Genomic DNA, 229,617 nt, shown 5'->3' on the forward strand with positions numbered 1-229,617 from the left:
GTAGACGACCTTTTGTAATGCCGTTGTACTTGAGTTGCACCGAGGTGCATTGAACTGCCAGCCGGACGAGCGCTGGCCATACCAGGTACAAGGAGAGTTGGAAGATGCATATTCAAACAGAAGGGAAACGTACACTAAAAAAAGACCAATTGGAGCCGCCCCTCTTTTCTGAAGCAGTCGGGACTGTTATTTCCCGGGCAAAAATCAAGAATGGCGCTACGTTCGTGGTTCCTCCTATTTCTCAGGCAAAAGTCGGGGACATTCTCGACATCTATTCCGATACAGAAACAGGGCTCTGGACGTCTCGTCTGCACCTCGGTGAGTTGCATCTGGGCAAGCCCTTGGAATTCAGAGTCCTGGCGTTTCACTTTGATGAAACTGATTGGGCAGATGCGTATTACGTGTTGACCCAAGGAGGCGCACCGTTTGTCTCTGAACGAGCAAGTATGAAGTGACGGATTGATTTGGAGTAGTCGGGTCGGTACCTCACTGTGAATTGTGAACGCACCGGCCTGGCAGTTTGTACTGGGGCTGGTTTTGTGCCAGGCGTACACTTTCAGTCCCTACTGACCTCAGCTTCCTGGCCCTGATCCACGTCGGATGACACATCCTTACCCTTGGTCTTCAACTCACTGACTATCACCGCCGCAACAATCAATCCCGCACCCACCAGTGCAATCACCGGCAAACGCTCCCCGGCAATCCGTCCGACAATCCCGGCCCACACCGGTTCACCGGCATAGATCAGCGTCGCCCGAGTCGGCGAAACACTCTTCTGTGCCCAGTTCATCGCTACCTGAATCGCCGCACTTGCTGCGCCCAGACCCAAAGCGGTCACCAGCAACAACCAGGAAAATTCCGGAATCACTTCACCGGTCGGGACCACCAGCAAGAACGACAACACCGCCGTCACCGCCAGTTGCACCACCGTCACCCGCCGCACATCAACCTGCCCGGCGAAAGTGCTGATCAAAATGATTTCAGCAGCAATCGCAACGGCGCTGATCAATGTCGCGATTTCTCCGGGACTGAAATTCAACGCCGCCCCCGAGGGGCCGGACAACAACATCAGTCCGGCAAACGCCATCATGATCCCGATACTTGGCATTAACCCCGGACGCCGTCCCAGTACCAGCCATTGCAGCAGCGGCACAAACGGCACGTACAGCGCGGTAATGAACGCCGACTGACTGCTCGGAATGCTTTGCAACCCGACCGTCTGCAAGCCATAACCAAGCATGATCGCTACACCGATGAACGACCCTGCCTTGACTTCGAACAAGGTCAACTCGCGCAGGTGCCGCCAGGAAAACATCGCCACGATCGCCGCCGCTGCGGCGAAGCGCAAGCCGACGAAAAACATCGGGCCACTGACCGTCATGGCATGTTGCACAATCAGAAACGTGCCGCCCCAGATCATGGTAATCAGCACCAGCACGCACTCGGCTTTGCTGAAGCGGGAGAAGCGGATTCGGGACGCAGAATTGTTTGGCGACATCATGACCTTGCGCACATTAAAAGGGAGGCCGCACAATGCCGCCAACGTTGCGCAGTATACTGCCCAACCCCACCGAGTGAGCAATATAGTGCACAAAGATTTGACTCAGCGAGCCTCCGTTCTGCAACACGTCAGCCAGAACGTTCGACGCTTGCGCCATGCTGCGGATATGAGCCAGACCGCACTGGCGGAAAAATCCGGGGTGAGCCGACGGATGCTGGTAGCAATCGAGGCAGGCGAAAAGAATGTCAGCCTGACCACGCTTGATCGCGTCGCCGAAGCGCTTGACGTTGCGTTCAGTGATCTGATCCAAGCGCACGATGCGCGCGATCCGAGCCGGATCAATGAGGTTGCCTGGGCGGGCACGATTGCGGGCAGCAGGGCCGTGCTACTGTCCAAAGCCACCGCGACCCGCGAAGTCGAGCAATGGGAATGGTGTCTGCAACCGGGCGAAGTTTATCCGTCGCAACCGGACGCCGATGGCTGGAGCGAGCAGATCTACGTATTTGAAGGATGCCTGACACTGATGCTCGGCGATCAGGTGCAGCACATCAATAAAGGAGAGTTTTTCATGTTCGCCAGCAATCAGCCGCATGCCTACCGCAACGATGGCGATGTGGCTACGCGGTTCGTGCGTAATGTGGTGATCTGAATGGAGCAGCCTGCGGACATCCTGATCATCGGCGGCGGCCTCAGTGGCACCATGCTGGCGGTGCAATTGTTACGCCTGCCTGGACAACGAAGAATTGCGATTATCGAGCCGCGTGCTGAACTGGGACGTGGCGAGGCTTACAGCGCCGTCGAGTTGGGACATACGCTGAACGGCAACGCGGCGCGGATGAGCGTCGACCCGGATAATCCTGATGATCTGACGCAGTGGTTGACCGCGCATATTGCCGGCGGCGGCTGGCCGGAATCTGCCGAGCAGGACGTGCCGGTCAGTGAGCTGTTTCCGCCGCGTGGCCTGTTCGGGGTCTATGTGCAACAGCGTCTGGCCGAAGCCAGGGCAGTGGGTACGCTGCAAGGTTCGACCGTTGAACATTTCTGTGCTGAGGTCGTCGACCTGCAAGTTGATGCTGGTTCAGTGCAGCTCACCTTGAGCGATGGCCAGACTCTGCGTGGATCGCAGGCGGTGCTGGCCACCGGCATGTTTCCCGCCGCTCGCACGCCGCAGACGCATTCCAGTGGTCTTAATGCCGCCGCGCTCGATCCGTGGGATGTGGCGGCCATGCGCGAACTCGACCCGCAGTCCACCGTGCTGATCATCGGCTCCGGTCTGACCATGGTTGATGCCGTGGTGTCGCTCGAGCAGGCCGGGCATCGCGGGCCGATCGAGGTGTTCTCCCGGCATGGCCTGCTGCCGCACGTGCGCCGTCAACCGCCGGCCTGGGTGGATTTTCTGGCGCAGGATCACAGCATTCGTACGCCCCGCCAGTTGCTGCGCGAGTTGCGTCGACATTGTCGCGACGCAGTCGCCCAAGGCATCGACTGGCAGGCGCCGCTGGATACGGTTCGCGTGCATATCGCGCGGTTGTGGAGTCAGGCGACTGACGTGCAGCGTCGACAATTCGTACGGCATGTACGGCCATGGTGGGAGAGTCATCACCATCGTTCGCCGCCACTGAGTGCCGAGTTGATCGAACGGCTGCACCAGGAAGGGCGCTTGCGCATTCACGCCGCGTCGTTCAAGGGCATTGAGCCCGGCGCGGGCGATGCTGTGACCATTCGCATCCGTCCGCGGGGTGAGACTGAAACATCTACAGTGAGCGGTGCGGCGCTGATCAACTCCAGCGGTATTGAATACGACTGGCGGCGTGTTGCTCGGCCGTTGCCGCAGCAATTGCTGGCGCGGGGACTGGTGCAACCGGGGCCGCTGGCGCTGGGGATCACCGCAAAGGACGGCGCAGTGGTGGATGCCGAGGGGCAGGTGAGCGCTCGGTTGTTCGCCATGGGCCCGCCGTTGCGCGGGATGTGGTGGGAAAGTACGGCGGTGACGGACGTCGCTGCGCAGGCTAAAGCGTTGGCTCGGCGGTTGGTAGATAGCCCGAAAGATTGATGTGTTCTTTCGGGCTTCTTCGCGAGCAGGCTCGCTCCCACAACTAGATTGAGGTTGTGGATGCAATTTGCGGCACACCACAAATACTGTGGGAGCGAGCTTGCTCGCGAAACGCGTCATCTGATTCAACCTCTCTGTTGAATGAAAGACCGCTATCGCTGGCAAGCCAGCTCCCACATTGGGCTCTTGTGACGGCTTGAGATTATGCGACGACGCGATAGCACGGCACATACGCCGCGCCACCCGGCAACTTCATCCGGTGCTGGGCGACGAAGGCTTTGAGCAGCGCATCAAGCGGCTGCATGATCGCCGCATCACCACGGATCTGGTACGGCCCGTGCTCTTCGATCAGGCGAATGCCTTTGTCCTTGACGTTACCGGCGACGATCCCGGAAAACGCCCGACGCAGATTGGCCGCCAGTTCATGCGGTGGCTGGTCGCGATGCAGTTTCAGGTTGGCCATGTTTTCGTGGGTTGGATCGAACGGGCGCTGGAAGCCTTCATCGATCTTCAACAGCCAGTTGAAATGGAACGCGTCGTTACGCTCGCGGCGGAACTGCTTCACCGCTTTCAGGCCTTGAGTCATCTGCCGCGCCACTTCGGCCGGGTCGTCGATGATGATCTCGTAATGCTGCTTCGCCGCTTCGCCGAGGGTCGCGACGACAAACGCATCCAGCTGTTCCAGATACGGCGCGGCATGCTTCGGCCCGGTGAGGATGACCGGGAAGGGCAGGCCTGCGTTGTCCGGGTGCATGAGGATGCCGAGCAGGTACAGGAACTCTTCGGCCGTACCGGCGCCGCCCGGGAAAATGATGATGCCGTGGCCGACACGGACGAAGGCTTCCAGACGCTTTTCGATGTCCGGCAGGATCACCAGCTCATTGACGATCGGGTTCGGCGCTTCGGCGGCGATGATGCCTGGCTCGGTCAGGCCGAGGTAGCGACCGCCGTGAATGCGTTGTTTGGCATGGGCAATGGTCGCGCCTTTCATCGGGCCTTTCATCACGCCAGGGCCGCAACCGGTGCAGATGTCGAGGCTGCGCAGGCCCAGTTCGTGGCCGACTTTCTTGGTGTATTTGTATTCTTCGGTATTGATCGAGTGGCCGCCCCAGCACACCACGATTTTCGGCTCGACGCCCGGGCGCAGGGTGCGCGCGTTGCGCAGCAGGTGGAATACGTAGTCGCTGATGCCTTGGGAATTGCTCAGGTCGATGCGCTGACTGTCGAGTTCGTTCTCGGTGTAGACGATGTCGCGCAGGGCGCTGAAGAGCATTTCGCGGGTGCTGGCGATCATCTCGCCGTCGACGAACGCGTCGGCCGGAGCGTTCAGCAGCTCCAGGCGTACACCGCGATCCTGTTGGTGAATGCGGATTTCGAAGTCCTTGTAGGCTTCGAGGATGGTCTTGGCATTGTCGACATGCGCGCCGGTGTTGAGGATGGCCAGGGCGCACTGGCGGAAGAGGGTATAGGTGCTGCCGGATCCGGCTTCGCTCAGTTGCTGGACTTCACGTTGAGAAAGGGTTTCCAGACTGCCTTTCGGGCTGACCGAGGCATTGATTACGTGTCGTTGGGTCATGCAGTGATCCTTAAAACGATGTCATCCACAACGCAGCGGATGGCATCCGAATAGTGTGTATCCATTAATGAAGATGGCACGATCTGCGTTATACCGCCATGTCCCGTTGGACTTTGAAAAGATGAAAAGGAGCCCCAGCATAGCTAAAACCCGGTGCGATGCGATAATGCGCTGGCGAGTTTTCTCCGTTGCGCGTTTTGCCACTCAAGGAAGTCATTTTCGATGTTCGAGATTCAGCCGATGGACCCCGCTACCTTTCGTCAGCAGACCCGCCGCAGCACGATCATCATCGCCGTGCTGTTTCTGCTGCTGGCCATGCTGTTTTCGTCGGTAGCGGTGGCAGTGTTCGGTGAACCCGACGGGGATAACCTGCGTTTCAATGTCGGCGGCGTATTCGTGGCGTTTCTGCTGACGGCGGCGCTGTTGCGCGGACGTTTCTGGCATCAGACCTGGATGGCCCCGGCGGTGTACAGCTGGCGCCTCAAGCGCAATCTGATGAGCATCACCAATGTCATGCATCAGGTGACAGAGGCGGTGCAGAACAACGATCCGACGGCGATGAAGGTGTTGCGTTTCTATCACCTCGGATTGCTGCAGATGCATGAGCTGGACGGCAACTCCAGCGATCATGGACAACTGCGTGATGAAGTCGAACAGCACAAGGCGCGGATGCAGGCGCAGGGACTTGATTCTGACCAGCCACGCTTCGATCCGCAGTGGCTGGAAACGTTGAAACCGGCCTCGCGTTAAAACGGAATGCGCCGGGCCCGGCGCAGTTTCCACGAGCGCAGCAGTCGTGCGTACACCAACAGGTTGACCGCCAGCACCACGCTGCCGAGGGCCAGTTGAATCTGCGGCGTCAGACCGGCCGGGTAGATGATCGGCCAGATGTAATGCTCAATGAAGCCGCCGGCGTATTCGGTCTGCCCGGCCGCGTGGCGCATGAGGTTTTCCCAATAGGTCAACGGACAAGTCAGGTGCAATACCTCGACCGCCACGCCCCATGCGGCCGCCGGCAAGTGCAACCACATCAATCGTGGCCAGCGCAGCACCAGCAGCCCGCCGAACAGCACGAACAAGATGAAACACAAGTGAAACAGCACCAGCCCGTCGGCGGCGATTCGGTACAGCATGGCGTCTTCCTGACGTAAGGGGAGATGGCGCTATGGTACGCCGCGCGGGACAAAATGCGTTGGTGAATCTGGGCGCGCAAAAGTGTTCTACCCTTTAACGATCATCAACTGTTCTGAAGTGAGGTGCACATGGCAACTGAGCAAACGCGTGCGGAAGATGATGAGCCAACGGAAGAAGAAATCGAGCGGCAAAAGAGGCAGGAAAAAACCTGGAAGCACGATGACAGCCGCGAGCTGTCGGACCGCGATCAGGAGCGTCCGCTGAAACCTTGAACAACCCATACGAAGAGCCCCGCAGCAGCGGGGCTCTTCGCGTTTCAGAGGTCTGCCAGCTGCGTGAAGTCCGGGTAGGTCGCGCGATACCCCAACGTTCGATCGATCCACGCATTGAGCTCATTGACCATCACCGGCGGATGACCGGGGTAACCTTCGAGGGTGCTGCGCAGGGTGCGTTCGATATCGGGCACGCTGTGCAGGTTTCGGGTCTTGATGTAATGGCCGATAAAACAGTCGAGTTCCAGGCGTTCTGTCTTGGACAGATGGACACACTTCAGGCCGCTGACCTGTTTGATTGCAAAATCGTCGCTCACTTATTTCTCTGCAAGGCTTGAAAGTTGTTGATGGATTCCTGATTTCTTTGACTCTTTGGTCAACTGGTATACCAATCGGAAAGGCGGCGCGCATGCTATCCGCAGCGCGGGAAAATGTATGTATGACTGTCGAAATGTCTGACAGGCGGTTGATTCGCTCAAACGGCTGTTTTACGGGGGATGTATCGCGGTTGAAACACTTTTTGTAACGCAGGGGACTCAGTGGCGGCGTTGCTTGATTAACGCAAGAATGGCCGGATTATTTAGTCGACTCGTTCTATCAATTGCGCACCTTGATTACGCGTATTACCGACCGCTTTGCCGACTTTGTACCATTCGAAGGCATCACTGGGCTCGCCTTCAAACAGCAGCATCTGCTCGGCGCGTTCCAGCGGCGTAGCCGGATCAAGCCATGCCCGAGCCCGCGTCGAATCGAAGACCACCGGGCGGCGATCGTGAATATCGAGGAGGCCGCCCAGGCTGTCAGCGGTGATGATGACGAACCCGTCGTCCTCCCTCGGCGCAACCCCCGGTGCCGGAAACTGGCCGATACCGGCGCAGAAGACCGGAGCCTGATCCGCCCGACGAATCAACCAGGGCTGTCGGGATTTTTCCCCGGTATCTACCCACTCAAACCAGTTGTCGACCGGCACGATCAGCCGCTGCCGCCAGATCGCCCGGAAGAACGCGCCGTGGGCGACTTTCTCTACCCGAGCGTTGATAGGTGGGGCGCGATCCTTGGCCCAATGCGGGCGCCAGCCCCAGCGCAGATTGTCGGCATGAATGGCCTGTTCGTGCTGATGCAGAACCGCCAGCGCAGTGGTGGGCGCTGCGTTGTAGCGATCCAGTGGCGCATCGCCGACGTGATTGATCAACGCATCCGGGATGCTCAAGACCGCAACGAAATCGTGAATCCCACGGTACTGCGTGAGTCTTCCGCACATGGCTGAAATCTCCTTGAGGAAATTTGAGTCTAGTCGGACCTGCAATGTGCCGGCCGATGACGCACTGAAAGCAGCACCGGAACCAAACCCTGTGTACCTTATCCAACCTGCGCTCGCGGATAGCCGCGCAGGGATGGACAAAGGCGATGGAGGTTTGCCATTCGACAACACGACGGCCGCGGCCTCAGGGCAAGACATGACATCCGGATGCAAACTTCTTTGTGCTGCGCTCATCGCGCTCGGTCTGGCCGGCTGCATCGCCGCGCCGATTGAAATGACCACGCAAACCGAAACGCGCCTGATGGCCCAGGCCCCCGTACGTTTTTTGCTGACGTTCGATGATGGCCCAAGTGCTTCAGGGTTGTGGAATCCAACGGCGACGGTGCTCGACAGCCTCAAAAGCAATCCGCTGCAGGCAAATATCAAAGCCGTGTTTTTCGTGCAGACCCGAGCACCCCGAGCAGGCAACAGCGAGATCGGTCGCAGCCTGATGCGGCGTGAACACGGCGAGGGACATATTCTCGCTTTCCACACCGCGACTCATTGGCACACCAACCATCGCTCGCTCGAACCGCAAGAACTGGAGCAGTCGCTGACCGATGGCAGTGCTGACATCGCCGCTATCACCGGGGCGCAGCCCAAGCTGTTGCGCCCACCGTTCTGGAACTACGACAAGCGCACATTTGCGGCCTATCAAAAACACGGCTTGCATGTCTTGCTCACGGACCTGAGTGCCAACGACGGCAAGATCTGGGGCTTCAACGCCAGCCCTCGGCGTCGGGCGAACATGCTGCGGCAGTTATCGGAAGTGCGCGAGCGCATCGCCGAGGGTCAATTGCCGACGGTGGATGGGGTAATTCCGGTCGTGGTGACGTTCCATGACCTCAATCGCTACACCGCGCGCCACACTCGCGAATATCTGCAGATTCTGCTCGATAGCGCGGCGGCGACCGGGGTCAGACTGGCGGACAAGCCGTTCTACGACAATCAGGCCGCACTGGAAAAAGCTGCGTTGGCGCGTACGGTTCAGCAAAGCGCTGAGCCGGTGAATCTGCCCGGAATGTGGAACTGGATCTGGGATCACGACGCGCATTGAATGGCATGAGTGAGTTGTGATCGGCTTGGCATTCTCGAGCGGGCAGTAAACACACCGTGGGTCTATGCTCGATGGATCGATTCTCCGCCTGCGAGGCGCCCGTCCATGCTTGCCATTGCCGATATTTGCCGGATCGTCGAGTCAGGCTTCCCCACGTTCAAGTGTGATTGCACACCAACCGGACAAGGTCTGTTGCGGATCAAGGTGTATGAGCCGGGCAGTGGGCGTGTCGAGTTGTTGCTTGACGGCGTTTCTCCCGAGCATCTGGTGACGATTCGCGATATTTCCAATTTCATCGGTGAGTTGCGAACGGAAATCAGCGCCGGTCGCAGGGCGTTCGCCGGCTGATTGTCATAAACGCCGTTGAAAGGCCTGCACGATGCGCCTTGTCGCTTCATTGGTTTCAAGATTGTGCACGGCATCGAGCGGGTACCAGATGCAATCGACGATTTCGTTCTGCGGGCGCACATCGTCGAGGTTGACCACCGAAGCCTCGTACACATGATGGCGCGTACTGCCCGCCTGAAAATCCATCAGGTACAGGACGTCCTCAGCATTGAGCCCGGTTTCCTCCTGCAACTCGCGCACGGCTGCCGCCGCACGGGTTTCCCCGGGTTCGACCTTGCCGCCGGGCAATGACCAGTGATGGCGGGGTTTGCGTACCAGGAGGATATGGCGATCCTGTTCGCAAATGACGGTGGCGCGTACTTTCATGATTGCCCTGTTGATGCGTGTCATAAATCTGTAATCAATTTGCAATATTCGAGCCGCGAGCGAGTTTAAAGGTTCCCTCTTGATTCGGAGCCATTTGCGTAGCAAAAAGTGCCAGTGAATTGACATGAGCCAGGGCGAATCCGGTTTACACCGAAGCGGGGAGCGGGTGTAAGGTAAGTCCGTACATCGAAAACACCGTTGACGAAATGGAGGTGCTCATGAGCATTCCAATGCTGAACAAGCTGCACATGAACGGTTATGACGTGCTCAGCGTGAACAACGGCCCATGGCGGGTTTGCACTCAGGGCGACCGGTTGGCGTCATTCACCAGCAGGGAGGAAGCGATGGCCTATGCGGCGGCGCTTCCTGGTTACAAGCAACGCGCCAAGCGGGTGCAAAGCCAGAACGTGAGTTGACGCGTTATAACGAAAGAGCCCCGGTTTCGACCGGGGCTTCTGTTTGGATCAGAACTCAGTGCACCTTGATTCGGCTGATGGTCCGGGCTTTTACCTCCTTGGCATAGATCTGCAATCTCTCTTCGTCGTTTTGCAGGATTTCGCAAGACCGCAATACAGTCTGGGCGTCTGCCTCGTTACCTGATTTGCGCAATTGTTCGGCAATGCGCTTGAGATCGACCGCCGACCACCTCAGGTCAGAGGCCACGCTTTGCAAATCCCGTTGAAGTTCGTGTTCGTATTCATTGAGCCGCATGATCACCTCCAGAACATTCTCGGTAGAAAAGAGTAGTCGCATTTTTCCACATGGGGCCAGGCCATCTGACGCCCGGCTGAACCGATGTAAAAAATTGTCCAAACCCAGGTAACGACGGGGGTGCCACGATGGATGTGCACGCAGTTAAACGGTACATTCACGTTTTTTCGGAACAGGTAAACAGCATGCGCGTATGGATCGGCACTTTGGCACTGGCCCTGTTGACGGGTTGCTCGTTACCAGCATCGCTGGTGCCAGGCGAGCCCAACCTCAGCAAGACCAGTGACAAGCCTCCCAAGGAATATGCCGCGTGTTTGTTACCGTTGTGGCAGAAGGACGTGGCCAAGACTTCGCAGACGTCGATTTCCAACGGCTACCGGATTACCGCGCCGAGCATTATCACGGCGGATGAGATTCTCGATATCGTCAAATACAAGGACGGCAGCAAAGTGTCTCTCTACCAGGGGCCGCCGTGGGCCAAGTCCGGATCGCTGCGCCAATCGGTGCGTGACTGCCTGTAACCAGGCTTACAAATCGCAAAAAGGCAGACTCCGAGTAACGGTGTCTGCCTTTTTTATTGCATGGAGCTCCCGTTAAACGCTTGCAATGGGCTGTGACAGTTGCCCGCGAGGCGCTGCCGGATCCTCGACTAGGCTTTGAATGTCGGCCCGTGACGGGATCGGCATGACTGAAAGGAGTCTCGGATCATGGATGATCTGGTCAAGGAAATCATTCCGCTGTTGCAGTATCTAATCCCAGGTTTTCTATCGACCTGGATCTTCTATTCACTTACGGCATTCAAGCGACCGGATACGTTCGGCCAGATCGTGCAGGCGCTGATATTCACATTTGTGATTCAGGGCGCGGTGTTGGCGGTGGGCAACCTCTGTTTGTGGATTGGCTCGAAGGGTTTTTCTCTAGGACACTGGGACGGCCGGGCGCAGACGCTTTGGGCATTTATGTTTTCGCTGATGCTGGGATTGTTTGCCTGTTATCTGGCGACAAGTGACAAGTTGCACCGCTGGTTGCGCAGGCGAAATGTAACGAAACAATCTTCTTTCCCCAGTGAATGGTTCTGCGCTTTCGCCCAACATGAGCGCTTTATAACCCTGCATTTAAACGATGAAAGGCGCGTATTTGGCTGGCCGGTCGAGTGGCCACGGGAATCATCCAATGGTCAGTTCGTGATGAAATATCCGCGTTGGCTCACGGATGATGGCCAACCTGCATCTATTGGCGCGGAGTTTTTGTTGATAGATTCCGCCAAAGTCAAATGGGTCGAGTTCAGCCCAGTATCAGAGGGATCAACATGCCAACTGCCAGAGCACCACAACCCATGCCAAAGCATTTAGAGCGACTCTTTGTCGGGCCGGACGGAAAAATGCTGGACGTGCCCTTGATCAAAGGCCCCAGTGCGCCGCCGCCTCTGAAACCACGGTCTAGACGATAAACTTCTTCAGCCCCAACCCTGCACCACCGCCCGGCGAATCGCCTCCAGCAACATCGCGAACGCCGGGTTGTCATTGTTCTCCCGCCAGATCAGATGCAGTTCGCTTTGCACCCCTTCGCCCAGATCAATCTCGCGAAACACCACATTCCTGAACACCACGCTGGTCGCGCAACGCGGTACCAGCGCCAGACCCATGCCAGCGTTGACCAGCGCCAGAATCGTCAGCGACGAGCCCAGCCACTGCACGTAATCCGGCGCCACCCGCGCTGAGCGCAGCGTGCCGGTCAACAGTTCGTTGAACGGCGGATAGGCTTCATGGGAGTACATCAGGAACGGTTGTTTATCCAGATCAGCCACTGATACCTCAGCTGCATTGGCCAACCGATGCCCGCTCGGCACCGCCAGCACAAACGGTTCGCGCACCAGGCATTCGGTGGCATAGCCCGGTTCCTGCAATGGCGCCCGGGCGATGCCCAGGTCGATACGGCGAGCGCGCAAGGCCTCGTGCTGCTGATAGGTATTCATCTCTGCCAGATCGATTTTCACCTGAGGCTGTTTGAGTCGCGCTTCGGCGATCACCTTGGGCAGAAATTCATATACCGCGCTGCCGACGAACGCGATGTTCACGGAGCCAATGTCGCCCTCGGCAAACCGGCGTGCGGTGATCGCTGCTTGCTGGGCGCGCTCCAGCAGATTCTGCGCTTCAACGAAAAACGCCCGGCCCGCCGCCGTCAGCGCAACGCTTCGGGTGCTGCGGGTAAACAATTCGACGCCAAGGTGATGCTCCAGCAGCTGAATCTGCCGACTCAGCGGCGGCTGGGTCATGTTCAGGCGCTCGGCGGCGCGGCGAAAGTTGAGTTCGGTGGCGACCGTGGTGAAACAGCGCAGTTGGGTGAGCTCGAACATTGATCTAATCCGGGTATCAATCGAATGCCTGTTTAGATTAGACGGGATCAATGCGCGACGTCCATGATCGGCTCATTGCTTCAAGTCATCCCTAAAAAAACAAGATCGGGAGTCGCCCCTTGAAAATCCTTCAGAGTCCGCCGGACATCTCGGTGCTCGCCCGCGCCGCCGCCAAGGTCAAACGCCACGTGCTGCCGCTGTTCGTGGTGATGTTCATCGTTAATTACATCGATCGGGTCAATATCGGTTTTGTGCGCAGCCATCTGGAAACCGATCTGGGCATTGGCGCAGCGGCTTATGGACTTGGCGCCGGATTGTTTTTCATCGGTTACGCACTGTTCGAAGTGCCGTCGAACATGCTGTTGCAGCGCTACGGCGCGCGGGTCTGGCTGACGCGGATCATGTTCACCTGGGGCGCCGCAGCGATGGCCATGGCCTTCGTTCAAGGTGAAACCAGCTTCTATGTACTGCGCTTTATTCTTGGGGCGGCCGAGGCCGGGTTCTTCCCGGGGATCATTTACTACTTCACCCAGTGGCTGCCGGCGTCCGAGCGCGGCAAAACCATGGCGGTGTTTCTCAGCGGCTCAGCGATTGCCTCGGTGATTTCCGGCCCGGTGTCCGGTGCGCTGTTGCATATCAGCGGACTGGGCATGCACGGCTGGCAGTGGATGTTTCTGATCGAAGGCGCAGCGTCGGTGGTGCTGTGTGCTTTCGTCTGGTTCTGGCTGCAATCGCACCCGCGCCAAGCCAAGTGGCTGAGCGAGGAAGAGCGGGACGCACTGGTCGCGGCGATTGCCGAGGAGCAGCGCACTCGCGAAGCGGTACAAGTCGCCAAGCCGTCGATGTTCAAGCTGTTGGCTGACCGGCAGATCGCGCTGTTCTGCTTCATCTACTTTTCCATTGCCCTGACCATCTACGGCGCAACGTTCTGGCTGCCGAGCATGATCAAGAAGATGGGCAACCTAGGTGATTTCCAGGTCGGGCTGCTCAACTCCATTCCGTGGATCATTTCGATCGTCGCCATGTATGGCTTCGCAGCGATGGCCGGCAAATGGAAATTCCAGCAAGCCTGGGTCGCGCTGACCCTGGTGATCGCCGCCATCGGTATGTTCATGTCAACCATCGGCGGCCCGGTGTTTGCCTTCGTCGCCATCTGCTTTGCCGCCATCGGCTTCAAAGCGGCATCGGCGCTGTTCTGGCCGATTCCGCAAAGCTATCTGGACGCGCGCATCGCTGCGGCGGTGATCGCGCTGATCAACTCCATCGGCAACCTTGGCGGCTTCGTCGCGCCGACCGCGTTCGGCATTCTCGAACAAACCACCGGTTCCATCGAGGGCGGCCTGTATGGCCTGGCGGCGACATCGCTGGTCGCCGCCGTGGTGATCTTCTTCGCCCGCACGGCGCCTGGCGCCAACGGTAAAACCCCGGCAAAGCCAAGTGACGAAGCCGCCGTTGTGGCGCCGGCTCGTCCGGCTGCGAGCCACTGAATCGATTGTTGATCTGTCAGGAGCGTTATCTTGAAAATCACCCGTGTCAGCGTCACCCCGATTGCCTTTCGTGATCCGCCACTGCTCAACGCCAGTGGTATCCACGAACCCTTTGCCCTGCGCTCGATCATCGAGATTGAAAGTGATAACGGCTACATCGGTCTCGGCGAAAGCTACGGCGATGCCCCGGCGCTGGCGATCCAGCAACAATTGCAGAGCCAGTTGATCGGCCTCGATCCGTTCAACCTCAATCAATTGCGCGCGATCGTGCAGGCCACCGTGGCGGCGAATAAACCCGCCAGCGTCGCTGGCGCCGAACTGGCCCCCGGTTCCCACGCCAGCAAAGCGGTGAGCAATGCCTACTCGGCATTCGAAGTAGCGTTTCTTGATTTGCAGGCGCACTACCTGAACGTGCCGCTGGTGGACCTGCTCGGCGGGGCGATCCGCGATGAAGTGCCGTTCAGCGCTTACCTGTTTTTCAAGTACGCCGAGCATATCGACTCGCCCTACAAGCCGGACAACTGGGGCGAGGCGCTGAGCGAGCAGCAGATCGTCGCGCAGGCAGGACGAATGATCGAAGCGTACGGATTCAAGAGCATCAAGCTCAAGGCCGGCACCTTGCCGCCGGAGCATGAAGTGGCTTGCATCAAGGCACTGAAAAAAGCCTTTCCGGGATTGCCGCTGCGCATCGACCCGAACGGCAACTGGTCGCTGGAGACGGCGATTCGCATGGCCGAACTGCTCGGCGATGACCTGCAGTATTACGAAGACCCAACGCCGGGCCTTGATGGCATGGCTGAACTGCACAAACGCACCGGTCTGCCCTTGGCGACCAATATGGTCGTCACTGATTTCGACGAGTTCCGCCGCAGCGTTGCGTTGAACAGCGTGCAGATCGTCCTCGCCGACCACCATTACTGGGGTGGCCTGCGGGATACGCAGACGCTGGCGAAAATGTGCGACGTGTTCGGCCTCGGCGTGTCGATGCATTCCAACTCGCACCTGGGCATCAGCCTGATGGCCATGGCGCACGTTGCGGCGGCAGTGCCGAATCTGGATTACGCCTGCGACACCCACTACCCGTGGCAGGAGCCGGACGAGGAAGTGATCAAGGGCGGCAAGCTGCCGATTGTCGATGGCTGCGTGAAGATCACCCGTGCGCCGGGGTTGGGTTTGGAACTGGATCACGAGCAACTGGCCAAGCTGCATGAACAGTACCTGACGTGCGGGATTCGCCAGAGGGATGATGTGCGGCAGATGCAGCGGTACAAGGCGGATTGGCGGGCGGTCAAGCCGAGGTTTTAAGGTCGTTGCGACTGGCCTCTTCGCGAGCAGGCTCGCTCCCACACTTGGCATACATTTCCCTGTGGGAGCGAGCCTGCTCGCGAATGGCCGCGACGCGATCCTTCAGAGGGTATCAATCAGCCAATCCCTGAACGCCTTCAACGAAGGCAAATTCTCATTGCGCGGCGGATACACCAGGTAATAGCTGCGTCGGCTGGTAATCGGCTCGCCCAGTTGCAGCAAATCGCCCTTGAGCAATTCCTCCTCGACCAGAATACGCGGCACCAGGCCGACGCCGATATTGGCGCGTACTGCCTGAATCAAGTGCGAGGTCATTTCGAAGCTCGGCCCGATCCGCATGCTGCGATGCGGCAGCTGGTGATGGCTGAACCATTCCGCCCATGCCTGGGCATTGCTGCTGACGTTGAGCAGCAACTGCCCGGCCATGTGCCGCTCGGCCTCGTCGCGTTCATTCGCCGACAGCTGCGCGCTGGCAATCGCCACCAATTCTTCGGTGTGCAGGGGCAGGGCGGTCAGGCCTGACCACTCACCGCCGCCGACGCAGATGGCGGCGTCGATTTCGCTGGTGTCGAAATCGATGGTTTCGATCCGCGAATGCAGGTGCACGGTCATGCCCGGGTGCGCCGTGTAGAAATCCTTCAACCGTGGCAGCAGCCATTTCGAACCGAAGGTTGGCAGCGTCGCCAGGCGCAGGCTATGGATGCCCGAACCAAACGCCATCGCCTGCAAGGTTGCGCTGCGAATCTGTCCGAGGGCTTCGCTGAGCTCGCGCTGATACATGCGCCCGACATCCGTCAGCACCACCTGCCGGCCTTCGCGGCTGAACAAGCGCATGCCCAGCATCTTCTCGAGAATCTGTACCTGGCGACTGACCGCGCTCTGTGTCAGTGACAGCTCATGGGCGGCGCGGGTGTAGCTTTCGTGGCGAGCGGCGGCCTCGAAAGCCAGCAGCAGCGACATGGACGGTGTGAGGGTGCGCGGATTCATTCGTAAAACTCATCGATAGCGGGTCGAAATTACGCTTGTTCCATGGCTGGCAAGCAATGAACATGGGCGCAATCAGATGGCGGATCCTGAAGCAATCATTCATTGCGCACAACTGTTCACCGCCACACAGCCCGATTTGACCGAGATGACCCGACCGATGATTGCCCAGCTGTCGCCTGCCAAAGCCCTGACCGGCGATTACCAACAATTCCTCGTCGCCCTGAAGGACAGCGGCTTTCGCGGTGAAATCAGCGCTGATTACGCCAGCCGCGTGGTGCTCGCGACCGACAACTCGATCTATCAGCGCTTGCCGCAAGCGGCGGTGTTTCCGCTGGACGCCGAAGACGTTGCACGTGTGGCGCGGCTGATTGCCGAACCGGCGTACGAGAAAGTGGTGATCTCCCCGCGTGGCGGTGGCACCGGCACCAACGGTCAATCGCTGACGGACGGCATCGTCGTCGACCTGTCGCGGCACATGAATCGCATTCTGGAAATCAATGTTGAACAACGCTGGGTGCGGGTGCAGGCCGGGGTGGTCAAGGACCAGCTCAACGCCGCGCTGAAATCCGCCGGGCTGTTTTTTGCTCCGGAACTGTCGACCTCGAACCGCGCCACGGTCGGCGGCATGATCAACACCGACGCCAGCGGCCAGGGCAGTTGCACCTACGGCAAAACCCGCGACCATGTGCTGGAACTGGAGATGATCCTGCGCGGCGGCGAGCGTCTGCACGGCCTGCCGCTGGCCGAGGATGAGCTTGCAGCGCAGTGCGCCCGCGATGATCGCGTCGGCGAAGTCTATCGTTGTGCGCGGCAGATCATTGATGAACAGGGCGAGCTGATCAAGGCACGCTTTCCGGATCTCAACCGCTGCCTGACCGGTTATGACCTGGCGCATCTGCGCGAGGCCGATCAGCGCTTCAACCTCAACAGCGTGCTGTGTGGCGCTGAGGGCTCGCTGGGCTTCGTCGTCGAAGCGCGGTTGAACGTGCTGCCGATTCCCAAGCACACCATGCTGGTCAACATCCGCTACGCCGGGTTCATGGATGCCTTGCGCGATGCGCGGGCGTTGATGGCGCTCAAGCCGTTGTCGATCGAAACCGTCGATTCCAAGGTGTTGCTGCTGGCGATGCAGGACATCGTCTGGCACGGCGTTGCCGAATATTTTCCCGAAAACCCTGAGCGACCGACTCTGGGCATCAATCTGGTCGAGTTCTGCGGTGACGATCCCGAAGACCTGCAGCGCCGCGTCGAAGCGTTCCTCGAACATCTGCAAAACGACCGCACGGTGGAGCGCCTGGGGCATACGCTGGCGATCGGTCAGGCAGCGGTGAACAAGGTCTATGGCATGCGCAAACGGGCGGTGGGCCTGCTCGGCAACGTCGCCGGTGAAGCCCGCCCGCAGCCTTTCGTTGAAGACACCGCCGTGCCGCCGCAGCATTTGGCCGAATACATCGCCGAACTGCGCGACCTGCTCGACAGCCACGGTTTGCAGTACGGCATGTTCGGCCATGTCGACGCCGGCGTACTGCACGTGCGGCCGATCCTCGACATGAAAGACCCGCAGCAAGCGGCCCTGGTACGCCCGGTGTCCGATGGCGTAGCGGCGCTGACCCAGCGCTACGGCGGTCTGCTCTGGGGCGAGCATGGCAAGGGCCTGCGTTCGGAGTACGCGCCGGCATTCTTCGGCGAGTTGTACCCGGCGCTGCAAGCCTTGAAAGCCGCGTTCGACCCATTCAACCAGTTCAACCCGGGCAAAATCGCTACGCCGGCCAACAGCGGCGCAGCACTGCTGAAGATCGACGAAGTGACCCTGCGCGGCGAGCTGGATCGGCAGATCGACGAAAAAGTCTGGCAAAGCTACGGCGCCGCCATGCACTGCAATGGCAACGGCGCCTGCTACAACTTCGATCCTGATGACGCCATGTGCCCGTCGTGGAAAGCCACCCGCGAACGCGCGCAATCGCCCAAGGGCCGCGCTTCGCTGATTCGGGAATGGCTGCGGTTGCAGGGCGAGGCGGGCGTCGATGTGCTCTCGGACGCAATCCGTAAACCGGCGTTTTTCAGCACGCTGTGGCGGCGCTGGCGCAACGGTCGCGATCCATCGGCGGATTTTTCCCATGAGGTGTACGACGCCATGGCCGGTTGTCTGGCCTGCAAATCCTGCGCGGGGCAGTGCCCGGTGAAGGTCAACGTGCCGGAATTCCGCTCGCGTTTTCTCGAGCTGTATCACAGTCGTTATCTGCGTCCGGCGCGGGACTATCTGATTGCCTCGCTGGAATACACCATTCCCTACATGGCGCGGATTCCGGCGCTGTACAACGGTTTGATGGGCGCGGGCTGGGTGCGCAGTGCGCTGTCGCGGATCGGTGGCATGGTCGATGTGCCGTTGCTCAGCCGTTTCGATTTCCAAGCGGCGATGCGCCGTTGGCAGGTGCAGCCAGCAACGGTTGCAACGCTGTCGTCACTGACCTCAGAGCAACGCGAACGCAGCGTGGTCATCGTGCAGGACGCCTTCACCCGCTACTTCGAAGCGCCGCTGCTGGCTGATCTGGTCGAGCTGATTTCGCGTCTGGGTTATCAGGTCTATCTCGCGCCGTTCAGCGCCAACGGCAAACCGCTGCATGTGCAGGGCTTTCTCTCGGCGTTCAATCGCGCGGCGTTGCGCAACGCTGGGCAATTGCAGGCGCTGGCGCAGACCGGCGTGCCGTTGCTGGGGCTGGATCCGGCGATGACTCTGGTCTATCGCCAGGAATACCTGAAAGTACCGGGCCTGAATGAATGTCCTGAAGTGGCCCTGGTGCAGGAGTGGTTACTCAAGGTCATGCCGGAGCGGACGCCTGAGGCTCAGCCCAAAGCATTCCGTCTGCTCGCCCATTGCACGGAGAAAACCAACGCGCCGGCCGCGACCCGCCAGTGGGAAGAGGTCTTCGAACGTGCCGGTCTGAAGCTGGCCACGCAGGCTACCGGTTGCTGCGGCATGTCCGGCACCTACGGCCACGAAGCACGCAATCGCCAGACCTCGGCAATCATTTACGAGCAATCGTGGGCGCGTCAGGTGCAGGCTCCGGCGGAGCAGGGCGAGGCGTTGGCGACCGGCTACTCCTGCCGCAGCCAGGTCAAGCGCCAGTCGGATCAGGCGCTGCGCCATCCGTTGCAGGTGCTGCTCCAGACGCTGCGTCGCTGACCGTGTCGCTGGTGTCCCTGTCCCAGATCAGGCGTGGGTCGAAACTCATCGCCGCGAGCATGGTGAACACCACGACCAGGCCGAAGAACAGGATGCCCGGTCGTGGCTCGATATCGCCCAGCGCCTGGAACTTCACCAGCGCCGCGACCAGCGCGACCACCAGCACATCGAGCATCGACCAGTAGCCGATCAGTTCGACGAAGCGGTACAGCTTCGAACGCTCCCTGCGCGCCCAATCGCTGTTGCGCTGCACGGTGACCAGCAGCAAAGTCAGGGCGACGAACTTGACCCCCGGCACCGCGATGCTGGCGATGAAAATGATCAGGGCGATGTCCCACGCTCCGGCCTCCCAGAACTCCAGCACGCCACTCATGATCGTGCTGTCGGCGCCGTTGCCGAGCATCACCGTATTCATCACCGGCAGCAGATTGGCGGGAACATAAAACGCCAGCGCGGCGAGCATGTACGCCCAGGTGCGCGTCAGCGAATTGGTCTTGCGCCGATGCAACGGCGCATCACAGCGCGGGCATTCGTGGGGCTCGTCGGTCATGTCACAGGCCAAACCACAGCTGTGGCACAGGCACAGGTTGAGTTCGCTGGCGGTCGGTGGACGCTTCATAAAATGTCCCAGAGTTCACGGATGTCACGGCCGGCAATGCGGATCATCATCAGGCTCAGCACCGCCAGGGCGAACAGGCCGATCCCCGGCAGCACATCGAGCAAGCCGGCGAGTTTGAACACCGCGACCATCGCCCCCAGCAGACACACCTCGAGCATGCTCCACGGGCGCAGGGTTTCCAGCCAGCGCATGCACAGATTGAACCCCGGTGCGCGACGCAGGCCGAGGGCAAAACTCAACACCCAGACCAGCAACACCAACTGAAATGCCGGGGCGATGATGATTGCGATCGCCGCGACCATGGCGATAAAGGTGATCGGCCCCTGGCTCAGCGCGAGCACCGAATCCCATAGGGTTGCGCTGTTTTTCATGCCTTTGAGGCTGATGCTCATCACCGGATAGAAATTGGCGAACAGCCACAGCATCGCGGCCGTGAACGTCAGGGCCAGACGCTGCTCGATGGTCAGGCCATTGAAGCGCTGCAGCACGCCACCGCAGCGCACGCACAGGGTTTTCTGGTGTTTGGCGAGCACGACTTTCTCGTACACGCAATCACAGTGCTCGCAGATGATCAGGTGTTCGGTGTTGACCATGGACAGCGCTCAAGGACAGGGCAGACCTGTTCACTATAGAAGGCTGGCGCTGAGGGGCAACCTCGATGGTGGATGTTTGGGTTTTGTTTTTTTGATGTTATAAGGTAACGCAAAATTCGAGGGCGGCGTTGTGGCTGTCCGGTGTTATTCCTCTCGATTGCGAAAGCCCCATGACTCCTGTGCTTCCCCGTTCTGCCCCATTGACGACTGGCCGGCTGCTATCCATTGATGCGCTCAGAGGCCTGGTGATCCTGTTCATGCTGCTCGATCACGTACGTGAAACCTTCCTGTTGCACCGACAGGTCTCCGATCCGATGGACATCGCCAGCACCGAGCCGGCGCTGTTTTTCAGCCGCACATTGGCGCATTTATGTGCGCCGGTATTTGTCTTGCTGACCGGCCTGTCGGCATGGCTGTACGGCGAAAAATACGCCGGCAAAGCCGATGTCAGCGCGTTTCTGTTCAAGCGCGGATTGTTCCTGGTGGCGCTGGAGTTCACCTTGGTCAACTTCGCCTGGACGTTCCAGTTACCGCCCAGCGTGATCTACCTGCAAGTGATCTGGGCGATCGGCCTGAGCATGATCGCTCTGGCATTACTGGTCTGGTTGCCACGTGCGCTGCTGCTGACGCTGAGCGTGGCGATCATCGCCGGGCACAACCTGCTCGACGCGGTGCATTTCCCGGTCGAGTCGGCGCTGCATGTGCCTTGGGCGATTCTGCATGATCGAGGCTGGATCGAGATCAGCGAAACCCTGCGCCTGCGCACCTCGTACCCGCTGCTGCCGTGGATTGGTGTAATCGGTCTGGGCTATGCGCTGGGGCCGTGGTTTGCTCGGGGCATGGACGCGGCGGTGCGTCAGCGTCGTTTGCTGATTGCCGGGGTCGCTGGTTTGCTGGGATTTGTGGTGCTGCGCTTGATTAACGGCTACGGCGAAAAACCGTGGGCGATCAGCGATTCGCTGGTACAGACGCTGATGAGTTTTTTCAACATCACCAAATACCCGCCGTCGCTGCTGTTTCTCGCGCTGACTGTGAGTACGGGTCTGTTGCTGTTGCTCGCCTTTGAGCGCGTGCAGAGTCGCCGCTGGATTGGCTGGCTGACGGTGTTCGGCTCGGCACCGATGTTTTTCTATCTGCTGCACTTGTATGTGTTGAAGGTGTTGTACCTGATCGGTGTAGCGCTGTTGGGGCTGAATCAGGGCAACTATTTCGGCTTTTCGACGGTGACGGCGGTGTGGTTGGCAGCGGTGGTTCTTGCCGTGGTGCTGTTCCCGGCGGTGCGCTGGTTTTCTGCATTGAAAGCGCGGCGGCGAGACATCAACTGGCTGAAGTATCTGTAAATCGAAGCAGAGCTTGTGGGAGTCGTGCCCCAAACCATTTGCGCAGCCGTGCCCCTGTGGGAGCGAGCCTGCTCGCGAAGAGGTGTGTCAGTCGATGCATCGGTGACTGACAGGACGCTTTCGCGAGCAGCCTCGCTCCCAGGGGTTTTTAGGCACCCGGCTTATTTACGATCCAGCCACACAGTCTGCGCGTTGCAGAATTCCCGTACGCCAAAGTGCGACAGCTCACGACCGAAGCCGCTTTTTTTCACGCCGCCGAAGGTCACACGTGGATCGCTCGCCGAGTAGCCGTTGATGAACACGCCACCGGTTTCCAGTTCGCTGGTCAGTTGCTCGGCCAGCGCGACGTTGGCGGTGTAGATCGTGGCAGTCAGGCCGAAATCGCTGTCGTTGGCCAAGGCCACCGCGTGTGCGCAATCGCGGGCGGTGATAATCGAAGCGACCGGGCCGAACAGTTCTTGCTTGAACGAGGTCATGCGGTCGGTTACATCGGCCAGTACCGTCGGCTCATAGTAGTTGCCCGAACCCTCAACCTTGCTGCCGCCGAGCAGCAGCGTCGCGCCTTCCTCCAGCGTGTCACGCACTTGCTGATCAAGTTCATCACGCAGATCGAAGCGCGCCATCGGCCCGACGTAAGTGTCAGCGTTGAGCGGGTCGCCCATCTTCAACTGGCGTGTCGCTTCAACGAACTTGCGGGTGAATTCCTCGACCACACCTTGTTCGATGATCAGACGTTTGGCAGCCGCGCAGACCTGGCCGGAATTCTGATAGCGACCGACCACCGCCGCGTGCACCGCCTCATCCAGATCAGCATCATTGAGCACGATGAACGGATCGGAGCCGCCCAGTTCCAGCACGCATTTCTTCAATGCCGCACCGGCCTGAGCACCGATGGCCATGCCGGCGCGGACGCTGCCGGTCAGGGTCACGGCGGCGATGCGCGAATCGGCGATGGCGCTGGAAACGCCTTCCGGGGTGACGTTGATCACCTCAAACACGCCATCGGGAAAACCGGCGCGGACGAACGCATCGCGCAGCAGATAAGCGCTGCCCATCACGTTCGGCGCATGCTTAAGCACGTAAGTGTTGCCAGCGATCAGCGTCGGCACCGCGCCGCGCAGCACTTGCCAGATCGGGAAGTTCCACGGCATCACCGCCAGAATCGGCCCCAACGGACGATACTCGATACGCGCCTTGCCGCCTTCAACCTGGGTGGCTTCGGCGTCGAGCATGGCCGGGCCGTGTTCGGCGTACCACTCGCAGAGCTTGGCGCATTTCTCGATTTCGCCACGGGCCTGGGCGATCGGCTTGCCCATTTCCCGGGTGATCATGGTTGCCATGGCTTCTGAGGTTTCACGCAGCGCGCCGGCGAGTGCGGTCAAAAGACGCGAACGGTCCTGCAGCGGCTTGCGCTTCCACTTGCCGAAAGCGAAGGCAGCGCGAGTCAGTGCCGCATCAAGGGCAGCGGCGGATTCAAACGCGTATTGCCCGATCTGCTCGCCGGTGGCGGGGTTGATCGAGATGGCGTGGGTCTGGCTGGAAATCTGGCTCATTGACGTTGTCCTGTAGGTTCGTCGGATGGGCTTAGAGTAGGGTGGCGTTAGTTTTCTGGAAACTGAATAATAGAGAGCGTTTCTTTCACGATTGGAGAATGACTGTGGATCTGGTGCAACTGGAAATCTTCAAGGCCGTGGCCGAGCACGGCAGCATCAGCGCTGCCGCCACGCAGATTCATCGCGTGCCGTCGAACCTGACTACGCGGATCAAACAATTGGAGCAGGACCTCGGCGTCGATCTATTTATCCGTGAGAAAAGCCGTCTGCGCCTGTCACCGGCCGGGTGGAGTTTTCTCGAGTACACGCGGCGCATTCTCGATCTGGTGCAGGAAGCCCGCGCCACGGTGGCAGGCGAAGAACCCCAGGGCGCGTTCCCCTTGGGCTCGCTGGAAAGTACCGCAGCGGTGCGTATTCCCGAACTCCTGGCGGCGTACAACCAGCAGCACCCGAAGGTCGACCTCGACCTCTCGACCGGGCCATCGGGGACAATGATCGACGGCGTGCTGTCCGGGCGTCTGGCTGCCGCATTCGTCGACGGCCCGGTGCTGCATCCGGCCCTGGAAGGTGTGCCGGCGTTCGAGGAGGAAATGGTCATCATCGCGCCGCTCAATCATTCACCGGTCGAACGTGCGGCTGACGTGAATGGAGAGAATATCTACGCCTTCCGCTCCAACTGTTCCTACCGTCACCATTTTGAAAAATGGTTCAGCACCGACGCTGCCGTACCCGGCAAGATCTTCGAAATGGAGTCCTACCACGGCATGCTCGCCTGCGTCAGCGCCGGTGCCGGCCTGGCACTGATGCCGCGAAAAATGCTGCAGAGCATGCCCGGCAGCGCGACGGTCAGCGTCTGGCCGCTGACGGCGGACTTCCGCTATCTGACCACTTGGCTGGTGTGGCGCCGGGGCACGGTGTCGCGCAGTCTGAGCATGTTCGTGCGTTTGCTTGAAGAGCGTGGCGTGGTGCGTGAGCAAGCTTGATCGAACGCATCTTTACGGCGTGCCATTGCGCCCGTACAAACGATAACCGTCGCGCTGATTCAAGCGATCGTAATAGGCGCGCACCGCAGCCAGATTCCCGTGATCGAGCGGCGTTTCGAACCAGCGATTGACCGACAGCCCGATCGGAATGTCCGCCAGGGAAAACTGCTCGCCACTGACGTAAGCGCCAGTCTTCTCCAGTTGGCGGTCGAGGATTTGCATGTTGCGCATCCAGTCCCGGCAGCCGGCGGCCAGGGCATCGCCGTCCTGATAATCCGGCGACTTGCGCACCAGCGCCATCAGCGGGTACGACCACGAGCGATTCAGCTCCGAGGCCTGCCAATCGATCCACTGATCGACCCGCGCGCGGGCGATGGGCTCAACCGGATATAAATGCGCACCGCCGTAACGCGTCGCCAGATAACGAATGATGGTGTTGGATTCCCAGAGAGTGAAATCGCCGTCCTGGATCACCGGCACCATGGCGCAGGGATTGAGCGCGAGAAACTCCGGCGTGTTCGGCGACTGGAAGCCCGAACCCCAGTCTTCGCGCTCGAACGGGATGCCCAGTTCGGCACAGGTCCACAGCACTTTGCGCACGTTGATCGATGAGGCTTTGCCGAGTATTCGCAGCATGGGATTTCCTTTTCCGGGTAGTGGACGCAGAAAAAATACCATAGCGCAAAACACAAGGCTCGCATCGCGCGGGCCTTGGTTCATCAGCATCTGACTACGGCGTGTGCCGGGCGGGATTACCGATTGAGGAACGCCAGCAGATCCTCATTCAACGCCTGCGCGTGGGTCACGGCGAACCCGTGCGGCGCGCCGGCGTAAACCTTCAACTCGGCGCCTTTGATTTGCGCGGCCGCCTGCTTGCCGGTGGTTTCGAAGGGCACGATCTGGTCGCCGTCGCCATGGATCACCAGGGTCGGCACGTCGATCTTGGCCATGTCCGGGCGGAAGTCGGTTTCCGAGAACGCGGTCACGCAGTCGACGGTGCCCTTGAGCGATGCCATCAACGCGATGTTCAGGGTTTGCGTGAGCACGCCGTCAGAGACTTTCTGGCCCTGATTGGTGCCGTAGAACGGGGCGTTGAAGTCGGCGATGAACTGCGCGCGATCTTTCAGCAGGCCAGCCTTGATGCCGTCGAACACCGATTTGTCGACGCCGTCGGCAAAATCGGCTTTCTTGCCGAACAGCGGCGTGACCGCACCGAGCAATACCAGACCGGCAACACGCTCGCTGCCGTGGCGGGCGATGTAGCGGCTGACGTCGCCGCCACCCATCGAGAAGCCGACCAGGGTCACGTCACGCAGGTCCAGATGATTGATCAGGCCGGCGATGTCATCGGCGAAAGTGTCGTAGTCGTAGCCGGTCCATGGTTGATCGGAGCGACCGAAACCACGGCGGTCGAAGGCGATGGTGCGGTAGCCGCGACTGCTCAGGTATTCCATCTGGTATTCCCACATGTCGGCATCCAGCGGCCAGCCGTGGCTGAACAGCACGGGCTTGCCGCTGCCCCAGTCCTTGTAATAGATCTCGGTGCCGTCTTGGGTCTTGAAGGTGCTCATGCAAACTCCTTGTGATCGTGTGTGGCAAGAATAGATGCCGAATGGGCAACGGCCACTATCCGCGCAAAATGCGAAAGGCACTTGTACGCAAGTGCTGGTTTGGTGGGAGGAAAGAGTCGTACGTTGCGCGATGAGTATTTCACTTCGACATTACAGAATTGAAAAAGGGCGAACTCCGGTCGGAGTCGCCCTTTTTTCAATGCTGAGAGATGGACAGGCTCCTAGCGAAACGCCGGCACCACATGCTTGATAAACAACTCCAGCGATTTCTTCTTCTCTTCATGCGGCAGGCTGTTATCACACCAGAAGCTGAACTCATCCACCCCCAGTTCCTGGTAGTACTTGATCCGCGGAATGATTTCTTCCGGCGTACCAATCATCGCGGTCTTGTGCAGACTCTCCAGTTCAAACTCCGGACGTCCGGCAAACTTCTCTTCCGGACTCGGCGCAAGGAAGCCGTTGACTGGTGTTTGCTTGTTGCCAAACCACGCATCGAACGTGCGGTAGAAACGTGAGATGGCTTTGGCGCCGACTTTCCAGCCGTCCGGGTTATCAGCGGTGTGCACGTGGGTGTGGCGCAGCACCATCAATTGCGGGCGCGGTACGTCTGGGTTGTTGTCCAGTGCGGTTTGGAATTTGTTCTTCAGGTCGAGGACTTCTTCGTCGCCTTTCATCAATGGCGTGACCATGACGTTGCAGCCGTTGGCGACGGCGAAGTTATGCGAGTCGGGGTCGCGGGCGGCGATCCACATGGGTGGGTTGGGCTTCTGGATCGGCTTCGGCACGCTGGTCGAGGTGGGGAATTTCCAGATGTCGCCTTCGTGGGCGTAGTCGCCTTGCCACAGGGCGCGGACCACCGGGACCATTTCGCGCAGGGCCTGGCCGCCGCTGGAGGCGGGCATGCCGCCGGCCATGCGGTCGAATTCGACTTGATAGGCGCCGCGCGCCAGACCGACTTCCATGCGGCCGTTGCTGATCACGTCGAGCAGGGCGCATTCGCCGGCGACGCGCAGCGGGTGCCAGAACGGCGCGATGATGGTGCCGGCGCCGAGGTGGATGGTGGTGGTTTTCGCTGCGAGGTAGGCCAGCAGCGGCATCGGGCTTGGGGAGATGGTGTATTCCATGGCGTGGTGTTCGCCAATCCACACGGTGCTGAAACCGCCGGCCTCGGCCATCAGGGTCAGTTCGGTCAGGTCTTCGAACAGTTGGCGGTGGCTGACGCTTTCGTCCCAGCGTTCCATGTGTACGAACAGGGAAAATTTCATGACGCTACCTCGAGTCTTTTGTAATTGGCCGGTCGTGTGCGGGCCTGTCGAACTGACGTGAACGCGTTGCGCTCGCGAGTCTTCTCACCGTTCAAGCACGCCTTCGAGGACGGCTGTTCGGTTGATTGAATATTGGTATACCATAATACGGAATATCCGCAAAATATTTCTGACCGACACTTCGAACAAGGAAGGCGCAAGCAATGAACATAAAACAAAAACTGACTCTGGCATTTGCGGTAATCGCCAGCCTGCCGGTGTTACTGGTGGCAGCGCTGATCATCCTCAATGTTCGCGAGGGCGCGCGCGACACCTTTACCGATAGCACCGGGCGCGAAGTGCGTCAGGTGGAAAACGCGATGCAGCTGTTCTTCGAGGGCATCAGCCAGAACGTTGCCTATCTGGCTGAGCATCCGCAACTGCAAAGCATCGACACCAGCCTCAAACGCTACCTGAGCAGCGACGCCGCGCAAGTGCCGATGGGGCCGCAGGATCAACAGTTGTTCAAGCTGTTCGACGGTCTGGCCAAGGCGCACCCGGCCTATACCTATCTGTCCGTCGGCACCGAGCAGGGCGGTTACCTGTTCTGGCCGGGCGATGCGAAGTTGGCGAACTACGATCCGCGCACCCGCCCCTGGTACACAACCGCGATGGCCAATCCCGGCAAAACCCTACGCACCGAGGCCTATTATTGGGCGGCGGATGACGTGGTGCTGGTGAGCACCGTACGCAGTTTCAACAACCAGTTGGGCAGCAATGCTGGCGTGGTCAACATCGATGTGTCGCTCAAGCAATTGACCGATCTGGTCAAGCAGATCCGCCTCGGCGAGAGCGGTTATCTGATGTTGATGGAAGCCAACAACACCGTGCTGGTCGACCCGAGCGATCCGGCGCACAACTTCAAGAAACTCAGCGATCTCGGCGACGGTTATCAGCAACTGGCCGAGGCGGGCAAAGGCCTGGTAGAGGTGCAATTGGCCGGCGAGGATTACATGGCGCTGGTCTGGCCGTCGCAGGCGTTGGGCTGGCGGTTTGTCGGCTTGGTGAAGGCGAGCGAAGTGATGGCGGCGGCGACGCGTTTGACGTGGCTGATCGGCGCTATCGCTGTGGTTTGCGCGCTGTTGTTTGCAATGGCCGGCGCGTGGTTTGCCGGACTGATGGTCAAGCCGATTCGTGGCGTCGCCAGTGGACTCGAAGGTATTGCCCAGGGCGAGGGCGATCTGACTGCGCGACTGGAAGTACGCGGGCAGGATGAAACCGCGCAACTGGCGGGCTGGTTCAACCAGTTTCTCGAAGCGATACGCACGTTGATTCAACGCATCGGCCAGGCAGCGGGGCAGATTCACAGCAGCTCCGGCAGCGCCACCGAGGTCTCGGCGGAAATGGCCGACGTCGCTTCGCGTCAGCGTGAGGCGGTGGACATGGTTTCTACGGCGTTTCACGAAATGGTCGCCACTTCCAACGAGGTTGCGCGCTCGTGCAGTCAGGCGGCCGACTCGGCAGACAACGGTCAGCGTCAGGCACACACCGGGCAGCAGCAGATCGACGCGGCGGTAAGTAACGTCGGGCGCTTGAGTCAGGAGATCGGCCACAGCGCCGAGTCGATGCAGCAACTGGAGCAGGACAGCAACGACATCCAGTCGATTCTCGGCACGATTCGCTCAATTGCCGAGCAGACCAATCTGCTCGCGCTCAACGCCGCCATCGAAGCCGCGCGCGCCGGTGAACAGGGCAGGGGCTTTGCCGTGGTCGCCGATGAAGTCCGGGCGCTGGCCAAACGCACCTCGGATTCCACCGGTGAGATTGACGCACTGCTCGGCAATCTGGCGCGGCGCACCCACCAGATGGGCAAGCAGATGCACGCCAGCCTTGAGGTATCGCAGGAAACCGTGGTGTCGATCAACGAGGCGCGGGCGAGTTTTGAAATGATCCGTGAATCGGTCGACGTGATCCGCGACATGAACACGCAGATCGCCACAGCGGCGGAAGAACAGCATCAAGTGGCGGAGGACATCAATCGGCACATCAGCCAGATTCATGGCGATGCGCAGTTGGTGGCGAGCCTGGCGGATTCGACTCGGCAGGATGCGCAGAATCTGACGGCGTTGTCGCAGACGTTGAATCAGTTGGTGAGCCGGTTTAGGACCTGACACGGTCGCCCAGGCAACACCAAAACCTGTGGGAGCGAGCAGGCTCGCTCCCAAATGGGATATCCGAGATCTGGTGAAATCACGCCACAACCGGTAACGCACCCATCTTGCCGTGGCAATACACCAGCGGTCCGGCGACTTGCTCGGGGACGATCAGGTTCTTCACCGCGCCGACCATGATCGCGTGGTCGCCACCTTCGTATTCACGCCACAACTCGCACTCGATCACCGCCGTGGCATTGGCGAGGATTGGGTTGCCCAGTTCGCTCAATGTCCACTCGATGCCCTGCGCCTTGTCCTTGCCTTTGCGGGCGAAGGCATAGGCTTCGCTTTGCTGCACGCTGGACAACAGATGAATCGCAAAGCGTTTGTTCTTGATCAGCACTGGGTAAGAGTCGGAGCTGTAATTGGGGCAGAACAGCACCAGCGCCGGATCCATCGACAGCGAGCTGAACGCGCTGGCGGTCAGGCCGACGATCTGACCGTCGTCGTCCAGCGTGGTGATGACGGTGACGCCGGACGGGAACGAGCCCATGACTTGTTTGTAAATGGCAGCATCGATCATTGGGTGGTCCTCGGGTGGTGTGACGCGGTTTTTATGATTTGTAGGTCTGATGGTATACCGTAATACATATCTTGCAAGAGCTTTTCTGGTGAACCGATAAACGTGCCACTTTCGTCGGAAAGGCAATGTTTACGGGGCGTTCAGCTAGCCGTGCAGGGGTGTGATCAGCGAGGATAGCGGATCAGACAGCGACAGAATCAGCGGATCAGGCTTGTGCAAAGTTTGGAATACCATAATATGGTCTGCATCTGAGGGGCGACCCAAGAGTCCTCCCGGTTTGGCTTCATACAAAGATAAAAACAGACAAACTCGAGTTCATGCATATGTCCCAGATGTCCCGGCAAGATCCGTTGATCGAGAATCATACGGTCGATTACGTCCCACTCGCGGAACGCCACGGGAAGGCCCGCGATCTGTTCACTCTTTGGTTCAGCACCAACATTGCGCCACTGCCCATTGTCACCGGCGCCATGGTGGTTCAGGTGTTCCACCTCAATCTGTTCTGGGGGCTGCTGGCGATTGCGCTGGGGCACATGATCGGCGGCGTGGTGATCGCGCTGGCCTCGGCGCAGGGTCCGCGCATGGGCATTCCGCAAATGGTCCAGAGTCGCGGTCAGTTCGGTCGTTATGGAGCTCTGCTGATCGTGTTCTTCGCGGCGCTCATCTACATCGGTTTCTTCATTTCCAACATCGTGCTGGCCGGTAAATCCATCGTCGGCATTGTGCCGTCTGTGCCAGCGCCGCTGAGCATTCTGATCGGCGCGCTGGCTGCTACGGCGATCGGTGTGATCGGCTACAACTTCATCCACACCCTCAACCGCATCGGCACCTGGGTGATGGGCGGCGCATTGCTCACAGGCTTCATCTACATCTTCGCCCATGACTTGCCAGCGGACTTCCTGACGCGCGGCAGTTTCAATCTCTCCGGCTGGCTGGCGACGGTGTCGCTGGGGATCATCTGGCAGATCAGCTTCTCGCCGTACGTCTCCGACTATTCGCGTTATCTGCCAGCAGACATCGGTATCGCCAAACCCTTCTGGGCGACGTATTTGGGCGCGACGCTGGGCACGATTCTCTCGTTCAGTTTTGGCGCGGTGGCGGTACTGGCGACGCCGGAAGGCACTGAAGCGATGGCTGCGGTCAAGCAGTCCACCGGTTGGCTGGGGCCGATTCTGATGGTGCTGTTTCTGCTCAACATCATCAGCCACAACGCGCTCAATCTGTATGGCGCGGTGTTGTCGATCATCACCTCGATCCAGACTTTCGCCAGCCAATGGACGCCGAGCATCAAAGTGCGCGTGGTGCTGTCGAGCGTGATCCTGGCCGGATGCTGCGTGGTCGCCCTCGGTGCTTCGGCGGATTTCATTTCCGAATTCATCGGCCTGATTCTGGCGCTGTTGCTGGTGCTGGTGCCGTGGGCGTCGATCAACCTGATCGACTTCTACCTGATCAAGCGCGGCAACTACGACATCGCCTCGATCTTCCGCGCCGACGGTGGCATCTACGGGCGCTTCAACCTGCACGCGATCATTGCCTACTTCATCGGCATCATCGTGCAGCTGCCGTTTGCCAACACCTCGCTGTACGTCGGGCCATACGCCAATCTGGTGGAAGGTGCCGACCTGTCGTGGCTGGTTGGCCTGGTGGTAACGGTGCCGCTGTATTACTGCCTCGCGACTCGCGGGCAGGCGCAGCAGAGCAGGGCGGCGAGACTCGTCTATACCGACTGATCCCAACGGCAACACAGCAATGCCCGGCCCAGCGCCGGGCATTTTTGTTTGCGCATTTCAGCGGTCAAGCAAATTGGCCATATCGATCCCCTTTTGGCCTGCCGCCTACTGTCATCGCGCTACGCTGTCAGCAAGAATCGAAACCATAACAAAAGGCTCGACCTTTTTTGCCCTTGGCTATCGTTACAGCCACTGCCGTGTACAGAACATAAAAACCATCGATCTCACGTCGCATTCGGGGAAACAACCATGGTCACGATCAAACGCATTCTGGGCGCCACCGTGTGTGGCCTGACGCTGCTGGCCAGCGCCGTCCAGGCCGAGCAGCGCGAACTGCGGGTGTACAACTGGGCGGATTACATTCTGCCGTCAGTGCCCAAGGACTTCGCCGAGCAAAGCAAGATCAAAGTGACCTGGGACACCTTCGACACCAACGAATCCCTGGAAGCGAAACTGCTCACCGGCAACTCCGGTTACGACCTGGTGGTGCCGTCCAATCAGTTCATCGAAACCCAGATCAAGGCCGGCGTGTTCCAGAAACTCGACAAGTCAAAATTGCCGAACTGGCAGCACCAGGATCCGGCCCTGCTCAAATTGCTCGACGCCAACGACCCCGGCAACCAGTACGGCGTGCCGTACATGTACGGCACCGTGCTGATCGGCTTCAACCCGGCCAAGGTCAAGGCCGCCCTGGGCGAAAATGCGCCGGTGGACAGTTGGGATCTGGTGTTCAAGCCCGAGAACATGGAAAAGCTCAAGGCCTGCGGCGTGGCGATGCTCGATTCGCCGTCGGAAATCCTGCCGCTTGCCCTGCATTACCTCGGCCTCGACCCGAACAGCCAGAACCCGGCGGACTATGAAAAGGCCAAGGCCTTGATGATGAAGATTCGCCCGTACGTGACCTATTTCAACTCGGCCAAATACATGACCGACATCGCCAACGGCGACATCTGCGTGGCGATCGGTTATTCCGGCAGCTTCTACCAGTTCGGCAATCGCGCCAAAGAGGCGGGCAACGGTGTGGTGGTCGACTGGCGTTTGCCGAAGGAGGGCGCGCCGATCTGGTTCGACACCTTCGCCATTCCGAAGAGCGCGAAGAACGTCGCCGAGGCCCACGAATTCCTCAACCACTTGCTCGACCCGAAAGTGATCGCACCGATCAGTGATTTCCTCGGGTATCCAAATGCCAACAAGGACTCGATGCCGCTGGTCAACAAGGACATCACCGACAACCCCAACCTGACCCCGACCAGCGAAGCGCTGAAAACCCTGTACGTGGTGCAGCCGTTGCCGCAGAAAATGGAACGGGTGCGGACGCGGGTGTGGACCAGTATCAAATCCGATAAATAAGAGCACCGCACTTCAAATGTGGGAGCGAGCCCGCTCGCGAAAGCGGGGTGTCATTCAACTCCTATGTTGAATGATCCGGCGTATTCGCGAGCAGGCTCGCTCCCACAGGTGGGGGTGGGTTGTGTCATTCGGTGCGGCGTTCTGCCTCGCGGCTAGTCACCAGGCTCAACAGCACCGACCCGAGAATCACCGTCCCGACGATTGCCAGCGACCATTCCACCGGCATGTGGAACCACGGCATCAGCACCATCTTGCCGCCGATGAACACCAGTACGATCGCCAGCCCGTATTTGAGCAGGTGAAAGCGGTCAGCCATGTCCGCCAGCAGGAAGTACAGCGCGCGCAGGCCCATGATTGCGAAGATGTTCGAGGTGAAGACAATGAACGGGTCGGTGGTCACGGCGAAGATCGCCGGAATGCTGTCGACGGCGAACATCAGGTCGCTGGCCTCGATCAGCACCAGCACCAGAAACATCGGTGTCGCCCAGCGCACGCTGTTCTGCAGGATGAAAAACTTCTCGCCATGAAAGCCACTGGTGATGCGCATATGCCCGCGCACCCAGCGCAATAACGGATTCTTTTCCAGATCCGGTTGATGATCAGCGAACACCAGCATCTTGATCCCGGTGATGATCAGGAACACACCGAAGGCATACAGCAGCCATTCGAACTGCGACACCAGCCACACCCCGGCAAAAATCATGATCGCTCGCATCACAATCGCGCCGAGCACGCCGTACAGCAGCACTCGTCGTTGCAATTCCGGTGGCACGGCGAAGTAGCTGAAGATCATCACGAAGACGAACATGTTGTCGATCGACAGCGACTGCTCGATCAGATAGCCGGTGAGGAATTCCAGGGTTTTCTGCCGGGCGATTTCACCGCCGAATTCACCGTGCAGATACCACCAGAGCAACCCGGCGAAGCTCAGCGCCAACAGGCACCAGGCAATCACCCAGGCCGACGCTTCCCGCACCGACACCCGGTGCGCCTTGCGCCCGCCGAAGACAAACAGGTCCAGGGCCAGCATGGCCAGAACGAAGATGATGAAGGCACCCCACATCCAGGGTTCGCCGATATTGATGTTCGTGGCAGGCATGGCACGCTCCCTGTCTTTTTATTTGCAGCAAGCGCATCCCCTGTGGGAGCGAGCCTGCTCGCGAATGCGATGGAACAGTGAAGTTGAGGTTGCTGACCCACCGCGTTCGCGAGCAGGCTCGCTCCCACAGGGATCATCTTCTCTTCTCGATCAAAGTCAGATGGGGCCATGCTAGCGACGGATCTGGAGCAAAGAAAAATCGTTTATTTCTGACTGACAGTTCGGCAAAAACGAAGTGTCAGCGGAAAAACTCTCCCGGCGTTTCGCCGAACTGCTGACGAAACGCGGCAATGAACGCCGAGGTCGAGTCGTATCCGCAGGCCAGCGCAACATCCGTCACACGCTCACCTTTCTCAAGCGGCGTCAGTGCCCCGAGCAGGCGCAGGCGTTGACGCCAGGCGCGGAAGGTCAGGCCGGTGTCGCGCAAAAACAGGCGGGTCAGAGTCTTTTCGGTGACACCGAATTTTTCGCTCCAGTGGCTCAGGGTGGTCTGCTGTTCCGGGTGTTGCTCCAGGCTCTGGTAGATCTGCTTCAGGCGCGGGTCTTGCGGCAGCGGCAGCATCAAGTCGATGGTCGGCGCGTCGGCCAATTGATCAAGGATCACCTGGGCCAAGCGTCCGTCAGGGCCGCTTTCGTCGTATTCCACTGGCACCTGACTGAAGGCGCGAATCAACTCCCTGAGCAAATCGCTGACGCCGAGCACATGGCAATGTTCAGCCGCCCAACCGGTGACGCTGCTATCGATGTACAGGCTGCGCATTTCCGTATGCGGTGCGCTGAACACCCGGTGCGGCACGCCCGCCGGAATCCACACCGCACGCTCCGGCGGCGCGACGAATCGGCCGGCGCTGGTCTGCACTTCGAGCACACCCTGAATCGCGTAGGACAACTGCACCCACGGATGACTGTGGCGGCGGGTGAGGGCGCGATTGGGCAGCGATTCGGTGCGTCCGTACACGGGGCGCGGCAGGCTGGGCAACCCGGGAACACTGCGGCGCACGCTTTTGCTATGTCCTTTAGGCGGCATCTTGCGGCTCTTCGGCGTTAGTCGGTAATTGCCAGTCACGTTAGAGTCGTCGGTACGCACTGGCAACCCCCGGATGAATCTCATGACGCGCCCACGTTTTCTGCCCGATAACTTCACGCTGACCTTGATCGGCGTCGTCCTGCTGGCCAGCTTCCTGCCGGCCAGCGGCCAGGTCGCGGTCGGCTTCGGCTGGCTGACCAACATCGCCATCGCCCTGCTGTTTTTCCTGCACGGCGCCAAGCTGTCGCGCGAATCGATCATCGCCGGCGCCGGCCACTGGCGTCTGCATCTGCTGGTGTTCGGCCTGACCTTCGTACTGTTCCCGATCCTCGGCCTGGCGCTGAAACCGCTGTTGTCACCACTGATCGGTGATCAGCTGTACATGGGCATGCTCTACCTCTGCGCGTTGCCCGCCACCGTGCAGTCGGCGATCGCGTTCACTTCGCTGGCGCGAGGCAATATTCCGGCGGCGATCTGCAGTGCGGCGGCGTCCAGTCTGTTCGGGATTTTTCTGACGCCGCTGCTGGTAACGCTGCTGCTCAACGTTCACGGTGACGGCGGTTCGACCCTCGATGCGATAGTGAAGATCAGCGTGCAATTGTTGCTGCCGTTCATTGCCGGGCAGATCGCCCGCCGCTGGATCGGCGCGTGGGTAGGGCGCAACAAGAACTGGCTGAAATTCGTTGATCAGGGTTCGATTCTGCTGGTGGTGTACGGCGCATTCAGCGAGGCGGTCAACGAAGGCATCTGGCAGCAGATTCCGTTGTTCGAATTGCTCGGCCTGGTGGTGGTCTGCTGCATTCTGCTGGCGCTGGTTTTACTGGCCTCGACCTTTTTCGGCAAAGCCTTCGGCTTCAATCAGGAAGACCGCATCACCATTCTGTTCTGCGGTTCGAAAAAGAGCCTGGCGACCGGCGTGCCGATGGCGCAGGTACTGTTTGCCGGCAGCACCATCGGCGTGCTGATTCTGCCGCTGATGTTGTTCCATCAGATCCAACTGATGGTCTGCGCGGTATTGGCCCAGCGCTATGCGAAACGACCGGAGTCGGTGCCGGATTTGATGGCGCAGGTCGACCCGTAAAACCGCTTCACAGACCCGAATACTTGACCGCCGCTGCCGCCCGCGTCGGCACGTCCAGCGTGCGCAACAACGAAGACACATGGATCCTCACCGTGAACGGCGAAATATCCAGTTCACGGGCGATTTCCTTGTTGGTCTTGCCTTGCGCGATCAAACGCAGCACGTCCTGCTGACGCGGCGTCAGCGTCGTCGCGGTTTCCAGCGGCAACAAGCCGGACGGCGCCGACTTCACCAGTACTTCACCTTCACGGATCGCCAGAATCGCCTGGCCGATTTCATCCGGCGCAATGTTCTTGCCGATAAAACCGTCAATGCCCGCCGCCATGACTTCACTGATCAGCGCCTGATCGTCAACCATCGACACCACGATCAGCGTGGTGCGCGGCAATCGTTGGCGCAAGTCGGCGAGTTGAGTGATGCAGGTCAGTCCGGGAAAGCGCAGATCGAGTATCAGCGTGTCCGGCTCGTTGTCCTGTGACAGCAGCTCGAGCACAGCGTCGAAGTCGCCGGCCTCGCAGATATTCGCTTCGGGCAGCAAGCGCTGCACGGTGCGCAGCATTGCCTCGCGAAAGAGCGGGTGATCGTCGGCTATGATGATCCGGCACGTCATGATGCGACCCTCCCTGGGTCAGGCGTGATTCAAGGCCTGCACCTTAGCACTGGACGCGAAGGTTGCCTGTAGGCTGCTTCCGAAACTGCAATCGCTGCACAAGGACGTTTCCCATGAAGTTCGAGAAAAACACCGAACTCGACCAAGCCAATCTGCGCATCATCATCGCCGCCATCGCGGTGGTTTACATGGTCGTACTGGTCTTTTTGCCGGGCCATCGCTTCGAGACCTACCTGCCGGTCATCACCTACATCAGCCTGTTCCTGCTGGCGTCGATCGTATTTCGCCAGGCCATTGCGCGTTGGCCGGGGCATTATCCAGCCCGGCGGATTTTTGCCATGGCCCACGATTACACCGGCACCTGTTTCGGGCTGGTGATCGGCGGCGAAGCGGCGTTGCCACTGTACGCGGTGATGGTCTGGGTCAATCTCGGCAATGGTATGCGCTACGGCTCGCGCTACTTGGCGATTGCCACCGGGCTGGCGCTGGTGGCGCTGCTGGTGGTCTATCGTCTGACCCCGTATTGGCAGGCGCAGCCGTTCATGGTGTTGATGCTGCTGATCACCAGCACGGTCATTCCGTTCTATGCACACTTGCTGTTGGAGCGCACACGCAAGGCGTCGGAAGAAGCGGTGGCGGCGAATCTGGAGAAATCGCGGTTTCTGGCGCAGGCCAGTCACGACTTGCGTCAGCCAATTCACTCCATCGGACTGTTTACCGCGTGCCTGCGGGAGTCGCGCTTGGGTGATGAGGAGCGGCGGTTGGTCGACAACATCGACCGCTCACTGCTCAACGTCTCGCAGTTGTTCCGCTCGATCCTCGACCTGTACACCCTCGATAACGGCCGGGTCGAAGCAAAAATGCAGACGCTGAACCTCGGAGAATGGCTCGCGGAACTGGTCCGCCAACACCAGGAGGCAGCCCGTTGGGCGGGTGTCGAGCTGCGGCTGCGACCGCGCAACCACTGGGTCAGAACCGACCCGGCGCTGCTGGCGACGATGGTGCAGAACGTGCTCTCCAATTGCTTCAAATACGGCGCGCAGCGGCCAGTGCTGATTGGCGTGCGTAAACGCGGGGCAGGGCTGGCAATCGTCATTTATGACTGCGGCAACGGCATTGCCGAAGAGCACCTGGCCAAGGTCTTCGAGGAGTTTTACCGGGTGCGGCAGGTGCGCGACAAAGACGTCGAGGGTGTGGGTCTGGGGCTGTCGATCATCAAGCGGCTCGGGGAATTGATCGGGATGGAAGTCACGCTGCGTTCGCGGTCAGGGCGCGGCACGGCGGTGACCCTTGGCGGTTTGCCGATCGTAGCGGCACCGCAGTCACTGGTTGTCCGCGGTGAAGCGCGGCAAGTGGGTTTGTTGACCGGGCTGAAGGTGTGTCTGGTCGAGGATGATCGCAACGTACTGCTGGCAACCTCAGCGTTGCTTGAACGCTGGGGCTGCGTGGTGCAGGCCGAGTCGTCGGCTGAAGATCTGGTCACCGACTGCGACATCATCGTCGCCGACTATGACCTCGGCACCCACGCCACTGGCATCGAATGCATCGACGCAGTGCGCAGGCAGCGCGGCTGGGCGGTGCCGGCGATGATCATCACCGGGCACGACGTCGAGAAGATTCAGGCTGCCTTGCACGATCGACAGATTGCGATTCTGTCGAAGCCTGTGCGGCCGGCCGAGTTGCGCGCCACGTTGCGCGGGCTGCGCGACCGGCAGGTTTAGCGCCGTAATAATCGCGCTGTTATCGCTTGCAGAGGTAGTCCTGAGTAATGGTGGTTTGCAGGCAATTGAACTTGCCCATGGTGCGGCAGATGTTTTTTTCCGAGCCGGTGATCTCGGCAGTTTTATAGCCCCACGTTTTGCAGCGTTGCGCTGCGATAGTCAGTCCCTGCTCGGCGTTAGTCTGGCCGCTTTCGAATTGGCCCAGTTCGTAGGACACCTGGACGATGCCATCGGTTTTGCTGCCGCCGGTGGCTTCCCATTGTTTCGGCGTGGCGCAGCCAGTGAGAAAAAGCGCGCTGAGGGTGAGTGTTGCGATCAGGGATTTCATGGTGTTTCTTCCTTGGTGTCGTTCTGAATTGCAGGCACAACGATCCCGCGCGCTGCGAAAGGGCAACGTCGGGAGCGTTCTGGAGTGCAAGGAATATAGCGCCGAGGGGGAGCAGGGTCGATTAGCACAAATGTGCTATTGCAACGTCGGGCGACTCGAATGAGCCGCCCGTCACTGTGAGGACTTTTACGTATTTGCGGCGCTAGATTTTTGCCAGTGCCTGAGCCAGATCGGCGCGCAGGTCTTCAATGTCTTCGACCCCCACCGACAACCGCACCAGCCCATCGCCAATCCCCAGCTTCGCGCGGGTTTCCGGCGGAATGGTCGCGTGGGTCATGATCGCCGGGTGCTCGATCAGGCTCTCCACACCGCCCAGACTTTCCGCCAACGCAAAGATCTGCACGTTCTCGAGAAAGCGCCGTGCGCCGGCCAGATCGCTGTTCAGATCAACAGAAATCATCCCGCCAAAACCACGCATCTGCCGCTTGGCCAGTTCGTGCTGCGGGTGCGAGGTCAGGCCCGGATAGTGGACGCGCTTGACCTGCGGCTGCTGTTCCAGCCACTGCGCCAGATCCAGGGCGTTGCTGCAGTGACGTTCCATGCGCAGCGCCAAAGTCTTCACCCCGCGCAAGGTCAGGAACGCATCGAACGGCCCGGAAATCGCGCCGACGGCGTTCTGCAGAAAACCGAGTTTTTCCGCCAGTTCGGCGTTCTGCCCGACCACGGCAATGCCACCGATCACGTCGGAGTGGCCGTTGAGGTATTTGGTGGTCGAGTGCAGGACGATGTCGAAACCCAACTCCAGTGGGCGCTGGATGTACGGGCTGGCGAAGGTGTTGTCGGCCACGCAGATGATCCCGCGTGCGCGGCAGATGCGCGCGATGGCGGCCAGATCCGACAGGCTCAGCAGCGGATTGGTCGGAGTTTCGACCATGACCATGCGCGTGTCGTCCTGCAGCGAGGCTTCGAACGCCGACAGATCGGTCAGGTCGACGAAGCTGAAACGGTGCCCGGCACTGCGCTGACGGACCTTGTCGAACAGGCGGAACGTGCCGCCGTACAAGTCATTGCCGGAGACGATGTGTGAGCCGGCGTCGAGCAGTTCCAATACCGTGGAAATCGCCGCGAGCCCTGAGGCGAAGGCGAACGCGCGGGTGCCGCCTTCGAGGTCCGCAACGCAGCGCTCCAGGGCGAAACGCGTCGGGTTGTGCGAGCGGCCGTAGTCAAAACCCTTGTGCACGCCGGGGCTGTCTTGCAGGTAGGTGGAGTTGGCATAGATCGGCGGCATCAGCGCGCCGGTGGTCGGGTCCGGCTCTTGCCCGGCGTGGATCACCCGGGTGGCGAAGCCTTGGGATTTATCGTCGTGCTGATTCATGCAAGGGATCTCCGTAATTGGTTGAGCATGTCGGTGCGGGTAATCAGGCCATGGAAGCCGGAACCGTCAGCGATGATCGCGACGAGGCCACGGCTGAGCACCGCTTCCAGCTCGGCCAGGCTCGCAGCCGGGGCGAGGGTTTGCAGTTTGTCGGTCATCACACTCGACACCGACTGGCTGAAACGTGCGGCGTCTTCGTGGACGCCGAGGAGGATGTCGGACTCGTCGATCACTCCCACTAGTTGTTTGCCTTCGACCAGCACCGGCAGTTGCGAAACGTCCGCCAGACGCATGCGCTGGAAGGCCGTGAGCAGGGTGTCGTCCGGGCCGACGCTGATCACCCGGCCGTCCTCGAAACGCCGTGCGATCAAATCGCGCAGATCGCCGTAGCCCTTGCGCTGCAACAGGCCCTGATCGGTCATCCACTGGTCGTTGTAGACCTTCGACAGGTAGCGCGTGCCGGTGTCGCAGACAAAGCTGACCACGCGTTTCGGCTCGGTCTGCTCGCGGCAATAACGCAGCGCGGCAGCGAACAGGGTGCCGGTCGATGAGCCACCGAGAATGCCCTCGGCCTTGAGCAGTTGGCGCGCATGATCGAAGCTTTCCGCGTCGCTGATCGAGTAGGCGTGGCGCACGCTGGACAGGTCGGTGATTGAAGGAATGAAGTCTTCGCCGATACCCTCGACCGCCCACGAACCGGGCGTCGGCAAGGTGCCGTCGCGGCTGTATTGCGCCATCACCGAGCCGACCGGATCGGCGAGGACCATTTCCAGATTCGGTTGCACGCGTTTGAAGAAACGACTCAGCCCGGTCAGCGTGCCGGCCGATCCGACGCCGACGACGATGGCGTCCAGATCATGTTCGGTCTGCGCCCAGATTTCCGGTGCGGTGCTGCATTCATGGGCCAGCGGGTTGGCGGGATTGTTGAATTGGTCGGCGAAAAACGCGCCGGGAATGTCCTTGGCCAAACGCGCGGCGACGTCCTGGTAATACTCGGGATGGCCCTTGCCGACATCGGAGCGGGTGATGTGCACTTCGGCGCCCATGGCCTTCAAGTGCAGGACTTTCTCGGTGGACATTTTGTCCGGCACCACCAGCACCACACGATAGCCTTTGGCGCGGCCGACCAGCGCCAGACCCAGACCGGTATTGCCGGCAGTGGCCTCGACAATCGTGCCGCCCGGTTGCAGGCGACCGTCACGCTCAGCGGCGTCGATCATCGCCAGACCGATACGGTCCTTGATCGAGCCGCCGGGGTTCTGTGATTCGAGTTTGAGAAACAGCGTGCACGGTCCGGTATCGAAGCGGGTGACCTGAACCAGCGGAGTATTGCCTATCAGCCCAAGCACGGCAGGGCGTGATTCCTTCGACATTTCTTCACCTCTTTATGGTGTTGATCGCGTTCCAATCGCGGGAAAAGACTCGCGTGCAACTTAGGCGCAGACATCCTCTCTCGCAACCTTTAATCCTTGGAAAATCCAGCCATTTGGATCTAACGATAGAACGAAAACTGGCATGTTACCCTGAGGTGTCTGATCGTTCCCACGCTCCGCGTGGGACTGCAGCCGGGGACGCTCTGCGTCCCTACGGTCTGAAGATCGCAGCCTTCGGACGCTCCTGCAGGGGGCTTCTGTGCATGAGTAGAACTTGTGATGATCTGGAATTTATTGAGTTTGTTTCATCAAGCACGGTTCCCGACAATACCGCCATCGAATAAGCATCTGGAGTTGTTTGTCATGGCACTGGCCCATTCCCTTGGATTTCCGCGCATCGGTCGCGACCGCGAACTGAAGAAAGCGCAAGAGGCGTTCTGGAAAGGAGAACTGAACGAGGCGGGCCTGCGTGACGTCGGGCGTGAGCTGCGCAAGGTCCATTGGGACTTGCAGAAAAACGCCGGCATCGACTTGCTGCCGGTCGGCGATTTCGCCTGGTACGACCAGGTGCTGAGCCACTCGCTGATGTTCGGCGTGATCCCCGAGCGTTTCCGTCCGCACGACGGCAAAGCCACGCTGCAGACCCTGTTCAGCATGGCCCGAGGCGTCAGCAATACTTGCTGCGGCGAAGGCCACGCTCAGGAAATGACCAAGTGGTTCGACACCAACTATCACTACCTCGTACCGGAATTCAGTGTCGACCAGCACTTCCACCTGGGTTGGGAGCAGCTGTTTGAAGAAACCGAAGAGGCCCGCGCGCTGGGGCACAACGTCAAACCGGTGATCCTCGGCCCGCTGACCTATCTGTGGCTGGGTAAAACCAAAGGCGCCGACTTCGACAAGCTCGATTTGCTTGACCGCCTGCTGCCGCTGTACGGCCAGATCTTCGCGCGGCTGGCGGCGTTGGGTGTGGAGTGGGTGCAGATCGACGAGCCGATTCTGGTGCTCGATTTGCCGCAGGACTGGAAGAATGCCTTCGAGCGCGCCTACAACCAGATCCAGCGCGATCCGCTGAAAAAACTGCTCGCCACGTACTTCGGTGGTCTGGAAGAAAACCTCGGTCTTGCGGCGAACCTGCCGGTCGACGGCCTGCACATCGATCTGGTGCGCGCGCCGGATCAGTACCCGACCATTCTGGATCGTCTGCCGGCCTATAAAGTGCTGTCGCTGGGTGTGGTCAATGGCCGCAACGTCTGGCGCTGCGATCTGCAAAACGCGCTGGCGACACTGCGTCATGCCCATGAACGTCTGGGTGATCGCTTATGGGTGGCACCGTCCTGCTCGTTGCTGCACAGCCCGGTTGATCTGGGCCGGGAAGACCAACTCGATGCCGAACTGAAAAGCTGGCTGGCGTTCGCCGTGCAGAAGTGCGAAGAGGTCGCCGTGCTCGCCCAAGCGGTCAGCGAGCCGGAAGCGCCGAAGGTACTGCGTGCCCTCGCGCAAAGCCGTTCGGTGCAGACCAGCCGCGCTGCCTCGCCGCGTATTCACAAACCGGCGGTGCAAGCGCGGGTCGCGGCGATCACTGCCAGGGATGCGCAACGCCAATCGCCGTTTGCTCAGCGCATCGCCAAACAGCGCGGCAAGCTCGACCTGCCGTTATTCCCGACCACCACCATTGGCTCGTTTCCGCAGACGGCGGCGATTCGTCTGGCGCGTCAGGCCTATAAGCAAGGCAAGCTCAGCGCGGCCGATTACACCGATGCGATGCACACGGAGATCCGCCACGCGGTGGAAATTCAAGAACGCCTCGGCCTGGATGTGCTGGTGCACGGTGAGGCAGAGCGCAACGACATGGTCGAATACTTCGCCGAACAGCTCGACGGCTATGCCTTCACCCGCTTTGGCTGGGTGCAGAGCTATGGTTCGCGCTGCGTCAAACCGGCGGTGATCTTCGGTGACCTGCGCCGCCCGCAAGCGATGACGGTCGAGTGGATTCGTTACGCCCAGGGCCTCACCGACAAGGTCATGAAAGGCATGCTGACCGGCCCGGTGACCATGCTGATGTGGTCGTTCCCGCGCGAAGATGTCAGCCGCGAAGTGCAGGCACGACAACTGGCGCTGGCCATTCGTGACGAGGTGAATGATCTGGAAGCGGCAGGAATCAAAATCGTGCAGATCGACGAAGCGGCGTTCCGTGAAGGCTTGCCGTTACGCCGGGCGCAGTGGCCGGCGTATCTGGAATGGGCAAGCGCAGCGTTCCGCCTGTGCGCCTCCGGCGTGCGCGACGAAACGCAAATCCACACGCACATGTGCTACAGCGAATTCAACGATGTGATCGAGTCGATCGCGGCGATGGACGCCGATGTCATCACCATTGAAACCTCGCGTTCGGACATGGAACTGCTCGAAGCGTTTGAAGCGTTCGCCTACCCGAACGACATCGGCCCCGGCGTGTACGATATTCACTCGCCACGGATTCCCGATGTGTCGGAAATGGTTGGCTTGCTGCGCAAGGCGGCGCAGCGTATTCCGGTTGAGCGTCTGTGGGTCAATCCGGATTGCGGTTTGAAAACCCGAGGCTGGCCTGAGACCGAAGCGGCGCTGGTGCACATGGTCAGCGCCGCACGGCAACTGCGCAAAGAGTGGGCCTGACCCTTTACCGCCCTGGAATACATAACCCTGTGGGAGCGAGCCTGCTCGCGAAAGCGGTGTGTCAGTCGACCTCAATGTTGGATGACCTGACGCTTTCGCGAGCAAGCTCGCTCCCACAGAATTCGCGTTCCCCCTGTCATTCACGGCAACACACAAATCCTTTGTGGGAGCGAGCCTGCTCGCGAAAGCGGTGTGTCAGCTACACATGCATCAGGCAAGGAAACGCAATATCGGTGCACCATCGAACGGGTCCGTCAGATAGTGCGCCCTGACGCCGAAAGTCGTCTGTAACCGCTCCGGCGTCAGCACGTGCAGCGGCTCGCCCAATGCCACCAGACGCCCGCGCTCCAACACCGCCAGGCGATCGCACTTGAGCGCCTGATTGAGATCGTGCAGGGCGATCAACGTCGTCACCGGCAGTGCGCGCACCACTTGCAGAATGCTCAACTGATGCTGGATATCGAGGTGGTTGGCCGGCTCGTCGAGCAGCAGGATCTGCGGGCGCTGGGCCAGTGCGCGGGCGATGTGCACGCGCTGGCGTTCGCCACCGGAGAGGCTGCGCCAGAGGCGGTTGCGCAGGTGCACGGCGTCGACGTCGACCAGCGCTTGCTCGACGATGGCGTCATCGGCCGGCGACCACGGTTGCAGCGCCGACAACCACGGCGTGCGCCCCAGCGCCACCGCGTCGAACACGCGAATGCCATCGTCGGTATCGGCCTGTTGCTCAACCACCGCGAGCGTCTGCGCGATGCTGCGCCGCGACATTTTGCCCAGCGCCTGACCGCCGAGCTGCACATGGCCCGCGCTCGGTTCGCGCAGGCCGGCGAGCAGTTTCAGCAGCGTGGATTTCCCCGAACCGTTCGGCCCGACAATGCCCAGGGTCTCGCCGCGCTGAACATCGAGACTGACACCATTGAGCAACTCGGCACCGCGCACTTTGAAGCCCACACCCGCACAACTTAAAACCGTGTTCATCGCGCCGATCTCCGGCCCACCAGAATCAGCGCGAACACCGGTGCGCCGACCAGCGCAGTGATCACGCCGACCGGGATCACCTGACCCTTGATCAGGGTGCGCGACAGCACATCGGCGGCAATCAGAAACACCGCACCGCCCAGCGCACTGGCGGGCAACAGACGCGCATGCCCCGTGCCGAGCAACAACCGCGCGGCATGGGGAATCACCAGACCGACAAAGCCGATCGAGCCGACAATCGACACCATCACCGCCGTCACCAGCGCGGCGCAGCCGATCAGCAGGATCTGCACTCGGCGCACGGCAATGCCGAGGGAGGCTGCCGAGTCCGCGCCAAAGGTGAACGCATCCAGCGCCCGGCGGTGCCACAGACAAACGACCAGCCCGAGCAAGGCCACTGGGACCGCCAGCCACACCGACGGCCAGCGCACGCCGCCGAGATTGCCGAGCAGCCAGAACATGATCCCGCGCGCTTGTTCGGAGCTGGCCGAGCGGGTGATCAGAAACGCGGTGAGGGCGTTGAACAATTGCGAACCGGCGATCCCGGCCAGAATGATCTGCCCGGTGCCGCTGGCCGAGCCGCTGACCCGCGCCAACAGGATCACCAGTACGAACGCGGTCACCGCGCCGGCAAAGGCACCGACCGACAATGAAATCGCCCCGGCGCCGACGCCAAGCAGGGCGACCATCACCGCGCCGGTCGAGGCACCCGCGGAAATCCCCAGCAGATACGGATCGGCCAGCGGATTGCGCAGCAGCGATTGCAGAATCACCCCGCACGTCGCCAGGCCGGCGCCGCAAGCCGCCGCGACCAGCGCGCGGGTCAGGCGATAGTTCCAGACGATACCTTCGTCGATCGGGTCGAGCACATAACCGGCGCTCCACAGCTTGTTGGCCAGCACCTGCAATACCACGCTCGGCTCGATCGAAGTCTCGCCAATAGCCACGCCGCCAATCAGCGCGACCGACAACGTCAACAGCACCAGCAGCAAACGGATCAGGCGTCTGCTCATGGCGACAGGTCGTAGCCGTTGATCGCGCTGGCCAGTTGTGCGAGGCCGTCGAAGGTGCGCAGGCTGGCCTGCATGTCCATGGCGTCTAGGATGATGATGCGGTTGTGCTTGACCGCGTCCATGTTGCGCGTCACCGGATCACTGCGCAGGAAGGCGAGTTTTTTCTGATAGTCGTCCGCCGGGAAACGCCGACGATCCATGCGCGCGATCACCAGAAATGTCGGGTTGGCCTTGGCGATGGTTTCCCAGCCGACGGTCGGCCATTCTTCATCCGACTCGACGACGTTGCGCACGCCGAGGGTGCTGAGCATGAAATCGGGAACGCCTTTGTGCCCGGCCACGAACGGCTCGATGTCCATCTCGGCGCTGGAGAACCACACAAGGGCGCTGACGTCTTTGCGCTGCTGCTTTTTCGCGGTGGCGATCGACTGCGCGAGGCTGGCTTTGAGCTGCTCATTGAGCTGCTCGCCACGCGCCTGCACATCGAAAATCGCTGCGAGCTGGCTCACGGCTTTGTAGATGCTGTCGATGCGAAACGGCGCCAGCCGCGTGCCGTCCGAGCCGACGAGGTTGTCCTTGGCTTCGCAATCGGAGGGCAGCAGATAGGTAGGAATCTTCAGTTCATGAAACTGCTCGCGAGTGCCGACCGCGCCTTGCGGGCCGACCATCCATTCCAGCTCGACGGCAACCAGCTCCGGGCGTTTAGCGATCACCGCTTCGAAACTCGGCTCGTTGTCGGCGAGGCGCTCGATCCTGTCGTTCTGCGCTTTGTATGTGCCCAGCACGTCGTTGAACCACAACGAGGTGCCGACGACTTTGTCGCCCAGGCCCAAGGCATAAAGCATTTCCGTACCGGCCTGGCCGATGGTCACCGTGCGCGCAGGCGCGTGCTGAAAGGTCAGGCTGCTGCCACAGTTTTCCACGGTCAGCGGATACGCAGTCGGCGACGCTTGCGCCAGGGCGCAAAGGCTCAGAGCGGTGAGCAGGGTGGCAACGCGGGGCAGCAGCATGGGGCAGTCTCCAGGGGAACCGTACGGGAGCGGGCGGGTACGGTTGGAAACACACCTCGGGCGCAGTCGTGGAAACTGCGCAAGGCCGGCACGGGGAAAATACGCGCGGCACGATGTCCTTCCCGGACACCCCGCCGGTTAGTCAGTCGCTGTGCCGGCAGGTCTCCTGACTGATGCGTCATCGCCACGCTCCGGCCTTCCCGGGGTTCACCCAGTGGCAGTCGAGGAGCAGGCTCGGCACCTACAGTTGCGGGGGCAGTTCCGATTGATGCTGTGCAAGCATTTCGGATTCCCTATTAATTCCGTGTGGAAACCGGCGGCGGCATGGTAGTCGATTTGCACGGTGGAGGGGGAGGCGAATCTGCCACAGCGTCGATTTTGTCGTCGGCATTGCAATCGGCCGTATGCACTGATTAATATACGTTCCATATACATTTCGTATCGGATACAAATATGGGCATCGTAAAAATTTCAGAGGACATGCACGAGAACCTGCGCATCTCCAGCAACGCCCTCAGCCGCTCGATCAACGCGCAGGCCGAGCACTGGATGCGCATCGGCATGCTCGCCGAGCTGCACCCCAACCTCGACCACAGCGCCATTTGCCGCCTGCTGATCCGCGCCGAACAGAACGGTGGCCTGGATCTGCAACAACTGACTCAGGAAGCCGTCAGCGCATGAGAAACCAGATCAAGATCAACACGCCGGCCGACATCGAAAAATCCCGCGCCGCCGGCAAACTCGCCGCCGAAGTACTGGCGATGCTGGTGCCGCATGTGAAGGCCGGGGTGACCACCGATGAGCTGGACCGGTTGTGCAACGACTACATCGTCAATGTGCAGAAAGCCGTGCCGGCCAACGTCGGTTATCACGGCTTTCCGAAAACCGTCTGCGCGTCGGTCAACGATGTGGTGTGCCACGGCATTCCATCGGGTACGCCATTGAAAGACGGCGACATCGTCAACCTCGACATCGCGGTGATCAAGGACGGCTGGTTCGGCGATACCAGTCGCATGTATGTGGTGGGCGAGGCGACTCCTGAAGCGCAGCACCTGATCAAGACCACTTACGACGCGATGTGCGCGGGCATTCGCGCAGTGAAACCGGGCGCAACGCTGGGCGATATCGGTCATGCGATCCAGAGCCTGGCGGAGGCGGAGGGCTTCAGCGTGGTGCGCGAGTACTGCGGCCATGGCATCGGCAAGGTCTATCACGACGAACCGCAAATCCTGCATTACGGCTTTCCCAATCAAGGGCTGAAGCTCAAGGCCGGGATGATTTTCACCGTGGAACCGATGCTCAATGCCGGCAAACGCCATGTGAAGAACATGCCAGACGGCTGGACCGTGCTGACCAAGGATGGCTCCTTGTCGGCGCAGTGGGAGCATATGGTCGCGGTGACGGAAAACGGGTTTGAAGTGCTGACGGCGTGGCCGGATCAGATTGAAGGGTATTCCCCGATCAATTGAACAATCCCGAACCTGTGGGAGCGAGCCTGCTCGCGAAAAGGTTGTGTCAGTCACCATTAATGTTGAGTGACACAGCGCATTCGCGAGCAGGCTCGCTCCCACAGGGGGATTTCAGTGGATTGGAAATCTAGTGAGCACCGGCAGCCTTGTTCAAATCGCTCTCGGTCCATTCGGTGTAAACACAAGCATCCGCCGTCGCCCAGCGCACCCGGACCGGATCGCCGGCCTTGAGCGGCATGCCTGCCGCCGACAGCGCTTTCACCGTCATCGACGTCCCGCCCGCAGTGACCACGCTGCACGTCTGGCTCTCACCGAGAAACAGCACCTCCACAACATTCGCCGATACCTCATTCCAACCCGCCGCCAGCGGCTCATCCAGCGCCTGCTGCGTGCTCAGCGCCAAGGCCTTTTCCGGACGCACCATCAGCAGCACATCCTGATCAGTGTGCAACCCGGACGTCAGCCGAATCGACAACAACTGCCCCTCGAAACTCGCTGCCGCATTGCCTTGCGCCTTGAGCTTGAGGAAGTTCGAATTGCCCAGAAACGACGCGACAAAGGCATTCGGCGGATTCTGGTAAAGGTCGTAACCACTGCCCAGACCAACGATTTTGCCGTGGCTGAAAATCGCGATGCGTTGCGACAGCCGCATGGCTTCTTCCTGGTCGTGGGTCACGTAAACGATGGTGATACCCAGGCGCCGGTGCAGCTGGCGCAGTTCATCCTGCAAGTCCTCGCGCAGCTTCTTGTCCAGCGCGCCCAGCGGTTCGTCCATCAGCAGGATGCGTGGCTCGTAAACCAGTGCCCTGGCGATGGCGACACGTTGTTGCTGACCGCCGGACAGTTGCGAAGGGCGGCGATGGGCGAACTGTTCGAGCTGCACCAGCTTCAACATCGCATCGACGCGTTTTTCACGCTCGGCGGCAGCCAGTTTACGGATCGCCAAAGGGAAGGCGATGTTGTCGCGCACCGACAGATGCGGGAACAGCGAATAGCGCTGGAAGACCATGCCGATGTCGCGCTTGTGCGGCGGCACGTTGACCAGCGACTGGCCGTTGACGAGGATCTCGCCGCTGCTCGGTGTTTCGAACCCGGCGAGCATCGACAGCGTCGTACTCTTGCCCGAGCCGCTGGAGCCGAGAAAGGTCAGGAATTCGCCGTCCTTGATGTCCAGCGAGATGTTATCGACGGCAGCAAAATCGCCGTAGTGCTTGTTCAGGTTGCGCAGGCTGACCAGGGGTTTGTCGCTCTGCTGGGATGCGTCTTTGATCACGGCACTCATGTCGTACTCCTGGGCGCTCAGGCGCTGATTTCGTTGCGCCGGCGCAGCGCGGCGGCGATCACCATGACCAATACCGACAGGCCGATCAGCAGCGTCGAAGCGACGGCGATCACCGGGGTCAGGTCTTGGCGCAGGGTGGTCCACATTTTCACGGGAAGGGTTTGCAGAGTCGGGCTTGCCATCATCACGCTGAGCACCACTTCGTCCCATGAAACGAGGAAGGCGAAGAGGGCGCCGGCGACCATCCCCGGGCGGATCGCCGGGAATGTCACCTTGAACACCGCTTGCAAGCGCGAGGCACCGCAGATCACCGCCGCGTCTTCAATCGACTGATCGAACAGCTTCAGCGAGTTGATGATCGAGATGATGGTGAACGGCAGCGCGACGATCACATGGCTGACGACGAAGGCGAACATGGTCCCGGTATAGCCGAGCTTGAGAAACAGCGCGTACACCGCCACGGCGATGATCACCAGCGGCACGATCATCGGCAGGGTGAACAGGCCGTAGAGCATCTCGCGGCCGGGAAAGCGCCCTCGCACCAGCGCAAACGCGGTCGGCAAACCGAGGGCCACGGCGCAGATCGTGGTCAGCACGGCAACCTTGAGGCTGGCGGCAGCGGCGTTCATCCAGTCGGGGTTGGAGAAAAACTGGCCGTACCATTTCAGCGTCCAGCCCGGTGGCGGGAACACCAGCCACTGCGAGGAGCCGAACGACAGCAGCACGATGAACACGATCGGCAACAGCAGGAACAGACCGATCAGCCCAGTCGTGGCGTAGAGGCCGAAACGCATGCGCCGGCTCATGGCATTGGGGGTCAGGAGCATGTCGGCTTACCTCGCGTTACTGGCGCCAACCGGGGATTCCGGTTGAAGCTTCAGGTAGAAGTAGAACAGCACCAGGGTGATTGCGATCAGCAACGCGGCGCCGGCACTGGCCAGGCCCCAGTTGAGGAACGATTGCACCTGCTGAATGATGAACTCCGGCAGCATCATGTTCTGTGCCCCGCCCAGCAAAGCGGGGGTGACGTAGTAACCGAGCGACATCACGAACACCATCAAACCGCCGGACGCCAGGCCCGGCCGGCACAGCGGCAGGAACACCCGGAAGAAGTTGGTCCACGGACTGGCGCCGCAGATCGAGCCGGCCTGCAGGATCATCGGGTCGATGGCCTGCATGGTTGCCTGCAACGGCAGCACGATGAACGGGATCATGATGTAGCTCATGCCGATCACCACGCCCGTGAGGTTGTGCACCATCTCCAGCGGTTGATCGATGATGCCCATCGCCATCAGCGCCTTGTTGATTACCCCCGAGGCTTGCAGCAACACCAGCCACGAATAGGTGCGGGCGAGCAGGCTGGTCCACATCGACAGCAACACGATATTGAGGATCCAGCGCCCCCAACCGCGCGGCACCAGGGTGATCGCCCAGGCCAGCGGAAAGCCCAGCAGCAGGCTGAACAGCGTCACCAGCCCGGCCACCGAAAAGGTGTTGAGCAGCACCCGCGCATAGGCCGAGTTGGCGAACAGTTGTTCGTAGTTGCCGAGACCCGGCACAGGTTCGAGCACGCCGCGCAACAGCAGGCCAATCAACGGCGCGAGAAAGAACAGGCCGAGGAACAGCAGCGCCGGAGCGAGGTTGCCGGCGCCGCGCCAGCGTTGCTTGAAAGCCGAACCGGCAGCGCCGGCGGCGCTCCCGGTGGCAGTGGAAGGACGAGGCGCAGTGGCCGCGATTTTCATTTGACCAGCCATTCGTTCCACCGTGTCGCGATAGCCGGACCGTTCTTGGCCCAGTAAGCGAAATCAAGGGTGATCTGATCCTTGGCGTAAGCCGTCGGCAGGTTGGGGGCCAGCGTCGAATCCAGACGCTCCACACTGTCGAGGTTGACCGGCGCGTAGGCGGTCAGGTTGGAGAAGTCGGCCTGGCCTTTGGCGCTGCTGGCATTGGCGAGGAACTTCATCGCCGCATCTTTGTTTTTCGAGCCTTTGGGGATGACCAGAATGTCGGCCATGACCAGGTTCTGCTTCCAACTCACGCCGACCGGTGCGCCGTCTTCCTGCAAGGCGTGCACACGGCCATTCCAGAACTGGCCCATGCTCGCTTCGCCGGACGCCAGCAGTTGCTGCGACTGCGCGCCGCCGCCCCACCAGACGATGTCTTTCTTGATGGTGTCGAGTTTCTTGAAGGCGCGATCCAGATCCAGCGGGTAGAGCTTGTCAGCCGCAACGCCGTCGGCCAGCAGCGCCAGTTCGAGCACGCCGGGGCTTGGCCATTTGTACAGGGCGCGTTTGCCGGGGTAGGTCTTGGTGTCGAACAGCGCGCTCCAGTCCTGCGGCTTGTTGGCGCCGAGCTTGCCTTCGTTGTAGCCGAGGACAAAGGAGAAGAAGAACGAACCGACGCCGTGATCGCTGACAAAGCGCGGGTCGATCCTGTCGCGCTGGATCACTTTGAAATCGAGGGGTTCGAGCAGGCCTTCGGCAGCGGCGCGCAGAGCGAAGTCGGCTTCGACATCGACTACGTCCCACTGCACGTTGCCGCTCTCGACCATGGCTTTGAGTTTGCCGTAGTCGGTGGGGCCGTCCTGGACGACGGTGATGCCGCTGGCCTTGCTGAACGGATCGGCCCAGGCCTGTTTCTGCGCATCCTGGGTGCTACCGCCCCAGCTGACAAAATTCACGCTTTCGGCAGCCATTGCAGCCTGGCCGGTAACGCTGAGCAGTCCCGCGAAAAAGATCGCGGTTGCAGCTTTGTTCAACACCATGTTCACGCCCTCATTGTTGTGTTTTTGAGCGGGCCTTGCGTTGTTGCCCGCCTGTCGGGAGCAGTAGCTGGACGGTTTTTTTGTTCGTCCGGTCTATGGAATATCATATTATGGTATTCCAAACTTTGTGCAAGCACTTTGCCTTACCGGTTATCTGGCGGATCTGTCTTTCCGGTCTTCATCCAAATGTGTAGCGAATGAAACTGTGGCGAGGGGATTTATCCCCGTTGGGCTGCGGAGCAGCCCTGAAAGCGGGACATGCGATATTTCTGGCGGATCGCGTTGGCAGGAATCGGGGCCGCTTCGCAGCCCGACGGGGATAAATCCCCTCGCCACAGGGGAGTATCGATAACAGGGTCATTCGGTGAACGGAATGCTCTCAACCACCTCAAGGTCATACCCGGTCAACCCCGCATACTTCAGCGGCGGACCGAGGTGGCGCAGCTTGCCAACCCCAAGGTTCTGCAGAATCTGCGCCCCAGTCCCGACTTCGGAATAAATCCGCGATTGCGAACGGCTGAACTGCCGTGGCGGTTGGGTCAGCTGCGGCACGCGTTCGAGCAAGGCCTGCGACGATTCATGATTGGCCAGCACCACCACAACCCCATGACCTTCCGCCGCGACCCGTTGCAGCGCCGCCCACAGCGTCCAGTTCGTCGGCCCGCTGTACTCGGCGCCGACCAGATCGCGCAGTGGATCGATCACATGCACGCGCACCAGGGTCGGCTCTTCACGGCGCAACTCGCCCATGACCATTGCCATGTGCACGCCGCCTTCGATGCGATCTTCGAAGGTGATCAAGCGGAACGTGCCATGCACCGTCGGCAGCTCACGTTCACCGATGCGTTCGATGGTGTGCTCGGTGCTCAGGCGGTAGTGGATCAGGTCGGCAATGGTGCCGATCTTGATCCCGTGCTTGCGCGCGAACTGCTCCAGATCCGGGCGGCGGGCCATGGTGCCGTCGTCGTTCATGACTTCGACAATCACCGAGGCCGGGGTGAAACCGGCGAGGCGCGCCAGATCGCAGCCGGCCTCGGTATGCCCGGCGCGGGTCAGCACGCCACCTTCCTTGGCGCGCAACGGAAAGATATGACCGGGCTGCACCAGGTCTTCGGCGCGGGCATTCGGCGCGACGGCGGCGGCAACGGTGCAGGCCCGGTCGGCGGCAGAAATGCCGGTAGTCACGCCAACCGCCGCTTCGATCGACACGGTAAATGCAGTGCTGAACACGCTGCCATTGGCGGGTACCATTTGCTCAAGGCCCAAGCGCTGACAATGTTCGTCGGTCAGGGTCAGGCAGATCAGCCCGCGCGCTTCGCGGGCCATGAAGCTGATAGCCTCCGGTGTGCAACGATCAGCGGCCAGCAGCAGGTCGCCTTCGTTCTCGCGGTCTTCGTCATCGACCAGCAGGACCATTTTGCCGAGGCGATAATCTTCGATGATTTCTTCGATGCTGTTGAAGGCCATGCTGGACTCTCAGGGTTCGTTGGAAATATATTGGTATACCATAATACAAAATCAACAAAGAGGTCACTATGAAGGCGTACTGGATTGCACATGTGGATATAGCCGATGCCGAGCACTACAGCCAATACACCCAGCGCACCCCGCAGGCGATTGCCGCATTCGGCGGCAAGTTCCTGGCCAGAGGCGGGCGCAGCGAAGCGATGGAAGGGCGGCAGACGCCACAGCGCACGGTGATCATCGAGTTTGAAAGCTACGAAACAGCCGTGGCGTGCTACCGCTCGGCGGCGTATCAGGAGGCGAAAAGTTATCGCGAAGAATGGGCGAAGGCGGAGATCATCATCGTTGAAGGCATCAACCCAATTTAAGCCACACTGATGATCGTTCCCACGCTCCGCGTGGGAATGCAGCCCGGGACGCTCTGCGTCCCATCCAGAGCCGAACGCGGAGCGTCCGTAGAGGCATTCCCACGCGGAGCGTGGGAACGATCAGGGGGAAGGTGATTTTTAGCGCATGAAATGGATCTTGCCGCTGTCATCATTGCCCATGTAAATCCCGTAAACGCCGGCCTGGCGCTCTTCGATATAGCGCTCGAGAATCTGCCGGATCGCCGGGTAGTAGATCTGCTCCCACGGAATCTCTTCAGGGGCGAAGAACTTGTAATCCATGGTCTCCGGCCCGTACTGCCCGGTGATCTCCAGGGCGATGGCGCGGAAGATGATGTACACCTCGCTGATCTTCGGCACGCTGAAGATCGAATACGGCGAGACGATTTCCGCGCGCACGCCGCTTTCTTCCCAGACTTCGCGCAGCGCCGCCTGCTCGGTGGTCTCAAAGCTTTCCATGAAACCGGCCGGCAGAGTCCAGGTGCCCGGGCGTGGTGGGATCGCCCGTTGGCACAGGAGATATTTGCCGTCCTGCTCAATGATGCAGCCGGCAATGATCTTCGGATTGACGTAGTGGATATAGCCGCAGCCGCGGCACATCAGGCGCTCGTGCGTATCACCCGGCGGCGTCTGCTGACCGAGGTCAGGGCCACCGCATTTCGGGCAAAAGCTCGGGCTGAACATGTCATTGACCTATGCGGGGTTCTTTCAGCGCGATCGGCAGGGTGATCGCCGGGGTGCCTTTGACGGCGACGCCGGTTTCTTCCTGTTTGCGCTTGAGGTAATCGAGGGCCACGGCGGCGGCCGCGCGGACGTGATCGACACACGCCTGATGCGCCGCCAGCGGATCGCCGCTCTTGATCGCCTCGACCATTTTTTCCATCTCGTGATTACTCGCGCCGCGTCGGTTCTCCTGGGACACCGAGGTCGCGCGCAGATAGCTGATGCGTGCCTGCAACTGACGCAATTGGGTGGCGGCGACATGGTTGCCCGAGCCTTCGAGCAGCACGTCGTAGAAGCCCTGCACCGAGTCGATGACCTGTTGCAGCTCGCCGTCCTTCAACGCTTTGCGGTTGTCATCGAGGGCTTTTTCCAGGGCTTTGATGTCCTTGGCTTTGGCGCGCAGGGTGAACAGTTGCACGATCAGGCCTTCGAGCACACAACGCAGTTCGTAGATATCGACGGCGTCGTCGAGGGTGATGATGGCTACGCGCGGGCCTTTGGCATCGGCGAATTCGACGAGACCTTCGGATTCAAGGTGACGCAAAGCTTCGCGCACCGAAGTGCGGCTGACGCCGAGACGATCGCACAGGTCGCGTTCGACCAGACGATCACCTGGCATGAGCTGGAAATTCATGATCGCGCTACGCAGTTTGTCCAGCACGATTTCGCGCAGGGTAACGGGGTTGCGATTGACCTTGAAGCTGTCGTCGAGTGGCTGGCGTTTCATGGGGTCCGCTCTTGAGCTTGGCTGTCCATGCCAGACGGGCATCAAAACAGCCGAGGGTTAACTGGAGGCCTCGGCGTCGGCTTCGGCAAAGGCTTCACGGGCCAGCCGGAAACTGTCCACGGCCGCCGGAACGCCGCAATAAATGCCGATCTGAAGCAGAATTTCGCGTATTTGCTCACGACTCAGGCCGTTACGCAAGGCGCCACGCACATGCAGCTTGAGTTCATGCGGGCGGTTGAGCGCCGAGATCATTGCCAGGTTGATCATGCTGCGCTCCTTGAGCGACAGACCCTCACGCCCCCAGACATGGCCCCAGCAGTATTCAGTGACCATTTCCTGCAGCGGGCGGGTGAAGTCGTCGGCGTTCTCGATCGAGCGCTGCACGTAGGCTTCGCCCAATACCTGGGTGCGGATTTTCAGACCTTTTTCATACTTCTCGTTACTCATCATTCCTCCTCACAACACAGATCCCCTTGTTGGAATGAACCCTGTGGTGAGGGGATTTATCCCCGACGGGGTGCGAAGCACCCCCAACACCTGCAACGCGATTTGCCAGATATTCCGCGCGCAATGGTTTTACGACTGCTTCGCAGCCGGTCGGGGATAAATCCCCTCACCACAATGGGTCGTTCCACAGTGGGAGTTGGGTGGGGCAATCAGGTCAAGGCGGGCAACGCGCCCAACTTGCCCTTGTGATAAATCATCGGCGTCACCGGTTGCTCGGGCAGGATCAGGTTCTTCACTGCGCCGACAATGATCGCGTGATCGCCGCCGTCGTATTCACGCCACAACCCGCACTCGATGATCGCCGTCGCCTTGGCCAGGATCGGGTTGCCCAAGTCGCTCAGGTGCCACTCGATGCCCTTGGCCTTTTCCTTGCCCTTGCCGGCGAACGCGTAGGCTTCGGCGGTCTGCTCGGCGGAGAGCAAATGGATGGCGAATTTTTTGCTGTCGCGCAGCACCGGGTAGGTGTCGGACGCATAGTTGGGGCAGAACAGCACCAGCGCCGGGTCGATCGACAGCGCGCTGAACGCGCTGGCGGTGATGCCGACGATGCCGCCGTCCGGGTCGAGGGTGGTGACCACCGTGACGCCGGACGGAAACGAGCTCATGACGTCTTTGTAAATGCCGGGTTCGATCATTTCGCAGGACTCCTAGCGCATCACAAACGGATCAGGCATTGGCGCCTGGGAGAGGTTGATCCACACCGTTTTCAGTTCGGTGTAGGCCAGCACCGAATCGATGCCGCTTTCGCGTCCATAGCCACTGTTCTTGAAGCCGCCGATCGGCGCCATCGCCGACACCGCGCGGTAAGTGTTGACCCAGATGATCCCCGAGCGCACATCGCGCGCCAGACGATGGGCGCGACCGAGGTCACGGGTCCAGATGCCGGCAGCGAGGCCGAACTGCGAGTCGTTGGCGATCGCCAGCGCTTCGGCTTCGTCTTTGAAACGAATCACCGAAGCCACCGGGCCGAAGACTTCTTCCTGCATGATCTTCATCGAATTGCGGTCGCACTCGAACAGCGTCGGCTCGTAGAACCAGCCTTCACCGAGATCCGCCGGACGCTTGCCGCCGGTGCGCAAACGCGCGCCTTCGGCGATCGCATCGGCGACCAGACCTTCGACCACCGCCAGTTGCTGCGCGGTGGCCATCGGGCCCATTTCACTGTTGTCTTCCTGTGGGTTGCCGATGCGGATGCGCTGGGCGCGCTCGACCAGACGATTGACGAATTCGTCGTAGATTTCGTCCTGCACCAGCAAGCGCGAACCGGACACGCAACTCTGCCCGGACGCCGCGTAGATGCCGGCAATCGCACCGTTGATCGCGCTGTCGAGATCGGCGTCGGCGAAGATGATATTCGGCGACTTGCCGCCCAGTTCCAGCGACAGCTTGGCGAAATTCTCGGCGCTGCTGCGCACTACATGCCGAGCCGTGGCCGCGCCGCCGGTGAAGGCGATCTTGCGGATCAGCGGATGACGGGTGAGGGCGGCGCCGGTGCTCGGGCCGTATCCGGTGACGACGTTGACCACGCCCGGCGGAATCCCGGCTTCGAGGGCCAGGCGTGCCAGCTCGAGAATGGTCGCCGAGGCGTGCTCGGACGGCTTGATCACAATCGTGTTGCCGGCGGCGAGGGCCGGGGCCAGTTTGATCGCGGTCAGGTACAGCGGGCTGTTCCATGGAATGATCGCGGCGACCACACCCATGGCTTCGTGCACGGTGTAGGCAAACAGATCCGGTTTATCCAGCGGCAGGGTGCCGCCTTCCAGTTTGTCAGCGAGGCCTGCGGTGTAGTGGAAGAACTCCGGCAGATAGCTGACCTGGCCACGGGTTTCGCGGATCAGCTTGCCGTTGTCGCGGCTTTCCAGCTGCGCCAGGTGTTCCTTGTTTTCTGCGATCAGATCACCGAGGCGGCGCAGCAGTTTGCCGCGCGCAGTGGCGGTCAGACCGCGCCAAGCCGGGCTGTCAAAAGCAGTTTGCGCTGCTTGCACGGCGCGTTCGACGTCCGCTTCATCGGCGTCGGGCAGTTCCGCCCAGGCTTGCGCGGAGGCCGGGTTGAGGCTTTCGAAGGTCTTGCCGGAGAGGGCGTCGACCCAGTCTCCGCCGATGCACATCTGGAAGCGTGCGAGTGTCATGCAACGATCCCCTTTATATGGTTTTGTCGAGAGTGTGCGAATTGGAGAAACTCCAGCAGCATCTGATTGACCAGACGCGGCGACTCTACCGGCATCATATGCCGTTGCTCGGGCAGCACGGCAACCTTCGCAGCGGGGATGCGTCGGGCCAGTTGCTCGGCCATTTCCGGCGTCGAGCCGGGGTCGAGTTCGCCGGTGGCGATCAGCGTCGGCGCCTGAATGCTGTTCAGGTCGTCGGCGCGGTACATGTCCTGGGTGGCGAACAATTCGTAGGTGGTCAGATAGCCCTGCGGATCGTTGTTGGCCAAAGTCTGGCGCAACGCGGCGATCTGCGCCGGGTTGGCCGCCTGATATTCACGGCTGAACCAGCGTGACAGGGCGGCTTCGGCATTGGCGTCCGGGCCGTGTTCGGCGGCCTGCGCAGTGCGCGCGATGACACCGGCACGCTGTTCTTCGCTGCGGTTGAACACGCTGTTCAACACCACCAGGCTTTGCAAGCGCTCCGGGTAATGCAGGGCGAAGGCCCGCGCGACCAGACCGCCCATGGAGAAACCGATCACCGCCGCCTGCGGCACGTTCAAGTGATCGAGCAGCTCGAGCAACTGATCAGCGTAACCGAGCAGGTCGGTGCCGCTCGCCGGGCGCGGGCTGGCGCCGTGGCCGAGCATGTCGTAGGCGATCACCTGGTACTGGCTGGCGAGGCCGACAATCTGCCCGCCCCACATTTCTTTGTTCAGGCCCACGCCGTGGATCAAAACCACGGGCTGGCCTTGGCCGGTCGCCAGGTAACTGGTGCCAGCCGGGGTGAGTTCAGCGGTGAGCCGAATCATGGAGCGCTCCTGCAATGCCTTTTTATTGTGATTACTGGGCTTTTTCGGCAGCCAGTTCTTCCAGATCGATGTAGCGGTTGCCGATGCGCGGGTGCAGGCGGCCACCGTCGGCGCAACCCAGCACGACGACGATTTCGTCAGCACGCGGCGCGTCTTCGATCTGCATTTCCAGGGTGATGTAGTGCGAACGCAGGCCTTCGTCGTCCTTGTGCATCATCGGGATCTGAATCGACGTGCCCGGACCGCCGCGCTTGTTGGTGAAGCTCAGGTAGCTCTTGGCTTTTACCGCTTCGCGATAGTGATTGCCGAAGCGCAGGGTGTGGATCACCGCCGACGCGTGCTCGATTTCGCCATCAGCGCCGACGACCGCCGCTTTGCCGTAGGCCTCGATCTTCTCGGCACCGCCGATGATCCCGACCAGACGCTCGACCATCATCGCGCCGAGGTCGGAGCAGTTGGCGCGGATCTGCGGCTTGAGGTCTTCGACAAAACCGTTGCCTACCCAAGGGTTCTTCATCACCACGGCGAGGCCGACCATGGTCACCGGCTTGTCAGTAGCCTTGCCGCCTTCGATGAAGGTTTCTTCGACATAGCTGACGATCTTGCGAATTTCGAAACTCATGAGCTGCTCCGTTGGGGGATTGAGAGTGTTTGTGCGTCTGATGGTATACCATAATACCGATCCTGCAAGTCCCTCTGATGAGATTTGCCTCATCACCCCGGCGAATGGTCATGTATTCAAATCCCGCACTCACCACCAACCCCTGTGGGAGCGAGCCTGCTCGCGAATGCGGCGTATCAGTCACCCTGTTTATTGGCTGACCCACCGCTTTCGCGAGCAGGCTCGCTCCCACAGGGGAAAATGATTGGTTACAGAGGGCCGCTTTCGGTTAACAAAAGATAACGCGGCGCCGATTGTCAGACATTTGCAAAGCCCGATAGGATGAGCCAGCTTCCGAAGGGGCTCTGGATTGCGGGTTTCAGGACTATGCTTCTGAAACGCCACTAGCCGAGCACCCTTGCGGCGCCCTTGAAGGCCCGATGGCCCAACAATAATAAATAGGGGAAGGTCTATGAGTCGTTGCCGCCCGCCGGCGTTACGCAACACCGCGTTGCTGGCCACAGCACTCTCACTGCTGGGCTTTGCCACGTTATCGGCACCCGTGATTGCCGCCGAGGCCCCGGCTGACGTGGTCTATGCCACCGAATCGGCCAAGGCCGCAAAAAGCCTGATTCTCGATGTCGTCCATGCCGGCGCGCGTCTGGTCGCGGTCGGCGATCGCGGGCACATCGTCTATTCCGATGACCAGGGCAAGACCTGGACCCAGGCCAAGGTGCCAACCCGGCAACTGCTCACCGCCGTGTATTTCGTCGACGACAAAAACGGTTGGGCCGTGGGACACGACGCACAGATTCTCGCCAGCGCAGACGGCGGTCTGACCTGGACCAAACAATTCGAAGACCTCGCACGCGAATCGCCGCTGCTCGACGTCTGGTTCAAGGACGCCAGCAGCGGCTTTGCCGTGGGCGCCTACGGCACGCTGCTGGAAACCACCGACGGCGGCAAGCACTGGGAAGACGTCAGCGATCGCCTCGACAACGAAGACCAGTTCCACCTCAACGCCATCGCCGCCGTGAAAGACGCCGGGCTGTTCATCGTCGGCGAGTCCGGCAGCATGTTCCGCTCCGCCGATGACGGCCAGACCTGGGAAAAGCTTGAAGGCCCGTACGAAGGTTCGCTGTTCGGCGTGATCGGCACGGCGCAGCCGCAGACCCTGCTGGCGTACGGCTTGCGCGGCAATCTTTATCGCTCCACTGATTTCGGCAGCAATTGGGAGCAGGTCGAACTCAAAGCCGCACGCGGTGCGCTGGAGTTCGGCCTGTCCGGCGGCACGCTGCTGGAAGACGGCTCGATCGTCATCGTCGGCAACGGCGGCTCGGTGATCAGCAGCAGCGACAACGGCGAAACCTTCAGCGTGTTCAACCGTCCGGATCGCATTTCGCTGTCGTCGGTCACCGCCGCCGGCAACGGCAACCTGATTCTGACCGGGCAGGGTGGCTTGCACATCACCCAGCCAAACGGTGCCGAGACCAATAACAAGAAGGCGGGGCTATGACTTCCTTGATCACTCCTCAGCAGGAAAAGGCGACGGTTCTTGAGCGCCTGATCTTCAACAATCGCCCGGCCGTGATCCTGATCTGCCTGGTGGTGAGCATTTTCCTGTTCTGGCAGGCCACGCTGATTCGGCCGTCGACCAGTTTTGAAAAAATGATCCCGCTGCAGCATCCCTTCATCGAAAAGATGATGGAGCACCGCAACGATCTGGCGAACCTGGGCAACACCGTGCGTATTTCGGTGGAGGCCACCGACGGCGACATCTTCTCCAAGGAGTACATGGAGACCCTGCGCCAGATCAACGACGAAGTGTTCTACATTTCCGGCGTCGATCGTTCCGGCCTCAAATCGCTGTGGAGCCCGAGCGTACGCTGGACCGAAGTGACCGAAGAGGGTTTCGCCGGCGGTGAAGTGATTCCGCAGAGCTACAACGGCTCCCAGGACAGCCTCGATCTGCTGCGCAACAACGTGCTCAAGTCCGGCCAGGTCGGGCGTTTGGTGGCCAACGACTTCAAGTCGAGCATCGTCGACATCCCGCTGCTGGAGGCCTATCCGGACCCGCAGGATCAGGGTAAGTTGCTGGCGCTGGACTATCGCCAGTTCTCCCATGAGCTCGAAGACAAGATCCGCAACAAGTTCGAAGCGCAGAACCCCAACATCAAGATCCACATCGTCGGTTTCGCCAAGAAAGTCGGTGACCTGATCGACGGTCTGGTGATGGTGGTGCTGTTCTTCGGGGTCGCCTTCGTCATCACCCTGATTCTGCTGCTGTGGTTCACCAACTGCCTGCGCAGCACCATTGCGGTGTTGAGCACGACGCTGGTGGCGGTGGTCTGGCAACTGGGGTTGATGCACTTCTTCGGCTTCGGGCTCGACCCGTATTCGATGCTGGTGCCGTTCCTGATTTTTGCCATCGGCATTTCCCACGGCGTGCAGAAGATCAACGGTATCGCCCTGCAATCCAGCGAGGCCGATAACGCCCTGACCGCTGCACGACGCACCTTCCGCCAGTTGTTCCTGCCGGGGATGATCGCGATTCTGGCCGATGCGGTGGGCTTCATTACCCTGCTGATCATCGACATCGGCGTGATCCGTGAACTGGCCATCGGCGCGTCCATCGGCGTCGCGGTGATCGTGTTCACCAACCTGATCCTGCTGCCGGTGGCGATTTCCTATGTCGGCATCAGCAAGCGCGCGATTGCCAAGAGCAAGAAAGATGCGAACCGTGAACACCCGTTCTGGCGCCTGCTGTCGAACTTCGCCAGCCCGAAAGTCGCGCCGATTTCGGTAGCCTTGGCTCTGATCGCCTTCGGTGGCGGCCTCTGGTACAGCCAGAACCTGAAGATCGGCGACCTCGACCAGGGCGCGCCGGAACTGCGTCCGGACTCGCGCTACAACAAGGACAACAACTTCATCATCAGCAACTACTCGACCAGCTCCGACGTGCTGGTGGTGATGGTCAAGACCAAGGCCGAAGGCTGCTCGCGCTACGAAGCCATGGCGCCGATCGATCAGTTGATGTGGAAGATGCAGAACACCGAGGGCGTGCAGTCGGCGATCTCGCTGGTGACGGTGTCCAAGCAGATGATCAAGGGCATGAACGAGGGCAACCTGAAATGGGAAACCCTGTCGCGCAACCCGGACGTACTGAATAACTCGATCGCCCGTGCCGACGGCCTGTACAACAACAGCTGCTCGCTGGCGCCAGTGCTGGTTTTCCTCAACGACCACAAGGCTGAAACCCTCGACCGTGCGGTAAGTGCGGTGCAGGAATTCGCCAAGGAGAACAACAAGGACGGCCTGGAATTCATCCTCGCCGCCGGTAACGCCGGGATCGAAGCGGCCACCAACGAAGTGATCAAACAGGCTGAGCTGACCATCCTGATCCTGGTGTACATCTGCGTGGCGGTGATGTGCATGATCACCTTCCGCTCGTGGGCGGCGACGCTGTGCATCGTCCTGCCGCTGGTGCTGACCTCGGTACTCGGCAACGCGCTGATGGCGTTCATGGGCATCGGCGTGAAGGTTGCGACCTTGCCGGTGGTGGCGTTGGGCGTGGGGATCGGCGTGGACTACGGCATCTACATCTACAGCCGCCTCGAGAGTTTCCTGCGTGCCGGGCTGCCGTTGCAGGAAGCCTATTACCAGACCCTGAAGTCGACCGGTAAAGCGGTGCTGTTCACCGGCCTGTGCCTGGCGATCGGCGTATGCACCTGGATCTTCTCGGCGATCAAGTTCCAGGCCGACATGGGCCTGATGCTGACCTTCATGCTGCTGTGGAACATGTTCGGTGCGCTGTGGCTGCTGCCAGCGCTGGCCAAGTTCCTGATCAAGCCTGAAAAGCTGGCAGGGCAGAAGGGCAATTCGCTGTTTGCTCACTGATCTGACAGGCTGAAACGACAAAGCCGCAACCTTGAGGGGTTGCGGCTTTTTCATTTTTGAACCAGGTGCCGATTCCCTGTGGGAGCGAGCCTGCTCGCGAAGGCAGAGTGTCAGACAGCACAAATGTCACAGGCAGACCGCTTTCGCGAGCAGGCTCGCTCCCACAGGCCGATCTTCAGCGCTAAGTGAGCTCAGTACCCAGCACAACACTCAACGCACTGCGCGCATCATCCAGCTGCACCAGCGTCGCATGCCTTGCACCCAGCGCATCGCGATTTTCAATGGCAGTCAGAATCGCCTTATGCCTCGGCAGCGCCAGTTCATGCAGATTCGGCCGCTGATTGGAATGCTTCAACGCCTCGGCGATCGCTACCGCCAACATGTTGCACAGGTTCGCCAGCAGGTCGTTGTGCGTCGCATCGGCGATGCGGCTGTGGAAGTCCAAGTCCGGCTGCAACAGCGCTTCCGGGGTCGGCGCGGCTTCCATGCGTTGGTAGGCTTCGTTGATCGCGGCGATGTCGGCATCAGTCGCATGCTGAGCGGCGAGGGCGGCCGCTGCGGGTTCGATGATGCTGCGCACGCTGGTCAGCACGTTGAAGAATTCATTCTGCGGGCTGCTTTGCATCAGCCAGTGCAGCACGTCCGGGTCGAGCATGTGCCATTCGCGGCGGGCCTTGACCACTGTGCCGACGCGCGGTTTGGAATACACCAGCCCCTTGGCCACCAGCACTCGGGTGGCCTCGCGCAACACCGGCCGACTGACCGCGTACTCCTCGCAAAGCAGGGCTTCGGCGGGCAGTTTGTCGTCGGGCAAAAAGCGTCCGGAGACGATCTGCATGCCCAGTTCCTGGACGATGCGCGAGTGCATGCTTTTACGGTCGGAAGGTTTGCGGTAATCCATGGGGAGTGGCGCGATCCTGAGCGATGGAGATGCCGCGCATCATAGCAGGCACGGCACAATCTTGAGGTAGGCAATGATCGTTCCCACGCTCTGCGTGGGAATGCCTCAAGGGACGCTCCGCGTTCCAGCTCTGAAAGGGACGCGGAGCGTCCCGGGCTGCATTCCCACGCGGAGCGTAGGAACGATCAGTGGGGTGTTAATGGGAGTGACGCGGAACCTCGGCACCTCGGCAGCCCACCAGGAAGTCAAAGTCGCAACCCTGATCCGCCTGCAGCACGTGGTCGATGTACAGCTGACGATAACCGCCCACCAACAACTGCTGCGGCGCTTGCAGATCGGCCATGCGCGCGGCCAGTTCCGCGTCCGGAATGTCCAGATGCAAACGGCCGCTGGCGCAATCGAGCTCGATCCAGTCGCCTTCCTTTACTGCCGCCAAAGGCCCGCCGGCTGCGGCTTCCGGGGCGACGTGCAAAACCACCGTGCCGTATGCGGTGCCGCTCATGCGTGCATCGGAAATACGCACCATGTCGGTCACGCCTTCTGCCAACAGCTTGGCCGGCAGGCCCATGTTGCCGACTTCGGCCATGCCCGGATAACCCTTCGGCCCGCAGTTCTTCATTACCAGAATCGAATCCTTATCGACGTCCAGCTCCGGATCGTTGATCCGCGCCTTGTACATGTCGAAGTTCTCGAACACCACCGCGCGACCGCGATGCTGCATCAGTTCAGCAGTGGCGGCGGACGGCTTGAGCACCGCGCCCAACGGCGCCAGATTGCCGCGCAACACGCAGATGCCGCCGTCAGCGCGAATCGGATTGTCGAGGGTGCGGATCACTTGGTCTTCGCCGTAGATCGGCGCGTCCTTGGTGTTTTCGCCGATGGACTTGCCGTTGACCGTCAGTGCGTTCGGGTTGGGGATCAGATTGGCTTCACCGAGGCGACGCAGTACCGCTGGCAAGCCACCGGCGTAGTAGAACTCTTCCATCAGGAAACGCCCGGACGGTTGCAGGTCGACGATGGTCGGCATGCCGCGACCGATGCGGGTCCAGTCGTCCAGGTCCAGCTCGACGCCGATGCGTCCGGCGATGGCTTTCAAGTGGATCACGGCGTTGGTCGAACCGCCGATGGCAGCGTTGACACGAATAGCGTTTTCGAAGGCCTCCTTGGTGAGGATCTTCGACAGTTTCAGGTCTTCACGCACCATCTCCACCGCACGCATGCCGGACATGTGCGCCAGCACATAACGGCGCGCGTCTACGGCCGGAATCGCGGCGTTGTGCGGCAGCGAAGTGCCCAGCGCTTCCGCCATGCAGGCCATGGTCGACGCGGTGCCCATGGTGTTGCAGGTGCCCGCCGAACGCGACATGCCGCCCTCGGCTGCGAGGAAGTCATCGATGGTGATGGTGCCGGCCTTGACCTGTTCGCTGAGCTGCCAGACCACGGTGCCCGAGCCGATGTCCTTGCCCTTGTGCTTGCCGTTGAGCATCGGGCCGCCGGTGACGACGATGGCCGGCACGTCGCAACTGGCCGCGCCCATCAGCAGTGCTGGAGTGGTTTTGTCGCAACCGGTGAGCAGCACGACGCCGTCGATCGGGTTGCCGCGAATCGCTTCTTCAACGTCCATGCTCGCCAGGTTGCGGGTGAGCATGGCAGTCGGGCGCAGGTTCGATTCGCCGTTGGAGAACACCGGAAACTCCACCGGAAAACCACCGGCCTCGATCACCCCGCGTTTGACGTGCTCCGCGATCTGGCGGAAGTGCGCGTTGCACGGGGTCAGTTCCGACCAGGTATTGCAGATGCCGATGATCGGCTTGCCGTGGAACTGATGGTCGGCGATGCCCTGATTCTTCATCCAGCTGCGGTACATGAAGCCGTTCTTGTCGGCCGTGCCAAACCATTGGGCGGAGCGCAGGGTGGGTTTCTTATCAGACATGATCGATTCTCTTATTGTAAGACTATTGTTTGCGAGCTGACGCTTAATCTAAGCTCAAAATCCGCGCTTTGGAAGTGTTGTTGGGTAATTAGTATTACTATATAGTCGTTTTCGACGGAGGGATGGCCCTGGCTGTTTTGGCGAGAGGCGTCCCCCGAGGTTCTATAAAAACAACAATCGGAGACCGATCTCATGAGCCAGGAATTGCGGCTTGTCCGGCGCATCACACTGAAACTGATTCCCTTCCTGATCCTGCTGTACCTGATCGCCTATGTGGATCGCTCCGCCGTCGGCTTTGCCAAGCTGCACATGGGCGCCGACATCGGTATCGGCGATGCCGCCTACGGCCTCGGTGCCGGGCTGTTTTTCATCGGCTACTTTCTTCTAGAGATTCCCAGCAACCTGATGCTCGAACGCTTCGGCGCGCGGCGCTGGTTCGCGCGGATCATGATCACCTGGGGCGCGATCACGATCGGCATGGCCTTCGTGCAAGGACCGCACAGCTTCTATGTGATGCGCTTTCTGCTCGGCGCGGCCGAGGCGGGCTTCTTCCCTGGCGTGCTGTACTACATCACCCAATGGTTCCCGGTGCGCCATCGCGGCAAGATCCTCGGCCTGTTCATCCTCTCGCAACCGATCGCGATGATGATCACCGGTCCCGTGTCCGGTGGCTTACTGGGCATGGACGGCATCCTTGGTCTGCATGGCTGGCAGTGGCTGTTCATCGTCATCGGCACCCCGGCGATCCTGCTGACCTGGCCGGTGCTGCGCTGGCTACCGGACGGCCCGCAGCAAGTGAAGTGGATGGATCAGGCGGAAAAAGACTGGCTGACCGGCGAACTGAAAAAGGATTTGCAGGAATACGGCCAGACCCGTCACGGCAATCCACTGCATGCACTGAAAGACAAACGCGTGTTGCTGCTGGCGCTGTTCTATCTGCCGGTGACCCTGAGCATTTATGGCCTCGGCCTGTGGCTGCCGACGCTGATCAAACAGTTCGGCGGCAGCGATCTGGTCACCGGGTTCGTTTCTTCGGTGCCATACATTTTCGGGATCATCGGCCTGCTGATCATTCCGCGCAGTTCCGACCGCTTGAATGATCGCTACGGCCACTTGGCGGTGCTTTATGTACTCGGTGCGCTGGGCCTGTTCCTCAGTGCCTGGCTGTCGCTGCCGGTAGCGCAACTGGCGGCGCTGTGTCTGGTGGCGTTTGCGTTGTTCTCGTGCACCGCGGTGTTCTGGACCTTGCCCGGTCGCTTCTTTGCTGGCGCGAGTGCTGCGGCGGGGATTGCCTTGATCAACTCGGTCGGCAACCTCGGCGGTTACATCGGGCCGTTCGTGATCGGCGCGTTGAAGGAATACACCGGCAATCTGGCGTCCGGACTCTACTTCCTCTCGGGCGTGATGGTCTTCGGGCTGATTCTGACCGGCATCGTTTATCGCGTTCTGGAACGCAAGCACGTGTTGCCCGTCGACCAGTTCGCCGCCAGCGCCCGTGGTGCGACCCGAACCTGACACCTATGGATCAATTACCACCCCTGTGGGAGCTGGCTTGCCAGCGATGACGGCGGCACATCCAACATTGATGCGTCAGACAGGTTGCTATCGCTGGCAAGCCAGCTCCCATAGAGTTTTGCGGTGTTTCGGAATTTTGGATAAAGGAGAGGACATATGCATCTGGTTCAATTCGAATTACCCAACGGCGAGCGCCGTGTCGGCGTGGTCGACAACGGTCAGGTCCGCGAAGTCGAGGACGCCCGCAGTGTCCGTGATCTGGCTCTGGCCGCAATCGAGGCCGGCGGCTCGCTTGAGCAGCAAGTGCAAAGCCTCGGCCTCGGCGCCAGTCACGACTATGGGCAGTTGCTCAAAGACCTGCGCATCCTGCCGCCCCTGGATCACCCGGACCCGGCGCACATGCTGGTCAGCGGTACTGGTCTGACCCATCTGGGCAGTGCTTCGGCCCGGGACAAGATGCACCAGCAGGCCGGCGATGAAGCGGCGATGACCGACACCATGCGCATTTTCAAGTGGGGCGTGGAGGGTGGCAAACCGGCGGCGGGGCAGGCCGGTGTGCAACCAGAGTGGTTCTACAAGGGCGACGGCAGCATTGTCGTGCGTCCGGGGCAGCCGTTCCCGCTGCCGCCGTTCGCCGAAGACGCCGGCGAAGAGCCGGAGATGGCCGGCCTGTACGTCATCGGCAACGACGGCAAGCCTTATCGCCTCGGTTTCGCCGTCGGTAACGAGTTCTCCGATCACGTCATGGAACGCAAGAATTACCTGTACCTGGCGCACTCGAAATTGCGCAGTTGCAGTTATGGCCCGGAACTTCGTACCGGTGAATTGCCTCAACACCTTGCCGGCACCAGCCGAATCCTGCGTGACGGCGAAGTGCTCTGGCAGAACGAGTTCCTCAGCGGCGAGGCCAACATGTGCCACAGCCTGGCGAACCTCGAGTACCACCACTTCAAATACAGTCAGTTCCTGCGTCCGGGCGACGTGCATATTCATTTTTTCGGCACTGCGACCCTGTCGTTTGCCGACGGCATCCGCACCCAGCCGGGCGACACGTTCGAGATCAGCCAGGCCGACTTCGGCGCACCGCTGGTCAACGGTATCGCACCGGTTCAGGCGGCTTTTGAACCGGACAGCATCGGCACCCTTTAAGGAGATCCCATGACTCAGATTCTCGGTCACAACTACATCGGCGGTCAGCGTAGCGCCGCCGGCAGCGTCAAACTGCACTCGGTCGACGCCAGCACTGGCGAGGCCCTGCCGCACGATTTCATTCAGGCCACGGCCGAAGAGGTCGACGCCGCCGCCAAGGCCGCCGCTGCGGCTTACCCGACCTATCGCAGCCTTAGCGCCGAACGTCGCGCGCAGTTCCTCGACGCAGTCGCCGATGAACTCGATGCGCTTGGCGACGATTTCGTTGCCGTGGTCTGCCGCGAAACCGCGCTGCCGGCTGGTCGTATTCAGGGCGAGCGCGGTCGTACCAGCGGGCAGATGCGCCTGTTCGCCAAAGTCCTGCGTCGCGGTGATTTCTACGGCGCACGGATCGATCTGGCACTGCCTGATCGCCAACCACTGCCTCGTCCGGACCTGCGGCAGTACCGCATCGGCCTCGGCCCGGTCGCCGTGTTTGGTGCGAGCAACTTCCCGCTGGCGTTCTCCACTGCCGGTGGCGATACCGCAGCAGCACTGGCCGCCGGTTGCCCGGTAGTGTTCAAGGCGCACAGCGGCCACATGGCCACCGCTGAACTGGTCGCCGACGCGATCATTCGTGCAGCAGAAAAAACCGGTATGCCCGCCGGCGTGTTCAACATGATCTACGGTGGCGGCGTCGGTGAATGGCTGGTCAAGCATCCGGCGATTCAGGCCGTTGGTTTCACCGGTTCGCTGAAGGGCGGTCGCGCCTTGTGCGACATGGCTGCCGCACGTCCGCAACCGATCCCGGTGTTCGCCGAGATGTCGAGCATCAACCCGGTGATCGTTTTGCCGCAAGCACTGGCCACACGTTCGGAAACCGTTGCGCGTGACCTCACCGCTTCGGTGGTTCAGGGCTGCGGTCAGTTCTGCACCAACCCGGGTCTGGTCATCGGTATTCGCTCGCCGCAGTTCAGCGCGTTTGTCCAACAAGTCGCCGCTGCAATCGGTGATCAACCGGCGCAAACCATGCTCAACGCCGGCACCCTCGGCAGCTATGGCAAAGGCCTGGAAAAGCTTCTGGCGCACAGCGGCATCGAGCATCTGGCCGGCAATCAGCAGCAGGGCAATCAGGCGCAGCCGCAGTTGTTCAAGGCCGATGTCAGCCTGTTGATCAACGGCGATGAAGTGCTGCAGGAAGAAGTGTTCGGCCCGACCACAGTAATCGTCGAAGTAGCCGATCAGGCACAACTGAGCGCGGCGCTGCACGGCCTGCACGGTCAATTGACCGCGACGATCATCGGCGAGCCGTCTGACTTCGAGCAATTCGCCGAACTGACGCCGCTGCTGGAACAGAAGGTCGGCCGCATCCTGCTCAACGGCTATCCGACCGGTGTCGAAGTGTGCGATTCGATGGTGCATGGCGGGCCGTACCCGGCGACGTCCGATGCGCGCGGCACGTCAGTGGGTACGCTGGCGATCGATCGCTTCCTGCGCCCGGTATGCTTCCAGAACTACCCGGACAGCTTGCTGCCCGAGCCACTGAAAAACGCCAACCCGCTGCGGATCCAGCGCCTGGTGGATGGCAAGCCATCGCGTGAGGCGATCTAAAGCCAAGCCGATGTCCCCTGTGGGAGCGAGCCTGCTCGCGAACGCGGAATATCAGCCAGTTATTTGTTAGCTGGCACACCGTCTTCGCGAGCAGGCTCGCTCCCACAGAGGTTCCAGCAGGGGCCTCTGGATCACATTGGGCTATCATTGGCCCTTTCCCCCTAGAAAGACTGTTTGCCATGACTGCCCAAACCCTTCTCAACGCCCTCGAACACTGCGGTATGGTCGAAATCGATGGCCTGCACGCCTTCGAATTCGCCCTCGACGAGGACGATAACCTGCACATCGAATGCATCGATGGCCGTGAAGCCAAACACTGGGAATTCACCCCGGCGCAGGTCGCGGCGGCGACGTTCGATGAGACGCTGCAGAGCTGGCTGATCGTCGGTTACGCCAGCGACACCAAGACCACGGGCGAGCATCGTCTGGTGTGCCTCGGCGACGTAGTCAGCAGCAGCGACGATGAGGATGAAAATAATGAAGATGCGTAACTTCTGGCCTTTGCTGATGGCCGGCAGCGTCGGCGCGATGGGGCTTTCCAGCGCCAGCGCCGACACCTTGCAGTTGCTGGTCGGCTCGTACACCGCCGGTTCCAGCCAAGGCATCTACCGCATGCAGTTCGACAGCGCCACCGGCCAGATCGACGCCAAGCCGCTGCAAGTGGTCAAGACCGAAAACCCGTCCTGGCTGACCCTCTCGAAAGACCAGAAACGCCTGTTCGTGGTCAACGAAAACGGCCCGGGCCAGAGCGATCCGGTCGGTCGCGTCAGCAGCTTCGCCATCGACCCGAAGACCCATGCGCTGAGCCTGATCAATCAAGTGCAGAGCCTGGGCAACGAACCGACCCATTCCAGCCTCAGCGCCGATGCCAAACACCTGTTCGTCAGCAACTACTCAGTGATGGAAGATCCGGGCGGTACCCTGGCGGTATTGCCGGTCGATGCCGACGGCCAGCTGAAACCGGTGGTGCAGATGAGCGGCCACCCGGCCAGTCGGGTCAACCCCGAGCGCCAGGCTTCCAATCACGTGCACTCGACCGTGTCGTCGCCGGACGGGCGCTATGTGTTCTCCAATGATTTGGGCGCAGACAAGGTTTTCATCTATCAGTACGACCCGAAGGCCAACCCGCACCTGCCGCTAACCCCGGCGAAAACCGCCTCGGTAGCCTTGCCGGCCGGCAGCGGCCCGCGTCATCTGCTGTTCAGCGCTGATGGCAAACACGCTTGGCTGACCATGGAGATGAGTGCACAGGTCGCGGTGTTCGACTACAAGGACGGCGTACTGACCCAGACGCAACTGGTCGATCTGGCAGCGGGCCAGCCGACCTCGGACAAAGCCGGCGCGGCGCTGCATGCTTCGGCTGACGGCAAGTTTCTCTACGTGAGCAATCGCGGCACGGCCAATCAGCTCGTAGTGTTCGGCATTGATCCTGCGACCGGTCAGCTCAAAGAGCTGCAAAAGCGCTCGGTCGAGGGTGATCACCCGCGCGAGTTTGCCCTCGATCCGAGCGGTAAATTCGTCTTGATTGCCAACCAGAAGAGCAACCAGATTGTCGTCGTCGAACGCGATGCCAAGACCGGTCTGCTGGGCAAAACCGTGCAAAAACTGCCGATGGACGCGCCAAGCGATCTGAAATTCCTGGTGCGACAATAAGCCACAGGCCCCGGTCTACGGGGCCTGCATCGTTGTATTAATTGCACTGATATCGGCTAATGCTACAAAAGATTTCAAGCGAGTAACCCTCGAGCGTTACGTTTGTTTCACAGCCCGACCGGGCAAACCAAGCAAACGAACACGAGGGTTACCGCCATGAACTTCAATCTCTTCTCCGTCATCGCCGCTTCCGCCATTTCTGCCACCGTGGTATTGCCAGCCGGTGCCAACGTCGAAATCGCCAGCAAAAAATCCCACACCCAGAGCTACACCCAGAAATACCTGCAACAAAGCGCCAACTTCTACGCCGCGCTGGATCACAAAACCCAAGCCTGAAATTGCCATCTCCTTGTTGGAGCTGCCGAAGGCTGCGATCTTGATCGCAGCCTTCGGCAGCTCCTACGCGCGCGCGTAACCTGATCGTTCCCACGCTCTGCGTGGGAACGCAGCCCGGGACGCTCTGCGTCCCATTGGAACGCGGAGCGTCCCTTGAGGCATTCCCACGCGGAGCGTGGGAACGATCAATCAGAAGATCGCAGCCTTCGGCAGCTCCTACGCGCGCGCGCGTTCTGCACTCATAGGTTTTCTCTCGCCGGCAAATAGAGCCGCTAAATAATCAACGAAGCTGATATTCACCATTGCAAACCCTGAGTGGTTGCTTCGGCTTTTTTGATTGATTCTGTGGCCATCGAAACCTTTGCCCACGGAGAACACCATGGCCAGCGCAATCCTCACTTCCGCCAAACGCGGCGCCTACCTGGCCATCGGTCTGTACCTGGCCGTGGTGCTGTTCGTCAGCATCGGTGCACAGATGGAACACAGCTTCGACGCCCCGATCGACGTCGCCCACCCCGGCATCCAGTTCGAACTGCGCTCGCAAAGCGCGATGGTCGACAGGGCCGAACTCGCAGGAGTCGGCGGCGCATGAAAGGCTACAGACTCTGGGTCATCGCCAGCCTCGCGCTGATGACCAACGGCGCCTCACTCTTGGGATTTGGCCAGGGCTCGGTGGGTGGCTTGGCCCGGGCCATAGAGGCCAACCACAACATCGCGCACAACATTGAACGCGCCAACACGCTGGGGCTGATGGCGGGCAATCCACCGGTCAAGGTCGCGGTGGATTTTCTCGGGCCGTTTCAAGTGGATTGCATGGCGCTGGGCATGTGTAACGCCCTGGCCTGACGAAGATCGTTCCCACGCTCTGCGTGGGAATGCCTCAAGGGACGCTCCGCGTTCCAATGGGACGCAGAGCGTCCCCGGCTGCATTCCCACGCGGAGCGTGGGAACGATCAAAAGGACAGAGGGTTATTTTTTCATGATTGAGGTGAACAGCTCGGATTCGAGCAAGCGCTGCAACCAGGCCTGCAAGCGAATATAAGGCGTCTGCGCAAACCACTCGCGATCAACGTGAGCGAACTGTCGGACGAAGGGCAGCAGGGCGATGTCGGCGAGGCTTGGGTGATCGGCGAGCAAATAATCGCGGCCTTCGAGCAGCTCATCCAGTTTCTGCAGAAACAACGCACCTTCCGCTCGATAAGCTTCCATCGGCCGCTCGGGGTAGCGCTCGGCGTACTTGTAGCGATTCAATGCCGATTTGAAAATCTGATCATTACCCTCAATCAGTTTCTCCATCCACAGCGCCGCGAACGAATCACCGGCCAGCAACCAATCATCCGGATCATTCTGCGCCAACGCCCAGCGCATGATCTGCAGACTCTCATCGATCACCACGCCATCGGCATTCAGCACCGGCACGGTGCCCTTGGGTGAGAGCGCGAGCATTTCCGCCGGCTTGTTCTTGAGGCTGACCTCAACGATCTCCACCGGCACGCCCGCATAACGCAGGGCCATTCGCGCACGCATCGCGTAAGGGCAGCGGCGGAAGGAAAACAGCGTGTTCATTTCACCTCCAGCGTGCTCAAACCATTGCCCTGGCGCCGCACCTGAATCTGCACCGGGATCCGCTCGTGCATTTCCTGCACATGGGAAATCACCGCGACCTTGCGTCCCTGCGCCTGCAAGCCATCGAGTGCGTCCATGGCCAGTTGCAAGGATTCCGGATCGAGGCTGCCAAAGCCTTCATCGATAAACAGCGATTCGATTTTCAGCGTGCTCGACGCCATCGAAGCCAGACCCAGCGCAAGGGCGAGTGATACGAGGAACGTCTCGCCGCCGGAAAGCGAATGCACCGAGCGCAGTTCGTCGCCCATTTCCGTGTCCATCACCAGCAGGCCGAGCATGCTGCCGCCGCGTTTGAGGCGATAGCGTTTGACCAGTTGGCGCAGCTGCGCGTTGGCGTGATGCACCAGCAGGTCGAGGTTGTAGGCCTGGGCGATCTTGCGGAAGGTGTCGCCGGTGGCCGAGCCGATCAAGGCACTGAGCCGCGCCCAGCGTTGGTACTCGGCATAGGCGTCGGCGATCTGCTGGGCCAGCGCCTGATTGGCGTTCTGCCGGCGCTGGTCTTCAACCTGTTCGGCGCGCAGTTCGGCGCACTGCTGTTCGCTGACGGCGAACTGGTTCTGCAGCTCGGCGAGGGCGCTGTCCAGCTGTTCGGCGTCAAGATTGCCGTCCTGCCGGGCCTGGTGATCGAGCAGGCGCTGATCGCGCTCCTGCAACAGGACCTGGGCCTGTTCGATGGCTTTTTCGTTGTGCTGAAGGGTCTGACGCAGTTCGGCGACTTGCGCGTCGTCGAAGCGCAGCAAGTCCTCGAGGCCGCCGTCATCCAGTTCCGGATGGCTGGCGCGCCAATCGGCGATCTTGCCGGCGAGTACCAGGTCTTCAGCTTGCAGTGCTTGCAGGCGTTCCTGTTGGGCCTTGAGCTCAGCGGCGATCTGCACCAGCTGCGTGCGCACGCTTTGCAGCTCCTCAGCGGTGCTGGTTTCGGCGCTACGTGCCTGTTCCACCGCGTGTTCCAGTTGCTGCTGCCAATGCTCGGTGCTGCTGTGCTCGCCAAGTAACTGCGCGAGTTTTTCCTGACAGCTTTGCTGCTGCTCGGTCAACGCCGTGAATTGCTGTTCGGCACTGTGCAGCTGCTGAGTGCGCAGCTGCTGGCGATCCTGTTCTTTCTCGAGGGTCTGCTGGCGTTGCTGCTGTTCGCTCAGTTCTTCCTTTTGCTGTTCGAGCTGGGTCAAACGCTCGGCGATCTGCCGGTCCAGCTGCATGAACGTTGCCGCCGGCTCCAGGCGCAAGGCTTCGAGCGTGTCGGCGGGCAGCAGCGGGCCGAACGCGCTGAGTTCTTCTTCAAGGCGCTGACGGTCGCTGTTGAGTTCATGCTGCTGATGGCTCAGCTGTTGCGCCGCTTGCTGATGCGCCACTTCAGCCTGACGCAATTGCTGCGATAAGCGCGCAGCGTCCTGTTGCAAGGTGAGCAGCGCACTTTGGCGTTGTTCGTCCTGAGTGATGCTCTGGTTCAACTGCTCGGTCTGGCGGCTGAGCCAGGCGTCGCGTTTGTCGGCGTCCTGATTGAACAGTTGCGCGGCCAGCGGATGCGCGTCGAGGCTCGGCGCCAGGGCTTGTTGCTGCGCCGCGAGTTGTTCCTGTTGCTGCAGCAACTCTTTCTGTTGTGCGATCACGCCACCGACTTCGCCGCGCAGTTCGATCAGTTTTTCCTTGAGCTGATCGACCACTTGCTGGGCGTTGGCCTGCTCGTTTTCATCGTGACGGCCAAGGCTTTGCAGCAGTGCTTCGGGCTGGTGATAGGGATGCTCGTTGCTGCCGCAGACCGGGCAGGGCTGATCGTCCTGCAACTGCGCGCGCAACTCTTCGACACTGGCACTGCGCGCCAGTCGCTGACGCTCGATCAGTTCGCGAGTGACGCTGAGGGTCTGCTCGGCGACGGTCAGTTCGGCCTTGGTTTTCACACCGTCCTGGGTTAGACGTTCACGTTGCTGCTGCGCGTCAAGCTGGCGTTGTTGCAACTCGGCGCTGCGCTTGTCGAGATCCTGCTGAGTCGCCCACAGGCGCGACAGGTCTTCGATCGCGCGCAGCTGTTTGCGGTTGTCCTGCAGCAAGGTGCCAAGCAGGCCGATCTGTTCGGCGACTGCGTCCGGCTCTGCGCCGGCTTCTTTGAACAGCACTTCCAGTTGCTGTTTGTGCGAGGCCAGTTGCTCAGCACTGTGCGCGGCGTTCTGTTCGAGGGAAGCCAGTTCGCTCTGGCCCCTGTTCATGCGGTTGCCGATCAGCATCAGCTGTTGCAGACGGTCGCGATAGGCGCTCCAGGCATCGCTCAACGGCGCCAGATGCGCACTCTGCTCAAGCTCCGCGGCGATGCGTTGCAAACGCGCGGCGACTTCAGTCTGCTTTTCCTGCAAAGCCTGAATCGCGCTCTGGCCATCCTTGAACGCTTGCTCGGCCGCTTGCCGGGCTTCGGCGCTGCTGGCGGTGTCCTTGATCAGGCGGGCGAGGGTGCTTTGCTCTTCGAATGCCTGACGCAGCAACGGCGCATTTTCGCTCTGGCGTTGTTGCGCTGCGCTCAGGGCGACTTTCGCTGCGTCGAGGTTCTGTTCCAGCTGCGTCTGGCGTTCCCCGAGTGCCGCGTGTTGTTGCGTGTGCGCGGCAATCTGCGCCGCCAGTGGTGTCAGCAGCGCATCGAGCTCGGCCTTGCGCGCGAACTGATGGCGTTGCGGGCCAAGCTGTTCCAGACGCGTCAGTTTCACCCGCTCGCCGGCCAGGGCCTGCCATTGCTGTTGCGCGGTTTGCAGTTGTTCGCTGGCCGCTTGCTGCGCTTCCTGCAACAGACGCAAATCCTTCAGCCAGGCATGCTGTTGCTCAAGCTGTTTGAGCTGCGCCTGTTGCGCCTTCATCTGTTGCTGCGCGGTGTTGAAACGCTCGTCGAGTTCGGCGCGTGCTTCCGGTGCCAGCGGCGTCACGCCGGTAGCCTGATCCTGCAACAGCTTGTGCGCTTCGCGGGCCTCTTTGGTCTTGTCGAAGGCGCGGCGGCCGAGGCGGGTGTACAGCGCGGTGTCGGTGAGTTTTTCCAGCAGTTCACTGCGGTCGTTGTCGTCAGCCTTGAGGAACGCACTGAACTCACTCTGCGCCAGCAGCACAGCGCGAGTGAACTGTTCAAAGTTCAAGCCCAGCGCGGCTTCGAGCTGGGTTTTGTATTCGCCTTTCTGGCTGGCGAGCAGTTGATCCTGATCGATGTCGCGCAGGCTCTGCCGACTGGCCTGGAGTTTGCCACCAGCCTTCTCGCGAGCACGATTGGCTTCCCAGCGCGCGCGATAGCGGCGGCCATCAACGCCGACAAAATCCACTTCGGCATAGCCTTCACCGGTGCCGCGTCGCAGCAAGGTGCGCGGGTCGCCAGTGGCGATTTCACCGTCAGCGTCGGGGACTTTCGCATCTCGGCCGGTGTTGTTCAGGCGCGGTACGGCGCCGAACAGTGCTAGGCACAAGGCGTCGAGCAGGGTGCTTTTGCCGGCGCCTGTGGGGCCGGTGATCGCAAACAGCCCGGCGCTGGCCAGCGGTTCAGCGGTGAAATCAATCTCGAACGGCCCGGCCAGCGAGGCGAGGTTCTTCAAACGAATGGCGAGAATTTTCATGGCTGCTCGCCCTCCAGTTGCACGTCTTGCAGCAGTTCGGCGAAGTCCTTGAGCGTCTGCTCGTCGACCTCGCTGCCGTAGTTGTCGAGCCAGGCGCGGCTGAACAGCTCCTGCGGGGTGAGCTGGTCGAGTTCGATCAACGTGCTGCCATCATCGCTACCATCGGCGCCACGATTGCCAGCGTATTCAGCGGCGATGCGCACCAGTCGCACGGCTTTGCCTTGCAGTGCGGTTTCCACTTGATGGCGCAGATCCGGCTGCGGCTCATCGAGGCGCACGCGCACTTCGAGCCATGGCTGGCGCTGGGTTTCGGCGAGCAGATCGATGTTCGGCAGGTCGGCCAGTTGCAGCAGAATCTCGGCCAGCGGCGCCGGGCCGATGCGCTGCAGATTGACCGAGCGCGGGATCAGTTTCGGCTCGACGCTGACCAGTGTTTCACCGTCCAGGACCACATCGAGAATCTGATGCTGATAACCGATTTCGGAGAACGACAGCGGAATCGGCGAGCCGCTGTAGCGGATGCGCTCTTCACCGTTGACCTTCTGCGGCTTGTGCAAATGGCCGAGGGCGACATAGCTGATGCTTTCGCCGAACAGGCTGGCGGGTAGCGCTTCAGCATTGCCGATGATCAGGCTGCGCTCGGAATCCTCCGACACCGAGCCCCCGGCCATGTGCGCGTGGCTGATAGCGATCAACGCCTGCCCGGGCTGGCGCTTGGCATTCGCCGCCGCGATCAGCCATTCATGCACCTGACCGATGCCGCGCAGATAGTTGTCACCCAGATGCGCGCCAGTGACTTCCGCCGGGCGCAAGAACGGCAGCGCCAGGCACCACGCGGTGATTTCTCCCTGCGCATTCGGCAGCGGCAGCAACAAACGTTCGGCGTCGAGCTGCCCGTCATCCAGCCACAGCACCCGACCCAACGCGTGAGTACGCAAACGCCGCATCAACGGCGCCGGCAATTCGATCCGCGAACCGGAATCATGGTTGCCGGCGATCATCACGATGGTCAGCAACGGCTGCTGTTCGTGAGCGCTGACGATGAAGTCGTAGAGGCGTTCCTGCGCTTTGACCGGCGGATTGACCGTATCGAAGATGTCCCCGGCGATCAGCAGCACATCCGGCTGCGCCAAGTGCAACTGGCGCAGCAGCCATTCGAGAAAACACGCGTGCTCGAAATCGCGCTCCTGGCCGTGCAGGTTTTGCCCAAGGTGCCAGTCGGAGGTGTGGAACAGACGCAAGGTGGACTCCGCTACAGAAAAGAGGTGATGGCCGCGCGGGAATGAGGAGGCGGCGAAAGAGGGGGAGAGTTTACAGTCTATTGCACCGCGCAGTCTTCGCACGGACTCCTGTGGCGAGGGGATTTAGCGAAACGTCGCACCGCCCTGAACGGCTGCGCAGCAGTCGCAAAATCAGACCCTGCGGTGTGTCAGGCATATTTGAGTTGCGGAATTTGCGGCTACTTCGCAGCCCAACGGGGATAAATCCCCTCACCACAAAAAACAAAGGCTGCGAATGCATTCCCTTGCAGGAGCTGCCGAAGGCTGCGATCTTTTGCTGTTCACTTCGGATAAAGCGGCGGCAACCCACTCTCACTCACCGGATCCTGCACTCGTTCCGCCGCTGGAATAGTCCGGATCGCCCGCCACAAATCCTCACCCTGCCAATGCTGCCCGGTCTCGCTGTACAGCGCGCCGTTCAAGCCATCCAGTGCATCCGACAACGGCACAAATCGCGCGGCCATGTCTGCCAGCGTCTCCGGCTGTTGCCGCGCCCAGGCGTCCAGTGCCTGGCGGGTGGCGTGGGGGTCGTTGGCCTGGCTGGCGCGTTTGATGTCGTCGAGCAGGGTGCGTGGGCTCGGGCCGGTCTGGGCGGCGCGGTGGATTGCCGGTTGCCAGCGGGCGCGCCACCAGAGGCCGAAGCCGAGCAGGGTGGTGCAGGCGAGGATCAGGGTGCTGAGTTTCCACCACCACAGGGTGTCGTTGTCGGGCGTACTCGGTTGCAGGGTGCCGGCCGGGGTGTCGATTTGCAGGCTGGGGTTGTTCGCCACTTGCAGGGTGCGCGCGGGCAGGCTGCTGTGTTCGAGGTGGTCTTCGAAGGTGTTCCACCAGACCACGTCGACGGTTGGCAGGTCGATCGCGCCGCTGCGGCTTGGCACCAGGGCTTCGCGTTCTTCGCGGCTGCCGATGATGCCGCGGTCGCTGCTCTGGTTGCTCAGCACCGGTTGATCGGGGTAGCGGCGCAGGCCGTTGACGTCGGTGGCGGGCAGGGCGGGGAGTTGCGAGCTGGCGAGGCCTTCGACTTTCAGGGTCAGACTGCGGGTCAGGGAATCGCCGACTTGGGTGTGGTCGGGTTCCGGGCTCCAGCTTTCGCTGAGGCTGAGGTTGCGCGCCGGCAACCAGGGTGCATCGACCGGGTAGGTCAGCGGTTTCGGTTTGACCGTCAGCGGAATCGACGCCGAGCTGACGCGCATCAGTTTGCCGGGCTTCGGCCCCGAGGCGTCTGCTGATGGCGCGGTATCGACCAGCGTGGCGCTGAACGTCTGCGGCGCGATGGTCAGCAGGCCGCTGTGTTGCGGATAGATCGCGTAGCGCATCTCGATCACGCCGTGGCGCAGGCCATTGATGTCTTTTTCGTAGGTGCGCGTGTCGCCAAGTTGTTCGATGCGCGCATCGGCAATTTGCAGCGGGCTCAGGCTGCTGTCGTCGTACAGCGAAACCGAGTGGTAGATGCGCAAAGTCAGGATGGCCTGGGCCTGCACGTAGACGCTGGTCTGATCGAGGCTGGCTTCGATGAACACCGGATCAAGGCTGTTGCTGTCTTCGCGGTTGTCGCTGGCGATCACCTGCACGGTGATCGGCTGGCTCTGTGCTTCGCCCAGTTGCAGCGGGGGAATCACTACGCTGCCGTTTTCTTTCGGCAGCAGGGTGATGATCCAGCGTGTGGTCGCGCGATTGTCGCCGTTGAGGGTGTTGAGCTGGTTGACCTGGCGCGTGCCGCGCACTTCGAACAGCGCTTCCAGTGCCGACAGATCGGGCTTGCCGAACTGGGTGACGTCGTCAGTTTCGAGGGTGAGCTCGACCGTCTCGCCGGAGTTCAGGCGACTGCGATCCACGCTGGCGGTCAGCTCGGCCGCCTGAGCGGTGGCCGTGCAGATCAGCAGGGGCAGCAAGAGAGCGGTGAAGCGGGTCATCGATTGTTTTCCTGATCCTGATGTTGTTGCTGTTCGTACCAGAATTTGCGCCTGAGCAGTTCGCCCGGGTCGTCCGGGATCTTGCCCAGCCATTGTTCGAGCGCCTGACGCTGCTCGCCTTCGAGGTTGTTCTCACTCGGGCGCAGGGTCGGCACCGTGTCGGTTTCCTCTTCCTCGTTGCTGCCGGGGATTTCATTGGGGCCTGGCAGCGGCGGGGCGGTCGGCGGCGGTTCGCTGGCCGACTCGGCCGGTTGCGCCTCGCTCTGGGTTTCACTGCTCACCGCCGGAGGGGGCGCGGTGGTGGGCGAGGGCTCATCGCCGGGCAGACTTTGTTCGTTCGGCTGGTTATCCGGTTCGGGCGGCGGCGGGGCGTTTTTCTGCTTCAGCAGGTTTTCCACCAGCGCCTTGTTGGTCTGCGCCGGACGCAGATCCGGTTGCAGCTCGAGCGCCTGTTCGTAGGCATCGATCGCCGCTTCCAACTCGCCACTTTTTGCCAGAGCGTTGCCACGATTGTAGTGGGCGCGGGCATCGCTGCCCTCGGCGAAGCGCTGAGCGGCGCCACTGTAGTCGCCGGCCTCGTACAACGCCACCCCTTGCCACTGATGATCTTCAAAATGCTGCGCGGCTTCGGCCGGTCGTTTCTGCTTGAGCAAGTGCAAACCCTGTTGATCGGGGCGCAGCCACAAGTCTTCGAAGTCGAAAGCGTAGCTCGGTTGCGGCAGGCACCACAGCAGCGGCAGGCAGAACAGCCAGCCACGGCGCCCGGCACACGCAGCCAGCAACAACAGCGGCAACAGCAGCCAATAGCCCTGATCGGCCCACGTATCGAGGCGCACGGTCTGGCCGTCGTCGCGCAGGCTGCGCGGGCCGTTGAGCAGGCCAAGGGCGCCAAGATCAGCCTCGTCGAGTCGCGCCGGGCGATACTCGCCTCCGACGCTATTGAGGAATGTCGCCAGACCAGGACTGTCGAGTTGCGGCACGCGGATCGCGCCTTGCTCGTCCTTGAGGAAGCTGCCGTCCTCCTGGGCAATCGGCGCACCTTCGGCGGTGCCGATGCCGAGCATCAGCAGTTGCGTCGACTCGCCATTCAGAGCACGACGAATGCCTCGCCGTTCTTCTTCATTGAGCGACGAACCGATCAGCAGAATCCGTCCCTGTCCCAGCGCACCTTGCTTGAGCAACGCCAGCGCCTTGTCCACGGCCAGATCGGCGCGGTGGCCGGCTTCCGGCATCAGCGACGGCTTCAGCGCGTCGAGCAGGTTGCGGCTGGTGGCCAGATCATCCGACAGCGGCACCAGCGTGTGCGCGCTGCCGGCATAGACGACGATGGCGGTCTGCGCATCGCTGCGCGCCTGCAACAGGTCGAACAGCTTGCGCCGCGCCTGTTCGAGACGCGTCGGTGGCGAGTCGGTGGCGAGCATCTCCGGGGTCAGTTCGAGCACGACTACCAGCGGGTCGGTGGGTTTCTGGCTGGTCTGTTCGACGCGCTCCCAGCTCGGCCCGAGCAAGGCCAGAATGGTCAGCAACCACGCCACGCCAAGGGCGATCCACGGCAGTTTGCTCTGGCGACCGCTGCCGCCACTGAGCAACGCGGCATGGAACGCCGGCGGCAGAATCATCTGCCAGCGACCGGCGCGTTTCTGTCGGTGCCAGAGTTGCCAGAGCAGCCAGCCGAGCAGCGGCAACAGCAGCAGCCACCAAGGGCGGAACCAGTGCGGCCAGAGCGCGATCATCGGCGCCTCCGCAGGCGCAAACGCTGCAAGCGCTGACGCCAGTCCGGCAGCGGACTTTGTAAATACAGTTGCTTGGTAAACAGGCGTTGCAGCGGATTGTCCGGCCACAGTTCGCGGACGACCAGCAACAGGCTCAACCACAGCGCCAACGCCAGCGGCCAGTGATACAAGGCTTGCGCCGGGCGTGCCTGAGTCGGTTGCTGAGTCACCGGTTCGAGCTGATCGAGGGTGTCCTTGATCGCTTGCAGCTCCAGGCCGTCGTGGGCACGGAAGTACTGGCCGCCGGTGATTTCGGCGATGGCCTTGAGCGCCGGCTCATCCAGATCGAGGCTCGGATTGACCCCGAGCAGGCCGGTCGAGCCGCTGTCCTCGGGATTGGCGCCGATGCCGATCGGATAGATTCTGACGCCTTCGCTGGCCGCCAGTTTTGCGGCCGTCAGCGGATTGATTTCGCCGCCGTTGTTGGCGCCGTCGGTGACCAGAATCAGCACGCGACTTTGCGCCGGGCGCAGACGCAAGCGTTTCAGGGCCAGACCGATGGCATCGCCGATCGCGGTGTTCTTGCCGGCGATGCCGATCCGCGCCTCGTCGAGCCAGACGCGCACGGTGCGCCGGTCAAAGGTCAGCGGTGCTTGCAGGTAGGCCTGACTGCCAAACAGGATCAGACCGACGCGGTCGCCGTCGCGGCTTTCAAGGAAATCGCCGAGCAAGTGCTGCACCAGCGACAGGCGACTGACTTCCTCGTCCTGCCATTGCATGTCAGGAAAATCCATCGAACCGGACACGTCCACCGCCACCAGCAGATCACGGCCACTGGCGGCAATCGGCAGCGGTTCGCCGAGCCATTGCGGGCGGGCGGCGGCGGTCAGCAGGATCAGCCACAGCAAGATAAACGGCGCCTGCTGCCGCCACGCCGGCAAGTTGGCGCGGGCGCGGCGGCGGGCGAGGCCTTCGAGGTCGGCGAGGAAACTGACTTTTAGCGCCGGCTCGCCGCTGTCGGCCACCGGCAGGACCAGACGCATCAGCCACGGCAGCGGCAACAGCATGAAAATCCACGGCCAGGCAAATTCAAACATGTTTGCGAATCCACGTGTCGACCGCTTGGGTCAGGCCGGCGATGGCTTTGTCGTCGAGTTTGCATTCCGGTTTATACGCGCCTTCGACCAGCACCATCCAGCGCGTCAGGCCGGCAGCCGGGCAGCGGTTATCGAGGAAGGCCAGCCATTTGCGGCCGTTGAGGGTGTGGCTCTGGCTGTACGGATAGTGGTTGCGGCACAGGCGTTTGAGCAGGCCGTTGAGTTGTTGCAGCCAGGCACCGGCCGGTGCGCCGTCGTAAGGCTTGGGCATTTGCGCCAGTTCGGCGAGCGCGGCGATGCGTACCGGGTCCAGTGGTTGCTCGGCGCGCACCACCGGGCGTTTTTTCATCGGAATGAAGCGGCGCAGCTTCCACGCGGCAAAGCCCAGCAGCGGCAACAGCAGAAGCAGCAGCCACCAGCCCGGCGCCGGCGGCCAGAAGGCGATCGGCGGCGGCGAGATCAGCGGCTGCAGTTGGTCGAGGCCGTTCATCGACCTTTCCCCGGACGCTGCGGGTTGAGGAACTCGCGCATCTGCTCGACCATTTCGCTCTGCGTGCTCAAGGGCATCAGCAACACCCGCAGCTTCTGCGCGAGCAATTCCCAGCGAGCTATGCGCGCTTCGGCCTGGGCGCGGTAGGTCTGGCGCAGGTCGAAATTCAGCGTGTCGATTTCCAGTTGCGCGCCACGCTCGGCGAAGCGCAGCAGACCAGCGGCGGGCAGGGCGTGATCGAGCGGATCGGACAGTGGCAGCATCAGCAGATCGCAATGCCGCGCCAGCAAACTCAGTTGTTGTTCGGCACTGTCGGACAACGCGCGTTCATCACAAATGACGATGGCCAGACTGCCCGGCCGCAGCACTTCCCGCGCGCGGCGCAGGGCCACGCCGAAGGCATCGCGATCCGGCTCGCGCTCGCTGTGCAGCGACTGGTTGACCTTGACCAGACGGTTGAGCAATTGCAGCAGGCTCTGCTTGCTCCGGCGAGGCTTGATTTCGTAGTGCTCGTTATCACCGAACACCAATCCGCCGACGCGGTCGTTGTGCCCCAGTGCGGCCCAGCCGATCAGCGCCGCGACCTGCGCCGCCAGTACCGATTTGAACATCAGCCCCGAGCCGAAAAACAGCCGCGTGCTTTGCTCGACCATGATGAAAATCGGTCGCTCGCGCTCTTCGTGGAACAGCTTGGTGTGCGGCTCCTGCGTGCGCGCAGTGACGCGCCAGTCGATGGTGCGCACATCGTCACCGGCCTGATACACCCGCACCTGATCGAAGTCGACGCCACGGCCACGGAATTTCGAGTGATGCAGGCCGATCAGCGGGCTGCGCTGACTCGGCGTGGAAAACAGCTGTACCTCGCGCACGCGGTGACGCATTTCGATCAGCTCGGCGAGGCTGATGCGGATACCGGGTTCGGAGGGCAGGGCGGCGTTCATGGGGGTCAAGCGACGGCGACGACGTCGAGAATCCGCTGCACCACGCGATCCTGATCGATGCCAGCGGCTTCGGCTTCGAACGACAGAATGATGCGGTGGCGCAACACGTCGAACAGCACGGCCTGAATGTCTTCCGGGCTGACGAAATCGCGACCGGCCAGCCAGGCGTGGGCGCGGGCGCAGCGATCGAGGGCAATCGAACCGCGCGGACTGGCACCGTAAGCGATCCATTCGGCCATTTCCGGATCGAACTTGGCCGGGTTGCGCGTGGCCATGACCAGTTGCACCAGGTATTCCTCCACGGCGTCGGCCATGTACAAACCAAGGATTTCCTTGCGCGCGGCGAAGATCGCCTGCTGGCTGACCCGACGCTCGGGCTTGGTCTCACCGTTCAGCGCCTCGCCACGGGCCTGCTGGAGGATGCGCCGTTCGACAGCGGCGTCGGGGAAGCCGATCTTGACGTGCATGAGGAAACGGTCGAGCTGGGCTTCCGGCAACGGATAGGTGCCTTCCTGTTCGATCGGGTTCTGCGTGGCCATCACCAGAAACAGCGGCGACAGCTCATAAGTGCTGCGCCCGACGCTGACCTGACGCTCGGCCATCGCTTCGAGCAAGGCCGATTGCACCTTGGCCGGCGCGCGGTTGATTTCGTCGGCCAGCACCAGGTTGTGGAAGATCGGCCCTTGCTGGAAGACGAAACTGCCGGTTTCCGGACGGTAGATTTCGGTGCCGGTGATGTCGGCCGGCAGCAGGTCGGGGGTGAACTGAATTCGATGGAACTGGGCTTCGATGCCCTCGGCGAGTTCTTTGATCGCTTTGGTCTTGGCCAGACCGGGAGCGCCCTCGACCAGCATATGGCCGTCGGCGAGCAGGGCGATGAGCAAACGCTCGATGAGTTTTTCCTGGCCGAGAATCTGCGTTGAAAGAAAGGTTCGCAGCGCCAGCAGCGCTTCACGATGTTCCATCGGTGACTGTTCCTGGAAAGGGGGTGGCCGGGGCGTTCGGATAACGCCGGGGCTGGGGGCGTTACTTTAATCCATCGCGGGGGGCGGCGACTAACGGCATTTTGTGCAAAAGAGCAAAAGATCGCGGGTTTTGGCAGCTTCCCGGTTGGAATGCGATCCCCTGTAGGAGCTGCCGAAGGCTGCGATCTTTTGATCTTTCGCAAAGCAGGAAATTGTAGCGGCGCCAGTGCCGGCCCTATCGCTGGAAAGCCAGCTCCCACAGGTTTCGGCGTAGTGCATGCGATTGGTGCAGCGCATCGGTCCCTGTGGGAGCTGGCTTGCCAGCGATAGGGCCCTTCCAGGCCCCATCAAACCTCGCTGATAAAGGTCCCGGTCCCATCGAGAATATTCTTCAAAGTCTCAACAACCTCATCCATATCCACCATATCCGGATTAAAACTGATCTCCAGCACATCATCGCCATTCAACGCATCGGCATCCGCAGCAGCAATCTCGATCTTAAGCAGGTTTGAAGTCAGCGTGACCTTCACCCCGTCCAGCGTCGAAGGCTCGCCATCCAGGGTGATCTCCAGCTCATCCTCATCCGGATAACGGCTCATCAGGAACATCTCGCCCTTGTCGCTGTGGCAGCAGAGCATGGCCATGTTGTCTTCTTCGTCGTCGCACGGGTTGACGATCAGTAGGGCGGTGGTCATTTGCATGGGGGAAATCCTGGGCAGTGGCGGCGATGAATCTGTTCGAAGGCGCGATTTTGCCAGTCTCTGCTCGTTCGCGCTGCCTGCATCGGTAAAAAGTGGCAAAGCAGGACATTTCCGTCGCCCAGTTCCGAGTAGCAAGAAGGGAAAATCCGACGCCAGCGTAAGGCAATTGCCGGATGCGCAAAATCAACCCGAAATTGCGATTTTTCGCTTGTGATGGCCACCTTTTTGCCGTTAGTTTCGCCGCTCATGCGCAATGGAGTGCGTTACGACAACCCCAAAAAGGGAACTTTGCCATGACCCAATATTTCGACCGCGCCGAAGAAATCCGCCACCTGTCCGATGAACAGATCGAGGAAATCTACAAACGCTATCTCGAAGGCGAAAAAACTGCCGTGCTGATGGCGGAATTTAAGATCCCTGCAACGGTGCGCAGTCTGCTCAAGGTTCTGCCCCCGGTTATCAGTGCCGACCTCAGCTGCCCTTATTGCAAATTGCCGATGTGGGTGCGCCGACACGCCAGAGGTACTCCGCTTTCGCTGCGCAGTACCTTCAAATGCGTACGCTGTGAGCACCAGCAAAGCCTACCCGGCACCAATACCCGCCACACGACTTGCAGCTGCACAGAATGTTTCAAGGTGCGCCAGCAGCAGCTTGCCGCCCGGGCCACGCGTGATCGCCTGGAATTGGAAGCTCGATATGGCGCGCGATGCCCCGCAGTGCCTTACGCCAATCTGGGGTTTGTGCAGAAGCTGACGTTGCTCGCTTTGCTGGATGATGGTTACGGCGCAACCGTTGAATGGATTGCGCCGTTGAATGCGCCATCCAGAGAAGAACTCCTCGCCCTGACGTTCGAGGCCCGTGAAGAGCTGCTCAAAGGCCTGCACGAAGCCGGGGTGCTGGCAGTTTCCACCGATTCCGACATCAACGCTTTCGATCGCAGCGAGGGCTGCAATATCCGCGAGTACAGCGCGGTGCGCTGGCTGCCCAGCGTCACGCTCGACGGCGTAACGCGCTGTGCCCGCGAGAATTTGTATCAGGTGCTGTATCAGGAGTTGTCGGGCAGCGTCAAAGCCGCCTGGAAGAGCGAAATCTATTCGCTGGTCTTCAGTCTCGCCCGCGAAGCGTCCATTCAATACATCCGTGTGCTGGCCGCTGAAGTGGATTTTGCCTTCACGGCCGAAGCCCGTGCCGAGGAGGTGGTCGGGCAGTTGCTGCAGGACTTCTCGGTGAGTCAGCTGTATTACTTCGCCCGCTTGGCGGTACGAAACGCCGCGCACTTTTATGCCACCGGCAATTCCAAAGGGCGCAGTCACGCCTCCAACACCATTCCGCGCAACATGCTGGGCACGGCGCAGGACGCGCTCGCGCGCAATTGGCGCAAGAACGCCCATCGCGATGCGCGAGTACCGCAAACGGCCTTGCAGCGCTTGCTCTACGACGTGGTGCTCAAGGACAGCGGCGCCGGATTTTCCAAATCGCCGGGCATGTACTGGCGTGACGAACTGGTCCCGCAATTCTTTTCCGCCGTGGCGTTCGACAGCGACTTGCTCAGCCATCTGCGCCTGTTCTGCCGCGAATGCGATTCGAGCAACATCGACGCCAGCATGGACAAGCAGATCCTGCAGACGATGTGCTACGACTGCGCCACGGTGAGCAAATTCAGAGCCTTTGAGGAACTGCCGGACTGATCCGCGTCAACCGCTGGCGCTGAACCGGATGCCACGCTCAGGGTCGATTGAGGGGCCTTGGGCGTTTTCGTTTCCGGATATGTAACGTCCTCGGCGACCGACCTGGCACGAAAGTCCCGTGAAACCGGGGTTTCGAACCTGCATTTCGGCGCACGCCTGCTAGTGTTGATGCAGGCCAAACCCTGCATTTACGTGCCAATGACCGAATATGTCGCAGCACCGCAAGCAGACACATTGTCGCACCCATTAAGCTGCGCAACGGATGAGCACCCGTAAAGGCATTGCCGGCAGTGCTGGCAGTCGCTTTTGCAGATGCTCATTCATGGAAGGTGAATGTGACCTGAGTGTCCCGTCCAGCTTCACCCACCTGTCTCCCTGTTTCCTCTGCCCGAGAATCAGGAACAGGGCGACACGAGGCCCGAAAGGGCTGTTGCACGCGACGCTTTCCATCAATAACAAGCTTAAGCGGAGTACCACAGATGGCGTTCTTCACCGCAGCCAGCAAAGCCGACTTCCAGCACCAACTGCAAGCGGCACTGGCGCAGCACATCAGTGAACAGGCACTGCCACAAGTGGCGCTGTTCGCTGAACAATTCTTCGGCATCATTTCCCTGGACGAGCTGACTCAACGTCGCCTCTCCGACCTCGCTGGCTGTACTCTCTCTGCGTGGCGCCTGCTTGAGCGCTTCGATCACGCGCAACCGCAAGTGCGTGTCTACAACCCCGATTACGAACGCCACGGCTGGCAGTCGACCCACACCGCGGTCGAAGTGCTGCACCACGACCTGCCATTTCTGGTCGACTCGGTGCGTACCGAGCTGAACCGTCGCGGCTACAGCATTCATACCCTGCAGACCACCGTGCTCAGCGTACGTCGTGGCAGCAAGGGCGAATTGCTGGAAGTCCTGCCAAAGGGCAGCACCGGCGAAGGCGTGCTGCACGAATCGCTGATGTACCTGGAAATCGACCGTTGCGCCAACGCGGCCGAGCTGAACGTGCTGAGCAAAGAGCTTGAGCAGGTGCTCGGTGAAGTGCGCGTCGCCGTCGCTGACTTCGAGCCGATGAAAGCCAAGGTGCAGGACATCCTCACCCAGCTCGACAACAGCGCCTATCCGGTCGATGCCGACGAAAAGAACGAAATCAAGAGCTTCCTGGAATGGCTGGTGGGCAACCACTTCACCTTCCTCGGCTACGAAGAGTTCGTGGTCACCGATCAGGCCGATGGCGGCCACATCGAGTACGACCAGAGCTCCTTCCTCGGCCTGACCAAACTGCTGCGCACCGGCCTGACCTACGAAGACCTGCGCATCGAAGACTACGCCGTGTCCTACCTGCGCGAACCGACCCTGCTGTCGTTCGCCAAGGCTGCGCATCCAAGCCGCGTACACCGTCCGGCTTACCCGGATTACGTGTCGATCCGTGAAATCGACGCCGACGGCAAAGTCATCAAGGAACACCGTTTCATGGGCCTGTACACCTCCTCGGTGTACGGCGAGAGCGTGCGGGTCATCCCGTTCATCCGCCGCAAGGTCGAAGAAATCGAGCGCCGCTCCGGCTTCCAGTCCAAGGCTCACTTGGGCAAGGAACTGGCGCAGGTCCTCGAAGTGCTGCCGCGTGACGACCTGTTCCAGACCCCGGTCGACGAACTGTTCACCACCGTGATGTCGATCGTGCAGATCCAGGAACGCAACAAGATCCGCGTATTCCTGCGCAAAGACCCGTACGGTCGCTTCTGCTACTGCCTGGCCTACGTGCCGCGCGACATCTATTCCACCGAAGTCCGCCAGAAGATCCAGCAAGTGCTGATGGAGCGCCTGAAGGCTTCCGATTGCGAATTCTGGACTTTCTTCTCGGAATCCGTGCTGGCCCGCGTGCAGCTGATTCTGCGCGTCGATCCGAAGAACCGCCTCGACATCGACCCGGTACTGCTGGAAAAAGAAGTGGTTCAGGCCTGCCGCAGCTGGCAGGACGACTACGCCGCACTGACCGTCGAAAGTTTCGGCGAAGCCCACGGCACCAACGTGCTGGCCGACTTCCCGAAAGGCTTCCCGGCCGGCTACCGCGAGCGTTTCGCTGCGCATTCGGCCGTGGTCGACATGCAGCACCTGCTGAGCCTCAACGAAAAAAATCCGCTGGTGATGAGCTTCTATCAGCCGCTCGGTCAGGTCTCCGGCCAGCGCGAGCTGCATTGCAAGCTGTATCACGCCGACACGCCGCTGGCGCTGTCCGACGTCCTGCCGATTCTGGAAAACCTCGGCCTGCGCGTACTGGGTGAATTCCCGTACCGTCTGCGTCACACCAACGGCCGCGAGTTCTGGATTCACGATTTCGCTTTCACCGCCGCTGAAGGTCTGGACCTCGACATCCAACAACTCAACGACACCCTGCAGGACGCGTTCGTGCACATCGTGCGTGGCGATGCCGAGAACGATGCGTTCAACCGTCTGGTGCTGACCGCCGGTCTGCCATGGCGCGACGTGGCGCTGCTGCGTGCCTACGCCCGTTACCTGAAGCAGATTCGTCTGGGCTTCGACCTGGGTTACATCGCCAGTACCCTGAACAACCACACCGACATCGCTCGCGAACTGACCCGGTTGTTCAAGACCCGCTTCTACCTGGCGCGCAAGCTCGGCAGCGATGATCTGGAAGACAAGCAACTGCGTCTGGAACAAGCGATTCTGACCGCACTGGACGATGTTCAGGTGCTCAACGAAGACCGCATCCTGCGTCGTTACCTCGACCTGATCAAAGCCACCCTGCGCACCAACTTCTATCAGACTGACGCCAACGGCCAGAACAAGTCGTACTTCAGCTTCAAGTTCAACCCGCATGCGATCCCTGAGCTGCCGAAGCCAGTGCCGAAGTTCGAAATCTTCGTCTACTCGCCACGCGTCGAAGGCGTGCACCTGCGCTTCGGCAACGTTGCCCGTGGTGGTCTGCGCTGGTCCGACCGTGAAGAAGACTTCCGTACCGAAGTGCTCGGCCTGGTAAAAGCCCAGCAAGTGAAGAACTCGGTCATCGTGCCAGTGGGCGCGAAGGGCGGTTTCCTGCCGCGTCGCCTGCCACTGGGCGGCAGCCGTGACGAGATCGCGGCCGAGGGCATTGCCTGCTACCGCATCTTCATTTCCGGTCTGTTGGACATCACCGACAACCTGAAGGACGGCGCACTGGTGCCGCCGGTCAATGTCGTGCGTCATGACGACGATGACCCGTACCTGGTGGTCGCGGCGGACAAGGGCACTGCAACCTTCTCCGACATCGCCAACGGCATTGCCATTGATTACGGCTTCTGGCTGGGTGACGCGTTTGCGTCCGGTGGTTCGGCCGGTTACGACCACAAGAAAATGGGCATCACCGCCAAGGGCGCGTGGGTCGGCGTACAGCGCCACTTCCGCGAGCGCGGCATCAATGTTCAGGAAGACAGCATCACCGTGGTTGGCGTCGGCGACATGGCCGGCGACGTGTTCGGTAACGGCTTGTTGATGTCCGACAAGCTGCAACTGGTCGCTGCGTTCAACCACATGCACATCTTCATCGACCCGAACCCGAACCCGGCGACCAGTTTCGTCGAGCGTCAGCGTCTGTTCGACCTGCCGCGTTCGGCCTGGACCGATTACGACACCAGCATCATGTCCGAAGGTGGCGGTATCTTCTCGCGCAGCGCGAAGAGCATCGCGATCTCGCCGCAGATGAAAGAACGCTTCGACATCCAGGCTGACAAGCTGACCCCGACCGAACTGCTCAACGCCTTGCTCAAGGCGCCGGTGGATCTGTTGTGGAACGGCGGTATCGGCACCTACGTCAAGGCCAGCACTGAAAGCCACGCCGATGTCGGCGACAAGGCCAACGATGCACTGCGCGTGAACGGTAACGAGCTGCGCTGCAAAGTCGTGGGCGAGGGCGGTAACCTCGGCATGACCCAACTGGGTCGTGTGGAATTCGGCTTGAATGGCGGAGGTTCCAACACCGACTTCATCGACAACGCCGGTGGCGTGGACTGCTCCGACCACGAAGTGAACATCAAGATCCTGCTGAACGAAGTGGTTCAGGCCGGTGACATGACCGACAAGCAACGCAACCAGTTGCTGGCGAGCATGACCGACGAAGTCGGCAATCTGGTGCTGGGCAACAACTACAAGCAGACTCAGGCCCTGTCCCTGGCGGCGCGCCGTGCCTACGCGCGCATCGCTGAGTACAAGCGTCTGATGAGCGATCTGGAAGGCCGTGGCAAGCTGGACCGCGCCATCGAGTTCCTGCCGACCGAAGAGCAACTGACCGAGCGCGTCGCTGAGGGCCACGGCCTGACCCGTCCTGAGCTGTCGGTGCTGATTTCCTACAGCAAGATCGACCTCAAAGAGCAGTTGCTGGGCTCGCTGGTGCCGGACGACGATTACCTGACCCGCGACATGGAAACGGCGTTCCCGCCGACCCTGGTCAGCAAGTTCTCCGAAGCCATGCGTCGCCATCGTCTGAAGCGCGAGATCGTCAGCACCCAGATCGCCAACGATCTGGTCAACCACATGGGCATCACCTTCGTGCAGCGACTCAAAGAGTCGACCGGCATGAGCCCGGCAAACGTGGCTGGCGCTTACGTGATCGTGCGCGACATCTTCCACCTCCCGCACTGGTTCCGTCAGATCGAAGCGCTGGACTATCAGGTTTCCGCTGACGTGCAGCTGGAACTGATGGACGAGCTGATGCGTCTGGGCCGTCGCGCCACGCGCTGGTTCCTGCGTGCCCGTCGCAACGAGCAGAACGCTGCCCGTGACGTCGCGCATTTCGGTCCGCACCTGAAAGAGCTGGGCCTGAAACTCGACGAACTGCTCAGCGGCGAAATCCGCGAGAACTGGCAGTCGCGCTATCAGGCGTACGTCGAAGCCGGTGTGCCGGAATTGCTGGCGCGTATGGTTGCGGGCACCTCGCACCTGTACACGCTGCTGCCGATCATCGAAGCCGCCGACGTCACCGGGCAGGACCCGGCCGAAGTGGCCAAGGCTTACTTCGCCGTGGGCTCTGCGCTGGACATCACCTGGTACCTGCAACAGATCAGCGCCTTGCCGGTGGAAAACAACTGGCAGGCTCTGGCCCGTGAAGCGTTCCGTGATGACGTCGACTGGCAGCAACGGGCGATCACCATCTCCGTCCTGCAACAGGGCGACGGTTCCCAGGACGTGGAAGCACGCCTGGCGCTGTGGATGGCCCAGCACGAAAGCATGATCGAACGCTGGCGCGCCATGCTGGTGGAAATCCGTGCTGCGAGCGGTACGGACTACGCCATGTACGCGGTGGCCAACCGCGAACTGCTGGATCTGGCGTTGAGCGGGCAAGCGATCGTGCCTGCAATCACTGCGAATGCCGAGCTTGAACTGGCGTAAGTAGTGGCTGAGTGAAAAAGCCCCGCTCTCGAAAGAGGCGGGGCTTTTTCTTGTCTGTCATTCAGAGCGTATCGGCGCAGCGGAAGGCGAAGCTACCAACGCCGTCGGCACGGGGCAGGGATGTTCCGGTTACGACAATCTGATTGTTCTGAATAGCAAGGCCTCCCGCCATGTCGAGCACGTCGGTCAGATTGATCACCAGCACACCGTCGTCGGCAAAACCGCGATCCGGAGCGCCGTCCGATTTGAACTGGGCAATGACGATTTCGGAGTCTTCTTCGCCGTGGGTGCTGGAAAGCAACACGATGTGTACGCCTTCTCGCAGCGTGCCAGCAGTCCATTGGATGCCGGAAGGCGCATCGGAATAAGACGTCAGGACTGGCCTCCCTTCATTGAAGTCGCTGGCGTATTTGCCATTTCTGTCGACACAAACCAGCACGCCCCTGTGAACAAGATCCTCCGAGGTGGCGCTACCGATGCCGAGGATGTTGCCATCAGGCATTTCGACCAGTTGGTTGATCTGACTGAGCTTGTCCAGGCGCTCGAACAGGGCAAAACCGTTATCGCCAAAGCTGCTGACAGGCTTACCTGCGGCGTCGAAGAGGGCGATCATTGCGCGGTAGCGGTCTTTACTCGAAACGTAACCTGCGATGGCGAATTTGCCGTCCTGCAGCCGGATCAGTGAGCCAGCCCACGTGGAATTGTCCAGGTATCGAATCGTGATGTAACCCTGTCCTTGGCCAAAGGAAGTGTCCAGAGCCCCGTCGCTATGCAGCCTGATCAAAAGACCGTATTGGTCATTGGGGGAATATTGATGATTGCTCAGGACCATCAGTTTTCCGTCGGCCAGTTCAATGGCATGGCCACTGTAAGCGGATGCCGTAGTGCGTTTTTGCTCCGGCGCTACTTCGGACGACGCGAGGGCGGGCAACGGAATCTGGCTAACGATGACCACGCCGTTGTCGCCAAATCCGCTCTCGGGCGTTCCGTCATTGCGAAACATTGCCAAGCAGCGCTGTGGTCGTGCGTATTCGTGTAGGACAAAGGCACCCTGAAGCAACAGATTGTTGTTCTTGAGGATGCTGATGCTGCCACCCGTGGATTTATAGCCCTGCGCGAAAACCCCGCTGGCCACGCCATCCCGGGCAAACGAAGTGTCCTGTGTGCCATCAGGCTTCAACCGCACAATGGCGAACTTGTTGCCCGCACTGGCGGCGATCAGCAGCTTGCCGTCCGCCGCGACGGTAACTGCGTTGGCGAAGCCGTTTTCCTGATCGGGATATCTAAACCAGGTGAGGCCATTTTTGTCGGGGCCGAAAGTGGGGTCCAGGTTATGCACGGCGGTGTCTTTGACTTCAGTCATGGTCAGCTCCTCGAATACGCTGGTTTTGCGTAAAGCGATCAGTCGATAGAGACCGGCAAATCAACGCAGTGCTGGTATTTGGGAAGCTTTCGGTCGCGCTGTCCACTGTCAGACCTGACAGTGGACAGCGCGGGATGATTGTGGATTTGGAAGAAGGATGGCCAGTCTTGGCGGGGGTTTAATGTCTGAGGATTTTTGTGGTGTCTGGTCTGGCGCCTTCGCGCGCAGGCTCGCTCCCACAGGGATTCGCATTCCAAATGTGGGAGCGAGCCTGCTCGCGAAGAGGCACTTACATTCAATATAACTTTTGAGCTGGTTTACCCTCAAGCATCGACACCTTGTCCTCCGGCCGCACAACCAGATTACTCAGCGAACGGTCAAACTCGCGCAACGCCGCCAATTGCAATTCCTCCTGCTGATTGATATCCGCGACGATCTCTTCCGAGCGCTTGAAGTCCGCCCACACCGGCGTCAGTTCCCGCGCCTGCGAACCCTTCGCTGTGCCGATGTAGTTCAATTGCGCATCGTAGAAATCGGCACTGACATCCGCGCGGATATCCGAGCTGCGCGAGGTGATCAGCTGGCTGTGGGTATCGACGATCGCCACCACATCCGGCCTGGCGGCACGCAGGCTTTGCATGTCCGGGTACACCGTCACCGAGCCGAACTGGCGTTGCAGCGAAGCGTTGACCCACTGCACCGCGCGATCCGGGCTGGAACTGGCGACGTAGGCGTCGTGGATCGGCTGCACCAGCAGGCTCTGACCAAAACCGGTGCCGGCCTTGGCCTGATACTCGCGCAAGTATTGGCGATTGGCCTGGGTGCCGGGGCTATAAATCACCCCCAGCGATACGCCGGGACCGCTGTTGACCTGAGTAGCACTGCTGCGACCGGTCGGGTGCGGTAGCAGCGTGTCGAGGGATGACACCGCTTGCGGAGCAGTGGGAACAGAGCAGGCAGAGAGCATCAAAACGGAGATCGCCAGCAGGGCGGGAAGCGCAGGTTTCATGGTGTTTCTCCCGTGAAACAAGATCTGTCGAGGAGTGTGAACGGGCCGAAGATATCGGCGGATATTCAGGTTAAACCTGCCGGCCTAACCGTTGCCTGAATAACCTTTGCGCGGTTAGTTTTATTGGCTTTAAGCGTTTGCAGGTAATGCCCCAAGGCAATAAAAAAGGCGCAAATGCTCGATTCGCGCCTTTCGTTTATGGCTGGCCGTTCAGCCATCAGTTTTCCAGCGGGATCAGCACCTGCTCATCCGGGGCCAGGACCATGAACACCAGCAACTTGGCCGGCTTGGTCGAACTGGCGTTTTTCGACACCAGATGCTCGGAACCGGCCGGCTCGTACCAGAATTGACCCTTCTTGTAAGTGATCGCCTGTTCGCCCTTGACCTGTGAAATCACCTCGCCGTCGAGCACGTAAGCCATCGCCGTGCCTTCGTGCTTATGGGCGATCGAGGACTGCCCGGGCTGGTAGTCGACTTCGATCATCATGGCTTTCTTGCCGGGGACGTTTTTCAGCAGTTGGTCCTGCAGGACGGTGATTTTTTCGGACGGATCGTGAGCCATTGCCGAAGCAGACAGGCTGAAGGCGAGGGCGGCGGCGACGAGGTGCAGGGCTTTCATGGCGGGTTACCTGTGATGGTTGGGGTGTGCTCACAGTAGGCCGCAATGTGGCCGGTTCAAACGGCCAATATTCGCAAAGATCAGGTGACCAATTCTGGTTCAAAAGCAAAGATCGCAGCCTTCGGCAGCTCCTACAGGGGAACGCATTCCAGAGTAGGAGCTGCCGAAGGCTGCGATCTTTTGATCTTGCTTTTAGACGATAGGAAAGCTGTTGAAATCCACGCTATTGGCCAGGCGGCTATCAATCAGGTCGATAAACCCCTGCGCCTCGGGCCGGTTGAAATGCGCCTGCATCGCCGCTTCCGACTGCCAGCGCGCGCTGACCGTCCAGCGGTGGCTGTCCTCGGGGCAGCGGTCGACCAGGTAGGAATCGCAGCCCGGGGTTTCGCGCAGGGTATCGACGATCTTCTGCAATTGCTTGCCAAGCTCTTCCGAGCGGCCCGCAACCGCCTTGACCTCAACCGTGTTGATCACTTCGTTGGACATTGCTCACACTCCTGAATCAGGCCGGACGAATCCTGCTCATTGAGGGATAACGCCTGTGCAGAATAGGCCTGCCGTCATGAATCACCAATAACCAATCGGCGGTAAAAGCCTTATACCAACGGCTCATGACAGCTGTTCGAGGATGTCGCGCAGGCGATCGAGGGCGATGTCGATGTCCAGGGTTTCGATGGCGCCGAAGCCGAAATACAGGCCTTCTTGCGCCGGCTGCTGGTAGTAGAAACCACTGATCGCATACAGGCCGACCTCGACCTTTTTTGCCAACTCGATGACCAACGGCAAATCGATCGGCACCTTGCAGAACACCGCCATGTGAAACCCGGCACTGGCCGGCACGGCTTGCAGCCATGGCGCAAGGTCGGTGGCCATCCGCTCGAGAATCCGCTCGCGACGTTGCGCGTAGATCGTGTGGCAGCGGCGGATGTGCTTGAGCAGGCAACCCTCGGCGATGAACTTGGCCAGCGCCCATTGCGGCAGGGTCGAGGCGTGCAGATCGGTCAACTGCTTGGCGCGAATGACCGCCTCGATGATCGACGGCGGCAGGATCGCGTAGCCCAGGCGTAACTCCGGCAACAGGGTTTTCGAGAAGGTGCCGACGTAGGCGACGATGCCGCGCTGATCGAGGTTGTACAGCGAGTCGGTGGGCCGGCCCTCGTAGCGGAATTCGCTGTCGTAATCGTCTTCGATGATGATCGCGCCGAGCTCATGGGCACGGGCGAGCAGGGCCTCGCGGCGCGCCTGACTCATCGCCATGCCCAGCGGAAACTGATGCGACGGCGTCACATAAATCAGCCGCGTGCCATCGGGAATGTGCTCGACCTGAATACCCTCGGCATCCACCGGCACCCCGACCACTTCGGCGCCGTGAGTGCCGAACAGCAAGCGCGCGGGTGGATAGCCCGGATCTTCCATCGCCACCAGATCGCCCGGGCGGGTCAGTACCCGGGCAATCAGGTCCAGCGCCTGCTGCGCGCCGTTGCATACGACGATGTCCTCGTCCTGACAATTGATGCCACGGGAAAAGGCGATGTGCCGGGCGATCGCATTGCGCAGCGCCGGCAAGCCTTCGGCGACGCTGTAGAAGCCTTTCGACTGCGCCATCTGCCGCATCGCGTGGGCGACGCAGCGGCGCCAGTCGTCGTGGGGGAACTGGCCTTTGCTGGTGGCGCCGCCGATGAAGTCGTAGCGCAGCGAACCCTCCAGCGTCGGATGACGGAGGAACACCGGCAGATTGCGCCAGCTCTCGATCACCTCGGCACTGGCCAGCTCGGTGTGGCTCTGCTTGCGCTGCACCTGCGCCGGGCGGGCGTTGACATAGGTGCCTTTGCCGATCACCCCGGTGAGGAAATTTTCGTAGGTCAGCTGCGCATAAGTGTCGGAAATGGTCTTGCGCGAGATGCCCAATTGCTCGGCCAGCAAGCGGCTCGGCGGCAACTGCGTACCCGCCGCCAGTCGCCCGGATTCAATCGCCCCGCGCAGCTGCTGATACAACTGACCGGCGAGATCCTTGCGGCCGTTGATCACGACATGAAGTTCCATACCGACGAGGCTCCCGGGTGTTGAGTGAGGTGTCGGTCAGATTAGCGTTGTTGGGCTTTTGGCAGTAGTTGCGTGGAGTAAAAACCGCGAATTGGCGCAAGTCCCTGTGGGAGCGAGCCTGCTCGCGAAAGCGGCGGGTCAGTTACCTGATCGTTCCCACGCTCCGCGTGGTAACGCCTTCCGTGACGCTCTGCGTCACAGTGGACGCGGAGCGTCCATGGCTGCATTCCTTTGCTGCGCGTGGGAACGATCAGCGCGTAAAGGCAGGGGGCAGTGGTGTAGCGGTTTTCCATGCAATTGGGGCTGTAATGCTTTGCTGTCTGCGTTTACCGTGAACTCATCATTCCGCCTGCCGAGAGCCGCGCCATGTCCCTGCGTCTGGATTACTACAACGCGTCGCCCAAGGCGATGAAAGCGATGCTTGCCATGGAGGCGCTGACCGCCAACCTGAGTATCGAAGCGTCGCTGCTGCAATTGATCCGGATCCGCGCCTCGCAACTCAACGGCTGCGCTTTCTGCACCGACATGCACTCGGTGGACGCGCGGCGGGCCGGGGAAAGTGATCGGCGCCTGTATGCGGTCGCGGTGTGGCGCGACAGCAACTTCTTCAATCCCCGCGAACGGGCGGCGCTGGCCTGGGCCGAGGCGGTGACGCTGTTGGCCGAAAGCCACGTGCCGGATGACGTCTACCAAGGGGCGCGCGAGCAATTTGATGAAGGCGAACTGGTGGACCTGACGGTTGCGGTCAGCACCATCAACAGCTGGAACCGCCTGGCCGTCAGCTTCCGCCAGACCCCGAGTGACTGAAAAGCACCCATTCCTGTGGCGAGGGGATTTATCCCCGTTGGGTTGCGCAGCAGCCCCAAAGCCGCCTGACTCTGATCTGTCAGATAAACTGATTTAACCGTTTTGGCGTCTGCTGCGCAGCCGAACGGGGATAAATCCCCTCACCACAGGCGCTAAATCCCCTCAGCACCCACAGCGCGATTCAATTCGCCGGCCGCTGCGGTTTCACTGATGTGCCAAATGTATTGCCCATCCGCGTACTGGTCGCCGCCGGGGTCGCCAGCCCTACCTGATTCGGCGCGCGCTTGTGCACCGGCACATTCAACGCTTCCATGTTCTTCTGCGCCGCCGCCGCGCCGTCAGGGTTGTTGCCCATCTGCTGGCTCAGGCAATCGTAATTCGGCGCCTTGTAACCGCCGACCGTGACCTCGACACAACCCAGCGGCTCCTCCGCCTGCGCCGCGCCCACCGTCATCAGCAAGACCCACATCCACCGCGTTTTCATGTCCGCCTCCTGGCCCGCCCGAATGGGCCGCTATGGGTTTGAGTCTAGTGCAAGCGCGGCGCAAAACCCGTGATGGTTTTTTTGCACCGCCCGTCATACCAGAGTCATAAATGCCCCGCAGGATAGCGATTTTCAGGGGTGCGCCAGTCGTGCAGCGAGGCAGTTCGCGGATCAGTCTTCAGCGCTCGGCGCCGCTTGTGCGCCGCGCGGGCCTGGGGTGGCTGCTCGGTCTGCTGACCTGCGCGACCAATGCTGATCCGGCAGCGGCGGACATGCGCATGACCTTGCACATCCCGGCGCAGGAACTCGCCCGGGCGCTGGATCAATACAGCCGCGCCACGGGCGTCGCGGTGTTGGTCGACAGTCAGTTGAGCCGGGGCCGTCGCTCCCTCGCCGTGGATGGCGAATTCACCGCCGCCGACGCCTTGCGCCATCTGCTCGGCGGCACCGGGTTGATGGCGCGCTACGCCCGCGCCGACGCGTTCACTCTGCAAGCGGCGCAGGTGGAAGACCTGCCAGTGCCGACGGACAAACCCACGCCGGCCGCTGTCGCGGTCAACCGCAGTTATGCGACGGCGGTGCAAGCGGCGATCGAGCGCAAGCTGTGCCTTTCGCCGCTGACCCGGCCGGGCAGTTATCGCGCGGTGTTGCAGGTGTGGGTCGGGCGCGACGGCGTGGTGCAGCACAACCGGTTGGTCACTTCGACCGGCGATGTACGGCGCGATAGCGCGCTGGTGGAAAGTTTTCGCAACCTCACAATCGATCGGCCGACGCCCAGCGCCTTGCGCCAGCCGGTCACGTTGCTGTTGTTACCGGAGTCGTCAGGGAAACGCATGGAATGCACGAGATGGGAAGGAGTTTCCGGGGGATGAAAGACGCCGGACAAAGCGTGATGGGCCAGCTGTTCCTCAGCTCCTACGAGGATTTTCGCGTGCGCCTGCGCCGCCGCCTCGGTTCCGAGGACCTGGCCAATGACGTGCTGCACGAAACCTGGCTGCGGGTCGATCGCATGGAGACCCCGCCAAACCTGCTCAAGCCCAACGCCTATCTGTATCGCATGGCCCTCAACATTGCCGCCGACCGTCGTCAGGCCGATGCGCGCCTGCTCACCGGCACCGAAGTCGAGGAACTGCTGCAACTGGGCGACGAAGCCCTCGACCCGGCGCGGGTGGTCGGTGGGCAAAAGGAGATGCAGGCCCTGCTCAGCGCCTTGTACGAACTGCCCGCACGGCGTCGGCGAATCTTCATCGCCGCGCGGCTGGAAGAGGCGCCGCACCTGGAAATCTCCCAGCGTTTCGGCATTTCCACGCGCATGGTCGAGAAGGAAATCAAAGCCGCGCTGGGCTTCTGCGCAGCGAAACTGGAAAGAAAAGTGTTTCAGCGGTTCGGTCGCGGGGCCGGAAAACCGTCTAGCGAATAGTGACCCGATTAATCCGTTGAGAATTTGCGCGTTTGAACATCTTTCGACTGAAACCCGCCGAGCCCTCGGCCACCGAGTCTCTGCACAGCGAAGCCCAAGATTGGCTGATCCTGCTGACCTCGGGCCGCGCCACCGTCGCCGACGCCCGCGCCCTGCGCGAATGGTGCGCGCAGAGCGGCGAACACGCGCGGGCGTTCGAAGAAACCAAGCGCCTGTGGCATCACCTGCAACCGGCCGCCGAAGCCGTGCAGGGCCGCAGCAGCTTCGGTCGACGGGCATTTCTCGGCGGCGCGATTGCCGCATCCGCCGCATTCCTGCTGGTGCGCGGCACCATTCCCGGCGGGTTCGAAGGGCTGGGCGCCGACTACATCACCGAAGTCGGCCAGCAGCGCCGGGTCGAACCGGCGCAAGGCGTCAGCCTCGAACTCAACACCCAGACCCGCATCAACCAGCGCAGCGTCGAAAACGGCGTGCACGGCTTCGAACTGGTCAGCGGCGAAGTCGAAGTGCAAACCGCACGCCTGCCGCTGGCGATGCAGGCCGGAGCAGGGTGGTTGCGCGCCAGCCAGGCCCGCTTCAACCTGCGCAACACCGACCAGCAAGTCTGCGTGACCTGCCTCGACGGCGCGGTCGACGTCGCCATCGACGGCCGCAACCTGCGCCTCGAAGCGGGCCAGCAAGTCACCTACGACGCACGGCAAATCGGCAACGTACAAACCGTCGACACCGCCGCCGTGATGAACTGGCGCCAACAAGTGCTGGTGTTCAACGGCGCGACCCTCAGCCAGATGATCGACGAAATCAACCGCTACCGCCCCGGCATGCTCCTGCTGCTCAACCGCGAACTCGGCCAACGCCGCGTCCAGGCCCGCTTCAACCTCGACCAACTCGCCGGCGTCGCCCTGCTGATCCGCGACGCCTACGGCATCAAATGCACCGAACTGCCCGGCGGCGTCGTAGTGCTCAGCTAACTGCCTGCCACACACAGCTCCCCTGTGGGAGCGAGCCTGCTCGCGAAAGCGGTCTACCAGCTGACCAATATCTTCCGGTCGCACTCGATCCCTGTGGGAGCTGGCTTGCCAGCGATGACGGCCTAACAGCCAACCAAGCTAAAGCTGACTGCCCCTAATTCAATTGTGGGAGCGAGCCTGCTCGCGAATGCGGTTGCCCATCTGACCAATATCTTCCGGTCTCACTCGATCCCTGTGGGAGCTGGCTTGCCAGCGATAACGGCCTAACAGCCACCCAACCTGCAACTGACCGCCCCCAACCCAATTGTGGGAGCGAGCCTGCTCGCGAAAGCGGTTGCCCAGCTGACCAATATTTTCCGGTCGCACTCGATCCCTGTGGGAGCTGGCTTGCCAGCGATGACGGCCTAACAGCCACCCAACCTGCAACTGACCGCCCCCAACCCAATTGTGGGAGCGAGCCTGCTCGCGAAAGCGGTTGCCCAGCTGACCAATATCTTCCGGTCGCACTCGATCTCTGTGGGAGCTGGCTTGCCAGCGATGACGGCCTAACAGCCAACCAACCTGCAACTGACTGCCCCCAACCCAATTGTGGGAGCGAGCTTGCTCGCGAAAGCGGTCTACCAGTGGCAACAACATTGACTGACCCACCGCGTTCGCGAGCAGGCTCGCTCCCACATTTGCTTGGTGACTGCCAAATTATTGCAACAACCCAATCACCTGCCGATACCGCTCAACCCCCTGCGCCGTCTGCCGACTCAAACGAATCTCCAACCCCAACGGATCCTCCCGCCGATTGCCACTCAACTGCCGCCACCCCTTATCCACCTCCCAAACCCGCACCTGCACATCACTCACCTCATTCAACACCGCCACCCCATTCCCAGGCGCCGGCAACGGATAGCGACTGCGCGCCTCAGCCACCGCCCGATACAACGTATCCCCCTTGACCCACCACCGAACCCGCTGCAACGCCCCCGGCTGATCCGCCGCGCTACGAATAATGTCTAGCCGAAACCCCTTGCTATCACTACTGCGCACCGTCACCGCCGGCGGCGCGGTCGGCGCCTCATCCTCAGCCCCGACCTTGCGCGGCTCGCTCAACTCCACCCCCGCGCGCATGTCCACATCCCGCTGCAACTGATTCAACACCCGCAACAACCCATCGCTCTGCTCACTGCTCGCCTGCAAATGACTGTCCGCCCGCGTCACACTGTCCAGCCCGCGCCAGGCAATCAGACTCACCACCGCCATCAGCAGAATCGCGACCATCACCTCAATCAGAGTGAACCCTTGCTGAGTCTTCATTGAATACTGATCCGCCCACTGCCATCGCGCAGCACACTCAGCCGATTGGCCCCATCCGACAAAATCAGCCGCAACGGCGGATTGATCCACTCGGCATTCACCACCACCGTCTGCCGGGGCTCCACACGCACCTCGACCTTCGGGCTCTGCCACACACGCGGGCGCAACTGCGCATCCTCCTTGAACGACTCAAACCCCACGCCATCATCCCCACGTCGACCAAAGCGAAACCCCTTGGCATCCGCCACCCACACAATCGGCCGCCCATCGGCACGAGCCTCCGCCTGCGCCACCTGCAACAACCGCGCAACCCGCTCGGCATCCTTGCGCAACAACTGCAGCGGATCGGGCCTGATACTCAAACTGATCGCCGCACTGGCAATCCCGATGATCACCAGCACCACCATCAACTCGATCAACGTAAAACCCTGCTGCCTGCTCATCACCCACGCGCTCCTTGGCGTCCCACCCCATCGTGCCCGGCGAACATGTAAGGCATGTGAAATAAAACGGAGAGAATTGCCGCGTAGGCTGGCAACAGGGACAACAAGGAGCGACAACCCATGAAATTCACCCCACGGATTACCCCGGCGCAAACCGTCCAGGCCCTGGCCCTGCTCGCCGCCCTGGTGGGCGTCGCGACATGGTCGTCGCTGCTGCTGACCTCGGCGGAATCGCACACACCAGCAGCCGCCCCGCAAGTGCTCGCGGCGAGGAGTGACAGCCCGGCGTTGCAGTGGTTTTCCAATGAGACCGCGCCGGTGGATATCAAGGTGAGTGGGGTGATCGCGGGAGGGAGTGGAACGGTGGCGATTTTGAGTTTGAATGATGGCGCGCCGAGGAGTTTTTTGGTGGGGGAGAAGGTTGGGGTTGGGGTGAAGTTGGTGGGGGTTGAGGGGGATGGGGTGGTGATTGAGCGGGGTGGGGAGCGGGTGAGGTTGGGGGTTGAGAGGTTGGGGGAGGGGGTGGATTTGCCGAGGTTGGTGAGGCCCTGATACGAGTTTGAAGGTACTGGGGAACTCTATTAATTTGATGGCCCTTCAAGCATCCCAGCCAGTTCAATAGGTTTTGGGTTGATTGGGACTTTGCTTGTCGTTTACTTTTTGTCAGACCACTTACGCTTTATGTAAGTAGATGCAAATTCTATTTCAGGGAACAGCGAGCGCGAATTGATATTTAAGGTGTCAAGTTGTTTCATGATTATGGATTTGCTTTCTGCTGGAATGATTATTTTGTTGTGTGTTAATCCTGAGGAGCTTTGAATTGAAAGATACTGTAGCAATCCGCCAGCGATGAAAGCGCCTGACTGAGCTATGACTCGTTTATTATTTTTTAATGGGTAAACGAAGTAATACCTAAATAGATCTGATGGTTCAATGATGTCGAGGAAATATGGCTTCTCAACTCTAACGAACTGCATAAGACGCATTACTTCAGGAAGTTCTCTGAAAGAATTCTTTTTTGTTTTAGTCCAGTTGGCGATGGTTAATCCGGTCTGGTGGTACTTGTCTGATATTTTCTTCCGTTCCTCGTCGGATAATCTTGCTAGATTGCAAATGATGCTAATGGTGTCACTGTCAGCAAATTTTGCTCGTTTTTTTTGAAAATTGAAAACATGGACTACTCCGTCAGTGAGGTTTAATTTTTCGTCGCTACAGGCAAAGTAAAGGCCGACGAGCGGATTGAGCGTTACATCAAGAAGGCGAGTCGGAAGGCTATAGTGTTGTGCTCGCACAAGCTTATCGAACATGTTTTTATCAGCACCAAACTCGCTCGGTGCCTCTACCAGAAGTTCGCTAAGAATATTGTTTTCTGCGTCTGCTCTCAGCTTGCGCATGACCGAAGGTTTTACAACCCAGGATTTGTCATCTTGTCCACGATAGCAGCTCAAAGCTGAAGGGCTGTTTGAAAAGCTATAGATTATTTTCAAATATGAGATTAGATCTTCAGCCTCGTAAATTTTTCGCGGAACTGGTGGGCGAGTCATTCGTTGGTTTGCTCCGGTTAAGACGTCGTGGGATATAATTGTTAGTGGCTTGGGCGCAAAGCAGTTTGTAGCTTGACCCATCTGTCGAGGGGCGCAATTTGATGCGCTTCGGTTATTAGTGGTAATGACTGCGTATGAAGTCTACTACGATCTCTTCAAGAAATTTTGATTTACTCCCAGTTATGCCCACAGTGCCAGTGGCCCTGACCTCTAACTGTGATTTTCTACCGTGATCAGTCAACGAGAATCGTGCGCGCTCTATCCGTACATCGGGCGAGGAAAAATGGATTTTTAGTTCCGATAGGGCATTTGAGTTACTTAGCAGTTCTATGTTGGCGGTGCTATGGCTATCTAGGATTAAATTGGTTGCTAGTACTTTGGTTGCACTCAATCCCAAGTCTTTGTATTTGTCATTTAAATAGTATCCAAGATCTTCGATGTTGATAGTTATTAGTGCGGCGTAAAAACCGTTTCCAATAATGGCAGACATCTTCTTTATTAATGTGTTTACGCTGCGAGGAGGATTTCGCAGGATAAGGATGTTGGTTTCATTCGCGCTATAGATGGCGAGGTCAATAGTTATGTATCGAGTTGAAATAATTTCCCGAGTGTCGCCAAACGGGTCCGTAACTTGTTCTCTTGTTACAGTTTGTTCGATAAACTTGACTTCGATGTGATTTTCTGAGTACGACACGCCTTCGAATCCATTCTGTCCATCTCTCTCGAATGGTGAACTAATCATTCTTTGATAAGAACGCTCTAATCCATCTGGAAGGTTGATACGCAAAAACTTGATCTTACGCATTATCGGCTCCTTTTGCTTTCGCAGAGACTTGCTCTACAACCGTTCGGGCTCTCGCCTCTAGCTTCTGCAGAAAAGACTTTTCATCAGAATAGCTCAGCAACGTCCTCCCGGTTGAGTAAGTCCCTTGGGACTTATATCGATAAGATCCTTTTGCTATATAGGAGAAATCTATACACGCTGCTGGATTAGCAAATTGAGCTTCACATTCGATCATGTCGCTGCCCACTATAGAACTCTTGCATCTCCACACAATTTTCCAAATGTAGAAGCCCTTTTCATAAAGGCTGTGCAGTTCTTCCGACTGGAGTACTCCCTCACCTTTGAGAGAGGCTTTGGTAATATGAACTCCGAAATCGACCTCATCTTCCTCGTTCCCTGAGAAGTCAGGGTCTATATCTTTCTCGGTAGCTTTGGGATGGTACACGTAAACGTCAGTCACGTCATAAAGTATGTTTTCACCAATCTGCTCTATTAATGTAGTGAAGAACTCGCTCCTAAGTTCTGGTGTGCGAATGTGCTCCAAGGAGATATCTGTAAAAGAAACTTCAGTCGAAGATTCTGCTTGGATTTTTTGAAGCAAGTCCTCTTTCCATCCACTGGCATCTTCATTCAAAGGAGTCCGTAAAGTGAAACCTTCTTTGTGAGGTTCAATAATCAGAACCGCTTCTCTGTTTACAGTCTGCCGCAGTTCGCTTTTTTCTAGATGAAGTTTTGTGTACTTGATCGTGATTTCGATGTCGCCGTTGGGCAATAAGTTGCTATTTGCGCGATTTCCTTCGGAGTTTATTTTTTTGCACAGTTCTAGAGTTGCATTTATAAGCTCGTCCTTCGTGATCTCTCGAGAGATTTCACAAGACGTTGATTTTTCACGCCTACTACCGGCTCCCAGTGTTTCATACAGCATTTGGAAATCATGATAGCCATGCGTAAGTCGCGAGAAATATTCCGCAAGTTCGCGGCGGTTAGTGTCCTTGGAAATTAGGATGCCGCGTGAGAAAAAAAGATCAAATATCTCATTATTTGTAATTTTCGAATTATTGATAGCATCAAATATCGCTTTATCGCTAACGCTATACAGATGTCCGGTTTTCATTCTATGTCCTCCAGCCCACATCTGTGGCTGAATATTTTTTCTGAGCGACTTCGATGATTTTGATTTCTATGCGGTCTAGTTTCTGGATTTTGTAATGATCAAATCCCCAGTCTTGAGCATATGTTGCCTTGGCAGCGTCGAAGTTGCTTCTCAGCGAATCATCCGGCATATCATGCGCTACTCGCAACCGTAGTGAGCAATCTCGGTCGAGCATTTGAAAGCTTGACAGCGTGTCTAAAAGGTATATGAATTCTTTAATTGTTGCGCCAGATCTATTGTAGTAAACGACGAAGCCCTCACGATACCTATCTTCCAAAGCGCGCGTCTTTTCGTTGTATTTTTTTATAGATCCATGTTCAATTATAAGATAGGGCGCCGATAGGAGTTCGATAGTCGCAGGGCGATCTTCTTTGGGGAGTTTGGTCTTGTGGAGTGTCAGTTCTGGATAGTAAAAAAAATACTCAGTTTCAGGAAACGTTCCGTCTGCATGGAGGCTGGCGGAATCATTGATTATTGTCAGCATGTAATTTATTGTTTTTGGCTCGATTATATGAAGGAGTTGACCTTTGCTTATTGGCAGGTTGCTGATGTCAATTTTGCCTTGAGCTTTTTCTATACCTTTTTCGGGTGAGCTTCGAAAAATATCGTAGAAGTTTTTGTCATAGTCTCCGTCGTGGTTGTAAACAAATAATAATCCACGAATATCTGCATCTTCAGTAAAGTTATATTTGGCTTTCCATTCAGGGCTGGAGCGTGCACATTCAATAGTATTGCCTAGAGATTTCAACGCGTTGCGCACCATGGTTTTAGAAATGGAAGCAGTCTTATAGCTTTTTAAATCGGTGTTAAGCATTACCCGTTTCGCAGTATATGGGTCTACATAGCTTAGAACGACATCGACAGGATGATTGTGAGAATTTGATATTTCATTTTCAGCAGGTGATAGGGGCGCATCATGGTCTGTCTCTATACTAGGTTTATCTCCGCTATTCTTCTTGCGTCTTGGAGCCGCGTGCTTTTCTACTTTAAGGCATTTGAAGTTTTGGTCTGCTAAAGGAAATTTGGTCCATCTGAACCATTTCACCAAGTCATTGGCAACAAGATTTGCCATTTCAGCGATAGCTGATACTTCCCCGCCTGCCATAGGTAACTCCTTTTATAAATCGGCGATTATTAAAAACGTATTCGGCCCTGAGTGATTTCCTTACAGAGACGCTTGATGCCGTAGCGACCCGAACCTGGAGTCAAATTGCCATCAATGAGGTGCGGTTGCAAGGTGTGGATTTTCATCGGAGTCTAATTTTAAGCAGCGAAAAAAGCTGTTGCCTCTAACGACCCCCGCAGACGTTCTCTTATGTCAACCGCCGGGTTCCATCTTGAACTTTATTTCTTCGGAGGGGGGCTGTGAGTTAATGCAGGCCACCGGCAGATATGGTTTAGCAGACTTTTCCAACAAAGGCCGAGAGAAAAGGTTGCATTCTGGATAGGGAACGGTTCCTTTTTTACGCCACCGTATCGCCGTGAGTACTGGATAATGCTCGCCGTGAGTACCGATAAACATCGATGTTTAAAAAGAAATCTCCAGTCACGCTCCTAGGCTACATATCCTTGCGCCTTTGCCTACAGCTACGCCAGAATCCGCCGGCTTGTGGGCTTTGTACCTGGTCTATATCGTCTATGGGTCGCTGGCAACCCAGCGACCGGGTTTAGCGACTCGACCAGGTATAAGTTCAACGACGCTCCAGTTTGTCGCGTTTGCGATGACGCTATGGTGGCTGTGCGTGGGAGACCTTCGGGTCTGCCGGGTCTTATACCTCTCGGTTCGCTAACCCGCGCACAGCTGCCACCCTTACTTGTTTAGCGACAGGTTTTGGTGGTTCCACCAGGTATAAAAATGGAGCTTCACCATGATCAAACCAACACCCAACCCGCCCGAAACCGACCCCACGTCTCCCTACGAATCACTCGATTCCAACAAACTCCACGAAGCCGCTGACCGTGCGCTCGATCATTACCTATCACCAAACAATCTCCTGCCGCCGCCGCGTAAGGCGCGTGGGATGTATGCGGTGACGGCGGATACCAAGAATGAAGAACTGCTGGCTGATGCCAGTGAAACGCTTGCTTCGGCGAAGACGATTGCTCAGGACATTTCCAGTTTGCTGCCGGCGCCGCAGCGGCGGGCGTTGTTGGGGGTTGCTCAACTGATCATGTTGGGGGAGCTGGCGGTGAATCGGGTTATGGATAATTTGGAGGTGGCGGGGGTGATGTGATGTGCGGGGCGCCAGCGGGTTGATTTGTTGTTTGGGCTGGCGCCTTCGCGAGCAGGCTCGCTCCCACTGGGGGATTTGTGTTTGTTGCGGGAGGGAAGATCAAAAGATCGCAGCCTTCGGCAGCTCCTACGGTGGGCGGGTCAGTAAGGTTTCCAACCTGGCCAACGGCGGCGCATCCTGGTTGCGGTCAAATACTTGGATTCCAACCTTGAGCAACCGTCCATTCTCTGCGCTGGCAATCACCTGTTCGCAACGCAACATAAGCCGTCCTTGATCACATTCAACAGCCTTCACCCCATTCGGCAATCGACCTTCCAGCCGTAGCTCAGCCATCCGGCTCTGCGCGGCAATCATCGCCACCGACCGATCCCTTAAAACCCCACTGCTCTGAGTCATCAACCCCGCCACCCGCACAGCGGCTGACATGGCGACGGCGATGATCGCCAGTGCCACCAGCACTTCAATCAGGGTGAATCCTTCCTCTCGCGTTCGCGCGCGCATACATGGCCTAAAAGCAAAACCCAGCCCTCGACGCTAACCCCCGTCCTTGACGGCTTGACGACGGAAACACCCGAGGATTTTCAACATCCCTGACATATCTTCTTGCAACACTGCGCGTCGAATTCGGATCAAGCCAGGGAATGTCGAGATGGATATCGCACCTTTGAACACGCTCAGTCAGTCGCCGCGCATGCCGCGTGGGCAGCAGGGTTTTACCTTGATCGAGATCATGGTGGTGGTGGTGATTCTGGGGATTCTGGCGGCGATGGTGGTGCCCAAGGTGCTCGACCGGCCGGATCAGGCGCGGGCGACGGCGGCGAAGCAGGATATTGGCGGGTTGATGCAGGCGTTGAAGTTGTATCGCCTCGATCACGGCACGTATCCGAGCATGAATCAGGGGCTGAAGGTGTTGGTCGAGCGGCCGGCGGATGCGAAGAACAGCAACTGGCGTTCGTACCTGGAGCGTTTGCCGAATGACCCGTGGGGCCGGCCTTATCAGTACCTCAACCCGGGCGCGAATGGTGAGGTCGATATCTTTTCCCTCGGCGCCGATGGCCAGCCTGACGGCGATGGCGTGAATGCCGATATCGGTTCCTGGCAGTTGTAAGGCCGGCCGTGAACACAGGTTCGCTCAACGGGGCGAAGCAACGGGGCATGGCGATTATCAGCGCGTTGTTGATCGCCGCCGTGGTGGCGGTGATTGCGGCGGGGATGTTGACGCGGCAGAGCGTGGCGACCCGGGCGCTGGAGGCCGATCAGCAGCGGGTGCAGGGGCGTTGGCTGGCGCAGGGTGGTCTGGAGATCAGCCGGCAGTTGCTCTGGGATGCGCGCCTGCGTGATCCCTTGACCCGGCGCGATCAGCCTTGGGCACAGCCGTTGTTGGCGGCGGGTTTTGCCGGGCGGCTGGAGGACGAGCAGGGCAAGTTCAACCTGCGCAATCTGGTCGCCAATGAGCGCATCGATGAGGCGCAGGTGCAGGCGTTCGAGCGGTTGTGCGAGTTGATCGGTGTGAGCGCCGTTGTCGGCCAGCGCATCCGCCAGCGAGTGATTGCCGGGTATCCGCATCTGCTGAATGCGCAGATTGGTGCGACTGGCAAAGCCGGTTTCGACAGTGGCCGGGCGACTTCGCCGGATGCCGATCACAAACCGCCACCGCCGAAGGTGCCGATGCTGCGCACGCTGGATGATTTGCGCAGCGTCGAAGGCGTGACCGATGCGCTGATCGGCCAACTTGCGCCGTACGTGACGGTGATTCCGGCGACGACGTGGATCAACGGCAACACCGCGACGGCGCAGGTGCTGGCGGCGTATGTGCCGGGACTTTCGCTGGAGCGGGCGACGGCGTTGATTGCCGAGCGTGACGCGGGGCGCTGGTTTATCAATCGCGGCGATTTTGTGAACCGCTTGCGCATGCCGCAGTTGGAAGTGAGCAGCGTCAAGGTCGGCATCACCAGTGACTGGTTTCGTTTGCGCGGTGAGGCGCGGCGTGATCAACGGCGGGTCAGCCTCGACGCTTTGCTGCACCGCAGCGAGGATGGGCTGCCGCAGGTGATCTGGTCGCGGGTGGGCGCATGAGCCAGTTGCGCGTCGCGTTGCCGCCGCTGGCGGAGCTGGAGTTGCACAGCGAAGTGAGCTGCGCCTGGCTGGATCGTCATGGGCAGGTCAGTCGTGAGGAGCGGCTTACGCTGAGCGAGTTGGGGCAACGGCCGAAGCAACCACCGCTGCTGTGCTTTCTGCACCCGGCCGACAGCCTGCTCGCCAGCATTGATCTGCCGCCGCTGCCCACGAACAAAACGGCGGCCGCTGTGCAGTGTGCGGCGCAAGCGTTGATGCTCGGCGACAGCAGCCAGATGCATATCGGCCACAGCCCTCGTGATGCGAGTGGGCAAGTGCAAATCGCCTGGGTGGCGCGGCTGCATTTGCAGCGTCTGGCTGCGGTGCTCAAGCAGGCGGGGTTGAGTCTGCGCGGTTTGTATCCGGCGCCGTATAGCGTGCCGGTGCTGCCGGGGGTTGTCGCTTGCGTGGCGGACGGGCATTTGCTCCGGCGCGAGAGTTTGAACAGTGCGCAGGTTGAGCCGTTGCTTGGTGACGAAGTTGATGAGGCATCGTTTGAAGCCGGATCAGCACAACGCTGGATCGGCCCCTTGCCCGTTTGGGGTTTGCACGGAGGTCTGCAGCAAAGCGGCGGCGAGCAACGTGGCTGGGGTCGTGCGGTCGGGTGTGTGGCTTTGGCGGTGGCGGTCTGGGTGATTGGCCTGAATCTGTACGCCGCCCGCGAAGCGCGGCAGGGCCAGCAGCTCAAGGCGCAGATGAGCCAGCGGGTGAAGCAGGCCTTTCCCGAATTGCCGGTGATTCTCAACCCGCTGCAACAGGCGCGTCAGCAACTCGAGCAGCGGCAAAAAGGCGCGGTCGATGACCCGGCGCAAAATTTCAATCGACTGGTGTTGCAGGCCGGCACGGGCATGCCGTTCATGGCTGGCAGTGTCGAGCGTCTGACCTATCGCGACGGCGCTTTGCAACTGGCGTTGCTAAGCGATGCGAACCGTGGCGGCAATGACAAGGACTGGCAAAGCACCTTGGCCCAGGCCGGCATCAGCGTCACTGCCGATGACGCAGGCTGGACCTTGCGGCCGAGCGATGAATCCAGCGCAAACACCAGCGAAGACGACGACAGCGGAGCAGACGATGAGTAGGGCGACGCTGGCGATTTACCGTGCGCGTTGGCAGCGCTTCAGCAGTCAGTTGCAGGCGCGTTGGCAGCCGTTGGCGTTGCGTGAGAAACGCATGGTCGCCGGCATGGCGCTGGTGCTTGTCGGTCTGCTGATCTGGCTGACGCTGGTCAAGCCGCCATTGGCCAGGATCACTTTTTGGCAGAGCGAAACGCCCAAGTTGCGCGCGCAAACCGAGGCGCTGGAAGTGCTGTTGCGCAGCGTCAATGTGAGGCCGCTGGGGCAGAACGTTGGCCAGTCGCTGGAGCAAAGTCTGCAAGCGGCGGGGCTCGCCGGGCATTACCAATTACACGCGGCGGAGGGTGGCGCGTGGCAGTTGAATGTCGACGCCGCGCCGGCCGATGCGCTGCTCGACTGGCTGCTCAGCCAGCCGTCACAACTTTCTCTGCAGGTGGTCGAAGCGCAGTTGCAACGCGCAAACGAAACCTCGACCGATGTCACCGCCGGCACATTGTCAGGCACCGTTCGCATGGATCAGGCGCAGGGCGCTAAGGAAGCTTCATGAAGGAGTCACGCTGCAAACCGGCACGTCTGGCGCTGCCGTTGTTGCTGATGGCATTGAGCGCGTGCAACAGCACCACGGCGCCGCAGAATCAGCCGCCGCTGTTGGTCGACAGCGAACTCGGGCGGCCACTGGCCAACACCCAGCGCAGCGGCGATGCGGTGGCCGATCGCGAACGGGCGCAGGCTCAGGCGCGGCCGGTGCCCAAGCAATTGCATAACATCAGTCAGCGTGGGCGCAGTGCTGGTGCTGCGCCGAGCGACACGGTTGCGCGCAATCCGTTGGGCGAGCAACCGGTGACGCTGAATTTTGTCGAGGCGGATATTCAGGCGGTGGTGCGGGCGCTGTCGCGGGCCACCGGGCAGCAGTTTCTCGTCGATCCACGGGTCAAGGGCAATCTGACCTTGGTCTCGGAAGGTCAGGTGCCGGCCCGTCAGGCCTACGACATGCTGCTCGCGGCGTTGCGCATGCAAGGCTTCAGCGTGGTCGATGTCGGCGGCGTGGCGCAGGTGGTTCCCGAGGCCGACGCCAAACTGCTCGGCGGGCCGATCTACAGCGCCGACAAACCGGCCGGCAACGGCATGCTCACGCGCACGTTTCGCCTGCAATACGAGAACGCGGTGAACCTGATCCCGGTGCTGCGCCCGATCGTTTCGCCGAACAATCCGATCAACGCCTATCCCGGCAACAACACTATCGTCATCACCGATTACGCCGAGAACCTCACCCGCGTCGCGCAGTTGATCGACAGCATCGACACGCCGAGCGCGATCGACACCGACGTGGTGCAGATCCAGAACGGCATCGCCGCTGATATCGCGCCGATGGTGGCCGACTTGCTCGACGCGCCGGGCAATGATCCGACGCAGAAAATCGCGGTGATCGGCGACCCGCGCTCGAACACCATCATCATCCGCGCCGGCAGCCCCGAGCGCACCGAGCTGGCGCGCAACCTGATCTACAAACTCGACAACGCGCAGAGCAATCCGAGCAATCTGCATGTGGTTTATCTGCGCAACGCTCAGGCGGCGAAACTGGCGCAAGCCTTGCGCGGTTTGCTCACCGGCGAGAGTGACAGCGGCAGCAGCGACGCGGCGCGGTCGGTACTCAGCGCGATGGGCAGCAGCACCGGCGGCAATGCCGGGCAGAACGGCCAGAGCAGCACGCCGAGCACTGGCACTTCAACGACGACTGGCAGCGGCGCAAGCGGCGGCAGTTATGCGCAGGGTGGTGGTGGCGGCAGCAGCAGTGGCGGTACGCAGAGCAGCGAACAGAACGTTGCGTTCAGCGCCGGCGGGGTGACGATTCAGGCTGACGCCACCACCAACACGCTGCTGATTTCCGCGCCGGAGCCGCTTTATCGCAATCTGCGTGAGGTCATCGATTTGCTCGACCAGCGCCGTGCGCAAGTGGTGATCGAGAGCCTGATTGTCGAGGTCGGCGAGGACGATGCCAGTGAATTCGGTGTGCAGTGGCAGACCGGTGATCTCGGCGGCAAGGGCGTGATCGGCGGCGCCAATCTGGGTGGCGCGGGGCTCAACACCGGTGCGAAGAACAGCATCGACGTGCTGCCGCAGGGTTTGAACCTTGGCTACGTCAACGGCACGGTCGACATCCCCGGCATCGGCAAGATTCTCGACCTGAAAGTGCTGGCCCGGGCGCTGAAGAGCAAGGGCGGCACCAACGTGCTGTCGACACCAAACCTGCTGACGCTGGACAACGAAGCGGCGAGCATTTTTGTCGGCCAGACCATCCCGTTTGTCAGCGGCAGCTACGTCACCGGCGGCGGGGGCACCAGCAACAACCCGTTCCAGACCGTGACCCGCGAAGAGGTCGGCCTCAAGCTCAACGTGCGACCGCAGATTTCCGAGGGCGGCACGGTGAAGCTGGATATCTATCAGGAAGTCAGCAGCATCGATGATCGCGCGTCCAACAGCGTGACCGCCGCCGGCATCGTTACCAACAAGCGCGCGATTGACACCAGCATTCTGCTCGACGATGGGCAGATCATGGTTCTCGGCGGGCTGCTTCAGGATGGCTACAGCCAGAGCAATGATGCGGTGCCGTGGCTGGGCAGCCTGCCGGGCATCGGCGCGCTGTTTCGCAACGAGCGCCGGGCGATCACCAAGACCAACCTGATGGTGTTCCTGCGCCCGTACATCATCCGCGACAGCGAAGCGGGGCGCAGCATCACCCTCAACCGCTACGACTTCATGCGCCGCGCCCAGGGCGGCTTGCAACCGGAACGCAGCTGGGCGATGCCCGACATGCAGGCGCCGCAATTGCCAAGCGCCGCGCAAGGCGTGCCAGCGCCGGGGCCGGGGCCGACATCAGGCCCACGCGCCACGATCAAAGCCGTACCGATCGAAGGGAGCACTCGGTTTTGACTGAGATGATGACGGTGGTGAGGGGATTTATCCCCGCTCGGCTGCGCAGCAGTCGTAAACCGGACACACGCGATTCTCCTGGAGAAACCGGTTCTCAAAGATTGGGTCTGCTTCGCAGCCCAACGGGGATAAATCCCCTCGCCACAGGGGATCGCATTGCCAATGAGGATCCCATTGCCACGGTCTCGATTGAAGGGAGCACCCGGTTTTGACTGGAATGATGATTGTGGCGAGGGGATTTATCCCCGCTCGGCTGCGCAGCAGTCGTAAAACCGGTATACGCGATTTGCCTGGAGAAATCGATTCTCAAGGTTTGGGTCTGCTTCGCAGCCCAACGGGGATAAATCCCCTCGCCACAAGAGATCTCATTGCCACAGGGGATCCCATTGCCACGGCATCGATTGAAGGGAGCACCCGGTTTTGACTGAGATGATGACTGTGGCGAGGGGATTCATCCCCGCTCGGCTGCGCAGCAGTCGTAAAACCGGTACACGCGATTCGCTTGTAGAAACCGGTTCTCAAGGTTTGGGTCTGCTTCGCAGCCCAACGGGGATAAATCCCCTCGCCACAGGGGATCTCATTGCTACAGAAGGCTCCATTGCCCCGGTACCGATCGAAGGGAGCACCGGGTTTTGACTGAGATGATGACTGTGGCGAGGGGATTCATCCCCGCTCGGCTGCATAGCAGTCGTAAACCGGGCACATGCGATTTGCCTGGAGAAACCGGTTCTCAAGGTTTGGGTCTGCTTCGCAGCCCAACGGGGATAAATCCCCTCGCCACAGGGGATCGCATTGCCTCAGAGGATCGCATTGGCACAGAGGATCCCATTGCCACGGCACCGATCGAAGGGAGCACTCGGTTTTGAATGGAATGATGATTGTGGCGAGGGGATCGCATTGCCTCAGAGGATCGCATTGGCACAGAGGATCCCATTGCCACGGCACCGATCGAAGGGAGCACTCGGTTTTGAATGGAATGATGACTGTGGCGAGGGGATTTATCCCCGCTCGGCTGCGCAGCAGTCGTAAAACCGGTACACGGGATTTGCCTGTAGAAACCGGTTCTCAAGGTTTGGGTCTGCTGCGTAGCCCAACGGGGATAAATCCCCTCGCCACAAGGGATTCCATTGCCACAGGGGATCCCATTGCCACGGCACCGATCGAAGGGAGCACCCGGTTTTGACTGAGATGATGACTGTGGCGAGGGGATTTATCCCCGCTCGGCTGCGCAGCAGTCGTAAACCGGGCACATGCGATTTTCCTGGAGAAACCGGTTCTCAGGTTTTGGGTCTGCTTCGCAGCCCAACGGGGATAAATCCCCTCGCCACAGGGGATCGCATTGCCTCAGAGGATCGCATTGGCACAGAGGATCCCATTGCCACGGCACCGATCGAAGGGAGCACTCGGTTTTGACTGAGATGATGATTGTGGCGAGGGGATTCACCCCCGCTCGGCTGCGAAGCAGTCGTAAAACCGGTACACGGGATTTGCCTGTAGAAACCGGTTCTCAAGGTTTGGGTCTGCTGCGCAGCCCAACGGGGATAAATCCCCTCGCCACAGAGGTTCCCATTGCCAAAGGGGATCGCATTGCTACAGGGAATCCCATTGCCACGGCACCGATTGAAGGGAGCACCCGGTTTTGACTGAGATGATGATTGTGGCAAGGGGATTTATCCCCGCTCGGCTGCGCAGCAGTCGTAAAACCGGTACACGGGATTTGCCTGTAGAAACCGGTTCTCAAGGTTTGGGTCTGCTGCGCAGCCCAACGGGGATAAATCCCCTCGCCACAAGGGTTCTCATTGCCACAGGGGATCGCATTGCCACAGGGGATCTCATTGCCACGGTACCCATTGAAGGGAGGTTTTGAATGGAATGATGACTGTGGCGAGGGGATTCATCCCCGCTCGGCTGCGCAGCAGTCGTAAACCGGGTTTACGCGATTTGCCTGTAGAAACCGGTTCTCAAGGTTTGGGTCTGCTGCGCAGCCCAACGGGGATAAATCCCCTCGCCACACGGGATCGCATTGGCACAGAGGATCCCATTGCCACAAGGGATCTCATTGCCCCAGAGAATCGCATTACCACAGAAGATCCCATTGCCACAGCGGATTGTGAGGAGGGTAGCCGATGAGTGCATTGCCTTACGCCTGGGCCAAGGCGCAGCGCATTCTTTTGCGCGATGGCGTGCTGACGGTGTGCCCGTCAACGCCTGGCTGGTCAATCAGCGAAGTGCGTCGGCAGTTCGGCGCGACGCAGGTCGAGCGGGTGCGCGATGACGAGCTCGACGGTTTGCTCGCCAGCGCTTACGCCGATACCGGCAGTGCGGCGGCGGTGGTGGGTGCTGCGGAAAACGAGGTTGATCTCGATCGGCTGATGCAGGACATGCCGGAAATCACCGACCTGCTCGACACCCAGGATGGAGCGCCGGTGATTCGCATGATCAACGCTTTACTCACCCAGGCCGCGCGCGATGAAGCCAGCGACATTCATATCGAGCCGTTCGAAACCCATTCGGTGGTGCGCTACCGCGTCGACGGCACTCTGCGCGACGTGGTCTCGCCGCGCAAGGCGTTGCACGGTGCGCTGGTATCGCGGATCAAGATCATGGCCCAACTCGACATCGCCGAAAAACGCTTGCCCCAAGACGGTCGTATCGCCTTGCGTGTAGCCGGCCGGCCGATCGATATTCGGGTGTCGACGGTGCCCACCGGCCATGGCGAACGGGTGGTGATGCGCCTGCTCGACAAACAGGCCGGGCGCTTGCATCTGGAAACCTTGGGCATGGATGCGCAGGTGTTGGCCAAACTGGACCATTTGATCCGCCAGCCCCACGGCATCGTGCTGGTCACCGGGCCGACCGGCAGCGGCAAAACCACCAGCCTCTACGCGGCGCTGGCGCGGCTGGATGCGAGCACCAGCAACATCCTCACCGTGGAAGATCCGGTGGAATACGATTTGCCGGGGATCAGCCAGATTCAGGTCAACGCCAAGATCGACATGACCTTTGCCCTCGCGCTGCGGGCGATTCTGCGCCAGGACCCGGACATCATCATGATCGGCGAAATCCGCGATCTCGAGACCGCACAAATCGCCGTGCAGGCCTCGCTCACCGGGCACTTGGTGCTGGCGACGCTGCACACCAACGACGCGGTGTCGGCGGTCAATCGCCTGATCGACATGGGCGTTGAGCCGTTCTTGCTCGCGTCATCCATGCTCGGCGTCCTCGCGCAACGTCTGGTGCGGCGCCTGTGCAATCAGTGCAAACAGGAGGATCCGGCCACGCCCGGCACCTGGCGTCCGGTCGGTTGCGCGGCGTGCAATCACACCGGTTACAGCGGCCGCACCGGCATCCACGAATTGTTCTGCATCGACGACAACATCCGCACGCTGATCCACCAAGGGGCAGGGGAGCAGGCCCTGCGCGCGGCGGCGTCGAAAGCGGGGATGTTCAGCCTGCGTGAGGACGGTGAGCGCTGGATTCGCAGCGGTGCCACCGCGCCGGAAGAAATCCTTCGCGTGACACGGGACGCCTGATGAATCGCTATCGCTTTGAAGCGGCGGATGCCACCGGGAAAATCGAGTCCGGGCACCTTGAGGCGGACAGCCAGAGCGCGGCGTTCAGTGCCTTGCGCGGACGTGGCCTGACAGCGTTGTCGGTGCACGAGGAAAGCAACGTCGCCCGACACGGTGGCGGCGGTTTGTTCAGCGCCAGACTCTCCGACAACGACCTCGCCTGGGCCACGCGGCAACTCGCGAGCCTGCTCGGCGCCAGCCTGCCATTGGAAGCAGCACTGAGCGCCACAGTCGAGCAGGCCGAGAAAAAGCACATCGCCCAGACCCTCAGCGCCGTGCGCGCCGATGTGCGCAGCGGCATGCGTCTGGCGGAATCGCTGGCGTCGCGGCCACGGGATTTTCCCGAGATTTACCGGGCGCTGATTGCCGCTGGCGAAGAGTCCGGCGATCTCGCCCAGGTGATGGAACGGTTGGCCGATTACATCGAGGAACGCAACAACCTGCGCGGCAAGATTCTTACCGCGTTCATCTATCCGGGCGTGGTCGGGTTGGTGTCGATCGGCATTGTGATTTTCCTGCTCAGCTACGTGGTGCCGCAGGTGGTCAGCGCGTTCTCTCAAGCGCGGCAGGATTTGCCGGGGTTGACCCTGGCGATGCTCACCGCCAGTGATTTCATTCGCGCGTGGGGTTGGTTGTGTGCGGCGCTGATGGCCGGGGCGTTCTGGAGTTGGCGTTTGTATTTGCGCAATCCGGCGGCGCGCTTGAGCTGGCATCACCGGGTGCTGAAGTTGCCGCTGTTCGGGCGTTTTATCCTGGGATTGAACACCGCGCGATTCGCCTCCACGCTGGCGATCCTCGGCGGTGCCGGCGTGCCGTTGTTGCGTGCATTGGAAGCGGCGCGGCAGACCTTGTCCAACGACCGCTTGAGCCTGAGCGTCAGCGAGGCCACGGCAAAGGTGCGCGAAGGCGTCAACCTCGCCGCCGCGCTGCGGGTGGAGAATGTCTTCCCGCCGGTGCTGATTCACCTGATCGCCAGCGGCGAGAAAACCGGCTCGCTGCCGCCGATGCTTGAGCGTGCGGCGCAGACGCTATCGCGGGATATCGAACGGCGGGCGATGGGCATGACCGCCTTGCTCGAGCCGCTGATGATTGTGGTGATGGGCGGGGTGGTGCTGGTGATTGTGATGGCGGTGTTGTTGCCGATTATTGAGATCAACCAGTTGGTGCAGTAGCCGCTTTTGATGTTGGCCGGGCTGGCCTCTTCGCGAGCAGGCTCGCTCCCACAGAGGAACGCATTTCAACTGTGGGAGCGAGCCTGCTCGCGAAAGCGCCAGTCACGACAACACAAAACTCAAATATTTTGCACCGGCCTGACCCTCACCCGAGTCCCGATCCCATCATCCTCGGGTTCTCCATTCTGTCATCTGCAACCACCCGCTAACGGCTCCAGCCCGATTCAGTCAAACCCCCGATCCAGACGCACCGCAACCCACCGCAAACACCCGAGAAATCCGCACCAAAATCCCCGCGCAGCTCCCGAGGTTTTTTCCTTTATCTGTCACCGGAAGCTGCGAATTTCTTCCTGCGGCTCCACTGCGGTGGACCCTCCCGGTGTCATGCAAGCCTTCCGAAACCTGTGTTCCAAACCAAGTTGAAAAGGAGATTCTTCATGTTCAAGCGCACTCTGATCGCCGCCTCACTGACCGTCGCCGCTCTGGCTTCCGCCCAGGCCATGGCCGTAACCGGTGGTGGTGCTTCCCTGCCTGCCGCACTGTACAAAGGTTCTGCCAACAGCATCCTGCCTGCCAACTTCAGCTACGCCGTGACCGGTAGCGGCATCGGCAAAAGCGCTTTCCTGACCAACAACGCTGCCCAGTTCAGCACCACCGGTACTGTGCACTTCGCCGCCAGCGACTCGATCCTCAGCGCTACGGAACTCAGCACCTACACCACCAACTTCGGTGCTTCGTACGGCCCGTTGATCCAGCTGCCATCGGTGGCCACTTCGGTTGCCATTCCGTACAAAAAATCCGGTCAGACCGCGCTTAACCTGACCAGCGCTCAGTTGTGCGACGCGTTGTCGGGCACCAAGACTACCTGGGGCGCGCTGTTGGGTACCGCCGACACCACCGCAATCCGCGTGGTTTATCGCAGCACTTCGAGCGGCACCACCGAAATCCTCAGCCGTCACCTGAACTCGATCTGCCCGACCAAATTCGCCGTCAACTCCACCTTCACCAACGCTCGTCTGCCGGCCGGTTCCGCGCTGCCATCGACTTGGGTCGGCGTAGCCAACACCGCTGATGTGGCCACTGCGGTGAACGCCGTGGACGGTTCGATCGGCTATGTGGGTCCGGACGGCGTGAACGCCACCAGCAACGCTGTGGTTGCCCGCGTCAATGGGGTCCAGCCAACCAACGCTAACGTGACGCTGGCGCTGAGCACTGCACCGGTGCCAAGCGCACCTGCCAACCCGGCTGGCTGGGCCCCGGTCGTGCCTAACCCGGCAAGCGGTTACCCGATTGTGGCTTACACCAACTTCATCTTCGGCCAGTGCTACAAAGATGCAGCCGTGGCCACCGCCGTGCGCAACTTCCTGACCACCCACTACAGCAACCCGGGCAACAACGTCGCCACCGTCGCTCACAGCTTCACGCCGGTTCCCAACAACTGGAAAACCGCTGTGACCGCCAACTTCATCACCAACACCTCGGGCAATAACCTGGACATCAACAACGCCAACGCCTGCAACGGCATTGGTCGTCCTTTGTAAGCCTTGTCTCAACTGCAATGAAACGGCAGCAGCCTTCGGGCTGCTGTTTTTTTTTGCCGATTTACTCCTTGATCATGAAGTTTGTGTGACATCCGTTCGGTCGTGAGGCTCGCCAACTGCCTATGTCGTAACAGCAGGGCTGATCCGACCTGCCACCCAAAAGGACCTGTAGTGATGCTTGCTCGCACCTCCCGTCACAGTAACCGTATCCGACCGATCAAACGTGGCGCGGGCGATCCCGCACAGTGGCTGCTCAAGCCATTGGCGCAAGCCGTCGCCTTGTGTCTGGTGGCGGGCAGTGCCGAGGCGGCGACAGCGTTCAGTTCCACCTGGTTTGCCGCGAAGGGCGCAGCGCAGCAGGCTTCGGCGTCACGTCCGGGTGGGAACGGTCTGCCGGGGATGACCCCACCGCTGGCACAGCAGCAACGGGCCAGCCAGCAGTTGCAGCGCTCTTTGCAGACGCTCAATAACACCGTGGCAGCGATTGCCGCTCAGCAGGCCGCACAAGCCGCTGGACGTGCCGCCGCATTGGGCAGTGTGCAAGTGGTTCCGGACGGATTGGGCGAGGGCGGCCTGAAGGTCGATAACAGCCTGAGCCAGGGCTGGATGAACGCCAAAGGCCCGCAACAGACCCAGGCCGACGGCAAGACCACGGTGAAGATCGAGCAGACCGCCGACAAGGCGATTCTCAATTGGGAAACGTTCAACGTCGGCCGCAATACCACAGTGGAATTTGCCCAGCAGGCCAACTGGGCGGTGCTCAATCGCGTCAACGATCCGAGCGCACGGGCCAGCCAGATTCAGGGGCAGATCAAAGCGGACGGCACGGTGATGCTGATCAACCGCAACGGCATCGTCTTCAGCGGTGGCAGCCAGGTCAATGTGCGAAATCTGGTAGCGGCAGCCGCGAACATGACCGATGCACAATTTCGCGATCGGGGCCTGTATTTCGACAGCACCGGCAGTCAGCCAACCTTTACCGACGCTGCTGGCAAAGTCCTGGTGGAGCGTGGCGCAGCCATACAAACGCATCAACCTGCGCTCTCCACCGACGCCGGCGGCTATACCTTGCTGCTCGGCCAGGACGTGCAGAACGACGGCTCGATCAGTACGGCCAAAGGTCAGACGGTGCTGGGTGCGGGGGACCGTTTCCATATCCGCAAGGGCTCGGGCACCGACGGTAATGGTTATTCAACCACTTTCGGCAGTGAGGTCATTCCCGGTTTCAAGGCTGACAGCTCGGGCAAGGTCAGCAACACCGGCCTGATCCAGGCATCCACCGGCGACATCACCCTGACTGGCCGCGACGTTATGCAAAACGGTGTGCTGCTGGCGAGCACTTCGGTGGCGACGCGCGGCACCGTGCATCTGCTCAATCCGGCCAGCGATGCCCAAGGCCGCGTGACCCTGGGCGAAAATGGCGTCAGTGCGATTCTGCTCGACAGCAGTGATCTCACCGCCCTGGACAGCCAGCGCGAGGCGGCGCTGACCGGCGTCAATGCCAACAACCGGATCCGCAGCGATCAGTCACGCATCGACATCGGCAGCGGCGGCACCGTCGAATTCAAAAGCGGCTCGATCACCCTTGCCACCGGTGGGCAGGTGGCAGTTGCCGCCGGACAGCGCAGTCTATTGCGCGAGGGGGCGGTGATCGACGTGTCCGGCGCCCTCGGCGTCAAAGTGGCGATGGCAAACAACAACATCAAGATCAACGTCCAGGGCAACGAGCAGCGTGATGCGCCGGTCAATCGCGAGAACGGCGCGCTCAACAGTAACGACATCTGGGTCGATGTCCGTGAGCTGGTATTCGTGCCGGCGGGCACCAACGGTTACGCCACCGACCGTTGGTATACCGCCGGTGGGTTGTTGGAGGTCGGCGGATACCTCGGCACTCAGGGCCATGGCGTTGGTGAATGGATGGCGCAGGGCGGTGAGGTGCGGTTTTCCGGAAAGGACGTGATCAGCGAAAAAGGTTCGCTGATCAATGTGTCCGGCGGCACGCTTGATGTGCAGGGCGGCGAGATTCGCCAGAGCTGGCTGCGCGGTGCGGACGGGCGGTTATACGAAGTGTCGCGTGCGCCGGGCGATATTCTCTACAACGGTCTTTATAAAGGTTACGAAAGTCACAGCGAGCGCTGGGGCCAGACGGATTATTTCTATAGCCCGCTGATCGCGCCGACGCGTCGTCAGGAAGCGGGTTACACCGTTGGCCGGGATGCCGGCCAGTTGGTGATCGCCACGGGCAACGCCGTGCTGGATGGCCAGCTGTTGGGTGAGGTGTTTCAGGGCGAACGGCAAATCCAGGCACCGCGGGCAGGTCTGGACGGCTATGCCCAGACCCAGACCGCCCGGGCGCGGCGAGGGCAGTTGGTGGTTGGCAGTTACGATGCTGCTTATGTCGCTGCCAGTGCCGGCCTGCTCTATCAACTCGCCCCGTTGCTCGATCAGGTGCAAGTGGGGGGCGCGCATGCCAGCGTAGCGAACGCAGGGCTGACCGATGCGGTCGCGGCAGAACGCGCAGGCAAACTGTTCCTCGATGCCGGGCTGCTCAATGGTTTCGCGCTGGGCGCGCTGAAGATCTCGGCGAAAAACACGATTGAAGTCAATGAAGGCGTGACGGTGGATCACGGTGGCAACATCACCCTGTTCAGCCCTGACGTGCAGGTCAATGCCGATCTGATTGCGCAAGGCGGCAGCCTGCAATTGGGCAACGTTTTGAACCAGCTCGCCACCGATCGGCGTGATGACACCAGTCTCCAGGTTTCAGCAGGCAAGCAAGCGCGAGTGACGGTTGCGCAGGGTGTGCAGCTGCAGACACGCGGTCTGTGGCGCAACCTGTCGAGTAACCCGGACGACGCGGGCGGCCTGGCGTACCTCAATGGCGGGACGGTGTCGATCCGCAGTACCGGCGACATTCTGCTGGCCAGTGGCAGTCTGGTCGATGTTTCGTCGGGCGGTGCGGTATTGGCCAACGGCAAGACGCGTGGCGGCAAGGGTGGCGACGTGACGCTTGAATCCAGCGCCAACAGTGCGCCAGGCCTGTCGCGCATGGTGCTCGATGGCGAGGTGCAGGGCTATGGCGTGAACGGCGGCGGCACCTTGACCGTGCAGGCCAGCAAGGTGCGGATCGGCGCTTTCGGCGAAATGGCCGAAGAACAGACCTTGCGCCTGACGCCGGAGCTGTTCCGCACGGGGTTCAGCGCCTACAACATCATCGGTCTGAAGGGGCTGGAGGTCGCCGCGCAAAGCGCGATCGATGTGCAGATGCCGGTCTATCGGTTTGGCGAATCCGCCTCGACCATTGTGTCCGGTATGTCGCCGCGCGCTGCGCTGGAGCTATGGACGCCCGCGTTACTCCAGGAAGACCCGCTCAAGGGCGTCTTGACGCAAAGGGCCGGCGCTTCTGTCGCATTACAGGCCGGCGCGACGCTTGCTGGCTTGATTGATCCCGCCAGCAGTCCGTTGTCGATTGGCGAAGGCTCACGGATCAGTGTCGATCCCGGCCAGCGCATCGGTTTGCGCGGGGCAGGCCAGATCACGCTTGATGGTGAACTCAATGCCTGGGGCGGTATTGTCGATATCCGTCAACAGCAGTTCGGCGCGATTGATGTGGCGACGTCCTTGCAAGAGGCCGATCCGACCCCGCACAACCGTTCGATCTGGATCGGTGAACATGCCTTGATCGATGTCGCCGGTCGGGCAGCGACCGCTGTCGATGCGCTGGGCCGCGTCTACGGCCAGGTCGGCAAGGGTGGCTCGATCATTGTCGGTGGCGAGATTGATGTGAAGAAAATCACGGCGACCGCTGCCGATGCTTACGTCATCGTCCGCCAAGGTGCGCGACTGGAAGCGTCCGGTGCGCAAGCCGTGCTCGATAGCGGTGGGCAAGGCCCCGCTCGTGTGGCCACCGATGGCGGACGGATCACCCTGAGTTCCTACAATGGTCTGTTCATCGAGGGCAGTCTGCAGGCCAATGCTGGCGGTGCAGGTGCGGCGGGCGGGCGTCTGGAGATCGCTCTGGATACACCGGCGTACGGTCCCGCGAACTTGAGCAATGCGGTGCGCGTGCCACGTGAAATGATCATTGCCCAAGGGCCCGCGCCGGCACTGCCGCAGCCGCTGCGAGCGGGTGAGGCTTCGCCACTTTTACGCTACGGGCGTACACGCTTGAGTGCCGATCAGCTGATGAGCGGTGGTTTCGACAGCGTGAGTCTGCTGAGCAACGGTCTGATGACGTTCGACGGCGATGTCGACCTGCATATGGGGCAGGGCCTGAGCCTGTTCGCCGGTTCTCTTTCATTGGCCGAGTCGGCGAGTGACAGCGCCCGGGTCAACCTCAGCGCACCTTACCTGCGCCTGTCAGGGCTGGGCACCTATTTGAGCTCGGAAGTCAAAGTGCGTCCGCGGGTGATGAGCAATCCGACAGCGCAGTTGTCCGGCGCACAATTCACCGCCAGCGCGGACCTGCTGGACGTGGGCAACTCGCTTTCATTCGGCACCGAAGGGACTCTCGTGCAATCGGCCGCACCGGCGCTGGCGGTCAGCCGCCGTGGCTTTGGTCTGGTCACGCTCGACAGCCAGGGCGACTTGCGCTTCCTCGCGCCAACCGATGAACAGCAGCGCAGCCGTCTGTGGACTGCGGGTGACATGCACATGCGGGCTGCGCAGATCTACCCGGCCAGTGGCGTCTCGGCTGAGGTGCGAGTGGGCTATCAAAGTATGGCCGGATCGGTGCCGGAGCATACGTTGCGTATCGGCAATCACGGGGCGGCGCCGACCGCTTTGCCTTACTCGGTGTTCGGCAGCCTGACACTCAGTGCGGGACAGATCGAGCAGGGCGGCGTCATTCGTGCGCCTTTGGGGCTGATATCCCTGGGTGATGACGTCATTGTCAAAACCCGTGAACTTCACCTTCTGCCGGGCAGCGTGACTTCAGTCAGCGCCGCCGGACTGGTCATGCCCTATGGAGGAACCACCGACGGTATCGACTATCGGTACAACGGTAAGTCGGTGATGTTGAATGGCATTGCCGGAGCGACCTCCGGGGTCATCCTTGATGCGCAATACACCAATGTGCAGGCCGGGGCGGTGATTGACCTTTCGGGCGGCGGCGATTTGCGCGGTGCCGGTTTTGTCTCCGGACGAGGTGGCTCCACCGATGCGCGTTTCAATCCGCTGGTACGCAATGCCACCGATGGCACCTTCAGTTTGCCGGGGCTGGCCAACAACCCCGTGTATGCAATCGTGGCCGGTGACCAGAGCCGCTATGCGCCGATGCTGGCCGAGGCCGGCGCGGTCGACCCGCGTATCGGCCAGCAGATCACTCTCGGGACCGGCGTTGCCGGACTGGCACCCGGCACCTACACCTTGTTGCCATCGACCTTTGCCTTGTTACCGGGCGCCTTCCGGGTCGAAATCAATGGTCAAGCGATTGCGGGGTCGATGGACAGTGCGTTGAAGTTGCGCAATGGCTCGTGGACCACTGCCGGACAGCTGTCGATTGCCAACACCGGTATACGCGACAGTTTGCCCAGCCAGGTCATCGTGACGTCTGCCGATGTGCTGCGGCGCTATTCACAGTACAACGAAACCGGGTTCAGCCAATTTGTGCTCAACGATGCTGCCCGCCGCGGTCTGCCGCGCGCCCGCACACCGCTGGACGGCAACACGCTGCACCTGCGCATGGTCAGTGGCGGCGAGCACGACTCAGCCCTGGACTTCAACGGGCAGGTGCTGTTCAAACCTGCCAGCGGCGGGGTCATTGGTACGGCGGTCGTTCAGGGCGGTTATACCGGCGCAGAGTTTGAAATTCTCGGTGCCGGGCATACGCGAACGCCAGGGTTCGACGGTGTATCGCTGTACGCCGACACCCTCAACCGCTTGAATGCCGGACGTTTGACCATTGGTGGCACCCCAACCGTGTATTACGGTGCGGAGGGCGGCTCGATCAAGGTGATCGGCAATACCTCGGCGATTCGTCTGCGCGAGGGCGCGATCCTCTCGGCGCCAGAGGTTGTGCTGAGCAGTAACAGCGCCAATGGCGGCATCACCATCGATGCGGGAGCGGGCGTCAATACCTTGGGGCGAGGTAACGTTCCGTATGATGCCGCAGCCGGTTTCGTCTACGAACCGGGGCGCTCCAGCCTGCTGGTGGTGTCCAACGGCTGGACGCCGGTGCTTGCGCCCACCGATGGCGGGGGCGGGAGCATTCGTATCGGCAACTGTCCGACGGCCGATTGCACCGCTGCGGCGTTGCTGTACTCCAACGGCAGCATCATCGCCGCCACTGACAAAGACTTCGAACTGGGCGAAAGCGTGCGCTTTGGCACTCGCCAACTCGGGCTTTCGGTCGGTGTGGTCAATGCCGGCAGTCCGCAAGCACTGGCCGCAGCCAGCGGCCGCACACCCGCAGGCCTGATGCTTAACCAGAACGTGCTGGATCGCCTGTTGCAGGGCGACACGCAATCTGGCGCCCCCGCGCTGGAAACCCTGAGTCTGGTGGCCCGCGATGCGTTCAACTTCTTCGGCAGCGTGACCCTCGACACCATTGATCCGCAGACCGGCCAGAGCCGTTTGCAGAATCTGGTGTTGGGTAGCCCGGCCATCTACGGCTCGGGCGCTGCCACCGATGTCGCGACGATCCGCACCCGCAATCTGATCTGGAACGGGGCGACTCAGGCCCCGGGTACGGTGGTCAACGACGGCGCCGGCAACGGGCACGGCACGCTGGATATTCAGGCGCAGCGGATCGAATTGGGTTATGGCCCGAACCCGCAGCCCAATGGCCTGGATCGCAATAACCGACTGGCCCTGGGGTTTGCCAACGTCAACTTCAACGCCAGCGAGCGCATCACCGCCAACCACAAGGGCAGTCTGGCGGTGTACGAATCCCAAGGAGCTTATGACGCGGTCAAGGGGTTCAGGTACAGCGGCGGCAATCTCAATCTGCGCACGCCATTGCTGACCGGCGAGGCCGCCTCGGTCAGTGAACTCAAGGCGGGCAACAACCTGACGCTGAGTGGTAGCGCCACAACGGCTGCCGCGGATGCCCTCGGTGCGCAACTGAGCCTGACGGCACGCAGTGTTGTGCTCGACAGTCGCATCGTCCTCGCCAGCGGCAAGCTGCTGGTCAATGCCGAGGATGATCTGCTGCTTGGCAGCGGCGCGCAGGTGGATATGGCGGGCCGGGTTCTGCCGTTCAATGATGTGCAGAAATACAGCTGGGGCGGCGACGTGTCGTTGCAGAGCAACAACGGCAATATTCGTCAGTCGGCGGGCTCGCGAATCGATCTGTCCGCCGTCAACAATCAGGCCGGCCAATTGAGCGTTGTGGCCCTGGCCACTGACGCCGGACAGGTTGATCTGCAAGGGCAGATTGTCGGCAGCAGCAGTGGCTATTACGACGCGGGCGGTACGTGGGTGCCGTACAAGGCCGGTGGCGTGGACATTCGCGCCCAGCGCCTGGCGGGTGATTTGAGCGAGGCCTTTGCCAGCCTAAACCTGCGCTTGAATGCTGGCGGGGTAGTGGGCAGTCGAAGCTTCCAGTTCAAGCAGGGCAATCTGCGTATCGGTAACGAACTCAAAGCGGGCGAAGTCAATGTCTCGGTGGACAACGGCAACCTGACCGTGGACGGGGTGATCGATGCCAGTGGTGAACGGGTCGGCAGCATTCGCCTTGCCGGCAAAAACGGTTTGAGCCTGACGGGCAACGCGCTGCTCGATGCCCATGGCCGCGTACTGCGCGTCGACAGCTACGGCAAAATCATCGACGCACCGAACCGCGCCATGGTTGAACTCAATTCAGGTGACGGCGTGCTGACGCTGGCCGCTGGTGCACGGATTGATCTGCGTCACGGCACCGATGCAGTGCCTGGAAACCAGGCGGGACAACGCGATGACGTGTTGCGTGGGACGCTGGAGCTGAATGCACCGCGCCTGGGCGGCGGTGACATTGCGGTGGATGCCAGCGGTACATTGAGTATTCAAGGTGCCCGCTCCATCGGGCTGAATGCCGTGCGAAGTTACAGTGATGCTGCCGATGGCACCGATCCGGCGGCCAGCGGTCGCCCGTATCAAGTGATCGATCAAGCCTACCTGGATCGCATTCACTCAGACAGCAGCGGCTTTATCGATGCGGCGCTGGGTAACAGTGATCTGCTGCAACGCAAACTGGCCGGCCTCAACAATGCGACCTATGCCGATGCGTTTCATCTGCGCCCGGGGGTGGAAATCGTCAGCAAAACCGCTGACGGCGATCTGGTGGTGCAGGGCGATCTCGACTTGTCCGGCTACCGTTACGCCAGCCTCAACCCGCACACTCGCCGGACCTCGGTGTATGGCAGCGGGGAAGCGGGCAGCCTGTTGATCCGTGCCGGTGGCAACCTCGATATCTACGGCAGCATCAACGACGGTTTCGCACCGCCGCCGGAAACCGTGGACGACGCCGGCTGGAAACTGTTGCCGGGGATACAGCCTTTCGGCGGTGACCTGATCGTACCGGGCAGTGGTGTCAGCCTTGCCGAGGGGACGCTCTTTCCGGTTGGCGCCACCTTGAATTACGACCTGCCGATTCAAGCCGCCACACTGGCTGCGGGCACGGTGTTGCCGCTTCAGAGCAGTTTGGCCGCACCTTACGTGTTACAGGGTGGGACGGTGCTGGCCGGCGATGTGCATGACGCGGCGGGTAACCTGATGTATGCCGCCGGTACGTTGCTCGACAACGCTGTGACCCTGCCGACCGGCAGTCGTTTGGGTGCAGGTATTCGCTTGAACAACGCCACCGCACTGCAGGCCCTGCTCTGGCCCAAAGGCGTGCCGCTGCCGGGTGCGGTTGATGCCGACAATAAAACGGTGGGTGTTGTGTTGAACGGAACGTTGGCGCTGTTGCGGGGTTCGCTGATCCCCTCCATGACCAACGTGAAGCTCGCCGATGGCACGGTATTGCTCGACCTGCGTCCTGCCAATGGCAATCAGCAAGGTCGTAACTGGGCGATCGCCAGCATGCTGCCGGCGGGCAGTGCGTCGTGGTCGATGCGCATGGTGGCAGGGGCCGATCTGAGCGCGGCCGACAGCCGTAGCGTGAAACCTCAAGCCAGCGTCGGCAACTTGCAGATGGCCGACACTCACTATGGTGTGAGCATGATCGAGGTGGCCGGCAAACTGGTCTGGGCGGTGGATAACGAGTATGGCTTTACACCGTACGAACCGGTTCCCGAGGAATACCTTGTGCTCTGTGATATCGCTCCCGGTTCGTGCGCGCCCATGGCGCGCAGTGTGTGGGCGCCTGGCAACTGGATGGGCATGCCGGATTACACACCGATGAACGATGACGAATTGTTCTGGTGCTCCATCGACCCGGCACTGTGTATTGAAAACAATCCGAGCAAGAGCGCCCAGGCCCACACGCAGATGTTCAGCGTTTTGCGTACTGGCACCGGCGACCTGGATTTGATGGCGGCCGGTAACCTGAGCATGGCCTCACCTTTCGGCGTGTACACCGCCGGCACCCAATCGGCAGACGTCGACGCGCGTTATAACCAGCCCCGCGGAAGGCTGTCGGCTGATGGCTCGGTATTGGGCAGCGCTGGCAGCGATTACGAAAAATGGGTCGATGGCGGCAGTGCCAGCCTCTATCAGGCCTGGTATCCGCAGATGGGCGGTAACCTGACGATCAATGCCGGCGGGTCTGTGTCGGGTGACGTGCTTGGCCGTCGCCCGGTCGCCACGGGCGACGGTACGCGGGAGCAGGTGCCGAGTGTGGCGGTGGGCAATTGGCTCTGGCGCCAGGGCACCGGCAACAACGAAGTACCGACTGCCTGGTGGATCAATTTCGGCAGCTACGCTGCGCAGCCATTGCCAGCGCTGGGCGAGGAAACCAGACCTTATCTGGTGGGCTTTACCGGATTCGGTACGCTGGGCGGCGGCAACATCAGTCTGAGCGCCGGCGGGGATGCTGGCATGCTCAAGGCCATGGGCGACGACAGGTATGCGTCGTACCCCCGCAGTCAGGGGTTGATCGTGGCTGTCGGCAGTACGGGCCGCGTGGACAGTGACGGGAACCTGCAACTGACCGGTGGCGGAGACCTGGATATTCGTCTGGGCGGTATCCTTAATCCGTCTCTGCAGGCACGTGCCGGCCTGGCGGGTACCGGCACGCCGACGCACGACTTGCAGGGCGCGCTCATCAACCTGCGCGGTGCGGCGCAACTGACGGGCGCCGCGTTGGGCGGTATCAATCTGCAGTACGGCGCCTCGGCGCTGTTTCATGACCCACGGGAAACGCGCGCCTTCGACCCGTTCAACTCGACGGCCAGTAATGCCAGTGGTGGGCTGGTGCTGATTCCCGGTGACTCCGGCATGCGCCTCAACACCCGCGGCGATCTGGTGTTGGGTGGCGCCGCCGATCCGGGCCGCGTGAGGTTGCAGAACTCCACACCGTTTACCACGGCCGATGGCATTTACCATGCCGGTGGCGGTTTGAGTGGTTTCTCGCTGTGGACCGATCACACGGCCATCGATTTGTTCTCGGCCGGCGGCAACCTGACGCCCAGCACCCAGTTGATGGAAACCACCGGACAGGACCCCGTCGCCGGGCTTAACGGGTCACCGACCGATGACCGCTTCGTCTTTCCTTCGATATTGCGTGCCGTGGCCGGCCAGGGCTCGATTTATGCGGGACCATCAGCGGCCTACGGCATAGGCAACCCGGCGCCGGCTCTGGCCTGGTCATTGCTGTTGGCACCTTCCAGCGCGGGGCAGCTTGAACTGATCGCAGGGGATTCGATCTATGCCGGCGGCTACGCCATCAACCAGTCAGGGGCCAGCCCGGCGGCGCTCGCCACACCGTTTGCACCCGCGTTCAATGGCTACGGCAACAACCAGTCCGCTCGGCCGATCACGACCAACGCCGGCAGCGATGGTGTGCTGGCGCAAACCAATTCGCGCTATCCACTGTTTGCCTTTGGTCCCGATAGCTACTCGGGGTTGAGCAGTGTTCAGGGGCCGGCGCGCTTCTATGCACTGACCGGTGACCTGGTAGGAATTCGCACGGGCGAAACGCTGGCGTTCGCGACCACGAAGCGCACCTGGTATGAATCGGCAGGCCCGGTGTGGATGGTGGCGGGGCGTGACATCGTGGCGTCCGGTACCAATTTGGGGCAACCCACGTTTGCGCCCGTTGGGGGCATGAGTCGCAATAACGAACAGATCGCGTCTACCGGCAATCTGTTCGTGCATAACGATGCGCGCGACATTTCGCGGGTTTCGGCCGGGCGAGACATTCTCTACAGCAGCTTCGACATTGCCGGCCCGGGTGTTCTGGACGTCAATGCCGGGCGCAATATCCTGATGGAAGATCGCGCCAGCATCACCAGCCTTGGCCCTGTCGTGGCAGGGGATCATCGCCCCGGGGCGAGCATCGTGCTGCAAGCGGGCGCCGGCGCGCAGGGGCCGGACTATTCGCGCTTCATCGCGCGTTATCTGAACCCGCAAAACGTTGCGAATTCGGCTGTGGCCCTGAGTGGACAACCGGGCAAAGTGGTCAAGACCTATGTCGATGAATTGCAGAGCTGGCTGAGCTTGGGTTATGGCTTCAAGGGTAGCGCCGAACAGGCGCAAGCCTTCTTCGCCGCACTGCCGAGTACCGAACAGGCGATCTTCGCCCGCCAGGTGTACTTCGCCGAATTGCGCGCCGGCGGCCTGGAATACACCGATGCCGACGGCCCGCGCACTGGCAGTTACCTGCGCGGTCGCAACGCCATTGCGGCGCTGTTCCCGACCACTGATGTCGCCGGCAATCCGATTCGCTACGACGGCGATATCACGTTGTACGGCGGCGCCGGAGTCAAGACGCTGTTTGGCGGCGATATCCAGATGCTCACACCGGGCGGTGGCCAGGTTTTCGGAATCGAAGGCGCGGCGCCACCGTCGACGGCAGGGATCATCACCCAAGGCTCGGGCGACATTCAGCTGTACTCGCAAGGCAGCATTCTGCTCGGCCAGAGCCGGATCATGACCACGTTCGGCGGCTCGATTCTCGGCTGGTCCGCCGAGGGCGATATCAACGCCGGTCGCGGCTCGAAAACCACCGTGGTCTACACGCCGCCAAAACGTGTCTACGACAGCTGGGGCAACGTCACGCTATCGCCGTCGGTGCCGAGCACCGGCGCCGGTATCGCCACGCTCAACCCGATCGCCGAAGTGGCGCCGGGCAACATCGACCTGATCGCGCCACTGGGCACCATCGATGCCGGCGAGGCGGGGATTCGCGTATCAGGCAACGTCAACATCGCCGCGCTGACGGTGGTCAACGCCGCGAACATTTCGGTGCAGGGCAAGGCAACCGGCGTGCCGGTGGTGTCGGCGGTGAACACCGGCGCGATTACCTCGGCGAGTTCGGCGGCATCCTCCGCTACGCAAGCGGCGGAAGACGTCGCCCGGCAGCAACAGGCAGCGGCGCGGCAGAACCAGGCTTCGGTGTTCACTGTGCAGGTGCTCAGTTTCGGCAACGAGCAACTGGCGCCGTCGCGCGATGGTGCCAGTCGCGCGCCGGCGACCGGTTATAACCCGGACAGCCCGGTGCAGGTGCTGGGCGCCGGGGCGTTGGATGAACAGGCGAAACAGCAGCTGACCGAGGAGGAGCGTGGGCAGCTGACGCTGTAAAGAACTCTCGTGCAGTACGTTTGGGCGGCCGGTTGGCCGCCTTTTTTTATAAGTGGTTATGGATATTTTTTACGGGCGTGCAACACGGTCAGAATTTTAATGTGGTCTGTCACCCGATAGACCGGTAAATAATTCGAGTTAATGACCATTTCGCGAGTGCCCGGTATTCGGCCGGAGCGGAAACCATGCGGTATCCAGGAAAGCCTTCGCGCTGCGGCGCTGAGCTTTTGGTGCAGTGCAACTGAAGCGACAGTGTTGCGTTGTTCTACGTATTCGATGATGTCAGCCAGATCTCCAAGAGCCGGTTTACTCCAGCTAACCGGCAGTGCGTCGATTATTGCGTCTCTCTTCCAGCATCTGACCTAGCAGCACCATTGCCTCATCATGGGGGATAGGCGGCCGTGGATCATCAAGTGCGGCTTGTACCTTGGCGCGATACCAAAGGTCGTATTCCGCAGCCTCTTCTTCGGTTTCGAAGTCTGAAACGATAAGTGAAAGTTCAGCGCTCATCATGACCTCCATGATCAATGTGAAGCAGTCTAAGGGGGATGTGGCTCGTTGTCGTCACTGGCGGGACGAGGGACTCATCATCTCCAAACAGACTATTCAAATCTGTCAGACGCTTCGCTTGTGATGCACGTGAAGTCGATCAGGGATGTAGTTCGATTCTGTAGGAAATCTGTTTTTGGTCATCGGGCTGACAGTGAAAGCTTCCAACGTATGACTGAGCACCACCCCACCCGGTCATGTCGACTTCAGTAGCTCGATTCCCGTCTGTTCCGCCGAGGACAGAACCGGGCCTCGGTGCGCACCGTGCGGGCGCTGAGTTTTGTTGACGACCAGCTGCTGCCGTCGCGCGATGATCCTCCTAGTCGTCACGCATTGAAGTGGGCTCGAACGGAACCGAATTGATCAATGCCTGTGTATCGGTGTCGCCCAGCGCCTGATCGTCCACGTCATAGCTGAAGATCGAGCCGGGTTCTTTTGCAAACTCTACGCGTATCAGGGGCAGAAACCGGCCAGTGACATTGAAATAGTCGCGTTGGATATAGCGCGCACCGGTCAGTCGGTCACCAGCGATTCGGGAGGGATTGAACGTTGCGATTGCTTCCAGCGGGAGCTGCTCCGGACGCTCTCCTGTCCACGCTGCCATGATCAGTTCATTCCACCCGTAAGGATCGGTTGCATCCGGACGTACAGTGGTTGCCAACTGAAAATTTTGCGGATCAGTGTTGAACGCACAGGATTGCAGGGGCCGACTCGCGTAACGCGCAACCCATGAATCCCGGCTGGTAATGCCAAGCTCTTCGCACTGACCACCGTGAGTTCTACAGATATCTGCCGAACCGCCCGTACTCGCATCGAAAGGGTAGAGGCAACGCACGGTCAGCGGTTTGCCGGAGGGAGCAAAAGACTCCCGAACGATAAATCCCTGAGCCTTGTACGTATGGGTCACTCTCGCGCCCGGATGAATGAACGTGAACGAAACGCCATTCCCCTTCGTTGAGCTCGGGCTGGGGTCCCACGCGTGATGGCCGGTGGAGCCGCTGGTTGAACGAACCAGCACCCCCGCACAGTTGAACGATGCACTGTTGCCCTCGCATGAGGTTCTCGGGTCGATGGATCGAGCATTCAAACGGGCAGCCACCTCGTAGCCGGTATACAACTGCTCTCGCTGGGTAAATCCGAACACCTGATCCGGTGGCTGCGTCAGGTCCATGCGCACAATGGGCAGCCATTGGTCAGTGGCCTTGAAGTAGTCACGCTGGTCCCGTTGTGCGCCAAGTAATGAGTCGAGTTGGTTCACGTCGTGAAACAGCGCCAGCAACGGCAATTGGGCGGGCGCTTGCTCTGGCCAGTTTTTGACTTTCAACAGCACAGGCTGCGCCGACCAAGTGTCGTCAAGCGCTTGATGCGCGGTCAGGCTGGCCGCGAATTGCGCGGGGTCGTTACTGCTCAATGAACATTGCGCAGCAGGCAAGCTGTCTTCCCCGGCGAAGTGCGCAAGCCAGCTTGCACTGTCCGTCACGCCAAGCGCCGCGCAAGAACTGACGTCTTGCACGCGTTTGGCTGCGGCCGTCCAGCCACACCCGAAATCGGGGCGTGTGCTCTGCACCGGGAAATCGAACGGATAGACACACAGCACGTTCAACTCCTTGCCATCACCGATGGTGGTGAATTGATCGCTGAACACCGCGCCGTAATTTTGCGGGAGGGTGCGCGTATCGAGATCGGCGCGCAAATAATGCATTCCTTCAGCGCCAAGCGCCGTAGCGGAAGCACTGTGTTTCCAGAACTCCGCAGCTCCCTGGCTACCGCGCAGCATAATACCGCTGCAATAGTAGGCAGGTTTATTGCCAGGACATTGTCTGGTGATTTTCTGATAACTGCGATTGAGCGATTGAGCGATCTCCGGGCCGGTCATGTCGGGTGCGGCCACTACGGTATTGCTCAACAGCAACAACGACAAGGTCAGAGAGAACGCAATGCTGAGAGTTCTGCTGAACATGATTAGCACCCCTCGTTGCGGGCTGATCTTGCGAGCGGTTCGGAGATTCCCACTGCCGGTAAAAACTCGCTCTTCAGCTCGCTGCCGGCATTCCCATTCTCTGATGCGCCATTCAGGTTGTAGGTATTGGCGGTTCCGGCGCCAGCGGGCGTTTCTGTCCAGACCGGGTAATTGCGCCAGCCCAGATAAGTGGCAACCGGCTTTTTGTCCGGAAAATAATAGAGCGTCCACAGGCGTCGTACTTCTTCGAGGCTGATCGGCTGCAAGTGCGCCGCGGCGCAGAGACGCTCCAGACCATCCCAATCGGCGCTGTGGCTGAGGTGATGAACTTCGCGGATACCTTTGACCGTCAGGTGGTACTCACGGGTCTGACTTTCGCTGTCGGTCGCGCTGATGATGCAGACCCCGTTTGTCAACGCGGTGACCTCACCTGTTTCCTTATTGACTCGGGCGACTTCCACATTGTCGCTCGCGTAGCTGTAGGTGCCGCTGCCCCAGTTGGCCTTGCGCGTCATGCGTGCCGCCGTGGGGATCACCGCCGGCGGCTTGTCGACGGCGATTATGTAGTTTTCACTGCTCAGATCGAGCACTGTCGGTGCTTCAAACGCACTCTTGAGCAGAAGCTCCAGGGTCTTTGATTTTTCCGTGGTGCTGCTCTCTTTCAGCTTCACTTTGTAGTGAATCCGAACGACTTCATCGGCATCGGCGACGAATTTATTCGCAGGGATGACGAAGACAACCTCCTTGTCGACCGCAGAAAAACCGATCGGCACGTCATCGACGGAGTCAACGCCATCGCCTATGTGGAGATAAACCCAGTCGCCGCTTTTCATGAGCGGGGTCCAGGCTTCAATTTTCACAGTCGCGCCGTCGGCAGGGATATTTTGCGGGTCCAGCGTGCCGTTAACGGCTTCTTTAACCGAAGGCAGGGTGTCGGCTATTTGTTTTTCCATGTCATCACCTCATCAGGCAAGTCGGCGGCGCTCTTGCGAACGCCGCATTCCAGGAGCGGAAAAACGCAAAGTCAGGAGGAGCTGGTCGGGGCGTAATAGGACACCTGGCCTTTGAGCCGGTCTTGCGCGCCGCTGCTGTCGCCACCACCCAAAGGGTCACCCCAGGTCACCACATTTGCATCTGCCGTGATCGCGGTAAAACCACGGCGGTTGTCGTAAATCGCCCTGACCTTGACCAACTGATCGGCGATTGCAGTGACATCACCGCCAGAGGCTGCTTTGCCCCAGGCCACCACGGTCCCGTCCTTGCACAGCGCTGCAAACGCTCCGGAAGAGCCTGCCAATTGCACAAAATCATCCCTGCCGGCGATGGCGTCTGGCACCAGCCCACCAGCATTCGCGGCCGGCCACGCGACGATATGCCCGCTCGCTCTCAGCGCGGCGAATGCATTCGAGTTGGCGACGACGGAAACGACATCGGTCAACGACTGAATTTCTCCTGGCACCTCCGCTCCATAGGTCGCATTGCCCCAGGCGACGACCTGCCGGGTTGCGCGAAGCGCTGTAAACGCTTGAGCATTGGCGCAGGCCAGTTGTTTAATGTCGCCCAGGGACGCTATCGGATCGGGTACCAAACCACCTGCCGCCGGATTGCCCCATGCAACGACAGTGTCATTCGCTCGCCGCGCAACGAAGGCATGAGCGTTGCCCATCAGGTGGGTGATGTCTGTCAGGCTGCCGATGTCGGGCGGAACAACGCTGCCAAGCGCCTCGCCAGCGCCCCACGCAACCACCTGCCCGGTTGCACGCAGGGCCGCGAACGCCTTCGCGGCGGGGATAATATCGACCACATCAGTCAGCGCCTTGACGTCGTCCGTCAGCGTCCCGCCATTGGTCGCATCTCCCCACGCATGGGCGGTACCATTGGCTTTCCTGCCAGCGATTGCCAGGCTGTTGCCGGCCAGCTGGACGAAGTTCTGTGCATCGATTCCGGTCATTTCGCCACCCTGGCCCGCAGTGCCCGGCCAGGCGACTGTAAAGTTATTTGAACGTATAGCTGCATAGGAGCTGCCGGAGCAGGCAACCGACACGATGTCGGTAAAAGTCTGAAACGTGGCCGGGATCTTCGCGCCGTACAACGGATTGCCCCAGCCCGCGACATTGTTCTTGTCTCGAAGCGCGACGAACGCCCCGTCGTTGGCCACTGTGCCTTCGCCACCGCTGCCAAATATGTTCAAGCGGGTGAGCGTGATCTGGTCGTCGCCCGTGCGAACCTGCAAGGATTTTTCCGGGGCGGTGTCGGTCCACGTCGCCGCGGTCGTCCAGGTAGTCTCGTCAGAATATTTCCACTCAGCCTGAACAGGCAGCAGCGTCGTGGCATTGAACGCTGAAATCAATCGACTGGCGCTCGACTCGCGAAAAACACCGCGAGCGTAACGGGCGCCCATGACCAGCAACTTACCGCTGCCGATCACCTTGCGCACCTCGTAGGCGGTCGAGCTGGATGGGCCATCGGTCCCGCCCGCCTTGCGCTCGACGGTGTACTTCAGTCCGACAGTCTTGCCGTCACACTTGACGATTTCTGCGTGCAGGACCTTGATCAGTGACAGCTCTTTCCCCGCTTGCGCTGCTGTGACGAGGTGCGGATAGACAGTGGTTGTCAGCCCTTCGAAACTCACGATCACCTTATCGTCTTCTTTCAACAGCGCATCGGCAGCAATCACCACCGTCGCGCCGCCCAGGACATCGTCCGGGTTCAAGAGGTTTTTCTCCGTGCCGCTCGCTTCCTTGAACGTGGCGGCTGGCAGCCTGAAGGCATTCTGTACCACGCTCAACACGTAATCTTCGCCCGGCTGTTTAGCGCCATCGAGCAGCTCGACGTAATAGCTCAAGGTGACATCTTTCCCTACACTGTCCTTGACGATGTTGGCTGGGATAGTGAATTTTACCGGCTTGCCTTTGTTGGCTGAGGTAATGAGCCTGTCATCAGGATGCTCGACTTTGCCGTCTGCGGTGGTCCACTTGATGTAATAGTGATGACCCGCGTTTTCAGCGTCATTGGCGGCGAATTCAGCGGTAGCACCGTTCGCTGCATCCGCCACATCAAGCACATCCTCGATGGCTTCAATCACTTCGCCTGGCGGGAGTTGTTGCTGTGCTGTTCCAATAACAAAGGCTAATGGATTGGAATGATTGGTCTTGCCGGTTTCGAAGCGCTTGATGAAGTATTTGGCCTCCAGTTTTTCACCGCGCCGGGCTTCGAAATGTTTGGCCACGAATGCTTCGTCGAGTGGAAATTTGATGTCTTGGCCGGCGTTAAGGGCGTTGACCACTTGCTTGTTTGTAAATATCAATACGCCGTCGGCGTCGTATAGCTCCCAATGCACTTCATCCTTGCTTTTGGTCGGATCATTTATCGGATTCGGGCATTTGACCTCGCCCCTGCCATTGGGCAAGTCTGCGGGCTCGAGACCGCCATCCTTCTCACCCAGCACGATGGGTTTGACCAGCTCGAATTGCGGCTCGCCGACGTTGAGCAGCGAGGCATGCAGCGACGCGCGACGGGTGATGGTGCCGTTTTCGTCGGTCAGCAGGTTGTACGACAGATCCAGTGTGCCGCCCTCCAGTGTTTTGCCGTGTTCGCCGGGGGCGGTGACGATGAAGCCTTCGGGATCATTGGCCTCGTCTTCGGTGGGGAAATACCACTCCAGTTCCGGGTCGTAAGTCGACAGGTCGGACCGGGTGCCGAACCATTTCAGTTCGATGGCATTGTCCGGTGTGATCAGTGGATCGTAGGGGATGCGGATGCGGTATTGGGGCGCGTCAGGGTCGAGCGCGCCACTGATCTGGTCGATCGCGATCGGCGCGGCCAGGCGGGTCGGTTCACCGATAACGCTATAGGCACGGGACTTGGATCTGGAGTTGTCGACCACGACGCCGCCGCGGCGGACATGATAGGAGTACACCACCGTGCGTTTGGCCAAGGCACGCAGGGTGCTGTTGTCGTGTGCGATAGAGACCCTCACCGGTGGCGTGGTTTCAATACGCTGGATCACCAATTCGCTGATCTCTTTACCTTCGTCGTTGGTGCCGGTGACGCTGAGGTAGATCTCGTCGTTCTTTTGGAAGATGTTCACATCCTCCGCCCACACCTCCACCAGCGGCAGTTCATCCCCCAGCGCCTCCAGATCCACGACAAGACCGTCGGCCTGTTTGAGGATGGGCGCACCCAGCCGCAAGCCTTGGGTATCGACGACAATAGAAACAGCCTCGCACCAATCTTCCGACTCGTTGTACACGCGGTCGCGGATCTTGTAGCTCACCGATACGCCGTCGGAGTCTCCGGCTGAGAGGATGGTGTCCTTGTCGGCCAGAACCGCAAAAGGATTGCCCTCTGGATCGTCGAACTGTTCTTGGGTGAGGGGCTCGGATATCACGGTTTTCCCGGCCCAGGCCAGAATGAGCTTGTCACCGACGGCGCAATTCTTGTAGAGCAAGCCATCGCCGGGCTTGGGTTTGGCGTAGACCAGTACGCCTGCTTCGGCGGTGGCCTTGTCGACACCGTCGCGCTCCACATCCGGCGGATCGAAGGCCATGGTCAGTTCGGAGTGCCCATAGTCGGGGTTAAGATCCTGACCTGCGGGCAGTTCCAGTTTGACGGAGAGCTTGATCGTCGGTCCCGGCTCGGGCTTTTGTCCGTAACGCGTAATCAGGTAGGACAGCTCCCAGTCGCCGCTGAGCAAGCCCTCGGGCGGGACGAACAGGGTGACATGCTTGTCCACTTCGATGTCTTCGGTGATGGTCTTTTGCGCGACCATGGTGGTGCCCAGATACAACTTGCAGTTATCGCTTTTGCTCATGTTGTTCCAGGCGGGCACCTCGGTCTTGAGCCCCATGTCCGGATAGTTGAGTCGTGCGGCGGCGAAGTTGATGCCCCACGTGCCGTCATCCAGCAACCGGCCTTCAGGGACTTCCGGGTCGAGCAGGGACAGTACAGAGATTTCTTTGCGTGGTTGGATGAGCATGGTGGGCACTCCTGCCTGGGGTGGGGGCGATGGAGTGATTAGGGGGTAGATGCGGGAAAAGCGCACCTGTCAGAGTTGACAGGTGCTGACGATAATCGGACGAACGGTAGTGGAGCGGGATGATCAGCCAAATTCACCAGAGATGATCATTTTTTCATCGTCACCTGTGCAATTTCTTCAAGTCAGCATTATCCAATGCCGCGTTCACTTGAGTCCGACGCCTAATGAGCTGTGACCGAAAAAGGGGTTGGTGATTGCCGAAGCATTCGAGCCTCTGACTAGATACACCGTTCGGTTTGCCGGTTTCGGCCACCATGCATTAGTGGGAGTGTTTGACCAGTAATGGTGGTCTCCCATCGGCCAACGCCCGCTGTAGGCAAAGTGAATCTCATACAGTTCGTCATAGCTTGGAATACGGGCTCCCTGCCCGTTGGCTGCGTTCACGATGCTGTTCCAGGTGCCAGCTCCAAGCCCCACGCAATAAATCACGCCAGTCACTGAGACTGAATAGCTCTTGACTTGCTGTACCCCGTCTCTGGCCGTGATTGTTGCACTGCCTCTGCCCCGTGCGGTGACGAAACCGTTGCCATCGACAGCGGCGATCGCCGGATTGCTGGAGCTGTAAGTAATTGTCCCTGTGCCTCCTGTTGCGCGTCGGGTGAATGAGTTCCCTGCATTCCAATTGGGGAGCACGTAAGGGTAGCCCGCACAAATATAAGTCTTGCCACTTAATGTGACTGGACTTTGGTCGAAGTTCATCGGTGAGATTCTGTGAAATGTTCGCGTTGTGGAGACCTGCTCGGTACTCAATGCTTTGGCGTATACCGAATGTCCACCCAGGGTGATGCCAAAGGGTGTCGTCCAGGTTCCATTGGCACCGGCGGACACGATGATATTTGTGGCTGCACCCAAATCATGAATCTGAACTTGATACAAAGGCGTGACCCTGCCCGTGAGAACAACCGACGTATCGATGGTAGACCCTCCATTACTCAATTCGCCTCCCGAGTGCCTTACCGATGTCAGCGTCACGGCCTCGTGGGGTTTGACCGTAAAGTTGTGGGCAGGGGATTCCAGTTGTTCCCCGTAAAGCGCTCGAACCTTGGTGACATAGGATTTGAGGGTCAGCGTTGATAGTTTTGTCGAGCCTTTGCCTTCGACATCCAGAGTGATCGGGGCGCCGATGGGAGCGTCTCCATCATAAAGCTGAACACGCTGATCGGGGTCTGCCAATACGGCAACAGTAATGTCCCTGTCGTAAGTTATGCCATTGTGCGCGACCGATCCTTTGGAGTCGCTGACTGCGGTGATACTGGGTTTCGTGGCGATGCCGATGGTAAATGTGCGGGGATTGCCATCCGGTACGTCAGCGTCGTACAAGGCTTTCACGGTAACGGTTTGCAGGCCTTCGACGAGTCCATCTGCAGGAGATTCCCATACCCACAGATCCGTGGCTTGCGGTGTGCCCTTGGAAACACCATTGATCCTGATCTCAACCTTTTCACCGCGCGTCGCCGTACCATGGACCGTCACGCGCTTGTCGTAGGTCAATCCGGCTTCGGTGATTTCCTGGCCTTGCGGGTTGAGGATTTTGGTGATGACCGGCGTCACATAGTCATAGCGTGTGCGGATCGTCAATGGCAGAGCGGGGAACTCGATTGCAGCGGTCTCTTCCGTGCTGTTGTCGAAAATCACTTTGCATTTCACCACGGCGGGAGAGCTGTGCCGCAATTTCAATAACTCGCTTCTGAGCAACGGCTCGTCGAGACCTGCGTTTACTTGCTGGTCACTGATTTGATGGTCTTTTATCACATCGATCCGGTAGCTTTCTGTCTTGGTCTCACCCTCGACATAGACCCAAGTGCGCTGGCCCTTGGTAATAAATGGCCATATGTTCACCTTTACCCTCGCATCGCCGGCAAACTCCATCAAGTCCAGAACCGCCTTGTCTGCCTGTGGTACTTGCGGTCTGGGCAGATTGTTTTGCGGATCCTGGAAGTCGAGGATGTTCAGTGGCAGCGCTTCGGAAGGCGTCCATAAGCCATAGCGCTGTACGTCATAGCTGACGTCAACCGAGCGCCGAATATTGGCACCCACAAAAGAGCCGGGCAGGTGAAAGGTGACGATGCCGGAAGATTCGGCGGGTTGTTCCCGATCCTCTGATGTACCGGCACCGGGTGTTCCACGCCATTTCAGCGCCAAGGTGTCGAGTGCTTCGTCCATGCTGAGATAACTGCACTTGATATCGACACCGTCGAGGGCATCCATCGGGTTCAACGAACCGTTGGGGGCTTGTAACACAGTGGGCGCAGGCAAAAAACCTACGGGGATGCCAACCATCACCTCGAAGGGCGCCGAATAGCTGAACTTTCCAGTCGCGACATGCAGCAGGGTGTAACGCACAGTGACTGGATAGCCGATGTTTCCCGAGACGTATTGGACATCCACCCGAAAACGCGCGGTTTTGTCGATAGACAAAGTAGTGATGGGGATGCTGCCTTTGGTTGAGCTGAAAGCGGAGAAACCAGTCCAGTGATACGTCAGGATATCGTCCTTCAGCCAGTTGACCGGTTTGACCAGCACATGCGCCTGGGAATAAACCAGGGTCGGGTCGATGACGCCATCTTTGGCTTCTTCTACGTCAGGGGCGGGCAGAGTGCCGGGCACTTCACGTACCTCGACCCGCAGAAAATCAGACTCGCTGAGTCCATAATCGGCTGGATCGTCGTTGTACACCCGGTAATAGAGTTTGAGGCTGCCGTTGATCAAGGCGAGGATGTGCTCGTTCATCACGTAGATGTAGATAAAACCCGTCTGCTGATCGTTGCTGCTGACGTCATATGGTTCCTCATACACATAGCCATTGCCGTCTGATTTCGTGCCTTCCCAGATCATGTTGATCGTGTCACCGGTTTTGAGGCTCGGGTAGGTAATTCTTACGGTCGCTGTTTTGCTGTCCCCAGGCAAAATCGCCCCGATAACCTCTTCAATCATCGGGGCGGGCAGCAATGCCGGATTGCCGATCACTTTGACGAAGGTGCGCTTGGAGTAGAGCAGAGGGCTTCCGTCTTCCTTGCGCAAAACGTAGGAGCCGTCGAGCGTCCCGGTGGCGAAGAGACTGACGAATGCGAAGGGGATCGGGAATTCGAGAATGTAGGGAAGATTGCCGACGGTGACTTCCTCGGTCAGGGTGCGAGGCGCTGTTCCGGTGCTCCCGACACCGGCGACATTGATCACGATCGTGTCGCCCGTGGTGAACTCCTTATTGGTTTCGAGCCGGATCAGCAGGTTGGTCGCCTGATGGTCCAGTTGATCGAGATGGAGTTCGCCATCATCGGCATCTTCGAAGAAGGCCGGGTCGAGGCGAGAAGCACCGGCATCCACCGGAATCCTGGTTTCCTTCGACCATTTCTCGCACCAGTTCCAGACCTCGTCATGGATTTCGTACCTGATCGGCAACGAGCTGCTATCGCCTGCGGTCAGGATGTCGGCGGGCAATGCAATGATGACAATCTCCTGGGTGCCCTCGGCCTCGCCCTGGGTCACCACGTGTGGGGCCAGAAGCGTGCTGCCCCAGCGCACCCAGATGACATCGCGCGCCCGACTTCCCCGATAGTGCTTAATGGTCAAGGGGACGCCGGTGTTCGCCCAATCCTCGCTGACACCATTATCGATGACATCCTCTGGCAACCCGACCATGTCGAGGTGTGAGTGCCAAGGAAGATGCTGCTCCTCATCCGCCCCAGCGGGTAAATCCAATTTGACCAACAGTTTCAATGCGACCGAAGGGTCGTCAGGGAGTGGTTCACCCAGCCGGGTCACCTGGTAATAGCACTCAGAGTAACCCGGGGCGATTTCAACAGTCGGGAGAAAGAAAAACAGTCGCTCATTGACTTCTTCGGCTTTGACTTTAAGTTCGTGGATGATTTTGTTGTTCCAGAAAATCTGGATTTCATCTCCCGCTCCCATACCGATGTACGGATCGATAACGGTGAATATTCCAGCCTCGGATTCTTCATATGTTCCCAGGTTGATACCGCCGTCGGCATCCTCGACAGGACGAGTCATGCCGGCGAAGTAGATGGGCCATTCTTCTAAAAGCCCGACGGACAAATTTCCGCGAGGAGGGAACAGAAAAAGTTTGAAAGAGTTCATGGGGGATCTGCCTGAGCATGAAAACGGGAATTCCTTTCTAGTCCCTTTCATTGCTCATTGACTACTGTCAGATCTGACAGGGGAAAGCATAATTCAGACGAACGGTCCAGTGCAGGTATGTCTGTTAATCGGGCGGCCGGTTGCTAGTGATGGCCAGCCGATCAATACCGTACTCACCGGCAGGGACGATGCTTTTTATGGATGCCGAGGGTCCGATTCTTGCCCACGTCCCACAGAATGATTGGCGTGATAGTGCTATAGCCCTTGGCTTCGGGGGTATCGCTCAGTCGAATTTCGAGACCGCCTCTTTCGACCACGGCTGAGCGATATGGCTAGGATCCGGCAAGTAAGGCTGGCTGGGATGTCCTTCAAGCTGTTGCTATCTCCTCCAAATCCATTAATTACCGTCAGCCACCTTGCGCTCGATCTCGTCGACCTTACGCTGCAGCTCTTCCGCTTCCTGCTCTTTGACCCGAGTGGAAGAGGGCGTGATGACCTTGTCCACGCCTTCGGTCTTGCCATCGCGGTCCTGCAGATCGCGCTCGACCACGTTCACCGGTTTGCCGCTGGCATCGGTAGGCGTGGCGTTGGGGGTTTTGTCGTCGTTGGGGTTCATGGCACTGGCCTCCTGTTGGTGTACACATTGGAGACAGCGCGGCGGCAGACGTTCGAAATTTTTCCAGGCCACGGCCCTCTCCCGCAGGAGAGGGCACAGCAGCTTTTTTCAGTCCTTGAGAATGTCGCGATCCTTGGTTTCCGGAAGGAAGAACGTGCCGAGTATCGCCGTCGCCACTGCAATCACGATCGGGTACCACAGCCCGTAGTAGATATCGCCGGTGGCCGCGACCATGGCGAACGCCACGGTTGGCAGGAAGCCGCCAAACCAGCCGTTGCCGATGTGGTAGGGCAGCGACATCGAGGTGTAGCGGATGCGTGTCGGGAACAGTTCGACCAGCCACGCGGCGATCGGGCCATAAACCATGGTGACGTAGATCACCAGCACGGTGAGCAGGAGCAGCATCATCGGGTAATTGATTTTCGCCGGGTCGGCTTTTTCCGGGTAACCGGCGTCTTTCAACGCTGCGCCGAGGCTGGCGGTGAAGGCGTCGTTGCGGGCCTTGAAGTCGGCGGCGTTGAGGGCGCTGCCTTCGAAGCTCTCGACAACGCGGTCACCGATGCGCACCTGCGCCACCGTGTTCGGTTCTGCGGCGACGTTCTCGTACGGGATCGCGCGTTTCGCCAGCAGGGTTTTCGCCAGGTCGCAGGAGCTGGTGAATCTGGCCTTGCCCACCGGATCGAACTGGAACGAGCACTGATCAGGATTGGCGATCACCTTGACCGGATTTTTTTCCTGGGCGACGAACACGTCCGGATTGCCGTACTGGGTTAGCGCAGTAAAGATCGGGAAGTAGGTCAGCGCCGCGAGAATGCAGCCAGCCATGATGATCGGTTTGCGCCCGATGCGATCGGACAGGCTGCCGAAGATCACGAAGAACGGTGTGCCGATCAGGAGCGATCCGGCGATCAGCAGATTGGCGGTCTGCGCGTCGATCTTCAATGTTTGCAACAGGAAGAACAGCGCATAGAACTGCCCGGTGTACCAGACCACTGCTTGACCGGCCGTGCCGCCCAGCAGCGACATGATCACCACTTTGAGGTTGTCCCAGCGTGCAAAGGATTCAGTCAGCGGCGCTTTCGAGGCCTTGCCTTCGTCCTTCATTTTCTGGAATACCGGCGACTCGCTCAGTTGCAGGCGAATGTACACCGACACGGCCAGCAGAATGATCGACAGCAGAAACGGAATCCGCCAGCCCCAAGCTTCGAACGCCTCGTTACCCAGCGCCGTGCGGCAGGCGAGAATCACCAGCAGCGACATGAACAGACCGAGGGTAGCGGTGGTTTGAATCCACGAAGTGAAAAAGCCACGGCGGTTGCGTGGTGCGTGCTCCGCTACGTAGGTTGCCGCGCCGCCGTATTCACCACCCAGCGCCAGACCTTGGAGCAGACGCAGGGTGATCAGAATCACCGGGGCAGCGACGCCGATAGTGGCGTAGCCCGGCAGCAAACCGACGATTGCCGTCGACACGCCCATGATCACGATGGTGATCAGAAACGTGTGCTTGCGCCCGATCATGTCACCCAGGCGCCCGAAGACGATGGCGCCGAACGGCCGCACCGCAAACCCGGCGGCAAACGCCAGCAGGGCAAAGATGAACGCGGTGGTTTCGTTGACGCCGGCGAAGAAGTGCTTGGCGATGATCGCCGCCAGTGAGCCGTAGAGGTAAAAGTCGTACCACTCGAAAACCGTGCCCAGCGAGGAGGCGAAGATGACCTTGCGCTCCTCCTTGGTAATGCCGCCGCTGCGCGGTGGCGTGCCGGTGGATGCTGTGTCGATTGTGGCCATGGGTGTTCTCCGTCGTGCTTATTGTTGTAGGCCGGAGTCCCCCTTACTGCCTGTCGCACTCTGGCCCGTTGGCATCTGCCGCCGTTGCTCTAGCGTGAAGCTTGCACAGTCTGACCGCCTCGCAGGGCTGCAAGGTTTCCTGAAGCATAATCAGCTTTTGGCGAATATCCACTTGGCCTACGCGTTGACCCAACGCTGCCGGCTCCAGGCGCTCAACCAATCGACCAGAAACACCAGCAACAGCATCGCCAGAATCACCGTACTGGCCTGGGCTTCCTGGAACAGGCTGAGGCTGACATACAGCATCTGGCCCAGGCCGCCGGCGCCGACGAAACCGAGCACGCTGGCCATGCGGATGTTGTTTTCCCAGCGATACAGGCAGTAGGCGAGCAGTTGCGGAGCGAGGTTCGGCAGGGTGCCGTAGCAGAACGCGAGAATCGGATTGCCGCCCTGCAAACGAATCGCTTCGGCGGGTTGCGCCGGGGTGTTTTCCAGCGCTTCGGCGAACAGTCGGCCGAGTACGCCGGTGGTGTGCAGAGCGAGGGCGAGGGTGCCGGCGTTCGGTCCGAGTCCGGCGGCGAGCACCATCAGCGCCGCCCAGACCAGCTCTGGAATCGCCCGCAAGCCGTTGAGCAGCAGACGCGCCGCGCTTTGCAGCGGCCAGCCGAAACGCCCGGCGGCGGGCAGCGCGAGAACGATGCCGAACAGCGCCGCGAGCAGAGTGCCGAGGGCCGACATGGCCAGTGTTTCCAGTGAGCCGTGAGCGATGGCTTTCAGGTACCCGGCGCTCAAGTCGGGACTGAGGAAACGCTGCACATAACTGCCCATCTGCTTCAGGCTATTGGCGCTGCCGAGTTCGGCGAGATCCAGTTCCAGATAGGCAAAAGAGGCGACCACCGCGACCGCAATGGCGGCGAGCAGCAGCAGGTTGATCAGGCGCCTCATGTCAGCCTCCAGCGCAGCAAGCGGCTGAGTTGATCGGCGCACAGCACCAGCAGCAGGAACGTCAGCAACATGCTGGCGACTTCACCGCCGGCAAACATGCGGATCGACAGGTCAATCTGTTGCCCCAGCCCACCGGCACCAACAAAGCCCATCACCACCGAGGCACGAATCGCGCACTCCCAGCGGTAGACGGTGTAGGAGAGCAATTCGGCGGCGACATTCGGCAACGTGCCGTAGGCAAACGCCGCCAGTCGACCGCTGCCGGCCTGCAACAACGCATGCGCCGGGCGCTGGTCGGTGGATTCGAAAATTTCCGCGTAGACCTTGCCGAGCATGCCGCTGTAGGTGATGGCGATGGCCAGCACGCCCGCCGCCGGCCCGAGGCCGACCGCGCGCACAAACAACAGCGCCCAGACGATCTCCGGCACGCTGCGCAGAAAGATCAGCAAGCCGCGAATCGGCCAGCGCAGCAAGCGCCCGGGCAGGCTCGGCACGCCGCCCCGGGACGCCGCCGAGAGCGACAGCGCGCGACTGGCGATCAGGCTTGCCGGCACCGCCAGCAGCAAGGCCAGGGCCATGCCCGCTGTGGCAATCGCCAGGGTTTGCAGGGTGGCTTTGAGCAGCAGTTGCAGGAACGCTTGATCATGCGCCGGTGGCCAGAACGCCGAAACGAAACGGCCCATTTCGTTCTGGCTGTCGGCCTGAAACAGCACGCCCAGGTCGAGTTCGCTGAGCTGAATGCCCGGCCACAGCAGGGCCAGCGCCAGCAGCGTCAGCAACAATCGCGGCCACGCCGCCGGGTCCCGTGAATCGGCCTTCAGCATCGCGGAATCTGCACAATCAAAGGTGCGACCGCTGGCGCTGGCGATTGCAGTTGTTCATTGGCGTACAGCGCATCGAGCTTGTCGCGGCTGACTTGATCGGATGGGCAATCAAAAAGAATCTGCCCGTCGCGCAAGCCAATGATCCGTGGGAAGTGCGCCAAGGCCAGATCTACCGCGTGCAGGCTCGCCACCAGTGTGACGTTGTGCTCGCGGGCGTGGCGCGAAAGGATCGACAGCGTGTGGCCGGCGAGGACCGGGTCCATCGCTGAAACCGGCTCGTCGGCGAGCAATATTTCCGGCGCCTGATACAGCACCCGCGCAATGCCGACGCGCTGCAACTGCCCGCCGGACAATTGCTGGCAATGGGCGAACAGTTTGTCGCCCAGATCCAGCCGCGCCAACGCCGCGCGAGCGCCCGCCACATCCAGTGGATGCAGCAGGTTCAGCAGGCTTTTGCCCAGACTCCACTGACCGAGCTTGCCGGCCAGCACCGCCGTAATCACCCGCTGACGCGGCGGAATCGGCGGCGCCTGATGCACCAGGCCGATGCGCGCGCGCAGCCGCTGCCGCTGGCGCGCCGACAATTGCCAGGCGCGTTCGCCAAGCACTTCGATGTCGCCACTGCTGGGCTTGAGCGCGGTGGCCAGCAGATTGAGCAGGCTCGACTTGCCAGCGCCGGACGGGCCGATGATCGCCACCTGTTCGCCAGCGCCAATCTGCACGTCGATGTTACGAAGGGCATCGACGCCATTGGCGTGGCGCAGGCTGCCCTGGGTGAGGCGTAGGGTCATTTCAGCAGTTCGGCGGCGCGGGCGGCTTCCTCGATGCCCTTGTAGTTCTCGGGCTTGGTCTCGATGAAGCGACTGGCGGCCTGCAGATCGAGGATCTTCTTCTGCTCAGGATTGGCCGGGTCGAGGTCGAGGAAAGCTTTCTTGATCTTCGCGGCCAGCTTCGGATCAAGGGTGCCGCGCACGGTCCAGTTGTAATCGAAGTAGGTCGGCGTGGTGGCAAAGACTTTGACCTTGTTGGTGTCGACCTTGCCGGCGTCGACCAGTTTCTGCCAGACGCTGGCGTTCAACACACCAGCGTCGACCTTGCCGGCCTGCACCCAGGCAACGGTGGCGTCATGCGCGCCGGAGTAGGCGACGCGGCTGAAGAAGCCCTCAGGCTTGATGCCGTCGTTTTTCAGCATGAAGTAACGCGGCATCAGGCTGCCCGAGGTGGACGACACCGAACCGAAGGCGAAGGTCTTGCCCTTGAGGTCGGCGAGGCTTTTCACGTTCGGGTCGGCGGTGATGAATTTGCTGGTGAACTGCGCGTCCTGCTCGCGCTGCACCAGCGGGATCACTGGCGTGGTGGCGTCGGTCTTCAAACGTGCCTGCACGAAAGTGAAACCGCCGAGCCAGGCCATGTCGAGGCGATCGGTGGCCAGCGCTTCAACCACGGCCGGGTAGTCAGCGACAGGTACGAACTGCACCTTCATGCCCAACTGCTGCTCAAGGTAGGCGCCCAGCGGTTCGAACTTGCGCAGCAGCTCGGTCGGGGCTTCGTCGGGAATCGCGCTGACGCGCAACACATCAGCGGCTTGCGTCATCAGGGCAGAAAAGGACAGGGCCAGGCCGGCGGTGAGGGCGAGGGTACGCTTGAACATAGAATTCTCCGTTTCGTAAGCGTCAACATTCGAAGGGCTGCCGGTAGTCAACGGCGCGCCACGTCAGGGTAGACGAAACGGCGAGGTTATACGCATTCGCGAGGAGATTGGCCAGCCTCCGTGCCGGCGCGTTGTGTCTGTTTATGTGCGGTTGCGGTCAAGCCGCCTCGGGCAGTTTGGCAATCACCTTGATCTCGAAATCGAAACCTGCCAGCCAAGTCACGCCGACAGCGGTGATGGTCGGAAACGGCGCTTCGCCCCAGAACTCCGGTACCACAGTCCAGATCGTTTCGAACGTCGAGTGCGGATCGACCATGAACACGGTGACATCCACCGCATCATCGAAGCTGCAACCGGCCGCAGCGAGGATCGCGTTGAGGTTGTGGAAGGCGGTGCGCACCTGATCGCGCAGATCGGCCTCGGGCGAGCCATCCTCACGGCTGCCGACTTGTCCGGAGACAAACAGGAAACCGTTGGAGCGAATCGCCGGAGAGTAACGGTGACGCTCATACAAGGCATGGCGGGCGGGTGGGAAAACTACATCGCGCTTGGACATGGGGCTGACTCCATCAGTGGGTTGATGGAACGACTTTAGGTATTTGCAGTGCGCGGATAAACGCGCAAGCTTGGCGTTCACTGTTTGCAAATCCCAAACAATCGAGGGGCGCGGATGGACCGGTTCGATGCGATGCAGGCCTTTGCCCGGGTGGTCGAGGCGGGCAGTTTCACCAAAGCTGCCGAAACCTTGCACATGAGCAAGACCACGGTGACGCAACTGGTGCAGCAACTGGAGGCGCGGCTGCGGGTCAAGCTGCTCAACCGCACCACGCGCAAGGTCAACGTCACCGCTGATGGCGCGGCGTATTACGAGCGGGTGATCAAGCTGTTGGCCGACATGGACGACGCCGAAACCAGCCTGCCCGGTGCCGCCGCACGGCCGCGCGGGCGTTTGCGCATTGACGTGCCGAGCCCGTTCGCGCGGCACATTCTGGTGCCAGCCTTGCCGGATTTTCACTCGCGCTACCCGGACATTCAGATCGACATGGGCGTCAGCGACCGCATCGTCGACATCATCGATGAGAACGTCGATTGCGTGGTGCGCGGCGGCGAATTACTCGACCAATCGCTAATGGCGCGCAAGCTCGCCGATCTGCCCTTAGGTGTTTTCGCCGCGCCGGCTTATCTGGCCCGCGAAGGGACGCCCGAGCACCCGCTGGAACTGCAAGACTCCCATCACCGCGTCGTCGCTTTCCTTTGGGCTCGCACTGGTAAACCTCTTCCGTACACCTTGCACAACGGTTCCGAGCGCCTGCAGATCAAGGGCCAGCATGTGCTAGCGGTGGATGACGGCAACGCCTATCTGGCGGCGGGTCTTGCGGGCATGGGTGTGCTGTGGCTGCCGACGTATATGTCTGATGCACATGTGGCACGGGGCGAGCTGGTGCAGTTGTTTGCAGGCTGGGAGCTTGAGTCGATGCCGCTTTATCTGGCGTATCCGCCGAACCGGCATGTCAGCCTGAAGTTGCGGGTTTTTATTGATTGGGTGGTGGGGCTGATGGCGTAACAGAGTAGTGATGCAGCTATTGCGGGTGCGCGCCACAAGCCAACCGACCTCCGGCTTTTTCGAGTGATTGAGCATAAGAGACGTAAAGACGATTACGGAGCCGTCCTTGATTGCAGGTCAATGTCGGCGGGCCATTGCACTTTCGGGGCGAGGCGGCGGGCGAGATTGAAGCGCACGTCTTCGTTGTTCCAGTCGCGCGGTGGTCCTGGGAAAGTGGGCAGGGCTTGCGGGCCCTGCTGCATGAACAGTTGGGCCATGGCCCAGTACATTTCGCCCTGTTGAATTTCATGGGCGAAATGAAAGCGATCTATTACCTGATGGGTGCCAGGTTTCACCACGGCGAGGGTGACGGTTTCGATGAGACCGCCAGTGCCCATGGGGCCGTAGATGCTACAGGCCTCGGCGCGCAGATCATCCCAGTCAAAAACGTCGACGCGCACACCCCAGGCGGTGCGGCTGAAGGGTCTCAGCCCGTCACGATGGAAGCGGTAGACATAGACTTTGCGTCGGGCTCGGTTGAAGCGGATGGGTTCGTCGCGGGGGGCTTCGGTGTCCATTCGCCAGAAGAACACGCCTGCCCAAACAGTGATGATAAGTGCGATGAGTCCGAACGAATTGAATACAAAAGAAGGTACAACTCCAGTCGCTATAAAAAGAATGATCCAAACGCTAGGAGGGATGAGAGCAAGCGCGAACATGAAGGGTGTTAGCCAAACACCAACTCCTCGAATTCTCATCGTGGCCCGCGCCAATTCTAGATACACGCCATCAACATGGTTGGGTGGATTCGACAGTACGAGCGGATACGGTTCTGTGGACGGCGATTCGTTTGGCGCCGGCAAGTCGTGCTTCCAGCCAGGCGCGGGTTTGTCGAGTAAAGGGGCTGTAAATAGCATGATGAGCAGTTCCGGTTCTCTGTGAGTGCTGCTTGCAGCTTTGAGTTTGCGGGCGCGCTGGCAGGTAGCCAAAGTCGCAAGTGCCCTATCGAGGCGGGTCCGTATTCATGGAGTGGTGCGTGATTTCAGATCTAATTGCGCGGGCCATTGCACTTTCGGGGCGAGGCGGCGGGCGAGATTGAAGCGCACGTCTTCGTTGTTCCAGTCCCGCGGTGGTCTGGGGAAGGTGGGCAGGGCTTGCGGCCCTTGCTGCATGAACAGTTGGGCCATGGCCCAGTACATTTCGCCCTGTTGAATTTCATGGGCGAAATGAAAGCGATCTATTACCTGATGGGTGCCAGGTTTCACCACGGCGAGGGTGACGGTTTCGATGAGACCGCCACTGCCCATGGGACCGTAGATGCTACAGGCCTCGGCGCGCAGGTCATCCCAGTCATAGACATCGGCCCGAACGCCCCATGCGGTGCGGCTGAAGGGTCTGAGGCCGTCGTGGTGGAAGCGGTAGACGTAGACTTTGCGTCGGGCGCGGTTGAAGCGGATGGGTTCGTCGCGGGGGGCTTCTACGTCCATTCGCCAGAAGAATACGCATACCCATAGAGGCACGATAAACGCGATGAGGCCAAAGAAGTTAAATACAAAAGAAGGCACAGTTCCAGTTGTTATAAAGAGGGTAATCCAAGTGAAGGGAGGAATGAGAGAGAACAAAAAAAGAGTCATAGCCCCCCAAACGGCAACACCCCTAATTCGGAAGGTCCCACTTGGCAACTCAAGATATACATCGTCAACATGATTGGGCGGATTCGACAGTACGGGTGGATACGGTTCGTTGGAGGGCGATTCGTTTGGCCCCGGCAAATCGCGCTTCCAGCCTGGCGCTGGTGGGTCAAGTAACGGTTCGGTGTACGACATTACGGAGCCGTCCTTGATTGCAGGTCAATGTCGGCGGGCCATTGCACTTTCGGGGCGAGGCGGCGGGCGAGGTTGAAGCGCGCGTCTTCGTTGTTCCAGTCGCGCGGTGGTCTGGGGAAGGTGGGCAGGGCTTGCGGGCCTTGCTGCATGAACAGTTGGGCCATGGCCCAGTACATTTCGCCTTGCATGGTGCCGTGGGCGAAATGGAAACGCTCGAGCACCTGACAGGTGCCGGGTTTCACCACGGCGATGCTCACCGACTCGATCAGGCCGCCAGTGCCCATGGGGCCATATACGCTGCTCGCCTCGGCGCGCAGATCATTCCAGTCGTATACCTCCGTACGCACACCCCAGGCAGTTCGGCTGAATGGGCGTAAGCCATCGTGATGGTACCGATAGACATAGACTTTGCGGCGCAAGCGGTTGAAGCGGATGGGTTCGTCGAGGGGGGCTTGCACAGTCATGCGCCAAGCATAGATACCTAACCAAAAACCGGAGATAGAGCTCAGGAGCATTCCTAGGCTCGGGACTAAGGGCAGAAAACTGGCCGTTGCCAAGATATACGCACCTCCAATGAGTAGTGAAAAAATGGCGAGAAGGATTAAGACCACTGCGACGCATGCGCAAAGGCCGCGCTTCCTGTATGCCGAGCGTGGCAACTCCAGGTAAACGGAATCCAGATAATTGGGTGGATGGGGTAGCACTGGCGGATAAGGATCGGTACTTGGGGGCAGATCCGGCATTGGCAAATCGCGCTTCCAGCCTGGGGCGGGGGGATCGAGTAAAGGTTTGGTGAAAAACATCAAGTGAACTCTGGAAAGATTAAAGGTTGGAGTACGTTGTAAGAGTCAGTGCTGCATAACCTTCGGTGACGGTGCGATCTGGCCAGTAGGTCAACGACAGGATTGCCCCTTCGACTCGTTGGGAACGTTCCAAAGACTTGAATACGAGGGCGCCCGAAATGTCCAAGACCTGTAGGGCGCTGTTGTTGGGTGACATGGCGCTGCGAGTTTTGACGGTCGGCGTGCCGGCCTCCGCCTGATAATGTATTTTTCGGGCGGGTTCGGTCGTGCCGTTCGCTGTCAATGGCGCGGGAGGAGCAATCAGGTTGCCGCTCGCGGCTACTTCGCCGATACCCTCAGTGTATGGATTGTCGCCCTCGCGCAGGAGGCGCAGGGTCCATTGATAATTCGAATGTTCTGGATGAAAGCAGGGTAATACCAGGCGATATTCCAGCCTCTCTTCCTGAGCGAGGGTGCCTGCGCCGCCGGTCGAACCGCCCCGGTGGTGGCTCTCGCCGGCGATCAAACGCAGACGAAAGCGAACATCGGCTTCGACGCCAAAAGTTGCTGCGTTGAGTTCGGCGACGGCAATCGAGGCGTGTTCGGGCTGATTCCAGTGAATCTTTGGCGTTTCGTCGGCGTAACCGAAGATGCAGCGCCTGGCCCATGTTTCCAGTGGTGTGGATTCCTGCCGTTGAGCCCACTTTTGCAGGGAAAACGCTACGATGCCTAGGACTATCGCAACGCCTAACGGCCCCATAAGAGCCAGTGATGTCGTTGATGCGGCAAAGATGCCTGCGCCAGCTGCGAGTGCATACAAAACTCCCGATAATGCATATCCTCCTGCTGCTGATTTATCTCCTTGCTTCCAAGTTCTACTAGCCGCCATCCCAGCCTGCGTCGCATCAAACAAACCGGTCACAGCTCCAATCACGGCTCCCGCTCTGGCAATTATCTGGCCAGCCCGATATGTAGCCTTGGCGGAAGCTGTCACCCGAGCAGGCAAGCCTGCCGCATGCTGAATTCTCCCCGCGCCTGCTTCAAGTGCGATTCCTATCACTTCCATGCCGGCAGCCAGTACCCCCAGCGTCGCGCCATACAGCGCCAGTCTGGCTTCAGGAGCCTTGTCGCCCAGCGCTCGCTCGGCTTCTTCAAAGTTTTTCTTCATGGAGTCGTTGAGCAGATAAAACCCGCCCAACGCCAGCAACAGCTGACCGCTGCCGGCAACTCCCCGTAGCCCAGTGAACCCCGCACGCACCCAGTTGGCTGCTACCGTTGTTGACACCATGAGCCCGCGTAACGTCGCCCGGGCCTTCGGGTCCAGGCTGCCAACGCCTACCGCTGCTTCCTGCAGTAAATGCTGGGCGCTGGCTCCCGCGTGGCCAACGCCTTGCTCGGTATTGCGCATCAGGTCGAGTCGCAGATCGTCGGCTTCGCCCTCCACCCAAACCGTCAGGGTGATCAGTTGATTAGCCACTTTGGGATCCAGCACGGCCATGCTGAGAAGCCCTGTCCTGATCAGCGGGACGACTTTCCTTTGCACCTTTTGGAACTTGTGGTTCACCTTGTCCACGTTGGCTTTTGCGCTTTTTTCGCCCAAACGGATAGCTTCGGACGCCCGACTTTGCGCTTTGCGCAAGTATTCGGACAGCAACGCGTAGTACTCGCTGAACTTCATTTGAATCTTGAGTTCGGTGAGGTGGACGCCGTTGTACAACAGCTGGCTTGCACTGTTGAGTCGAGAAACTACACGACTGACGCCGGGCCCGAGTCTCGGTTGGAGTCGTGCGCTGGCGGCGTTGAGTGCGCCGAGGAGTTGGGCCATGGCGGTCTGGATACGCGGCTGGACATAGCGGTTGAATTCATCGCTGGTCAGCGCCTTGGACACTGCCGAGTAAAGCTTTTCACTGTCGTTCCAGTCGGCGTCGCCGGTCACGCTGAAACTGGGTAACAAGCCCGCCAGCAGCGATTCGTCCCGCCTCAATATCGCGCGATAGACCGGGCTCTGCGGATTTTTCAGCCACTCGAGCCAAAGCTTCGCTGTCGGGTCTTTATCCGTAAAAGGCGCTTTTTCATTGGCGCTGTTTTGGTTGACCAGCGGTGCTTCGCTGATGCCGCCGCGCAGGCACATCGTCATGGTCAGACTGTAGGCCACTCCTGACGTGAAATCAGCGCCATCATAGTCATGCTCCTCAATGTGCTTGAACGGCGCGCCATGGCAGAGCTCTGCGTATTGCCTGCCGCACCAATCGATGTAGTGTTGGTAGTTTGCCAACTCGCGCTGATAGTCTTCTTCAAACGAGGCGCGATCGGCTTCGCTGTAGCGCTTTTCCAGTGACGCATTGTATTTCCGGACTTTTTCTTCGATGGCGCGTCGACGCTCCACCTCCGGGTCGCCAAAGGTCGGGGCCGCATCGCCCGTCATGGGAGCAAATGAGGCGGTCTGCTGGTCGGCCCAGATCGGGTGCATTTGGCGAATCGCCAGTAGCAGATCTGACGTTTGGCGCTTGTAGGTCCTCATCGGGTCTTCAATGTATCGCTGACGCGCCTCAATCCAGCCGTTACGCAAGTAGTTGTACTGTTGAATCAGGCCCACCGTGTCGTCCAGCACCAGAGCGAGTACACCTTGCTGCAACCCTTGCTGGTCAATCGTTTGGCGCAAGTAATTCTTTAGTGCACCCAACCGTGTTACGCGGCTGTGAAACCCATGGACCTTATCCAGGTCTCCGACAGCCTGATGACGCTGGTATTCATGAACTTGCTGATCCACGCGAGGCTCCGTCGCTGTCATCAGCAACGCGTTCTCTACGCCGTCGGGGGCGTCCAGAGCAGTTCGCAGGTCGAGTTTTCGGAAGCGTCCCGAAGCAGCGCTGTTTTTATAAGCGTCGAGAACGCTGCGAGGCCACGGATCACTGGCAAAGGCCAGCCACGCATGGGTGTACTTACGGATATCGATGTTGAGAAAGGACGCTGGAGCGTCGTGGCCCGCCGAGGTACAGGCATCGCACAATGGAGTCTCATTGGCCTCGGGAGGTGCGTCGGGATTGAACTGACGTAGATAACCATCGGGGGTCACTTGATAGGCTTGCCAGGTCTGCTGATCAAGTAGTACGTACAAATAGCCCGCGCGTAATGTACGCAGGCCCATGCGCGAATTGGACATCGCACCGGTGTCTTCGCTAGCTCGCGGTACCAGAGCCTTTCGCAGCGGGAGGATTGGTAATCCTTGCCGGTTGCAGGCGTTGCATTGGTCCGAAGGAAGGCATGTTTCTACTACGGTAATCTCAAGCTGCGAACTCAGGGTCATTGATGTGCTCCTGCAAAGGTCAAATCCGACACGATCCTTTGCCAGGACTGGTCATTCAATTCGGCAAAAAGTTTTGCGAGTGAGGTGCCATTCTCGATTGCCCGCTCTATGACCAGGCCTATATCTGTGTGTGTATGGAGGCTCGAATGCAGCATCAGACGGTGTAATGCCAAGGCCACAATGTCGTGCTGGTTTTTCAGCCCCAAATGGCGAGCGTCACGTATCTGTTTATATGCCTGAGCAGCGGCTTGATGAGGAAGCAAGGTAGGGCCTTTCCAGCGAGCAGGAGCGTAAGTAAGCGGAAGGCTGACAGCGCGACGCCAAGCGCCGAGCAGTGAGGACACCAGTGCGGCATCCTGTTGTACTGAGCTGGTGAATGCCGAGAATTCAACGCTCGTATCCGGCTGGCCAATCAAGCGACTGCTGGCGCCACTGCTTGTGGGGACGAGCCACTGATGGATCGGCCACCAGTTTCCTGTCTCCCCAACTTTCAACGTTGCGACCAGCAATTCCAGGCGTAACGGCTCATACACCGGAAAGAATTTTGTGCCCACCGAGATTGGTAGATAACCGAGTTTTATCAGGTGACTGCTGACCGTCGTGGCTTTTGCGGTACTGCTGAGCCATCCACATACATAGCGTCTTGAGCGACGTTCATCTTCTTTGGCACGCAGTGCCGACAACGACAATAAGTACCCTGAGGGTTCGGCACCAGCCGCGGCTAGAGTCACCAGCACCGGGCATGCTTGCGGTGTATGGGCCAAATCTGGGCGGCGCAGTTTAGTTACTGCATCGCTGCCTAATGATTGGCACAGAGCGTCGATATGCAATGGGTCGTCTTCGGCGCAGTCCGCCAATGGATCAAGCAACAGATACAACGACGCATTGGCGGCGTGCTGCTCCTTCGCGAAGGCCTGGATAATAGTTGGAGTCATTTTATTTTCTCCACGCAAGTGTGTCCCGCCTCGGGCTCCAGTTGCAGAGAAAAAGGTTGCCCGCCGCCCGACGCCGTTGCCGACACTGGCCCTTGGATTGTGATGGCTAAGCCGTTGAGGTGAATGCCTTGAGCATCGAGAGTGATACTGCCCCCTGGGCCTTTGAAGACGACTTTCTCACTGGCCTGCAAGCTATAAACGGTCGTAGCGCACTTAAACCCCTGACCTGCCTGAATGCTATGCAACCCCTTGATGGTGTGCTCGCTATCACCGCCAACTTCGATATAGCGGTTGGCGCATGTGGACTCGTATCGGTCATTGCCCACGGCATCCCACCGATCGCGTCCAATGAAAACCTTATAGTCACGGCCGACGTCCAGATTGCGATTCTGGCCTATGGCGTGAATTTGATCATTACCGATCACAACATGCTCATCGTTCCCAATCTCTTCTTTACGATCATTGCCAACAAAGACCCTATTGTCGTTTTTGACATGAACGTTCTTATCCCTCTCCGCATGAATAAACACCTCCTGCTGCCCCAACTCATCCTCAAACCGCAGCTCATTGAAACCTGCCCCCTTATGAGTGCGGCTTTTGATGGTCATGCGGGTTTTGTGTTTCGGTAATTCATACGGCGGCAGGTTGGTTTGCCGATATGCACGCCCGGTCGCAATTGGCTGGTCGGGGTCGCCGTCGAGATAGCTGATGATCAGTTCCTGCCCGACTCGCGGTATCGCCATCGCACCCCAGGTCGCGCCTGCCCAGCCTTGAGCCACACGAATCCAGCACGAACTCTGATCGTTGTTTTTATCCGAACGATCCCACGGAAACTGCACCTTGACCCGGCCCCATTCATCGCAATAGATCTCCTCGCCCGGCGGACCGACCACCGTGGCGATTTGCGGACCGTCGATGCACGGTTTGTCACGCGGTGAGGCTTTCCAGTCCGAGGTCCAGCGGATGGCGCTAGCCTTCATTTCATAGAGCGTGCCGTGGACGCTGCCGAACGATTCCTCCTCCAGGCTCGTGTGTTGTTTGCCTTCGTGGTTGATGGCGATGGTGCGCCAGCGATCGTTGAAGTCCTCGCGCGGGTGGTCGCTGAGATCGAACGCCAACCCCGGTTGCAGGCGGGCGTCATCACCTTCCAGATGCGCGAGTTTGGCGTCGTTGCGCAGCGCTGCCAGCCGGGTTTTGGTAAAGGGTTTACCGGCGATGTCGCGCTTGTAGCGGCCGGGATAGTCGTAGCGTTCGTAATTCTTGTGCTGGTTGTTCAGGTCCTGGTCGCCAGTGGCGGTGTGCTGCTGGTTGTAGCGCGGGTGGGTGAAGGTGTAGTCGCGCTGCACCTGGCGTGCGGTGCGCACTTGTTCGGTGTAGTGGAAGCGGGTCAGTGCCGGTTCGATGGAATCGCCGCCGGCCATCGGTTGGTAGAGCACCGGGCAGTCTTTATGGGTGCCGATGCTGCCGAGTCCGCCGACGCGGTCGGTCAGGATCAGGGTGTGGCCGTCGGTGCGGTGTTCGAAGGTGTAGAGCAAGCCTTCCTCGGCAGCGAGGCGGGCGATGAAATCGAGGTCGGTTTCGCCGGCCTGTACGCAGTATTCGCGGGGTTGGTGGTTGAAGCAGATCTCGCTGCGGATGTCGGTCATCTTCTGCTCGGCCAACACGCTGGTAATGATGTCGGGCACGGTCTGGGCCTGGAAGATGCGCCAGTTGGAGCGCAGATCGAAACGCTTCAGGGTCGGTTCGATCACGGCGCTGTAGCGGGTGCGACGAAAACCGGTGTCGCCCTGCGTGAACAGGCTGACCAGACCGTGGACGTAGCGCACCGCGGTTTCGCCGCGCCAGATGGTGAACAGCCCCGCGAGGTCGAGTACGCGGTTGAAGTCGATGGCGGCGTTGTGGCTGGCCAGTTCCAGAGTGAGTTTGAATGGCTGGGACAGGCTTTCCTCGAGGGTGAACGAGACCACCTCGAACGGATCGCCCTTCAAGGGCTCAAAGGTGAAACGCAGGTCGCTTTGGCGGGGCATGGGGCCTCCTTGTCGGGTGTGAATGTCAGTCGATCAGCCAACTGCGATCACCGTTTTCCAGTTCACCGTCGTGGTCGGTGCTGTCACCGACCCGGGCGACCGGTTGTCCGTCTACGATCATTGAGGGCGAGCCGCTGGTGATCACGGCGCCACATCCGAGGGTGTCGCCAACACGAGCGACGGCGCGACCGTTGATGGTCGTGTTGCTCGTACCGCTGTCGACGGTGGTGGGGCCACACAACGGGCAATCATGGTCATGTCCGACCAGAACGACGGCGGGCATACAACCTCCTGAAAATTATCGGGGCACTGAACATTCCGCCGCCGGTGCGACGGAATGTGGCGGTTAGCGATTAAGCCGGCTTGCGCCAGTCATCCGAAGCTTCGGTACCGGCCACCACATGACTCCAGCTGACCTTGCGATACGCCAGGCTGGTCTTGATCAGTTGGGTGTAGTTGGAGTTGTCGCTGTCCTGGGCGTGGGGCAACACGGTGTGGATGTCGACGACGGTGGCCTCTTCCAGTTTGGTGGTGAAGAAGTGCTCCTGTTTGCCATCGGTGGAGGTACGGAACCACTTCACTTCAACAGTTGGCAGCATTTCGCCGGTGGCCAGGGCCTGGTAAAGCAACGGCGAGGCTTTGTTCAGTGCGCTGGTGAAGGTCAGTGGTTTATGCACGCGCTGTCCGGTGGGTTGGCCGCTTTGTGGGTCAGTTGGGGCACCGATCTGATGGTCGATTTCCTGAGCGAGGATTTCGTCCTCGTGGCCCTCCACGAAGACGTTGCCCACCGAGTCAGCGGTGAAAGCGCCCTTGGTGATGTGGCCCTGGTTTTTGCCGTGGATGCTGATGTACGCGGGTGTTGGCATGACAAGCTCCTTGTCGCGATGATTTAACGACCCTGAAGTCGTGGGTTTTGGCCCAAGAGGCCATGGCTTCGCAGCGCTCGGGATGAGCACGCTAAAATCGGTTACAGGCTGAGAATCCGTTCCAGTGACACCAGCACTTCCTCAGTGATGGCATTCAGTCGGATCGTGTAGATCGTGTAGGCAACCGTCAGCACGACGGCGGCCATGGCCCAAGGCGTCCACAACGGCCATGTCCGCTTGATCCGGTAGTTGCGTGGCGCGACGTTTTTCAGCGGATCGGTCAGGCGCGCGGGCGTCTCGCCACGCAGTGGGCGCAGCAAGCCATGCAGTTGTTCGATGATCTTCTGTATTTCGTCATCGCCCTTGGCATGGGCGCCGTATTTGCCCTTGAGGCCGGAGATCAGGCACTGGTACATGAACTCCAGCACGTGCTGGTACCGGGCTGCTTCGGGGATCATGTTGTTCATGACGGTGAAGAATTTTTCGCCGCCCTGGGTTTCCCCGTGGAACTGACTGAGCAACGAGCGTGCGCTCCAACTCGAGAGCCGACCCCAAGTGGTGCGCATGACCACTTCGTCAATCAACAGGCACAGGCTGTAGGAATAGGCCTTGAGCATGCCGGCGTCGTAGTCGAGCTGGCTGACTTCTTCCATGATTGTGGTGATCTGGTTGCTGACGCTCAGGTACAGCGCGGGCACGTTGTCGTGCTGGCCCAGACGGCGCAGGCGGATCACCAGGCCGATCAGTGGCGTGGCGGCATCGCACAGCGGGTTCCAGGCCACGCCGCGCAAGTCGAATTCGGGGTCTGCGAGCAGTGGTTCGGGTTTTGGTGGGGGCTCCGTGGTCGCGAGCAATTGTGAGTTGTCACGGATGTGCCGTTGAAACTCATTAACTACTGGGGGCAAGGGCTGTAATTCTGGAACGGTGGTGCTGTCAGTCATTTCACACATCTCTCTCACTCCTGATCGCCCAGAACTGCAACTCCAGCGCCGGGAATTCGCCGGCAATGTGAAAACCGAACCCGCTGCCGCTACTCAGGCTTTGCCAGGCCGGGTGATGGCGGTCGAGTTCGAAGTAGCTGAAGCCGGCATGGAACGGCAGATGGCGCGGCGCCACCGGCAGCGGCCGCAGGGGAATGCCCGGCAGTTGCAGGCTGACCAGTTGCTCCAGGCCTTCGGTGGAGCTGATCTTGATCTGCTTGGGCAGTTGCTGACGCAGGGTCTCGGCGGGCAGTTCGGCGCGCACGGCGAGGATGAATTCGGCGTTCTCCAGCAGGCGCTTGTCGTTCAAGGCGGCGCTGCGCACGCCGTATTGCTGATCGATGATTGGCAGCGACACCGCACGTGGTTGCAGCACCGTGCCCAAGGCGCGACGCAAGGTGTGTTCGAGTATCTGGAACGACTGGCGCAGGTTTTCGTGCTGATAGGCCGGATATTCCTGCGGCAGGTGGCCCTCGTCGGTAAAGGTCACCAGTTCGCCGCAGGCTTGAGCCAAGGCGATGTACAACTGTTCCGGATGAACCTGACGTTGGCGGGCCAGGTGCTGGAACAGCGGGAACAACCGATTGAGGGTTTGCAGCAGGTTGAAGTCGCTGACGTCAGCCACCCCCGACTGCCCCGGTGAGCCGATACGCTGGGCCAGATTCTTGGCCCGCTCGCGCATCAACCCGGTCACTTCACCCAGGTAGCGATGCAACGCCGGCACCGCTTGCAGTGACAGACTGGTGGGGTAGAAGTGCTCGTCCATCACCAGGCTGCCGTCCGGGCGCTTGTCTTTGATTCTGCCGATGGCGATGCCGGTGAAAGCACTGCGGTCGCTGCGTTCGAGCATCAGTTGCAGGTTGGGTACGGCCAGGTCCATACCGACCTGATCGCCGTCATGGCTGTGGGTGTCGCGGATTTCCTCGCGCAGGGCGATATAGCGACTGTTGCCGTACTGGTCGGGCCAGCGTATTTCGAGGGCGCCGTTGGAGCGCAGCGGCAGGGCCAGATAGACGATCTGGCCGACCGCGCTGCTGTCAGCGATCTCCAGCGGGGAGGGCGGTGCCAGATCATGAGGAATGTCGAAGACGCTGCCATCGGGCATGATTCCACACGCCTGGTTAATCGCGACCTTGCCGAAGCTCAAGTACTCGGTGTTAAGCGTCAGCTCGCTGAAGCCGTAAAGGGCGTCGTTGAGGCTGTGCAGGCGCTGATGCACGGCGGCTTCGGCGGCGCGGGCCTGTTGCTGGAAGTGCTGGGGTTTGACGAACAAACCCTCATGCCAGATGACGGGGTTGCGTGAACTCATCGGTGGTTACTCGGGGCAAAAGCGGCTGAAAAAGGCGTCATCGGGTTTCTGCCTTGAGGCTGACCTGGGTGGCATCCAACTGCACCAGGACGGCGTACTGGCGGCCTTTTGGCTCGACGCGCAGGCGCTGTTTCCACTGGCCGACATCGGTGCTGTGGTAGTTGGCGATCACTGCGATAAAGCGCGTGTCTCCATCCAGTGCGCGAAGGTCGATGAACTTGAATTGGCCGGGGTTGAGCAGGTAGTCATCGGCGCGGATGTAGGTGCTGCCCAAAGTCTTTTTCAGGTCTTCGGCCATGGCCTGAGGGCTGGCGTTGACCAGCAGCGAGTCGTCGGTCAACTGCAAGACCTTGAAGGCGATCGGCGTGGCGACATGTTGCAGCGCCGGGTTGCCCCACGGCGTGGTCAGGCGAACGCCTTGGTCGTCGTAGTCACCCAGCAGCGCTTCGTCGATAGGCGACATTGACACCACGGGTTCTGGTTCCGAGGTCAGCGGTGACTGGGCCGGCACGCTTTCGTAAAGGTGATTGAGCAAGGTTTGGACTTTATCCGTCAGCGCCTGCGGGCTGGTGGCCTGCACGTTGAGAGTGTAAGGGGAATGGATCGAGTCCTCGTCCGGTGCCGTGCCGGTGCTGATCAGCCGTGGATTGACATTGTCGCTGGCGTACAGGCTCAGGGAGTAACGGCTGGGCTGGTCGTCTGGACCACCAACCGGGATCGACGGCGTCCAGATCACTTGGCCGATTTTGCCGAGCATGGTGCAGCCGCCGAGGGCGAGGCAGGCCAGCAACAAGGTGCCCAAACGCAGGTTGCTGAACAGGCTGACGCTGCGTTTGTGTGCAGGCGCGCCAATATCCGCCAGCACTTCGGGTAGCGGCGCCTTATCCATCGCTAGCAGCGGATCACCTTGCTCCGCCAAATCCACCGGCCGGCAAAGGCGTTCGAATTCAGGGCAAGTGCCAGTTCGCCTATCCGCCGCTGGCCGACTCGGCAGGTCTCCTTGGTGCCACACGTGCATGCCCTCAGGATGGTCGCCGAGCAGCTCATCGAGCGAATGCTGCCCCGGGGCGTGCTCGCCCAACTGCACCGCGACCTGATACGCACCAATCTGCAACCGATCACCGTCGTTGAGGCTTATCGCAACATGGCGCTCAAGCGGCAGATCGTGACCGTTGACGTAGGTTCTTCCGCTGCGGTCAATCACACAAAAGCGCCCCTCGACGACGCGGATGTCGCAGTGGTTGGGGCGTACGCTGTTGTGGCGATCTTCCAGGCGCCAGTCCACCGCGGCACTGCCGATGCTGCCGCCCTGTGGGCCAAACCGATGAAGGGGCAAATACCCGTGCAGCAACTGCGCAGGATTGTTGATAACCAGCGTCAATTTCATGCGCGCCCCCGAATCCGCACCACGGCGGGATGGCGTTGTTCTTGATGTTCGATAAAGCTGGTCCAGCCCAGGTGGGTGCCGCTGGCGCGTTGCAGGTTGAACGGCGGTACATCTTCCTCACGCAGCCCCAGTTCCAGGTCGTAGGCGGTGGCATCGCGCAGCAGAAATTCCATCAACTGGCGCAAACGCCCGAACTGCTCGCCGCTGGGTAAAAACTGCCGAAAACGGGCTTGGGTCAGGTTGGGAATCACCAGGGTGAACTTGCTGGCGCGGGTTTTGCTGCGGTCACCCACCACAAAATCGCTGCCCAAGGTGCCGTTGGCCTTGCCCAACACCAGGCGCTGGCGCTGCGGCAAATTCACCCAGCGCGCCTCGAACTCACGGATGTAAACGCCGTGCAGATCAAAGCTGTGCTCGACGATGCCGGACACCATCGAAGGTGAACGGCTGCGACTGGCGATCAAGCCGGCGAAGCTCAGCAGGCGGCCCCAAGGCAACGGCGTAGCGCCGCGCAGGTCGTTGTCGTTCAATCCGATCAGGGAAAATACATATCGCGAAAACCGGTCACTGCCTCCGGCCTGAAAACGGATGTAGTAGCGGTACTTGCGCCAACTCATGTGCAGTAGGGTCAGCAAGCGATGATTGAAAAAATCCATGAATGCCGGACGAATCCCGCGCTCCTGGGCCTGCTCATAGGCCAGGCGATCCAGGTAATAGCCGGGCAGTGGCGAGTCGGTACCGTGCAGGCCAAAGAAACTGGTCTGCAAGCGATAGCGCACTTCTTCGCGGTCCTCCTCAAGGCGCGCCGCCTCGACCACGTCGGAAGCCGGAAAGCCCAACCCCGCATGGCTTTGCAGGCGCACCCGGCGGCGCACCGCCGCACTCATCGGCTGCGCTTCCAGGTCGTCGCCATGCAAGGCGTGCAGATGCTCCAGCAGACGATGGAACGAATAGTTCCGCGCGTCGGCCAGCAGCACATCGGCTAGATCACGGGTTGTCTGCCGGTCAACAGTGGCCATTCGTAGCGCTCGTTGTTAGTGGTATTGATCACTTCCAGGCGATGGAAGGAATTGATGCTCGCGTACAGGGCGAAGAAGTGCGAAAGCACGCTGCCGAACAGGTACAGCTCGCCCTCGCAAAGGAAGGCGTCCTGGTTCAGTTGCAGACGGGTCTGCACGCCACGTACCGGCTGGCCCTTCATCAGCCAGTCGATGGGGGTGGTCACGGCATTCTGGATACCGTTGAGGCGCTTGCGCGTGGCGCGGGCCTGTTGCAGGTCGTGCAGGGCGGCGAAGTCATAAGCGCGGATGACTGCCTTGAGCGGCTCGGCCGACAGCAACGACAGATAGTTCAGCGACAGGTTGGAAATCAGCGTCCAGTGAAGGCTGCTATCCAGCACTGGCCGGTAGCTTCGAGTCGGTGCGATCAGGTTGGTGTAAGTGGCAAACGACGGCGTCACCTCGGTGGACACCGATACATCCCCCACGCCCAGCAACTGCGGCAAATCTCGATTGCTGCAGGTCAACTCGATGGATGCCGCTTCATGCTCGCCGATGTACAGGCTTTCATCGCCGCGCACGAAAGCGATGCGATGACGCAAGCCTTCACTCCCGTGGGACTCTTCGATATGCGTGCGGAAGTACAGCACAGTGCGGCCCCGCGCATGTTCGATCTCATGCTGGAAAGACTCGAACGGAGTAAAGCGTCGCAACGGATCGCCCTTGCGCTCCTTGTCGGCGGCATCCCAACCGGCCACCTTGTCGACGCTGAAAATCTCGTAGGCTTCGGGGCGGTTACCGCTGGGGCTGATACGCCGTTCCAGGCTGCGTCCATCCAGCGCAATCGGATCGGCATCGTGACGGAACAGGTTGACCGCCGGCGCGCAGTACAGGTGCAGGTCACTGGTGCGCAGACGAATATCAGGCGGCATGGGCCGGCTGAACTGAAACTCGAATCGCAGGGTGTTGGCGCTCATCTCCGGCCAGACGCGTGCCAGCTGGGTCAGGCTGAAAAAGTGAAAACGCTGCGGGAACACGAAGTACTCCTGCAGGATCCGGTAGCCATCGAACACATTGCGCGGGTAGGGCAGCAGCGCCTCTTCGGGGGTGAAACCGGGACAGCCGATAACCTTGGCTGGCAGGCGATAGCTTTGCTTATCGATGTGCAACGTGACGCTGTCCAGGTAATGGGCGAGCCACAGGTACAACGTCAGCGCCGTGGCGTTATCGCCGCCCAGATGAAAATCCAGCTGATCGCAGGCCATGCTGGTCAGCGGTTGCTCGGTCAACACCTTGAGGTCGATGCGCATCACTGAGGCTTCGCGGCTGTGGGCATCGCTGACTTCCTGCAACGCCAATGGGTACAGGCTGACGTCGGTGCAGGTACGAAACTGGCAGGAGATGCCATCCACCTGTTTGGCAAACAGTGGCGTGCCTTTGGGGATCACCTGGCGCTGGCTGATCGCATCCGGTAACGGTGTAAAACGGATGATGGTCGCGCTCGGCAGGGGCCGCAGGTAGTTGGGCCAGAGCATCTGTAACAGCGGGTGAGTCAGCTCCGGCAAATCGTCGTCGATCTTCATCCCCAGTTTGGCAGTGAGGAAGGCAAAGCCTTCCAGCAGCCGCTCCACGTCCGGATCGCCGGCCTGATCACCGAGAAATTGCGCCAGTTGCGGGTTGTCCTCGGCAAACTCGCGGCCGAGTTCGCGCAGGTAGCGCAGCTCCTCGGCAAAGCGTTGTTTCAAGTCCATTGCATCCTCATCGCACGCGGGTGTAGCCGTCGCGGCCGTGCATGGCCACCTCGATCTGCACCTGTTCTTCCTTGTGGTTGACCTGCACCTGGCAATCCAGGCGAAAGTTCAGCTCCAGCGGCAAGTCCGGGTCGGGCTGAAAGCGCACACCCGTGACCTTGATGCGCGGTTCAAAGGCTTCCACCGAACGCCGGATATCGGCGCTGATCGCTACCACCAGATCACTGCTGGCCTGGGTGACGCCGTTGAAATCGCGCAGGCCCAGTTCAGGGCTGCTTTGCGAGCAGCCCTGGCGTGAGTTGAGCACCTGTTCGAGGTGGCGTTTGATCGCTTCGACACGCTGGCGCGCCTGTTCATCCACGCTGCCAGGGCGGTAGCGCGGTGCGTCGGGTTCCAGGCGTTCAAACAGGCTGGCGCCCATTTACTGGGTGTCCAGCCGACCGACCAGTGAGATCTCGAAGTTGGCGCCCATGTACTTGAAGTGCGGGCGAACGGCCAGCGACACCTGGTACCAGCCTGGATTGCCTTCCACGTCCTGCACCACGACTTTTGCGGCGCGCAAGGGGCGACGGCTGCGCACGTCGGAGGAAGGGTTTTCCTGGTCGGCGATGTACTGCTTGAGCCAGTCGTTCAGCTCGCGCTCCAGATCCTGGCGTTCCTTCCAGCTGCCGATCTGTTCGCGTTGCAGCACCTTGATGTAGTGGGCCAGGCGATTGACGATGAACAGGTACGGCAACTGGGTGCCGAGCTTGTAGTTGGTCTGGGCTTGCTGGCCTTCGCGGGTCTTGGGGAAGTTCTTCGGTTTTTGTACCGAGTTGGCGGAGAAAAACGCCGCGTTGTCGCTGTCCTTGCGCATGGTCAACGGGATAAACCCGGCTTCGGCCAGCTCGAATTCCTTGCGGTCGGAGATCAGCACTTCGGTAGGAATCTTGGCCTGCAATTGGCCGAGGGATTCGTACAGGTGCACCGGTAAATCATCCACCGCGCCGCCGGATTGCGGGCCGATGATGTTCGGGCACCAGCGGTAGCGGGCGAAGCTGTCGGTGATGCGCGAAGCCATCAGGAACGCGGTGTTGCCCCACAGGTAATTGTCGTGGTTGCCGTCGACGGTTTCGTCATAGCCAAAGCTGCGCGTCGAGTTGTCTTCAATGCTGTAGGGCGGGCGCAGCAGGAAACGCGGCAGGGTCAGGGCCAGGTGGCGCGCGTCCTCGGATTCACGCAGACCCCGCCACTTGTTGTGGCGCGGCCCTTCGAAAATATCGCTGACTTCCTTGAGGTCGGGCAGACCCTGGAAGCCTTCCAGGTTGAACAGCTCGGGGCCCGCAGCCGAGACAAACGGTGCATGGGACATGGCGCCGATGGAGGCCACATAGCTGAGCAACTTGATGTCCGGCGAGCTGGGACCAAAGGTGTAGTTGCCGACAATGGCGCCAACCGGCTCACCACCGAACTGGCCATAGCCGGCGGTGTAGACGTGCTTGTACAAGCCGCTGCGGGTGATGTCGCCGGCGTTGTCGAAGTCGTCTAGCAGTTCCTCTTTGGTGACGTGCAGCATTTCCAGCTTGATGTTCTCGCGAAAGTCCGTGCGATCCACCAGCAGCTTCAGTCCACGCCAGGCCGATTCCAGTTGCTGGAACTGCGGCTGATGCAGGATCACGTCCATCTGTTTGCTGACGGCGCGGTCGATCTCGGCAATCATCTGGTCGACCCGGTGCTTGTTGACCGGCTGCTGGTGATCGCCGCTTTGCAGGATTTCGCTGATGAACGCGGCCACGCCTTGGCGAGCTACCGCGTAGCCTTCCTGAGACGGGCGCATAGTGGTGTTGGCCAGCAGCTGATCAAGCAGCGACGGCTGTTCGTCAGCCACCAGGATTTGTGCGGCGGCGCTTTCCATAGGCATGGGGGAGTACTCCGTTGAGAAGGGCGTTCCAGTCAGTTGTTTGGCGCGTCCAGAACCAGGTTCAGTTCACTGGCCAGGCGTAGACGGGCGTTTTCATCGGTCAGCAGGTTCTGCAGGTGTTTGCGAAAGGCCGGGACATTGCCCAAGGGACCTTTGAGTGCAACCAGGGCTTCACGCAATTCCAGCAACTTGTTCAATTCAGGAACTTGCCGTGCGACGGCATCGGGACCGAAGTCATTGATGTTTTTGAATTGGAGTTGCACAGTCAGGTCAGTATCGATTTCGTTGTTCAGAACAGACGGAATCGCCATATCCAGAGCAACTGCAGCGTTGTTCAGTACTTCGTTGAATGTGTCTTTGTCTATTCGAACCGATTGCCGGTCTTCAATGGCGGTTAACTCGCCGTGACCTTTGAAGTCGCCGGTAATCAATAGCTTCAGGGGCAGCTCTACTTCTGCTTGTTGATCGCCCGTAGCCGGGACGTACTTGATGTTGACGCGTTCTTTGGGCGCGACAGATCCATGGGTTTTCGGCATGGGAAAAATCCTTTTTCGTAAAGTCGGTGTATTAGAAACAGCTGTTGCAGGATTTGTCTTGTAGGACGAGAGGGACGCGTTTCGTGGGTTTTGGATGTAGGAAAAAAGAATCGTGATGAATGCTTCTAGATTTCCTACAGCTGTCATGGAAGTGTCTGAGGGATGCCTCTTTTTATGCAGGGTTTGACAGTGTCTTGCTCGTCTTCTACTTGCCTATCTGCTGAGCGCAGGCGACGCTTTGCAAGTTAATTAATTTAACTTTCACTGCGAGCCACGTTAGTTCGAAAGTTGAAAAATATCCGGTTTGGATGCGACGAGGCATATTCAGGAGGCGTTGATGGGCAACGGATGGCGAGGTTGGAAATGGGCGCTCTGCCTGTCGGTTGTGGCAGTAATGGAGGCGCAGGCAGCGAACCGGGATTGCCCTGCCATCGTCTCGCCCCTGAAGCGTCTGGAGTGTTTTGATCTGGCTGCCGGCACGCCCATTCATCAGGCACCTACGACGCCGCGTGCCTTGGGCCGGGTATTGCCGATTGTCGATCTGGTCCAGCGCAATGAAGCCAAGCGTCCGACTGAGGATCAGCGTTTCTTGTTGTCGTCCTTCCCCGAGCCGGACGACGACCAGCAACACCGGCTGGTGATCTCAGCCCCGGCATTGGGCGCGTTGCCGCCTCGACCTCTGCTGGCCATCAGTTGTGAATCGAAAATCTCGCGCCTGCAATTAGTGCTGGATGAGCCGGCCAAACCCAACAAGATTCGCATCCAGCTGTTCAAGGATGAGCGCCCGATTGCCGACGCCTATCAATGGCAGGTGCTGGATGATGCCGGCCTGGTGGTCGATGCCGGACGTGGCCTGCAAGCTATCTCGTTGCTGCGCAACATGGGCGGCGGCCAGCGTCTGCGACTGGAGAGCGACTATCCGCGGCTGCACGGCCTGGTCTTTGACGCTGAAGGGCTGGGTGAGCTGATCGAACAGGAGCGCCAGGCATGTCGCTGGTAATCGACGTGCCGGCGGACACCGTCAAGTTGCTGCTGACCCCCATCGACCCCGAACAGCCCGCCGGGGATTTCGATGTAGAGGACGAAACCTACCAGGCCATCGACCAGGAGATGGTCAAGCTCGGCGGCCTGCGCGAGGGCGATATCGACTGGGCGTATATCGACGAAGCCTCTCGCCAGTACCTGGCGACCCAGTGCAAGCAGTGGCGCATCGTCGCTCATCTGCAAGTGGTGTGGCTGCGGACTCGGCAATGGGCGCGCTGGGCAGATGCCCTGGGTTTGTTGGCCGGCATGGTCGAGTTGTATTGGGACAGTGCCCACCCCAAGCCCGGCCCCACCGGCTACCTCAACAAACGCAAGCAAGTGCAGCGTCTGTTGGGCGAGCTGGGGCAGGTGTTGCCGACCCTGGAACGCAGCAGTTTTGAACCAGCCTGCCAAGCCGCAGCGGAACTGGCCCTGGCCAATCTGCAACGCTGTGTCGAAAGCGCCAGGTTCGACCCGGCCCCGTTGGACGCCTTGCAACGCCAGTTGGACAAATACAGCGAGCCCGTCGTTGCCACTGAGCCCACCCGTGCGGCCACCTCCGGCAGTGTGCTGGAGTCAGCCTTTTTTACCAGCCCCAAACCACAAGCGCCGAGCAATGAGCGCGAACAACGCCGCGCTGTGTTGAACATGGCCGAGCAGATCAACCAGCAAGATGCCTACGACCCCACCGGCTACCAACTGCGACGCTTCGGCCTGTGGTCGCATTTGCGTACTGCGCCCCCCGTCACCCGCGACCGTCGCACCGAATTGACTGCTGTGCCCAAGGATATCGTCGACGGCTATCAGGACGCGCTGAACCACACCGCCATTGAGCCGAACCTGCTGCTGCGCATCGAAAAAAGCGTCTGCGCTTCGCCGTACTGGCTACGTGGCAGTTACTTGGCTGCCCACGTTGCCTCGCGCTTGGCGATGGAAGAGGTGGCGGCCGCCATTCGCCAGACCTGCGAGCGGTTTGTCTGCCGTTTGCCGGCGCTGCTGGAGTTGTGCTTCAGCGACGGCACGCCGTTCGTAGATGCGCAGACCCAGGCCTGGATCAGCGGCGCCGATCAGGCGCAAATCACCGGCACCCCGATACAGGAATACGCCGGCCTGCGCGACGAATTGGCCACTCAGCTCAATACCGAAGGCGTGGAAGTGGTGCTGCTGCGCCTGCAGGAACTGCACGCCACCCAAGATGCCCCGCGCCAGCGCAGCTACGCCACGGTGATCGCAGCCGACCTGCTGGCATCGCGTGGGCTGTCGTGGTTGGCGGACGATTTGTACGCCAGTGTTGCGCGGTTGATGCGCGAGACCACGGCGCAGGGGTGGGAGCCGGAGTTGTACCGGAAAGTGGTGCAACCCATCGACGACAGTCATTTGATCAAAGCGGTTAAGGAGTAGGAGCGATTTATGGGGATGGTCTGGGGTTACCTCAAACGCTGGGGCCTGCCGGTGCTGCGTCAGTTCAACCAGGCGGTGCCGGTATTGGTGCTGCTGGGCGTGGTATTTTTGTTGATCGCCATCTGGTGGCTGGGCCCGCAGTGGACCTGGCGCGAGCGTCAGCCGCTGGGTGAACTGGCGATGCGTGTCTCGGCCAGTGTCGTGGTGCTGGTGGTGCCGCTGCTGATCTGGGCGTGGCGGGTGCGCAATCGTTACCAGCGTCTGCAGGTTGAACGCCAACATGAGGCGGCGGTGCAGGCCGATCCTTGCCTGCCTTATATCGAGGCGCAGGAGCGGGCGCTGGATCGGAGCCTGGGCAACCTGCTGAACAACATGGAGCGCCGCCGTTCGCTGTATCAGCTGCCGTGGTATCTGGTGCTAGGCGAAGAAAATGCCGGCAAGACCAGCCTGATCACGCGTTCCAACCAGAGCTTCGCCTTGTCCCATGTGACCAAGGCTGGGGTCAGGGTTCATCAGGAAGAGCAACTGGCCTATCCGGTGGATTGGTGGATTGGCGACGAAGCAGTTTTGATTGACCCGCCGGGTGAGTTCCTCAGTCACTCGGATTCACCGACTGAAGACATCGAGCAGCAGGGCAAGGTCAAACCGGTACTGCCCGCCGGCACCCACCCGCGCCTATGGCGACACTTGCTCGACTGGCTGACGCGCAACCGCAGCCGGCGGGCATTGAACGGCGTGGTGCTGGTGATCGATGTACAGGCCCTGTTGACGCAGCGACCCGAACAACGCAAGGCCCACGCCAACCTGCTGCGCACCCGGCTGTTTGAACTGACGCGGCAGTTGGGTACGCGCTTACCGGTGTACGTCACGCTGAGCAAGTTCGACCTGCTGGAAGGCTTTGAAGAATTCTTCGCCCGGTTGTCGCGCAGCGGGCGCGAAGATCTGCTGGGTTTCACCTTCAGTCTGGACGCGGTGGATGATTTTGATGCCTGGCTGGCGGAACTGACGCGCCAATATCAAACCTTTGTCGCCTGCCTGACCGAGCAGGTTTTCAACAGTACCAGGGACTCGCGCACATTGGATGAGCGTGATTGCTTGCAGGCGCTGATGCATCAGATGGCGGGCTTGCGCCCGGCACTGTTCGGCTTCCTCAGCGAAATGCTCGGCAGCGATCGTTTCACCACGCCGGCACTGGTGCGCGGGCTGTATTTTTCCTCGGTGCTGCAGCAGGGCACCTTGAGCAACGTTTTCGTCAAAGAAGCGGGACAAGCCTATCAACTGCCACCACCGCCACCCGAGGTCAAACCTGTCGGTGGTACAGCGATCTACTTTGCCCAGCAACTGTTCCAGCGTGTGATCTACCCCGAAGCAGGTCTGGCGGGTGACAACATCAAGGTGGCCCGCAGCAAACGGCGGCTGCTGATCGCCGGGTTCAGTGTCGCGTCACTGGGGTGTCTGGTGATCATCGGGACCTGGCAGTTGTATTTCAACGTCAACCGTGACAAGGCGGTCAGCGTCTTGGCGAAGAGTCAGGAATTCAGCGGTCGGGATATCGACGCCAAGGTGGATATCACCGGCCGTAACCTGCTGGTGCCGTTGGACCAGATTCGGGATGCGGTGCTGGTGTACGGCGACTACCGCGAGGCCTGGCCGTTGCTGTCGGATATGGGGATGTATCAGGGCAGGGCAATCGGCCCGACGGTGGATGAGGCCTATCTCAATCTGCTGTCCAAACGCTTCCTGCCAGCGATTGCCAGCGGTGTACTAAACGTCATCGACACCGCGCCAGCCGGCAGCAATCAGCAACTGGCGGCCTTGCGCGTCTACCGCATGCTCGAAGAGCGGCAAAATCGTCGACCGGCCATTGTCCAAGAGTGGGTTGCCAAACGGTGGCAGCGTGCCTATCCAGGTCAGGGCCAGTTGCAGGCCGACTTGATGGGCCACCTGCGCTACGCGTTGAAATACGCCGACGCCAACCTGCCGCACTATCGTGAACGCATTGCCCAGGTGCAGCAGCAACTGCGCCAGTTGCCCATGGCCGAACGGGTCTATATGAGCCTGAAACAGGATGCCCTGGAGCGTTTGCATCGCCCGCTGGACCTGCGCAACGAGGTCGGCCCGGCGTTCGACATCGTCTACCGCCCGCTCAACTCTGATCAGGAGGGCAGCCGCCTGCAGTTACCGCCGCTGCTTACCGCCAAGGGCTTCAGGAGCTACTTCGAGCCCGGCACAGCGGACATTATCGAACTGGCCATGATCGACCAGTGGGTACTCGGCGAGCGCCAACGCCTGGACTACTCCGACGAAGACCGTAAAGTGCTGACCCAACGCATCCGCGCCCTCTACAGTGCCGACTACATCGACAGTTGGCGACGGGCGCTGAATCAGTTCGCGGTCACCGACTTCGATGACCTCAGTCACGGCGTGGCGGTACTGGAACAAGTCACCGGCCCGGCCGCTCCATTGCGGCGTTTGCTGGAAACCTTGCACGACAACAGCGTGATCTACCCGGCCGTGCCCTTGGCTGAAGGGCAAGCGCCGCTCAAGCTGGACAAGATGCCAGAGGGGCAACAACAGGCAGCAGGAATTCGGCGCGCATTCTCCAGTCTTTCAGAACTCATCACCGCACGAGGCGAGCAGCCGTCTTACTACGAAGAAACCCTGCGCTCGGTCAGTGCAGTCTACGACTATGCCAAAACCGTGCACGACAACCCCGACCCCGGCAAGGCAGCGCTGAAAACCGTACTCAACCGCTTCTCCCTGGACGGTGCTGACCCGATTGCCAATTTGCAACGCGTCGCGGTGGGCCTGCCTGAGCCGCTGAACCAGCACGTCAAAAAACTCGCTGATCAGACTTCACAGGTACTGGTGATTGCCGCCCTGCGCGAATTGGAAAAACGCTGGGACAGCGAGATTTACAGCTTCTACCGCGAGCGCCTGGCGAACCGTTACCCGTTCAAAGCCAGTGGTGAGGACGCTTCGCTGGAAGACTTCGAAGCCTTCTTCGGCCCTCAGGGTCGCCTGCAGCAATTCCACGATCAGTACTTGAACGTGTTCCTCAAAGACAACCTCGACGCCCTGTATTCCGACAGCCTCGGCGGCTATCTGGTGCGCAGCGACGTGCTTGAACAACTGAAAAAAGCCGAGCGCATCCGCGACACCTTCTTCAACCATCGCGGCCACCTGGCCGTACAACTGACCATCGAACCCCTGGCCCTGAGCGCCACCCGCCTGAGCAGCATGCTCAGCGTCGACGGCCAGCTGATCCCCTACCAGCACGGCGCGCCGCAACGCACCGGACTGGTCTGGCCCAACAGCCTTGGCAACAGCAATGGCAGCCAACTGACCCTGGTGCACAGCACCGGCAACACCGCCAGCCTGAGCTACCGCGGGCCGTGGTCGTTGTTTCGGCTGCTCAGTCGCGGGCACCTCAATGGCCGAACCGACACCAGCGTCGACCTGACCTTTTCAGTCGCTGATGGGTTGATGCGTTATCGGATTGGCGCGCAGAAGGCCAACAACCCGATTACTCAGCGCAGTTTTGAAGGGTTTGTGTTGCCCAGGACGTTGTTGGAAGAAAAGCGGGGAGTGCGCAGTGATCATGTTACACAGCGGTAGGTTTCCCAGCTCTGGTTCGTTGCATGGAAGGTTGTCAAAGACGCCGCCAGTCTGGCCAGCCACCAATACTACAATTGCGTGAAAGCAGCAGCGACGATTCCGGGAAAGATCAGACGTTACCTGGAAAGGGTCAAACGGGAGTCTATCGAACTCAGGTCCTGGAGCCGACCGGAGCAGCAACCGGCAGCGACATTGGGCATGTTGTTTGACGAGGTATTCGGCATTGACGAAGACACCAGCGGCGTTGCTGCGACCTTGCGCATTGCCCGTGCCACCGGTCAGGCAAATGCAGATGAAGTTGACGCCCAATTGTGCGCGCCGATACGGGACTTGATGATCGATGCGTTGGCGCTGGATGCCGGCACTTCAGTGATGCTTCGTTTCGCCGAGTTGATCCGTGCCGGTTATGACGTTGGTTGTGCGGTAGAGGAAATCGGCGATTCTCTGCAACGTGAGCATGCGGACGATCATTCCACGCAATCTTCGAGTGCTGGTCAACAGTCGTAAATGCGCGTGCCGTACCCTGCGTAACCAGTCATCAACCTCGAGCGTGATTGACTCTTGCGCAGAACCGGCCAACTATCGCTCGCATAACAACGACCGATGGACCCGACCTTGATTGAACGACGTCAATTCAGCGGTGGCATGAAGGGCAAGAACCTTCGCTATCTGAATGAACAGAACCCCGATAACACCGGAGTGACCCGCACCGGTTTCCTCTTGCTCGAACATTTCTCGCTGCCAGCTTTTACCCAGGCGCTGGACACGGTAGTCACCACCAACCTGTTGCGCCCGGGACTGTTTTCGTCGCGCACCTTCGGTCTGGGCGATGGCGAGGTGATCAGCGATCTGGGCCTGGTCATCCGCCCCGATGCGCGCCTGGATTCTGCTGCGCTTAACGAGCTGGATCTGCTGGTAGTGTGCGGCGGTTATCGCACCGAACTGCGCGCCAGCGACGAATTCATCGGCTTGCTCAAGTCGGCAGCGGAGCGGGGCGTGAGCCTGGCGGGATTGTGGAATGGTTCGTGGTTTCTCGGCCGCGCCGGTTTGCTCGACGGCTATCGCTGCTCGATCCACCCGGAACATCGCCCGGCACTGACCGAAATCGCCAAGAGCACCCACGTCAGCAGCGAACCCTATGTGATCGACCGCGACCGCCTTACCGCGTCGAGCCCGTCCGGGGCCTTCCACATGGCGCTGGACTGGATCAAGGGCTTGCACGGCAAGGCGTTGGTCGAGGGCATCGAAGACATCCTCGCCTTCGAAGAGTCGCGCTACCGGCGCATCAAACCCGATGAAAACATCTGCGTCAGCGCGCCGTTGCGGGAAGTGATCAAGCTGATGGACGCCAACCTCGAAGAACCGCTGGAGCTGGAACAACTGGCGGTCTACGCCGGCCGCTCACGGCGCCAGCTCGAGCGCTTGTTCAAGGAACAACTGGGCACCACGCCGCAGCGCTATTACCTGGAACTGCGCATCACCGAAGCACGGCGCCTGCTGCAACACACCGAGCTGTCGCAGGTGGAAGTGCTGGTGGCGTGTGGTTTTGTGTCACCGAGCCATTTCAGCAAGTGCTATAGCTCGTACTTCGGTTATAGGCCCTCGAAGGAGAAGCGGCTGGTTAAATAGGACCAGCCGTTAATCACGCTGACTCCGGTCAATAACGAAGCGTGAAAAAAGGGCGCCTTGTCGGGCGCCCTTTTTATTTATGCTTGCGTGCTTGATCTACAGCCGATCAGCGGGATGTCTTTGTGTTCGACGTTGCGGCGTTGCTCAATCCTTTCGAATTGTGCTCCCCAGGGGTTGAGGTAGAGATGGCAGCAGCTTTGGTCACGCCGCGCGTATCTCGGGACTGGGCGATGCCCGAAGTTATTGAGCCGTGCCCGCTAACGTCATTGCGAACGCTGCCGTAGTGATTGCCGCTTTCACCGCGGTCGCGGACAGCCTTGCCTGCATGATCACTGCTGAGTCCATTGCCTCGGCCGTTGCTGTTGGCGCTGCCGTGATCCGATCCGCTGTGACCACCGCCTGTGCCGCCACCGTGGCCACCGCCGTTCCCGCCGCCCCCGCCATTTCCACCGCCGCCGCCATTACCGCCGCCGCCATTACCGCCACCGCCGCCGCCACCATTACCACCGCCACCGCCATCCTTTGCATGGGCAGAATTCATGATGGACAGATCAGCAGGGAGGAGTGGGGCGGCTGCGAGCATCATGGCGCAGGACATGACAGCAACGAGACTCTTGTTTTTTAAAAGCATGATAGCTTCCGTAGGGGGGTTAATATCGCATCAGTTCAGACGTGATCGGCCCTATGTAGTTCAAGTCCTGCGACAGACGGAACGGCAGCCAGGCTGCGCCTATAAGCCATCCGCATCAATCACCGCTTGCGCAAACGCCTTCGGATCCTCCTGCGGCAAATTATGCCCAACCCCACCCTCGATCAACCGGAACTGATATTTCCCGGTAAAGCGCTTCGCGTAGTCCTCCGGTGCCGGGTGCGGCGCTCCATTGGCATCACCTTCCAGCGTAATCGTTGGCACGCTGATCGACGGGGCAGTCGCAAGCTTCTCTTCCAGCGCGGCATATTTCGCCTCGCCCTGCACCAGGCCCAGCCGCCAGCGGTAGTTGAATACGGTGATCTCGACGTGATCGGGGTTCTGCAATGCCTTGGCGCTGCGGTCGAAGGTGGCGTCGTCGAATTTCCATTGCGGCGACGCCAGTTGCCAGATCAGTTTGGCGAAGTCGTGGGTATTCTTTTCATAGCCGGCGCGGCCGCGTTCGGTGGCGAAGTAGAATTGGTACCACCACTGCAATTCGGCTTTCGGCGGCAGTGGATTCTGCCCGGCGGCCTGATTGCCGATCAGGTAGCCGCTGACCGCCACCAGCGCCTTGACGCGCTCTGGCCACAGCGCTGCGACGATGCCCGCTGAACGCGCGCCCCAGTCGTAGCCGCCAAGCACTGCTTGCTTGATCTTCAGCGCATCCATGAAGTCGATGATGTCGCTGGCCAAGGCCGCCGGTTGGCCGTTGCGCAGAGTGGCTTTGGACAGGAATTGCGTGTCGCCATAACCCCGTGCATACGGCATCAGCACGCGGTAACCCTTGGCCGCGAGCAGTGGCGCGACTTCGTCGTAGCTGTGAATGTCGTAGGGCCAGCCGTGCAGCAGAATCACCACCGGGCCATCGGCAGGTCCGGTTTCGGCGTAGGCCACGTCGAGCAAGCCAGCCTTGATGTGCTTCAGCGGGCCGAAAGGAGAGGGCGCGGAATAGCTGACGGCGGCCGGTGCAGTGGTTTGCGCCTGAGCGCTGCCGACGGCGCCGAGCAATGACAGCGCCAAGACCGACAAACCAAGTGCGGCTTTGATTTTAGAGGTATGCAGAGCCTGTTTCATGCTGACGTCTCCTTTGCGGGCCTGTAGCCAAGGGGCTGGATGAACCCTTGAAACCTTGGGTGCATTGAAGCGTAGCGACGTATCCGTTGTGTGTCCCCGGACGGCAGTTTTGCAAGGGCGTGTATGGCGGCGGGGCGCGTACACAGTGTGATACACAGAGGCGAAACCCATTGTTTTCGCGCGAAAATAATAAGTCGCTGTTTTAAAACAAAAAATATTTCATCTCGGGCTTCCCAAACGAAATGAATGTTGTTAAATTGCGCCCCGTTCTCACAGCGATCCTAACGGAGCCGCTGGCCAGAGCTACAGGGGCGTCGCCAAGCGGTAAGGCAGCAGGTTTTGATCCTGCCATGCGTTGGTTCGAATCCAGCCGCCCCTGCCATCTACGAAAAAACGCCAACTTCGCAAGAAGTTGGCGTTTTTTTATGCCTGCGATCTAACGCGCTTGAGCCAACCGGGGCGTGCGCGATGCCGAAACACCGCGCACGCCGGTCACTCAGTGCGGTGCGCGCGGGATGGTTTTCATCAGGTCTTCAGGGCTGATGTGGCCGACCACGCTGCCCGGCTGCGGCAGGTTGAGGATGTGGCCTTTCATCTTGCCGATAATGTGCATCTCGCACGGCTTGCAATCGAACTTCAGCGTCAGCACCTCATCGCCGTGGATCAACTGCATCGGCGCGACCTTGGTACGCACACCGGTGACGCCTTTGGCCTGTTTCGGGCACAGGTTGAAGGAGAAGCGCAGGCAGTGCTTGGTGATCATCACCGGCACCTCACCTGGCTCTTCGTGAGCCTCATACGCCGCGTCGATCAGCTTGACGCCGTGACGGTGGTAGAAGTCGCGCGCCTTCTGGTTGTAGACGTTGGCGAGGAAGGTCAGGTGCGAATCCGGGTACACCGGCGGCGGCGTGGTTTCGGCCTTGCGGCTGCCACGCGGATGAGCCGCGACACGGGCGGCGGTCAGCGCTTCGATGACTTCGCGGCGCAGCGACTTGAGCTGCGAGTTGGGAATGAAGAACGCTTGCGGCGCATCCAGCTTGATGTCAGTGGCGTGATACTGCGTGGTGCCGAGCTGGCCGAGCAGGTCGCGCAATTGCTCCAGCGCTTGCTCAGGCTTGTTGGCGACACCAAACGGCCCGTTGAGGGTGATGCTGGCGCTGATACCTTCTTCGCTGGTCGCGGTCACTTCCAGCTGTTCTTCGCGCAAACGGGCGAACCAGCTCAGGGCCACACGACGTTCCGAGGAAGTTTTCTGCAACGCCTGTTGCCAGTTGTGATCGAGGTTGCGATTCAGCGGGTGGCTCGGACGCAGCTTGAACAGGCCTTCGGGCATTTCGTTCGGCTCGACGCGGTAGCGGTAGCGCTTCTCGCCGTCTTCTTCGAACTCGCCTTTGGCCTCGGCGATGTTGGCGCGGAAACCGACCACTTCGCGTTTGACCAGTACGTTCAGACCGTCACCGTTGGACAGCGGCTCATGCGTGACGACCTGCATGTCACGCTTGCCGACTTTTTCCACCGTACCGACCGGCAGGCCGGTGAAGGTCGGCGAATCGAAGGCGCCGATGTCGATCTTGCGATCAGTGACGAAATAATCGGTGCTGCCACGGTGGAAAGTCTTTTCCGGATCGGGCAGGAAGAAATGCACGGTGCGGCCGCTGGAAGCGCGGGCCAGGTCCGGGCGATCCTCGAGCACGTCGTCGAGGCGTTGGCGGTAATAGGCGGTGATGTTCTTCACATAGCCCATGTCCTTGTAGCGACCTTCAATCTTGAATGAACGCACGCCAGCCTCGACCAGTGCGCGGATGTTGGCGCTCTGGTTGTTGTCTTTCATCGACAGCAGGTGTTTTTCGTAGGCGATCACGCCACCCTTTTCGTCTTTGAGGGTGTAGGGCAAGCGGCACGCCTGGGAGCAGTCGCCACGGTTGGCGCTGCGGCCGGTTTGCGCATGAGAGATGTTGCACTGGCCGGAGAAGGCCACGCACAGCGCGCCGTGGATGAAGAACTCGATGGCGGCATCGGTTTCATCGGCGATGGCGCGGATTTCTTTCAGGTTCAGCTCGCGGGCCAACACCAACTGTGAGAAACCGGCCTGATCGAGGAACTTCGCTCGCTCGAGGGTGCGGATGTCGGTCTGGGTCGAGGCGTGCAGCTCGATCGGCGGAATGTCCAGCTCCATCACGCCCAGATCCTGGACGATCAGCGCATCGACACCGGCGTCGTACAACTGATGGATCAGCTTGCGCGCCGGCTCCAGCTCGTTGTCGTGCAGGATGGTATTGATGGTGGTGAAAATACGCGCGTGGTAACGGCGGGCAAACTCGACCAGTTCGGCGATTTCGCTGACTTCGTTGCAGGCGTTGTGGCGTGCGCCGAAGCTCGGGCCGCCGATGTACACGGCGTCAGCGCCATGCAGGATGGCCTCGCGGGCAATGGCGACATCGCGGGCAGGGCTGAGCAATTCCAGGTGATGCTTGGGCAAGGACATAGTTTTTTTAGTCAGGCGGTCACGGGCAAGGGGCGCATTGTACCTGTGAAACACCAAGGCGGCACCAGCGTGCCGATATCAGGTACGAAGGACCTAGCACAATACGAGGCAATGCATAACTGTAAAGTCTGTCAGTTGTCCGCCCGCGTCCAAAGCGTGAACATCGGGTGGGAGCGGGAAGTCGCTCTGGCCTATATTACGCAAGACATTGGAGATTAATATCATGAAAGGTAATAACGCCTTCGCGACGCTTGGTATCTCGGATTTCGCGTCGTTTAAATCGCGTCCGCAGGAGAAGGCCGAAGTGTATTACAAAGCGGTCGTTTCACCCAATCATCCGGGCATTGGCAAGCCGATATTCTCCGCTACTCGGCATCTTTATTTCGGCACAAAGGAGACGTTCAGCGTTATTGGCCAATATTTTACGGACGAGGTGGGTGAGATCATTTCATTTGTGATAGATCGCTCCCTCACCGACGGTACGCATGAAGTTGGCGGGTTCGGAAGTCCCGTGGCGGGAGTGATGACTATGTCGCATGAAATTTTATATGCGAAAACAGGAACGATAGAGTTTGCGCGCAAACACGAAGAAGGTACCGATTCGATTACGGCAACATTCAATTTTGAAGTCGAGCACCGCGGGCAAACATACCGGGTATCAGAAGGTAAACTGTTTGTTGTAGCTAGCGGTCCACTTTGAGTTTTGTGAATAGACCGTTGACGCTAATTCGCTCAACGGGCGAGCCAGCGCTTGCCAAACGGCCTGATCCTGGTGGCTGCTGTGTTTGGCGCGCGCCCTTGAGTATTTCACTGCGTATGTCGCACTTCGGAATCGTGGCTGCGGCCTACGCTGTATTTCCGCAAATCAGCCCTTGGCGGCCATCGCCGTCACTTCCACACGCATCCCTTCAACCGCCAGCGAGGCCACGCCTACCGCCGCCCGCACCGGCCAAGGCTTGGCGAAATAGCGTTTGTACACTTCATTGAAAGCCCCGCGATCGCCCATGTCGGTCAGGTAAATCGTCAGGTGCAGCACCCGGTCCATCGAACTGCCAGCACGTTCCAAGGCGACTTTCAGCGCTTGCAGGGTGCACTCGCTCTGCTCGGTGATGCCGCCGAGTTCCAGGCTGCCATCGGCGCGGGTTGGAATCTGCGTGGAAACCATGATGCCGCCGAAGGTGGCAACGTCGGAAGAAATCGAATCGGTGTCGGGATCCGGCGTGAAGATGATGTCTTGATTGGCCATGGGCATCTCTTGTTTGAGTGAATGAAGATTGCGGCAGTTTACAGATTCCCTCCGGCCATGGCCCGCGCGTGTTCAGACTGGCAAAGTCGCTTCTTCTGCGGCAATTGCCGCAAGCACACTGGGTCGCGCGCCGATGCGTTCCATATAGGTGGCGAGAGCTGGCCATTCGGCGATATCGATATCGAATGTCGGCAACCAGGTCAGCACCGTGAACAGATAGGCGTCGGCAATGCTGAAGCTACCCATCAGATAGTCCCGATCCGCCAGAATGCGCTCGAGGTAATCCAGCCGCTTGCACAGTTTCTGCCGAAAAATCGCTTTGACCGCTTCCGGAATCTCCGCGCTGAACAATGGGGCGCTGGCGCCGTGAATCTCCGAGCTGATGAAGTTCAGGTGTTCCTGCAAACGTGCGCGCTGCCACGTACCTTCGGCAGGTGCCAAGTCGCTCCCGGGGACTTGATCGGCGAGAAACTGCAGGATCGCCGGGCCTTCAGTGAGCACTTCGCCGTTATCCAGTTGCAGCGCGGCCACGTAGCCTTTCGGATTGATCTCGCGGAAGTCACGGCCGTCAGCCGTGCGCTTGGTCTGGTTGTTGACGCGGATCATTTCGAACGGCAAGCCGAGTTCGCGCAGGACGATATGCGGGGCGAGCGAACAGGTCTTCGGTGCAAAGTAAAGTTTCATGGCATATCCCTTGAAAGTGGAGGCACCACGATCCACTGCGGGCAAAACTTCCGCAAAGGTCATTTGCAGTGCTAGCGTATGACAAATTCTCATGCGCTCCTTAGCCTTATGACTGCCAGACTTCCCTCCCTCAACGGCCTGCGCGCGTTCGAAGCGGCGGCCCGGCATATGAGCTTTACCACCGCTGCGACCGAGTTGAACGTCACGCAGACAGCAATCAGTCACCAGATCAGGCGCCTCGAAGCCGAGTTGGGCGTGGCATTGTTCCTGCGCCTCAAGGATGGCCTGGCGCTTAGCGAAGACGGGCAGGCCTACCTGCCGGGGGTGCGTTCTGCATTTCAAGCGTTGCGCCATTCGACGCAACAATTACTCGAGTCGCGCGGGTCCAGCGTATTGACCATCAGCACACTGGTCTCGGTTGCGTCGAAATGGCTTTTGCCGCGCCTTCCGGCATTTCAGCAGGCGTTCCCGGACATCGATGTGCGCATCAGCGCCACTACCGATCTGGTGGATTTTCGCCGAGGAGGCATCGACGCGGCGATTCGCTACGGACGGGGCGACTGGAAAGGTTTGTGCGCGGACTTTCTCATGGCCGATGAGGTATTTCCCGTGTGCAGTCCAGCAGTGGCGACGACATTGCACGCTCCGGAAAATCTGGCCAGTCACACCCTTGTACAAGTTAGCGGCCTCACCGCCAGCGACTGGCAGGCCTGGCTCAGCGCCGCCGGCCAGCCTGCGCAGTTGGCCGACGGCGGGAAGCTGACCTTCGATCTGGCGATGATGGCGGTGCAGGCGGCAATTGACGGGCAGGGCGTGTGCATCGGTCGTTCGACTTATGTAAACGACGATCTGCGTGCGGGCCGATTGGTCGCACCGTTCGACCTGCGCCTGCAGGATGATCTCGGTTTCTATTTGGTTACACCCCATGAAACCGCTGAATCGCCAAAGATCAGCGCTTTCAGAGAATGGCTTGTGGCGGTGGCCAGCGACACGTTTGTATAAGCATGTATCAACCCTCAGCCGATACACACGGCAACACCAAACTGCGCCTTCGAGACACATCCGCCCTACATGCCGAGCCCAAAGTAGCCCTCACACCAACACTACGCTCAAGAGGGCATCACCATGTACCGTCCACTGTTTCTGGCTTCTGCCGTTGTCTTCGCCTCCCTGACCGGCTTCGCCCATGCGGCGGATGCGCCGGCAACGAGCTGGCAGAAAGGTCTGAGCCGCACCGATCTGGTTCGTCAGGATCTCGGCGCTGACAATCGCGAGGTGATTCAGGCGCGTATCGATTTCGACGCTGGCGTCACCTCGCCTCGTCATGCTCATCCCGGCGTGGAAGTCGCCTATGTCATCAGCGGCACGTTCGAGTATCAGCTCGAAGGGCGGGCGCCGGTGATACTCAAGGCCGGTGATTCGTTGTTCATTCCGGCGGGCGTCGCGCATGTAGCCAAAAACGTTGGCAACGCGAAAGGCGTCGAACTGGCCACTTACGTTGTCCCGAAAGGCGAGCCCCTGCTGATCCTCAAGCCATGAGGCGCCAGTCCGCTATTTCGAGCGCGGCTTGCTCATCGCGCGCTTGATGCGCATCCAGTCCTGATAGGCCGCCGTTCGTTTGGCGTCGGCCATAGCCTTGGCTTCGCTGAAACGGGCCCAGGCTTCAGGATTGTCCGTATCGTTCTCGATGATCCTGTAAGCCGCTTCTTCGAGCAGATCGGCCTCACGGAACATCGCGGCATTCTCCGCCATCTCGTCATCCCACGAGCGGCCGAAACCGAATTTCAATGTGCGTTCTGTCATTTCACGTGATCCTCCTCCCAGACCAAAGGTACTGATTCTCGCCATTGCACCTCGGTCACGCCAAAGCGTTCCGCCATCGGTTTGGAAAAACGTTTCAACGGAGGTCGGCCGGGGCGGGGAATGGGCGCGATACCCGCGTCACAACTTGCCCATTGCCACGCTTCGGCATTGTTCATGTTTTTTGTGCGAATGACGAATGACCTGGGCTTCCCGTGAAGCAGGTAATCGATCACGTACAAATCCTCTCCGCTCATACATTTCCTCCGGCTGTTAAGAAGAGGGATATCTGGCGAAATGAATAATTCAGAGAAACTGAAACGGGCGTGATGACCGGCTGATTGGGCGCTTTGTAAGCCTGTACGGCAGATCGATTCTGTACAAGTTCGTCTGGAATTTTTGCTGAATTGCCGGTTGTTAAGACAGGAACGCGCCCGCTACGACGCGTTATCAAGTGGGACGATCAGGAGTAGATGCACGAGCAGACAAAGTCCGCGTGAACCTCGGTGTCTTCAATCGCCGTGATAAGGCCTGAATGCATGGCTTCTTCAGGATTGATGATGCGCGGCGCTGCTGTCAGATATTTCTCTGTCTCCAGAGCGTTTTTTCCGTTGCTCGTACGCTCGGCGACAATCTGGGCGTAGAGGTGCAAGTCGTAATCCAGGCTCATGGCGTATTCCGACATGCGCGAGTGATCGACCGAACCTTGCAGGTGCCAATGAAATGGGTGAAACAGAAACTTACTGTGGGTACAGGCGGTGCGGCGCTGGCCGGCCAGAAAGACAATGTTGCCCATCGATTCGACGGTTCCCAAATTGTGGGTGTGTACCGGAATAGGCAGGGCCAACAGGAAGTTGTACATCGTGAAACCGTAACTGCATTCGCCGCCCATGGTGGCGATGTTGACGATCAGTCGCGGTGCATCTTCCTTTACGGCGAGCGAGGCTTTATCGATCAATTGGCCGCACGTCGAGGCATTGATCGGGCCGGTGAAGTTGATGACATGAACAGGCATGGCGATTCCCTCGGCTGGTCAGGACTCCTAAGCAATAGCTGTAATTTCGCTTGAATGAAAGTGGGCAGGGGAGCCGCGCTCCCCTGCACCCGACGCGTCAACTGTTGCGCCCGCCACCATGGCTGTTTTGACCACCTTTCTGTCCAGCTTCAGAGGCTTTTTCGCGATCGTTGGCAAAGTTGCCGCCACTGTTCTGGCCGCCCTTGCTGCCAGCTTCGGACGCTCTGTCCCGATCGTTGGCAAAATTGCCACCGCTGTTCTGGCCACCTTTGCTCCCGGCTTCGGAGGCGCGCTCAGGATCATTCTTGAAGTTGCCGCCACTGTTCTGGCCGCCTTTACTGCCGATTTCCTGATAGAACTCTTTATCGTGCGAAGCCGAAGTGGCATCACCACCTTTCTTGCCTGCTTCGTTAACTGACATGCTGCCTTGTTGTTTATCTTGTGCCATTTCAAACTTCCTCATTTCTCTGTATAGGCACTTGGCGAAACAAGGATGCACAAACTACGTGCCGTCGTTGTTCGCGAAATGCTCATAAAGTTTACTGATGTCGTTTGCTTTAGTTGGTCAGGGTTGTCTTGTGACTACAAGTTAGACCTTTGCGCTAAGAGGAGCGCTCATAAGTCGGCGTTGTATCCGGTATCCGGGAGTTTTCAGAATTTACTGCAAGTTCCCGGCGTTCATAACATTCCTGCTGAACACTTTCCCGGTGCCTTGGACTGATTTGCTGTCGTTCGACACAAGGTGACACCGACGGACTGTCCGACCTGGTCACGTGCGAACTGCGCGCCGCTTCGGGATACACTTCCGCTCCCTTGTTTCGTTGCACTTCGCCTCGTGCAAAAGCCGGTACCGTTCTCATGATTACGCTCCATCAGCTGATTTCAAAGGGCAGCCAGGCTGCCCTTGTACCGCTTACTCAGGACTTGCGACCGCCGCCGTGGCTGTTCTGCCCGCCTTTGCGGCCAGCCTCGGATGCTTTTTCACGATCATTGGCAAAGTTGCCGCCCGACGACTGACCGCCTTTCTTGCCGGCTTCAGATGCCTTTTCACGATCGTTTGCGAAGTTACCTGGATTTTTATTTCCTGTGGTCATGATAGCTCTCCGATATCAATTAACGTTTCGCTAGTTATGTCCGTTGTCGCACCGGACATCTACTCCGATTACGAGCCGGCGAAAAATGTTTTGAAAATTTTTATCCAGCCCGATGAACGGTAAGTTTGTGATGAAACTTATACAGACTGTTAGTTTCTGCGCCGCTTCGTATAACTTTTCATGAATGACGTCGGTTATGAAGAGGGTCGGATTATGTTGCCGTTTCGTTTCGCATTTCATAACCATTGGTCGGCAGGAAGTTGAACTGTAATTTGCCCCAACTAGAGTCTGAGGAGTGTATGTCTACAACTATGTCGAGGGCATGAACATGACCAATCACCACAAGGAACAACCGTTTGCCGAGGATCCGCAAAAAGTCAAGGAAGCCGGCAAGAAGGGCGGCAGTTCGGTCAACGTGAAAGTCGACCGGGCGGAAAAGGCACGCGTCGGCGGGCAGCACAGCCATGGCGGTGCGCGTACGGGCAAGGGTGACTGAGGCGCCGGAATCCAACAATCGCCGTCCTCTCTGCGCCCATGCAGAGAGGACCTCTACACTGACGCCTATCTGAACCGTGGCAACGGCCGGTCGATCGGTTTGAGCGTCGAGAGCGTATCGCGAATCAGCGGCGCATCCTTTTCAATGTCGTGCAGCCGGTCGCGAATGCGCAACGCTGTCGGATGCCCACCCTGATGATCGACCCAGTCGGCAATCTCTTTGCAGGCGGCTGCGAGGCGCGCCTGACGGGCGTCGAGCAGGGTGAGGAGGGTGGTGATGGACTCTTTTTCGGACATGAAACACCTCCGTTCGCTGAAACGGCTGAGTTGCAACAAAAAGTCCGCGTGGCGCGAACCTTCAGATCAACTATAGAAGACCTGTGTGATCGTGCAAAAAATACCCAGTTCAACTCGTCGGCGAAACCTTTGCAGGAGCGAGCGTTACGCTGGAGATCAAGACGCCTCGCTTACCTCACACATCCGCTCGAGAAACATCGCCAAGGCTACTTCCTCGGCGCGCAGGCCTTTGCGCACGCGCGGGCGGGGCAGTTCGGCAAGGGCGCCGAGCATGAAGTGTTCGACCACTGCGGGGTGGATGTAGCACTTGCGGCACACCGCCGGCGTGTTGCCCAGCTGTTTGGCGACATTCTTCACCGCTTCGACCACATGGCGCTTGGCTTCGGTTTCCGACTCATGCTGCAACTCGCGCAGCACCGACAACGCCAGCGCGCTGCCCGCCCAGGTGCGATAGTCCTTGGCGGTGAACGCCGCGCCGGTGAGCTTTTGCAGATAGGCATTGACGTCAGAGGAGGTGACGGTGTGCCGTTCGCCATTTTCATCAAGATACTGAAACAGGTTCTGCCCGGGGATCTCCAGGCAGCGCTTGATGATTCGCGCCAGGCGACGGTCCTTGACGGTGATCTGGTGTTCGATGCCGCTCTTGCCGCGGAACTGGAACAGGATCGCGCTGCCGTTGACCTCGACATGCCGACTGCGCAACGTGGTCAAACCGTAAGAGCGATTGTCCCGTGCGTATTGGGTATTGCCGACGCGGATCAGCGTGGCGTCGAGCAAGGTAATCACCGTGGCCATGACCTTGTCCCGGCTGAAGCCCGGCTCATCGAGCAGCGCCTCGAGCTTGCGCCGCAGTTTGGGCAGGGCCATGCCGAAGTCGCGCAGGCGCGAGTATTTGTCGGCGTCGCGCACTTCCCGCCAGCGCGCGTGATAACGGTACTGTTTACGCCCGCGCGCATCGCGACCGGTGGCTTGCAAATGGCCGCAGGGGTCGGCGCAGATCCACACATCGGTGTAGGCCGGTGGCACCGCGAGGGCATTGATGCGTTTGGTTTCGTCCGGGTCGGTGATGCGCTGCCCCGACGGTTCGAAATAGACGAACTTGCCGCGCAGTTTTTTCCGGGTGATACCAGGCTGAGTGTCATCGACGTAATGCAGATCGGCGGGCAGAGCATCTGTCAGCACGGTATCGGGCATGGCGGTTTCCTTCGGTCATACGGCAGTCTGTAACTGATTGACCGCAGGCGCTGGCCGTCGTGCCGAATGATTTACGCGAGCACCGCCACCGCCTTGATCTGCGCCCACAGCCGCTGGCCCGGATGCACGCTCAGTTGATCACGCGAGAAGCGGGTGATCCGCGCCAGCAGCGGCGTGCCACCGGCATCGAGGCGGATCAGCACATGGGCACTGTTGTCAGCGGCCTGTTCGCTGACGACCGTAACGGGCAGACGATTGAGAATGCTGCTGGCTGCATCGTTGTTCAGCGCCAGGCTGATGTCGCGCGCGTGCACTTTGCAGCGCAGAGCCTGGCCCACGGCCATCGGCGCATGGGTGACGCGAATGTTCATTGCAGTGGCCGGCAGTTGCAGGCTGAGCAATTGATAGGTGGCGTCGTAGGCGCTGACCTGGCCTTCGATGATTACCCCGGCGTCATCGCCCATTGCCAAGGGCAGATCCAGGCGTGCGAGGGTCTCGCCGATCGGGCCGCTGGCGAGGGCTTTGCCATCACGCAGCAATACCAAATGATCGGCCAGACGCGCGACTTCATCCTGCGCATGGCTGACGTACAGCAGCGGAATATCCAGTTCGTCGTGCAGGCGTTGCAGGTACGGCAAGATTTCGCTTTTGCGCCGGCTGTCGAGAGCCGCCAGTGGTTCGTCCATGAGCAACAGTCTCGGGCTGGTCAGCAGGGCGCGGGCGATGCCGACGCGCTGTCGTTCGCCGCCGGACAGATGCTGCGGGTGACGCTCAAGCAAATGGCTGATGCCGAGCAGTTCGGTCGCTTGGTTGATATCGACCCGGCGTTGCGACTTTGCGATGCGTTTGAGACCAAACTCCAGATTGGCAAGCACCGACAGATGCGCGAACAGGCTGGCTTCCTGAAACACATAGCCAAGCGCACGTTTATGCGGCGGGACGAAAATGCCCTTGGCACTGTCCTGCCAGGTCTCGTCGTTGATCTGCACAAAACCCTGCTCGGCGCGCTCCAGCCCGGCGATGCAGCGCAGGCAAGTGGTTTTGCCCGAGCCGGAATCACCAAACAGCGCGGTGACGCCGCGGCCCGGCACTTGCAGATCGACATCCAGTTCAAACCCCGGATAAGTGCGTTTCAGGCGTACATCAATCATCGATCAGCTCCAGCCTGCGCGGGTCTTGCGGCTGGAGTACAGCGCCAGCAACACCAGAAACGAAAACACCAGCATCGCCGCAGACAGCCAGTGCGCCTGGGCATACTCCAGCGCTTCGACATGGTCGTAAATCTGCACCGAAACCACGCGGGTCTTGTCGGGAATGTTGCCGCCGATCATCAGCACCACGCCGAATTCACCCACGGTGTGGGCGAAGCCGAGAATCGCTGCGGTGATGAAGCCGGGGCGCGCCAGCGGCAGGATCACGCTGAAGAACGTGTCCCAGGGATTGGCGCGCAAGGTCGCCGCGACTTCCAGCGGGCGGGTGCCAATCGCCGAGAAAGCGTTTTGCAGCGGTTGCACCACGAACGGCATGGAGTAGATCACCGAACCGATGACCAGCCCGGTGAAACTGAACGTCAACGTGCCCAGCCCCAGCCATTGAGTGAACTGACCGAGAAAACCGTGCGGTCCCAGCGCCAGTAGCAGGTAGAAACCGATCACCGTCGGCGGCAGCACCAGCGGCAGCGCAACGATGGCGCCGATCGGCCCGCGCAACCACGACGAGGTGCGCGATAGCCACAGCGCGATCGGCGTGCCGATCAGCAGCAGGATCACGGTGGTCAGCGACGCCAGCTTCAGAGTCAGCCAGATCGCGGCGAAGTCGGCACTGGTCAGCGACATTTACAGTTCATATCCGAAGGATTTGATCACCGCAGCGGCTTTCGGCCCCTTGAGGTAATCGATCAGCGCCTTGGCAGCAGCGCTGTCCTTGCCTTTGTTCAAGATCACCGCGTCCTGTTTGATCGGATCATGCAGGGTGGCCGGGACAATCCACGCCGAACCGGTGCTGACTTTGCCGTCCTTGTAGATTTGCGACAGGGCGACGAAGCCCAGTTCGGCGTTGCCGGTGGAGACAAACTGGTAGGCCTGCGTGATGTTCTGGCCTTCGACGATTTTGCTTTTCGTGGCTTCGCTCAACTGGAGTTTTTCCAGCACTTGGGTGGCGGCGAGACCGTATGGCGCAGCTTCTGGATTGGCGATCGCAAGGTGTTGGTATTGGTTGGTTTTCAGCACGTCACCCTGTGCATCGACATAACCTTCTTTTGCCGACCACAGCGCCAGGGTGCCGATGGCGTAGGTGAAGCGCGAACCTTTGACGGTTTCGCCTTCCTGCTCAAGCTTTGCCGGGGTCACGTCGTCAGCAGCGAGGAACACTTGGAAGGGCGCACCGTTTTTGATCTGGGTGTAGAACTGGCCGGTGGCGCCGTAAGCGGCGACCAGTTTGTGCCCGGTGTCTTTTTCGAAGTCGGCAGCGATGGCCTGGATTGGCGCGGTGAAATTGGCGGCGACCGCCACTTGCACTTCGTCGGCCTGCGCGGCGCCCATGCTGAACATTGCGAGGAGTGAAGCGAAGCAGGCAGGGGCGAGGCGTGTGGCAGCAAGTGTCATGTAAAGGCTCCGTGATCGGCGGTAAATGCTTTGCTTTGGATAACGCCGATACACGGGCGCAATCGCTGTATACGGAAATATATAGCGATACGCCGCCAAGTGGCGAGGGAATAAATCCGCTCGCCGCATAAATTCAGTGGCGGTTGAGTTTGGCCAATGCTCCCTCGGCCAGTTGCCGGGTCAGCTCAGCGCTGCCGATATTCTTGCCGAGCGTGAGCGCCTGTCCGGCCCAGAGGTTGGCAAAGTCCGCATCATCCTTGGCCCGCAGCGGCATCAGCGCACCGCCGGCCAAGGGGAAGGCCGGCGCCTGCGCTGACATCGGGCCGAGTTCACGCATCGCCCGATTGAGAATGCCCCGTGCCGGGCGTCCGGTAAAAATGTTGGTGATGGCGGTCTGGCTTTCCTTGGCGGTGCGCAGGGCCTTGTGATGTGAGGCGCTGACTTTGGCTTCCGGGGTGAACAGGTACGCCGTGCCGACTTGCACCGCCGAGGCGCCGAGCATCAACGCCGCTGCAACGCCCCGGGCATCGCTGATCGCGCCCGCCGCGATCACCGGCACTTTCACCGCGTCGACCACCTGCGGCACCAGCGCGAAGGTGCCGACCTGGGTGCTCAGATCATCGCTGAGAAACATCCCGCGATGGCCACCGGCCTCATAACCCATGGCGATGATCGCATCGCAGCCGTGTTGCTCCAGCCAGATCGCTTCTTCGACCGTAGTCGCAGACGAAAGGATTTTCGCCCCGGTCGCCTTGACCCGATCAAGCAGGGTTTTATCCGGTAGCCCGAAATGGAAACTCACCACCTCGGGGCGGAACTCTTCGAGCACGGCACACGCTGCTTCGTCGAACGGTGCGCGATTGGACACCGGCGTTGGCGCGTCGAAATCGGCACCCAATTCGCGGTAGTAAGGTTCGAGCAGGTTTTTCCAGTCACGTGCCCGCTGTTCATCAGGCGCCGGTGGCTGGTGGCAGAAGAAATTGACGTTGAACGGCTTGGTGGTGTGCTGGCGAATCGTCTTCAACTCATCGCGCAGTTGCTCGCTGCTCAGCATCGCTGCCGGCATTGAACCGAGGCCGCCGGCATTGCACACGGCAATCACCATCGAAGAGTTGGTCGCACCGGCCATCGGGCCCTGGATGATCGGCAGTTCGATACCGAGAAGATCGAGGATGCGGGTGTCTGGCCACTGGCTCATATAGCAATTCTCCGAACGATGAAACGGGCAGGGACGGCACGCGGTTTTTAACAGCAAAACCGGATGCGGGGCCAGTCTGAAATTCTGAACATCACGTGCAGTTTTTCAGCGTCGGTGCAATCCGCCGCCACCGCCAAACGAACGGTTCATCATTTGTGAAGAATGGTTGAAGTTGTGCGTGCGCTGATTACCGAGACTGCGTGCGGCGGATTCGCGGTTGAGATTCTGCAATTGCGCATTGTTGTTCGCGGGTCTGGTCCGGTTGGCACCGCTGCCGGCCACGGACTGCCAGCCGTTGTCGGTTTTCTTGTAGACGTTGCCGTCGCGCCCGGCATAAACGTTATCGCCGACCCGCGCAGCGCCGCCGTCGCGGACATGAATGCCGCCGTATTGCGTGGTGTTGCCGGTATTGGGGTTGTAAACGGCGCCGCGATTGGCACTGACGTGAGTGCCGCTGCGGACGTTGCCGGCAGTAACCCGTTCGCCGGCGATGGCGCCGCCGTTCGGGCCGACTGCCACGCCGCTGCGCCCGGCAGCGTAGTTGCCGGTGTAGGCGTTGTGCACCGCGCCACGTTGCCCGGCGGCGGCAATGCCGGTACGCGAGTTGTACGAGGCGCCAACCTGGCCGGCCCAGCGATTGCCGGTCCAGGCGTTGTAACCGGCGCCATAACGGCTGACTGTCGCACTATCACCCCACTGATGATAAAGATTGCCGGTGGTTCCGGCCCAGCCACCCGGACCCCAGGCCACCGCGCCGCCGCGATAACCGTAGGCTGCGCCACCCCAGGCCAGCGGCGCCGGGTACAGACGCGGACCCCACGCGTAGCCCCAGCCGTAATTTCCCCACCACGGATAGGCGCCCCAGCCCCAGCCCATGGCGACGGTGTTGCCGCCCCAGCTCCAGCCGAATCCGAAGCCGAAGGTCCAGCCAGTCCACGGCGTGTAACGAATCGCGACGCCGAATCCATAAGTCACCGGCGGCCCGTACCAGACATTGCCGACCCACGGCGTATACGGATAACCGGTGCCGTACACCACAACGCCAGTCGCCGGGTCCAGCGTCGAGCCTTGATAGCCCGGCGTGTAGCCGACCACCACGGTATCGCTGCTGGATTCGTAAACCTTCACGTACGTGAGGTAGTGCATCGGCGAGCTGGGCGGAATCGAATAAATCACCGCTGGTACTGAAGAGGCCACACTCCACGGCCCGTTCAGTGAGGTGGCGCTGAACCAGATGCCGTTCTCCACCGCCCACCAACTGTCGTTGTCGACTCGAATAATCGGAGTGGCGCTGTTGACCACGTATTGCAGCGGCGTATTGCTGATCGCTTTGAGCTGCGGCTCGCCGTCAAATTGCGGTGTCGTCATCTTCACCGCGCTCTTGTTGATCGCCGAGGTCTGCGGGATGGTCGCCGCAATGGCCGCCTCCTGTGCCTGTGGCGTGCCGGCTACCGAGGCCTTGACGTTCTCTTTGGCGCTGTCGTCAGGAATATTGGCAAAGTCGGCCGGCAGCTTGTCTGGCGGGACAAAGGTCCATGGCCCGCTCATGTCGCTGGCGCGGAACCAGCGTCCGGAGATCAGTACGTAACTGTTCTGGTCGCCGATTTCCTTGAAGATGTGCCCGGTGGTGTTGCTCACGTACAACAGGCTGGTGCCCTGAATCGGTTGCCATTGCGCGGCGCCGTCGGTCACCAACAGTTCCGTTGGCGTGGTGGCGATGAAGATTTTCGGCTGCGGCGGCTTGGCCAGGCTGGGAACCTTGTCCTTCGGATCGCTTTGCCCGGTGAGCAGGTCCACCTGGCGGCTCTTGATCGCCGCGTGTTTGGCTTTTTCCAGACTGGCCGGCGGCGCAGCAAGGCGCGTGTAATCGCCGGCCAATTGATCGGCAACCATCCAGCCGTCAAATACATGCAGGTAGTGTTTGCCTTCGGCGTCCTTGAGCAGCAGTGGGCGCGTGTTGATCACCCGTTGCAGCTCCGTTCCTTCCACCGGCCGATAAGCCGCTTCGCCGTCGATGTATACGAGAATTGCCGGGCTGTCGGAGCTGATGATGGTCGGCGGCGTGTTTTCCAAGGGCGCACTGTCGGCTTTCTGTTCAGCGTGGAGCACCCCAACCGCTGCTTCCAGCTGATCCAGTGAAATGGTTTTCTTGCGGCTCTCGGCATCTTTTTTCAGGATGGCGAGCCACGTGTCGGCCTGTTTCGCATCGGCGGGGAAATCGGCCTTGATGATTTTGTACTGATCAAGCGCGACCCAGCGGGTGGCCTTGTCGACGAGGGTGTGAGCGCTGAACTGGACGATGCCGTAGGTGGACTTGCCATCGGCAGCCGTGGCTTCGACCGCCGCGCGGGCATTGAGCGTATAGCCGTCCCAGCTGTCGAGCTGCGGCTGATACACCGTCAGCTTGCTCTTGCCGTTGCTGATCACCTGCGGCCATGTCGGCTCGCTTGGCGCCGCGTTCGGCTTTGCCGCCGGTGCGGCTGCCCAGGCATTGCCAAGTGTCAGCAGACATAGCATCAGCAGCGAGGGTAAAGCGCTCAGGAAAGGCATCGTCAGCTCCATCGACACACCGGTTTGCAAGGCGCAACCGGGAAAACACAACCGTCGAAAAAGCATAGCCGCCTGCCGGGGATTTACCCGGCTGATCGAGCCGTTAGCGCAAAGTCGAGTGTGGCAATGTGTTGCGATGTGCTATTTCAAGGCATGCTTGTTTCAAATCATTTTCGAGAGGCCGTCATGTTCAACGCCATCCTGATCGACAAAGACGACAGCGGTTATCGCGCCAATCTGCAGCAAATCGATGAACAGCAACTGCCCGAAGGCAACGTCAGCGTGAACGTCGCGTACAGCACCCTGAATTTCAAAGACGGCCTGGCGATCACCGGCAGCAGCCCGGTGGTGCGCAAGTTCCCCATGGTTCCGGGGATCGATCTGGCGGGGACTGTCGAGTCCAGTTCGCATGCCGATTTCAAGGCGGGCGATCGGGTGCTGCTCAACGGTTGGGGGGTCGGTGAAAGCCACTGGGGCGGACTGGCGCAAAAGGCCCGGCTCAACGGTGACTGGTTGATCCCACTGCCCGAAGCTTTCACCCCGGCGCAAGCCATGGCCATCGGCACCGCCGGCTACACGGCGATGCTGTGCATTCTGGCGCTGGAGCGCCATGGCGTGACGCCGGATCACGGTGAAGTGTTGGTCACCGGCGCAAACGGCGGGGTCGGCAGCTTTGCCATCGCCTTGCTCAGAAAGTTGGGATACCGCGTGGTGGCATCCACCGGCCGCGTGTCCGAGCATGAATACCTGGAGCAATTGGGCGCTGCCGAAATCATCGATCGCGCCACCTTGTCCGAACCGGGCAAGCCGTTGGCGAAAGAGCGCTGGGCGGCGGTGGTCGATTCGGTCGGAAGCCACACGTTGGCCAACGCTTGCGCCAGCACTCGCTCGGAAGGCGTGGTCGCGGCATGCGGGTTGGCGCAAGGCATGGACTTTCCGGCCTCGGTAGCGCCGTTCATTCTGCGCGGCGTGACGCTGGCTGGAATCAACAGCGTGACCCAGCCCAAAGCACGCCGTATCGAGGCCTGGGACAGACTGGCCAAGGATCTGGATTTCTCCTTATTGCAACTGATCAGTCAAGAAATCAGTTTGAGCGAAGCCCTTGAGGCCGCGCCCAAACTGCTCGCCGGGAAACTGCGGGGCAGGGTGGTGGTCGACGTCAATCGTTGAGTTCGCGCTCAAGCAGTTGGCGTTTGCGCTCGACGCCCCAGCGGTAGCCGGAAAGGTTTCCATCGCTGCGCACCACGCGGTGGCAGGGAATCGCCACCGCCAGGCGGTTGGCCCCGCAAGCCTGGGCCACCGCACGCATCGAAGTCGGCGCGCCAATGCGTTGCGCGATCTCGGCGTAACTGGCGGTGCTGCCTGCGGGAATCTCGCGCAGCGCCTGCCAGACGCGCTCCTGAAACGCGGTGCCGCGTATATCCAGCGGCAAGTTCAGGCCTTTCGCCGGTGCTTCGACAAAGCCGACGACGCTGGCGATCAAGTGTTCAAATTCGCGGTCGGCGCCGATCAGGTTGGCCTTGCGAAACTGATCCTGCAGGTTGCAGACCAACTGATGCGGATCGTCGCCGAGCAGAATCGCGCAGATCCCACGTTCGCTTTGCGCCACCAGAATTGCCCCAAGCGAGCATTGGCCAACGGCAAAGCGAATGTCGTTGTTCTGTCCGGCAGCGCGATAGTCGGTGGGCTTCATGCCCAGCAGTTGATCGGCAGATTCGTAGAAACGGCTGTTGGAATTGAATCCGGCCTCGTACAGCGCGTCGGTCACCGAGCCGCCGTCCGCCAGGCGCGCACGCAGCTTGCGCGAACGATGCGCCATGGCGTAAGCCTTGGGCGTCAGGCCGGTCGCGGCTTTGAATACTCGATGAAAATGGAAAGGGCTAAGGCCGGCGCTGGCGGCGAGGCTGTCGAGCGCGGGCAATGTCTCGCACGCTTCGATCTGCCGGCAGGCCGCTGCGATGATCGCCGCGTGCTGCGCGTCATTCTGGTCCTTGCTGGCGCGTTTGCTCGGCCGATATCCGGCAGCTTCGGCCATTTCGGCGGTGTCGAAAAACTCGACATTCTGCGGTTTGGGCAGGCGCGCAAGGCTGCTCGGTCGGCAATAAACGCCGGTGGTTTTTACTGCGTAGACAAACTGCCCGTCCGCACGCGGATCGCGGGCAACCACGGCGGCCCAGCGTGGATCGTCTTCAGTTCTGATCGTCTTCGAAAGCGTGTCCATGAGAGGGAATCCGTTGACCTGTTTGAGTCAGGTTAACCAGCATCGTAACCCGCGACACTCCGCGCCTTGCGGTCAAACTTTTATTGAACGCCCGCGACGCGGAAGGTGATGTTGATGCGCCGTTCGCCCAAGAGCGGGTGATGGCCGGGTTTGATTGGCAGCACGCCGTGATAGCGCAGACGGTCCACGCCGCCCCAGACCACCATGTCGCCATGCAGCAGCGGGATGCGCTGGGTTTTATCGCTGCGTTCGAAGCCGCCAAACAGAAACATCGCCGGCAACCCCAACGACAACGAAACGATGGGCGCGGCATAACCCTTTTCGTCCTTGTCCTGATGCAGCGACATCTTGGCGCCGGGGACGTATTGGTTGATCAGGCAGGAGTCGGCCTGAAAACCCGCGAAGCCGGCGCGTTCCGCCGCCTCGTGGGCCAAATCGGCAAAGACCGCCGGCATCGATGGCCACGGCAAGCCGCTGAGAGGATCGACGCTGGAATAGCGGTAACCGCTGCGATCAGTGATCCAGCCCAACTGCCCGCAACTGCTGGTGCCAACCGACATGCTGAAACCGCCGGGCGTGACCATGTGGCGTAGCGGGGCGGCGGCAAGAATAGCCTCAAGGTCGGTCAGCAGTTGCTCGACCTGTGGCAAGGCGAATCCGCGCAGCACCCACGATTGTTCGCCGATCTGCTCGGCGCGGGCTTGCTGCACGGGTTCGTTGTCGGCGAACAGGTCAAACGTGGTCGGTTGCATGGTGTTGGTTACAGCGCTTTGCTGACGCTGATGTCGCTGATCACATCGTCTGAAGGACCATGCAACGCGTCCAGCGCAGACTTGGCTTCCTCAACGGTGCCGTTCTCCAGCTGCGCGAACTCAAAACGGCGCTCGCCGTTAAGCTTGTACTTGATCACATATTTGGTTGTTTGCGCCACGGTAGTGGTTTCCTTTCAGAATAGGCTGTGCGTCTCAGCTCAGTTTAGTGCTGGAGCGACGGATGATCTTGATCGAGTGGGTCAGCGTCGGCTTGCGAGTCACGCTGATTGCGCGGCGGTTGACGGTGTCGATGGTGATGTTCCAGAAGCCGGTGCTCGGTGCAGTGATGCGCGCCGGGAAAGTGTCGAACGCGCCGCCGTGGTAGGTGTGACGGCCGCCGTTTTTGAAGCTGCGGAAGTTGGCGTCGTTCATCAAACGGATGTTGCACATCTGCGAGCATTGAATGACGACGATGTCGTCTTCGTTGAGGTGCTCGCGCTGGTGAATGAATTTCATGGGCGCCTCCAGAAGGGCTTTTTCTACTAAATCAAAACGATAGCTTGTCGATGGGCGCAGTTTATCAGCCCGCACGGGTTATTATCTGGCCGTCGGGCGTTGCTTTGACAAATTTTGAACAGAACTTCGCCACGGCGGGCGGGTTAAATGCACAAGGCCCCGGAGAAAAGCGGCATTTGTGCTGTCGGACGGTCTTTGACGGAGGATTGATATGAAGTGGGGTGTGGTGTGTGTGCCGTTGATTCTGGCGATGGCCGGTTGTGCAAATGTTTCCGAAATCAATGAAACGCTGCCAACCATGAGCGTGATCTCTGGCAAAAAGCCCCAGGAGTATGCGCAATGTCTGACCGACAAGCTCGCTGACAGTCGCGGCGCGTTGCAGGTGCAGCCGCAGAAGGACGGTGTAAGAGTGATCGTCCCGGGCAAGCTTTCTTCAGGCCCGGCAGCCGTGTTTGATATCGAAGATCGCGCCGGCGGCAGCAGCATCAAACTGCATGAGCGCATGTCCAACGTGCCGGTTCGCCCTCACGATGTGCAGAAAGCCGCGAACGCCTGTATTTCCGGCTGATAGACTAGCGAACATCAGCACCCGATGCCGTCACAGTCCTGCTGTGGCGGCATTGTCATATATGGAGTCGCAATGAAGCGAGAGCACGTGCGGGAGCGCCACGCAGAGGGCCTTATCTCTGCCACCCATGTCATCCAGAACCCGGCGAATCCCGGTGAATGGATCGTGTTTTTCAAGAAGAGTGCGGGGCGCAGCTACTTTTTGGTGGATGACAATGATGAAGTCGAGTCCTTCAATCGGCTCGACGATCTCATCGAGGTCGTCCGTGGCCTCGGGATCAAGTTCGCCGAAATCCACATGTAAGGCTTACTTGCAGACGACCACGACGTTGCGGGTCTTGTAATTGCCAACGTCAACGCCGAGGGTTTTGTCATCTTCCTTGGGCGCCGGCGTGCCATCGGTGCCGACGATGCGATAACCGGTGCCAGCGCAGGAGGCATCGGCCTTTTCGTAGCACATGGCCCAGGAGTTGGCTTCGCCGGAACAGTCGATGCTCAGACCCTGTTCGCCATTGTTCAGATAGGTGGGCTGCGAAGTGGCACAGCCGCTCAATACCAATACCGCGAGAAGCGGCTGCAGTTTGTTCAGGTTCATGGTTACGTGATCTTCAGGTGGGGGACTGGATGCTCTGACAGCGCCGCGATGAAAAGGTTATAGCGATTGGCCACTTGTTTGCCAACAAGGCACAAAAAAGCCCTGCGTTCTGGCAGGGCTTGGCGCAAGTGCTGGCAGGATCAGTCCTGATCTTTGCCACGGCGCTTGGAAGAAGCAGGTGTATCGGTGAACACCGAGGCTACATCCGTCGCCATCTGCTCGCTGTCGAAAGGCCCGGCGATATGTTCGCCATTAGTGGTGGTCAGCGTCCACCTGCCGTCTTTCTTGTCGATCACATACCCGTTGATGATTTTTACCGCAGCCATCTGGTCATTCTCGTTCGGTGGTTCAAAGGCACCATGATAGCGGCAAATGCTCGCATTGGGGGCCGATAAGCGTATGGTGATCCAGTTTCGTCAGATCTTGAGCTACGCTGAATTCGCCGCTGAAAAAACCGCAAGGAACTATCCGCGCGAATATTTCTCTATGTTGGCATCGGTTAGCCAGCGCGGGGCATTGTAAGGCGCACGCCGCCTGATTAGACTGCCTCGAAACTCGTACACACAGCCTTTTCAAGGACTTATATGATCAAGAAATGCTTGTTTCCAGCAGCCGGTTACGGCACTCGCTTCCTCCCAGCGACCAAAGCCATGCCTAAAGAAATGCTGCCGGTGGTAAACAAGCCACTGATCCAGTACGGCGTTGAAGAAGCACTGGACGCGGGCCTGACTGAGATTTCCATCGTCACCGGCCGTGGCAAGCGTGCTCTGGAAGACCACTTCGACATCAGTTACGAGCTGGAAAACCAGATCAAGGGCACCGACAAGGAAAAGTACCTGGTCGGTATCCGCAAGCTGTTGGACGAGTGCTCGTTCTCCTACACCCGTCAGACCGAAATGAAAGGTCTGGGCCACGCGATCCTGACTGGCCGCCCGCTGATCGGTGACGAACCGTTCGCCGTGGTTCTGGCGGACGACCTGTGCGTCAACATCGATGGCGACGGCGTGCTGACCCAGATGGTCAAGCTGTACAAGCAGTTCCGTTGCTCGATCGTCGCCATTCAGGAAGTCGATCCGCAGGAAACCAACAAGTACGGCGTAATCGCTGGCGAAATGATCCGCGACGACATCTACCGCGTACACAGCATGGTCGAGAAGCCTAAGCCGGAAGACGCGCCGTCGAACCTGGCGATCATCGGTCGCTACATCCTGACCCCGGACATCTTCGACCTGATCGAACAGACCGAGCCAGGCAAGGGCGGCGAAATCCAGATCACCGACGCCCTGATGAAGCAGGCCCAGAACGGCTGCGTGATGGCCTACAAGTTCAAGGGCAAGCGTTTCGACTGCGGTGGTGCGGAAGGCTACATCGACGCGACCAACTTCTGCTTCGAAAACTTCTACAAGACTGGCAAGGCTTACTAATAGTCTTCGCCTCGTCTGCAAAAGAAAGCCACCTTCGGGTGGCTTTTTCATTTTCCGCCCTTATATGGATGGCATTGCTTGCCCAATGGATGACTGCGGGTATGCTGATGGCCTGCCGAGGAGATAGAAATGGCCTACGATTTTGACCTTTATGTGATTGGTGCCGGTTCCGGCGGTGTGCGCGCTGCGCGGTTTGCCGCCGGCTTCGGGGCGAAAGTGGCGGTGGCCGAGAGCCGTTACCTGGGCGGCACGTGCGTCAACGTCGGCTGCGTGCCGAAAAAGCTGCTGGTTTACGGCGCGCATTTTGCCGAGGACTTCGAGCAGGCGTCCGGTTTTGGCTGGAACCTGGGCGAGGCCAACTTCGACTGGGCCACGCTTATCGCCAACAAGGATCGCGAGATCAATCGCCTTAACGGCATTTATCGCAATCTGCTGGTCAACAGCGGTGTGACCCTGCACGAGGCGCACGCGAAAATCGTTGGGCCGCACGAGGTCGAGGTCAACGGCGAACGCTACACCGCCAAAAATATCTTGATCGCGACTGGCGGCTGGCCGCAGATTCCTGAAATCCCGGGGCACGAGCATGCGATCGGTTCGAACGAAGCGTTCTTCCTGAAAGAGTTGCCCAAGCGTGTGCTGGTGGTGGGTGGCGGTTATATCGCGGTCGAGTTTGCCGGGATTTTCCATGGCCTCGGTGCCAACACCACGCTGCTGTATCGCGGCGATCTGTTCCTGCGTGGTTTCGATGGGTCGGTGCGCAAGCACCTGCAAGAAGAATTGACCAAGCGCGGCCTCGACCTGCAATTCAATGCCGACATCGCACGCATCGACAAACAGGCCGACGGTAGCTTGAAAGCGACGCTCAAGGATGGTCGTGTACTCGAAGCCGATTGCGTGTTCTACGCCACTGGTCGACGTCCGATGCTGGACAACCTGGGCTTGGAAAATACCGATGTGCAACTGGACGACAAGGGCTTCATCAAAGTCGACGACGCGTACCAGACCACCGAGCCGTCGATTCTGGCGCTGGGCGACGTCATTGGTCGCGTGCAGCTGACACCGGTCGCGCTAGCCGAAGGCATGGCTGTGGCGCGGCGTCTGTTCAAGCCGGAGCAATACCGTCCGGTGGATTACAAAATGATCCCGACCGCCGTGTTCAGCCTGCCAAACATCGGCACAGTCGGTTTGAGCGAGGAAGAAGCGCGCGAATGCGGCCATGAGGTGGTGATTTTCGAGAGTCGCTTCCGCCCGATGAAGCTGACCCTGACTGATTGTCAGGAGAAAACCCTGATGAAGCTGGTGGTCGACGCCAAGACCGACAAGGTACTTGGCTGCCACATGGTCGGCCCGGACGCTGGCGAGATCGTGCAAGGTCTGGCGATCGCCTTGAAGGCTGGCGCAACCAAGCGCGACTTCGACGACACCATCGGGGTGCACCCGACGGCCGCCGAAGAGTTCGTCACCATGCGCACACCGGTCAGCGCTTAAGCGTCTTTCGCTTTGGCTGAGTCTGGCGCTGCCGCAACGGTAGCCGCCAGACGCTGGCTGTCCTCAAGGCTCGCCTGAGCCTTGAGCAACTCCTTTTCCAGCGACTGATTGAGCTGCGTCTGTTCGTCGACGCTCTGCTTGAGCGCCTGGCTTTCCAGCGTCGCGACGCGCAGACGTTCCTGGAGGAGGGTGCGCTCGCTGTCCATGCGCGTGGCCTGCTCGAGCAATTGATCCTGCCGCTGATTGCTCTGCTTGAGCTGATCCTGCAACAAGTTCAGCTCGCGCTGGGTGCCACGGTTTTCGGTGAGCAGGCGTTCGTTGTCGCGGTGCAACTGTGTGATCTCATCCTGACGCACCAGCGCGCTCTGCTGGGCTTGACGCAGTTCCGCCTGAATCTGCTGGATTTGCCCTTCATGGCGGGCCTGTTCCTGCTCGCGCTGTTCCTTGGTGGCGTTACGGTAATGCTCCAGCGCATCGCGGGCGTGCAGGTGTTTTTCTTCCAGTGAGCGGATCTGCTCGTCCTTGTCCTGCAGGCGCAATTCGAAGTCGGCCAGTGCCTGATTCAGACCGGCGTTGCGCGTCTGTTCGGTTTGCAGCATCGAGCGGGTGTTAATCAGCGCCTCGGATTCGCGTTGCAGCGCGGCGCCCTGAATGTCGTGGTCGTGTTCGAGTTTTTCCAGCGCCTGGCGAACCTGTTTCAGCTCGTTTTCCAATGCTTCGCGTTGCTCCTCGAACTGTTCGCGGGCTTGCTCGATGGGCTCCTGCGCCTGTTCTTTCAGGCGCTGGGCGAGGCGAGAGACGAGGGCGGTCAGCTCATCATCGATCGGTTCTGCTGACGCTTCTGCGGGTTGTGCGCCGTCGTCCAGTTCTTTCAGGTAACGATGGATCGTGGTTTTCGAGCCGGTGTTGCCCATTTCGATGCGTACGGCATCGATGCTTGGGTGTTCGCCGCGCGCCAGGATCGCTGTGCGCGCAATTTGCACCAGTGCTTTGGTAATGCCGCCACGGGCCATGTGAACTCCTACGTTTACGTACTGTGGTACATGCCACTAAAGTACGCAGTGTACCATGCTGAAAATATAGGTAAATCTTTGAACTAAAACAGGCGGGATATACTGGTATTACCCAATGTCAGGCGGCAAAATGCGCACCTGCATCAGTGAACCCGTACGCCAGCGAGAAAACTGCCATGAGCGACATCGATCGATATCTGCAAGCCGCCACCCGCGACAACACTCGCCGCAGCTATCGCATGGCGATAGAGCACTTCGAGGTGACGTGGGGCGGATTTCTCCCGGCTACTGCTGACAGCGTTGCGCGCTATCTGGTGGAGCACGCCGGGGTGCTGTCGATCAATACGCTGAAGTTGCGTCTGTCCGCGCTGGCGCAGTGGCACAACAGTCAGGGCTTTGCCGATCCGACCAAGGCGCCAGTGGTGCGTAAGGTGTTCAAGGGCATTCGTGCTTTGCATCCAGCACAGGAAAAACAGGCTGAGCCGTTGCAGTTGCAGGATCTGCAACGAGTGATCGATTGGCTTGAGCAGGAGGTGCAGACTGCCCGGCAGGAACAGGACCGCCCGACCTTGCTCAAGGCTTATCGGGATCGCGCGCTGATTCTGTTGGGCTTCTGGCGGGGTTTTCGCAGCGATGAGTTATGCCGCTTGCAGATCGAGCATGTGCAGGCGAGTGCTGGCAAGGGCATCACTTTGTATCTGCCGCGCAGCAAGGGCGACCGGGAAAACCTCGGACAGACCTATCAGGCCCCAGCGCTGCTCAAGCTGTGTCCCGTGCAGGCTTACATCGACTGGATTACCGAGGCTGCGCTGGTACGCGGCGCGGTGTTCCGCAGCATTGATCGCTGGGGCAATCTGAGCGAGGAGGGCTTGCACGCCAACAGCATCATTCCCTTGTTGCGCCAAGCGTTGCAGCGCGCCGGAATTGCCGCCGCCAACTACACCAGCCATTCACTGCGGCGTGGCTTTGCCACATGGGCGCATCAAAGCGGCTGGGACCTGAAATCGCTGATGAGCTACGTCGGCTGGAAGGACATGAAATCCGCCATGCGCTATGTTGAGGTCAGCCCATTCCAGGGAATGGCTCGGATTATGGATAAGCCGGATCAAGCGTAGAGATCGTTTTCTTCTATTAATACAGTCAGCTAATAGCGAAAACAAATCAGCAGCATCAGGTTTGCCAATGAGCCTTCCGTCGAGTGAGTGGGTAGGATTCACCCATCAACTTCATAACCCCTGACGGAGAGTCATCGATGCCTATCATCAACAGCCAAGTAAAACCGTTCAAAGCTACCGCGTTCAAAAACGGCGACTTCGTTCAAGTCTCGGATGCTGACTTGAAGGGCAAGTGGTCCGTAGTGTTCTTCTACCCAGCCGACTTCACCTTCGTTTGCCCAACCGAGCTGGAAGACCTGGCTGACAACTACGCTGAGTTCAAGAAGCTGGGCGTGGAAATCTATAGCGTTTCGACCGACACCCACTTTGCTCACGCTGCCTGGCACAACACTTCGCCAGCCATCGGCAAAATCGAATACACCATGATCGGCGACCCGACCCACGTCATCTCGCGCAACTTCGACGTGCTGATCGAAGAAGCTGGTCTGGCTGACCGTGGTACCTTCGTGATCAACCCTGAAGGCCAGATCAAAATCGTTGAACTGAACGATGGCGGCGTTGGCCGTGACGCTTCCGAGCTGCTGCGCAAGATCAAGGCTGCTCAGTACGTCGCTGCACACCCAGGCGAAGTTTGCCCGGCCAAGTGGAAAGAAGGCGAGGCCACTCTGGCTCCGTCGCTGGACCTGGTCGGCAAGATCTAAGTCTGTGACATGCAACGCAGGGCGGCACGCCGCACCTTCTTAAGTTAGCTGCACCGCCCAATAAAAATGCCCGGGCGAGATTCGCTCGGGCTTTTTTTCGCCTCAAATAAAGGAAATCGCCCGTATGTTGGACGCCAATCTTAAAGCCCAGTTGAAATCGTACCTGGAACGGGTCACCCAACCGATCGAGATCGTTGCATCCCTCGACGACGGTGCGAAATCCCGTGAAATGCTGGACCTGCTGAAAGACGTTGCCAGTCTTTCGAGCCAAATTACCCTGATCGACAGCGGTGACGATGCTCGTAAACCATCGTTCTCGATCAATCGCCCTGGAGCCGACATCAGCCTGCGTTTCGCCGGCATTCCAATGGGCCACGAATTCACCTCGCTGGTGCTGGCCCTGCTGCAAGTCGGCGGCCACCCGTCGAAGGCCAGCGTTGAAGTCATCGAGCAGATTCGCTCGCTCAAAGGCGAGTTCAGCTTCGAGACTTACTTCTCGCTGTCCTGCCAAAACTGCCCGGACGTCGTCCAGGCGCTCAACTTGATGGCCGTGCTCAACCCGAACATCCGCCACGTCGCCATCGACGGCGCGCTGTTCCAGGACGAAGTCAACGATCGCAAGATCATGGCCGTGCCGAGCATCTACCTCAACGGTGAAAACTTCGGCCAAGGCCGCATGGGCCTGGAGGAAATCCTCGCCAAACTGGACACCGGCGCCATCGTCCGTCAGGCCGAGAAGATCAGCGCCAAAGAAGCCTTTGACGTGCTGGTCGTCGGCGGTGGCCCGGCCGGTGCTTCGGCGGCTATTTATGCCGCACGTAAAGGCATCCGCACCGGTGTCGCGGCTGAGCGTTTCGGCGGTCAGGTGCTCGATACCATGGCCATCGAGAACTTCATTTCCGTGCAGGAAACCGAAGGGCCGAAACTGGCCACGGCGCTGGAAGAACACGTCAAGCAGTACGACGTCGACATCATGAACCTGCAACGCGCCGACAAGCTGATCCCGGGCAAGAATGGCGAGTTGCACGAAGTCCACTTCGCCAGTGGCGCAACTCTGAAAGCCAAAAGCGTAATCTTGGCGACCGGCGCACGCTGGCGCGAAATGAACGTTCCGGGCGAGCAGGAATACCGCAACAAAGGCGTGGCGTACTGCCCGCACTGCGACGGCCCGTTGTTCAAAGGCAAGCGCGTAGCGGTGATCGGCGGCGGTAACTCCGGCGTTGAAGCGGCCATCGATCTGGCCGGTATCGTGTCGCACGTAACGTTGCTGGAATTCGACGTGCAACTGCGTGCCGATGCCGTGCTGCAACGCAAGCTGCACAGCCTGCCGAACGTCACCGTGATCACCAGTGCGCAAACCACTGAGGTCACCGGCAATGGCGAGAAGGTCAACGGTCTGCGTTACAAGGATCGCACCACAGATGAGCTGCGCACGGTTGAGCTGGAAGGCATCTTCGTACAGATCGGTCTGCTGCCGAACACCGATTGGCTGAAGGGCACCATCGAGCTGTCGCCGCGTGGCGAGATCATTGTCGATAATCGTGGCGAGACTTCGATCTCGGGGATCTTTGCAGCGGGCGACGTGACGACTGTGCCGTACAAGCAGATCGTGATCGCAGTGGGCGAGGGCGCCAAGGCTTCGCTGAGTGCGTTCGATCACTTGATCCGGACTTCGGCCCCGGCGTAACTGCCAGGTCGAAAACTAAAAAACCCATGAGCGATCATGGGTTTTTTTTGCCTGTCACAAAACCAAACGTGGGAGCGAGCCTGCTCGCGAAAGCGAAGTGTCATTCATCGATGATGTTGACTGGCCGGACGCCTTCGCGAGCAGGCTCGCTCCCACAATGGATTTATATCGTCAGTTACAGCGGTGCAGGCTGAATGATCTCGACCCAGTAGCCATCCGGATCCTTGATAAACGCCAGGCTCTTCATCCGGCCATCGGTCAGACGCTTCTGGAAATCGCAACCCAGCTCTTCAAAGCGTGCACATGCTGCAACGATATCCGGCACTGAGATGCAGATGTGGCCGAAACCGCGCGGGTCGGTGTTGCCATTGTGATAGGCGAAGTCGGCATCGTTTTCGGTGCCGTGGTTGTGGGTCAGTTCGAGAATGCCCGGGATCGATTTCATCCATTCGGTACGCGCGGCGGCGTCGGTCGGGATCTGTGATTTATCGACCAGCGCGAGGAAGTACAGGCTGAACTCGGCTTCCGGGAAATCACGCTTCTCGACCAGCGAGAAACCCAGTACACGGGTGTAGAAATCCAGCGACTTGGTGATGTCCTTCACGCGCAGCATGGTGTGGTTGAACACGAAGTTGCGGGTTGCGCTGTCTGGCGTAGCTGTCACGCCGGGAAAAGTGTTCAGTTCGTTGAGGCTCATGGGCCCTCCAATAACAAATGGGCGAGTGAATGGGCGCAATGATACGCATGCCGGCCGGCATCGCCAAATGCAAGGCGGGCTTGCCCTGCGCGAGGGCGGGGCTCAGACTTTGCCTTCTATCTACGAGTGCGTCCGGCAATGATCCGACTGTTGAAATCCGTGTTTGTTTTTTTTGCTTTGTCGTCGGCTGTGGTTTTACCCGTAATGGCCGAACCAAGTATCACTTGGCCGACGGGCTGGGAGGTTGAACCATTGCCGGACACCGCGCCACCAGTCTCGCGGCAGCGGGCGGTGAAGCTCGATGCTGATGGCAATCAGGTGATGGTGATGGAGTTGACCATGACGCAAGTGGAGGCGGGGCATCAGGTCAATTTGCAAGGCGTGCTGCTGGAGATGCGCAAATCGATCCAGAAGGATTTCTTCCGCAGTGGTTATCAGAGCGTCTGCAACAGAATTCATCCGGCTGCGCTCGGCTCATTGTCCGGGCTGGAGACGACCTGCACGGTCACCGAGAACGGTCGACACGTATTATCACAAACGTTGGTGGCAGCTGTGGAAACAGACAAGGCTTACGTACTTTCATATGCCGGTCAGGCCGACGTTTATAAGGCGAGCGCCGACGATATAGAAGCGGCGCGCAACAGCCTGAAATTATAAACGTTCGTACTAACTCGCAGCAGTTCGCTTACCGGAAAGGATTAAGCACATAGTTTGATCAAGCGCTCGAGGTAACATCGCGCAGCAAAATGTTTAGCCTGATGATTCAGAAGCGTTACACAAATTTCCAACTTGTTCGATGAAAATCATTTCATTTGTTAGATATTGTCAATAAAAAAGCCCTGCATCAGGCAGGGCTTTTTGTTGGCGTCAGATTAACCGCGCAACCATGAATCCACGGTGGCTGCACCGTACTGCTCTTTCCAGGCTTTCAGACCGCGATGGTTGCCGCCCTTGGTTTCGATCAGCTCGCCAGTGTGCGGGTTCTGATAAACCTTGACCACCCGGGCGCGGCGGGTCTTGGGCGCTGCGGACTGCTGCAGACCGGACTTTGCCGGGTTTGGATCAAGGATGGCGATGATGTCTTTCAGGCCTTTGCCATAGGTTTTCATCAGTCCCTGGAGCTTTTCTTCGAATTCGATTTCTTTCTTCAGCCCGGCATCATTCTTCAGCGATTCCAGCTGTTTGAGCTGTTCCTGAAGGGCCTTTTCAGCTGCGCGAAATTCAGCGAGTCTGGACAATATCTTTACTCCAATAGTGTGTTTGGCTGATACCAACCGCAAACAAAGCTATAAGCCAAGAGCCTGGAAGCGACTCGGTGATAATTGGCTCACCTGCCAGTCTGGCTCAGGTTGAAAAAATTGTAGTAGTTAATGCGACAAGAGTAAATCCTGATGTTGTCGCCATGTAACAACAATGACTTTTTGTATCAATTTGGTGCGGTTGTTCGGCGGGCAGTGTCGGCGATTTAATGATGAGTTAATGCTTCGAGGAAATCAGCGCCAGGCATCGGTCTACCGTACAAATAGCCCTGCAAAAAGTTAACGTTATGCTCGGTCAGGTAATCAGCCTGGGCCTGAGTTTCGACACCTTCGGCAACAATGCCCAAGTCCAGTTTGGCCGACAGTTCAATGATGGAGTCGAGAATATGCCTCGATAAGGCGTCTACACCGATCATGGCCACGAAGCTCTGATCGATCTTTAGAAAGTCGACGTTGAAGGTGCGCAGATAACCAAGGCTCGAGTGTCCGGTACCAAAGTCGTCGATTGCGATTTTCACTCCAAGTGCGTGCAATTGCTCAAACAACTGAAGCGTGATGTCGTTCGGCTCGATCAGTTCGCGCTCCGTCAATTCCAGCACCAGTTCGACGCTGCCGGGCGCAAACGCCGCCAAGAGGTCACGACAATCTTCGACCAGCTCCAGATCCTGGCAGTGGCTGGCGCTGATGTTGATGCCGATATGGAAAGGCTTGGTGAAGTTCAGAGAGTGCGGTCCCAGCAGGGCCGCAGTCTGTTGCATCAGTGAGCGGGTCATCGGCACGATCAGGCCTGAGTGTTCCGCAAATGGAATGAAAAGGTCCGGGCGTACCAGCCCCTCTTTCGGGTGATTCCAGCGCATCAGCACTTCAGCGCCCGACCACTGCTTGCTGTCACCGTGAACCACGGGCTGGAAGTAAGGAATGAATTCCCCGGCCTCGAGTGCGCGCATCATTTCGTGGCTGGGCGAGGTCGATCGCTTCTGAACGAAGTGGCCAATGGCACCGGAGATTGCACCGAAGAAAATCAACAGACTGAAGAGCGGAGGATATTCCGCCGCCATGTAGCGCCGGACTTCGCCCTTGGGGAAACCCGCCGACACTTTGAAACCGTAACGCTCGGAATCCAGCAGGCTGTGCGCGACCGGCGGGGCAGGCAGTGATCCCTGGTGAACTTTGTCGTCGGCGGACAGCCAGTTATCGCCCACTTGCAACGTCAGTAATGTCTGGCGGCCGATCAGGCGCAGGATGTTGCTCAAGTGATAGCCATCCAGTGTGGTCAGTGCGCCACCGCGACCGTCGCTGAGACGGTAGATCAACAATGCCGTATCAGGCGTCACCGGATTGCCGTTCATCAACCACAGTTTGCCTTGATGATAGTCCCCGGCATTGACGGCTTCCTGGAACGCCCCGAAGAGTGAGCTGCAGTAGAGATTGTTGTCCCAGACCAGATTGGTCGAGCGCACGAAGGGGCGGCGGGTCACTTGTTCGCGCAGGGCCAGTTTCACCTCTTCGCAATTTTTCCCGGCAAGCGGCAGCAGGACCCGAGCGGCTTCTGCCGTGTTATCGAGCATCAGATCGAACTGTCGCAGCGCTTGTTCGGCCGTTTCCCCGGCACTTTGCTGCAGTGTGCGTTCTGCCTGCATATAAAGAATCCCACTGCCCAGCACGATCGGCAGCAGACCGCTGAGCACAGTCACGGCGATTCGGGTGCTGGGTTTGCGGCGGGTTCGACGGGTCAGCGGCATGGACACACCCTGTGGTTTAGAAATCCGACCCGATAAACAATTGAGCCAGAGGGGAGAATAGATCGCAGATGGCTCTTGCGCCGTACGAAAAAAAGCGGATTTTATACAGAGGGCAGACAGGTCCCGTTACGCTGTGTAGAATCGATTTACGCATACAATAATAATCGTCTTCTGGCAGCAGAAGCCTCGCCCGCAAGAGCCTTGGGTCGACAATGAAGATATTCGGGTTCCAACTGATCTACGGAGACTTCCTCGCGCGCAGCGTGCGTGGCATCTCCTGTGCGCCTCCCTCTACATCACTTTCCTGACAAATAACCCTGGTTAATTGATAAGAAATGATGAGGCGTCACCATGGCAGATTTATACGAAAACCCAATGGGCCTGATGGGCTTTGAGTTCATCGAGTTCGCAGCGCCGACTCCCGGCACGCTGGAGCCGATCTTCGAGATCATGGGCTTCACCAAAGTCGCGACCCACCGTTCCAAGAACGTGCACCTCTATCGTCAGGGCGCGATCAATCTGATCCTCAATAACGAACCCAACAGCGTCGCCTCGTACTTCGCCGCCGAACACGGCCCGTCTGTTTGCGGCATGGCGTTTCGCGTCAAGGATTCGCAGAAAGCCTATTCCCGCGCACTCGAACTCGGCGCTCAGCCGATCCACATCGAAACCGGTCCGATGGAGCTTAACCTGCCGGCGATCAAAGGCATCGGCGGCGCGCCACTGTATCTGATCGACCGTTTCGGCGAAGGCAGCTCGATCTACGACATCGACTTCGTGTTTATCGAAGGTGTTGATCGCAACCCAGTTGGCGCTGGCCTGAAAATCATCGATCACCTGACCCACAACGTTTATCGCGGTCGCATGGCCTACTGGGCGAACTTCTACGAGAAGCTGTTCAACTTCCGTGAAATCCGTTACTTCGACATCAAAGGCGAGTACACCGGTCTGACTTCGAAAGCCATGACCGCACCGGATGGCATGATCCGCATCCCGCTCAACGAAGAGTCGTCCAAGGGCGCCGGGCAGATCGAAGAGTTCCTGATGCAGTTCAACGGCGAGGGCATCCAGCACGTTGCGTTCCTCACCGACGACCTGATCAAGACCTGGGATCAGCTGAAGAAAATCGGCATGCGCTTCATGACCGCGCCGCCGGACACCTACTACGAAATGCTTGACGGTCGCCTGCCGAACCACGGCGAGCCGGTCGATCAGCTGCAATCACGCGGCATTCTGCTCGACGGTGCCTCGGAGCAGGGCGACAAGCGCCTGCTGCTGCAGATCTTCTCGGAAACCCTGATGGGGCCGGTGTTCTTCGAATTCATCCAGCGCAAGGGTGACGACGGTTTCGGCGAGGGCAACTTCAAGGCTCTGTTCGAATCGATCGAGCGTGACCAGGTGCGTCGTGGTGTGTTGACCACCGAGTAATCTGAAATGAAAAAATCCCGGCCTGCAGAAATGCAGGGCCGGGATTTTTTTGCTTCATACAAAACCTGTGGGAGCGAGCCTGCTCGCGAATGCGGACTTTCATTCAACAGTCATGTTGACTGGTCTGACGACTTCGCGAGCAGGCTCGCTCCCACATTTGTCTTGTGTTGCATTCAGGAGCGGCGTTGGCGCGTCAAATGCTTGAAGCCTTCGAAAACCAGCACCACAACCGCCAGCCAGATCGGGATGTAAGTCAGCCACTCGCCCGACTTGATGCTCTCTCCCAGCAACAACGCCACCGCAAGCAACAACACCGGTTCAACATAACTCAACAAACCAAACAGACTGAACGGCAGCAAGCGGCTGGCGATGATGTACACCACCAGCGCGGAAGCGCTGATCAGGCCGAGCAGCGGAATCAGCCACATCAGTCCCGGATATTGATCGAAAACGGCCAGGCCCTGTTCGCCGCCCTGCACGAACCAGTAGGCGACCGGCAGCATCAGGGTCATGTCGACCCACAGGCCACCGAGGTTGTCGGTTTTCAGGTATTTGCGCAGTACGAAGTACAGCGGATAACCGACCACGACCACCAGCGTTGCCCAGGAAAAACCACCCACCTGATACAGCTCGTTCAACACGCCAAGGCTGGCGAAAAATACCGCGATTTTCTGCAGGTAAGACAGGCTCTCGCCATAGGCAATCCGCCCGGTGAGCACCATCGCCAGCGGCAAGAGGAAATAACCCAGCGATACATCCAGGCTGTAGTCATTGAGCGGTGCCCACATGAACAGCCACAGCTGAACGCCGAGCAGGGCGGAAGAGACCAGCAGCCCGGCAATCAGCTTCGGCCTGGCTGCGATCAATCGGAACAGCTCCAGCACGCGCCGCCATTCCCCGGAAACCAGCATGAACACGGTCATGCACGGCACGGTCAGGAGCATGCGCCAGCCGAAGATTTCCACGCCGCTCAGAGGTGTCAGCAGCGACGTGTAGTAATACATCACGGCAAACAGCACCGAGGCTGAAACCGATAGAGCGATACCTTTAGACAAACTGTCCTCGCGACGTGATGGTTGAACGGGGCGCGCAGGATACGTGGTTTTTGTGTTGAATATTGAGCAGATGCTCAGTATTCGAAACATATCGCGTCCATTCGGTCATGCGAACCTCGTCAAAAGAAGCTGGCAGTTGCAGCATAGATGGCAAATGGAGCGGCGTTAGAGGGCGCCGCCCGGATTGCTCTTGAATGGATTGCCGAAGTGCTTGAGGTACAGCTCACCGAATTTGTACGAGGCGTAATCGGACACATGGCCGATGTCGCGGTACACCGGCACGCCATTGACGCTGGTCAGGCAAGTACCGTCCGTGCATTGCACTTTTTTTGGATCAAGGACGATCAGTTGTGGATATTCAACCTGCAATTGGCCGAAAAGTCTGGTCAAGAAGGGGTCCTCAAGGCCTGACCATGTCACCGCGGCACATGAACGGCTTTGTTCAGCGCTGCCGAGCATCCCGCGTAACTTGACCTGTCTGAGCAGGCATTCATTGATTCTGGCGGGCATGGGCAATGTGCTCATTAGCACAATCGGCGTGGCACCCGAGTCGACGATGATGTCCAGTGCCTGGCGAACCGCGACCTCAAGTCGTTGCTGCGTCAGTTCCAGGCTGCGTGGGTCATCGAGTTTCGTGACAATCGTGGCTGTGAGATAGGCCTCCCAGAACTGGCCAATGATCACGTACTGGAAATGGCTGTCCGCAATCAGGTGGTAATAGTGTTGGGCAGCCGTATGGCACTTTTCATAAAGCGCGTTTTTGGCCTTGTACCAGTCGTAGAGATAGATGCCGGGCAGGGTCAGACAGGCCGGATAACCTTGGGCAAGAACCGACAGGCCGGCATCCTTGGCCAGCGTTTCGATAAATCCCCAATAGTGATTCGAATAGGAATCTCCGATCAGCAAAGCCTGCGGCTTGGCCAGCGGCGCGCCCAGGACGCAGTCAGGATCAACCTTTTCGCTGTTACCCAGGCAGTCCTCACGATGGCTCGGTACGAATGCCTTTAGCGTGCTGAACATCGCGATCGAATCGTCACCAAAACGGTTCGGCCACCCGTCATGATTCCTGCCAGCGGAGTGCAGCAGCGACAGGCCGATGGCGGGCAGCAGTATCAACAGCAGTACGGTCTTGCCGAATCCGGCCCGAACCTTGCGAAACCTGTTTTCGATAAGCCAGAAGGAGAGGTAGCCCATCGCGAACGTGGCGGCGAAATAGCCGACTGTTACCGCTGGGCTCAGATCGACGCCCAGGTAGGCCAGCACCGCCAGAATCGGCCAATGCCACAGATACAGCGAGTAGGAAAGGGTGCCAATGAACACCAGCGGTTTGAATGCAAGGACAGCCGAGGTGATGCTCACATTACCTATGCCGCGAACCAGCAGCAGGGCCGTGGCGACGCATACCGCGACCGCGTGATAGTTGGGGAATCCGCTGAGGATATCGTCCTGGACCGCACAATAGGCAATCGTGACGAGCGCAACCGCGCAAATGAGCGAAGCGCTGACACGACTCAGGCGAAACCTGTCCGCGCTGAACATGACGGCGCACGATCCAATCATCAATTCGAAGATGCGCGCGGTAAAAAAGTAATAGTTCAGGTCGGGAGTGACCTGCGACAGATACAGCGCCAGCGCCGTGGCGGCAAGGGTCAAACCCAGCACCGCGCTGCTCAAAGCCCGTTTCGCCACATAGCGATGCAGCAGCCAGATACCCAACGGTAGCAGCAGGTACCACTGCCATTCGATCGCCAGTGACCAGGTGTGCAACAGCGGAAGACTGGCGGCATCGGGCGTGGCGTAACCGGAAGTCACCTTGGAAAAATACTGGTTGGAGATCAGTAATGAGGTGTACTTCTCGCTTTTCAGGAAGTCGACGTAGTCATCGGGCAGATAAAGCAGCGTGGTAACCAGCAAGGTCACAACCAACAGCGCAACAACGGCCGGTTGCAAGCGCCAGATGCGCCTGACGTAAAAACCCGTGAAGCTGAACGTGCCGTTCTCCAGCGACTTCATGATGATAGAGGTGGTGAGATACCCGGAGATCACGAAGAAGATATCCACGCCGATAAAACCGGACGGGAATAACGTCATCCCTGCGTGAAATATCAGCACCAGCAGGACAGCGACAGCCCGCAGGCCATCGATGTCGGCACGGTATCGGAGACCTGCCCTGTGCGATTCACAGCTGGCGACCTCCAGGGACCGCGAGGTGTCGAATGCTTCCTTGTTATCGAACGCGTTAAACATCGCGCGCAATGGCTTGCGGACAAAATCGATGGGCCGATTGAACATTGACTATCCTTGGCAGACTTATTCGAGCGAGCGACCATTAGGCGCGGCTGCGTAAGCACGGTTCCATGGAATGGCAAAGTATAGAGATTTTGTTACAACGGCTCTGATCGGCTTCGACGCTGGTCTGCTCGCCGAACATCATCGTGCAAAGTGAAACCGAATAAAAAAACGGCCCGTAAGGGCCGTTTTGTTCATGCACGCGAGCTCAAGCCCGCAACGTCCGCGTCATCCGCAACGCCAGCAGACTCCCGCCAACGATCACCGCCGCCAGCACATACAACGCCGCATCCGTCGAGCCAGTGCTGTCCTTGACCCAACCCACCAGGTACGGGCTGAGGAACCCGGCCATCTGCCCCATCGAGTTGATCAGCGCCAGACCGCCAGCCGCCGCGCCCGCGCTCAGCATGGCGGTCGGCACCGGCCAGAACATCGGCAGACCAGTCAGTGCGCCCATGGTCGCTATGGTCAGGCCGAGAATCGCAATCGCCGGATTCGCCGCGAAATTCACCGCGATCACCAGCCCGACAGCGCCCATCAGCATCGGCACCACCAAGTGCCAGCGGCGCTCCTTGCGCAAATCCGCCGAGCGGCCGACGACCAGCATGAACACTGCCGCGAGCAGATACGGAATCGCACTCAGCCAGCCGATCACCAGGTTATCGCTGAAGCCGAGGTTCTTGATGATCGACGGCAGCCAGAAGTTGATCGCATACACGCCGCTCTGGATGCAGAAATAGATCAGGCCGAAGGCCCAGATCGCAGGATTCTTGAACACCGCAAGCAGTGAGTCGGTGGCGGTTTTAGGTTTATTGGCGAGGTCTTCGGCGTGGTCGGCTTCGAGCGCCGAACGCTCGTGGGCGGTCAGCCATTTGGCATTGGCGAAGCTGTCGCTCAACAGGAAATACGCCAGTGCGCCGAGGATCACGGTCGGAATGCCTTGCAGGAGGAACATCCACTGCCAGCCGGCCAGGCCACCCTGGCCAGCGGCGAAGTGGTTGAGAATCCAGCCGGAAAACGGGCTGCCGAGCAAACCGGAGACGGGGATTGCCGACATGAACAACGCCATGATCCGGCCACGGCGGAAGGTCGGGAACCACTGCGAGAGATACAGCACGACGCCCGGGAAGAAACCGGCTTCAGCGGCACCGGTGAAAAAGCGCAGGGTGTAGAACTCGGTCGGGGTGGTGACGAACAACAGGCAGGTCGACAGCGTGCCCCAGGTGATCATCATCAAGGCAATCCAGCGCCGAGGACCGAAGCGGGTCAGTGCCAGGTTGCTCGGCACGCCGCACAGCACATAACCGATGAAGAAAATCCCGGCGCCGAGGCCGTACACCGTTTCGCTGAATTTCAGTGCGTCAAGCATCTGCAATTTGGCGAAGCCGACGTTGACCCGGTCGAGGTAGTTGAACAGGTAGCAGATGAAAATGAAGGGAATCAAACGCAGGGTGATGCGTTTGTAGACGGCGTTTTTACCGTCGTCGATGGTCTGGGTAGCTGCGGCGCTCTGCGACATAGCGGCTCTCTCTTTATTATGATTTTTTGCGATGCAAAGGGTAACGTTGATCGCCCTGAGAGTCTCGGCCACCTTTGGCCGGATTGTCTTTGTGCCTGAGCACAGGGTTTGCCGCCAGACCCTGTGCGGCTGAACAACCGTCCGTGCCTGAAATGAAGGATTGCCGCCGCTATGTTCGAACTCGATCACGACCTTGCCCAGGACATCGTCGACCGGGCCATGGCCATTTTGCCGTACAACGTCAACGTCATGGACAGTCAGGGCCTGATCCTCGGCAGCGGTGAACCGGAGCGCATCAACACCCGGCATGAAGGCGCGCAACTGGTGCTGGCCAACGGGCGTGTGGTGGAAATCGATGCGCAAACGGCGGTGCACCTCAAAGGCGTGCAACCGGGCATCAACCTGCCGCTGTTGCTCGATCAGCGCTTGATCGGCGTGCTTGGCATCACTGGCGAGCCGGAGCAATTGCGCACCTACGCCGAGCTGGTGCGCATGACCGCTGAAATGCTCGTCGGCCAGCGCAACCAGCAGGCCGAGCAGCAATGGCGACGGCAGCGTTGCGATGATCTGCTGGCTTTGCTGTTGAGCGAGGCGGGGGATTCGCCGCGCCTGATCGATGAGGCGCAGCAGCTTGGGCTCAAGCCGCAATTGACCCGGGTGCCGTATCTGTTTGAGCTGGGTCTTGAGCACGGGCCGGGGCAAACCGTCGAGGCACTGAGTGCGTGGCTGACCTCGCGGTATCCCGACAGTTGGTGCGTGAGTTCGGCGAAGTCGTCGCTGTTGTGGTGTCGCCCGGCGAGCCAGAACGTCGAGCACGATCGCCTGCTGGAAAAGCTCGATGGCCTCGGCTGGAAGATTTTGCGCATTGCCGTCGGCGGGCAGGCGGATGGCCTGGCCGGGTTGCGCCGCTGTTATCGACGGGTCGGCGACTTGCTGGCGTATGGTCGTGACGTGCTGCCGAATTCGAGACTGCTGACGCTCAATCGTTATCGCTTGCCGGTCATGCTATGGCGACATCGCAACGACGATGCGCTGGACGAACTGCTCAAGCCGCTGCGCAAGGTTATCGCCAAGGACAGCAACGGCCAGTTGCTGGCGACGCTGCGCAGTTGGTGCGAGCACGACGGGCAGAGCCAGGCCTGTGCCGAAGCGCTGGGCATCCATCGCAACAGCCTGCGCTATCGCATGGAACGGATTGCCGAGTTGAGCGGGGTAGATCCGTTGAAGCTGGACGGGATGCTGGCGTTGTATCTGGGGGTGCAGTTGCTGCCGCAGACTGATCCGAATTGATCGGTGTATTTCGGGGCCCCTTCGCGAGCAGGCTCGCTCCCACAGTGGCATGCATTTCAAATGTGGGAGCGAGCCTGCTCGCGAAGAGGCCGGAACATCCAGCGCCAGCCTTTTGTGGAAATGAACAATAAACGCCGACGCCACTTGTGCACCCGACCGGCGTCAAGGCGCAGGCCGACTGGCAGCATGAATGCCACTGCAACCGGAGAATTCCCATGAAGATCGTCATCGCCCCCGACTCGTTCAAGGACAGCCTGAGTGCCCAAGGCGTTGCCGAAGCCATCGCCCTCGGACTGGCGCAGGTCTGGCCGCAGGCGACGCTGGTCAAATGCCCGATGGCCGACGGCGGCGAAGGCACGGTCGAGTCGATTCTTGCAGCCTGCGAAGGTGAGTTACGCCGCACCCGCGTGCGCGGTCCACTGGGCGCGCCGGTCGATGCTGCTTGGGGCTGGCTACCGCACAACCACACCGCGATCATAGAAATGGCCGAGGCGAGCGGTCTGCAACTGGTCCCGCCGGGACAGCGCGATGCCTGCATCAGCAGCACGTTTGGCACCGGTGAACTGATTCGTGCAGCGCTGGATGCCGGCGCGCAACGGGTGATTCTGGCGATTGGCGGCAGCGCGACCAATGATGGCGGTGCCGGGGCGATGCAGGCATTGGGTGTGAAGTTGCTGGATGCGCAGAATCAGTCGCTGGTACCCGGCGGCCTGGCCTTGGCGCAACTGGCGCGATTGGACCTGAGTGGACTTGATCCACGTCTGGCCGATGTGCGTTTCGACATCGCCGCCGACGTCAATAATCCACTCTGCGGGCCCCACGGCGCCTCGGCCATTTTCGGCCCGCAGAAGGGCGCATCGCCTGCGCAGGTTGAGCAGCTCGATCAGACGCTGGGGCACTTCGCCGAGCTTTGCGCGCAAGCATTGGGCAGAGACGTGCGCGATGAACCGGGCAGCGGCGCGGCGGGTGGTCTGGGGTTTGCGGCCAAGGCTTTTCTCGGTGCGCAGTTTCAGGCGGGCGTCGAGGTGGTAGCGGAACTGGTCGGGCTCGCTGAGGCAGTCAAAGGTGCGGATCTGGTGATTACCGGCGAAGGCCGCTTCGATGCGCAGACCCTGCGCGGCAAAACGCCGTTCGGTGTTGCGCGACTTGCCAAACAGCACGCCGTGCCGGTGATCGTGATTGCCGGGACCTTGGGCGATGGCTATCAGGAGCTCTATCAGCATGGCATCGACGCCGCGTTCGCCGTGACCAGCGGACCGATGACTCTGGAACAGGCCTGCGCCGAAGCCCCGCGCCTGCTGCGTGAGCGCGCAACCGATATTGCTCGGGTCTGGCAACTCGCCACCAAACGCTGATCGGCTTGCCTATGTAGGAGCTGTCGAGTGCAACGAGGCTGCGATCTTTTGATCCTGCTTTTAAAAGTCAAAAGATCGCAGCCTCGTTGCACTCGACAGCTCCTACCAATGGCAGCGGAGCAGTGTTTGATCGTTGTCACGTCCCGAAAAATATTTACCGCAGACCCGAAACCTTCCTCAAGCCTGGCCGATACAACGTTCAGGCGCACACAAAACCAAAACCCAGTGACGCCGGACTGTCGCCCGCTATGGGCCAGTGCTCACGGCATGGATGCTCGTAGTTTCTTTCTTTCGAGAGTCCGACCATGTCCCTGCGTAATCTGAATATCGCGCCCCGTGCTTTCCTCGGTTTTGCCTTCATCGCCTTGCTGGTGATTGTCCTCGGCGTGTTCGCCGTAAGCCGCATGACGGTCATTCGTCAGGCGTCGATCGATATGGACACCAACCAGTTGCCAAGCGTGACCCACCTCAGCGTGGTCACGGAAAACGTCCTGCGCATGCGCATTCTCTCGTTCCGTGTGCTGGTCAATCGCGAACCGGCCAGCCTGCAAGAGGCAGAAACCCGCATCGCGGTGCTGGTCGACAAGGTGCGCAAAGCACAGGCCAACTACGCTGCGTTGCCGGCAGGCCCTGAAGAGCGCGCGGTCTTCCAGACGTTTTCGACGACGCTCGATAATTACCTGCAAGCGCAGAATCAGATGATTGAGCTATCGCGCAAGGGCGATCTGGAAGCGATGCGCGCGTTGATCAACACGCGCATCAAGGAAGGCACCGATCAAATGGGCGAGCAGCTCAACAAGTTGATCGGCATGAACACCGCCGGGGCCAGAGCGGCGGCGACCAAGGCCGGTGAAAACTATGACAGCGCCATCACCGGGATCATCATCGTCGCCGTGATTGCGGCGCTAGCCACCGTGTTGCTCGCCTGGTTGCTGACCCGCAGCATCGTCACGCCGCTCAACCGCGCCGTGCTCGCTGCGCAAACCATTGCCGACGGTGACCTCAGCAAAGCCATCGAAGTCGACGGCAAGGACGAACCGGCGCGCCTGCTCGAAGCCTTGGCGGCGATGCAGACCAACTTGCGCAGAACCATCGAGCAGATCGCCGGCTCCGCCACGCAACTGGGCGCCGCTGCCGAAGAACTTAGCGCTGTCACCGAAGAAGCCTCTCGTGGCTTGCAGCAGCAGAACAACGAAATCGAACAAGCCGCCACTGCCGTCAACGAGATGACCGCTGCGGTGGAAGAAGTGGCGCGCAATGCCGTGTCGACTTCAGAGGCGTCCAACCAGTCGACCCACGCCGCCCGCGAAGGTCGCGATCAGGTGGTGAAAACCGTCGACGCGATCCAGACCATGACTCACGACGTGCAGAACACCGCGCAGATGATCGAAGGCCTCGCCGCGCAAGGTCGTGACATTGGCAAGGTGCTGGACGTGATTCGGGCCATCGCCGAGCAGACCAACCTCTTGGCGCTCAACGCTGCAATTGAAGCGGCGCGTGCCGGCGAGGCTGGCCGTGGTTTTGCCGTGGTGGCTGACGAAGTGCGCGCCTTGGCCCATCGCACCGCGCAGTCGACTCAGGAAATCGAAAAAATGGTCGCCGGCATCCAGAACGGTACCGGAGAAGCGGTTTCGTCGATGCAGCAAAGCAATCAGCGCACCCAGTCCACATTGGAAATGGCCCGCGCGGCCGGCGTGGCGCTGGAGCAGATCACGCAATCGATTCACCAGATCAACGAGCGCAACCTGGTTATCGCCAGCGCTTCGGAAGAGCAGGCGCAAGTCTCCCGCGAAGTCGATCGCAACCTGGTCAACATTCGCGACCTCGCCACGCAATCGGCCGCCGGCGCCAACCAGACCAGCGCCGCGACCCACGAACTGTCGCGACTGGCAGTGGATTTGAACGCCATGGTGGCGCGTTTCGTGATTTGAGATACGGTGAAGGCTGGAAACCGCGCTAACAGGAGACGTACATGCGCTATTCAGCCTTGACCCAACGAATCGCCGGGGAGGGTGCCGCTGCCTGGCAGATTCACGACCGAGCGCTGGAACTGCGCGCCGACGGCGTTGATGTTTTGTTGTTGAGCGTCGGCGATCCGGATTTCGATACGCCGTTGCCGATTGTCCATGGTGCGATTGACAGCCTGTTGGCCGGCGACACCCATTACTCCGATGTGCGTGGGCGGTTCGAGCTGCGCTGGCTGATTGCCGAGCGTCATCGCCAGCGCAGTGGTCAACGGGTTGATCCTGATCAGGTGATTGTCCTGCCCGGCGCGCAATGCGCGGTGTATTCGGTGGCGCAGTGTCTGCTCGATCCGGGCGATGAAGTGATCGTCGCCGAGCCGATGTACGTTACCTACGAAGGAGTGTTTGGCGCTTGCGGTGCCAAGGTAATTGCCGTGCCGGTGCGCCCGGAGAACGGTTTTCGTGTCGACCCCGCCGATGTCGCCTCGCGCATTACCCCGCGAACTCGCGCGATGCTGCTCAACAGCCCGAACAATCCCAGCGGCGCGAGTCTGCCCTTGCTGATCTGGCAGGAACTGGCAGCGCTGTGCATTCGCCATGACCTGTGGCTGATCAGCGATGAGGTGTACAGCGAGCTTTTATACGAAGGCGAGCACATCAGCCCGGCGAGCCTGCCGGGCATGGCCGAGCGCACCGCGACGATCAACAGTCTGTCGAAATCCCATGCGATGACCGGTTGGCGCATCGGCTGGATGATCGGCCCGAAACCCTTGGCCGAGCATCTGGTGAATCTGTCGCTGAGCATGCTCTTCGGTCTGCCGGATTTCGTACAGAAGGCCGCGCAAGTGGCGCTGCAAAGTGATCTGCCGGAAGTCTCTCAGATGCGTGAGGAGTATCGCTTGCGCCGCGATCTGGTCTGCGAACGTTTGTACGGTTGCCCTGGGTTGCAGCCGATCCGCCCGGATGGCGGCATGTTTGTGATGGTCGATGTGCGCCAGACTGGGCTTGGCGCTCAGGCATTTGCTGAGCGCTTGCTGGAGGGTTATGGCGTCTCTGTGCTGGCCGGCGAAGCGTTCGGGCCGAGCGCGGCGGGGCACATTCGCATCGGGCTGGTGGTGGATCGGGTCAAATTGGCGGATGCCTGCGCGCGGATTGCGTTGTGTGCGGTGCAGCTGTTGCAGGCGCGCAGTGCCTGAGGGTCTTGCATTGCCTGCCCCGGCGCCTTGCTGATCGTTCCCACGCTCCGCGTGGGAATGCCTGTAGGGACGCTCCGCGTTCCAGCTTTCGGAAGGGACGCGGAGCGTCCCGGGCTGCATTCCCACGCTGAGCGTGGGAACGATCAGTTTAGAGGATTCACCAGATTCGCCGGCCGCTGTCCGTTCAACGCCGCCAGCAGATTCTCCACCGCACACCGCGCCATCGCCTCACGCGTCTCATGGGTCGCCGAGCCCATGTGCGGCGTCGCCACCACGTTGCTCAACTGCAACAATGGCGAATCATGATTCAACGGCTCGCGCTCGAACACATCCAGCCCCGCCGCGCGAATGCGCTGGTTGCGCAACGCCTCGATCATTGCCGCCTCATCGACCACCTTGCCCCGCGAGATATTGATGAAGATGCTCTCCGGCCGCATCAGCGCAAATTGTTCCGCGCCGATCAAGCGTTCGGTCTGCGCCGTCAGAGGCAAAGTCAGGCAAATGAAATCGGCCTGCTGGAGCAACTCTTCGAGGCTGCGATATTGTGCGTCGAACCGCTCCTCGACCGCCGGTTTGCGCGACTGGCTGTGGTAGATCACCGGCATGCCGAAACCGAAACGCCCACGCTGGGCCAAGGCTTCGCCGATGCGGCCCATGCCGATGATGCCCAGCGTCTTGCCATGCACATCGGTGCCGAAATGCGCCGGGCCGATATTGCGGCTCCACTGCCCGCCACGGACCATGTTCGCCAGTTCAACCACACGCCGCGCGGCAGCGAGGATCAGGGCGAAACCGGTGTCGGCAGTGGTTTCGGTGAGCACGTCGGGAGTGTTGGTCAGCAGAATCTTGCGCCGGTTCAGATACTCGATGTCGTAGTTGTCGACACCCACCGAGACGCTGGCAATCGCCTCCAGCTGCGGCGCCAGATCCAGCAACGCCGCATCCAGTTTCAGGCTGGCGCCGAGCAAACCGTGGGCGCGGGGCAGGGCATCGCGCAACTGCATGAGGCCATCGGCGTTGAGGCTTTCGATCAGCGTTACGTCAAACTGCTCTTGCAGGCGCGCCATCAGCGCGGGCGAAAGTTTCTTGTACAGCACGACCTGTTTTTTCATGGCAAAAGTCCTTTCAGTAATGCGCCGGCACACGCGGTGTGGCGGCGGCTTTGGCGACGACGCGATCACTGGCGCCGGGCTTGAGGAAAATCGTCAGCACCACCGACAACAGCAACGCGCCGCTCATCAACAGGTAGGAGGCGCCGGGCGAGCCGGTGGAGCTGTTCAGGTAGCCGACCAGATACGAGCCGCCGAACGAGCCGAGCGCGCCCATGCTATTGATCAGCGCCATGGCGCCACCGGCAACGTTGGCCGGCAGGATCTCCGGAACGATGGCGAAAAACGGCCCATACGGCGCGTACATGCAGGCGCCGGCAATCACCAGCAACGTGTACGACCACCAGAAATGCTCGGCGCCCAACGCATACGAGCCATAAAACGCAATCGAAGCGATCAGCAGCGGTGGCCAGACGAAGCGTTTGCGCTTCTGCAATTTGTCCGAACCCCACGACACCGCGAGCATGCCCAGCACGGCCGCCAGATACGGCAGCGCCGACAGCCAGCCAGCCTCGATCATGTCCATTTGCGCGCCGGCCTTGAGGATCGACGGCAGCCACAATACGAAACCGTAGACGCCGATGCTCCAGCAGAAAAACTGCAGCGCCAGGATGATCACCTTCGGCGAACGGAAAGCCTCGGCGTAGTTCTTCACAGCCTTGATGCCGACCTGCTCTGCGGCGAGCGCGCTTTCCAGATCGTGTTTTTCCTGTTCATTGAGCCACTTGGCCTGGGCCGGACGATCATCGGCCAGACGCCACCAGATAAACGCCCACAACACTGCCGGCAGACCTTCGATGATGAACATCCAGCGCCAGCTGAAATGCTGCACCAGATAGC

General features: G+C 60.0%; 197 protein-coding genes, 1 tRNA gene, 1 pseudogene and 1 riboswitch (1 of these 200 cut by a window edge). Of the genes and pseudogenes, 76 read left to right on the forward strand and 123 right to left on the reverse strand.

Translation table 11 applies throughout. From position 1 onward, the window contains the following. Window positions 1-104: 104 nt before the first annotated feature. Window positions 105-455: a hypothetical protein gene (locus AB4N47_RS07840; protein WP_341637262.1), complete on the forward strand. Its 351-nt coding sequence runs from the start codon at window positions 105-107 to the stop codon at window positions 453-455. Between the two features lie 101 nt (window positions 456-556). On the opposite strand, the gene AB4N47_RS07845 is transcribed toward AB4N47_RS07840, so the two are convergent. Continuing rightward, the gene (locus tag AB4N47_RS07845; RefSeq protein ID WP_341637263.1) at window positions 557-1,501 is read right to left on the reverse strand and encodes a DMT family transporter; all 945 of its coding nucleotides are present in this window, start codon (window positions 1,499-1,501) and stop codon (window positions 557-559) included. An 85-nt stretch (window positions 1,502-1,586) separates the two neighbouring features. Between AB4N47_RS07845 and AB4N47_RS07850 the strand changes: the two genes are divergently transcribed. Then, window positions 1,587-2,150 carry a helix-turn-helix domain-containing protein gene (locus tag AB4N47_RS07850; RefSeq protein ID WP_341637535.1) on the forward strand — a complete coding sequence of 188 codons (564 nt, stop codon included), beginning with the start codon at window positions 1,587-1,589 and terminating at the stop codon, window positions 2,148-2,150. Continuing rightward, the gene (locus AB4N47_RS07855; RefSeq protein WP_341637264.1) at window positions 2,151-3,554 is read left to right on the forward strand and encodes an FAD/NAD(P)-binding protein; all 1,404 of its coding nucleotides are present in this window, start codon (window positions 2,151-2,153) and stop codon (window positions 3,552-3,554) included. A gap of 202 nt (window positions 3,555-3,756) precedes the next feature. Here AB4N47_RS07855 and ppnN read toward each other — a convergent pair whose 3' ends face one another. Further along, a complete protein-coding gene (gene ppnN, locus AB4N47_RS07860; protein WP_122612505.1) occupies window positions 3,757-5,130 on the reverse strand; it encodes a nucleotide 5'-monophosphate nucleosidase PpnN in 1,374 nt (457 codons plus the stop codon). 222 nt (window positions 5,131-5,352) lie between these two features. Here ppnN and AB4N47_RS07865 point away from each other — a divergent pair, with 222 nt between their 5' ends. Beyond that, on the forward strand, window positions 5,353-5,880 hold the full coding sequence (locus AB4N47_RS07865) for a DUF3087 domain-containing protein (protein WP_341637265.1): 528 nt from the start codon (window positions 5,353-5,355) through the stop codon (window positions 5,878-5,880). Here the strand turns inward: AB4N47_RS07865 and AB4N47_RS07870 are convergent. Beyond that, window positions 5,877-6,263 (reverse strand): DUF2784 domain-containing protein, encoded by a 387-nt coding sequence (locus tag AB4N47_RS07870; RefSeq protein ID WP_041480792.1) that lies wholly within the window; start codon window positions 6,261-6,263, stop codon window positions 5,877-5,879. The genes AB4N47_RS07865 and AB4N47_RS07870 overlap by 4 nt on opposite strands. 129 nt (window positions 6,264-6,392) lie before the next feature. On the opposite strand from AB4N47_RS07870, the gene AB4N47_RS07875 reads away from it, so the two are divergent. Next, complete coding sequence (locus tag AB4N47_RS07875) at window positions 6,393-6,536, forward strand: hypothetical protein (protein ID WP_024013238.1); 144 nt, start codon at window positions 6,393-6,395, stop codon at window positions 6,534-6,536. Window positions 6,537-6,580: 44 nt separating this feature from the next. On the opposite strand, the gene AB4N47_RS07880 is transcribed toward AB4N47_RS07875, so the two are convergent. Together AB4N47_RS07880 and AB4N47_RS07885 are read right to left on the reverse strand one after the other, a co-directional pair. Next, window positions 6,581-6,853 (reverse strand): hypothetical protein, encoded by a 273-nt coding sequence (locus AB4N47_RS07880; RefSeq protein WP_016775076.1) that lies wholly within the window; start codon window positions 6,851-6,853, stop codon window positions 6,581-6,583. Window positions 6,854-7,116: 263 nt separating this feature from the next. Next, on the reverse strand, window positions 7,117-7,797 hold the full coding sequence (locus tag AB4N47_RS07885; RefSeq protein WP_460154455.1) for an SOS response-associated peptidase: 681 nt from the start codon (window positions 7,795-7,797) through the stop codon (window positions 7,117-7,119). A gap of 196 nt (window positions 7,798-7,993) precedes the next feature. On the opposite strand from AB4N47_RS07885, the gene AB4N47_RS07890 reads away from it, so the two are divergent. Together AB4N47_RS07890 and AB4N47_RS07895 are read left to right on the forward strand one after the other, a co-directional pair. Then, a complete protein-coding gene (locus AB4N47_RS07890; RefSeq protein ID WP_341637536.1) occupies window positions 7,994-8,893 on the forward strand; it encodes a polysaccharide deacetylase family protein in 900 nt (299 codons plus the stop codon). A gap of 105 nt (window positions 8,894-8,998) precedes the next feature. Then, entirely contained in the window at window positions 8,999-9,241 is a 243-nt protein-coding gene (locus tag AB4N47_RS07895) for a DUF1652 domain-containing protein (RefSeq protein WP_016775073.1), read from the forward strand. 3 nt (window positions 9,242-9,244) lie between these two features. Here AB4N47_RS07895 and AB4N47_RS07900 read toward each other — a convergent pair whose 3' ends face one another. Next, window positions 9,245-9,607 (reverse strand): NUDIX hydrolase, encoded by a 363-nt coding sequence (locus AB4N47_RS07900; RefSeq protein WP_186566706.1) that lies wholly within the window; start codon window positions 9,605-9,607, stop codon window positions 9,245-9,247. 218 nt (window positions 9,608-9,825) lie between these two features. Here AB4N47_RS07900 and AB4N47_RS07905 point away from each other — a divergent pair, with 218 nt between their 5' ends. Next, window positions 9,826-10,023, forward strand: a complete 198-nt coding sequence (locus AB4N47_RS07905; protein WP_024013234.1) for a hypothetical protein — start codon at window positions 9,826-9,828, stop codon at window positions 10,021-10,023. 55 nt (window positions 10,024-10,078) lie between these two features. On the opposite strand, the gene AB4N47_RS07910 is transcribed toward AB4N47_RS07905, so the two are convergent. Beyond that, window positions 10,079-10,318: a hypothetical protein gene (locus AB4N47_RS07910; RefSeq protein WP_051600740.1), complete on the reverse strand. Its 240-nt coding sequence runs from the start codon at window positions 10,316-10,318 to the stop codon at window positions 10,079-10,081. 185 nt (window positions 10,319-10,503) lie between these two features. Here AB4N47_RS07910 and AB4N47_RS07915 point away from each other — a divergent pair, with 185 nt between their 5' ends. Both AB4N47_RS07915 and AB4N47_RS07920 read left to right on the forward strand, forming a co-directional pair. Beyond that, window positions 10,504-10,839 (forward strand): hypothetical protein, encoded by a 336-nt coding sequence (locus AB4N47_RS07915; RefSeq protein ID WP_024013232.1) that lies wholly within the window; start codon window positions 10,504-10,506, stop codon window positions 10,837-10,839. 186 nt (window positions 10,840-11,025) lie between these two features. Further along, complete coding sequence (locus AB4N47_RS07920) at window positions 11,026-11,670, forward strand: DUF6338 family protein (protein ID WP_341637267.1); 645 nt, start codon at window positions 11,026-11,028, stop codon at window positions 11,668-11,670. Window positions 11,671-11,774: 104 nt separating this feature from the next. Here the strand turns inward: AB4N47_RS07920 and AB4N47_RS07925 are convergent, their stop codons facing one another. Next, window positions 11,775-12,674 carry a LysR family transcriptional regulator gene (locus tag AB4N47_RS07925; protein WP_016775066.1) on the reverse strand — a complete coding sequence of 300 codons (900 nt, stop codon included), beginning with the start codon at window positions 12,672-12,674 and terminating at the stop codon, window positions 11,775-11,777. 119 nt (window positions 12,675-12,793) lie between these two features. Here AB4N47_RS07925 and AB4N47_RS07930 point away from each other — a divergent pair, with 119 nt between their 5' ends. Next, a complete protein-coding gene (locus AB4N47_RS07930) occupies window positions 12,794-14,161 on the forward strand; it encodes an MFS transporter (RefSeq protein WP_341637268.1) in 1,368 nt (455 codons plus the stop codon). Window positions 14,162-14,191: 30 nt separating this feature from the next. Next, window positions 14,192-15,466, forward strand: a complete 1,275-nt coding sequence (locus AB4N47_RS07935) for a glucarate dehydratase family protein (RefSeq protein ID WP_341637269.1) — start codon at window positions 14,192-14,194, stop codon at window positions 15,464-15,466. Between the two features lie 102 nt (window positions 15,467-15,568). Here the strand turns inward: AB4N47_RS07935 and AB4N47_RS07940 are convergent, their stop codons facing one another. Beyond that, window positions 15,569-16,453: a LysR substrate-binding domain-containing protein gene (locus AB4N47_RS07940; protein ID WP_341637270.1), complete on the reverse strand. Its 885-nt coding sequence runs from the start codon at window positions 16,451-16,453 to the stop codon at window positions 15,569-15,571. Window positions 16,454-16,610: 157 nt separating this feature from the next. Here AB4N47_RS07940 and ydiJ point away from each other — a divergent pair, with 157 nt between their 5' ends. Further along, entirely contained in the window at window positions 16,611-19,637 is a 3,027-nt protein-coding gene (gene ydiJ / locus AB4N47_RS07945) for a D-2-hydroxyglutarate dehydrogenase YdiJ (protein WP_341637537.1), read from the forward strand. On the opposite strand, the gene AB4N47_RS07950 is transcribed toward ydiJ, so the two are convergent. Next, on the reverse strand, window positions 19,570-20,256 hold the full coding sequence (locus AB4N47_RS07950; protein ID WP_339101435.1) for a paraquat-inducible protein A: 687 nt from the start codon (window positions 20,254-20,256) through the stop codon (window positions 19,570-19,572). The genes ydiJ and AB4N47_RS07950 overlap by 68 nt on opposite strands. Then, window positions 20,253-20,849 (reverse strand): paraquat-inducible protein A, encoded by a 597-nt coding sequence (locus AB4N47_RS07955; RefSeq protein WP_016775060.1) that lies wholly within the window; start codon window positions 20,847-20,849, stop codon window positions 20,253-20,255. Before AB4N47_RS07955 ends, AB4N47_RS07950 begins: the two co-directional genes overlap by 4 nt. Window positions 20,850-21,019: 170 nt before the next feature. Here AB4N47_RS07955 and AB4N47_RS07960 point away from each other — a divergent pair, with 170 nt between their 5' ends. Beyond that, window positions 21,020-22,189, forward strand: coding sequence for a DUF1624 domain-containing protein (locus tag AB4N47_RS07960; RefSeq protein ID WP_341637271.1), 1,170 nt, complete (start codon window positions 21,020-21,022; stop codon window positions 22,187-22,189). Between the two features lie 161 nt (window positions 22,190-22,350). Here the strand turns inward: AB4N47_RS07960 and AB4N47_RS07965 are convergent, their stop codons facing one another. Next, window positions 22,351-23,742, reverse strand: a complete 1,392-nt coding sequence (locus tag AB4N47_RS07965) for an aldehyde dehydrogenase family protein (RefSeq protein WP_341637272.1) — start codon at window positions 23,740-23,742, stop codon at window positions 22,351-22,353. Between the two features lie 104 nt (window positions 23,743-23,846). On the opposite strand from AB4N47_RS07965, the gene ptrR reads away from it, so the two are divergent. Then, window positions 23,847-24,725: a putrescine utilization regulator PtrR gene (gene ptrR, locus AB4N47_RS07970; RefSeq protein WP_038862196.1), complete on the forward strand. Its 879-nt coding sequence runs from the start codon at window positions 23,847-23,849 to the stop codon at window positions 24,723-24,725. A 12-nt stretch (window positions 24,726-24,737) separates the two neighbouring features. Here ptrR and AB4N47_RS07975 read toward each other — a convergent pair whose 3' ends face one another. From AB4N47_RS07975 to AB4N47_RS07985, 3 genes are all read right to left on the reverse strand, one after another. Continuing rightward, entirely contained in the window at window positions 24,738-25,361 is a 624-nt protein-coding gene (locus AB4N47_RS07975) for a glutathione S-transferase family protein (protein WP_341637273.1), read from the reverse strand. A gap of 116 nt (window positions 25,362-25,477) precedes the next feature. Beyond that, window positions 25,478-26,296 carry an alpha/beta fold hydrolase gene (locus AB4N47_RS07980; RefSeq protein WP_016775055.1) on the reverse strand — a complete coding sequence of 273 codons (819 nt, stop codon included), beginning with the start codon at window positions 26,294-26,296 and terminating at the stop codon, window positions 25,478-25,480. A gap of 221 nt (window positions 26,297-26,517) precedes the next feature. Next, window positions 26,518-27,561 carry an LLM class flavin-dependent oxidoreductase gene (locus AB4N47_RS07985; RefSeq protein WP_341637274.1) on the reverse strand — a complete coding sequence of 348 codons (1,044 nt, stop codon included), beginning with the start codon at window positions 27,559-27,561 and terminating at the stop codon, window positions 26,518-26,520. Between the two features lie 203 nt (window positions 27,562-27,764). On the opposite strand from AB4N47_RS07985, the gene AB4N47_RS07990 reads away from it, so the two are divergent. Further along, window positions 27,765-29,711, forward strand: coding sequence for a methyl-accepting chemotaxis protein (locus AB4N47_RS07990; RefSeq protein WP_341637275.1), 1,947 nt, complete (start codon window positions 27,765-27,767; stop codon window positions 29,709-29,711). Window positions 29,712-29,790: 79 nt separating this feature from the next. On the opposite strand, the gene AB4N47_RS07995 is transcribed toward AB4N47_RS07990, so the two are convergent. Further along, complete coding sequence (locus tag AB4N47_RS07995) at window positions 29,791-30,276, reverse strand: flavin reductase family protein (RefSeq protein ID WP_016775037.1); 486 nt, start codon at window positions 30,274-30,276, stop codon at window positions 29,791-29,793. 323 nt (window positions 30,277-30,599) lie between these two features. Between AB4N47_RS07995 and AB4N47_RS08000 the strand changes: the two genes are divergently transcribed. Then, window positions 30,600-32,006, forward strand: a complete 1,407-nt coding sequence (locus AB4N47_RS08000) for a purine-cytosine permease family protein (protein ID WP_341637276.1) — start codon at window positions 30,600-30,602, stop codon at window positions 32,004-32,006. Between the two features lie 249 nt (window positions 32,007-32,255). Then, window positions 32,256-33,356: a polyamine ABC transporter substrate-binding protein gene (locus AB4N47_RS08005; RefSeq protein ID WP_041480044.1), complete on the forward strand. Its 1,101-nt coding sequence runs from the start codon at window positions 32,256-32,258 to the stop codon at window positions 33,354-33,356. A 124-nt stretch (window positions 33,357-33,480) separates the two neighbouring features. Here the strand turns inward: AB4N47_RS08005 and AB4N47_RS08010 are convergent, their stop codons facing one another. Further along, on the reverse strand, window positions 33,481-34,455 hold the full coding sequence (locus AB4N47_RS08010; RefSeq protein ID WP_341637277.1) for a TerC family protein: 975 nt from the start codon (window positions 34,453-34,455) through the stop codon (window positions 33,481-33,483). Between the two features lie 238 nt (window positions 34,456-34,693). Then, the gene (locus tag AB4N47_RS08015) at window positions 34,694-35,482 is read right to left on the reverse strand and encodes an AraC family transcriptional regulator (RefSeq protein WP_071172719.1); all 789 of its coding nucleotides are present in this window, start codon (window positions 35,480-35,482) and stop codon (window positions 34,694-34,696) included. An 82-nt stretch (window positions 35,483-35,564) separates the two neighbouring features. Between AB4N47_RS08015 and AB4N47_RS08020 the strand changes: the two genes are divergently transcribed. Further along, window positions 35,565-36,563, forward strand: coding sequence for a bile acid:sodium symporter family protein (locus AB4N47_RS08020; protein WP_341637278.1), 999 nt, complete (start codon window positions 35,565-35,567; stop codon window positions 36,561-36,563). A gap of 7 nt (window positions 36,564-36,570) precedes the next feature. On the opposite strand, the gene AB4N47_RS08025 is transcribed toward AB4N47_RS08020, so the two are convergent. Beyond that, on the reverse strand, window positions 36,571-37,173 hold the full coding sequence (locus AB4N47_RS08025) for a response regulator transcription factor (protein ID WP_341637279.1): 603 nt from the start codon (window positions 37,171-37,173) through the stop codon (window positions 36,571-36,573). Window positions 37,174-37,286: 113 nt separating this feature from the next. Between AB4N47_RS08025 and AB4N47_RS08030 the strand changes: the two genes are divergently transcribed. After that, window positions 37,287-38,894: an ATP-binding response regulator gene (locus AB4N47_RS08030; protein WP_341637280.1), complete on the forward strand. Its 1,608-nt coding sequence runs from the start codon at window positions 37,287-37,289 to the stop codon at window positions 38,892-38,894. A 19-nt stretch (window positions 38,895-38,913) separates the two neighbouring features. Here AB4N47_RS08030 and yecR read toward each other — a convergent pair whose 3' ends face one another. From yecR to AB4N47_RS08045, 3 genes are all read right to left on the reverse strand, one after another. After that, window positions 38,914-39,222 (reverse strand): YecR family lipoprotein, encoded by a 309-nt coding sequence (gene yecR, locus AB4N47_RS08035; RefSeq protein WP_336352507.1) that lies wholly within the window; start codon window positions 39,220-39,222, stop codon window positions 38,914-38,916. A 202-nt stretch (window positions 39,223-39,424) separates the two neighbouring features. Then, window positions 39,425-40,597: a cystathionine gamma-synthase gene (locus tag AB4N47_RS08040; protein WP_341637281.1), complete on the reverse strand. Its 1,173-nt coding sequence runs from the start codon at window positions 40,595-40,597 to the stop codon at window positions 39,425-39,427. Further along, window positions 40,594-41,970, reverse strand: a complete 1,377-nt coding sequence (locus tag AB4N47_RS08045) for a pyridoxal-phosphate dependent enzyme (RefSeq protein ID WP_341637282.1) — start codon at window positions 41,968-41,970, stop codon at window positions 40,594-40,596. The genes AB4N47_RS08040 and AB4N47_RS08045 overlap by 4 nt, the downstream gene beginning before the upstream one ends. Before the next feature lie 363 nt (window positions 41,971-42,333). On the opposite strand from AB4N47_RS08045, the gene metE reads away from it, so the two are divergent. After that, window positions 42,334-44,622, forward strand: a complete 2,289-nt coding sequence (gene metE, locus AB4N47_RS08050) for a 5-methyltetrahydropteroyltriglutamate--homocysteine S-methyltransferase (RefSeq protein WP_341637283.1) — start codon at window positions 42,334-42,336, stop codon at window positions 44,620-44,622. A gap of 210 nt (window positions 44,623-44,832) precedes the next feature. On the opposite strand, the pseudogene AB4N47_RS08055 reads toward metE, so the two are convergent. From AB4N47_RS08055 to AB4N47_RS08065, 3 genes and pseudogenes are all read right to left on the reverse strand, one after another. Then, window positions 44,833-45,501, reverse strand: a pseudogene (locus AB4N47_RS08055) (ABC transporter ATP-binding protein); the annotation flags it as partial. Window positions 45,502-45,593: 92 nt separating this feature from the next. Next, entirely contained in the window at window positions 45,594-46,610 is a 1,017-nt protein-coding gene (locus AB4N47_RS08060; RefSeq protein ID WP_445941180.1) for a FecCD family ABC transporter permease, read from the reverse strand. Beyond that, on the reverse strand, window positions 46,607-47,620 hold the full coding sequence (locus AB4N47_RS08065) for an ABC transporter substrate-binding protein (protein WP_341637284.1): 1,014 nt from the start codon (window positions 47,618-47,620) through the stop codon (window positions 46,607-46,609). Before AB4N47_RS08065 ends, AB4N47_RS08060 begins: the two co-directional genes overlap by 4 nt. Window positions 47,621-47,759: 139 nt before the next feature. Continuing rightward, window positions 47,760-47,953, reverse strand: a riboswitch (cobalamin riboswitch). Between the two features lie 120 nt (window positions 47,954-48,073). On the opposite strand from AB4N47_RS08065, the gene AB4N47_RS08070 reads away from it, so the two are divergent. Together AB4N47_RS08070 and map are read left to right on the forward strand one after the other, a co-directional pair. After that, entirely contained in the window at window positions 48,074-48,301 is a 228-nt protein-coding gene (locus AB4N47_RS08070) for a ParD-like family protein (protein WP_007918027.1), read from the forward strand. Next, window positions 48,298-49,089: a type I methionyl aminopeptidase gene (gene map, locus AB4N47_RS08075; RefSeq protein WP_341637285.1), complete on the forward strand. Its 792-nt coding sequence runs from the start codon at window positions 48,298-48,300 to the stop codon at window positions 49,087-49,089. Before AB4N47_RS08070 ends, map begins: the two co-directional genes overlap by 4 nt. A 127-nt stretch (window positions 49,090-49,216) precedes the next feature. Here the strand turns inward: map and AB4N47_RS08080 are convergent, their stop codons facing one another. The 5 genes from AB4N47_RS08080 to ribBA all read right to left on the reverse strand — a co-directional run bounded on the left by AB4N47_RS08080 (window position 49,217) and on the right by ribBA (window position 54,602). After that, a complete protein-coding gene (locus AB4N47_RS08080; protein ID WP_282386921.1) occupies window positions 49,217-50,371 on the reverse strand; it encodes an ABC transporter ATP-binding protein in 1,155 nt (384 codons plus the stop codon). 17 nt (window positions 50,372-50,388) lie between these two features. Continuing rightward, on the reverse strand, window positions 50,389-51,198 hold the full coding sequence (locus tag AB4N47_RS08085; protein WP_007918021.1) for an ABC transporter permease: 810 nt from the start codon (window positions 51,196-51,198) through the stop codon (window positions 50,389-50,391). 6 nt (window positions 51,199-51,204) lie between these two features. Then, window positions 51,205-52,113 (reverse strand): ABC transporter permease, encoded by a 909-nt coding sequence (locus tag AB4N47_RS08090; protein WP_341637539.1) that lies wholly within the window; start codon window positions 52,111-52,113, stop codon window positions 51,205-51,207. Beyond that, window positions 52,110-53,135, reverse strand: a complete 1,026-nt coding sequence (locus AB4N47_RS08095; protein ID WP_016775018.1) for an ABC transporter substrate-binding protein — start codon at window positions 53,133-53,135, stop codon at window positions 52,110-52,112. The genes AB4N47_RS08090 and AB4N47_RS08095 overlap by 4 nt, the downstream gene beginning before the upstream one ends. Before the next feature lie 357 nt (window positions 53,136-53,492). Then, complete coding sequence (ribBA, locus tag AB4N47_RS08100) at window positions 53,493-54,602, reverse strand: bifunctional 3,4-dihydroxy-2-butanone-4-phosphate synthase/GTP cyclohydrolase II (RefSeq protein ID WP_122698098.1); 1,110 nt, start codon at window positions 54,600-54,602, stop codon at window positions 53,493-53,495. A gap of 68 nt (window positions 54,603-54,670) precedes the next feature. On the opposite strand from ribBA, the gene AB4N47_RS08105 reads away from it, so the two are divergent. Then, window positions 54,671-54,967, forward strand: a complete 297-nt coding sequence (locus AB4N47_RS08105; protein ID WP_341637286.1) for a DUF1330 domain-containing protein — start codon at window positions 54,671-54,673, stop codon at window positions 54,965-54,967. A gap of 138 nt (window positions 54,968-55,105) precedes the next feature. On the opposite strand, the gene AB4N47_RS08110 is transcribed toward AB4N47_RS08105, so the two are convergent. The 7 genes from AB4N47_RS08110 to AB4N47_RS08140 all read right to left on the reverse strand — a co-directional run bounded on the left by AB4N47_RS08110 (window position 55,106) and on the right by AB4N47_RS08140 (window position 60,523). Further along, entirely contained in the window at window positions 55,106-55,669 is a 564-nt protein-coding gene (locus tag AB4N47_RS08110) for an NUDIX hydrolase (RefSeq protein ID WP_016775015.1), read from the reverse strand. A gap of 1 nt (window position 55,670) precedes the next feature. After that, complete coding sequence (locus tag AB4N47_RS08115) at window positions 55,671-56,435, reverse strand: GntR family transcriptional regulator (RefSeq protein ID WP_016775014.1); 765 nt, start codon at window positions 56,433-56,435, stop codon at window positions 55,671-55,673. A 57-nt stretch (window positions 56,436-56,492) separates the two neighbouring features. Beyond that, window positions 56,493-56,882, reverse strand: a complete 390-nt coding sequence (locus AB4N47_RS08120; RefSeq protein WP_460154456.1) for a carboxymuconolactone decarboxylase family protein — start codon at window positions 56,880-56,882, stop codon at window positions 56,493-56,495. Between the two features lie 209 nt (window positions 56,883-57,091). After that, the gene (locus tag AB4N47_RS08125) at window positions 57,092-57,577 is read right to left on the reverse strand and encodes a flavin reductase family protein (protein ID WP_341637288.1); all 486 of its coding nucleotides are present in this window, start codon (window positions 57,575-57,577) and stop codon (window positions 57,092-57,094) included. 12 nt (window positions 57,578-57,589) lie between these two features. Beyond that, a complete protein-coding gene (locus AB4N47_RS08130; RefSeq protein ID WP_125927343.1) occupies window positions 57,590-59,071 on the reverse strand; it encodes an aldehyde dehydrogenase in 1,482 nt (493 codons plus the stop codon). Next, a complete protein-coding gene (locus AB4N47_RS08135) occupies window positions 59,068-59,901 on the reverse strand; it encodes an alpha/beta fold hydrolase (RefSeq protein ID WP_341637289.1) in 834 nt (277 codons plus the stop codon). Before AB4N47_RS08135 ends, AB4N47_RS08130 begins: the two co-directional genes overlap by 4 nt. Window positions 59,902-59,932: 31 nt before the next feature. After that, on the reverse strand, window positions 59,933-60,523 hold the full coding sequence (locus AB4N47_RS08140) for an amino acid synthesis family protein (RefSeq protein ID WP_007968626.1): 591 nt from the start codon (window positions 60,521-60,523) through the stop codon (window positions 59,933-59,935). Window positions 60,524-60,974: 451 nt separating this feature from the next. On the opposite strand from AB4N47_RS08140, the gene AB4N47_RS08145 reads away from it, so the two are divergent. Continuing rightward, on the forward strand, window positions 60,975-62,018 hold the full coding sequence (locus AB4N47_RS08145; protein WP_016775010.1) for a WD40/YVTN/BNR-like repeat-containing protein: 1,044 nt from the start codon (window positions 60,975-60,977) through the stop codon (window positions 62,016-62,018). After that, on the forward strand, window positions 62,015-64,399 hold the full coding sequence (locus AB4N47_RS08150; protein ID WP_137214977.1) for an efflux RND transporter permease subunit: 2,385 nt from the start codon (window positions 62,015-62,017) through the stop codon (window positions 64,397-64,399). Before AB4N47_RS08145 ends, AB4N47_RS08150 begins: the two co-directional genes overlap by 4 nt. 181 nt (window positions 64,400-64,580) lie before the next feature. On the opposite strand, the gene AB4N47_RS08155 is transcribed toward AB4N47_RS08150, so the two are convergent. Both AB4N47_RS08155 and AB4N47_RS08160 read right to left on the reverse strand, forming a co-directional pair. Next, the gene (locus AB4N47_RS08155; RefSeq protein ID WP_341637291.1) at window positions 64,581-65,300 is read right to left on the reverse strand and encodes a FadR/GntR family transcriptional regulator; all 720 of its coding nucleotides are present in this window, start codon (window positions 65,298-65,300) and stop codon (window positions 64,581-64,583) included. A 196-nt stretch (window positions 65,301-65,496) separates the two neighbouring features. Continuing rightward, window positions 65,497-67,233: an IlvD/Edd family dehydratase gene (locus AB4N47_RS08160; RefSeq protein ID WP_024013184.1), complete on the reverse strand. Its 1,737-nt coding sequence runs from the start codon at window positions 67,231-67,233 to the stop codon at window positions 65,497-65,499. 192 nt (window positions 67,234-67,425) lie between these two features. Between AB4N47_RS08160 and AB4N47_RS08165 the strand changes: the two genes are divergently transcribed. The 8 genes from AB4N47_RS08165 to AB4N47_RS08200 all read left to right on the forward strand — a co-directional run bounded on the left by AB4N47_RS08165 (window position 67,426) and on the right by AB4N47_RS08200 (window position 74,322). After that, the gene (locus AB4N47_RS08165) at window positions 67,426-68,748 is read left to right on the forward strand and encodes an MFS transporter (RefSeq protein WP_024013183.1); all 1,323 of its coding nucleotides are present in this window, start codon (window positions 67,426-67,428) and stop codon (window positions 68,746-68,748) included. A 156-nt stretch (window positions 68,749-68,904) separates the two neighbouring features. Then, window positions 68,905-69,897, forward strand: coding sequence for an AraD1 family protein (gene araD1, locus AB4N47_RS08170; protein WP_197892605.1), 993 nt, complete (start codon window positions 68,905-68,907; stop codon window positions 69,895-69,897). 9 nt (window positions 69,898-69,906) lie between these two features. Continuing rightward, window positions 69,907-71,487, forward strand: coding sequence for an aldehyde dehydrogenase (NADP(+)) (locus AB4N47_RS08175; protein WP_341637292.1), 1,581 nt, complete (start codon window positions 69,907-69,909; stop codon window positions 71,485-71,487). A 179-nt stretch (window positions 71,488-71,666) separates the two neighbouring features. After that, complete coding sequence (locus AB4N47_RS08180; RefSeq protein WP_341637293.1) at window positions 71,667-71,978, forward strand: DUF5629 family protein; 312 nt, start codon at window positions 71,667-71,669, stop codon at window positions 71,976-71,978. Then, complete coding sequence (locus AB4N47_RS08185; RefSeq protein ID WP_341637294.1) at window positions 71,965-73,140, forward strand: lactonase family protein; 1,176 nt, start codon at window positions 71,965-71,967, stop codon at window positions 73,138-73,140. Before AB4N47_RS08180 ends, AB4N47_RS08185 begins: the two co-directional genes overlap by 14 nt. Before the next feature lie 156 nt (window positions 73,141-73,296). Continuing rightward, a complete protein-coding gene (locus AB4N47_RS08190) occupies window positions 73,297-73,476 on the forward strand; it encodes a hypothetical protein (RefSeq protein WP_016775003.1) in 180 nt (59 codons plus the stop codon). A 379-nt stretch (window positions 73,477-73,855) separates the two neighbouring features. Continuing rightward, the gene (locus AB4N47_RS08195) at window positions 73,856-74,068 is read left to right on the forward strand and encodes a hypothetical protein (protein ID WP_039763920.1); all 213 of its coding nucleotides are present in this window, start codon (window positions 73,856-73,858) and stop codon (window positions 74,066-74,068) included. Continuing rightward, window positions 74,065-74,322: a hypothetical protein gene (locus AB4N47_RS08200; protein ID WP_341637295.1), complete on the forward strand. Its 258-nt coding sequence runs from the start codon at window positions 74,065-74,067 to the stop codon at window positions 74,320-74,322. The genes AB4N47_RS08195 and AB4N47_RS08200 overlap by 4 nt, the downstream gene beginning before the upstream one ends. A gap of 123 nt (window positions 74,323-74,445) precedes the next feature. Here AB4N47_RS08200 and AB4N47_RS08205 read toward each other — a convergent pair whose 3' ends face one another. From AB4N47_RS08205 to AB4N47_RS08250, 10 genes are all read right to left on the reverse strand, one after another. After that, on the reverse strand, window positions 74,446-75,042 hold the full coding sequence (locus tag AB4N47_RS08205) for a glutathione S-transferase (RefSeq protein WP_341637296.1): 597 nt from the start codon (window positions 75,040-75,042) through the stop codon (window positions 74,446-74,448). Further along, entirely contained in the window at window positions 75,039-78,680 is a 3,642-nt protein-coding gene (locus AB4N47_RS08210) for an AAA family ATPase (protein ID WP_341637297.1), read from the reverse strand. Before AB4N47_RS08210 ends, AB4N47_RS08205 begins: the two co-directional genes overlap by 4 nt. Then, window positions 78,677-79,921 (reverse strand): exonuclease SbcCD subunit D C-terminal domain-containing protein, encoded by a 1,245-nt coding sequence (locus AB4N47_RS08215; protein WP_110603684.1) that lies wholly within the window; start codon window positions 79,919-79,921, stop codon window positions 78,677-78,679. Before AB4N47_RS08215 ends, AB4N47_RS08210 begins: the two co-directional genes overlap by 4 nt. Before the next feature lie 320 nt (window positions 79,922-80,241). Continuing rightward, window positions 80,242-81,873, reverse strand: a complete 1,632-nt coding sequence (locus AB4N47_RS08220; protein ID WP_056789454.1) for a BatD family protein — start codon at window positions 81,871-81,873, stop codon at window positions 80,242-80,244. Beyond that, entirely contained in the window at window positions 81,870-83,606 is a 1,737-nt protein-coding gene (locus AB4N47_RS08225; protein WP_341637298.1) for a vWA domain-containing protein, read from the reverse strand. Before AB4N47_RS08225 ends, AB4N47_RS08220 begins: the two co-directional genes overlap by 4 nt. After that, a complete protein-coding gene (locus AB4N47_RS08230; protein WP_341637299.1) occupies window positions 83,603-84,682 on the reverse strand; it encodes a vWA domain-containing protein in 1,080 nt (359 codons plus the stop codon). Before AB4N47_RS08230 ends, AB4N47_RS08225 begins: the two co-directional genes overlap by 4 nt. After that, a complete protein-coding gene (locus tag AB4N47_RS08235; RefSeq protein WP_024013173.1) occupies window positions 84,675-85,172 on the reverse strand; it encodes a DUF4381 domain-containing protein in 498 nt (165 codons plus the stop codon). The genes AB4N47_RS08230 and AB4N47_RS08235 overlap by 8 nt, the downstream gene beginning before the upstream one ends. Further along, window positions 85,169-86,113 (reverse strand): DUF58 domain-containing protein, encoded by a 945-nt coding sequence (locus AB4N47_RS08240; protein ID WP_016774988.1) that lies wholly within the window; start codon window positions 86,111-86,113, stop codon window positions 85,169-85,171. Before AB4N47_RS08240 ends, AB4N47_RS08235 begins: the two co-directional genes overlap by 4 nt. A gap of 5 nt (window positions 86,114-86,118) precedes the next feature. Next, window positions 86,119-87,078, reverse strand: coding sequence for an AAA family ATPase (locus tag AB4N47_RS08245; RefSeq protein WP_007913915.1), 960 nt, complete (start codon window positions 87,076-87,078; stop codon window positions 86,119-86,121). Window positions 87,079-87,425: 347 nt separating this feature from the next. Next, the gene (locus AB4N47_RS08250; protein WP_116658751.1) at window positions 87,426-87,779 is read right to left on the reverse strand and encodes a hypothetical protein; all 354 of its coding nucleotides are present in this window, start codon (window positions 87,777-87,779) and stop codon (window positions 87,426-87,428) included. 293 nt (window positions 87,780-88,072) lie between these two features. Here AB4N47_RS08250 and AB4N47_RS08255 point away from each other — a divergent pair, with 293 nt between their 5' ends. Then, a complete protein-coding gene (locus AB4N47_RS08255) occupies window positions 88,073-89,467 on the forward strand; it encodes a hypothetical protein (RefSeq protein WP_400500614.1) in 1,395 nt (464 codons plus the stop codon). A 479-nt stretch (window positions 89,468-89,946) separates the two neighbouring features. After that, window positions 89,947-94,842 (forward strand): NAD-glutamate dehydrogenase, encoded by a 4,896-nt coding sequence (locus AB4N47_RS08260; RefSeq protein WP_130900815.1) that lies wholly within the window; start codon window positions 89,947-89,949, stop codon window positions 94,840-94,842. 61 nt (window positions 94,843-94,903) lie between these two features. Here AB4N47_RS08260 and AB4N47_RS08265 read toward each other — a convergent pair whose 3' ends face one another. The 5 genes from AB4N47_RS08265 to pdxR all read right to left on the reverse strand — a co-directional run bounded on the left by AB4N47_RS08265 (window position 94,904) and on the right by pdxR (window position 99,876). Next, window positions 94,904-96,205: an NHL repeat-containing protein gene (locus AB4N47_RS08265; RefSeq protein ID WP_341637301.1), complete on the reverse strand. Its 1,302-nt coding sequence runs from the start codon at window positions 96,203-96,205 to the stop codon at window positions 94,904-94,906. Window positions 96,206-96,500: 295 nt separating this feature from the next. Beyond that, the gene (locus AB4N47_RS08270; protein ID WP_341637302.1) at window positions 96,501-97,214 is read right to left on the reverse strand and encodes an ATPase; all 714 of its coding nucleotides are present in this window, start codon (window positions 97,212-97,214) and stop codon (window positions 96,501-96,503) included. A gap of 217 nt (window positions 97,215-97,431) precedes the next feature. Continuing rightward, window positions 97,432-97,833 carry a cupin domain-containing protein gene (locus AB4N47_RS08275; protein ID WP_341637303.1) on the reverse strand — a complete coding sequence of 134 codons (402 nt, stop codon included), beginning with the start codon at window positions 97,831-97,833 and terminating at the stop codon, window positions 97,432-97,434. 192 nt (window positions 97,834-98,025) lie between these two features. After that, entirely contained in the window at window positions 98,026-98,319 is a 294-nt protein-coding gene (locus AB4N47_RS08280; protein ID WP_016774982.1) for a putative quinol monooxygenase, read from the reverse strand. A 123-nt stretch (window positions 98,320-98,442) separates the two neighbouring features. Beyond that, window positions 98,443-99,876, reverse strand: coding sequence for a MocR-like pyridoxine biosynthesis transcription factor PdxR (pdxR, locus tag AB4N47_RS08285; RefSeq protein WP_341637304.1), 1,434 nt, complete (start codon window positions 99,874-99,876; stop codon window positions 98,443-98,445). Between the two features lie 366 nt (window positions 99,877-100,242). Here pdxR and AB4N47_RS08290 point away from each other — a divergent pair, with 366 nt between their 5' ends. Continuing rightward, window positions 100,243-100,683 carry a carboxymuconolactone decarboxylase family protein gene (locus tag AB4N47_RS08290; protein ID WP_341637305.1) on the forward strand — a complete coding sequence of 147 codons (441 nt, stop codon included), beginning with the start codon at window positions 100,243-100,245 and terminating at the stop codon, window positions 100,681-100,683. A 181-nt stretch (window positions 100,684-100,864) separates the two neighbouring features. Here the strand turns inward: AB4N47_RS08290 and AB4N47_RS08295 are convergent, their stop codons facing one another. Beyond that, window positions 100,865-101,167, reverse strand: a complete 303-nt coding sequence (locus AB4N47_RS08295) for a hypothetical protein (protein WP_041480100.1) — start codon at window positions 101,165-101,167, stop codon at window positions 100,865-100,867. 149 nt (window positions 101,168-101,316) lie between these two features. Between AB4N47_RS08295 and AB4N47_RS08300 the strand changes: the two genes are divergently transcribed. The 3 genes from AB4N47_RS08300 to AB4N47_RS08310 are packed head-to-tail and all read left to right on the forward strand — an operon-like array spanning window position 101,317 to window position 103,558. Next, window positions 101,317-102,039, forward strand: coding sequence for an STN domain-containing protein (locus tag AB4N47_RS08300; protein WP_341637540.1), 723 nt, complete (start codon window positions 101,317-101,319; stop codon window positions 102,037-102,039). After that, entirely contained in the window at window positions 102,036-102,587 is a 552-nt protein-coding gene (locus tag AB4N47_RS08305; protein WP_122698125.1) for an RNA polymerase sigma factor, read from the forward strand. The genes AB4N47_RS08300 and AB4N47_RS08305 overlap by 4 nt, the downstream gene beginning before the upstream one ends. 32 nt (window positions 102,588-102,619) lie before the next feature. After that, entirely contained in the window at window positions 102,620-103,558 is a 939-nt protein-coding gene (locus AB4N47_RS08310) for a FecR family protein (protein ID WP_341637306.1), read from the forward strand. A 696-nt stretch (window positions 103,559-104,254) separates the two neighbouring features. Here the strand turns inward: AB4N47_RS08310 and AB4N47_RS08315 are convergent. Both AB4N47_RS08315 and AB4N47_RS08320 read right to left on the reverse strand, forming a co-directional pair. Beyond that, window positions 104,255-104,863 (reverse strand): prepilin-type N-terminal cleavage/methylation domain-containing protein, encoded by a 609-nt coding sequence (locus tag AB4N47_RS08315; RefSeq protein ID WP_341637307.1) that lies wholly within the window; start codon window positions 104,861-104,863, stop codon window positions 104,255-104,257. Beyond that, window positions 104,860-105,306, reverse strand: a complete 447-nt coding sequence (locus AB4N47_RS08320; protein WP_341637308.1) for a GspH/FimT family pseudopilin — start codon at window positions 105,304-105,306, stop codon at window positions 104,860-104,862. The genes AB4N47_RS08315 and AB4N47_RS08320 overlap by 4 nt, the downstream gene beginning before the upstream one ends. Window positions 105,307-105,426: 120 nt before the next feature. Here AB4N47_RS08320 and AB4N47_RS08325 point away from each other — a divergent pair, with 120 nt between their 5' ends. Further along, a complete protein-coding gene (locus tag AB4N47_RS08325) occupies window positions 105,427-105,858 on the forward strand; it encodes a type II secretion system protein N (RefSeq protein WP_341637309.1) in 432 nt (143 codons plus the stop codon). Window positions 105,859-105,959: 101 nt separating this feature from the next. Here the strand turns inward: AB4N47_RS08325 and AB4N47_RS08330 are convergent, their stop codons facing one another. The 4 genes from AB4N47_RS08330 to AB4N47_RS08345 all read right to left on the reverse strand — a co-directional run bounded on the left by AB4N47_RS08330 (window position 105,960) and on the right by AB4N47_RS08345 (window position 109,892). Further along, window positions 105,960-106,850, reverse strand: a complete 891-nt coding sequence (locus tag AB4N47_RS08330) for an FRG domain-containing protein (RefSeq protein ID WP_341637310.1) — start codon at window positions 106,848-106,850, stop codon at window positions 105,960-105,962. A 115-nt stretch (window positions 106,851-106,965) separates the two neighbouring features. Beyond that, window positions 106,966-107,655, reverse strand: coding sequence for a hypothetical protein (locus tag AB4N47_RS08335; protein ID WP_341637311.1), 690 nt, complete (start codon window positions 107,653-107,655; stop codon window positions 106,966-106,968). Further along, window positions 107,648-108,748 carry a hypothetical protein gene (locus AB4N47_RS08340; protein WP_341637312.1) on the reverse strand — a complete coding sequence of 367 codons (1,101 nt, stop codon included), beginning with the start codon at window positions 108,746-108,748 and terminating at the stop codon, window positions 107,648-107,650. The genes AB4N47_RS08335 and AB4N47_RS08340 overlap by 8 nt, the downstream gene beginning before the upstream one ends. Before the next feature lies 1 nt (window position 108,749). After that, a complete protein-coding gene (locus AB4N47_RS08345) occupies window positions 108,750-109,892 on the reverse strand; it encodes a hypothetical protein (protein ID WP_341637313.1) in 1,143 nt (380 codons plus the stop codon). 763 nt (window positions 109,893-110,655) lie between these two features. Here AB4N47_RS08345 and AB4N47_RS08350 point away from each other — a divergent pair. Continuing rightward, the gene (locus AB4N47_RS08350) at window positions 110,656-111,021 is read left to right on the forward strand and encodes a DUF6124 family protein (RefSeq protein ID WP_341637314.1); all 366 of its coding nucleotides are present in this window, start codon (window positions 110,656-110,658) and stop codon (window positions 111,019-111,021) included. A gap of 126 nt (window positions 111,022-111,147) precedes the next feature. On the opposite strand, the gene gspI is transcribed toward AB4N47_RS08350, so the two are convergent. After that, complete coding sequence (gspI, locus tag AB4N47_RS08355) at window positions 111,148-111,522, reverse strand: type II secretion system minor pseudopilin GspI (RefSeq protein WP_341637315.1); 375 nt, start codon at window positions 111,520-111,522, stop codon at window positions 111,148-111,150. A gap of 148 nt (window positions 111,523-111,670) precedes the next feature. On the opposite strand from gspI, the gene gspG reads away from it, so the two are divergent. From gspG to AB4N47_RS08400, 9 genes are all read left to right on the forward strand, one after another. Next, window positions 111,671-112,129, forward strand: a complete 459-nt coding sequence (gspG, locus tag AB4N47_RS08360; protein ID WP_076562599.1) for a type II secretion system major pseudopilin GspG — start codon at window positions 111,671-111,673, stop codon at window positions 112,127-112,129. A 47-nt stretch (window positions 112,130-112,176) separates the two neighbouring features. After that, window positions 112,177-113,097: a type II secretion system minor pseudopilin GspK gene (gene gspK / locus AB4N47_RS08365; RefSeq protein WP_341637316.1), complete on the forward strand. Its 921-nt coding sequence runs from the start codon at window positions 112,177-112,179 to the stop codon at window positions 113,095-113,097. Then, window positions 113,094-114,215 (forward strand): type II secretion system protein GspL, encoded by a 1,122-nt coding sequence (gene gspL, locus AB4N47_RS08370; protein ID WP_341637317.1) that lies wholly within the window; start codon window positions 113,094-113,096, stop codon window positions 114,213-114,215. The genes gspK and gspL overlap by 4 nt, the downstream gene beginning before the upstream one ends. Next, window positions 114,208-114,756: a type II secretion system protein GspM gene (gspM, locus tag AB4N47_RS08375; RefSeq protein ID WP_341637318.1), complete on the forward strand. Its 549-nt coding sequence runs from the start codon at window positions 114,208-114,210 to the stop codon at window positions 114,754-114,756. The genes gspL and gspM overlap by 8 nt, the downstream gene beginning before the upstream one ends. Further along, window positions 114,753-117,140, forward strand: a complete 2,388-nt coding sequence (gene gspD / locus AB4N47_RS08380) for a type II secretion system secretin GspD (protein WP_341637319.1) — start codon at window positions 114,753-114,755, stop codon at window positions 117,138-117,140. Before gspM ends, gspD begins: the two co-directional genes overlap by 4 nt. Window positions 117,141-119,266: 2,126 nt before the next feature. After that, the gene (gene gspE, locus AB4N47_RS08385; RefSeq protein WP_130927751.1) at window positions 119,267-120,673 is read left to right on the forward strand and encodes a type II secretion system ATPase GspE; all 1,407 of its coding nucleotides are present in this window, start codon (window positions 119,267-119,269) and stop codon (window positions 120,671-120,673) included. Then, a complete protein-coding gene (gene gspF / locus AB4N47_RS08390) occupies window positions 120,673-121,884 on the forward strand; it encodes a type II secretion system inner membrane protein GspF (protein WP_041480124.1) in 1,212 nt (403 codons plus the stop codon). Before gspE ends, gspF begins: the two co-directional genes overlap by 1 nt. A 437-nt stretch (window positions 121,885-122,321) precedes the next feature. Beyond that, the gene (locus tag AB4N47_RS08395) at window positions 122,322-123,425 is read left to right on the forward strand and encodes a substrate-binding domain-containing protein (RefSeq protein WP_123442319.1); all 1,104 of its coding nucleotides are present in this window, start codon (window positions 122,322-122,324) and stop codon (window positions 123,423-123,425) included. 174 nt (window positions 123,426-123,599) lie between these two features. Further along, window positions 123,600-136,085 (forward strand): filamentous haemagglutinin family protein, encoded by a 12,486-nt coding sequence (locus AB4N47_RS08400; RefSeq protein ID WP_460154457.1) that lies wholly within the window; start codon window positions 123,600-123,602, stop codon window positions 136,083-136,085. Window positions 136,086-136,141: 56 nt separating this feature from the next. Here the strand turns inward: AB4N47_RS08400 and AB4N47_RS08405 are convergent, their stop codons facing one another. The 13 genes from AB4N47_RS08405 to AB4N47_RS08465 all read right to left on the reverse strand — a co-directional run bounded on the left by AB4N47_RS08405 (window position 136,142) and on the right by AB4N47_RS08465 (window position 154,107). Continuing rightward, a complete protein-coding gene (locus AB4N47_RS08405; protein ID WP_460154571.1) occupies window positions 136,142-136,423 on the reverse strand; it encodes a type II toxin-antitoxin system RelE/ParE family toxin in 282 nt (93 codons plus the stop codon). Then, complete coding sequence (relB, locus tag AB4N47_RS08410; protein ID WP_071172664.1) at window positions 136,401-136,595, reverse strand: type II toxin-antitoxin system RelB family antitoxin; 195 nt, start codon at window positions 136,593-136,595, stop codon at window positions 136,401-136,403. The genes AB4N47_RS08405 and relB overlap by 23 nt, the downstream gene beginning before the upstream one ends. 358 nt (window positions 136,596-136,953) lie before the next feature. Next, on the reverse strand, window positions 136,954-138,594 hold the full coding sequence (locus AB4N47_RS08415; RefSeq protein ID WP_341637321.1) for a hypothetical protein: 1,641 nt from the start codon (window positions 138,592-138,594) through the stop codon (window positions 136,954-136,956). Window positions 138,595-138,596: 2 nt separating this feature from the next. Continuing rightward, the gene (locus tag AB4N47_RS08420) at window positions 138,597-139,547 is read right to left on the reverse strand and encodes a hypothetical protein (RefSeq protein WP_341637322.1); all 951 of its coding nucleotides are present in this window, start codon (window positions 139,545-139,547) and stop codon (window positions 138,597-138,599) included. Between the two features lie 71 nt (window positions 139,548-139,618). Next, entirely contained in the window at window positions 139,619-143,572 is a 3,954-nt protein-coding gene (locus AB4N47_RS08425) for an RCC1 domain-containing protein (protein ID WP_341637323.1), read from the reverse strand. A gap of 204 nt (window positions 143,573-143,776) precedes the next feature. Next, window positions 143,777-147,727: an Ig-like domain-containing protein gene (locus AB4N47_RS08430; RefSeq protein WP_341637324.1), complete on the reverse strand. Its 3,951-nt coding sequence runs from the start codon at window positions 147,725-147,727 to the stop codon at window positions 143,777-143,779. A gap of 397 nt (window positions 147,728-148,124) precedes the next feature. Beyond that, window positions 148,125-148,343: a hypothetical protein gene (locus AB4N47_RS08435; protein WP_341637325.1), complete on the reverse strand. Its 219-nt coding sequence runs from the start codon at window positions 148,341-148,343 to the stop codon at window positions 148,125-148,127. Window positions 148,344-148,451: 108 nt separating this feature from the next. Continuing rightward, window positions 148,452-150,131 (reverse strand): MFS transporter, encoded by a 1,680-nt coding sequence (locus tag AB4N47_RS08440; RefSeq protein WP_341637326.1) that lies wholly within the window; start codon window positions 150,129-150,131, stop codon window positions 148,452-148,454. Window positions 150,132-150,308: 177 nt separating this feature from the next. Beyond that, window positions 150,309-151,076 (reverse strand): phosphonate ABC transporter, permease protein PhnE, encoded by a 768-nt coding sequence (gene phnE / locus AB4N47_RS08445; protein ID WP_281121390.1) that lies wholly within the window; start codon window positions 151,074-151,076, stop codon window positions 150,309-150,311. Next, the gene (locus AB4N47_RS08450; protein WP_122698147.1) at window positions 151,073-151,900 is read right to left on the reverse strand and encodes a PhnE/PtxC family ABC transporter permease; all 828 of its coding nucleotides are present in this window, start codon (window positions 151,898-151,900) and stop codon (window positions 151,073-151,075) included. Before AB4N47_RS08450 ends, phnE begins: the two co-directional genes overlap by 4 nt. Continuing rightward, window positions 151,894-152,691 (reverse strand): phosphonate ABC transporter ATP-binding protein, encoded by a 798-nt coding sequence (locus AB4N47_RS08455; protein WP_042606826.1) that lies wholly within the window; start codon window positions 152,689-152,691, stop codon window positions 151,894-151,896. Before AB4N47_RS08455 ends, AB4N47_RS08450 begins: the two co-directional genes overlap by 7 nt. Beyond that, a complete protein-coding gene (locus AB4N47_RS08460) occupies window positions 152,688-153,551 on the reverse strand; it encodes a putative selenate ABC transporter substrate-binding protein (protein ID WP_024013145.1) in 864 nt (287 codons plus the stop codon). Before AB4N47_RS08460 ends, AB4N47_RS08455 begins: the two co-directional genes overlap by 4 nt. A gap of 157 nt (window positions 153,552-153,708) precedes the next feature. Next, entirely contained in the window at window positions 153,709-154,107 is a 399-nt protein-coding gene (locus tag AB4N47_RS08465; RefSeq protein ID WP_041480136.1) for a RidA family protein, read from the reverse strand. Between the two features lie 114 nt (window positions 154,108-154,221). Between AB4N47_RS08465 and AB4N47_RS08470 the strand changes: the two genes are divergently transcribed. Further along, window positions 154,222-155,115 carry a LysR family transcriptional regulator gene (locus AB4N47_RS08470; RefSeq protein WP_341637327.1) on the forward strand — a complete coding sequence of 298 codons (894 nt, stop codon included), beginning with the start codon at window positions 154,222-154,224 and terminating at the stop codon, window positions 155,113-155,115. 92 nt (window positions 155,116-155,207) lie between these two features. On the opposite strand, the gene AB4N47_RS08475 is transcribed toward AB4N47_RS08470, so the two are convergent. The 16 genes from AB4N47_RS08475 to tssB form a co-directional block, all read right to left on the reverse strand. Further along, window positions 155,208-156,011, reverse strand: coding sequence for a DUF6708 domain-containing protein (locus AB4N47_RS08475; RefSeq protein WP_341637328.1), 804 nt, complete (start codon window positions 156,009-156,011; stop codon window positions 155,208-155,210). 105 nt (window positions 156,012-156,116) lie between these two features. Beyond that, window positions 156,117-156,920 carry a DUF6708 domain-containing protein gene (locus tag AB4N47_RS08480; RefSeq protein WP_341637329.1) on the reverse strand — a complete coding sequence of 268 codons (804 nt, stop codon included), beginning with the start codon at window positions 156,918-156,920 and terminating at the stop codon, window positions 156,117-156,119. Then, window positions 156,920-157,384, reverse strand: coding sequence for a DUF6708 domain-containing protein (locus tag AB4N47_RS08485; protein WP_122612631.1), 465 nt, complete (start codon window positions 157,382-157,384; stop codon window positions 156,920-156,922). Before AB4N47_RS08485 ends, AB4N47_RS08480 begins: the two co-directional genes overlap by 1 nt. Window positions 157,385-157,742: 358 nt before the next feature. Continuing rightward, window positions 157,743-161,009 carry a T6SS effector BTH_I2691 family protein gene (locus tag AB4N47_RS08490; RefSeq protein WP_341637331.1) on the reverse strand — a complete coding sequence of 1,089 codons (3,267 nt, stop codon included), beginning with the start codon at window positions 161,007-161,009 and terminating at the stop codon, window positions 157,743-157,745. Next, window positions 161,006-161,944, reverse strand: a complete 939-nt coding sequence (locus AB4N47_RS08495; protein WP_341637332.1) for a hypothetical protein — start codon at window positions 161,942-161,944, stop codon at window positions 161,006-161,008. Before AB4N47_RS08495 ends, AB4N47_RS08490 begins: the two co-directional genes overlap by 4 nt. Continuing rightward, window positions 161,941-163,971 carry a type VI secretion system Vgr family protein gene (locus AB4N47_RS08500; RefSeq protein WP_341637333.1) on the reverse strand — a complete coding sequence of 677 codons (2,031 nt, stop codon included), beginning with the start codon at window positions 163,969-163,971 and terminating at the stop codon, window positions 161,941-161,943. The genes AB4N47_RS08495 and AB4N47_RS08500 overlap by 4 nt, the downstream gene beginning before the upstream one ends. 25 nt (window positions 163,972-163,996) lie before the next feature. Beyond that, window positions 163,997-164,254 carry a PAAR domain-containing protein gene (locus AB4N47_RS08505; RefSeq protein ID WP_341637334.1) on the reverse strand — a complete coding sequence of 86 codons (258 nt, stop codon included), beginning with the start codon at window positions 164,252-164,254 and terminating at the stop codon, window positions 163,997-163,999. A gap of 70 nt (window positions 164,255-164,324) precedes the next feature. Beyond that, the gene (locus AB4N47_RS08510) at window positions 164,325-164,837 is read right to left on the reverse strand and encodes an Hcp family type VI secretion system effector (protein ID WP_341637335.1); all 513 of its coding nucleotides are present in this window, start codon (window positions 164,835-164,837) and stop codon (window positions 164,325-164,327) included. Between the two features lie 101 nt (window positions 164,838-164,938). Continuing rightward, window positions 164,939-165,787, reverse strand: a complete 849-nt coding sequence (gene icmH, locus AB4N47_RS08515) for a type IVB secretion system protein IcmH/DotU (RefSeq protein ID WP_341637336.1) — start codon at window positions 165,785-165,787, stop codon at window positions 164,939-164,941. Beyond that, on the reverse strand, window positions 165,780-167,126 hold the full coding sequence (tssK, locus tag AB4N47_RS08520; protein WP_341637337.1) for a type VI secretion system baseplate subunit TssK: 1,347 nt from the start codon (window positions 167,124-167,126) through the stop codon (window positions 165,780-165,782). The genes icmH and tssK overlap by 8 nt, the downstream gene beginning before the upstream one ends. Window positions 167,127-167,163: 37 nt before the next feature. Further along, window positions 167,164-168,513, reverse strand: coding sequence for a type VI secretion system lipoprotein TssJ (tssJ, locus tag AB4N47_RS08525; RefSeq protein ID WP_341637338.1), 1,350 nt, complete (start codon window positions 168,511-168,513; stop codon window positions 167,164-167,166). After that, entirely contained in the window at window positions 168,510-169,532 is a 1,023-nt protein-coding gene (gene tssG / locus AB4N47_RS08530; protein ID WP_341637339.1) for a type VI secretion system baseplate subunit TssG, read from the reverse strand. Before tssG ends, tssJ begins: the two co-directional genes overlap by 4 nt. Then, window positions 169,496-171,262, reverse strand: coding sequence for a type VI secretion system baseplate subunit TssF (gene tssF / locus AB4N47_RS08535; protein ID WP_281896372.1), 1,767 nt, complete (start codon window positions 171,260-171,262; stop codon window positions 169,496-169,498). The genes tssG and tssF overlap by 37 nt, the downstream gene beginning before the upstream one ends. Window positions 171,263-171,269: 7 nt before the next feature. Continuing rightward, window positions 171,270-171,683: a type VI secretion system baseplate subunit TssE gene (gene tssE / locus AB4N47_RS08540; protein WP_130899894.1), complete on the reverse strand. Its 414-nt coding sequence runs from the start codon at window positions 171,681-171,683 to the stop codon at window positions 171,270-171,272. After that, the gene (tssC, locus tag AB4N47_RS08545; RefSeq protein WP_122611401.1) at window positions 171,684-173,156 is read right to left on the reverse strand and encodes a type VI secretion system contractile sheath large subunit; all 1,473 of its coding nucleotides are present in this window, start codon (window positions 173,154-173,156) and stop codon (window positions 171,684-171,686) included. It abuts the gene before it with no gap. Between the two features lie 38 nt (window positions 173,157-173,194). Then, window positions 173,195-173,698, reverse strand: a complete 504-nt coding sequence (gene tssB / locus AB4N47_RS08550) for a type VI secretion system contractile sheath small subunit (protein WP_341637340.1) — start codon at window positions 173,696-173,698, stop codon at window positions 173,195-173,197. A gap of 337 nt (window positions 173,699-174,035) precedes the next feature. Between tssB and vasI the strand changes: the two genes are divergently transcribed. The 5 genes from vasI to AB4N47_RS08575 all read left to right on the forward strand — a co-directional run bounded on the left by vasI (window position 174,036) and on the right by AB4N47_RS08575 (window position 181,369). Continuing rightward, complete coding sequence (gene vasI, locus AB4N47_RS08555; protein WP_341637341.1) at window positions 174,036-174,698, forward strand: type VI secretion system-associated protein VasI; 663 nt, start codon at window positions 174,036-174,038, stop codon at window positions 174,696-174,698. Beyond that, window positions 174,686-176,122, forward strand: a complete 1,437-nt coding sequence (gene tssA / locus AB4N47_RS08560; RefSeq protein WP_341637342.1) for a type VI secretion system protein TssA — start codon at window positions 174,686-174,688, stop codon at window positions 176,120-176,122. The genes vasI and tssA overlap by 13 nt, the downstream gene beginning before the upstream one ends. A gap of 9 nt (window positions 176,123-176,131) precedes the next feature. Continuing rightward, on the forward strand, window positions 176,132-179,740 hold the full coding sequence (tssM, locus tag AB4N47_RS08565; RefSeq protein WP_341637343.1) for a type VI secretion system membrane subunit TssM: 3,609 nt from the start codon (window positions 176,132-176,134) through the stop codon (window positions 179,738-179,740). Window positions 179,741-179,938: 198 nt separating this feature from the next. Next, window positions 179,939-180,247, forward strand: coding sequence for a hypothetical protein (locus AB4N47_RS08570; protein ID WP_341637344.1), 309 nt, complete (start codon window positions 179,939-179,941; stop codon window positions 180,245-180,247). Between the two features lie 96 nt (window positions 180,248-180,343). After that, entirely contained in the window at window positions 180,344-181,369 is a 1,026-nt protein-coding gene (locus tag AB4N47_RS08575) for a GlxA family transcriptional regulator (RefSeq protein ID WP_071172615.1), read from the forward strand. 106 nt (window positions 181,370-181,475) lie between these two features. Here AB4N47_RS08575 and AB4N47_RS08580 read toward each other — a convergent pair whose 3' ends face one another. Together AB4N47_RS08580 and AB4N47_RS08585 are read right to left on the reverse strand one after the other, a co-directional pair. After that, complete coding sequence (locus tag AB4N47_RS08580; protein ID WP_341637345.1) at window positions 181,476-182,000, reverse strand: hypothetical protein; 525 nt, start codon at window positions 181,998-182,000, stop codon at window positions 181,476-181,478. Between the two features lie 99 nt (window positions 182,001-182,099). Then, entirely contained in the window at window positions 182,100-183,134 is a 1,035-nt protein-coding gene (locus tag AB4N47_RS08585) for an alpha/beta fold hydrolase (RefSeq protein ID WP_341637346.1), read from the reverse strand. 307 nt (window positions 183,135-183,441) lie between these two features. Here AB4N47_RS08585 and AB4N47_RS08590 point away from each other — a divergent pair. Next, window positions 183,442-183,516, forward strand: a tRNA-Gln gene (locus AB4N47_RS08590). A gap of 114 nt (window positions 183,517-183,630) precedes the next feature. On the opposite strand, the gene AB4N47_RS08595 is transcribed toward AB4N47_RS08590, so the two are convergent. Beyond that, a complete protein-coding gene (locus AB4N47_RS08595; protein WP_341637347.1) occupies window positions 183,631-185,619 on the reverse strand; it encodes a peptidase U32 family protein in 1,989 nt (662 codons plus the stop codon). Window positions 185,620-185,842: 223 nt separating this feature from the next. Between AB4N47_RS08595 and AB4N47_RS08600 the strand changes: the two genes are divergently transcribed. Beyond that, window positions 185,843-186,319 (forward strand): hypothetical protein, encoded by a 477-nt coding sequence (locus AB4N47_RS08600; protein WP_341637348.1) that lies wholly within the window; start codon window positions 185,843-185,845, stop codon window positions 186,317-186,319. A gap of 165 nt (window positions 186,320-186,484) precedes the next feature. Here the strand turns inward: AB4N47_RS08600 and AB4N47_RS08605 are convergent, their stop codons facing one another. Together AB4N47_RS08605 and gstA are read right to left on the reverse strand one after the other, a co-directional pair. After that, a complete protein-coding gene (locus AB4N47_RS08605) occupies window positions 186,485-186,865 on the reverse strand; it encodes a RidA family protein (protein ID WP_024013136.1) in 381 nt (126 codons plus the stop codon). Between the two features lie 72 nt (window positions 186,866-186,937). Continuing rightward, window positions 186,938-187,549, reverse strand: coding sequence for a glutathione transferase GstA (gene gstA / locus AB4N47_RS08610; RefSeq protein ID WP_341637349.1), 612 nt, complete (start codon window positions 187,547-187,549; stop codon window positions 186,938-186,940). Window positions 187,550-187,657: 108 nt separating this feature from the next. Between gstA and AB4N47_RS08615 the strand changes: the two genes are divergently transcribed. Continuing rightward, window positions 187,658-188,551 carry a transcriptional regulator GcvA gene (locus AB4N47_RS08615; RefSeq protein WP_341637350.1) on the forward strand — a complete coding sequence of 298 codons (894 nt, stop codon included), beginning with the start codon at window positions 187,658-187,660 and terminating at the stop codon, window positions 188,549-188,551. 123 nt (window positions 188,552-188,674) lie between these two features. Then, window positions 188,675-189,088: a cupin domain-containing protein gene (locus AB4N47_RS08620; protein WP_341637351.1), complete on the forward strand. Its 414-nt coding sequence runs from the start codon at window positions 188,675-188,677 to the stop codon at window positions 189,086-189,088. A gap of 12 nt (window positions 189,089-189,100) precedes the next feature. Here AB4N47_RS08620 and AB4N47_RS08625 read toward each other — a convergent pair whose 3' ends face one another. The 5 genes from AB4N47_RS08625 to AB4N47_RS08645 form a co-directional block, all read right to left on the reverse strand. Continuing rightward, window positions 189,101-189,352 carry a hypothetical protein gene (locus AB4N47_RS08625; protein WP_122602898.1) on the reverse strand — a complete coding sequence of 84 codons (252 nt, stop codon included), beginning with the start codon at window positions 189,350-189,352 and terminating at the stop codon, window positions 189,101-189,103. Further along, window positions 189,349-189,606 carry a DUF6555 family protein gene (locus AB4N47_RS08630; protein ID WP_341637352.1) on the reverse strand — a complete coding sequence of 86 codons (258 nt, stop codon included), beginning with the start codon at window positions 189,604-189,606 and terminating at the stop codon, window positions 189,349-189,351. The genes AB4N47_RS08625 and AB4N47_RS08630 overlap by 4 nt, the downstream gene beginning before the upstream one ends. Before the next feature lie 206 nt (window positions 189,607-189,812). Further along, the gene (locus AB4N47_RS08635; protein ID WP_073476696.1) at window positions 189,813-190,364 is read right to left on the reverse strand and encodes an ATP-dependent Clp protease proteolytic subunit; all 552 of its coding nucleotides are present in this window, start codon (window positions 190,362-190,364) and stop codon (window positions 189,813-189,815) included. Between the two features lie 97 nt (window positions 190,365-190,461). Then, window positions 190,462-190,812: a con-10 family general stress protein gene (locus AB4N47_RS08640; protein WP_341637353.1), complete on the reverse strand. Its 351-nt coding sequence runs from the start codon at window positions 190,810-190,812 to the stop codon at window positions 190,462-190,464. A gap of 469 nt (window positions 190,813-191,281) precedes the next feature. Continuing rightward, window positions 191,282-191,458: a con-10 family general stress protein gene (locus AB4N47_RS08645; RefSeq protein WP_016774938.1), complete on the reverse strand. Its 177-nt coding sequence runs from the start codon at window positions 191,456-191,458 to the stop codon at window positions 191,282-191,284. Window positions 191,459-191,753: 295 nt separating this feature from the next. On the opposite strand from AB4N47_RS08645, the gene AB4N47_RS08650 reads away from it, so the two are divergent. Next, entirely contained in the window at window positions 191,754-191,954 is a 201-nt protein-coding gene (locus AB4N47_RS08650; protein ID WP_460154458.1) for a con-10 family general stress protein, read from the forward strand. Between the two features lie 65 nt (window positions 191,955-192,019). On the opposite strand, the gene AB4N47_RS08655 is transcribed toward AB4N47_RS08650, so the two are convergent. From AB4N47_RS08655 to AB4N47_RS08685, 7 genes are all read right to left on the reverse strand, one after another. Next, window positions 192,020-192,250 (reverse strand): hypothetical protein, encoded by a 231-nt coding sequence (locus AB4N47_RS08655; protein ID WP_016774936.1) that lies wholly within the window; start codon window positions 192,248-192,250, stop codon window positions 192,020-192,022. Between the two features lie 156 nt (window positions 192,251-192,406). Continuing rightward, window positions 192,407-193,444 (reverse strand): DNA topoisomerase IB, encoded by a 1,038-nt coding sequence (locus AB4N47_RS08660; RefSeq protein ID WP_341637355.1) that lies wholly within the window; start codon window positions 193,442-193,444, stop codon window positions 192,407-192,409. Window positions 193,445-193,515: 71 nt separating this feature from the next. Next, window positions 193,516-194,595 carry a molybdenum ABC transporter ATP-binding protein gene (modC, locus tag AB4N47_RS08665; RefSeq protein WP_341637356.1) on the reverse strand — a complete coding sequence of 360 codons (1,080 nt, stop codon included), beginning with the start codon at window positions 194,593-194,595 and terminating at the stop codon, window positions 193,516-193,518. Between the two features lie 3 nt (window positions 194,596-194,598). After that, entirely contained in the window at window positions 194,599-195,279 is a 681-nt protein-coding gene (modB, locus tag AB4N47_RS08670) for a molybdate ABC transporter permease subunit (RefSeq protein ID WP_151551697.1), read from the reverse strand. Then, window positions 195,280-196,047: a molybdate ABC transporter substrate-binding protein gene (gene modA, locus AB4N47_RS08675; protein WP_445941181.1), complete on the reverse strand. Its 768-nt coding sequence runs from the start codon at window positions 196,045-196,047 to the stop codon at window positions 195,280-195,282. A gap of 133 nt (window positions 196,048-196,180) precedes the next feature. After that, complete coding sequence (locus AB4N47_RS08680) at window positions 196,181-197,245, reverse strand: NAD(P)H-dependent flavin oxidoreductase (protein ID WP_341637357.1); 1,065 nt, start codon at window positions 197,243-197,245, stop codon at window positions 196,181-196,183. A 105-nt stretch (window positions 197,246-197,350) separates the two neighbouring features. After that, a complete protein-coding gene (locus tag AB4N47_RS08685; RefSeq protein WP_460154459.1) occupies window positions 197,351-199,795 on the reverse strand; it encodes an autotransporter in 2,445 nt (814 codons plus the stop codon). A gap of 186 nt (window positions 199,796-199,981) precedes the next feature. Here AB4N47_RS08685 and acuI point away from each other — a divergent pair, with 186 nt between their 5' ends. Further along, on the forward strand, window positions 199,982-200,965 hold the full coding sequence (gene acuI, locus AB4N47_RS08690; protein WP_341637359.1) for an acrylyl-CoA reductase (NADPH): 984 nt from the start codon (window positions 199,982-199,984) through the stop codon (window positions 200,963-200,965). On the opposite strand, the gene ada is transcribed toward acuI, so the two are convergent. From ada to AB4N47_RS08710, 4 genes are all read right to left on the reverse strand, one after another. Further along, window positions 200,955-202,016, reverse strand: coding sequence for a bifunctional DNA-binding transcriptional regulator/O6-methylguanine-DNA methyltransferase Ada (ada, locus tag AB4N47_RS08695; RefSeq protein ID WP_341637360.1), 1,062 nt, complete (start codon window positions 202,014-202,016; stop codon window positions 200,955-200,957). The two genes, acuI and ada, sit on opposite strands and share 11 nt — an antisense overlap. A gap of 80 nt (window positions 202,017-202,096) precedes the next feature. Next, window positions 202,097-202,768, reverse strand: a complete 672-nt coding sequence (alkB, locus tag AB4N47_RS08700; protein WP_341637361.1) for a DNA oxidative demethylase AlkB — start codon at window positions 202,766-202,768, stop codon at window positions 202,097-202,099. Window positions 202,769-202,776: 8 nt separating this feature from the next. Then, complete coding sequence (locus AB4N47_RS08705; RefSeq protein ID WP_341637362.1) at window positions 202,777-202,947, reverse strand: hypothetical protein; 171 nt, start codon at window positions 202,945-202,947, stop codon at window positions 202,777-202,779. A gap of 34 nt (window positions 202,948-202,981) precedes the next feature. Beyond that, window positions 202,982-203,284 carry a DUF1883 domain-containing protein gene (locus AB4N47_RS08710; protein ID WP_007912251.1) on the reverse strand — a complete coding sequence of 101 codons (303 nt, stop codon included), beginning with the start codon at window positions 203,282-203,284 and terminating at the stop codon, window positions 202,982-202,984. Window positions 203,285-203,495: 211 nt separating this feature from the next. Here AB4N47_RS08710 and AB4N47_RS08715 point away from each other — a divergent pair, with 211 nt between their 5' ends. Both AB4N47_RS08715 and AB4N47_RS08720 read left to right on the forward strand, forming a co-directional pair. Then, entirely contained in the window at window positions 203,496-203,852 is a 357-nt protein-coding gene (locus tag AB4N47_RS08715; protein ID WP_071172600.1) for a hypothetical protein, read from the forward strand. 72 nt (window positions 203,853-203,924) lie between these two features. Further along, window positions 203,925-204,155: a hypothetical protein gene (locus tag AB4N47_RS08720; protein WP_016774924.1), complete on the forward strand. Its 231-nt coding sequence runs from the start codon at window positions 203,925-203,927 to the stop codon at window positions 204,153-204,155. A gap of 3 nt (window positions 204,156-204,158) precedes the next feature. On the opposite strand, the gene AB4N47_RS08725 is transcribed toward AB4N47_RS08720, so the two are convergent. Together AB4N47_RS08725 and AB4N47_RS08730 are read right to left on the reverse strand one after the other, a co-directional pair. Next, complete coding sequence (locus AB4N47_RS08725) at window positions 204,159-204,446, reverse strand: hypothetical protein (RefSeq protein ID WP_071172599.1); 288 nt, start codon at window positions 204,444-204,446, stop codon at window positions 204,159-204,161. A 140-nt stretch (window positions 204,447-204,586) separates the two neighbouring features. Next, entirely contained in the window at window positions 204,587-204,772 is a 186-nt protein-coding gene (locus tag AB4N47_RS08730; protein WP_341637363.1) for a hypothetical protein, read from the reverse strand. Between the two features lie 258 nt (window positions 204,773-205,030). Here AB4N47_RS08730 and galU point away from each other — a divergent pair, with 258 nt between their 5' ends. Further along, on the forward strand, window positions 205,031-205,870 hold the full coding sequence (galU, locus tag AB4N47_RS08735; RefSeq protein WP_024013124.1) for a UTP--glucose-1-phosphate uridylyltransferase GalU: 840 nt from the start codon (window positions 205,031-205,033) through the stop codon (window positions 205,868-205,870). Window positions 205,871-205,999: 129 nt separating this feature from the next. Further along, window positions 206,000-207,358: a glutathione-disulfide reductase gene (gorA, locus tag AB4N47_RS08740; protein ID WP_341637364.1), complete on the forward strand. Its 1,359-nt coding sequence runs from the start codon at window positions 206,000-206,002 to the stop codon at window positions 207,356-207,358. On the opposite strand, the gene AB4N47_RS08745 is transcribed toward gorA, so the two are convergent. Next, a complete protein-coding gene (locus AB4N47_RS08745; RefSeq protein WP_341637365.1) occupies window positions 207,355-208,371 on the reverse strand; it encodes a DNA-binding protein in 1,017 nt (338 codons plus the stop codon). The two genes, gorA and AB4N47_RS08745, sit on opposite strands and share 4 nt — an antisense overlap. 176 nt (window positions 208,372-208,547) lie before the next feature. On the opposite strand from AB4N47_RS08745, the gene AB4N47_RS08750 reads away from it, so the two are divergent. The 3 genes from AB4N47_RS08750 (at window position 208,548) to ahpF (ending at window position 211,874) form a co-directional block, all read left to right on the forward strand. Next, window positions 208,548-209,486, forward strand: a complete 939-nt coding sequence (locus AB4N47_RS08750; protein WP_323167980.1) for a site-specific integrase — start codon at window positions 208,548-208,550, stop codon at window positions 209,484-209,486. A 137-nt stretch (window positions 209,487-209,623) separates the two neighbouring features. Further along, the gene (gene ahpC / locus AB4N47_RS08755; protein WP_016774916.1) at window positions 209,624-210,187 is read left to right on the forward strand and encodes an alkyl hydroperoxide reductase subunit C; all 564 of its coding nucleotides are present in this window, start codon (window positions 209,624-209,626) and stop codon (window positions 210,185-210,187) included. 124 nt (window positions 210,188-210,311) lie between these two features. Further along, the gene (gene ahpF / locus AB4N47_RS08760; protein ID WP_223630980.1) at window positions 210,312-211,874 is read left to right on the forward strand and encodes an alkyl hydroperoxide reductase subunit F; all 1,563 of its coding nucleotides are present in this window, start codon (window positions 210,312-210,314) and stop codon (window positions 211,872-211,874) included. Between the two features lie 175 nt (window positions 211,875-212,049). On the opposite strand, the gene gloA is transcribed toward ahpF, so the two are convergent. Then, the gene (gene gloA, locus AB4N47_RS08765) at window positions 212,050-212,571 is read right to left on the reverse strand and encodes a lactoylglutathione lyase (protein ID WP_071172594.1); all 522 of its coding nucleotides are present in this window, start codon (window positions 212,569-212,571) and stop codon (window positions 212,050-212,052) included. Between the two features lie 138 nt (window positions 212,572-212,709). Between gloA and AB4N47_RS08770 the strand changes: the two genes are divergently transcribed. Continuing rightward, window positions 212,710-213,228 carry a DUF4946 domain-containing protein gene (locus AB4N47_RS08770; RefSeq protein ID WP_341637366.1) on the forward strand — a complete coding sequence of 173 codons (519 nt, stop codon included), beginning with the start codon at window positions 212,710-212,712 and terminating at the stop codon, window positions 213,226-213,228. Between the two features lie 215 nt (window positions 213,229-213,443). On the opposite strand, the gene AB4N47_RS08775 is transcribed toward AB4N47_RS08770, so the two are convergent. Further along, window positions 213,444-213,809 (reverse strand): histone-like nucleoid-structuring protein, MvaT/MvaU family, encoded by a 366-nt coding sequence (locus AB4N47_RS08775; RefSeq protein ID WP_016774912.1) that lies wholly within the window; start codon window positions 213,807-213,809, stop codon window positions 213,444-213,446. Between the two features lie 227 nt (window positions 213,810-214,036). Continuing rightward, window positions 214,037-215,572: an EAL domain-containing protein gene (locus AB4N47_RS08780; RefSeq protein ID WP_341637367.1), complete on the reverse strand. Its 1,536-nt coding sequence runs from the start codon at window positions 215,570-215,572 to the stop codon at window positions 214,037-214,039. Window positions 215,573-215,923: 351 nt separating this feature from the next. On the opposite strand from AB4N47_RS08780, the gene hppD reads away from it, so the two are divergent. Continuing rightward, entirely contained in the window at window positions 215,924-217,000 is a 1,077-nt protein-coding gene (gene hppD / locus AB4N47_RS08785) for a 4-hydroxyphenylpyruvate dioxygenase (RefSeq protein ID WP_341637368.1), read from the forward strand. Window positions 217,001-217,173: 173 nt separating this feature from the next. Here the strand turns inward: hppD and rarD are convergent, their stop codons facing one another. From rarD to AB4N47_RS08800, 3 genes are all read right to left on the reverse strand, one after another. Then, on the reverse strand, window positions 217,174-218,055 hold the full coding sequence (gene rarD, locus AB4N47_RS08790) for an EamA family transporter RarD (protein ID WP_122506800.1): 882 nt from the start codon (window positions 218,053-218,055) through the stop codon (window positions 217,174-217,176). 165 nt (window positions 218,056-218,220) lie between these two features. Then, window positions 218,221-220,347: an acyltransferase family protein gene (locus AB4N47_RS08795; protein WP_122506801.1), complete on the reverse strand. Its 2,127-nt coding sequence runs from the start codon at window positions 220,345-220,347 to the stop codon at window positions 218,221-218,223. Between the two features lie 205 nt (window positions 220,348-220,552). Continuing rightward, on the reverse strand, window positions 220,553-221,863 hold the full coding sequence (locus AB4N47_RS08800; protein ID WP_122506802.1) for an MFS transporter: 1,311 nt from the start codon (window positions 221,861-221,863) through the stop codon (window positions 220,553-220,555). Between the two features lie 171 nt (window positions 221,864-222,034). On the opposite strand from AB4N47_RS08800, the gene AB4N47_RS08805 reads away from it, so the two are divergent. The 4 genes from AB4N47_RS08805 to AB4N47_RS08820 all read left to right on the forward strand — a co-directional run bounded on the left by AB4N47_RS08805 (window position 222,035) and on the right by AB4N47_RS08820 (window position 227,668). Next, on the forward strand, window positions 222,035-223,153 hold the full coding sequence (locus AB4N47_RS08805; protein WP_122506803.1) for a sugar diacid recognition domain-containing protein: 1,119 nt from the start codon (window positions 222,035-222,037) through the stop codon (window positions 223,151-223,153). Between the two features lie 215 nt (window positions 223,154-223,368). Beyond that, window positions 223,369-224,508, forward strand: coding sequence for a glycerate kinase (locus tag AB4N47_RS08810; protein ID WP_341637369.1), 1,140 nt, complete (start codon window positions 223,369-223,371; stop codon window positions 224,506-224,508). 305 nt (window positions 224,509-224,813) lie between these two features. Beyond that, window positions 224,814-226,439: a methyl-accepting chemotaxis protein gene (locus AB4N47_RS08815; RefSeq protein ID WP_341637370.1), complete on the forward strand. Its 1,626-nt coding sequence runs from the start codon at window positions 224,814-224,816 to the stop codon at window positions 226,437-226,439. A 41-nt stretch (window positions 226,440-226,480) separates the two neighbouring features. Further along, a complete protein-coding gene (locus tag AB4N47_RS08820) occupies window positions 226,481-227,668 on the forward strand; it encodes a pyridoxal phosphate-dependent aminotransferase (RefSeq protein WP_341637371.1) in 1,188 nt (395 codons plus the stop codon). Between the two features lie 143 nt (window positions 227,669-227,811). On the opposite strand, the gene AB4N47_RS08825 is transcribed toward AB4N47_RS08820, so the two are convergent. Together AB4N47_RS08825 and AB4N47_RS08830 are read right to left on the reverse strand one after the other, a co-directional pair. Then, complete coding sequence (locus AB4N47_RS08825) at window positions 227,812-228,780, reverse strand: 2-hydroxyacid dehydrogenase (protein ID WP_341637372.1); 969 nt, start codon at window positions 228,778-228,780, stop codon at window positions 227,812-227,814. 13 nt (window positions 228,781-228,793) lie between these two features. Beyond that, window positions 228,794-229,617: the 3' portion of an MFS transporter gene (locus AB4N47_RS08830; protein WP_122506808.1), read on the reverse strand. It continues 475 nt past the right edge of the window; only the last 824 of its 1,299 coding nucleotides appear in the window; its start codon lies off the right edge, out of view; its stop codon occupies window positions 228,794-228,796.

Source organism: Pseudomonas sp. S3_G06 (assembly GCF_054667565.1).

Excerpts from the sequence above, each read along its gene's own strand:
- AB4N47_RS07840 (WP_341637262.1), top strand. The coding sequence starts at position 105 with ATGCATATTCAAACAGAAGGGAAACGTACACTAAAAAAAGACCAATTG.
- AB4N47_RS07845 (WP_341637263.1), bottom strand. The coding sequence starts at position 1,501 with ATGATGTCGCCAAACAATTCTGCGTCCCGAATCCGCTTCTCCCGCTTC.
- AB4N47_RS07855 (WP_341637264.1), top strand. The coding sequence starts at position 2,151 with ATGGAGCAGCCTGCGGACATCCTGATCATCGGCGGCGGCCTCAGTGGC.
- ppnN (WP_122612505.1), bottom strand. The coding sequence starts at position 5,130 with ATGACCCAACGACACGTAATCAATGCCTCGGTCAGCCCGAAAGGCAGT.
- AB4N47_RS07865 (WP_341637265.1), top strand. The coding sequence starts at position 5,353 with ATGTTCGAGATTCAGCCGATGGACCCCGCTACCTTTCGTCAGCAGACC.
- AB4N47_RS07870 (WP_041480792.1), bottom strand. The coding sequence starts at position 6,263 with ATGCTGTACCGAATCGCCGCCGACGGGCTGGTGCTGTTTCACTTGTGT.
- AB4N47_RS07875 (WP_024013238.1), top strand. The coding sequence starts at position 6,393 with ATGGCAACTGAGCAAACGCGTGCGGAAGATGATGAGCCAACGGAAGAA.
- AB4N47_RS07885 (WP_460154455.1), bottom strand. The coding sequence starts at position 7,797 with ATGTGCGGAAGACTCACGCAGTACCGTGGGATTCACGATTTCGTTGCG.
- AB4N47_RS07890 (WP_341637536.1), top strand. The coding sequence starts at position 7,994 with ATGACATCCGGATGCAAACTTCTTTGTGCTGCGCTCATCGCGCTCGGT.
- AB4N47_RS07895 (WP_016775073.1), top strand. The coding sequence starts at position 8,999 with ATGCTTGCCATTGCCGATATTTGCCGGATCGTCGAGTCAGGCTTCCCC.
- AB4N47_RS07900 (WP_186566706.1), bottom strand. The coding sequence starts at position 9,607 with ATGAAAGTACGCGCCACCGTCATTTGCGAACAGGATCGCCATATCCTC.
- AB4N47_RS07905 (WP_024013234.1), top strand. The coding sequence starts at position 9,826 with ATGAGCATTCCAATGCTGAACAAGCTGCACATGAACGGTTATGACGTG.
- AB4N47_RS07910 (WP_051600740.1), bottom strand. The coding sequence starts at position 10,318 with ATGCGGCTCAATGAATACGAACACGAACTTCAACGGGATTTGCAAAGC.
- AB4N47_RS07915 (WP_024013232.1), top strand. The coding sequence starts at position 10,504 with ATGCGCGTATGGATCGGCACTTTGGCACTGGCCCTGTTGACGGGTTGC.
- AB4N47_RS07920 (WP_341637267.1), top strand. The coding sequence starts at position 11,026 with ATGGATGATCTGGTCAAGGAAATCATTCCGCTGTTGCAGTATCTAATC.
- AB4N47_RS07925 (WP_016775066.1), bottom strand. The coding sequence starts at position 12,674 with ATGTTCGAGCTCACCCAACTGCGCTGTTTCACCACGGTCGCCACCGAA.
- AB4N47_RS07940 (WP_341637270.1), bottom strand. The coding sequence starts at position 16,453 with ATGAATCCGCGCACCCTCACACCGTCCATGTCGCTGCTGCTGGCTTTC.
- ydiJ (WP_341637537.1), top strand. The coding sequence starts at position 16,611 with ATGATTGCCCAGCTGTCGCCTGCCAAAGCCCTGACCGGCGATTACCAA.
- AB4N47_RS07950 (WP_339101435.1), bottom strand. The coding sequence starts at position 20,256 with ATGAAGCGTCCACCGACCGCCAGCGAACTCAACCTGTGCCTGTGCCAC.
- AB4N47_RS07955 (WP_016775060.1), bottom strand. The coding sequence starts at position 20,849 with ATGGTCAACACCGAACACCTGATCATCTGCGAGCACTGTGATTGCGTG.
- AB4N47_RS07960 (WP_341637271.1), top strand. The coding sequence starts at position 21,020 with ATGACTCCTGTGCTTCCCCGTTCTGCCCCATTGACGACTGGCCGGCTG.
- AB4N47_RS07965 (WP_341637272.1), bottom strand. The coding sequence starts at position 23,742 with ATGAGCCAGATTTCCAGCCAGACCCACGCCATCTCGATCAACCCCGCC.
- AB4N47_RS07975 (WP_341637273.1), bottom strand. The coding sequence starts at position 25,361 with ATGCTGCGAATACTCGGCAAAGCCTCATCGATCAACGTGCGCAAAGTG.
- AB4N47_RS07980 (WP_016775055.1), bottom strand. The coding sequence starts at position 26,296 with ATGAGCACCTTCAAGACCCAAGACGGCACCGAGATCTATTACAAGGAC.
- AB4N47_RS07985 (WP_341637274.1), bottom strand. The coding sequence starts at position 27,561 with ATGAAATTTTCCCTGTTCGTACACATGGAACGCTGGGACGAAAGCGTC.
- AB4N47_RS07990 (WP_341637275.1), top strand. The coding sequence starts at position 27,765 with ATGAACATAAAACAAAAACTGACTCTGGCATTTGCGGTAATCGCCAGC.
- AB4N47_RS07995 (WP_016775037.1), bottom strand. The coding sequence starts at position 30,276 with ATGATCGATGCTGCCATTTACAAACAAGTCATGGGCTCGTTCCCGTCC.
- AB4N47_RS08000 (WP_341637276.1), top strand. The coding sequence starts at position 30,600 with ATGTCCCAGATGTCCCGGCAAGATCCGTTGATCGAGAATCATACGGTC.
- AB4N47_RS08005 (WP_041480044.1), top strand. The coding sequence starts at position 32,256 with ATGGTCACGATCAAACGCATTCTGGGCGCCACCGTGTGTGGCCTGACG.
- AB4N47_RS08010 (WP_341637277.1), bottom strand. The coding sequence starts at position 34,455 with ATGCCTGCCACGAACATCAATATCGGCGAACCCTGGATGTGGGGTGCC.
- AB4N47_RS08015 (WP_071172719.1), bottom strand. The coding sequence starts at position 35,482 with ATGCCGCCTAAAGGACATAGCAAAAGCGTGCGCCGCAGTGTTCCCGGG.
- AB4N47_RS08020 (WP_341637278.1), top strand. The coding sequence starts at position 35,565 with ATGACGCGCCCACGTTTTCTGCCCGATAACTTCACGCTGACCTTGATC.
- AB4N47_RS08025 (WP_341637279.1), bottom strand. The coding sequence starts at position 37,173 with ATGACGTGCCGGATCATCATAGCCGACGATCACCCGCTCTTTCGCGAG.
- AB4N47_RS08030 (WP_341637280.1), top strand. The coding sequence starts at position 37,287 with ATGAAGTTCGAGAAAAACACCGAACTCGACCAAGCCAATCTGCGCATC.
- yecR (WP_336352507.1), bottom strand. The coding sequence starts at position 39,222 with ATGAAATCCCTGATCGCAACACTCACCCTCAGCGCGCTTTTTCTCACT.
- AB4N47_RS08040 (WP_341637281.1), bottom strand. The coding sequence starts at position 40,597 with ATGAATCAGCACGACGATAAATCCCAAGGCTTCGCCACCCGGGTGATC.
- AB4N47_RS08045 (WP_341637282.1), bottom strand. The coding sequence starts at position 41,970 with ATGTCGAAGGAATCACGCCCTGCCGTGCTTGGGCTGATAGGCAATACT.
- metE (WP_341637283.1), top strand. The coding sequence starts at position 42,334 with ATGGCACTGGCCCATTCCCTTGGATTTCCGCGCATCGGTCGCGACCGC.
- AB4N47_RS08060 (WP_445941180.1), bottom strand. The coding sequence starts at position 46,610 with ATGAGCAGACGCCTGATCCGTTTGCTGCTGGTGCTGTTGACGTTGTCG.
- AB4N47_RS08065 (WP_341637284.1), bottom strand. The coding sequence starts at position 47,620 with ATGCTGCTGCCCCGCGTTGCCACCCTGCTCACCGCTCTGAGCCTTTGC.
- AB4N47_RS08070 (WP_007918027.1), top strand. The coding sequence starts at position 48,074 with ATGGGCATCGTAAAAATTTCAGAGGACATGCACGAGAACCTGCGCATC.
- map (WP_341637285.1), top strand. The coding sequence starts at position 48,298 with ATGAGAAACCAGATCAAGATCAACACGCCGGCCGACATCGAAAAATCC.
- AB4N47_RS08080 (WP_282386921.1), bottom strand. The coding sequence starts at position 50,371 with ATGAGTGCCGTGATCAAAGACGCATCCCAGCAGAGCGACAAACCCCTG.
- AB4N47_RS08085 (WP_007918021.1), bottom strand. The coding sequence starts at position 51,198 with ATGCTCCTGACCCCCAATGCCATGAGCCGGCGCATGCGTTTCGGCCTC.
- AB4N47_RS08090 (WP_341637539.1), bottom strand. The coding sequence starts at position 52,113 with ATGAAAATCGCGGCCACTGCGCCTCGTCCTTCCACTGCCACCGGGAGC.
- AB4N47_RS08095 (WP_016775018.1), bottom strand. The coding sequence starts at position 53,135 with ATGGTGTTGAACAAAGCTGCAACCGCGATCTTTTTCGCGGGACTGCTC.
- ribBA (WP_122698098.1), bottom strand. The coding sequence starts at position 54,602 with ATGGCCTTCAACAGCATCGAAGAAATCATCGAAGATTATCGCCTCGGC.
- AB4N47_RS08105 (WP_341637286.1), top strand. The coding sequence starts at position 54,671 with ATGAAGGCGTACTGGATTGCACATGTGGATATAGCCGATGCCGAGCAC.
- AB4N47_RS08110 (WP_016775015.1), bottom strand. The coding sequence starts at position 55,669 with ATGTTCAGCCCGAGCTTTTGCCCGAAATGCGGTGGCCCTGACCTCGGT.
- AB4N47_RS08115 (WP_016775014.1), bottom strand. The coding sequence starts at position 56,435 with ATGAAACGCCAGCCACTCGACGACAGCTTCAAGGTCAATCGCAACCCC.
- AB4N47_RS08120 (WP_460154456.1), bottom strand. The coding sequence starts at position 56,882 with ATGAGTAACGAGAAGTATGAAAAAGGTCTGAAAATCCGCACCCAGGTA.
- AB4N47_RS08125 (WP_341637288.1), bottom strand. The coding sequence starts at position 57,577 with ATGATCGAACCCGGCATTTACAAAGACGTCATGAGCTCGTTTCCGTCC.
- AB4N47_RS08130 (WP_125927343.1), bottom strand. The coding sequence starts at position 59,071 with ATGACACTCGCACGCTTCCAGATGTGCATCGGCGGAGACTGGGTCGAC.
- AB4N47_RS08135 (WP_341637289.1), bottom strand. The coding sequence starts at position 59,901 with ATGATTCGGCTCACCGCTGAACTCACCCCGGCTGGCACCAGTTACCTG.
- AB4N47_RS08140 (WP_007968626.1), bottom strand. The coding sequence starts at position 60,523 with ATGAGTTTCGAAATTCGCAAGATCGTCAGCTATGTCGAAGAAACCTTC.
- AB4N47_RS08145 (WP_016775010.1), top strand. The coding sequence starts at position 60,975 with ATGAGTCGTTGCCGCCCGCCGGCGTTACGCAACACCGCGTTGCTGGCC.
- AB4N47_RS08150 (WP_137214977.1), top strand. The coding sequence starts at position 62,015 with ATGACTTCCTTGATCACTCCTCAGCAGGAAAAGGCGACGGTTCTTGAG.
- AB4N47_RS08155 (WP_341637291.1), bottom strand. The coding sequence starts at position 65,300 with ATGGATTACCGCAAACCTTCCGACCGTAAAAGCATGCACTCGCGCATC.
- AB4N47_RS08160 (WP_024013184.1), bottom strand. The coding sequence starts at position 67,233 with ATGTCTGATAAGAAACCCACCCTGCGCTCCGCCCAATGGTTTGGCACG.
- AB4N47_RS08165 (WP_024013183.1), top strand. The coding sequence starts at position 67,426 with ATGAGCCAGGAATTGCGGCTTGTCCGGCGCATCACACTGAAACTGATT.
- araD1 (WP_197892605.1), top strand. The coding sequence starts at position 68,905 with ATGCATCTGGTTCAATTCGAATTACCCAACGGCGAGCGCCGTGTCGGC.
- AB4N47_RS08175 (WP_341637292.1), top strand. The coding sequence starts at position 69,907 with ATGACTCAGATTCTCGGTCACAACTACATCGGCGGTCAGCGTAGCGCC.
- AB4N47_RS08180 (WP_341637293.1), top strand. The coding sequence starts at position 71,667 with ATGACTGCCCAAACCCTTCTCAACGCCCTCGAACACTGCGGTATGGTC.
- AB4N47_RS08185 (WP_341637294.1), top strand. The coding sequence starts at position 71,965 with ATGAAGATGCGTAACTTCTGGCCTTTGCTGATGGCCGGCAGCGTCGGC.
- AB4N47_RS08190 (WP_016775003.1), top strand. The coding sequence starts at position 73,297 with ATGAACTTCAATCTCTTCTCCGTCATCGCCGCTTCCGCCATTTCTGCC.
- AB4N47_RS08195 (WP_039763920.1), top strand. The coding sequence starts at position 73,856 with ATGGCCAGCGCAATCCTCACTTCCGCCAAACGCGGCGCCTACCTGGCC.
- AB4N47_RS08200 (WP_341637295.1), top strand. The coding sequence starts at position 74,065 with ATGAAAGGCTACAGACTCTGGGTCATCGCCAGCCTCGCGCTGATGACC.
- AB4N47_RS08205 (WP_341637296.1), bottom strand. The coding sequence starts at position 75,042 with ATGAACACGCTGTTTTCCTTCCGCCGCTGCCCTTACGCGATGCGTGCG.
- AB4N47_RS08210 (WP_341637297.1), bottom strand. The coding sequence starts at position 78,680 with ATGAAAATTCTCGCCATTCGTTTGAAGAACCTCGCCTCGCTGGCCGGG.
- AB4N47_RS08220 (WP_056789454.1), bottom strand. The coding sequence starts at position 81,873 with ATGACCCGCTTCACCGCTCTCTTGCTGCCCCTGCTGATCTGCACGGCC.
- AB4N47_RS08225 (WP_341637298.1), bottom strand. The coding sequence starts at position 83,606 with ATGATCGCGCTCTGGCCGCACTGGTTCCGCCCTTGGTGGCTGCTGCTG.
- AB4N47_RS08230 (WP_341637299.1), bottom strand. The coding sequence starts at position 84,682 with ATGTTTGAATTTGCCTGGCCGTGGATTTTCATGCTGTTGCCGCTGCCG.
- AB4N47_RS08235 (WP_024013173.1), bottom strand. The coding sequence starts at position 85,172 with ATGAACGGCCTCGACCAACTGCAGCCGCTGATCTCGCCGCCGCCGATC.
- AB4N47_RS08240 (WP_016774988.1), bottom strand. The coding sequence starts at position 86,113 with ATGAACGCCGCCCTGCCCTCCGAACCCGGTATCCGCATCAGCCTCGCC.
- AB4N47_RS08245 (WP_007913915.1), bottom strand. The coding sequence starts at position 87,078 with ATGGAACATCGTGAAGCGCTGCTGGCGCTGCGAACCTTTCTTTCAACG.
- AB4N47_RS08250 (WP_116658751.1), bottom strand. The coding sequence starts at position 87,779 with ATGCAAATGACCACCGCCCTACTGATCGTCAACCCGTGCGACGACGAA.
- AB4N47_RS08255 (WP_400500614.1), top strand. The coding sequence starts at position 88,073 with ATGACCCAATATTTCGACCGCGCCGAAGAAATCCGCCACCTGTCCGAT.
- AB4N47_RS08260 (WP_130900815.1), top strand. The coding sequence starts at position 89,947 with ATGGCGTTCTTCACCGCAGCCAGCAAAGCCGACTTCCAGCACCAACTG.
- AB4N47_RS08265 (WP_341637301.1), bottom strand. The coding sequence starts at position 96,205 with ATGACTGAAGTCAAAGACACCGCCGTGCATAACCTGGACCCCACTTTC.
- AB4N47_RS08270 (WP_341637302.1), bottom strand. The coding sequence starts at position 97,214 with ATGAAACCTGCGCTTCCCGCCCTGCTGGCGATCTCCGTTTTGATGCTC.
- AB4N47_RS08275 (WP_341637303.1), bottom strand. The coding sequence starts at position 97,833 with ATGAAAGCCCTGCACCTCGTCGCCGCCGCCCTCGCCTTCAGCCTGTCT.
- AB4N47_RS08280 (WP_016774982.1), bottom strand. The coding sequence starts at position 98,319 with ATGTCCAACGAAGTGATCAACACGGTTGAGGTCAAGGCGGTTGCGGGC.
- pdxR (WP_341637304.1), bottom strand. The coding sequence starts at position 99,876 with ATGGAACTTCATGTCGTGATCAACGGCCGCAAGGATCTCGCCGGTCAG.
- AB4N47_RS08290 (WP_341637305.1), top strand. The coding sequence starts at position 100,243 with ATGTCCCTGCGTCTGGATTACTACAACGCGTCGCCCAAGGCGATGAAA.
- AB4N47_RS08295 (WP_041480100.1), bottom strand. The coding sequence starts at position 101,167 with ATGAAAACGCGGTGGATGTGGGTCTTGCTGATGACGGTGGGCGCGGCG.
- AB4N47_RS08305 (WP_122698125.1), top strand. The coding sequence starts at position 102,036 with ATGAAAGACGCCGGACAAAGCGTGATGGGCCAGCTGTTCCTCAGCTCC.
- AB4N47_RS08315 (WP_341637307.1), bottom strand. The coding sequence starts at position 104,863 with ATGAAGACTCAGCAAGGGTTCACTCTGATTGAGGTGATGGTCGCGATT.
- AB4N47_RS08320 (WP_341637308.1), bottom strand. The coding sequence starts at position 105,306 with ATGAGCAGGCAGCAGGGTTTTACGTTGATCGAGTTGATGGTGGTGCTG.
- AB4N47_RS08325 (WP_341637309.1), top strand. The coding sequence starts at position 105,427 with ATGAAATTCACCCCACGGATTACCCCGGCGCAAACCGTCCAGGCCCTG.
- AB4N47_RS08330 (WP_341637310.1), bottom strand. The coding sequence starts at position 106,850 with ATGACTCGCCCACCAGTTCCGCGAAAAATTTACGAGGCTGAAGATCTA.
- AB4N47_RS08335 (WP_341637311.1), bottom strand. The coding sequence starts at position 107,655 with ATGCGTAAGATCAAGTTTTTGCGTATCAACCTTCCAGATGGATTAGAG.
- AB4N47_RS08340 (WP_341637312.1), bottom strand. The coding sequence starts at position 108,748 with ATGAAAACCGGACATCTGTATAGCGTTAGCGATAAAGCGATATTTGAT.
- AB4N47_RS08345 (WP_341637313.1), bottom strand. The coding sequence starts at position 109,892 with ATGGCAGGCGGGGAAGTATCAGCTATCGCTGAAATGGCAAATCTTGTT.
- AB4N47_RS08350 (WP_341637314.1), top strand. The coding sequence starts at position 110,656 with ATGATCAAACCAACACCCAACCCGCCCGAAACCGACCCCACGTCTCCC.
- gspI (WP_341637315.1), bottom strand. The coding sequence starts at position 111,522 with ATGCGCGCGCGAACGCGAGAGGAAGGATTCACCCTGATTGAAGTGCTG.
- gspG (WP_076562599.1), top strand. The coding sequence starts at position 111,671 with ATGGATATCGCACCTTTGAACACGCTCAGTCAGTCGCCGCGCATGCCG.
- gspK (WP_341637316.1), top strand. The coding sequence starts at position 112,177 with ATGGCGATTATCAGCGCGTTGTTGATCGCCGCCGTGGTGGCGGTGATT.
- gspL (WP_341637317.1), top strand. The coding sequence starts at position 113,094 with ATGAGCCAGTTGCGCGTCGCGTTGCCGCCGCTGGCGGAGCTGGAGTTG.
- gspM (WP_341637318.1), top strand. The coding sequence starts at position 114,208 with ATGAGTAGGGCGACGCTGGCGATTTACCGTGCGCGTTGGCAGCGCTTC.
- gspD (WP_341637319.1), top strand. The coding sequence starts at position 114,753 with ATGAAGGAGTCACGCTGCAAACCGGCACGTCTGGCGCTGCCGTTGTTG.
- gspE (WP_130927751.1), top strand. The coding sequence starts at position 119,267 with ATGAGTGCATTGCCTTACGCCTGGGCCAAGGCGCAGCGCATTCTTTTG.
- gspF (WP_041480124.1), top strand. The coding sequence starts at position 120,673 with ATGAATCGCTATCGCTTTGAAGCGGCGGATGCCACCGGGAAAATCGAG.
- AB4N47_RS08395 (WP_123442319.1), top strand. The coding sequence starts at position 122,322 with ATGTTCAAGCGCACTCTGATCGCCGCCTCACTGACCGTCGCCGCTCTG.
- AB4N47_RS08400 (WP_460154457.1), top strand. The coding sequence starts at position 123,600 with ATGCTTGCTCGCACCTCCCGTCACAGTAACCGTATCCGACCGATCAAA.
- relB (WP_071172664.1), bottom strand. The coding sequence starts at position 136,595 with ATGAGCGCTGAACTTTCACTTATCGTTTCAGACTTCGAAACCGAAGAA.
- AB4N47_RS08415 (WP_341637321.1), bottom strand. The coding sequence starts at position 138,594 with ATGTTCAGCAGAACTCTCAGCATTGCGTTCTCTCTGACCTTGTCGTTG.
- AB4N47_RS08420 (WP_341637322.1), bottom strand. The coding sequence starts at position 139,547 with ATGGAAAAACAAATAGCCGACACCCTGCCTTCGGTTAAAGAAGCCGTT.
- AB4N47_RS08425 (WP_341637323.1), bottom strand. The coding sequence starts at position 143,572 with ATGCTCATCCAACCACGCAAAGAAATCTCTGTACTGTCCCTGCTCGAC.
- AB4N47_RS08430 (WP_341637324.1), bottom strand. The coding sequence starts at position 147,727 with ATGAACTCTTTCAAACTTTTTCTGTTCCCTCCTCGCGGAAATTTGTCC.
- AB4N47_RS08435 (WP_341637325.1), bottom strand. The coding sequence starts at position 148,343 with ATGAACCCCAACGACGACAAAACCCCCAACGCCACGCCTACCGATGCC.
- AB4N47_RS08440 (WP_341637326.1), bottom strand. The coding sequence starts at position 150,131 with ATGGCCACAATCGACACAGCATCCACCGGCACGCCACCGCGCAGCGGC.
- phnE (WP_281121390.1), bottom strand. The coding sequence starts at position 151,076 with ATGAGGCGCCTGATCAACCTGCTGCTGCTCGCCGCCATTGCGGTCGCG.
- AB4N47_RS08450 (WP_122698147.1), bottom strand. The coding sequence starts at position 151,900 with ATGCTGAAGGCCGATTCACGGGACCCGGCGGCGTGGCCGCGATTGTTG.
- AB4N47_RS08455 (WP_042606826.1), bottom strand. The coding sequence starts at position 152,691 with ATGACCCTACGCCTCACCCAGGGCAGCCTGCGCCACGCCAATGGCGTC.
- AB4N47_RS08460 (WP_024013145.1), bottom strand. The coding sequence starts at position 153,551 with ATGTTCAAGCGTACCCTCGCCCTCACCGCCGGCCTGGCCCTGTCCTTT.
- AB4N47_RS08465 (WP_041480136.1), bottom strand. The coding sequence starts at position 154,107 with ATGTCCAAGCGCGATGTAGTTTTCCCACCCGCCCGCCATGCCTTGTAT.
- AB4N47_RS08470 (WP_341637327.1), top strand. The coding sequence starts at position 154,222 with ATGGACCGGTTCGATGCGATGCAGGCCTTTGCCCGGGTGGTCGAGGCG.
- AB4N47_RS08475 (WP_341637328.1), bottom strand. The coding sequence starts at position 156,011 with ATGCTATTTACAGCCCCTTTACTCGACAAACCCGCGCCTGGCTGGAAG.
- AB4N47_RS08480 (WP_341637329.1), bottom strand. The coding sequence starts at position 156,920 with ATGTCGTACACCGAACCGTTACTTGACCCACCAGCGCCAGGCTGGAAG.
- AB4N47_RS08485 (WP_122612631.1), bottom strand. The coding sequence starts at position 157,384 with ATGACTGTGCAAGCCCCCCTCGACGAACCCATCCGCTTCAACCGCTTG.
- AB4N47_RS08490 (WP_341637331.1), bottom strand. The coding sequence starts at position 161,009 with ATGACCCTGAGTTCGCAGCTTGAGATTACCGTAGTAGAAACATGCCTT.
- AB4N47_RS08495 (WP_341637332.1), bottom strand. The coding sequence starts at position 161,944 with ATGACTCCAACTATTATCCAGGCCTTCGCGAAGGAGCAGCACGCCGCC.
- AB4N47_RS08500 (WP_341637333.1), bottom strand. The coding sequence starts at position 163,971 with ATGCCCCGCCAAAGCGACCTGCGTTTCACCTTTGAGCCCTTGAAGGGC.
- AB4N47_RS08505 (WP_341637334.1), bottom strand. The coding sequence starts at position 164,254 with ATGCCCGCCGTCGTTCTGGTCGGACATGACCATGATTGCCCGTTGTGT.
- AB4N47_RS08510 (WP_341637335.1), bottom strand. The coding sequence starts at position 164,837 with ATGCCAACACCCGCGTACATCAGCATCCACGGCAAAAACCAGGGCCAC.
- icmH (WP_341637336.1), bottom strand. The coding sequence starts at position 165,787 with ATGTGTGAAATGACTGACAGCACCACCGTTCCAGAATTACAGCCCTTG.
- tssK (WP_341637337.1), bottom strand. The coding sequence starts at position 167,126 with ATGAGTTCACGCAACCCCGTCATCTGGCATGAGGGTTTGTTCGTCAAA.
- tssJ (WP_341637338.1), bottom strand. The coding sequence starts at position 168,513 with ATGAAATTGACGCTGGTTATCAACAATCCTGCGCAGTTGCTGCACGGG.
- tssG (WP_341637339.1), bottom strand. The coding sequence starts at position 169,532 with ATGGCCACTGTTGACCGGCAGACAACCCGTGATCTAGCCGATGTGCTG.
- tssF (WP_281896372.1), bottom strand. The coding sequence starts at position 171,262 with ATGGACTTGAAACAACGCTTTGCCGAGGAGCTGCGCTACCTGCGCGAA.
- tssE (WP_130899894.1), bottom strand. The coding sequence starts at position 171,683 with ATGGGCGCCAGCCTGTTTGAACGCCTGGAACCCGACGCACCGCGCTAC.
- tssC (WP_122611401.1), bottom strand. The coding sequence starts at position 173,156 with ATGGAAAGCGCCGCCGCACAAATCCTGGTGGCTGACGAACAGCCGTCG.
- tssB (WP_341637340.1), bottom strand. The coding sequence starts at position 173,698 with ATGCCGAAAACCCATGGATCTGTCGCGCCCAAAGAACGCGTCAACATC.
- vasI (WP_341637341.1), top strand. The coding sequence starts at position 174,036 with ATGGGCAACGGATGGCGAGGTTGGAAATGGGCGCTCTGCCTGTCGGTT.
- tssA (WP_341637342.1), top strand. The coding sequence starts at position 174,686 with ATGTCGCTGGTAATCGACGTGCCGGCGGACACCGTCAAGTTGCTGCTG.
- tssM (WP_341637343.1), top strand. The coding sequence starts at position 176,132 with ATGGGGATGGTCTGGGGTTACCTCAAACGCTGGGGCCTGCCGGTGCTG.
- AB4N47_RS08570 (WP_341637344.1), top strand. The coding sequence starts at position 179,939 with ATGTTGTTTGACGAGGTATTCGGCATTGACGAAGACACCAGCGGCGTT.
- AB4N47_RS08575 (WP_071172615.1), top strand. The coding sequence starts at position 180,344 with ATGGACCCGACCTTGATTGAACGACGTCAATTCAGCGGTGGCATGAAG.
- AB4N47_RS08580 (WP_341637345.1), bottom strand. The coding sequence starts at position 182,000 with ATGCTTTTAAAAAACAAGAGTCTCGTTGCTGTCATGTCCTGCGCCATG.
- AB4N47_RS08585 (WP_341637346.1), bottom strand. The coding sequence starts at position 183,134 with ATGAAACAGGCTCTGCATACCTCTAAAATCAAAGCCGCACTTGGTTTG.
- AB4N47_RS08595 (WP_341637347.1), bottom strand. The coding sequence starts at position 185,619 with ATGTCCTTGCCCAAGCATCACCTGGAATTGCTCAGCCCTGCCCGCGAT.
- AB4N47_RS08600 (WP_341637348.1), top strand. The coding sequence starts at position 185,843 with ATGAAAGGTAATAACGCCTTCGCGACGCTTGGTATCTCGGATTTCGCG.
- AB4N47_RS08605 (WP_024013136.1), bottom strand. The coding sequence starts at position 186,865 with ATGGCCAATCAAGACATCATCTTCACGCCGGATCCCGACACCGATTCG.
- gstA (WP_341637349.1), bottom strand. The coding sequence starts at position 187,549 with ATGAAACTTTACTTTGCACCGAAGACCTGTTCGCTCGCCCCGCATATC.
- AB4N47_RS08615 (WP_341637350.1), top strand. The coding sequence starts at position 187,658 with ATGACTGCCAGACTTCCCTCCCTCAACGGCCTGCGCGCGTTCGAAGCG.
- AB4N47_RS08620 (WP_341637351.1), top strand. The coding sequence starts at position 188,675 with ATGTACCGTCCACTGTTTCTGGCTTCTGCCGTTGTCTTCGCCTCCCTG.
- AB4N47_RS08625 (WP_122602898.1), bottom strand. The coding sequence starts at position 189,352 with ATGACAGAACGCACATTGAAATTCGGTTTCGGCCGCTCGTGGGATGAC.
- AB4N47_RS08630 (WP_341637352.1), bottom strand. The coding sequence starts at position 189,606 with ATGAGCGGAGAGGATTTGTACGTGATCGATTACCTGCTTCACGGGAAG.
- AB4N47_RS08635 (WP_073476696.1), bottom strand. The coding sequence starts at position 190,364 with ATGCCTGTTCATGTCATCAACTTCACCGGCCCGATCAATGCCTCGACG.
- AB4N47_RS08640 (WP_341637353.1), bottom strand. The coding sequence starts at position 190,812 with ATGGCACAAGATAAACAACAAGGCAGCATGTCAGTTAACGAAGCAGGC.
- AB4N47_RS08645 (WP_016774938.1), bottom strand. The coding sequence starts at position 191,458 with ATGACCACAGGAAATAAAAATCCAGGTAACTTCGCAAACGATCGTGAA.
- AB4N47_RS08655 (WP_016774936.1), bottom strand. The coding sequence starts at position 192,250 with ATGTCCGAAAAAGAGTCCATCACCACCCTCCTCACCCTGCTCGACGCC.
- AB4N47_RS08660 (WP_341637355.1), bottom strand. The coding sequence starts at position 193,444 with ATGCCCGATACCGTGCTGACAGATGCTCTGCCCGCCGATCTGCATTAC.
- modC (WP_341637356.1), bottom strand. The coding sequence starts at position 194,595 with ATGATTGATGTACGCCTGAAACGCACTTATCCGGGGTTTGAACTGGAT.
- modB (WP_151551697.1), bottom strand. The coding sequence starts at position 195,279 with ATGTCGCTGACCAGTGCCGACTTCGCCGCGATCTGGCTGACTCTGAAG.
- modA (WP_445941181.1), bottom strand. The coding sequence starts at position 196,047 with ATGACACTTGCTGCCACACGCCTCGCCCCTGCCTGCTTCGCTTCACTC.
- AB4N47_RS08680 (WP_341637357.1), bottom strand. The coding sequence starts at position 197,245 with ATGAGCCAGTGGCCAGACACCCGCATCCTCGATCTTCTCGGTATCGAA.
- AB4N47_RS08685 (WP_460154459.1), bottom strand. The coding sequence starts at position 199,795 with ATGCCTTTCCTGAGCGCTTTACCCTCGCTGCTGATGCTATGTCTGCTG.
- acuI (WP_341637359.1), top strand. The coding sequence starts at position 199,982 with ATGTTCAACGCCATCCTGATCGACAAAGACGACAGCGGTTATCGCGCC.
- ada (WP_341637360.1), bottom strand. The coding sequence starts at position 202,016 with ATGGACACGCTTTCGAAGACGATCAGAACTGAAGACGATCCACGCTGG.
- alkB (WP_341637361.1), bottom strand. The coding sequence starts at position 202,768 with ATGCAACCGACCACGTTTGACCTGTTCGCCGACAACGAACCCGTGCAG.
- AB4N47_RS08710 (WP_007912251.1), bottom strand. The coding sequence starts at position 203,284 with ATGAAATTCATTCACCAGCGCGAGCACCTCAACGAAGACGACATCGTC.
- AB4N47_RS08715 (WP_071172600.1), top strand. The coding sequence starts at position 203,496 with ATGAAGTGGGGTGTGGTGTGTGTGCCGTTGATTCTGGCGATGGCCGGT.
- AB4N47_RS08720 (WP_016774924.1), top strand. The coding sequence starts at position 203,925 with ATGAAGCGAGAGCACGTGCGGGAGCGCCACGCAGAGGGCCTTATCTCT.
- AB4N47_RS08725 (WP_071172599.1), bottom strand. The coding sequence starts at position 204,446 with ATGAACCTGAACAAACTGCAGCCGCTTCTCGCGGTATTGGTATTGAGC.
- AB4N47_RS08730 (WP_341637363.1), bottom strand. The coding sequence starts at position 204,772 with ATGGCTGCGGTAAAAATCATCAACGGGTATGTGATCGACAAGAAAGAC.
- galU (WP_024013124.1), top strand. The coding sequence starts at position 205,031 with ATGATCAAGAAATGCTTGTTTCCAGCAGCCGGTTACGGCACTCGCTTC.
- gorA (WP_341637364.1), top strand. The coding sequence starts at position 206,000 with ATGGCCTACGATTTTGACCTTTATGTGATTGGTGCCGGTTCCGGCGGT.
- AB4N47_RS08745 (WP_341637365.1), bottom strand. The coding sequence starts at position 208,371 with ATGGCCCGTGGCGGCATTACCAAAGCACTGGTGCAAATTGCGCGCACA.
- AB4N47_RS08750 (WP_323167980.1), top strand. The coding sequence starts at position 208,548 with ATGAGCGACATCGATCGATATCTGCAAGCCGCCACCCGCGACAACACT.
- ahpC (WP_016774916.1), top strand. The coding sequence starts at position 209,624 with ATGCCTATCATCAACAGCCAAGTAAAACCGTTCAAAGCTACCGCGTTC.
- ahpF (WP_223630980.1), top strand. The coding sequence starts at position 210,312 with ATGTTGGACGCCAATCTTAAAGCCCAGTTGAAATCGTACCTGGAACGG.
- gloA (WP_071172594.1), bottom strand. The coding sequence starts at position 212,571 with ATGAGCCTCAACGAACTGAACACTTTTCCCGGCGTGACAGCTACGCCA.
- AB4N47_RS08770 (WP_341637366.1), top strand. The coding sequence starts at position 212,710 with ATGATCCGACTGTTGAAATCCGTGTTTGTTTTTTTTGCTTTGTCGTCG.
- AB4N47_RS08780 (WP_341637367.1), bottom strand. The coding sequence starts at position 215,572 with ATGCCGCTGACCCGTCGAACCCGCCGCAAACCCAGCACCCGAATCGCC.
- hppD (WP_341637368.1), top strand. The coding sequence starts at position 215,924 with ATGGCAGATTTATACGAAAACCCAATGGGCCTGATGGGCTTTGAGTTC.
- AB4N47_RS08795 (WP_122506801.1), bottom strand. The coding sequence starts at position 220,347 with ATGTTCAATCGGCCCATCGATTTTGTCCGCAAGCCATTGCGCGCGATG.
- AB4N47_RS08800 (WP_122506802.1), bottom strand. The coding sequence starts at position 221,863 with ATGTCGCAGAGCGCCGCAGCTACCCAGACCATCGACGACGGTAAAAAC.
- AB4N47_RS08805 (WP_122506803.1), top strand. The coding sequence starts at position 222,035 with ATGTTCGAACTCGATCACGACCTTGCCCAGGACATCGTCGACCGGGCC.
- AB4N47_RS08810 (WP_341637369.1), top strand. The coding sequence starts at position 223,369 with ATGAAGATCGTCATCGCCCCCGACTCGTTCAAGGACAGCCTGAGTGCC.
- AB4N47_RS08815 (WP_341637370.1), top strand. The coding sequence starts at position 224,814 with ATGTCCCTGCGTAATCTGAATATCGCGCCCCGTGCTTTCCTCGGTTTT.
- AB4N47_RS08820 (WP_341637371.1), top strand. The coding sequence starts at position 226,481 with ATGCGCTATTCAGCCTTGACCCAACGAATCGCCGGGGAGGGTGCCGCT.
- AB4N47_RS08825 (WP_341637372.1), bottom strand. The coding sequence starts at position 228,780 with ATGAAAAAACAGGTCGTGCTGTACAAGAAACTTTCGCCCGCGCTGATG.